This is a genomic window from Gimesia aquarii (genome assembly GCF_007748195.1).
GTDB lineage: Bacteria > Planctomycetota > Planctomycetia > Planctomycetales > Planctomycetaceae > Gimesia > Gimesia aquarii.
Genome location: NZ_CP037920.1, coordinates 3,694,303 through 3,919,699 on the forward strand (window position 1 = coordinate 3,694,303; position 225,397 = coordinate 3,919,699).

The window sequence follows — 225,397 nt, forward strand, 5'->3', positions numbered from 1 at the left end:
GTTCTGCCCCCGTACCGGAAACAACCTGCAGTCCCTGGAAGCCGCTGAAGACCATATTGGTAAAACCACCGTTGGCCGTGATCTGGGAAACACCATCTCCCGCGGCACCGTCATCGTCGATATTCACGGTTGTGGTCAAGGGAGTCGATGAAGCATCGACCCGCAAGCCACCACCGGCGCCGTTGATGCCCACACCTTCCACAGCACCAAAGGAGAGACCCAGATCGATGTCGGTTCCCGCTAGTGTCGAAGAGACGATGTTACCACTGCCCAGACTGTCAATATTGTCTGAGAAGTAAGCCGCATTGTGCGCGGTCGTGAAGTTGACGTTGATGGCATCAGTACCATCACCACCGTCATAGTGAATCGTGATGTCGTCGGCATCGTAGGTGGTCGGATTGAACTGATCTTCCAGCAACGTATCGGCGGCATTGTTCAGATGCGAACCGTTTGAGCCAGGAATCGCAGGTGCGGCCACATCGAACAGAGGCAGACCCCCCGGTGATTCGTTGATGTTGAGTGTTTCGTTGTCGGTCGAACCAATGACGGTGAACGACAGAATGTCGGCGGCCGCTCCAGAGAAGATATTGCCGGTGTTGACGTCGATCAACAGGTTGGTGCCTGCGGCATCCAGTTGCACGTCAATCGTGTCATCGGCCGCATTCTGGAAACCGGCGGCAAACATGTCCAATACCAGGTGGAAGGGAGTCCCACCGCTGTTGACGTTTTCGATGCTGGTGAAATCCACAGTCTGTTCGAGATCCGGAGCAATAAATCCGAAGGAACCCGAGCCAGGGGTCGCCCCCAGTGTGAGGAACGGTGAAGCAGCCAGACCGCTGAAGTCGAGGTTGAGTACATCACCGGGTCCCGGCAATGTGGGATCGCCACCGTTCACCGTAATCGGGGAATCCGCGGTGGGCAGAATGTTGAAGATATCCGCGTCGTCACCACCGTTGATGGTTGTCTGTGTGGCGTCGACATTGCCTAACAGGTCCACGGTGGAACCGACGGGATCCGGGTCACCACCACTGGGATCAACGTTGATTTCAATCGTCGTAGTCGCGATCACTTCGCCACCCAGCGCGAGCAGAAAATCATCGCCGGCATTCAGAACCACATTGGCTCCCGTTGATTCGACGGTCACGCCAGCGTTAATAGTCAGGTCATCCCCGGGACCAGCGGAATCACCGGCGGTCAGAGTGACTGACGCACCTGTCACATCAGCGGCCACCGTCAAGGGACTGGCAGCGGAAACATCCACAGCACCACCAGCATCCACGCCATTTACACCATCGACAGAGCCAATTTCCAAAGCACCCGTGTTGCTGACTACGATATTATTATTAGTAGAATCCGCCGCTAATGTGGCAACAGCCGTATCAATATCGGAAGCACCAGGGGCACCAATACCAAAGGCGGCCAGCAGCAAGAGTTCGGTTCCCGCACCACCACTTACCAAAGGAGCTTCACCGGCAGTGTTGTCGAAGATGGTTCCGGTAACGGCATTAATGATAATCGTACCGCCGGCACTTTGCAGATCAGCGATCCGCAGATCGCCGGTTCCCCTCACATCCAGATCGCCACCGCGTGCATTTACAAGACCACCTTCTGTTTGTGTGAATAAACCACCGCCGGCACTGTCATTATCGGCCGTCAAAGTCACAATGGCTGCGGTGGTCGTATCGACAACGGAAGTCGCGCCCAGATTCAGGTCGTTAGATGCCAGCAGATCAATGGTTCCGCCGTTAGATTGCACCGTGGCATTGACGTCGATGTCAATAGCTGAGGTAACACTAATCGGTGAGGCGGCACCGCTGGATGTAATATTTTCATTGACTGTGACAGTTCCACCGGTCAATAGAGTAATCGCGGCACCACCCGCAATGCCAGAGAGTCCATCAACAGTTCCGATTTCCAGTGCATCGATATCACTGATATCAACACTACCAAGAAATGCCACTGCGGCCAGTGTGCTGACTGCAGTATCGATATTATCTCCATTGCCAATATCAGTGCCCGCCCGCAATGCGACTTCATTTCCAGTAATCAATGCGGCTTCAAAAGCAGTGTTGTCAATAATCGACTCAGCAATGGACTCTACAGTAATCGTACCACCGATACTTTGCAGGTCGGCTATCCGGACATCGTCGGTAGCACTGACATCCAAATCACCACCGCGTGCAGTCACGATACTGAATTGTGCCTGTGTAAATTGACCACCACCTGCAAAGTCATTATCAGCCGTCAGTGTCACAGTGGCGGCGTTTGTTGTATCAACTAACGAAGTCGCGCCCAGATTCAGGTTGTTATCAGCCACGAGATCAATAGTACCCCCGTTGGACTGCACGGTAGCATTGACGTTGATATCAACACCAGAACTCACGCTAATCGGTGAAGCAGCACCGGTTGTCTCGATGTTTTCATTAACATCCAAGCTATCGTCAGTCGTCAGGGTAATTCCTGTTACTGCCTGTAAGCCCTGCAATCCGCTAATCCCTCCAATGGTTAATAGCGCACCGCTATTATTGTCGAGATTAATAGCACCTCCCGCATCGGCTTCGAGATTCGCAACATCGATGTCTACCGCATCCCCGGCGCCCCCTACGTCAACGGTGGCAGTTAAGATCGCTGTGGCTGCGGTTAAGGCGTCGGCAGCACTGGATCCACCATCAGTAATTGAACCACCGGAGGCATTGAGGTCTGCGTTACCAGTTGTGATCACATCTTGATCGAGTACCACGTTGCCGATGTCCACAGTCAGGTCGCTTGAACCGAGGTCTGTGGCATTGGTCTGGAAGGTCACCGTGTCATCAGTGCCTCCGTTCACGGTCAGGTCTGCATCGAAGGTACTGTCCAGCCCTTCGATATTGACGGCATCCACACCACTACCACCGAATGCTTCGGTATTGATCGTTACGGAATCCGTGGCGTTCAAAAAGGCGACAACTTCACCGAAGTTATCGGAGTCAATTTGAGAGACACCATCGCCGACAACTCCATCATCGGAGAGCGTGATTGTCTCTGCGCCACCGAGGAAACTGAAAGTACGATTGGTGGCGACAATCGTATCGAGAACTGGTTCCAGACCGGTATAGGTAATCGTCGCTACGCTTTCACCATCAAAGAACATACTACCTGAGGCATTGTCCACAAAGCGATGTTCGACACTTGTGGCTACTCCACCCAGAATTTCCAGGGTATCGCCGGCGCCATCTTCGCCACCGGTGCCTCCATTGAAGAAGAGACCATTTGTGGGGTTGAGCAAGCCACCGGCAGGATTGGTAATCCTGAGGATGTCATCCCCTTCAAGACCATTGAAAGTGAACGAGGTAATATTTGTCAGGAGAATGGGGCCTGTGACGACTTCACCCAGACCACCCACATCTGTTGTCAGGGTCATCATCGCTTCGGTTTCACTGGTGAAAACAATCTCAAGCAGGTCATCGGCATTGCTACCATTGATGACGATATCACCTGTACCGAAGAGCGATAAATCCTGGAATGCTCCAATATGAGGAGTCGTTGTCGCAGGATCACCGGCAAACTCGGTTGACATAAAGGCTGCAGGAGAACCGAAGCCAATAGCGAAAATTTCTTCCAAAGAGGTCGTTGCAGGGTTAAATGCAAGATCATGATCACGTGCAAAGAGTGGATCAACACCGAGCTTGTTTGATGGGTCCAGCACATGATTGGAGTCGTTATCATTATCAAAGAAGAGGTTATTGGTTATTGTGGCATCCAGAGGTGCGATGACTCCAAAGCCTCCAATGGGAGGAGCAGGGGGCTCTGCTTGAATATGCAGATCAATACTGGTACCACTGTCGCCAGGAGCAATCATCGTTCCGGGAGCATCATCCAGATCCCAATGCGCAACGAGCCGTGGATCACCGGCGAGATTTGCGACACCATTGTTGCGAATATCATCACGATCGGTCTGGTTCAGCACACCATCAAACCAGCCAATATCGTCCATCAGGCCGGCAAAGAATCGACTTCCATCACCGGGATCACGTCCGACACTCATTAAGCCGCTGAGTGTTTCCGTGAAATTGTTGATGTCAAATCCGGCCAGATTTTCATCGAAGGCTGCCAGATAAGTCACTTCAGTACCATCCAGGTAAATCCTCATTTCACCTGTAGTGGCATCCCACGTGTATTGGACGTTGGTCCAAACTCCCTGGACACCTGCCGCACCACCATCCTGAATCGTGAAATCGGCACCGTCCTGAGTTCGTCCAAAGAATTGTCCACCGCCGTTATCACGATACTGGAATTCTAATCCACCATCACCGGGACCTTCAAAGAACTGATTTCGTCGGCTGGTATCAGCCATGTTGACCCAGAAGTTTAAGGTTCCCTGTTCGCCCACATCGAAAGCTGCATCCTGGAAGGTGGCGAAATCATCAAGTCCATCAAACTCAAGTGCACCACCAAACTGACCACCCGTTGGTTGAAAGACAGGACCGAGTGGGCTGATACCATTCGCCGAGAGAAACATCTGGATGCCATTTTCATTGTCCACGGCAATATTGCCAGCGGCTTGATCGAAGTCCCAATGAGCGATGAGACGCGCATCTCCACTCAAAGCGGCAACGCCGTTGTTCCGAATGTTGTCACGATCAGTCATATCCAGTGCGGCATTAAACCAGCCGACGTCATCCATCAAACCATCGAAGTGCCGGTCGCCACTGGCATCGCGTCCCACGGTGATTAATTGACTGACCGTGCTGACGACAGATAACCATTCACCTGTGAGATCTGAATCAAAACCAGAGAGATATCCTACTTCCACACCATCAATATAGATGTGCATTTCAGGATTCACACCGCCATTAAAATCCCACGTATATTGCAAATTCTGCCAGACGTTTTCTGTTCCTCCCGCGCTTCCGTTTTGAATGGCAAAATTACTTCCAGTATTACCAGCGCGTCCAGGGCTTCCAAAGAATTGCCCTCCGCTGTTATCACGAAACTGGAATTCAAAACCAGCGCTATTCAAACCTTCGAAGAATTGATTTCGCTGGCTTTGATCATGCATGTTGACCCAGAAATTGAGAGTGCCTGCTGTGCCTACATCGAACAGTGCACTCTGGAAAATACCGAAGTCATCCACACCATCAAATTCCAGGGCACCACCAAATTGGCCACCTGCCGTATTCCACAAGGGATCGTTGTTGGGTTGTGGTCCGTCGAAGGTAAACCCACTAAAGATATTGTCTGAGATATCGACGGAGTTCGGGGCAAGTGAGATTGAAGGATCAAAGAAGATTCCTCCTGGCTGTCCGAAGTTGCCATCACCGTTTGTAACCGCGGAATCCTGCCAGTCGAATGTGTTATGGATAATATCCAGACCGGCAGCCGTGATACCCGGGTTGGTAATGGTCACAGTGTAGTTCTGGTCTCCCTCTTCCTGGAACGAACCGGGTTCTAAACCATTTCCAAAATAATTGAATGAAATTTCGCCACTATAAGCGCCCGATGAGCCTCCCGATCCCTGAGGACCTATTGAAATGGGGCCCCAGCGGAAATGGTCGGCACGGAATTCATTTCGTGTGATGAGAAAATTCTCGCCCGCACCACCACTCCCGTCTCGAATGGCCGCACGACCGAATTTGCCCTCGAAAATCGAATCGGAAACTTCGAGATTATCTGCTCCTGCAAAGATGACCGCACTACGATAGTTGTCTGAGAACAATAAGTCTGTCAGTGTTGTGTTGTCTGCTGTCGTGACTACAACATAGCCCTGATAATCTGTAGCTGGGGTATGGGTTTCCCAGCCAAGCTGTGCGCCGCTGATCGTAACATCGTTTGCCGTGATAGAAATCGCCTCGTCAAAATTGCTTAAAGGAGCACCTGCTTTGCGAATTTCAACAACATCTTTTCCTTCACCGATAATTGATACGGATTTATTAATATCGAGCGTGCCAGTCGTGGTATAGAGGCCGGCTGCGACATTGATGGTATCACCTGTGGCAGCGGCGGCGGTGAGAGCTGCCTGAATTGTATCAAACGCAGTGGTTCCAATAACCGCTTCTTGATCTCCAGGTGTGATGGGATCAGTATCTGTACCGGCAATAACCGAACCATTACCTAATCCACTGAAATCATCATCCACAAAGAATGTGGTTAATAGCGTTCGGTCTTCCAAGACTTCTGTTGTGGAAAATTGATTGCTGATAGCAGCTTGCCAACGCTTTCTAATGTCACGTCGGTCTCGGGAACGAAAAGTGGGGCGTTTCTTAATACGTGAAGTGAGCGCATTGAGCCAGTTCGTAAGCAGCATCCTGTCATTCCTTTGCTAGTAATTCAAAGAATTCTTGAGGTAGGAAAATTGTCTGATAACGATAAAGGCCCGCAGATAAGGGAATGCATAATGCAGCAAACACCTTATTTTGATATAAATGTGAATGAATATGACGCAACTCTAGACGTAGTCTGCCCAGGTGCGCATTTCACCCAATGTCAGTTTAGTCACTATAATTACCTATGTGACGACTTCAATTCCACAATAAATAATGCATATTCTACTTTTTTTAACAATTTTACCGAATTGTTTATTTTGTACATTGTGCCACTTGATTCCGTATTTATCCTATGGTCTCCAAGATCAAATTGGTTTGGATTAAGCATTAACAACACTTGGCCAAATCTGATTTTGAAAGTCTTCTACTTCCACCACACTATGACTTTACGTTTGTATAAAGAGTGCTTATTAGTGGGCGGATAAATGGAGGGGAATTCTCGAGCGGACTGGCTAAAGTCCTGTTGGTGTTTCTGAGTTTACGAACATGAAAGACGATTATCACCAAACCTAAAGAGCATTCCAACTTAGTCTGGGTTTGTGAGCTAGCTCAAAATTTCATTGAGCAGTGTAGGGAGCGTGATGTTATAACGATGATGATCATGCACGACCGGAATGGGAAACAAACAAAAAAATTCACTGAGACTTTGCAGCAATCCAGAATCAAGACAAACACTCTTCCGATAGTTTCTCCAAATCGTAAGGGAAGATGTGAGCGATTCATTGAGACAATCAAATTGGAATACTGGGCGAAGTTTATTGTTTTTGGTAAGCAGCATCTAGACTATCAGATTTGTAGTTTCACCGCGTACTATAACACTCTTCGCTCGCACACGACGCATAACTATCAGCTACCGATTCGAGAGATTCCAGACGAAGTAGAGAAATTATTAATGGGCGAGGTGCAAGTGATTGCACACATCGGTGGCTTGATAAAGTCGTTTAAACACATAGCGGCTTAAAGTGGCTCGATGCGAGATTTCAATTGTTCAATCAATGGCTTCGTAGTACGTGATGGCTGTTATTTTGTGTCCGAAAAAAGTGAGTCAGACCTTGCAACAGTTATACATACTCGAAATTGTCTACGACGTGTTTTCTGAAAAATATTATGTCTGGATACTCTTTGAACCGAACGCATTCTGACTCAAAAATATTAACCAGAAGACAGTACGGAGTATATTGAAGGAAGAAGACATTTGTATCTACTACTAAGAGCAGTTAGAATTGCTGAAAAACTTTGCTTATCTTCTCAACAGATGCCGAAATTGGGAGCTAGCTTCAAACTTGAAAGTTCTGCATGATCATATTAGACAGTCTCGAGTTTTGTGGCTGCTAATCGTAGTTTCCATTGCGCTTTTTTTGCGAATAAGCTACCTCTTTCAGGTGGCGTATTGGTTTGATGAAAGCTTCACGCTAAAAATGGTGGAATTCCCTTTTTTGGATATGATGCATCGAAATATTACTGATGATGACAATCCGCCATTCTATTATTTGGTTCTGAAGCTTTGGGTTTTTATATTCGGAAACCTCTTAACTGCTCCTCGACTACTGAGCGTACTGTGTAGTATGGGAACTGTTGTAGGAACATACTTCTTTATTAAAGAGGCTTATCAGAAACGAACGAGCGACGAGAAACAGGTCAATACAGAGTTTGCGGCTATCTTGGCGGCGTTATTGGTCGCCCTCAGTCCTATTCATGTTGACTGGGCTCAGCAAGTGCGGATGTATTCAATGTCTCCCACTTTTGCTGTTTGGTCTAGTTATTTCTTGTTTAGAGCACTATTTAGAGAAAAGTCGGGGCCGTGGATTTGGGGATTATTTGTACTCACCTCACTCTTAGGAGCTTATACTCATTATTTCGGTCTGTTTATTGCAATGGCTCAATTTCTATTTGCCTTGAGCTATATAGCAATTCAGCGATATAAAAAATCGAGTGCCACTACTACTCTTTCTTTTCAACCACTGTTAATCTCGGGAGCTGCATTTTATTTTTGTTTCCTTCCCTGGTTGCTTGTATTTCTTGACCATCGGCAAAGAGTGACTGAAAAAATGCCGACTCCACCTTTGACCTGGGATGCTGTTGGTACAAGGCTGTGTCTTGCTTTCGACTTACAGTGGGCATGGCCTGTGACACCTGAAATGGGGATTTTTGTAGGACAGTTCTTTTTTAGCATATTCCTCCTCCTTGCTATCCGCCGTCGTCCCGCGGATTATTTTTTAATTTTGGCATCGTTGTTACCATTTTTGGCAGCGATCATTGTTTCACAGTTTATGAGAACAATTTTTGTCCCTCGTTATTTAATTGCTGCCCAATTATTTGCATTGACGGCTGTTGCTGTTGTGATTAGCGATATTCCGTGGAAAGTATTCCGATGGACTGGTGTTTTTATTGTGGTATTGTCCATGGGCTGGCTGACTAAGGAGCAATATCTCACAAGAGCCTTTGATGCTTCATTGCCGGGAATGCAGGCAGCAGTAGAATATCTTGATAACAAACGAGAAGCTGGGGACTTAGCTCTTGTTTGTAATCCGATGCTATTTACCACAATTGTTTTTTATACAAGTGACCGGAATCAGCTATACACGAAAGGGACTCCACGTAATTACCCGTATTATCAAGGAACCGCGGTTATGCGCGATGATGAGTACTTTGACTTAAAAGAGCTAGGTGGAGCTACTAATAAACGGGTTTGGACATTTGATGCTGATCGATGGTTGGGAGGCACTTGGTCGGTTCATATGCCGTCAGGATGGCGTGAGGTGAGCCGAAGACGTTTTAAGGAATTTAATGCGGAATTCATTATACGTTGCTATGAGCGTGATCTAGTAAAATAGAGGCGATGATGGAGTTTTAATCTTTGCCTCATGGAAAAGCATTTATGGGCTCGGAGTCGTTTCACAGATGACCCGAAAACCAAGATAGCGGTTGGATTTCCAAGGAGGAAGGATCGGGTAATTAATCCTGCAAAGTTCGCCGATGTAAATCCAATCGCTTCCTCTCAATACTTTAAGAAATCCTTCTTGAGGACCTTGAGGATTTTTTTTCGGAGATCGGCTATAATAGGTGCGATCAAACCAGTCTGCACACCATTCCCAAACATTTCCTCTCATATCATAAAGACCAAATTCATTTGGAGCATATGTTCCTACAGCAGAAATGGGTAGGGGGGCTACACCAGCATTTTCACCTGATTGAACATATTTTCGCTTGGCAAAGGTCCAATCATAGGGCGTTGAACGCCCGGCTCGGCAAGCATATTCCCATTCAGCTTCTGTTGGCAATCGATATCGACGTTTGGCAGCACGTTCTTCAGGAAGATTACTGAGCCGTTGACAGAACTGTTCCGCATCGTACCAGGTTACTCTCTCCACAGGAAAATTTCCTGGTTGTAATTCTCCTTGGGCTGTTTGATGAAAGCTAGGATTATTTCCCATAACGGATTCGAAGGCCTGTTGCGTGACTTCATGCTGTCCCATCCAAACGTAGTTCGTAATTTGAACCAGATGGGTTGGACTTTCAGGAGGAGCAGGAGAGCTATTACCAGTATCAGGTATACCCATCTGAAATTCTCCAGGAGGAAGAACAACAAAACTCATATTTAGAGAGTTTTTGAATATGTCACCAGCCTTCAATTCTTTTATTTGACCGATGCTGAATTTAGCAACGGCATCTATAGAAGGTTCTAAGTGATTCAGTCGCTGTTCAAAATTATCAGCTAGAATCTCGAAAGGTGTGTCTCGTGCGTGCATGACATGCCACAGGCCACGATCCACTCGATCATGAACGAATCGAACAGCACCATCTAAGAACAGTATGTTGACACCATCCTTGTGCATACTTCGTGCAGTGGCTTGATCATTCCGATCAATGTAGTGTGTGCAAGGCATCTTTGCCTTAGTCAATGCTTCTTTTCCAATTGTTGCGTGTAATTTTCCACATCCCAGCAGGTCGTCGGCACGATCCCATTGATTGTTAGGGCCTCCTGCATCCCCAGAGATACCATGTGCAGAAGTGATACTGCCACCAATCTGTCCTAATGCCCACACTCCTCGTGGATCTAATGGATGAATCCCAGCTCTCACTTCTTCAATCGCGACAAGCGTTGATTGGCCATTTGTGAAATCATCCATTGAAAACGCCCGATTCACACCAGCGATTCCAGTACCGACATATTGAAAATGACGATTTTCATCGTTGGCAATAATTTTAACCCCTTCACCTGCTGGATGCGAAGATGTACCAATTTGTGGGCGATGGCATTGTGTTCCACCATTTATTGCGTAATTTCCTCGAGCAAATTGAACCTGAGGAGGAATGTCCGGATCTAACTCAAAGCGATAAAGATTATTTTGATGGTTATAGATATCAGTCGGACATGACATTTCGGTGAGTGAAGTAGTACGTAACATCTGATTTTCATCAGAGCCGATGGAGTGGGATGAATCAAATGTGTCCGCTAAATCTTTCCTATCAAGATAAGGTAAGAGCAAAAGAGCCCAGTTTTCATGTGTTATTAAATCGACTCGACGATTTTGATTGAGCATCATCGAATGAAAACGACCTGGATTCCAGACTGCTGCTGGAGGTAGGAATTGAAATGTTTCATGGTATTGTCGAAGGCCTATTCCCAAATTACGTAGATGATCTTTACAGACTGTACTACGTGCACTCTCTGTTGATGAGAGAATTGCTGGAATGGAAAGGGCTGCGGTAATTATGATAAGAAAGATGATAACAAGTAGCTCGATGCGACTGATACCAGACCTAAAACATACCTGTTTAGAGGCAGAAGCCAAAAAACAATTTTTTTCAAAACGCGTAACATGCATGTTTTTCATCCTGCTTTACGTCGCATAAAATAAAAGGCCACTCCGATTAACAGAACTATATTAAGCGTCATAATGACTGGGAATAGCCACTTTGAACCATCATCAGCGGTTGTTCTTCCCACCGCTCGACGATGGCGTTCAGCAATTTTGGCTGCTGCCTGCCGAGATTGTAAGAATTCTTTGTAGTCAAGTGAATTGTCTTTATTTCGATCGTCATTCATAAACTTATCTTCTGCTCTTGCTTGACGAATCTGATAACGTTGATACTCGAGAGAATTCTTTTTTTCAGGTGCTTTATCAGTGAAAACTTCTGTAAATGTAAGCTTTCCGTTTTTATCTTTATCTGCAACCTGAAAAAATATTTCTGGTGATATTTTGGCAGGATCGTAACGAAAATCAAACTCACTCAATTCCAACTGGTTGTTCTGATTTCGGTCAAAACGACTGAACAATTCCCAAGCCAGGCCGATGAGTTGTGGAGAGTCTTCCTGATAGAATTCCTTCCAGGAAAGAGTCCCATTGTTATCTAGGTCTCTTCTGCCATACACGCGTAGTGTGACATAATTGCAGCCAAGTGGAGATAAACGGAACTCACGCAGGGAATATTTCCCATCCTTATTTTCATCAAATGCTGGTAAGGCCTGAGACAAAAGTAATTCCGTCGCACCATTTGATCCAATTTTTAGTATTTCTTCCGGGCTCAGAAAACCATCCAGATCTTTATCGCTATTCAGAAAGAAGCTGAATTCATCGATATTCGTTGTAGGGGATGTGGTCAGTTCTGCGTGTGTCAGAAATCCATCTTGATCGGCGTCCATCCCGGTAAACAAAGACTGCACATACTCTTTAGGGCGTCGAATAGAGGGTAGATACTCCTCTTTTGATAGCCGATGGTCACCGTCTTTGTCTGTTGGATTGATATAAGAACGATATAGCACTAGACCATTTGGTGCTCTCAATGGAAATCCACTTAGATGTTTCATCCCATAAGCCAAAGCTAGTAACTGCTCCGCCTCTTTGTGTGTTACCTGACCATTCTGATCGGTATCCCAAACCTTAAACTCCAAATCGGCTAACGGAGTCAACTGCTTCTTTAAATTGGCCTGGGGCCACTCGCTCTGAGAGAGCTGACCATCTTTATTTCGATCGGCGGTTTTGTGCAAAGCTTTCCATTTTTGCTGAGCTATTTCAGCGAGATCGGCGACAGGATCAGGGATCATACCCCGTTCTGCGGCAGAAAACAGGCCGGGTAATGCTTTGTACTCTTCTTGTGTCAGTTGACCATTCCCATCAAAATCGACGACATTAAAATTCCGTTTTGCTAATTCGGGCTTTGTGGAAGCAACTAAGGGGAGGTATTCTTCCAACGTCAGTTCTCCATCGGAATTTTTGTCAGAAGTAGCAAAAGCTAATTTCGGTGATATTTTTGCTGGATTATATTGAAACTCAAACTCATTTGGATCCAGCTGACCATCCTGATTGCGATCAAATCGGCGAAACAGCTCCCAGGCCAAACCGATGACCTGTGGGGAAGGTTCTTGATAGAATTCTTGCCAGGAGAGTTTTCCGTCATGGTCCAAATCTGTTCTACCATACACGCGCAACGTGACGTAATTGCAACCAACCGGGGCCAAACGGAACTCACGTAAAGAGAATTTGGCATCGCCATCTTCGTCGAAGGCTTTTAAACCCTGAGATAAGCTCTTTCCGATTGTGCTGTTTGAACCGACTTTGAGCAACTCTTCCTCATTCAACAAACCATCTAGGTCTGTATCACTACGCAAAAAGAAATTGAATTCATCAATATTGGATAGAGAAGATGTAGCAAGTTCTGCATAGGTAAGAAATTCATCTTGATCCGCATCCAGTTTGGTAAATTGTGCCTGAACTTTTTCTTTGGGCCAGCGAATGGAAGGTAAATATTCCGATTTTGAGAGCCGATGATCGCCATCTTTGTCTGCCCCTTTAATATAATAACGGTAGAGTACCAATCCATTAGTAGCCCTTAAAGGAAAGCCATTCACTTGCTGCATTCCATAGGCAATAGCAATGAGTTTGTCTGCCTCCTTGCGCGAGACCTGTCCGTTCTGATCTGCATCCCAAACTGTAAATTTGACATCCGCCAGGGGCGTCAATTGCTTCTGTAATTCGGCTTTTGGCCATTCCGCTTCTGAAAGCTGGTCGTCAGAATTCTGATCGGCAGCTTTGTAAAGAGCCTGCCATGTTTGCTGGGCTGCATTAGCTAACTCTTCGACTGGATCGGGAATTGTACCTCGTCTCTCGGCAGGAAGTAGACCTGGCAGTGCTTTATACTCTTCCAATGAGAGTCGATCATTCTTATCAAAGTCTACGACATTAAAATTTCGTTTTGCCAACTGTGGTTTTGTACTAGCGACTAAGGGGAGATACTCTTCCAGGGTTAACTCACCATCTGAGTTTTTATCTCTGAAAGCAAAGGCTTTCTTCGGTGAGAGTTTTGTGGGATCGACACGGAACTCAAACTCGCTCAGATCTAGTTGGCCATTTTGGTCACGATCAAAACGACGAAATAGTTCCCAGGCCAGACCGATGACCTGGGGTGAAGGTTCTTGATAGAATTCCTGCCAGGAGAGTTGCCCGTCGTGATCCTGATCTGTTCTGCCATACACGTGCAAAGTGACGTAATTACAACCGACTGGCGCCAAACGGAACTCACGTAATGAAAATTTGCCATCGCCATCCTCATCGAAAGCTGGCAAAGCTTGAGATACACGCGTGCCAGTTGCGCCATTTGAATTCACTCTGGGCAATTCTGCCGGGCTTACAAGTCCATCCAAGTCTTTGTCACTATTCAGAAAGAACTTCAATTCATCGATATTTGTTGTGTCGGAAATGGTCATTTCCTGGTAACTCAGAAATCCATTCTGGTCGGTATCCATTTTTGTAAACTCTGCTTGAACCTGTTCTTTGGGTCGACGTATGGAAGGCAAATACTCCTCTTTTGAGAACTGATGATCGTCGTCCTTGTCTGTCGGATTGATATAGGATCGGTAAAGTACCAAACCATTGCTGGCTCTTAATGGAAACCCATTGAGATGTTTCATCCCATAAGCCACAGCAATTAACTGTTCCGCTTCTTTTTGAGTGACTTGGCCGTTCTGATTTGCATCCCAGATTGAAAACTTCACATCTGCCAGAGGTGTCAGCTGTTTCTGTAGTTCAACTAGGGGCCATTCCTTTTGCGAGAGTTGTCCGTCAGCATTTTGATCCGCTGTTTTCTGTATAGCTTGCCATGTTTGTTGGGCCGTGGTGGCCAGATCTGCGACAGGATCAGGGACGGTTCCCCGTTCTGTTACCGAAAACAGTCCGGGTAGTGCTTTGTATTCTTCCAATGATAATTGACTATTCCGATCAAAGTCGACGACATTAAAATTCCGTTTTGCCAACTGTGGTTTTATGCTAGCAACTAAAGGCAGATATTCTTCCAGGGTCAACTCACCATCAGAGTTTTTGTCTCTGAATGTAAAGGCTTTTTCGGGTGAAAATTTTGTGGGATCCACGCGGAACTCAAACTCATTCAGTTCCAACTGGCCATTCTGATTGTGATCAAAGTGGCGAAACAACTCCCAGGCCAGACCGATGACTTGGGGAGAAGGCTCTTGATAGAATTCCTCCCAGGAGAGCATACCATCATGGTTTTCATCTTTCCGGTCATATACATGCAAAGTAACATAACTGCAGCCAACTGGTGACAGGCGGAACTCATGTAAAGAGAATTTCCCATCGCCATCGTTGTCGAAGGCTTTCAAACCCTGAGACAAACGTAATTCCGTCACACCATTTAAACCGGCTTTGAGTAATTCCGCTGAACTTAAGAGTCCATCTAAATCTTTGTCAAAACTCAAAAAGAAATTCAATTCATCAATATTCGTTGTGCTTGATGTGCTCAGTTCCTGATAAGTCAAAAACCCATTCTTGTCGGCATCCATTTTAGTGAACAGAGCTTGTACTTGTTGTTTAGGTCTTCGAATAGAAGGTAGGTATTCCTCTATCGAGAGTTGGTTATCTCCATCTTTATCAGTACGATGAATATAAGAGCGGTAGAGCACTAATCCATTGGGAGCTCTCAAAGGAAACCCGTGCAGATGTTTCATTCCGTAAGCAACAGCCACCAGTTGTTCTGCTTCTTCATGAGAAACTTGTCCATCCTGATCAGTGTCCCAGACCGAAAACTTGAGATCTACCAGAGGAGGTAGTTGTTTCTGTAATTCGTCTTGCGGCCATTCTTCTTCTGAGAGTAGACCATCAGTGTTCTGATCGGCAGCTTTGTGTATTGCTTTCCATTTTTTCTGGGCTGTGGTGGCCAGATCTGCGACAGGATCAGGGACGGCCCCCCGTTCTGTTACCGAAAACAGTCCAGGCAGTGTTTTGTATTCTTCCAGTGACAGTTGACCATTTCGGTCAAAGTCGACGACTTTAAAATTCCGTTCCGCCAACTGAGGTTTTGTGCTAGCGACTAAGGGCAGATATTCTTTGAGTGCTAATTGACCATCAGAGTTTTTGTCACTGAAAGTAAAAGCCTTTTCAGGTGAAAGTTTTGTGGGATCCACGCGAAACTCAAATTCACTCAGTTCCAGTTGATTGTTTTGATTGCGATCAAAGCGACGAAATAATTCCCAAGCCAGGCCGATAACTTCAGGAGAGTCTTCTATGTAAAATTCTTTCCAAGAAAGTGCTGCGTCATGATTTAGATCTGTTCTACCATAAATACGCAAAGTAACATAACTGCATCCAATTGGGGCAAGACGGAATTCACGTAAAGAGAGTTGGCCATCATCATTTTCATCAAACGCTGCAAAGCCTTGAGGGAGGCGTGAATCGACGACGTCATTCGAATTGATTTTGAGTAATTCTTCCGCACTTAATAAACCATCCAGGTCTTTGTCAGTATTTAAAAAGTAGCTAAATTCATCGATATTTGTTGTGTTAGATTTAGTCAATTCCTGGTAATTCAAGAAGCCATCTTTATCCGCGTCCATTTTTGTAAATTCTGCTTGAACCTGTTTTTTGGGACGGCGTATGGAAGGTAGGTACTCTTCTTCCGAGAGCCGGTAATCGTTATCTTTATCCGTCGGTTGGATGTAGGAACGATAAAGTACCAAACCATTGGTGGCTCGAAGTGGTGCGCCGTTTGTTTCACGCATTCCATATGCAACGGCAATCAATTGAGCAGCTTCTTTACTGGTGACTTGACCGTTCTGGTCAGCATCCCAATCTGTGAACTTCACATCGGCTAGTGGAGTCAATTGTTTGTGTAATTCTTTTTGCGGCCATTCAGCCTGTGAGAGTTGACCATCTTTATTCTGATCGGCTGCCTTCTGAAGTACATCCCATTTTTGTTGAACTGTAGATGCTAATTCCGCGATGGGATCAGGAATCGCTCCACGCTCTGCCACAGGGAACAGACCAGGTAGTGCTTTGAACTCTTCCATCGACAATTGACCATTCCCATTAAAGTCGACGACATTAAAATTCCGTTTTGCTAACTGTGGCTTCGTGGAAGCGACTAAAGGGAGATACTCTTCTAATGACAGTTCTCCATCGGAATTTTTGTCCCAGAGAGTAAAAGCTTTTTCTGGAGTGAGCTTGGAAGAATCAATTCGAAATTCAAACTCGTTCAGTTCCAATTGACCATTCTGATTGCGATCAAAGCGACGGAACAACTCCCAAGCCAGACCGATGACCTGGGGAGAAGGTTCTTGATAGAATTCCTCCCAGGAAAGTACTGCGTCATGATCTAAGTCGTTTTTGTCATACACATGTAACGTGATATAACTACAACCGACCGGTGCCAGACGGAATTCACGTAAAGAAAATTTCCCATCACCATCTTCGTCGAAGGCTTTCAATCCCTGAGACAAACGTGATTCAGTCACACCATTCAGACCGGCTTTGAGTAATTCTGCTGAACTTAAAAGTCCATCTAAATCTTTGTCAAAACTCAAAAAAAATCTCAGTTCATCAATGTTAGAAAGGGGGGACATGGCTAGCTCCTGATAAGTCAGAAAACCATCTTGGTCTGCATCAAGTATTTTGAACTGAGTTTGTGTCTGTTTTTCTGACCAACTACTGGAAGGCCGGTATTCGTCTTTTGAGAGCCGGTGATCCCCATTTTTATCAGATCGTCTAATAAATGAGCGATAAATCACACGTCCATTCGGAGTTCTCAAGGGGGCTCCTGTGACATGTCGCATTCCATAGGCGACGGCCATCAACTGCGCGGCCTCCTTTTGGGTAACTTGACCATCTTGGTCTGCATCCCAGACTTTAAACTTTACGTTCGCTAGAGGAGTCAGTTGTTTTTGCAATTCAGCCTGGGGCCATTCGGCCGCTGAGAGTTGACCATCATTGTTTTGATCGGCTGTCTTTTGAAGTACATCCCATTTTTGCTGAGCTGCGGTTACTAATTCCGCGATGGGATCCGGGATCGTGCTACGTTTTTCCAGAGGTAACAGGTCGGGTAGTGTCTTGAACTCTTCAAGTGACAATTGACCATTGCCGTCAAAATCAACGACGTTAAAATTTCGCTTCTCTAGTTGTAGTTTTTTTGATTCTACAAGGGCCAAATATTCTTCCAGTGTGAGTGCTCCATCGGCGTTTTTATCTCGGAAAGTAAAGGCTTTTTGGGGTGAGAGTTTTGTGGGTTCGATCTGAAATTCAATCTCACTGGTTTCTAGCTTGCCGCTTTGATTGCGATCAAAGCGACGAAATAATTCCCAAGCCAGGCCGATAACTTCGGGAGAGTCTTCTATGTAAAATTCTTTCCAAGAAAGTGCTGCGTCATGATCTAGATCTGTTCTACCATAAATTCGCAAGGTAACATAACTGCATCCGATTGGTGCCAGACGAAACTCGCGCAAATTCAGCTTTCCATCACGGTCTTTGTCAAACGCTGCAAAGCCTTGAGGCAGACGTGATTTCACTGAATCATTCGAATTGACTTTGAGTAATTCTTCCGCACTTAATAAACCATCCAGGTCTTTGTCAGTATTTAAAAAGTAGCTAAATTCATCGATATTTGTTGTGTTAGATTTAGTCAATTCCTGGTAATTCAAGAAGCCATCTTTATCCGCGTCCATTTTTGTAAATTCTGCTTGAACCTGTTCTTTGGGACGGCGTATGGAAGGTAGGTACTCTTCTTTCGAGAGCCGGTAATCGTTATCTTTGTCCGTCGGTTGGATGTAGGAACGATAGAGGACTAATCCATTGGTGGCTCGAAGTGGTGCGCCGTTTGTTTCACGCATTCCATATGCAACGGCAATCAATTGAGCAGCTTCTTTGCTGGTGACTTGACCGTTCTGGTCAGCATCCCAATCTGTGAACTTCACATCGGCTAGTGGAGTCAATTGTTTTTGTAATTCTTTTTGCGGCCATTCAGCCTGTGAGAGTTGACCATCTTTATTCTGGTCGGCTGACTTCTGAAGTACATCCCATTTTTGTTGAACTGTAGATGCTAATTCCGCGATAGGATCAGGAATCGCTCCACGCTCTGCTACAGGTAACAGACCAGGTAGTGCTTTGAACTCTTCCAGAGACAGTTGACCATTCCCATTAAAGTCGACGACATTAAAATTCCGTTTTGCTAACTGTGGCTTCGTGGAAGCGACTAAAGGGAGATACTCTTTTAATGACAGTTCTCCATCGGAATTTTTGTCATGATAGCGGAAATTATTAACTCCTGATAATTTCTGACTGGAAATTTTGGCCTTCAATTCATCGTATGACAGACTGAGATCTTCATTAGTGTCATATTGAAAGAACAATCGACGTCGTTTCTGATCTTTCGTTTTCCCGACAAGAAATTCGGTGAGAGTGATCTTACCATTGGAATCAATATCGAGTTTCTTTGCCAACTCTCCTGGAGTAGGGTCTGCAGCGAAAACGATTCCATTGACTAAAATTAGCCCCGTAAAGAAAGAGCAAATAATTTCACTATATTTTAACATTGTAATCAGCCTTAATTACCCGAAGTATGTGTTTTGAGAAGCGTTGTGATACTCTAAACAAATCACATTACTTCCTTTTTTTGTTGAATGAAATTTCATAGTGAACCAATAGGTTGTGATCTTAATGTGAAATTCAATTAATAGAATTAATTCGTTCGTATTGTTGTACGATAATTTGTCCATAACGCCAGTCATTAAATCGTTCTTCAGTGATGTCCACCCAGTTTTTGGGCATCTCAACACCCTTTGGATACATTGACTTATTGCTTGCAAAAATTACCCATGCTCGTTGTGATTCCAGATCGGCAACGGAAGTGGGGGTAAGGTGTTTTTGAGTGCTGACGACTGCTGTTCCTGTTCCAAAAACAAAGTCCCACTCTTTCGAAATTACAAACATTGGGTCACAATCTTTCAAGTAAGGACTCACGGCGACAAAGTCACGAGGGCCATTGACGAAGATTAATTCGTCTTTTTCACGCAAGGCTTCAACATAATTCACTGCAGCTTGAAAACTGGGGTAATCAATGCGTGTATCTCGCCATTGGAGCTGTTGAGCAAATTGCCAGCCTGCACTGATCAGTACAGCGGTAATTGCGATTCGAGATAAATAGCGAGATGGAATTCGAAACAGCATTACCGCTATTGCACAGAGAAAAAAAACGTGAGCAAAAAGGAAATACCAGGAAGCAATCAGGCTTTTCGAACCGGATCCTAAAAACAGAGCGAAACCAAAAGAACACAAGACGATTAACCCCAGAAATCGTTCTGATTTTCTACCAAAGAAAAATGCGATAATAGTAAGTATCGAAAATAGGATTGCTATTATCTTCGCACGATACATTTCAGTGCTGGCGGGATTCCACATAAAACCAAACATTTCAGCCACTGATCGGGTCAAATGATCAATCCCTTGGGGACGACCCCACTCTTGCTCAAGACCTCTTTGTCTTTGTAATAGAAATTCATCCATCCAAGGCCACCATAAGATTCCAACGATGGCGACCGAGAGTAAAGGAAGCAACACGATTCGTACTTTAAGAGGTCGCTGATTCTCCTTGCTAAGCAGAGCCAGTAGAATTCTCATTCCTCCATAAAGTCCATGCGCTGCTAAAATGAAGAAACCAAAATAGTGTGTGTAAATCAAGCCTGCTGCAAGGAATCCATAAACGATCCAATCCCGCGTTCGAAATTTGGGGGCAGTTAGTGCCCGTAATAGTGCCCAAGAAGCCCATACCCCCAGAGATGCCCCCAGAGCATACATGCGAATGGTTTGTGACCATTCGATCTGAAAAGGGCTTAAAGCAACAAGAGCAGCCGCTAATAACGCTGGTTTCATAACTCTCGGATCAACTCTGGTGCTTTTGAAGACGTCGGCTTCAATCTCCCTTACAAGGAAAAATGTTCCCAAAATAGTTGAAAGGCCAAACATCACACTTAGTAATCTCACAGTAGCAGGAGAGCTACCTAAACCTAACGTCCAAACTTTTAATATAAAATAGAAGAGAGGTGGATGATTGTCTTGTGAGGCTCGTTGCCATTGCTCTGAGAGAGGGAAAGTCGACATCTTCCAGCAAAAACACTCATCGAACCACAGGCTCAAGTCACCCAAACCATAAACTCGCCCGGCTGCTCCCATCATCACGACTAGCAATAATAAACAGTACCAGATGAATTGCTCTGAATACATATCCGGCTTTGTTAATTCCGTTGAGTTGTCCTTTTCTGTTTTAAGGTTTACTCTGGACACTCAATTTTCTTTCTCTTCAATTGCTGCGGACTTACCATCGAAATCGCTTCCGATCACGACTCGAACTACCCTAAAACTGTTATACTATTTGTTTGCAGTTCCAGAATCGTAAGAACCAAGGTGACTTTTTCGGTCATAAAAGTGTTGCCAGAGATTGTTTAGGCCTCTACAAATACTCCGAATAAGTTTGAATATTCTTATGTGAGTCACTGTACTTGGTTCCTACTCATTTGATCATTGTTTTGGACTGTTATCAAGTACAATGGTTTAATTTTGAATCAATCTTAAATAAATTGAGATGCCAAAAGACTTCTCCAAAGTGAAGAAGCTTGGTACCAGTCATGGCTTTTGCTTTGGGGGTTATTGGGGCCAAATCTCAATCGCAAGAAGCACTGCCATTTCTAAGAAAACTCAGTAGATATAAGAATCGCAAGTTGCCATTTGGTTATTGTTCCAAAGTCGTCCCGTTCAATGATTGGCCTTGTGGACTAGCGAGAGCAGCATACACTTTTCCATCAATGTCTTCTGAGAGGAACTGAACGTGTCCATCACAAAACCCCACATTGACTCCGCCTGCATGAAGTGAGCTTGGGAAGGGGGAAGATCCCTCTGGTTGTGAGATACCAGCATTAATTCTACTTGAACCTGAATTCGAGCGATTATAATCGACATTTCCACTTGAACAGTTCCCATTCAAACAAGGATTTCCGATATAAAAACTGGTAAGATAAGGATTGGGAGATGCCCAATTGGAGCTCGGTTTTGCAGGGTCATATCCTGTGCGAATATTTTCTGAAATGAGCATGGTATTTGAGGCCCCATCGGTAATCCCCGCCATTTTATGATGACGTTTCGCTCTGGTTTCCCCCTTCCATGTCTCATTAAAAAACAAACCCATCTGCTTCAGTAATTCTCGGTCTGATGGTGTACCATCACCAAGAGTTGAGGAATTACAGGTAATCCCATTTCCATTGAGATCCAATTTTCCACTCGATGGACCAACCGGGCAGTCATGAATACCAGCTATTTGAGCAGTAAAGCCCACGCCACTACTCACGACATAAGTTAAATTTCCATTGCCAACGACTTCAGTGATATCATCAGGGCAGGTTAATACAGGAATATGAGTATTTGCCAATGGGTCATTTATGGGATTCGTATAACGTACATCAAAATCCCATTTGTTATAGATAATCGATTGGTCAATATAAGGGAGAATATCCACAACCCAGCTACGATAAGTACCAACGGTGGCAGGAGTACCATCACCATAATAGCCACAGGCAGGGAATCGATCTGCACTATCGGTTATCTGTAGAATAGCGAGGCTGACATTGCGTAAATTGTTCAAACAATGGACTCGTCTTGCAGAATTTCGTGCTGACTGTACCGCGGGTAATGCAATCGAAATTAAAACTCCAATGATGGTAACGGAAACCAGGAGTTCAATAATCGTGTAACCTGAAAGAGGATAATTTCTCCAAGTGATATAAGAAGACGCCGTTGTTTGATTAAACTGACGTTTTTTATACATCATCAGCATGTGCCTCCAACCACCAGGCTACAAAATAAGTGAATACAGCTACAAAAATTATGACATCAACAAAGTACATCCAATAGGCAAATGAAGAGCACTCTCCGATTAACGGAAAGGCTATCTTTGCCTCAGTAGGGGTGGGATTCCGAGTAGGAAAGGTTACCACGGTCTCATCCGACCAGTTTAATAACATGTATGCTGTTAAGTTAGCAGTAACGATAACCGACCCCAGTTTAAAGCCGATGCGTAAATAAGATGAGGAAAATAAAACGAGCAGAGAACCAATAACGATTACTACCGCAAAGGTTAGTACAGAATAGACCAAAAACATCAGTGGTGAGCAGTCACCGATGAGTGGAAAAAAGAGTGTGCCTTGCCCCATCCAATCTACAAATCCATAAATAGCTAGACTGGCACACAGCACGATGGCACTCGCCTGTAAGGTTTTACGAAAGGCTGGTGTGTCCAGAAATGAGAATGTAATCGCAGGCATGATTTGCTTAGGAACAGGCGCTTCTTCGGGCTTTGGTGCGCGGGAGTCAATTCGTTCAACGGCTGCATCAATTGCCGAAGACCATGTGTCTTCAGAATACGCTCCAACATTGGCTTCTTCGTTAGAGTTTGGCTCCTCATTGGTTTCAGCACTATTTTCCGCAGTAGCCCCCACATGATTATCGGATTCAAAATCCACACTTTCATCTAGTTGATCTAAGCTGGATTCAGCCGTTACAGGCCGACTGAGATCAACGTCGATATCACGATTTGGGTCAAGAGGTACAGCGGGAATTTTACTGTTTCTTAGAGAGAGCAATCGTTTTAACCAACCTGGTTTTTCCGCTACTTCAGCAACATCAGTTTCTGTATCATCATCTCCCACTTCATCAGAAGAAGAAAGTAACGCATCTATATCTTCAGCATCCGCATACTCATCGACTTCTTCTATGGCAGATTCTTTCACTGGGGGAAGGGTAGCTGGATCACGCCGGGCCATATGAAAGAGGCCGACTACAGAATCTGCCCGCTGCCATTCATTAGTGTAATGAGGGCGAACCAACACTTCAGCTGTAAGCTTCTCCTCTCGTACCATTTCGACCAGATCGCGAAATGTATACGGTCCAAGTTCTTGATCATCTTGTTTATAGTACCAGTCACTCGCCATATGTGTAAAAGTCCGCAATGATTTGGTGGGTAATTCTTATTAATCAGACAACATTCAAGCTGAAATACTGCACGAATTAGATTAAGAAGGCTTATTTTCATCCACTAGCCTATTGTATATATACTGTGTTGATCTTCGGTAGAAATAATTAAACAAAATTACTAGTTTTTGGCGATTTAAAATCGACGCTTCAGTGCTTCTATTATCTTTTTTAGTTCTGTAACCAAGACTGTCTGGCCATAATGGCTATATAGAACTCATGGTGGAAGATACACAAACTTAGGACGTGATTCTATTGGATGGACTGTCGAAGACGAGTGCACTTCCTTAGGAAATTGAGGGACAAGAAGATAACAGGAAAACTATTCTTGACAACCTGCTCGGGCCATTTATTGAGGCAAAGCTTTTATTAGAGATTGAAATCTGCTTTTTTTCTCTTGCTTCAAATCCAGTCAATAAATCGACCACGGCTATACCAGTTTCCTCATGTGATAATCGAAATCCAAAGCTAAGCATTCAGCGATTACCATGTTGGATTTCTGACTGAACAGCGAATGGTAATTCAAGTTGAGTGCTTCTGTCTGATTTTGACTTGCAGCATGTTTCTCACTTGCTTTGTGATTCAATCCAGTGTATTTGTATGTACACAGTGTTTGTGTAAATATTATTATAATTGTCAAACATAAGGCCTGTTAATTTATAATGGACACTAATCTTGGTCCTCTGTTAAATTCGTATGAATATGATATAGACAAGCTATCACATAAACAGCGTTCTACAATTCCTTCTCCTGATCCTGCTTTGGGGCAGACCACTCTTTCCGCGGCTGATCGGAGTAGTCCCCGTTCTTACATTCCTGTTTGTGAACCAGACATCGATGCCGCAGCTTTGGAGAATCTTCAGGCGTGTATTGAAGAAAACTGGATTTCTTCTGGGGGACGGTTTGTTACTGAGTTCGAATCACAGTTTGCAGAACTGACGGGTGTCAGGCATTGTATCGCTACGTCGTCGGGAACCGCTGCACTCCATCTTCTCCTTGCCGCCTGTGGCGTAAAATCAGGAGATGAAGTCATTATTCCGTCGTTTACGATGGTGGCTGTTGCCAGTTCGGTTGTCCATCTTGGGGCGCGTCCCGTTTTTGTCGACTGCGATGAAGGTTCAGAAAATATATGTCTAGAAGAGATTCTCAAGAAAGTCAATGTGCGGACACGAGCGATTGTTGTGGTCCACACATATGGCAGACCATTGGATGTTTCTGCTCTTTTGCAACAGGTTGACACTGATCGAATTGCGGTAATCGAAGATGCCGCCGAGGCACACGGAGCGACAATTCATGGAAAAACCGTTGGTTCTTTAGCTTATGGTGCCGTGTTTAGTTTCTATGCGAATAAAATTATCACCACCGGAGAAGGAGGGGCGATTACTACGGACAATGATGACCTTGCGATGGTTTGTCGCACGATGCGAGACCATGCTTTCTCACCCGAGCGTCATTTCTGGCATCGATACCGTGGTTATAACTTTCGAATGACAAATCTTCAGGCGGCAGTGGGAGTCTCACAGTTAGCAAAATTTCATCAATTGTGTGACGCCAGAAAAAAAATAGCAGCACGATACACTCAGGCTTTCTCAAACTTTAGTGGTTTAATTTTACCTCAAGAGGATCAAGGGACTGAGCACGCTTACTGGGTGTATTTTCTTCGGACTTCACCCGGATCTATTTCTCGTGATCAATTGCGGCTGGAACTGGCTCGCAATGGAATAGAAACACGAACTGCTTTTGTGCCATTACATCTTCAGCCAGCGTATCGAGAGTTTTATGATGAGAGTGACAACTTTAAGAATGCGGAGCAATTAGCGGCAACGGGGCTCTACTTGCCTTCCTCATCTAAGCTCACTTCAGTTGAGATTGAATATGTTTGTCTGAATGTATGTCATATCCTCAAAGAACTGAGGGGAGCCTCAACATACTCTTGAGACTTCTAGAAAAATGTCATCTGATATCGATTCTTGGGAAACCATTAAGAAAATGGTATTGGACAGTCATGATGAATGCCATGCAGAATAAAGCTCGCGGTACCAGAGTGGAGAAGCCAATTTACAATCCTATGAAAACAACACTCAAATTCTAGGTAGGCTTGAATGCTTAAAAAGTGGCTGACACACGATACGAGGCAGCCACGGTGCGGTCGTGCAGGGCTTTAGGTAGCATTCCTGAAAACGAGCAGGGAGCCTAAAAAGAGAAAGGCTACAACTCGTTATGAGTCATAGCCTTACAAATGCCCCCGCTAGGAATCGAACCTAGAACCTACTGATTAAGAGTCAGTTGCTCTGCCAATTGAGCTACAAGGGCAATATACAAGCTGGCTTTATTTTAATTCTCATAAAATCATTCGACAAGCGAATCAATGATTCTTCTCTGAGTTGATAAAAAGAATTATCGTCATACATAGTAGAAAACATCTACTAACTTATTTGAAATTCAGGAACCGACTGATTATCGCAGTCGATTCCTGAGAGAATCTGAATCCCGTGTTAGGCTTTTGAGACTAGATCTGATCCAAAGCCTGCTTTAAATCGTTTATTAAGTCTTCTTGATCTTCCGTTCCCACCGATAACCGCACAAAATCGGGCGTGACTCCAGAACTTAATTGTTCTTCTGGTGTCAATTGTTGATGCGTTGTACTGGATGGGTGTATGATCAGAGACTTACTATCGCCAACATTAGCCAGATGCGAGAATAATTTTACATGATTGATCAATTTGACTCCATTCGACTGCTGTTGCTCTGGTGTGTCGCCTTGAATTCCAAATCCAAAAACGGCTCCACATCCATTGGGTAAATACTTTTGCGCCATTTTGAATGAAGGATGTGATTCGAGACCACAGTAGTTCACCCAGGAAACTTTGGGATGACTTTCCAGAAACTGAGCGACTGCCATCGCGTTCTGACTGTGACGTTCCATTCTCAGGTGGAGAGTTTCTAAGCCTTGCAAGAATTGGAACGCATTAAACGGACTCATCGCCGGTCCCAAATCGCGGAGTAATTGTACGCGAATTTTGAGAATATATGCGATATTCATCCCTCCGAAGGTCTCATAAAATTTAAGACCGTGATAGCTGGGGTCGGGTTCGGTCAAGCCAGGGAATTTTCCGTTATCCCAAGGAAAGCCGCCTTTTTCAATAATAATACCGCCAATCGAAGTACCGTGACCGCCAATGAATTTTGTGCAAGAAGCAACCACAATATCTGCGCCGTACTCAAAAGCTCGTAATAATGCAGGCGACGCCAAGGTTGTATCAACAATTAACGGGATCCCTGCATCATGAGCGATTTTAGAAATGGCTTCAAAATCGGGAATATCACAACGAGGGTTCCCAATCGCTTCTACATAAATGCATCGAGTATTTTCATCGATTGCTTTTTTGAAGTTTTCAGGATCACTTTGGTCCACAAAATTGGTTTTGATACCGAATTTCGGAAAAGTGTAATGGAACAGATTATATGTTCCACCATACAAACTGGACGAAGAGACAATGTTCTGTCCCGATTCCACAATATTTAGAATCGCAAGTGACTCAGCAGCTTGCCCGGAAGCGACGGCTAAAGCTCCGGAACCACCTTCCAGTAAGGCTAATCGCTTTTCCAGGACATCACATGTCGGATTCATCAGCCGCGTATAAATGTTACCGAATTCCTGAAGGCCAAAAAGTCTGGCCGCGTGATCAGTGTCGTTGAAAGTGTAAGAAGTTGTCTGATAAATGGGAACAGCCCGTGAGTTTGTTGTACCATCTGGTTCCTGGCCACCATGTAGACAGAGAGTTGCTAATTTCAATGCTTCGGCATCCATTGGATTTACTTTCTTGCTATGGGAAATAATTTGGCTTTTCAAGCTCAACTAGATATTTTAGTAAACTCATATGTGATGAAATAGAAACGAGAAATTCACACTATTTCATGCGAGACGAGAGACAATTCCAGTAAGACGAGCAATAGGAAACAGCCCGTAAAGTAATCTGTCATCCTATCGATGTTGAGCTTAAAAAACAATTCGCCCGCTTGTATCTCGATACTGTACTTTGCTTTTACGAAATCTCAATTAAGCCCATCTATTTGAGAAAAAGAGTAGATTTTCTCTTTTTACTTGGATTAGATTTTCGTTGCCAATTCCACTCTCCTACAATGAATGATATCCTGAGTTTTGAAATTGTTGATTGAAACTGAAGTATGATTCCTTAGCAAAGAAGGTACAACTATGCTCTGCTTGCAATCTGTAAAAGCGTTTATCATTCTTTTATTTCCTGTGTACTTTGGTTTTTTTACTGAAACAGCGTTAATGGGAAAAGCTCCCAAAGCAACGACCTCTGAGCAACCTGGATTAGTGATGCAGGAATTTGTCTATAACGAAGCTCCATTTCCCTCTTGCCACGCTTCGACGATTGCAGAGACACCAGAAGGATTAGTCTGTGCATTTTTTGGTGGTACAGCTGAAAAAAATCAAGATGTGGAAATCTGGCTTTCCCGCAACAAAGGGGCAGGGTGGTCGGCACCAGTGAGTGTTGCTGATGGCATCCAAGACGCTAATCATCGCTGGCCCTGCTGGAACCCTGTCTTATTTCAAACGAAACCGGGGACCTTACTGCTTTTTTACAAAGTGGGACCCAATCCAAGTGAATGGTGGGGGATGCTGAAGATTTCTCACGATCACGGAAAGACCTGGAGTAAAGCGACACGTTTACCGGATGGTTTTGTTGGTCCAGTAAAAAATAAACCCTTTCTTCTGTCTGATGGAACTCTTTTGTGTCCCGCAAGTACAGAACATGATGGCTGGCAGCTACAGATGGAATGGACTCCCGATTTAGGAAAGACCTGGCATCGGACTGGCCCGCTTAACGATGGCCATAAAGTTGGTGCGATTCAACCGTCCGTACTTCGTTATGGAGATCGATTACAAATCCTCTGCCGAAGTCGGAGACTAGGTAAAATTGTCGAAGCATGGTCAGATGATAATGGGCGATCCTGGAGTGAAGTCACTGCCACTTCGCTTCCCAATCCCAATAGCGGTACAGACGCGGTCACACTCAAAGATGGTCGTTCACTTTTAGTGTATAATCCAACAACAAAAGGCAGAAGCCCTTTACATGTCGCAATTTCTTCAGATGGAAAAAACTGGAAAACCGGCCTTGTTCTTGAAAACCAAAAAGGTGAGTACTCTTACCCTGCTGTCATTCAAACGGCTGACGGAAAAGTACATATCACATATACCTGGAAGCGAGAGTTGATCAAACATGTTGTCCTGGATCCTGCCAAGCTGAATCTCAAAGAGATAAATTGAGAGGCGACGGAGTTGGCAGAAATTAAACAATTTTCGACAGCTAATAGTAATCGCAGAAATTTTCTCTGGATTCTTTTTCAATGGATCCTGCAAGTTTTTTTTGCGTTTTGGCTGCGATACCAGTCACGGGGGAAAGAGCATTTACCAGCACGGGGAGGAGGCCTGATGGTCAGTAATCATCAGAGCTTTCTCGACCCCTTGCTGATTGGTCTCCCACTTAACCGTCCAGTGAGCTTCATGGCTCGTGACTCTCTATTTAGGGTGCCGATTCTGGGGCCTTTTTTACGTTACGAATTTGTGATTCCTATTAGTCGAAAGGCGGCAAGTTCACAAAGTTTTCGTGCTGCCATTCAGAACATAGAAGACGGGAACTTTGTTGGCATCTTTCCGGAAGGTACTCGTTCAGACAATGGAACAGTCCAACGATTCAAACCTGGTTTTTTAGCTCTATTAAAGCGAACTGATTGTGCAATCTATCCAATTGGAGTTGCAGGGGCGTTTCGCGCGTTACCGCGCGGAGCCTGTTTTCTTCGATTGAAACCTGTGCGAGTTGTATTTGGCAAACCAATTTCTGCAGAGTTGATCAAGCAATACTGCGACAGAGGTGCAGAAAAAGAATTATTGGAGCTCACGAGACAATGTGTTATTGAGTGCCAGCAGCAAGCCGAGGAATGGATAAATCCTGTAAGAACGAATTGATTTCTCTCAAGACAGGGATTGTCAATTGAAGCGAGCTTAATTATGGTTTTCCAGAGTATACAACTTTTGAATGATTGAATTTTGACTCAACCTAATTTTCAGGTGTAATTATGTCGGAACGGATTCTCAGTATTTCTGGATTACGGGGCGTTGTCGGAAATGGATTAACTCCTGAATATTTAACAAAATTTGCATCAGCAGTGGGAACATTAGCAAACCAAGGGACTGTAGTTCTATCGCGTGACGGTAGGGCGAGTGGTGAAATGGTACGTCATGCGGTTATTGCCGGGTTGATAGCGACAGGTTGTCGTGTAATTGATGCTGGCATCGCAACGACTCCCACCTGTGGTGTTCTTGTTACACATCTGAAGGCCGCTGGTGGAATTCAAATTACAGCCAGTCACAATCCCATTCCCTGGAATGGTTTGAAGCCTTTTTCAGCAGCCGGTTCTGTCTATGACCAAGCACAGGGTGAAGCACTACTTGATGTACTCAATAACGAAACCTTCAACTATGTTTCCTGGGACAAGTTGGGAAAACTAGAACTCTATGATGACCCGGCAGCACCTCATATCGATCGTGTTTTAAAATTGATTGATAGTGAGAATGTCGAGCAACAAAACTTCAAAATCGTCTTGGATTGCAATCATGGTTCAGGAGCAGTTGCTACTCCTCAATTATTGGAAGCACTAGGCTGTGAAGTCATTGTTCTCGGTGGCACGGCAGATGGTCAATTTGCACACACTCCAGAACCTCTCAAAGAAAACCTCACCTCTCTTTGTGAAGAAGTTGTCAAACACAAAGCGGACGCTGGTTTTGCCCAAGACCCTGATGCAGACCGTCTTGCAATTGTAGATGAAACAGGTCGCTATATAGGAGAAGAACTTACTCTAGCGTTGGCAGCCGACTATGTTCTAGCAAGAACTCCGGGCCCGATTGTCGTTAATGGCTCAACGAGTCGTGTCACGGCAGATATCGCAGCAAAATATAATTGCCCCTTTTCCCGCTCATATGTAGGAGAAGCCCATGTTTGTGCCAAAATGAAACAGGAATCCGCAATCATTGGCGGCGAGGGAAACGGGGGAGTGATCGATCCTCAAGTAGGCTATGTACGAGACAGCTATGTCAGCATGGCTTATATTCTGGCGGGCCTGGCTGATTCCCAAAAGCCCTTGAGTGAATGGGCTGATGCATTGCCTCAATATAGCATCGTCAAAAACAAAATCACTTGTCCCAGAGAAAAAGTTGACCACGCTTGCAACGCCCTTGAAGACCATTTTGATTCTGCAACAGCAACAAAGGGTGATGGCCTGCGGTTGGATTGGGACGACCGTTGGGTACAAGTCAGAGCCAGTAATACTGAGCCTATTATTCGGGTAATTTCAGAAGCACCACTAATCGATGATGCGGAAATGCTCTGCGCATCTGCGATGGAAATTGTAGCTAAAGCTGTTGCTTGAATAAAAAAAGAGAGTAAACATTCAGCACGATGTTTACTCTCTATTAAATCAAAGCATCGAAACTCAACTTTCCCAACGGGTTTTCATGAATTCCAGTCCTTTGGTTGCTAAATGTTCTTCGGTTGGAAACATTTTGCGCCAGATTCGAGTTGCTGCTGCCAATTCTGGTAATGCCAACCCAAATGCTTCAATCATTAACCAACCATCATAGTTTACTTCCTTCAGAGCAGAAAACGTTTCGTCCCAGTTCACTCCGCCTTCACCAGGAGTAGAACGATCGTTTTCAGAGATATGCACATGCACCATTTGATCGGCACATGCCTTGACTGCGGAAGTGATTGATTTCTCTTCAATATTGGCATGAAACGAATCATACATCATTTTTAAGTGCGGGTGATTGACTTCACGCGTAAACTGTGCACAGTCTTCTGCACAGTTTAAGAAATAACATTCGAAACGGTTCAGATATTCACAGACGAGCATCACGTCATGCTCTTGTGCATAGTCGGCCGCTTTGGCAAGCGTTTCCTTACCATAATTCCATTCATCGGCTGTTCTTCCTGCACCAGAAAATTCACCTAAAGCAGAGTGTATGGGGCCACACATGTGAGTTGCTCCTGAAGCAGCACACATATCAATCATACGTTTCAATCGAGACAATCCCGCTTCGCGGATTTTTGCATCACTGGAGATCGGGTTTTCTTCAGGCGTGCAAACTGTGACGGCAGTACATTCTAAACCTAATTCAGATAGTTTTTTTCCGACCTGCAAAAATTTCTGTTCGTCGGCTTCAAAAACAGGTAATTCAACGCCGTCATATCCCCAGCCTTTAATCTGTTCAAGCAGTCCGAAATGCGACTCATTCACATCCGAAGTCCAAAGCAGCATATTCAAGCCGTACTTCATAGTTGTTTTCTTTCAATCAATTAAGACACATAATGTTCGGGCGGCAATAAATCGTTGAGACGTTTTTCGACGATCCCGCGGCCGGTTTTCAGTATTGGAATCGTTTCTCCAGGTAATGGCTGTAGTTTGACTCGTTTCATAACTTGATTCAAGCGTACCAACATTTTTTGTGGGACGAGATAATCCTTTAAAAAACCTTCTTTATAAAAATGGATGAGCCAGTGTTTTAACTGATCGGTTTTGTTGTTGACCATTTTATTTGTGGCAACCTCTACTTTTAATGAGTCGATTTGATGAAACGCTTCATAATAATGATCAATTAATCCTGGATTTTGCTCCATTAAAACCGCATCCAATAACAGTTCAGTCACGATATGTCCCAGAAATCCGACGCGTGCGTATTGATCGTTAACAAAGAGCTTACGAAACATAAGCGAGAGGTCGGTACTGATTTCCAAAAATCCTTGAGTCGAGTGAAACCAATGGTCGTCATCAAGGTGTTGTTTGATACCGGAGGCGATTTCAGACTGGATCCATGATTCATCTTGTGTGAATGGGAGCACATTTTTTCGCCGCAGTCGGACACGACGATCGACGACTGATAGCAAATCGGGCAGGGCGGTTCCTGTCAGAAAATAGGGGCGATCAACAAATCTCATTCCATGTGCAAAGTAATTCATGGAGACATTTCATTGGTGAAAGTCAGATAAAATAGAATAAAGCGTGAATTCTAGTCGATTGGGAACTAAATTCACAGTTGAGCAGGGCTTGTTGAGATGAGATCCGCTCGAACTCGATCCCGTTTGCTTGTCGCTTGTTTTTACTAACAATAATTTCCGGCGTTGTTTGAGAACTGAGGACGTGACATTGGATACAACCTGAAAGATGCATATAATACCGGGCACACCATAGTCTTCATCAATCTTTGATTCTGCTCTGAAAGTGGGATATGTCTGATCGCCCTTTAAATATCATGTTTCTTCAGCGTGATCAAAGTACGCATATACAAACAGCCTGGGATCAAATCCATCAGTATCTCAAAGCACAACCTTCTGTCTATGTCTCTTCAGTTTCAGTTATCGAAGACTTCGATCCAGATAACTCCGACGCCGATTTGGTGATTGTGCTCGGTGGTGATGGAGCCATCCTCAGAGCCTGTCGCCAGATGAGACTGAACCAACTTCCTATGATCGGAATTAATTTGGGGCGGTTAGGTTTTTTAGCTGACCTGACCCCTGACGGATTCTGTAAGAACTTTCCACTGATTTTAGAACGAAAGTATAAAATTGTTGAGCACTTAATGTTTGAATGCAAACATTTCCTGGCTGACGGAACAACCAATTCGTATTTGGGGCTCAATGAAGTTGTGATTAGTTCAGCAGGCGCGATGTCAATGATTGATGTTGAATTAGCAGTTGACAACGAATTAGTCACGACTTATAGCGGAGATGGGCTCATCATCAGTACTCCTGTTGGATCGACGGCACATAGTTTATCGGCAGGAGGTCCGATCCTGAAACAGGACCTTCAGGCGTTTGTGATCACACCAATTTGCCCGCACACCCCCTCGAATCGTCCTTTAGTTGACAATGCGAGTGCGCTTTATTCTTTGACTGCTGCCAATGTTCCACCAGGCGCGATGCTGGTGATTGACGGGCAAATCAAAGTGCCTTATTCTTCCGGGGACCGTCTGGAAATTTCAAAAGCGACCGTCGCATTTAAACTCGCGCGTATCCCCGGTTTCAACTACTATTCTCGGCTCAATCGCAAGCTGGGCTGGGGGGGACAGCCGAAATATGGTGCTGAATGATGTCTGCCGATAAATTTCTTCTGACTTCCGAAAAAATGACCTCCCCATAATTTCATCGATGTGTTAATCTCAGCAAAGGTTAAGGAATTTAGTAACCCATTTTCATTAAGGGAAGGAGTCCCTGATGCGGTCCTTTGTGTTCTGCGTACTATCATTGAGTTTGATTTGTTCCTCTGTATCTTACAATCTTACTTTTGCAGAGGAAGATACAGCGCAATACCTTTTACGCTATAAATTTACGCCTTCTCAGTTTGTACATTATACGGTCGATTCACAGAACAAAATATCAGTGCAATTGAACCTGAATAAACAAACAACAATCAACACTGCTAAAACCGAAAAACACTATCGTGTGGTATGGGTTGATGAAAAGGGAAATGGCACTCTGGAAACTGTGATTGATCGTGTGCGAATGAGCGCTCAGTTTGATAATCAGGCACCAGCCACTTTTGATTCCCAAGATCCAAAACAGAAGGACCTGAAACAATATGAGAAAATACGAGAAACCATCGGTAAACCCTCTCGTATGGTCTATTCTCCACTCGGAAAGGCGATGCCTAAGAAGAGTGAGTCAAAACCTGATAACCAGGGTTTCTTGATTCCACTTCCCGAAGAGGAAGTAAAAATCGGAGATACCTGGAAAGAAGATTATGAGATCGAAGTTGCTGTTGGCAAAAAACTAAGAAAAAAAATTCCTATCAGACGGACTTTCACTTTAGAATCCGTCGATGACCAAATTGCTGAAATCAAATTCAAAACTAAGATTATCGCACGCCAAAATGACCCCAAAATTGGACTACAATTAATACAAAAAACACCCTCCGGGACCGTTAAATTGGATATCGAGAAGGGGATCATTGTTTTACAAGACATTTCTCTTGATAAAGCACAGGTCGGGATATTTCAAGGGCAAGGAGCAATGCGAGCAATTTCGTCTCGGGTAGAAACATTGGTCGATCCTACTGAAATTGCACAGAAAAATACGAAGTCAGATTCTCAATAAGAGAAATGGGGGGGTATATGCCTGATATTTCTCTTATGTCAGGCATATAGAAAATTTCCATTGTCTATGCGAAACTTCAGTCTGGACTTCGTTTTTTTAAGAGCTGGCAATCACTTATGAGTTGACGCTGACGTCAATTATTTTACACTGAGATAACAACGCGACGAGAAGGTAGGCAAGTGACTGCAAATAGCCATATTCTCTTTGCCCTGACGAATGATTCAAATGAACACCGTGCGGGCGCCTCAAATTTACCAAGAACTTTCTTTGAGAATGCTGTAGCTGGTACAAACTAGTCAGATACCTAAATTGCGTGAAGTTTTAAATTATATGCTATTATAGGTAATCTACTTCTACTGAGACCGGACATGCAACGGGTTGAGCTCTCTTCACAATTAACAAGCTTGTTAAAAGCCGCCAAACGGTTGGCTAGTGATTGTGAGATTGAAGTCGTATTCCTGTTAGCTGATATTCCCTATAATTTTCTGGAAATCAAGAAAGCTTTAGGGAAGTTACGCCTTGTCGTTTCGTCTGATAAGCCTGATGTTCAGCGCGCTGCTCAGGAAGATGGTATTGACTTGGTACCTTTGATTCACGAACCACAAACGCGACAAGTCCAAATCAGTCAGGCGATATTAGAAGCGATTGCAGATGAATTTCTTGCATCAGGCGAACGGATCGTTGCTCTGTATGCAGGATTTGAGAGGGAACAGGCTGATTCTCTGAGTATTGTCAGTCTTGCAGATCATTTAGCAAAACTAACTTCACGCGATTTGCAGCGTTTGGAAACCAAAGTCCCCTTGCAGACGCTACGAACGGTCGTCGATTTAGCAGTTGAAATTGGTAGGGAAGGTCGTGAAGGAAAACCCGTTGGTGCCTTATTTGTAGTAGGAAACCATCGCAAAGTCTTAGGTCTCTCTCACGAGCAAGTTCATGACCCGTTTAAAGGCTACTCACAAAAAGATCGCGTTGTGACGAATCCACGCGTCAAAGAGAGTATGAAAGAGCTTGCTCAAATTGATGGGGCATTCATAATCAGCTCTGATGGGGTCGCGCAATCTGCGGGGCGTATTTTGAATGCTTCAGCCGAGGGGTTGACTCTCTCTAAAGGTTTGGGGGCTCGTCACTGGGCTGCCGCTGCCATCTCCAAATCGACAGGGGCGATTGCGATTGCCGTCTCAGAATCAACGGGAACTGTGCGTATCTTTCAGGATGGTTATGTCGTATTGAGAATCGAACCGATGAGTAGTGCGATGAAGTGGTTTGATTTTGACACTGAACCACCCCAAACAGAATAAATATCTGTATCTGTTCAATCAAATCGTATCCGTATCATCTTTTTTTGAAAGCAGATACGTAAATTTTCTCAAATATTCTCTTCCCATGATTTGTAATATTTGCTATGAATCCCTCGCAAGAAGCAATCCTTGAATTTCTTCGATAGTTTTAGTGTGAGCTAAAAATACCAATAATCACTTCAACTTAGGTTGAAAGATTTTTATCTCGGGTTTGCTATCAGCTTCAATACAATTTGTATTACTTAAGAGCTTGTTCAGCGGGAAGGGAGTCCCATGTCGAATGTAGCGATCAAACTCATCGCCGTTACCGGAGTCGTTGGTCTAGGCTTTTTGATGTTCCTTCAGGCACAGAAAGGGATGCAGACTGGTGCTGATGAGAGCCAGATGAGCCAATTAGAATCACTCGATGGTGTGAATGATAAGGTCTCATATCCCGACGCTCCTGCAACTGTGAGAAAACAAACAGAAAAAAATACGGAGCCACTTAAAATCCCTTTCAGCAAAGTACCTGCTGAGCTTTCTGAATTGGCAGCCCGCACTGCAAAACTTTTACCAACTCAGAAAAAAAAGCCTCGCGAAATACCATTTGAACCGAACACAAAATCTTCCAAAATCAAACTTACGGCAGCATCTGATGAAGTAGTAACCGATGACCAGAAAGTGGCTGAAGTTACTGAGTTTAAGAAGGGTATGACTCTTGAGGCCCCTCCCAAAGGTCTTGACTTCCGTGAATCTTCAGAGATGAAAGTGTCCAAAGCCACCGAGAATCCCTTTTCAGATTCTCTAAAAACACCTCTTGAAAAAGTGGAGTCACTTACTCCAACTCAATCAGAGTTTAAGACAGGACCACAGTTTGGTTTACCAGCATCGGATTCAACTGCAAGCTCGCTTTCTAAAGAAACGAACCCATCTGAAAAGATTCCCGGCAAAGAAAATTCAGTGAATCCGTTTAAACAAGCTGACACAGCATCAGATCAACCTCGTTTGTCAGATCAGAAAATTCAGCCGGTTGAACAAACTCAAGTTGAAGAAAACCCATTTACAGAAGAAGAACTGCCTGTTAAGAAACTGGAAAATAATGAACCACCGTTTGAGGTAAGTAAAAAAAATACGAATGACATTCCTACTATCGATTCCAATCCGTTTATGACAGTTCCTGATCAAAAATCAGAACCGAAGACACTTTCGATTCCACCGAAACAAAAATTAACTCCCGAAGTAGAACCGGAATTCAATCCATTTGCTACAGAATCAAGTGCGAAATCAATAGAGCCCGTTCCTGATAAGCAAGATGAAATTGGGACTGCTCCACAAATCACAACTGAAAATCCTGAAGCAAAAGAGATTACAGATAACTCAATTCAACTCGATAAGGATAGATCGCCATTTAATAGTGATCCTAAGCCAAAACGAGAGCCTGTCTCTGAAAAGAAGTCTTCGGATGTTGTTGTCATAAAAAAACGTAAAGGAAAGTCGAGTCCTGAAACACCTCCCCTATTTACGATCGAAAGTGGGCCCAGGAAAGTCACTGAAGCAACTCCTGATCCTGTCGAACTTGCCCCGAGTCCAGAACCAAAGCCTTTAAGCCTTGTTGAAGAGAATCAACCTGTTCCACATGAACCAGCAAAACTAAAGGTTCAACAGAAAATTCATTCCCCTAAAATGACGATTCAAAAAATGGCACCTCCCGAAGCAGTCTTGGGAGAACCATTTATTTACCATGTACTCGTTAAAAATATTGGAACTACTTCTGCACAGGAAGTGGTCGTCGAAGACCGTATTCCTAAAGGCGCAAAGCTTACCGGTACAATTCCGCGTGCAGAACAAATCAATGATCGCATCATTTGGCGCTTAGGTTCAATGGGACCAGGAGTTGAAAAGAAAATATCCATTCGAGTTATACCTGAAAAAGCAGGCCAAATTGGAAGTGTCGCAACGGTGAACTTTGTGACCGAAGTCGCTGCGGCAACAAAAATCACATCACCAAAACTGATCATCCAATCAGATTCTCCGGAGGCAGTGAAACCTGGTGAAATCACTGTAGTCAATTATACGATCACGAATTCAGGATCGGGTGATGCAAAAAATGTGTATGTACGAAGTCTCATTCCACCACAATTTTCGCATCCTGGGGGCGATGATATTGAATACAGTGTCGGTGTGATTCCTGCCGGTGAAACTAAACAGATTCAACTGAAATTAAAGGCAATCAAACCCGGTTCAGGTAAGAATGTTTCCAGTGTCATTGGTGATGGGAACCTAAAAGCGGAAACAGAAGTTCCCCTTAAAGTTGTCGGTAATGGTGAGAAAATTTTGTTAACTCGAAAAGGCCCCAAAAACAGATATCTTGGACGCTCAGCTCAGTACGAAAACGTTATCACCAACAATTCAGAACAGCCAATACAAAACATCTCTGTTTTTGAATCAATCCCTCCTGGCATGAAGTTTATTTCTGCATCAGCCAACGGACAGTTTGATCCGGTTCGTAAGGTTGTTCAATGGGATATTCTTGAATTACCAGCCAGTGATCAGCAAATGCTATCCATCGAATTGGAACCAACGACCGTGGGAAAAGCACTAAGCACTGTTCAGGTCGTCATTGATAACAGCAGTAAGTTTGCAGTAAATTTACAGTCAGAAACGACTATACTTGGCCAACCTTTACTGAAAGTGGAAACAAGCGAATTAAAAGGACCACTTGAAGTAGGCGAAAAAATGGCAATGCAAGTACAGCTGCTGAATCAAGGAAGTGCCTCAGCTACGAATGTCGAATTCCGGGTCAAAATCCCACAAGAATTGATGTTTCTCTCTGCAAAAGGACCTGCAAAATATAGACAAGCCGGATCCTATGTGATTTTTGAATCGACTCAGGAATTACCAGCAAAACAAGCATTAGACTTTGAACTCTTCCTAGCTGCCCGAAATAAAGGCGATGCGCGAGTGTTGGTTCAAGTCCAGTCCAGGCAAATGGAAAAACCTCTTAATCAGGAAGAAGCCATTCCTGTATTAGATAAACTCCAATAAGTAATACGAAAGCAAACGCTCCCAACTTTAGTTTTCAGGAACGCTTGCTCTATTCATGTTTCCAATTCAACATTCCAATAGGATTCACTGATGAAGCGGAACCAGCTGTCGATTCGTATGCTTTGCATCGCATAAAAGGGTTTCCACTTCGGACGAATTGGTTCTTTTTGCAATTTCATCCTTGCTTGCGATGGCGTTCGGGCAGCCTTTTTTGAATTGCATTCCACACAAGCCAGGACACAATTCTCCCATGAAGTTTCGCCACCTTGAGACCGCGGCAATACGTGATCGATTGTGAGTTCTTCGCTGCCTGGTTGGCAACCACAGTACTGGCACGTAAAACGGTCACGCTTGAAAACATTTCGACGACTGAACGTCACAACATTGCGCGGGACGCGATCATACTTCAGAAGTGTAATCACTTCTGGTACCCGAAATCGTGAATGACTACTTTGAATCGACAATTCATCGTCATTTGGATATAACTTTGCCCAATCTGACCACGAATATGTTTGATAGTCAGCAGGGTCGACGATCAACGCGCTCTCGTTCCAGATTTTGACAACGGCACGAGCAACGGTCGTAACCCCCACAGGTTGCCAGTTTCGATTCAGTATCAGCGTTGGTCGTTCCAATGTTGATGCTACCATGATTTCAGTCCTGATCATTTAAAAAAGGGTGTTCGGGGGGAATTGAACCCACCTCTTTAACATTCACAGTGTTACGTGCAAAACCATTACACTACGAACACCATATCGAATTTCAACAAAAAGCGGAAGCCGTGGGACTCGAACCCACAAGCGATTTTAATCGCCACCTGTTTTCAAGACAGGCTCCTCATCCAGCCGGATGACTTCCTGAAAGAAAAAATTTTCATGATTCAATCAAATCGAACGGATTTCCGTTACTTTGTATTTCTTGGGGAAATTGAACTCGTATCTTTGACTTCAAAGGCTTGTTCCCTGTCCATTAGATCAAAGAGGTAAGAATTTGATAAATGAATCGGGAGGCGCTCGAATCCTCGTCTACGGTTCTTCAGACCGTCGCTATACCGTCTCAGCTACCGATTCTTCCAGATAACAAAAAAGCCTGATGTCACGAGAACACCAGGCTATATATACATTCGAAATTGCAAATACCGGGTGTTACAAGCAGAGCAAGTGACTGCACTGATCTTCCTTGAATAAGGAATGATTCGCCTTTCCTATACCATAATTAAAGAGTCTATTCTGTGTAATCACTTTTGGAACTGCTCCTTTACTAGTTGATTCGAACTTAGAATTCTTTTGTTTCAACTAAGACGGAATCCGTGAATAAAAGTTCGTGCTAAACTGAATTTTCTACCTTACTAACAAAGAAATCAAAACAAAATTTGGTGGGTATTTTGAGAGATGTATTCGAAACTGAAATATCAAATTCAGTTATCTTAGAATTTGTTAAGAGCAGATGACCTTCGTTTCATTTAGCCTTGTTCTATGAAATCTACTTATTCAGTGAAGTGAGGAATTGTATCAACAAGGGTACTATAGTTCACATTTAGGGCGTCAGATATAACTGTAGAAATTCACAAAAAGTTCTGAGATGCGAGTGATTTCTATTGACCTTATTATACAATTTATATCATATATAATATATTATATGTTTGATTTTATTATTCTACTTCTATAGATCGTTTTATGTTTTGTAAGGAGAGTGAAAATGATGTTGTCCAAGCCCCGAAAACAGAACGGTTTTACTCTGATTGAATTACTGGTCGTTATCGCGATTATTGCGATACTGATCGCGCTTCTCTTGCCAGCTGTACAACAGGCAAGAGAGGCAGCGCGTCGATCTACCTGTAAGAATAATCTCAAACAAATCGGATTGGCATTGCACAATTATCATGACACGTTTGGGGTCTTTGTCCACATGATGGGGGGAACCGCCAATGGTCGATGTTTTGGAGGTAGCCCTGTTACTGATGGCTGTGGGACGGGTACGTTTGGAAGTGGAAATGAAAGCCGTGTCAGTGGATTCATTGGTCTGTTACCTTATATTGATCAGGCACCTTTATTTAATCAAATTGCTTCACCACTGGGAAGCTACCCGGCATTTGGCTCTTCACGCGATGATGGAGGTTACGCCCCCTGGAAAGCAAAGCTTTCTTTAATTCTTTGTCCTTCAAATCCAGCACCTGCATCCTATCGAAATTTTGGCTGGACGGTCCCACAAAGCTACGTCTTTTGCATGGGGGACACGATAAATAATTGGGGTGTCAGAAATACAAGGGGAATTTTTGGATTTCAATCCAGTACTCGCTTTCGAGATATTATCGACGGTGCCAGCAATACAATCATGTTAGCAGAAAGAGGTATCTATTCTGGTAATGACAGAGACGTTCGTGGTTTGGCTGCCAATGGTGTGAGCTCGGTTCTCACGGCGCCGAATACCTGTTTTACAACCGCCAGTGGTGGACTCTACAACGCAGGTCAGAGCGTCCAGAAAGACAGACATATGGGGGGGATGTGGCAACATGGTCAACCACATTTTGCCGGATTCTGTACAGTGTTACCTCCCAATAGTCCTTCATGCATGTCGAATACACACGGCGATAGTTGGGCGCTTGCGAGTGCCAGTAGTTATCACGAAGGAGGCGCACATGTTCTCCTGGCTGATGGCGCCGTACGTTTTGTCAGTGAAAATATCGACACAGGAAACTTAGGCGCGGCACCAGCCACTAGTGGCCCAAGTCATTACGGGATTTGGGGAGCCCTGGGGACGAAAAATGGAACTGAGACGGTTGGTGAGTTCTAAAAAAAATCCTCACCACGGCGTTGCACGATTGCACGTGTGTCATTTCCAAATTCAGAATTACAATTTTACGAGGCTTTTAATCATGTTTTGCATTAATTGTCTACATCGAATCAGCATCACACTCTGTTTTTTCGTAGTTGGTTCACTGGCCGGTTGTTCGTCTGAAACTCGTGAAATTCCAGAAACAGTTCCTGTCAAAGGCGCGGTTTTATTTAAAGGTGAACCTGTAAAGGGAGCTTCGGTTGTTTTTTATAATCCAGAAATAAAATCAGCGAATGCAACAATTAATGCCACGACTAATGAGATGGGAGAATTTGAACTGAAATCCTACTTCGGACCTCGAGACGAAAGAAATGGTGTTGTCCCAGGGACTTATAAAGTCACCATTTTGAAAATGGCTCCTCCCGGAAAGATGACGGAAGAAGAGTATCAAGCGAAAGTCACAGAGGCTGACAAAATTGTATCTGCTGGTGGAGTTCTGACGCAGGCACAAACCCCGCCAGAACTAACACAAATGATTCCGCGACAGTATTCTGATGTAACCGTTTCAAAATTGGAAGCTAAAGTGGATCCTGAGCAGGATAACCATTTCCAATTTGATTTGAAATAATCCAACCAATCTCAATGTAATTGTTGAAAGAAGTCACCAACTCAGCTTACTTGTTTTGGAGTCGTTCCTGCATTAATTTTTCAACCAGATTTGCTGTGTTACAGATATGTTTTTCCATTGTTTGTGCAGCGAGATCACAATCGTTTGATTGTAGCGCTTTGATGATTTGTTTGTGGTCCGAGAGCGCGATTTCTTGTGCCTGACTTTCATTGTCAACAACTTCGCGAATTGCTTGAACCAGGGTATTGTATCGGCGTAACTCATCTTGCAAACGTACACTGCCACAATGATCTGCAATCAATGTATGTAGCTTGATATCAAGCAACATCGCTTTTTGTGACCAACTATCGCCCCGAGGCTCTTTGGCGATCGTTGCAAACTCATCTGACATTTCAGACAGTAGTCTTGGTTCAATATTCCCACACGCTGTTCGAATCGCTTCAACTTCCAAAATTCTTCGAAGTTGATAAATTTCACGGATCTGAGCGACTCCAAATTCACGCATTACCGCACCACGGTTGGGAAGGTTTTCAACAATCCCGATCGAAGCCAATTCGACCAGAGCCTCGCGAACGGGGGTAGCACTGACTCCAAATTGCTCGGCTAGATTTTGAATCACCATCCGGTGTCCAACGGGAAATTCGTCTCGAATCACCGCTGCCAGAATTCGTTGCACGACAACCTCACGGATATTCCCTCTGGGAACCATGGAGAACGATCCAGGTAGATTGGTAGTAGACATGACATTTCCTTGAATGGCCGTGTAAATGCTTACAATCTCACACTAAAGCATTGTGTATATTATATATGATGTGAGAGGCAGTTAAAAGAGGGGCTGCAATAAGTTCTGAAAAAGGAATACAACATACCTGAAAAAAGGGAGTCTTATTGATTTGATTCCTCAGGCAATGATATTTTGTACAACTTCTCCAGCCACATCAGTCAGGCGAAAATCTCGCCCTGAATAATGATAAGTCAGCCGTTCATGGTCAATGCCCAGAAGATGCAAAATCGTGGCATGTAGATCGTGAACATGAACTTTGTCCTGCATGGCGCGGAACCCGAATTCATCCGATTCACCATGTACGACTCCACCTTTGATTCCGCCGCCCGCCAGCCACATGCAGAATCCAAACGGGTTATGATCACGGCCATTGATGCCCCCTTGTGCAGTCGGAGTCCTGCCAAACTCGCCTCCCCAGACAATGAGCGTTTCATCCAGCAAACCCCGTTGTTTCAAGTCGGTCATCAGTTGTCCAATTGGTCGATCTATGTCTTTACAAAGTCGCTCATTACTCTTGTCATGATTACTGTGTGTGTCCCACGGTTGTCGATTCCCATAGTAGATTTGGACAAATCGCACGCCACGTTCACTTAAGCGGCGCGCCAAAAGGCAAGATTTCGAAAACTCGCTCTTACCGTAAGCTTCCTGTAATTTTTCAGGCTCTTGCGAAATATCAAATGCATCCGTTGCTGCAAACTGCATCCGGTAAGCTAGTTCCATTGATTTAATTCGTGTCTCAAGGGCACTGTCTCCCACTCTGTTATTGAGGTGTTGTTTATTAATTGCCAGTACCAGATCCAACTGTTTTTTCTGTTCTTCGGGAGTCAATGCCTCATTCTTCAAATAGGGAATCATTTTCTCTGGCGTCAGATCTTTATTATTGATATGTGTCGCCTGATGCTTGCCTGGTAAAAATGCACTCCCCCATAATTTGGGACCAACCACGGGTTTACCAGGGCACAGTGCAAGAAAACCGGGCAAGTTCTGATTCTCAGTTCCCAGACCATACGTTAACCATGAACCGAGACTGGGACGAGTAGGCGTGAGCGTTCCTAAGTTCATCATGCACAGCGCTGGCGCATGATTGGGAAAATCAGTATGCATTGAGCGAATAATCGCCATGTCATCGACATGTTTGGCAATGTTGGGAAGGTGCTCTGAAACGGGAATACCTGATTTTCCCGAGTTAATAAACTTGACGGGTGAAGGGAGCAAGCCCATTGTTTTGGAAGCAGTTCGAATATTTGCCGCCGCGGGACGCTGCCCCTCGTACTTTTTCAAGGCAGGTTTCGGATCAAAGGTATCAACCTGAGAAGGACCGCCACTCATAAACAAAAAGATGACGCGTTTTGCTTTGGGAGCAAAATGGGGAGTTTGCTGCGGTACTTTTTTGGGGGCTGCGTCCAAAGTGGAAAGCATACCAGCCAGACTCATCATACCAAAACCGCCGCCCACTTTCTGTAGAATTTCGCGTCGGGTCAATATTCCATGTCTGCTTGTATTGATCATCTTCTGAGTCTCTTTAGCTTATCAAATATGTAATAACGAGGATGGAAACATTAGTCAACAAACATCATTTCATTACTGCAGAGCAAAGCCTGACAGTATCGTTGCCAAGGTGTGAGCTTCTTGGGATCAACATCCTGCCGGCCTTCGTAAGTCCCGTTATTTTTGTTTTTTGTGATATCAACAGCTTGAGAAAATTTCGGATTGTCAGTCCGTAATGGCCAGCAGGATAGCGGGTCTGACTCCAAAATCGAAGCCAGGTACTCAGCATGAGCAAGCTCGTCTTTTTCCAGCTTGGCTGCTTGAAAATGTTTTTGAATTTCATTGGGATTCAAAACACGATTAAACACCGCAACCGCCCCCAGCTGCCCGTGGAAATTCGAAAAATTATCATTCCGACCAGCGATAATGATTTCAGAAACACCTGATTCATACCCCGGCTTCGCTTTTCCTGAAATTTCCGGTTTCGAATTTCCGTTGAGATAAACCCTAATATTTTGCTGGTCGCGAACCATGACTACATGATTCCAGGTTCCCGGTTGAATCACCGTGTTTCCGAAAAGTGATTGCCTTTTTTGATCACCGTTGTAGAAAAACAGCCGCCCCTCTTTGTTAGGTCGATATTTTCCCGCGATACCTAAATGGTCGCCGGCTGCCTTGGGAGCAGAATCTTTACCACGTGAAAAGAAATAACCGGTGATGATACGCTGGTCATTGGGGATCTGGTTTTTCACCCAAAGTTCAACCGAGTAGCGGTCACCCAGTTTTTTGACATTCGCTTTGATACGTTTGCCTGCAAATGTCGGGATCTGTTCAACAGCGGGTGTGGGTGTGCCAGTAGAATCGGTCTGTTCTATAAACTGCAGGCCAATCTGCATTTCGGAACGTGTCGGCGTACGTGAGAATAAGATTTGATAAATGGCGTCGATTCGTTTTTCTGAAGATTCTCCTTCCAGCCTTTTCGCTAGTTTTTGTGCTTGCTGCCTGACAAACGGCGAATTCAATACAAATAGTTGTTGTAATGGTGTCGTCGTGTTGGCACGTCGGGCCGCATGGATGGCGGGATCAGGAAAATCGTAAGATTGTAAGAATGTGCTCAGTTTGTGACGCGAGACCATCGCATAAACACCGCGCCGATCAAATTTGGAATCGTCAATATCGCCGGAAGGTCCTGATTTTGTCAGATCCAGATTATCGCCGGCCACTAATAACGCATCGCGGTAGACTTCCGCTTCCAGTCGTCTTCGATTGAAGTAAGACAAAAGACGATTATTCGGATCAGTAATCTTCTGTGCTTCCGACAATGAGACATTTGAAGTTTGCCGATACGTGGCTGATAACATGATCCGTCGATGTAACTTTTTGATCGACCAACCCTGATCCATAAACCAGACAGCGAGATCGTCCAATAATTCCGGGTGACTGGGAAGGGCTCCCGTTTTTCCAAAGTTACTCGGCGTATCAACCAGACCTTCACCAAAATGGTGTAGCCACACTCGATTCACCATGACTCGCGCCGTCAAAGGATTGTCGCGGTTCGCAATACTATGCGCCAATTCCAGTCGACCACTCCCTTTTTGAAAAGGCTTTGGTTTCTCTTTTGAAAGCACTTGCACAAATCGTCGTGGCACAAGTTTTCCCAGGTTGTTGGCACTTCCGCGAATGAACACATTTAAGTCGCGCGGCTTATTGGGATAATAGACGATCTTCATCCGGTCTGCTGTGATTTCTTCAACTCGAATTTGCTCTTCAGTGAGCGCATCAGCCAGTGGCAGATCAAAACCGGGAGTTGCTTTTTTGATGTCAGCAATTTTCGCCTTATTCTCTTTGATGGTCTTATTGGATTTGGCGATCTGGGCTGTGTTCTGCTTCAATTCTTCTGCCGGGGGAAAGAATTTGATAATGGCCTGCTTTTTGATGTCTGGTCGAGGTGCGATCAAAGTCGACTCTGGTTTCGGCGACTTTTTAATGATTTCTTTAAGTAAGGCGTTTCGCTTATTCCATGTTCTAATTTTCTCAGTCAGTTCTGTATTTTGTTTTGTGAGCTTATCTGCTTTATCACGGGCAGGTTGTGTTTTCGCAATTTCTGCATCGGGAATGATTGGCCGAGTCGTCTGTCGAACCGACGCAAAAACACCTGCGATACCGTAATAATCTTCAACAGTCAAAGGGTCATACTTATGATCATGACAACGGGCACATGCCATGGTCAGCCCCAACAAACCACGACACAAACTATCGACACGGTCCTCCCAGTCGTCCGCATAGCGATTTTCCAGCGTGAGTCGGGAAAGTGCGACTTCTTTATGGTAGGAAGGCCCCAATCCCATATAACCCAACGCGGGGTAATCTTCGGGTCCTGTTTCTGGGAGGAAGTCGGTCGCCAGTTGACGAATGATGAACTTGTCATAGGGCAAATCATCATTGAATGCTTTGATGACCCAGTCACGATAACGGTACGCGTGAGGATAAGGACCGTTGTGTGGTCCCATATTCGTGTTGTCTTCTGCATACCGCGCGACGTCGAGCCAATGGCGTCCCCAGCGTTCGCCGTAATGCGGAGAGTTTAACAACCGATCAATCAGTTTTTCATAGGCTTGTGGAGAAGAATCATTCACAAACTGCTTAACTTCTTCCGGTGTCGGAGGCAAACCAATTAAATCGAAATAGGCACGACGAATTAAAGTCTGTTTATCAGCCGCGGGAGCAGGCGCAAAACCTTTCGATTCTTGCGCAGCTAAAATAAAGTAGTCGATTTTGTTAAGTGGCCATTTCTGTTGTTTCACGGCTGGAGCTGGCTGGCTTTGGGGAGATTGAAACGACCAGAAATCACGCGCTTTCGCAAAATCAATTTCTGCTTTGACTTGTTTCTTGCTCGTTTTGTTGCGTGGATCGGGAGCGCCCATTGCGATCCATTTTTCAAAATTGGCAATCACTTCATTGGGTAGCTTGCCTTTGGGAGGCATTTGATAACTATCTTCGCCATAACGTAAGGTTTCGAGTAACAGGCTTTCTGCTGGTTTGCCAGGAACAAGAGCTGCCCCCGAGTCACCACCTTTTAATAACCCGTGTTTTGAATCCAGCAACAAACTCCCTTTGAGATTTTTGGTATCCTCTGAATGGCACTCATAACAGTGCTGAATCAAAACAGGACGAATCTTCTTTTCGAAGAAATCGAGCCCTGCTTGATCTGGCTGTGACTCTGCTCCGAAAAACGCGGGAGTCAGTAAACCGAAAAGACCCGTGAATACGATGCCGAATGTCACTTTTTGCAAAGTTTTCATGATCATGTCTACGATGGTTGAGGTCAGGTGGGAAAAAGCCAAGCAGGCTGAGGAACTCTGTTATCTATCTTGTTGTATCACAATCAGATACATCAAGTAGCATTTATATCATATCGGGAAAAATCGGGAATAACAATATATTATTTAAAAAAGCACCTGAATCGAACAAGATTCAAGGCTTTTCGGCAAGAGTGATTCATAATTTGATTCTTCACATAGGGCAATAATGCTTTATGCCTCTATGTTATTGTGAATATGGATATTGAAGCGATATCAATTCCTCGTTAGGGTGAATGAACGCCACTTTCAAGTCTGATAGAACATGTAACGAATTCTTATCAGCGGCACTCTGAAATCAATCAATGCTCCCAGACAGTAAGGACTTTTGATGATATTGAAAGCTCTCACGTATATGAGTCAAATTCTGATGGTCCCAGCCATTATTTGCTGTTGGTTTCAAACTTCGTTTGCATCTGAACCCGGTACCACTCAAGTAAAACCACAGAAACCCGGATTTACAATCCCTTACATTGACCTCAATGACCAAGCCCATCGGCAGGTGATCGTCGATCGTGAAGCAGGTCAATATCTGGGACATCCCACCACTGTTTTACTGGAAGACAACAAAACGATGCTCTGTGTCTATCCTAAAGGGCACGGGAAAGGGGGTATTGTTTACAAACGCTCGAATGACGCTGGCAAAACTTGGAGTGAACGTCTCCCGACTCCCGCGTCCTGGGCGACATCCAGAGAAGTTCCTACTCTGCATCGGGTTATTGATGCCAATGGTAAAAAACGAATCATCATGTTTTCCGGTTTATATCCGACACGCATGGCAGTCACAGAAGATGACGGCAAAACCTGGAGCGAGCTCAAACAGGTTGGCGACTGGGGCGGCATCGTCGTCATGGGTTGTGTCGAACTGCTGAAAACAGGCAAAGGCCATTACATCGCTCTGTTTCACGATGATGGGCGATTTATCTCCAAAAATTCCAAACAGGAATCACCGATCGCTTTCACTCTTTATAAAACGATTTCCAAAGACGGTGGTTTGACCTGGTCTGATCCTGATGCAATTCATAAATCCTCCGACTACCATATTTGTGAGCCTGGCATCATTCGTTCCCCAGACGGAAAACAACTCGCTGTTCTATTGAGAGAAAATAGTCGGCGACATAACTCGCAAATCATTTTCTCAGACGATGAAGGTAAAACCTGGACGAAGCCCCGCGATCTTCCCGGTTCCTTGAACGGAGATCGTCATACCGGAAAATACGATCCCATCTCTGGACGACTACTCATATCGTTTCGCAGTAAAACTCCCAAAGGTCACACCGCGCCCACCGAAGGCGACTGGGTGGCCTGGGTGGGAACTTACGATGATCTCGTCAAAGGAAACGAAGGACAGTACCACGTCCGCTTAAAAGATAATACCAAAGGCGCCGACTGTGCCTACCCCGGCGTGGAAGTCCTCCCCGATGGCACTTTCATCGTCACCACCTACGGCCATTGGGACAAAGGCAAAGCGCCTTATATCCGCAGTGTACGTCTCAAACTTTCCGAGCTGGATGAACTGGCGAAAAGTAAGTAATTCTATTTCTGGACTAAGTCGATGCCAGTTCGCCTTCAGACTCTTCGTCAACAATCAGAGTTTGCGCCGTATCGACACCCAGCGAAGCCACGCCGGCAACGAAAAAGGCAATTGCACAGGTAACAAAAGCCATGCTCCAGTAATGATCGTCTTCGCCAATCACCCAGATCATTAGATAGGGAGCGATTGCTGCTCCCAGATTACCCCACATATTTCCCCAACCAAGCACAGACCCTACATGTTTTCCCCCGATATCTTGATTAAAAGCCCACATGGCAGGAGATCCAAAGTCGGTCGAAAAAGCGACCACAGAAAATAAGGCCACTGCTACCCAGGGAGAGACATCAAGAAAACATAACAAGATATAGGCAGCCATGGCAGTGAATCGTGACACGACAATTGGAAGCACACGACTCCAGCGCAAACTGATTCGATTCCGCAGCCAGTCGGTCGCTTTACCACCGGACAGAGTGCCGAACCAACCAACTGCGAGTGCGACAGTGATCATTGTTCCGCGCTCTTTCAAGGGCACTTGATATGTCTCGTCCAAATAACGTGGTAACCAGGTAACAAGAAATAACCAACCGATATTCGTACAAAATTGAGACAAAGAAAGCATCCAGAGACTTCGGTTCTCCACAATCGCTTTCAGGGGAATTCCACCAATCTCTTTTGTATGGTCTTTGTCTTCTTCATTGCGTCCAAATTCAATTGCTTCCAACTCCTGCTCGGAACAGGATGGATGCATCCGTGGATAATCTCGAATGGTCCACCAGAAGAAACCGGCAATGACGATTCCAAACACCCCATAGACCACCATCACGGGGCGCCAGCCTTTGCCCTGAACTTTCCGAAATTCAGTGTAGTATCGAGCCTCCAGTAAGAGCCGGTTCAATCGAGATCTCTCCTCAACATTCAATTCACCAGGAGTAATAATGAGCAATTGTTCTGCTTGCTGATTCAGTTTCAGATCTGCAAAATCGGAAGAGTGATACAGCGTGTCGTTTTGCAAAATGGAATTCAAATTCACTAGAAAGTCGGCTTCAACGGCCGTTCCCGTTTCAGTCTCTTTTTCTGAAGCCGCTGCTTTGAGATACTCTTTACTTTCTGGAGTGAGGTGGTCGTAAATCGTCGTTTCATATTTCTGTTTTTTGTTTAAATTCTCCATAAACTTGACGGCAAATTGCTGTGGTTGCATTAGATCACCGGTAGTCAATTCAGACGACTGAGAAATCGGCACGAACAACACGATCAGAAATGCGGTGAGAATTGGAGCAAGCGCACCGCCTAAACGTCCCCCAACGGCGACCATACTGCTGGCAATGCCTCGTGCGGAAAGTGGCATCCATTTACTGACGATATTCGCACTCGTAGGATAGGCTCCCGCTTGTCCTACCCCAAACCCCAAGCGAAACAGTAACAGCATTATGAAACCGGTCACAAAGCCGGTGAGTGCGGTAAACAGTGACCACATCAAAATATAAAGAGTCAGCATTGTACGCGCGCCAAAACGGTCGCTTAACCAACCGGAAGGCACTTGACAAAATGCATAAGAGACGAAAAACGATCCCAGAATGATCGCAATCTGTTTGTCGCTCAACCCCAACTCATCTTTGATAAAAACCTCTGCGAACGAAATACAAAATCGATCCAGATACAACAAAATCGCCATCAGCATGCAGGCAAAAATCACACGATAACGAACAAAGGATGTAGTTGGTTCGGTGCTGGACATTCGATTCTAGGCTTTCCATCAGAGTCTGTGAGCATTTGGGGAATGCGAAAGTATAACAATAATTTGATATGAAAACGAGCACTAAATTGTTTGAGACTGGCTTCAAATTAGACAGCTTTACGTGATCTAACACCTTGAATGCAGTGATCACGTTTTGGGTTGAGAAGCAAGCATTATGGTGGGAGGAATCTTTTCATTGAACGGCATTGATCAATTTAAGAAACTCGTTAATCGGCATCTCGAATTTGACGAGATCTTCAGAATTCACACGAAAACGTGAAATGGTTTTGATCTGTTCTCTTTGCTCAGGCGGAAAGAGTTCACAGATTTTTAATTCACAAACTGCTTTTGGAGCCTGTCCTGTCAAAACAGACAATTGTTCTAAAATGCTTTCTTTTTGCCCGGCGCGTTCATAGCCACAAAGTGAAATAAAAGAATAAGCAGGCAGCGATTCCTTCTCACGTCGAAGCAAAGATTTCATGGGATTTGCTATTTTTGAGTCCCAAATTGGGGCAACGAGAATAATATGATCATAATCTGAAACCGTGTGCGCAAGCGGTTCAATTTTTGGGTTCCGCTTAAAGAACATATCTAAAATGATCGTCAACATGGTGCGATGTTTCTTTTCAATGATGGGGCAGGTATCGCATTCCATCTGTTTGGCAAGATACTCAGCGAGTAACTGATTGTTTCCAGAATAGGAAAAATAAATTACGAGTGTTTTCATTATTTATGTGCTCGTTTACCAAATCAAATTATCTATGCGAGATTCATGAATTCGAAAAACGTTTTCGCGAATATTTCAGGTTGCTCTACGGTAACTACATGCCCCGCATTCTCAATCACAGCAATGGTAACCTGGGGTGCGGCTTTTTTCACTTTGTTCACCGCAGCATCAATGGAATAAATCCGATCATCCTTGCCAAGAATCAAGAGCGTTGATTCTGGTAGTTTGGACAGATCTTCTTCAGTTACAACGGGAATTGCATTTAAATTTAAACGTTGTGCTTTTGACCGCACCACTTGGTCTTCTAACGCCCATGCGGGAGGTTGAACAGAATTTGGCGACGTAATGTAGCGGTAAAAACTTTTTGTAATTGAGCTAGTCGGAAACAGAGCAGATAATAGGCCTCTTAAAATAAATCCAGTGTTCATTTTCTCTAATGAGGGGGGAGCGACCAGTACCAATTGATCGATGAATTCAGGTGTTCGAATCGCAAATTGAATTGATAAGGTGGCACCCAATGATGTTCCCAACAGATGGGAACGAGAAAGCGACAGTTCGTGAAAGACTTCACCTAACCAGTTTGGATAATCATCCGTTGTATAGGACAACCGGGTGTCATCACTTTTCCCCATTTCGCCAACAATGTCGACCGCATAAATTTTAAAATGCTGCGTCAAAGCAGCAATATTCGGAAACCACATCGTGGAATTTCCTCCACCGCCATGCAGTAATACCAACGGCGGGTTTTGCTTGTCTCCCGATTCAATGACATGCGTAGTGCCAAAGCTCGTTTCAAGGTCGCGCTCCTGAAATGGAACCTCCCAATGTTCCAGCATCAAAGAATACGAATCCATGACCGCTTTTCTTACTTGAGTCGATTTGTACGCCTTGACATTCATTAATAAGCTCAATCTACGAAGTGCAATATAAATTGCCAGTCGCTTTTTTCTTCCGTTGGTTCTGGTAGTCGTTACATGCGATTGATAAGATCATTTAACATCTTTTTAAGCGAAATGAAAGTATTCGACAATGTCTGTTCTTAAGGATAGATGAAGATGAAAACAAACGCCGCCGTTCTCTACGACATGCAGCAACCCACTCCCTATGCCGAATCAAAACCGCTGGTCGTAGAAGAAGTCACGTTATCCAACCCTGGTCTGGGAGAAGTTCTGGTTGAAATGGCCGGCGCGGGTTTATGCCACTCCGATCTGTCTGTGATTGACGGTTCTCGTCCCCGAGTTATGCCAATGGTGATGGGGCATGAAGCCAGCGGCATTGTCCGCGAAGTCGGGCAGGGCGTGCATGATCTTAAGCCAGATGACCATGTCGTCTTTTCCTTCGTTCCATTATGCGGACACTGCATTCCCTGTGCAACGGGGAGGCCCGCGCTCTGTGAGCCGGGGGCTCAAGCCAACCTTGCGGGGACATTGCTTTCCGGTCAAAGGCATTTTCAAAATCAATCCGAATTAGAACTCAATCATCATCTCGGCGTTTCCGCTTTTTCCGAGTATACGGTCGTTGCACAAGAATCATTGATTAAAATCGATTCCCAGCTTCCTTTGAGTACGGCGGCCTTGTTTGGTTGTGCCGTCATGACCGGTGTCGGAGCCGTCGTTAACACAGCAAGAGTAGAACCGGGATCAAGTGTGGCAGTCTTCGGTCTGGGCGGGGTTGGATTGAGCACCATCATGGGGGCTCGCGCTGCCGGCGCAGAAACGATTTTCGCCATCGATCTACTCCCGGATAAGTTGGATCTGGCCCAAAAAGTTGGTGCCACACATTCAATCAATGCCCGTGAAGAAGACCCGGTCACAAAAATCAAAGACATGCAAAACGGGGTCGACTACTCCTTCGAAAGCGTGGGCAACGAGCAAGTTCTGCAGCAAGCCTATGCTGCCACGAAACGCGGCGGCACAACGATTACAATCGGGCTTCCGCATCCTAACAAGATGTTCTCTGTTCCCGCCGTCAGCCTGGTTGCGGAAGAACGTACGATCAAAGGTTCTTACATGGGTTCCGCTGTCCCCCGACGTGACCTGCCACGTTTTATCGCCATGTATCAGGCGGGCCTGTTACCCGTGGATCTACTTCTGTCACGCACGATCCAACTGGACGAGATCAACGAAGCTTTCGACGATCTCGCCACAGGGGCCGCTGTTCGACAAGTCGTGACGTTTGAGAAATGAACAACTCCGATTCACAAGATTTCAATGAGTAGTATAAGCGGGTTTGACGAGTCCCCAAACTACATCTGCCATATTCTGATGTCCCGCCTCTGAAAGATGAATCGAATCCAACGTCGATTCGCCCCCAGCAAGAATCGACAGAAATATCCTTTTGGGAACGAGAGCAACATCATATTTCTGCGCCAGATTCCGCTGAGTACGACCGTATTCATGGTAGAACGGAGGTAGCGGCAATTCCAGCATGATTAATTGCCGATCCGGTGCTGCTAGCTCAGTCAGCAATGCCTCCAGATTTTTCACAAATTGCTCAGTGGTCGTCGATCCCAGAATATCATTTCCACCAATTTCTAATAAAACGATTGAAGGATCAACAGGTTCTTTCTGAACTCGTTTCAGTGCTGTCGAAACAGTATCCCCTACGTGCGAAATATCTTGCACTTGTAAATCATGCTCGCGTGCCAAAATCCGTGGCCATGTTTCTATTTTATCGTTTCCCAAACCCGAAGTTACGGAGTCCCCGATCACTGTCATTGATCGAGAAGCGACCGGCTTCAGCGTCGGCGTCAGGTGATAAGGCGCTTCCAACCCAATTGCGATTGCCCACACACCGATCACAGCATAAGCCGACCAGCGCCGCCATTTCTTGACAAAACAGGAACTTATCCAGACTAGCGTGATCACTCCCGCGCACCCATAGAACCAGTAAGGCAGGGGCGTTGATGAAACGACAATCGCAATCATGCCAAGCAAAAAGACCAATACCATCACACGCTTTACAACGCGACTCTCACACGTGGATAAACACGCCGCCAGCATCACAAACACGGCCCCTGTAAAAAACGCCTGTCCTGAGACGAGATGAAAGACAATCGGATTCATATGATGTTGAAGAGAATTATATTAATTACGACATAGTAACATGTAAGGAGATCACTCAAATTCCAAAATATTATTGACGATCAGGGAAGAAAAAAGATGAGGTTCACACTTCAGTAACTGCTTGATGTGTATCTGCTTCACGTCGCTTATTTCGATATCTGCCAATCATAATTCCAGCAAATGGTCCAATGACAAATGATGCCGGGATACCATAAACCCGTGCTGCGTCGATAAAAGATCTTTCTGCTACCTTAAGCATATTAAAAGGCTGTTCATTGTTGATTGCTGCTCCAATGAGAGCAACCGCAACGACGATCGCGAGACATCCTACTAAACCATAAATAGCATGCCGCATCCAACGACCGTAAGACGCCGATGCCACGAAAGGTCCCACAACAGAAAAAACAAGCACGAAACTAAGGATGACCGCAGTGTTGTATCTCCCATCCGCATTTTCATAGAGAATAGGATGAGTGTAGTCAGCTCGTTGAATTACATTTTGGGAAGTAAGCACACAAATATAAAAGCCCAACAGCAAGCCAGAAAACGCGCCTACACAAACTCCTTTGAGAATGGTACCAACCGACTGAACCATTATTGAACTGCCTTTCTTAATAGGCATTTGGCTGTTTACTATCCATGATGAAAATAAATGCACAGACCATTGTTAATTAGTTAACCAGTTGATTCTAATACAAATTGAATGTCTTAACCAGAAAAATGTATTCCAGCTCGTCTCAAAAACATACAATAGAACAATAAATATAATACTACAACGTACTCAGTTATAAGGACAAAAGCATGCGAATAAGTATGATCTGTTTAACATGTTTTTCTTTGTCTGTTTTGTTATTCTTCGGAACTGCAACGGCTTTTGGCGAAAATAGTCCCTCGCAGGCAAAAGGTAATTACGTCACATGGCCCTGGCAGGTTGCCGTTAACCAATCAAGTACCCCCGAAATTCAGGCGGCAGCATCTCGTTTGTCAAAGTCCCTCAAAAGTAAATGGGGAAGCATATACAAGGCGAACAAAAACCCCGGATGCTGCCTTTGGATCGAAGTTGGCACATGGACTCCCAATCCGGGGGAACCAGGATACCTCATCGTGATTCAACCAGGAGGAGCACTATTGATGTCAACCAATACCAAACAGCTCAATCTTGCCATTGATAGACTCACCAAAATAAAACGTATTCAAGGCGAGAACACAATGCTTCCTGTGGGAGTCATTACTAGTTATCCGGTTATCAGCGAGAAGTAGTTGTTGAACCACCTTTGAATTGTACTTACCCTATTTTAATGACGAACACGTACTACTAAAGCCAATCCGTTTGAGCTAAATTGTCGTCTCTTTTATTTCAGGAGAGTGCAGACGTGCGAATTCGAAACGATCCCACTGTCAGTGTTATCTTATTAGGCCTGATACTCGCCTGCATTTGCGGCAGCACCTCACTCAGTCAAGAAAAACAAAACCCACCTTCGGTTCAATTCTCTGAGCATCTCATTGCCGATAATTATGCTTACGCTTATGGAATCGCCGCAGCGGATTATGATCAAGATGGCGATCTCGATTTATCGAGCGCCGACTACACGCCTCACAATAAACTTTACTTGTTTGAAAATGACGGCAAGGGAATCTTTAAAAAGCACATCATTCAGAAAGACGATCCGGAAAGACTGGAACGCCACTTAGTCGGCGATGTCGACAATGACGGCGATTTAGATATTGTGATCGTCAAAAATCTGCGCGGACACCTGATCTGGTTCGAAAACAGTGGCTCTCCGAATAACGACCAGTTATGGAAACGACACATCATTACGACCAACTTACCGGGCGCCTATGATGTGGCCTTGGCCGACTTCAATCATGATGGTCATCTGGATGTGGCCGCTTCGAGTTGGAGGCTGGGAAACCAGTTTGCCTGGTTCGAAAATAGTGGAAAACCCAAAAGTGGTGCATGGAAAAAACACCTCATTGAAGAAAATGTTAGCGAAACCCGCACGATGCGCGTTGCCGACTTTGATGGCGATGGTGATCCCGACCTGCTGGGAACGATTCGTGGGATGGATCAAGTGGTCTGGTATGAAAACCAAAAAAGTACTACGGGCATAAAATGGTCAAAACACATGATCGACGATCAATCGCGTTGCCCCACACATGGAAACCCCGTTGATATGGACGGCGATGGAGATCTGGATGTGGTCATGGCACTCGGTTTTTACTTCAGACCAGGCTCGAAAGACAAGACAAGTTCGCAGCGCCGGGAAGATAACGAGATCGTCTGGTATGAGAACGACAATCCAAGCAAAGATGGCTGGAAGAAACATGTCGTGCAAGAAAAGTTTGACGATGCATTCGAAGCCATCGCTGCAGACCTGGATGCGGATGGTGATATTGATATCGTGGCTACAACCTGGCGCAATCCTGGGCGCGTGGCCTGGTTTGAAAATTCAGGTGACCCCCTTCAGAAGTGGAAAAAGCATCTCTTGAAAGACAATTGGCGCAGTGCCAATCAAGTCATCATTGCTGACATGAATGGAGACGGAAAGCCAGATATTATTGCCTGTGCAGAACGGGGCAGTGTGGAAGTTCGCTGGTGGAAAAACGAAGGACGACCCCAAAAACAGCAATAATCAGGCACTTTCAATCTCCATATCAGGCTGCCAAAACTTGGGGAACAGCGGATTTATTCCAATAATTAGGTGACAAAGGCACCGCTATTTGCTAATATTTAAACTATCTTAAATATTAGCCGAGATCCAACCTGCATCCCTCCATTCCGTTAAGAGCTGACCTATGTTTGATACGGTACGTAAACCACGCCTGCTGAGTCTGTTCTGCATTTCGTCCCTCATCATTGCGGGGTTTAGTTTCTCTGCAAAATTGAGTTGGGCAGAACCAAATAAAAAACAACAGACGAAACGTATTAAATTTAACCGCGATATCCGTCCGATTCTTTCCGATAAATGTCTGCATTGCCATGGCCCCGATGCATCAACTCGCGAGGCCGAACTTCGTTTAGATGATCAACGCGATGTACTGAAACCTCGTGATGATTATCACATTATTGACCTCAAGCAGCCTCAGCAGAGTGAATTACTCAAACGTATTCTGTCATCGGACTCAGCGGACAAAATGCCACCGGAAGATTCCGGAAAAGAACTTTCGCAACAGGAAATGGAGCTCATTCAACGTTGGATCGAGCAGGGAGCCCCTTATCAGAAGCACTGGTCATTCATTGCACCAAGTCGCCCTGAACTCCCTACGGTCAAAAACCAAGGCTGGGCTCGAAAGCCAATGGACCATTTTATTCTTGCGCGTTTGGAACAGGAAAAGTTGTCTCCCAATCCCCGCGCATCAAAAACGACGCTTTGTCGGCGTCTCTTTCTGGACCTGACTGGCTTGCCTCCGACATTAAAAGAACTCGATACGTTTCTCAACGACGATTCCCCGAATGCAACGGAAAAACTCGTCGATCGATTACTCAAATCTCCCCATTATGGCGAGCACATGGCCCGTTATTGGTTGGATGCAGCTCGCTATGCAGATACCAGTGGCTACTTCACCGATGAAGAATGGTACATGTGGCACTGGCGCGACTGGGTGATCAATGCCTTCAATCAGAATATGCCGTTTGATCAATTCACAGTGGAACAACTGGCGGGTGACTTGTTACCCAAACCATCGCTCAGCCAAATGATCGCGACCGGCTTCAATCGCAATCACATGACGACTCGCGAAACGGGAGTCATCGATGAAGAATACCGTGTCGAATACGTGGTTGATCGGCTCGATGCGACTTCGACCGTCTGGATGGGACTCACCATGGGTTGTGCCCGCTGCCACGACCATAAGTTTGATCCGATTTCGCAAAGAGAATTCTATCAATTCTTTGCGTTTTTCAATAACAGCCCGGAAAGAGGGAATACAGGCACTGCCGGTAATGCCGTGCCATTGATTCAAGTTCCGGACCCCGAAATACAGAAGCGGATAGAACAGCATAAAAAACAGATTGCGGTACTCGAAAAACAACATCAACAGCGCAAACAGGAATTGAATCAAAAACAGGCAAAGTGGGAACAAACGATTTTAACTAACCTCACTCCACCGTCAGATGATGGCTTGCTCCACCATTTTCCTCTGGATGAATTCAAACAGAATAAAAACAATTCCGATACCAGTGTTAAATCTGTTGGTAAGCCCCAGTCAGTCGCTGGCGTCAAAGGCAAAGCGGTAAAATTTGACGGCGGATCACTTCTCGAAATCGATGCACCACTCACAATTGAGCGCGACACTCCATTTTCGGTGGCCGCCTGGATCAAACCATCTTCGGGTGGACCCATTTGTATTCTTTCCAAAAATGATGATCGAAATCATTTAAGGGGTTTCGACATCATGTTACGTAAAGGTAAATTGGGGGTCCATTTCATCAACAAATGGAATTCCAACGCCATTCAAGTCGTGACAACCAACTCCATCAGCACCGGTCGCTGGCAGCATCTGCTTGTGACATACGATGGTTCTTCGAAAGCCAAGGGCGTCCGCATTTACCTGAATGGTGAAGCACAACAAACGAAAGCTCCCTTTGATCGTCTGACCGGCAGTATCGCGACTAGTGAACCGTTACGCATTGGACGTCGCAGCACAAGTGCCTTCTATAAGGGATTTGTGGATGATGTGCGCATTTATGGTCGAACGTTAACCGCTGCCGAAGCAAATCAACTCGCCACCTACCAGTTTCTGAACAGCACCGTCACAGTACCGGCCAAAAAACGAACTGCAAGGCAGAAAGAGGACTTACATGCGTTTTTCCTCAAGACGGCTGCTTCAGACGAATCGCGGAAAGCGGAACAACAACTCAAAAGCATGCGTCGAAAACTGACCTCACTACAAAAAAACATGCCCACGACAATGGTGATGCAGGAAAACAAAAAGAAACGCGACACCTTCATTTTGGTACGTGGCGTCTATAATGCACACGGTGAAAAAGTAACCGCCAACGTTCCCGCCGCATTGCCTGAATTCAAATCAAGCCTGCCATCGAATCGACTGGGACTGGCAAAATGGCTGACAAGTCCAAAGCATCCGCTTACAGCGCGTGTTTTTGTGAATCGTGTCTGGCAGCAACTTTTTAGTACCGGTTTAGTCAAGACAGTCGAAGACTTTGGCTCGCAGGGAGAATGGCCCAGCCATCCGGAACTACTTGACTGGTTGGCGGTTGACTTTCAGGAAAACGGCTGGGATGTCAAACGTCTCGTCAAACAGATTGTGCTCTCAGCCACCTATCAACAATCGTCACATGTGACCGACGTGCTCTACGAACATGATCCCGAAAACCGACTACTGGCCCGTGGTCCCCGATTTCGATTGGACGCGGAAACCGTCCGCGACAACGCACTCAAAATCAGTGGTTTACTCAGTCCGAAGCAGGGGGGGCCGAGCGTGAAACCGTATCAGCCAGCCGGGCTTTGGGAGGCGGTTTCCTATGATGGAGAATTGAAGTACAAGCAAGACAAAGGTGACGCCTTGTATCGCAGAAGCATGTATACATACTGGAAACGTCAAAGTCCGCCTCCTGCTTTAATGGCCTTTGATGCACCCACGCGTGAAACCTGTACGGTTCGTCGTCCTCGCACGAATACACCGCTGCAGGCACTGGTGCTGCTCAATGATCCAACTTATGTAGAAGCGGCTCGCATCTTGGCAGAAAAGACATTAAAGCAACACGACTCCCAGGCGGCTCGAGTTCAATTTGCATTTCGGTCAGCCACCAGTCGTCCGCCAAGCCAACAGGAACAACAAATATTAACTACCATTCTGAATCAACAACGGCAGGTCTTTAAGAAGAATCAACCTGCCGCCTTAAAATTAATTGGCGTTGGAGAAGCTCCCGTTGACAAAACGGTTTCCCCTACTGAATTGGCTGCCTGGACAATCTTGACCAGCACGATCTTCAATATGGATGAAACGGTTACCAAAAATTAATCCGCGACAAGACAAATGAATCAGGAAGTCGTCATGCACATTGACCATGCAGAACTACAACAGGAACTCACACGACGCCATTTCTTTCGTCGCAATGCGACAGGAATTGGAGCCGCTGCCCTCGGTTCACTCTTGAATCCCGCGTTGTTCGCCAATGAATCAAAGTCGAACCCAGGTGAGTTAGAAGGTCCCCATTTTCCCGCCAAAGCGAAACGTGTCATCTATCTCTTCATGCACGGCGGTCCATCCCAGATGGAAATGTTCGACTATAAACCGCGTTTGAAAGACCTTAATACCTCACCGCTCCCCGATTCCGTTCGAGGCAACCAACGTCTGACCGGCATGACATCGGGACAGAAATCATTTCCGATTGCGGCTCCGAATCAATTCAAATTCAAACAACATGGCGAAAGTGGCACCTGGGTCAGCGATGCCTTACCGCATTTTTCGAAAGTCGTCGATGATGTTTGTGTGATTAAATCGATGCATACCGAAGCCATCAATCATGATCCCGCGGTCACACTGATGCAAACCGGCCATCAACAACCGGGACGCCCCAGCTTTGGCGCCTGGTCGAGTTATGGCTTAGGCAGCGAGAATCAAAACTTGCCCTCTTTTGTCGTGCTCATCTCCCGTGGCAGTGCCTCACGTCCCGCGGACCCTTTGTATGCTCGCTTGTGGGGTACCGGTTTTTTGCCCTCAAATCATCAGGGAGTCAACTTTCGACAAAGCGGCGATCCCGTGCTCTACCTTTCCAATCCTCCCGGAATTGATGCCGCGAGTAGACGCCGCATGCTGGATGGACTGTCGAAACTTAATCAACGCCAGTTCGAAGAATACCGCGACCCCGAAATACGGACTAGAATTGCCCAATACGAGATGGCTTATCGGATGCAGACTTCCGTACCCGACCTGATTGACCTTTCTGAAGAGACAGACCAGACTTTCAAGGCGTATGGAGAAGAATCCCGCAAACCGGGGACTTACGCCGCCAATTGCTTATTAGCCCGCAAAATGGCAGAGCGGGGTGTACGGTTCATTCAACTCTATCATCGTGGCTGGGATCAACATTACAATCTACCCAGTGATATCCGACTCCAGTGTGGCGACATTGATCAGCCCACCAGCGCGTTGATCACAGACTTAAAACAACGTGGCTTGCTCGATGACACTCTAATCGTCTGGGGTGGCGAATTCGGCCGCACAATTTACAGTCAGGGAAAACTGACATCCACCGATTACGGGCGGGATCATCATGGCCGCTGCTTCTCCATGTGGATGGCAGGTGGCGGCATCAAGCCCGGTATCTCTTATGGTGAAACCGATGATTTCTGTTACAACGTCGCCAAAGACCCCGTCCACGTTCACGATCTCAATGCGACGATGTTACACTGCCTGGGATTCAACCACGAACGCCTCATCTACAAACACCAGGGCCGCGACTATCGTTTGACTGATGTGCACGGCACTGTGCTCGACAAGATCCTGGTATGACCAGAACGACATTCAATTCAAAATCAGTTAAAAGATTAGATGTCGTGTGTCACTGATGATTTATCATCAGTGGTGACAAACTTACCGATTATGAACCCTCGCCAATCAATGGAACGCGTGAGAGAGTGATCCGTCTTTGGTTTTGTAATTCACGATGTTCATCTGCGGTTGGTTTCCTGCTTTGCAGTATAATACGAGGGCGCATCTTTTATGAGGGTGTCTTTCAGGCGGAGGGCCATGTGCGGTTTTTACCTGAGATATTTCTTACGCTGCTTTTCCCCGTGCTGTTTATTCTGGATTGTATAAGTGTTGTCTCGTTAATAGGGAGCAGGCTGTGGTTGTAGTCTATTGGATTTTGGTTGACTCAGTATTTTTCTTGATTGCATCACGATCTCGGAAAGCAGATTTGCGCAGTTTTGTCTCGGGTATGGTAAAACGACATGTTTTAGCTCTCTGTTTTTTGTTGAAAATGATCCGAAACGGGGTTCTCCATACTGCACACCCTGAAGTGGTTTTGGTGTCGGTCTCTGAAATTCGTCTCTTTTCAGGGGTTTTTATAGTGCTGAAAATTGCAGGGGGGCAGAAATTCACCCGCAAAATTTCACTGCCTCGCGCGCGCGACGCAGAAATTAAGAGTTTCGAAAACGGGAGCCACCCGTCAATGTGAATATCGACATTTTTTTTCAAGAGTGGAGGGCAGATGAGCCCGATGACCACTTGCTGATCACTGCAGAAATGCGCACGAGTGAATTCGGTTTCCTGACCAACGCTTTACGGATGCGTTACTTCGTAGTCCAGCTCATCAGTTTACATTGTCGCCAATATCATATAAAATGCCCAAATGTAATTAATACTGAGGGGCACTATGCAGATTTTGACACTGACGAACTACATTAAAGAGGATTTGATTTCCCGGCTTTCACGCGAGGAATTGCCACCGGAATCGCTAACGCTGGCTGGGCTCTCCGGTCATTATCAAGTCAGCGTCACACCAATCTACCACGCCGTGAATGAGTTAATCGAAGAAGGTTATCTTTATCGAGAGAAAAATCGGCGTTTGTGTGTCAACAAAGAGAAAATCGGAACCGCACAAACTGCAGCAGGAACACCGCGACCGATTCCTCCTGAAGATCAATTCAAGCGGATTTCTGAAGATCTATTACAGATGAGCCTGAAAGGGGAATCGCTTTATCTCCGCGAAGCGGCATCTGCCCAAAAATATGGAATCAGTCGTACAACCTTACGTAATGTTTTCAATCGGCTGGCGGGAGATGGGGTACTCGAACATGTTCCGCGTCGCGGCTGGAAGTTGCGGCCTTTCAACCAGCATGACCTGGATGCATTTCTTGACGTACGGGTGGTATTAGAATTAAAAGCGCTTGAACTGTCGAAAGAAACCCTTGACAAGCAAGTCTTACAAAAGATCCTGGAAAGGAACTGCGTACCTCAATCTGATGAAGAGCCATTGCAGATTGATAACAGTCTGCACGAATATTTGATTAAACAATCAGACAATTATTACATCATCAACTTCTTTGATCGGCATGGTCGCTATTTCGACCTGCTCTTTCTGTGGGAATCGAATGATCGTGAAGCTGCGATTCAGGAGATCCAGCAGCATCAGCGAATTCTTAACGCACTAATAGAGGAAGATTGGATTACCGCTCGATCTGAACTGGAATTCCACTTGCGCAGTAATCATCCGGTTTTGTCACAATTGAAACCCAAAAACAACTAATCTTCCTCTTTTTGATGCGATGCCGTTATGCTGCTGCTAATGCCACCGCGCGGAGTAAAGTCGGCTCGTAGTTCAATCCAGCGAGGATCGGTCACAGCAATCAAGTCGTCAAGAATACGATTCGTCACATCTTCATAAAAAGCACCAACATTACGATAGCTTTGCAGATAGAGCTTTAATGACTTGAGTTCAAAGCAGACTTGATCCGGAATATAAGAAATGATCAATGTTCCAAAGTCAGGCTGGCCTGTTTTAGGGCACATCGATGTGAATTCGGGACAAACCGTTTCCATCACGTAATCACGATTCGGATAAGGGTTTTCGAATGTTTCCAGAAGATGACGAAAAGATTCTGTTTCGCTCATGATGAATTTTCTGTAGTAATTAATATTTAGATTGTGAGGTGGTAACAGCAAGTTTCACGGCAGACTCATCGTGTTCTATAGCGATCTCCAAGTTCATGCAAGCACTCCAAGTCTGTTTTGGTCAAATTGCATCAAATCTTGATGAAGATTTTCTGAAGATACATCCACAGACAAATTAGCCAAAGGATAAACAAAACGGTTGCGGAAAGGGCAATCGGTGTATAAGGGCAATCAGAACCATACAATGAATTGGTGACTGTCCAGCCGGTGGCAGCATCAAGCGTTGTCAAATGAATCTTGAGTGATTTCTGAATCCAAGGCCGGATCAGTTGGGCCATACAATACATGGCGATAGAATTCATCCCCACAACTACAAACGGAAACGCCCACTTTTTGTAGCCTTTCACATCGATAATCCAATAGAACACCGCCAGAAACCAGAACGCCCAACCGGCACTGAAAATCGCCCACCCGGGAGACCAGATGCGTTTCACAATGGGAGACAGGTGCCATTCCCAGTTGTTAATATTCACCGGCCAGATCGACGTGTCCAGGATCATCGAGATTCCAAAGCAGATTAAGCCTGCTTGCAATAACCATTTGACTTTCATGCTTTCTTTGCGTGACGAAATCAGAAGCTGCCCCGCCATTAAGCCAAATAACATCGTGGCGATGGAAGGAATGAAGTTGAATGTTTGGTAGCCTCCCATGTTGGCCCAGAATTTCTGTTCTCGAAATGGTTTTTCATAGCGGGGAAACTGATTTAGAAACTGTCGGTCCACGGCAGCAGCCGCATTCGTATGCTTATTCCAGGCACTGCCAATCCCTGAAAACTGTGTCCATTCCGAATCGTCTTTCTGTTTCACTTCCTGTAAATACGCTTTTAAGTCTGCCAATTCCTGTTCTTGGGGTACATATTGATAAAAGAAAAACCAGTACCCTCCCAAAATCGTGACGACCCCCATCATTTGGGTCAGGAAAGAACGATTCACATAAAAGAATACAACAAGATAACCCATCCCTATCTGACACAGCACATTGGCAAATGTAAAATTGATCTGGGGGCCTGACTTCGAAGATAAGAAGACTCCCAACACGACAAGCAAGACTGCTCGAAAAATCGCATGCATCCAGATACGAAACGCCGAATTTCCTTTTTGCTTACGCTTTCTGAAAGAGAAGGGCATTGAAACCCCCACCATAAACATAAACGAAGGTTGGATCAGATCCCAGAACGCGGTCCCCGTCCAGGGAACGTGGCTCAATTGGTAAGCCAGAGTCTGCCACATCCATTTCCAGGAGTTCTCCCATTGTGTTCCCTGATACTGATCTAGTATTTCAGGGTGACGGCTCACGACACTAGCCACTGCCAGGCCACTAGAGGCCATCGCCAGCATGACAAAGCCACGATAAGCGTCGAGTGATACAAGACGTTTATTAGGATCTTGCTTCGTCTTTTTCGCGCTGTTCGAATTGACATCCGCTTCTTTTTGTGGCTCCGGTTCTGAAGTTTTCTGCAAAGGAATCGTTTCTGATTTTTGTGATCCGAAATTCGGAGTATTTTGAGACATCTGATTTACCGATGACGAAATAGAAGCTATTGTATCACTTGAAAGGAATATTTTTGATGACTCTCGTTCTGAAAGCCACCTTTATGGTACTGTTTTTGGTTTTCAGCGTAAATCATTATTCTTAATCTCTTTTCTTCTCTTTGATTTTCGGAAAAACTCGATGACCATACTTGTAACAGGTGGAGCAGGTTATATTGGCTCACATTGTGTTCAGCAGCTCATTTCAACGGGACATAAGGTCTGTGTGATCGATAACCTCTCGCGTGGTCATCGAGAGGCAGTTTCGCCTCAAGCTTCTTTTTTTCAACTTGATCTATTGGAAACAGAACGTTTAACCGAAATTATGAAATCTCAGCATATTGAAAAAGTGATTCACTTTGCTGCGCTAGCCTATGTGGGGGAATCGGTTAAAAGTCCGTTGCCATACTATACCAACAATACAGCTGGTACTCTCTCTCTTCTGCGCGCTATGCAGCATTCACAAGTCAGTCAGATTGTATTTAGTTCCTCATGTGCTACATATGGAATTCCTGCAAACATTCCAGTCACCGAAGAGAGTCCACAGAGCCCCATTAATCCCTATGGCTGGTCAAAATTATTTATCGAACAAATTTTGAGTGACTGTGCACACAGTGATCCTAACTTTGGTTTTATTGGCCTGCGCTATTTCAATGTTGCCGGTTGTGCCCATGATGGCTCGCTTGGCGAAGACCATATGCCAGAAACACATTTAATTCCCAATTGTCTGAATACTGCATTGGGACAACAATCACAGGTCACGATTCTCGGCAATGGTTATCCGACCGAAGATGGAACCTGTATCCGCGACTATATTCATGTGGAAGATATCTGTGCAGCACATCTTTTGGCTTTAAATGCATTAGAACCAAATGTAAATCGTTTTTACAATATTGGGCTCGGTCATGGGTATTCGGTACTAGAAGTCGTTAAAACGACAGAGCAGGTGACTGGGTGTAAAATTCCGGTAGAGTACCGTCCTCGTCGCCCTGGAGATCCTCCAATCCTGGCAGCTTCAAATGAAAAAATCAGCAAGGAACTAGGTTGGTCTCCAAAATATACATCTTTGAACGACATTATCCAAACTGCTTGGGATTGGTTTCAAAGCCACCCTCACGGGTATCAGACCCAAACAGACTCTAATTCAGAAAAGGAATTAAGGGACGATGCTTGATTTACTTTTTCCCAGGTAAAAATTGTTTTGCCGTTCAAATCAGCAGGCCACGTATACTTACGTGACCTGCTAATTCTTACTGATCTTAGACAGCGGTTGTTGTCCGTTCATTCCTATGCGTTGTAATTTTGTCGGCTATTTTATCACCGGCAATTGCATCAGTCTTACTGCGGTTGGCTATTCCTTCTCGCTGTTTTTCAAAACGTACCACAACACGTTGCTTTTCAAATGTTAAATGTAGCGTGCTGTCTTTTTCGGGAAACTCTGAGTTTATAACATCAGAAATTACTGGTGTCACAAACCGTTCTATCGTACGTCGTAAAAAACGTGCTCCAAAATAGGGATCGTATCCCTTCGCAGCCAGCCAATCGAGAATGTCACGATCCGCTTGAATCTTCAACTGTTTTCGTTTCAATCCAATCCGATTTTGCAATAGATTCAATTCACACTCTGCAATCGCGCGAATATCGACTGCGTTTAGCGAATGAAAGTACACGATCTCATCAAATCGATTCAAAAACTCGAAACGAAAGTATTCGACAAGACGACGATGAACCGCCTGTTCTACTTCCTGTTTTGAAGAAAATCCTTCAGAAAAACCGATCATACTTTTACGATATAGTTCTGCGCCCGCATTGGTTGTCGCAATGATTACTGTCGAACGACAGGAAACCGATTCACCAGTTCCATTAATGAAACAACCTTCATCGATCAACTGCATAAATCGGTCTAAAACCAGGGGAGAGCACTTCTCGAATTCATCCAATAACAACACAGTAAAAGACTGCCCCTGTAAACGCTGAGTCAGTAGCCCTTGTCTCTTAGACAAGGCATACGCTTCAGGATCTCCAAATAGCGTCACGGCGGCAACTTCTGACTGATAATCTGCCATATTCAAACGGACCATACTCTCGGGCCGTCCCAGCAGATATTGCGACAATCTTTGGGCAATGTGGGTTTTACCAACCCCCGTTGGTCCAGCAAACAGAAACGCCCCCAAAGGACGCCGTACATCACTCAATCCTGCTTTGATAATTCCAATCATCCTTACGACTGCGTCTACAGCTTGATCTTGTCCCAAAACTACCGAAGCGAATTGTTCCCGCACCTGTTTCAAATTTAATGGTAAATCGGGATCAATCAGCGCCAGGGGAACTTTATGTACCTGATGAAAACGGTTAATTACATCTTTTTCATTAACTTTTTTCGCTTTACTGCGAACCACTTTCACCTGACTTAACAGATCCAGTACCTTACGAGGCATATTCAACCGTGAGAGGAAACGGTGTGTCAATAACAACGCTTCTTCCTGGGCCGATTCAGTAAATCGCACTCGTTCTGATTTGAATTGATTTTCAGACCAGAGACTAACAATCGAACGGGCTGTGGCCAAATCAGGCTCATCCACTTTCAAGGCTACAAAGTGGCTCTCCAGATCAGGATAGTTTTCAAACATCGCTTCCACACTGGCACGATTTCCTTCTGCAAGTAAGGGACGTTCTGTTTGATAAGCGTACGCCTGTAAAAGCGGCTGGAGATAATAGTCATCCATCACTTCCGTATCAGAGAAGACAGGAATGATTTTTTCGTCTGTTTCTAAAAGCAATTCCAAGAGTTTTTGAAATTCGCCACGTAATTGGTCGTCTTTTTTCAAGCTCGCCAAAGCCCTTTTAAAAGACAATTTCAAGACACGCGCCTTCTCAAACGAGGCAGGGCCTTTCCCTGCAAGGGACAGTAACACGAGTTTGTGAATTACAGAAGATTTCCCAACCCCTGAACCGCCATACAAGATCGGAAAACGACCGGCATTCAAAACATCAATGACATCACAAACAAGGTTATCCATCAGAAAAACGGGAGACAATTTTCCCGTCTCTGCCTCATTCGTCAGATCGCGTTCCAACCATTTGTTGAGAACTTCTTTCAGATTTTTTGCTTGCTTAGACATTGGGATTTCCTTGGTTTATGATTTTCTTGATGATGTAATTCCTTCTTCAGCTCAGAAAACCAAACCGCTGAAAAACGAACCATCCTACCTTATAGACGAATTCTTATTACTGTTGGTTCACCAGGCTTTGCTTGATTCACTATAAAAAGGCTGATTTGACATTCATTCGCACGCGGATCAAATCAGAAAATGTTTGGTATTTAATAGATTCACAATGATTTAACTGACAGAGGACAATCAACCTGATAAAATAGAAGTGTTATTACTGAATTTACCCTCCTCAGTATCCTGCCTCTGCATACAACAGGAATGACAATGACTCAAAAACGCTGCTACCAAATGTTATTTTTATTGATTTTGTCAGCCTTCATTTTGCAAACTTCCTCGTCTCAAGCAGCGAATCCTGTTCAGGAACGACGAAAAATTATTGGAACGACAGAGGCAGATCAGCAATTGAGTGACTATTTTCGCTATCACACCATGCAACTAGCCAATCAAAGCTTGAAGGATATTAAAAACTTAAAAACCTGGGAAAGAAAACGAGTTACTTATCGTAAACAGCTTTTCGAAATGTTGGGGCTGTCTCCATTGCCTCCCAAGACAGACCTCAAACCAGAGATTACAAATCGCATCACCAGTGATGGTTTCATCGTGGAAAATCTCACATTTCAGTCACGCCCCGGTCTGTATGTCACAGGGAATCTCTATCGACCTCTCAAACAAGACAAGAAATTACCTGCGATTCTCTATGTGTGCGGTCATGGAGGTGTTAAGAAAAATGGCATCAGCTACGGCAATAAAGTGCATTATCAGCATCATGGTGAGTGGTTTGCCAGAAACGGCTATGTCTGTCTGACAATTGATACCTTACAACTGGGAGAAATTGAAGGTTTGCATCACGGAACTTACAGAGAAGGGATGTGGTGGTGGCTCTCTCGTGGCTATACCCCGGCCGGAGTCGAGGCCTGGAACTGCATTCGCGCATTAGATTATCTTCAGTCCCGGCCTGAAGTCGATGGCGAGAAACTGGGAGTCACCGGTCGCTCCGGTGGTGGTGCTTATAGCTGGTGGATTGCCGCTCTGGATGAGCGAATCAAAGCTGCGGTTCCTGTTGCCGGCATCACAAATCTCAAGAACTATGTGATCGATGGGGCCGTCGAAGGACACTGCGACTGTATGTTTATGGTTAATACCTATCAATGGGACTATGCTCAGGTGGCTGCATTGGTCGCGCCGCGCCCTTTATTGATTTCCAATACCGATAAAGATAGTATTTTTCCTCTCGATGGGGTTGTTGACGTTTATCGTAATACAATGCAGATTTACGAATTATATGGTGTACCTGAAAATCTCGGCCTACAAATTACAGAAGGTCCCCACAAAGATACACAGGAATTACGAATTCACGCTTTTCACTGGTTCAATCATTTTCTTAAAGGTGATGATTCACTGATCGAAATGGCGGCAACAAAGTTCCACACTCCGGAAGAACTTCAGGTTTTTAAAACACTCCCCAAAGATCAAAAGAATACGAGCATACAAAATACGTTTGTCAAACAGGCCTCCAACTCGTTTCCTGTACCAGAAGATACACAGCAGTGGGAACAGATAATAGCTAAGTGGAAAGATCAACTACTGCAAAAAACCTTCCGTGCCTGGCCGAAGAAAAATGATTTTACAATCAAAGCCAAAGTAGAAACATCGATTAAAAATGGCCTTTGCCTGAAAACGATTTCTTTTGACAGTCAAAAGCATGTACCATTAAAATTGTATCTCATTCTTCCAGAAACACTCCCAGAAGACGGTATCAAAGAAGTCATACTGAACGTCCTGAGTCAATCTGAATGGGAGGACATCACACAGGTGCTGGCTCCTGATTTTCCAAAATCATTTCAAGAGAATTCAGAGTCCACGACTTCACCAAAAATCTATCAAAAACTACGTCAAAAGGTGATTGACCAAAAAACTGCCGTCGCATTTTTTGCACCACGAGGTGTTGGATTGAGCAGTTGGAATCCTGACAATCGAAAACAAGTTCAGATCAGACGTCGGTTCTATTTATTAGGTCAATCATTGGAAGGAATGCAAATCTGGGATATCCGCCGAGCCATCCAGGAAGTGAAAGCACAGTCAGAAGTATCAAAGTCCGCTCTAATACTGAAAGCCAGTGGAGATGCTGCTGCGTTGTGTCTTTATGCATCACTTTTTGAAAACGGTGTCGATGAACTGGATCTAAAAGGAGTACCATCTTCACATCATATCGGTCCTGCCTTGTTGAATGTGCTAAGGTTTCTAGATCTACCACAGACCGTTGCGATGGCAGCCAGTCGCTGTCCAGTTAAGCTAAATTTTGTGAATACGGTGGATTGGAAGTATCCTGAGAAGGTCGGCCACAAACTAAGCTGGGACAAGAAACAGCTTCAAATCAGCGAAAAATAAACAGAAAACGAAATTGAATTCAAAATCCGATACTACGACTGAGTTTGCTCATTTCTGTTTCTCAGCTATAATCACTGAAGATCACTTACTCAACTATATGAGACGAGTGATAATCATTGATGAATAACTCTCCATTTCTATTTAACAAGGTGACTCGACGTGAATCGTCCTCAACATACTTCTGCTCCGCTTCCTAATCCCACAATGGAGATGACGGAAGGCTGGCATTGTCTCCATTTGTACTACCGTGTTGATCAAAACAAACTAAATCAAATAGATCAAAGCACTCGTGCTGCCGGACGTGAAGCCCTCGCTTCGCTACTGAATCCTGAACGTGAAGACGCCCCGATTCGCCTGCAAACTTCGGTTGTTTCTGGCCATAAAGCAGATTTGCATATTTTGATTATGGATCCCGATCCCATCAAAAATGACAGTATTAAACAGGGAATCCGTGCTTCGGGTCTTGGTCCAGCGTTGATACCAACTTATTCATTTGTTTCTATCACGGAAATTTCAGAGTATGTACCGACTTTGGATCAATATGCAGCCAAACTCCAGCAGGAAGGGGCTGATCCGGAAAGTCCTGCATTTCAGGCGAAACTGAAAGCCTATGAAGGTCGGCTGCCGGCCATGAATCAACAGCGAATCTATCCGGAGTTTCCGGACTTTCCTGTCTACACATTTTATCCAATGAATAAATCACGTGTACCCGGAGCAAACTGGTATATGGAGCAGTTCAGTAACCGTTACAACATGATGGCGGAACATGGTATTAGTGGGATGAAATTCGCAGGACGGGTCGTGCAGGTCATCACAGCGTCTACAGGATTCGATGATTGGGAATGGGGAGTTAGCTTATGGGGTCGCGCACCAGAACCAATTAAGGAAATTGTTTATACAATGCGATTTGACAAAGCTTCCGCTAAATATGCGGAGTTCGGACCGTTTTATTTGAGCTATATCATGCCTCCGGAAGAAGCAATCGCCCATCTCAAACTATGAATGTTCAAGACGGGCGATTTGTACTCAATCAATCTATTAAAAACACTTTTGCTTATCTGCGAAAGCGATAGTTCTTATTTGTTTTGCTGAAGTCTGTCGTTGCCAGCTCTGATTTCATATTAATGTTTGTGAATGAATAAGACTCAATCAGGGTCTGTTCATCCAGTTCCTCTGGAGATGCACTCGCCAGACCATCTGTTGGCCAACCATATCCTCTGACAAAAACTGGCAGACAAGTTTTTTGATCAATATAAACGACAGACTTACGATAAGTTTCTGACTCTTTTGCGTTAGCAAAATGAGCAATAAAGCAATAGCAGTCTTTCCCGTCAAACTTTTGATCGGTCAGCATGACACATTCCGTATTAAGATTTTCATCAAGGTCTTTTTTACGAAAATGAATGATTGTTTCAGCCAGAGCTTTGATTCCGGCCTTCGTAATTGGATGTCGAGATTCTTTTAAAGCCAGAGAACCGTGGGGGTCAAGTTTTAAGGTTGGTACCAATCGGCCTTTTAACCCTCCCATTTTAACAAGCATTTTTTGATCATTTTCGCCATCGACATAAAGTAATTCCTGCCCTTTGTCACCCACGACCCATTTCATATAAACACTAAATGGTTTATGACGACATTTCAGATTAATAACCTGGTTTTCCGACAGTTCACCACCTAGGAATTCCTGCTTCGAAAATGTTGTTGTGTAATCGGGAACAGTCTCCAGATAACGACATCCTTTTTCTAATAATAGTAGGTTCATTAACAGTGCCATGCGGCCCGTCAAAGTCCCATTCTGTTGAGGTTTCGAATTTCCCTTTTTCGAATTGATATTCAGTCCTGATTCAGCCTGATGTGTTGGTTTATAAGCTATGACGGGAATGGGAACTGGCTTGCTTGCAACTACACCAGTGTCATTAGGATCAGCATCTGCAGGAGAAGGATCATAACTAAAATAAAGGATTCCGATCGCCGCCGAAAAGATAGCCGAAGCCAACATATTCGAAAAATGGTGTTTTGATCTATTTTTTAGCATGCGCATCATGCGGTACCGTCCCTTTTCAATAAGAAAATGCAAGGCACCGTCTTGTCTGAACTGGCTCTCCATAACGAGATCCATTCATCCGTGAAAAGACGTAAACCGGGCTTGCCCGTCGTTGTGATATGATGTGGCCAGCACACGGAAATCCCTTTGTGTGTCTGACAAATGTTTGATTTCATAAGGTTTTATGTTCTTTTAAGCCTGAAAAAGTCGAATCAATGTCTAATTCTTCTCAATATTTTCTGATAGAGAGAATAACTTCGTTGCCACCTTTTCTGGCCCACTCAAGACATCAGACTAGTTCAGCCTCATTGCTGAACACGTACTTAGATGAATTCAGGATAGCTATTCCTAAAAATTCGTCATTTACAGTAGGTCTATATGAGAGAATCTTATGTAAGCTTTTAATCAGAACATTTCTCAATTCAGTATGGGTTCAGATTAGATGAAACCCGCAAACTCAACTCAAAACACCAGATTGATCTAATTTCTGTTTTTGTAATTGTGCTCCCAAAGTCAACTCACACATTAGAAATTTCATTCCAGGTTTTATTTTTCTAAAACATTCATTTATAATCACTTAAGGGTTATTCTCACAAATAAGTTTTTAGAACATCCGTATTCTTTAGTTTTGATTCCATTGGAAATCGTTTGCATTAAGAAATGAAGGTGAATTTCATGTCCTTAGATCGGCGTTCGTTTATCAAATACGCATATGCTACCTTGTTTGCAGGTTCTTTGGGCAATCTTACCTTGGCATCTCTCGGAAGAGAGCGAGCGATGAAACTGGATCTCTCCTGTGGTCGTATCGGTGTTAAAGCCAATCAAAGGCAAGCCATCGAATATGCTCAGCAATATGGTTTTGAAGCGGTCGTTCCCGATGCAGGTTACCTTGCTCGACTTTCTGAAAATGAACTGTCGAAACTGAAATCAGAAATGCAGAGTAAAAATCTGGTTTTTAGTGCAGCTGGTATGCCAGTCGACTTTCGTAAGGATGAATCAAAGTTCAAGGAGGGTTTGAAGTCACTTCCCAATTCTGCTGCTGCTCTACAACGTGCGGGTGTTACCCGAATTGGAACATGGCTGATGCCAACACATGCTGAACTTACCTACAATGCGAACTTCAAACAACATACACGCCGCTTAAAACAAATCTCACGGATACTGTCAGATCATGGATTACGCTTCGGACTGGAATATGTAGGCCCCAAAACCTTATGGTCGAGCCAAAAGTTCCCGTTTATTCATTCGATGCTGGAAACAAAAGAATTGATTTCTGCTATCAATATCAAAGGAGTAGGTCTGATCCTGGATAGTTGGCACTGGTACACAGCCCATGAAACCAAAGCAGATTTAATGACTTTAAGCAATGCCGAGATAGTTGCCGTTGACTTGAATGATGCTCCTGCAGGACTAGAAGTTGATGAGCAGATTGATCAAAAACGCGAGTTACCAATGGCAACAGATGTGATTGATCTTTCAACATTCCTAAATACACTCAACAGCATAGGATATGATGGTCCTGTGCGTGCTGAACCATTTAATGCAGCACTCAGAAAGTTGCCCGCCGATCAGGCAGTTTCCGCGACCGCGATTGCGATGAAAAAAGCCTTTGCCTTGATTAATTAGGCAACTATTTTTTAGCGAGAGAGATTTCAATTGTAACTGGAGTTCCGCGCGGGGGAATTTTAGCCTGATTGGCTTCGAATAGAAGATTTCCTTCACCCGATGCCGAACTGGCGATATTGACATCGATGATTGCAGTTGGAAAGTTGGCAACACAGATTAAGTCTCCACTTTCTGCATGGTAATATTTTTCCCCAGTTGCTTCGTCTGTTGAAAAACCGCTACCTGCAAAAATCCAGTCTGCTTTCATCGTCCGAGGTTGGCTTTCATCATAGAACTTGTTAATTGCAGCTCGAAACTGTTTCTGTCTCGATTTAGCAAGGAAGGCATCTCGTTCTTTTTTGGACATCTGCCCAAACCAAATCAGCTCCTTGTATTTCTCATCATATCGTAGCTCACTTTTTTTATCGATGACCACTCCTTCAGGGAGCTGATCAAGTTTGGCTGTGAAATAACGATTCGTTGCAGTACGAACCCAACTCTGGGCAGGCTCACGGTGCAACTTACCTTGTTTATCTTTCCACTGCAGGAAAATACTCAATTTCTGTCCCTTAGGAGGCTGGAACTTCGGACTAAATTTAACAGGAGTCCCAACCTTGGCTCCAATAGCAATTAAACCTGCATGAATGGCCTTTGCGCTTGAATCAATCGAAAGGATTGATTCGTGCTCCTTGGTCTGTTTTTTGCAACACAACATCTCCAATACGCCTTCCTGGAGGCAAACTTTTGTCCTTAATAACAAACGTTTGCCTTCCAGATCCAGAAGTACGGTCTTTTGTTTATTAAGGGCGACTAGACCGTCATCTTGTTTATTTGTTTTCTTTTTGGATTCTGAATTTGCTTTGGGAGTATTCTTTTTGACGGGATCAGCAGCATTAAGATATTGCATGGTCGTTAAACCAGACATCACTACCAGACATGGCAACCATGAAGAACTAAACTGTTTCATTGATCTTTCCAAATAATTCGAGATTAAGAGTGCCTCTTTTACACACTAGTATTCTATGTGGTTTGGTGTATATGTCTGTACCAAATCAGCAAGAATTAGGAGATCTTCTGTGAAGAAATGAGATCTGTCAACCAATCCACATAATCAGTAACAATCTGGTCGCGATTTGGTTCAAATTCCAGAGTGTGTCGTGCATTAGGATATTGAACCATCTTTTTTTGGCGAGTCGGAAATCTCTCAAAATAGGCTTCGGTAGCAGCATTATCGACAATCTGGTCCTGCCCTGAAAGCATAAAGAGTACGGGGCACTTAATGCGTTCTGCTGCTTGATCTACTAATCGATCTAACTCCCAGTTTGCAAGAAGAAACGATACCGTGACTTGATGTAATGCCAGAGGATCATTTTTGATAAACTCCTGGTAGCTCTCTTCACCTGTGAATAAAGCAGGCTCTTTTAATGGAATTTCAATCTGTTTCCGATTGATTCCGATTTGTTTAGCAAGTTTCAGTTGAATAGTTTGAAACGCCGTTGGTTTGACAAATGATTTAATTCCAGGATAAAGTAACGCGAGTCCATCAATTAAATCAGGCCGTAATGCGGCGACGACTACTGCCAATTTCGCTCCCCAACTCATCGCTTGCAGAATGAGTGGCCCCTTATGATTTGAATGTTTTTGTTGCGAACGTCTTTTTGTCAGCAGTTGAATCACATCATTTACTAAACGCTGCCAATGTGAGGCATGTCCTCTCTCACTAGAGTTTAAGCCCGAGCCGCGGCGATCAAAAAAACAAATCTGGTAACCATCATCACATAATTTTCTACAAGAATATTCATACCATCCAGAGTGACTCTGAATACCATGTAAAACAACCAGTGTTCCGTTTGGCGGCTCTGCGGAAGGTGACCAGACACGTCCCTGCAAGCGATAATTATCTGAAGTGACAAATTCTTGTATTAGAGGATCGGTCATAATTTTAAACGAGCATCGTTTCTAAAACACGCGCATAACCACCGAAAGTCCCCTGATCAAACAGTACAAACCGAACCAATTCTAATTCATCGGATGATTCCAATTTCATTGCCACAGTTCGTAATGCAATTTCAGCCGCTAAGTCCAACGGATAACGATAAACGCCAGTACTGATTGATGGAAAAGCTAATGTTTTACACTGATGCTTCTCAGCCAGAGAAAGACATGTTTGGTAAGCTGACTCGAGTAATTGACTCTCTTTTTTGCTACCACCCTGCCAGATTGGCCCGACCGCATGGAAGATATACTGAGATGTCAATTTTCCGCCTGAAGTCACAACGGCACTACCTGTAGGGCAACCATCGGGATAACGTTGCCTTAGCTCTTTCATAATTTCAGGTCCTGCAGCATCATGAATTGCGCCATCAACGCCTCCACCACCGGCCAACTGAGAATTTGCAGCATTGACAATGATATCCAACTGCTGAGTTGTAATATCTCCCAGAACTAACTCAATACGGGCAGAGCCAAACTGTACGATCATAGGTTCACGATCTATGATAGAGAATCTCAAAACGCCAAAAAACAGATCTTGATGTTTTTTGTTTAGTTGAAAATACTACAGACAGTATAAAATATCAGGGGCTCTGTTCAAAGGGCACTCTAAAACACATCCATGCAACGATTGCGAATCATAACACCGTGATAAAAGTCAGCCTTCTCATTCCTACTCTTGATCAATCTGGTGCCGAAAAACAACTTGCTTTGCTAGCGACCACATTGCCGCGTGATGAATTTGAAGTACAGGTGATTGCTCTGACAAGAGGGGGGGCCTATGAGCGTCTACTCAAAGAAAACCAGATTCCCGTGACGATCTTGAATAAGCGTTTCAGATTTGACCCGTTTGCTTATCGGGCCTTAAAAAAAACGTTACAGAGTCAGCAACCAGACATACTCCATACGTGGTTATTTGCTGCGAATTCTTATGGCAGGATGGCTGTCAAACACCTACCGTCTTCACAAAAACGCCCGAAAGTGATCGTTTCTGAACGTTGTATTGATTCCTGGAAAAGTAATTGGCAACACAAAGTAGATCGCAGCTTACTTCCTCAGACTTCGTTACTGGTAGGTAATTCTCAAGGTGTAATCGACTTTTACCGCGAAAAAGGTGTCCCGGAATCAATTTTGCGAGTCGTCCATAACGGCATCCCTAGTGCCAATAGCATAGTTTGTGAAACAACCCGAAGCCAATTGTTTAAGGAGCAAAATTTACCCGAGAATGCTCGTTTGATTGCTTTTGTCGGCCGGCTGGCTCGACAGAAACGGGTCGAAGATCTGCTCTGGGCTGTGGAATTATTAAGACAAATGAATGAAAACGTCATTTTACTTGTCATAGGCGATGGTCCCGAACGAGCAAAATTAGAACAATTAGCTCACAAATATACGGTGACTCCCAATGTACGCTTCTTAGGACATCGTAACGATGTGAGTAAATTGCTTCCTTTATTTGAAATATTTCTGCTAGCCAGTGATTTCGAAGGTCAATCTAACAGTATTATGGAGGCGATGTCATATGGAATTCCAGTCATTGCTAGTGATATTCAACCCAACCGCGAGTTGGTATTACACGGCAAAACCGGTTTTTTAACCTCTGTTGGTGATTGCACCGGATTTGCACAATATGCGGAACGCATACTCGCAAACTCACAGCTGGCTAAAGAAATGGCAAGTGCTTCGCAAAAAAGGATGCAAGAAGAATTCAGTATCGATAAAATGGTACAAGGATACGCTGCTCTTTATCGTGAAGTGCTCAAATAGTCACCGCCTCTGTTTGCTTCTCCTTGTTTCTTCAACTACCAGTTAGAACCAAATTCATGTGTGGAATCACCGGAACCGCGTGGACAACACGGGAAAAAAATATCTTGCCAGATGTGCTAAAGCGGATGACCAATGTGCTCGAGCATCGTGGTCCCGATGATGCGGGCGGCTATCATTCCAATGTTTCCGGTAAATCATTCTTATTTAGTGATGAAAGTGCCTATGTAGACTTCAACCCTGCCTCAGATGTCGGAGCAGCTCTAGGACATCGTCGACTTTCCATTATCGATCTGGGAACGGGACATCAACCGCTGTCTAATGAAGATGGTTCTGTCTGGATCGTCTTCAATGGCGAAATTTACAATTACGTGGAACTTCGAAAAGAACTTGTCCAACAGGGGCATCAATTCCAAACAGAAACTGACACGGAAGTCATCGTCCATTTATATGAAGAGCAGGGGACTGCTTGTGTAGAACGTTTACGAGGCATGTTCGCCTTTGCTATCTGGGAAGAACGTCGTGAACGCCTTTTTTTAGCACGCGATCGCATCGGGCAGAAGCCTCTCTTTTATAGAGAACAAGCCGGTAGCCTCAGCTTTGCTAGCGAACTGAAATCGTTACTGCAAATGCCCGATGCAAGTAGAGCCGTTGATGCCAACGCGATCGACTTATATCTAGCTTATCAATATGTACCACACCCCTGGTCAATTTTGAAAGGTTATCAAAAACTTCCCCCCGCTCATTGTGCCGTTTATGAACAGGGAAAACTAACAGTTGAACGCTATTGGACGCCTCCTTATCAGAATCCAGGGTCGAATCCAAACTTCCAGTTTCGAACATCACATCAATGGTCCAAGGCACTACGAGATACATTAACGGAATCGGTGAAAATTCGTATGCGGAGTGATGTGCCTTTAGGAGCCTTTCTGTCTGGCGGCATCGATTCTACTATCATAGCCGGGTTGATGCAGAAGATGTCTGATCGTCCCGTGCATACATTTTCCATTGGCTTTCCAGTAAAACAATTTGATGAACGGCACTATGCACGAAAAGCAGCCGAACTATTGGGAACTGAGCATCATGAATATATCGTTGAGCCCGAAGCATTAGAAATGCTGCCCCAACTGGCCTGGCATTATGATGAACCTTTCGCCGATAGCAGTGCGATTCCGACAATGTATCTCTCGAAAGTAACACGCCAGGAAGTGACCGTTGCCTTGTCTGGCGACGGAGGTGATGAACTCTTTGCTGGTTATGACCGATATCGTGCCGTCGCGCTCTCACAATGGTTTGATTGTCTGCCAACAATGATTAAAAAAATGATGACGGCATCATTGTGGCAAAGATTACCTGCATCCGTCGAACAAAAATCGTTTCGCCGTCGCGTGAAACGATTTCTTGCAGGTTTAGCAGTCCCTCCCGAACGTCGCTACTTGAAATGGGTTGGTATATTTGATACAGAACGACGTTTTGAAATGTATTCCCCGGCATTTCGCGCACAATTGGGAACATTTGACACAGATCAATTTCTACTCAAAGCATATCAACTTTGCTGCGATCGCGATTTTGTTACTCGGACTACAGCAACTGATGTACTCAGTTATCTACCTTGCGATATTCTAACAAAAGTCGATATTGCCAGCATGGCGCATAGTCTGGAATGTCGCAGTCCGTTTTTGGACCATCATGTTGCTGAGCTTGCAGCCGCTATGCCTTTAGAATTAAAAATGGAAAAAGGACGGGGGAAAAAAATTCTGACAGATACCTTTTCAGATCTCCTGCCGGAATCCATTCAGACTCGAAAAAAAATGGGGTTTGGTGTACCACTCAATGAATGGTTCCGTAACGAATTGAAACCATTATTGTTCGATGTACTCCTGGATCAACGCGCCAAAGATCGACAGATCTTCAATCCACTTAAAGTCGAACAGCTTATTAACGAACATCTCACCCTGCAATGGGATCATAGTGCGCGACTATGGTCACTACTTGTATTAGAAATGTGGTTTCAAACATTTATCGATCCGGTTTCAATTCCCGATCATTTTCCTGAAACTGTCTTGACGTAAGTAAAATTTAGTTATCTGTTTTGATCAGGCATTTCACTAATCAAGAAATCTTGTAGTCGAAATTGACGATTATTTTTACTGAATCAGCTAATCCCTATCTGGCTCTCAATCATTCAGCAGCATAAAATAGAAGCAGTTGTGTTAATCTAAAGTCTTCCCTCCCACATAATACCTGCCAATCACGAGACCACGATGCGTTACTTATTCACTCTCATACTTTTGGTGCTGATTGCTAAACCTGCTATAAGTCAGATTAGAAAAGACGTTCAAAGTACAAACAAAACTACTGTCAAATATGAAGAATGGCCACAATGGCGCGGTCCACGCGGAGACGGCACATGGAATGGCCCTCCCATTAAAACAGTTTGGGCCCAGGAGGGGCTCAAGAAATTATGGGAACGTGATATCGGTGGCGGTTATGGTGGAATATCCGTATCAGGAAGGCGACTTTATGTCATGGATCGCCCTGCTGTTTCAAGAGAAGAACAAAAAAAGGCAGAAGGCATTCATAGCCATCGCATCCAGCGGAAAGATATTGAAAGAGTTCTATGCTTTGATGCTCTTTCCGGTCAAAAAATTTGGTCGTATGAATATCCTAGTGAATACAACAAGTTGGATTATGGCAATGGACCGCGCGTCGCCCCGACGGTGATTGATAGATTTGTTTACACATTAGGAACGATGGGGGATGTGTTTTGCCTTTCAGCAGCAACGGGTGATGTGATCTGGAAATCACATCTTGTTAACGATTTTGGTGGCAAAGTTCCCCAATGGGGTTACTCAGCGGCTCCTTACATCATCGGTAAGCACGTCATTCTGATGCCCGGTGGAGAAGAGCAGGGTACCGCGATTATCGCGCTTGATCGACAAACAGGGCGAGAACGCTGGCGAGCACTGTCGGATCAGGCAGGCTATGCGACTCCCCTTTTAGTGCAACATCAAGGCCACGATCATCTGATCGTCTGGTCTCCCAACCACATTCACAGTGTCTCTCCTCAGACAGGACAACACTTATGGTCAGTTCCTTACAAAGTGACTTACGGCGTAGCCATTGCTAGCCCTATTGAAAAAGAGGGGCTCATTTTTGTCGCCGGTTATTGGGAAGGATCTAAGGCAATTCAACTGGGGCGACTACCGCAGGAGGCTAAGCTAAAATGGGAAGATCGCCGTAAATTACGTGGGCTGATGTCACAACCACTTTATAAGGATGGTTATGCCTATTTGCTTGATAAACAGTTTGGTCTGACCTGTTTTGAGTATCAAACCGGCAAAAAGATCTGGGATGATGGGAAAAAGATGACTCCAGGTAATAGTAGAAATCCTCAGGCGACGCTGGTGTGGCTCAATCAATCATCGCGAGCATTGGTTCTCAATTCAGCGGGAGATCTGATTTTGGCGGAATTAACGCCTGCGGGCTACAAAGAATTGGCTCGTACAAATCTAATCGGGGAAACCTGGGCCCATCCTGCGTATGCCGAGAACCGTATTTATGCACGCAGTAACACAAAATTAGTTGCTTATGAGTTGCCAACTGACGAATCCCAATAAAAGCAATCGGGGTGGCCTATAAAATTTCTCTCTAAGTCTATAATATACCATTCAGGCTTTTCGAGAAATCTAACAAACATTCTAAATACAAGTTGCGTATCTTTAATTGGCCTGATCTGGTAAGTCGTTATAATTTTTTGGTTATATTCTCCTTAATATTTTAAGCAACATGAATTCAGCATCGGATAATCACTCCGGAAATAAGACCGAAGGTACTGAATTATTGGGACCGGAAGTCTGGAATCTACCCAATCTGATCACCATTAGTCGACTTTTATTGGCACTGGTTCTGTTTGTGATGATTTATCTGGAAGGTTGGTGGAAGACATCCGCAATACTATTTATCATTGCCGCTGCAACAGACTTTCTGGATGGCTATTTCGCCCGAAAATACAATCAGGTCACAACTCTTGGTCGTATTCTTGATCCTTTTGTAGATAAAATCATTATCTGTGGCGCATTCATTTTTTTGTTAGAACGTGGCCCTGCTTCTGGTATCAATGCATGGTTTGTATTAATCATCATTGGACGGGAAATGTTTATTACCAGTCTACGTGGTTTTCTTGAACAACATGGACGAGATTTTTCCGCGAGTTGGAGCGGTAAAATCAAAATGGGAGTACAATGTATCGCAGTAATTTTCAGTCTGCTTTCGTTAAGCCCTGAATCTCCATTTAATACTTCCAGCTTTATTCTGCTTCGAGATATTTCTATCTGGTCAGCTGGAATTATCACCATCTATAGTGGCGTTGATTATGTTTTACGGGCAGCGAGAATGCTCCGACAGTCACCTCTCAGATAAATCTTACTCGTACAGCTATTCAAAGATAAACTGAGTTCGAACTTCATGTTTTCAGTAATTCGATGATTCATTGGCAAAATTCGTCGAAATCAAGAGGAATTTCGACTCAACTTAGACGAGTTGAAAGTATAAAATACGACATCCCGATCATATAAATATCTATTTTTTAGATCCAGGCTTATGGTAGACGCAAACAACCCACAACTTCCATCAGATCATGTCATTATTGTCCAACCCAGTGACTACCAGACGGAAGTCAAGAATATTTCTCCTCGTAATCCATCTTCACAGCCGCATATGCCTAAACCGCAAAGTAAGGTACCACTTGTCCTTTTTGTTCTTACTTGTTTGAGTACTTTTATTGTGGGCGGATTAAGCCATAATCCTTTTGTACCTGTGCCTGCCCAATTCGCTGAGTTATATCGCTACATTCAAGAAATCGGTTGGGAAACATTTGCATTTCGTGGATTTTGTTATGCGGGTCCAGTCATGTTGATTCTGCTATCACATGAAATGGGGCATTATTTGCAATCCAGGCGTTATGGTATACCTGCCACACATCCAATTTTTATTCCAATGCCGATGAGCCCTTTTGGCACGATGGGCGCTGTTATCCTGCAGCGTGGAGGTATCGCCAACCGAAAACAAATGTTTGATATCGCCGTTTCAGGCCCCCTTGCTGGGCTCGTCTTCGCAATTCCATTTGCTTACTGGGGAACTCTTAATTCTACGATCAGCACTACAAGTCATTTGGCAGGAAGTTACAGTTACGGAGAACCATTAATCCTAAAATGGATGATCACACTGGTTCATGGACCACTGGCAGAAAATCAGGAAGTTGTGTTAAATCCAATGTTATTTGCTGGTTGGGTTGGCATCTTTATCACTGCATTAAACTTGCTTCCTATAGGCCAGCTTGATGGAGGTCACATTCTCTATATGCTCATTGGCAAAAAAGCGAACTTTGTAGCACGATTATTTTTGATCACCGCAATTATCTACATGACTTATAATCAAGAGTTTGGATATTCTCTACTGATACTTTTACTAGTCTTTTTTGGTATCACTCATCCTCCTACAGCCGACGACTCAGTCCCTTTGGGGACAACGCGTATTATAATCGGTTGGCTCACGCTTGCATTTTTTGTCATCGGCTTTACCGTCACACCGATTATTTTTCATTAAAGCGAATACTCTGGTTCTGAATTAAGCCTAAAACAAAATCATTTGAGCTTACTCAGAATTTGCTCTGCGCGAAAGACAATCTCCAGATCTTTATTTTTGATGGCCTTCTGCAATTGGTTTTGTGCCGCTTTTCCATACTCCTCGAGTTTTTTCTGAGCAGCTTCGCGTTGCTCCCAGTTTGTGTCTCCCAATTGGGCAATTAATTGATCAATTCGTTTTTGTAATGCAGGATCAGCGTCCAACATTATTACAATTGCGACCCGGCGGACAACATCCGGGAACGGAGTAATTTCAAGTGGCATAATCTTGTCGAGGTACCCTTCATCCATACAATAGACTATGGTCGCCTGATCTTTACGAAACGCATGCTGTTTTAAAATATTCAGTACATGTGTTATTTCTGGTTTTCCCAGACCTAATTTTTTTAATTTTTTCTCCCAGACATTCAGAATGTTTTCTTGCGGTAAAGACACATCTTCAGAATAAGGAACTTTGATCGCTGGAACATTTTTCGCTGTCGGAGCTTTTGCTTTCGTTTTGGCTGATGGTTTGGCAGTCGATTTTGCCAATGCAGGAAGTGCACCAATCGCCCGTAATTGGCCACCCAATACAGCCAATTGGTTTGCTTTTTTTTCTTTTGCTTTACTTTTCAGATTTTCATCTGAGAGTGGGTCAACAACTTTTGATTTCACTGTTTTATTTGATTTACTATCTAGATTCTTCTTTTCTTTTTTAACACCGGGGATCTGTTCAATCGAGGCTAACTTCCAAGCCTCTTTTTCCATTGAAGGTTGAAGAATAGTAACATGCTGTAATGGAAATGCTTGACTATTCTGAATTTGAAATGTGTCATCTTTAGTCTGACTCAGAACAATGCGTGGCACATGATTTAATTCAACATCATATAAAATAAAACGTTCCGTCTTATCGAGACCTTTTACAAACAGCCGATCACAATTTTGCAAATGGTGAAGCCAATGTTGTTCTGCCACGTTCATACTGGGCTGAGCATCATTTAACAAATTTTGAGATCGCCAGTAAATTCGTTTTGATTGAATCCGTGCTGTTGGCCAATGTGATAAAAAACGACCAGAAGGAAATTCAATGAGTACATCAATATCTCTCACAGCCGGACCTTCAAATGTGATGAGGCCTAATGGTGCAGGCTTACTACTTTCACTTGAGTCTGCGCTCAATCTGCGAGATAACATATAACCGGGCGTAGTAGAACGAAATAAAGTAGCATCATTTAGTTTTTTACCATGCGCTGAAGCAAGAAACACATTGACATCCCGGACGATCAATTGAGAAATTTTCTGTTTCTTTTTCTCTGGTTCACCAGCTACCAGTTTGTTTATGCTCAAAAAACAGCAAGCAATACAGACAGTCAGTATCAACTGCAAACATTTACTCAGGGGGTTCAAAAAAAGCTGTGATCCAGGTTGTAGTATTTTCATATTTGAATGGAGATGATTCATAAAACAGTCTTCGTTTAATTTTTAACAGCTGTCAATTCTTTTGGAGTTGCTCGGATTAGCTTGGGGTCCCCCCAAACAAAACGGTCTCCCACATTCTGCCCTTTTCCGAAATCAACAGTCAAAGTTAATGTTTCGCAACCGGTGATATCCAGGCTGAGCGGTTCCTGCTTAGTTGTAATAGTAAATTCTTTCTTTTCATAAATCGTTTTACCATCAGCTGTAATCGTCACATCAACATTTCCAAGATGTCCAGAACCATTTTGGAGACCTATTGTAGAATGGAACCGCTCAAAATTCTTTCCCAATGAATAAACTAACTTCGTTTTAGAATGCACACATAATCCTTTTTGAAATACTTTCTTTCCAATCTGGAGAGGAAGGCCAGAGAACGACTTGTTCACTTGAAAAGGATAAGTCTGATTGAAGAAAGGAACCTGTTCAACAGACTGAGGTATCAGCTCTGTCAAAGGAACTGAGCGCGCATTGACCGTCTTAATGCCTGCAATGTTCGCTTTGGAGAGAGAGAGTTGATTCCCCCACGGCATCTTAATGCATACGTCCGATCCTTTATCAAAAGAAACTTCTCCTGGAATTTTCGATCCCCCAGTCACGCTGACCACGCTTCGTAATAAAAGAGAGGATTCTTTTTTAAGTCGATTTTTATGCAGAACCAAACCCACGATCCGATCCAGGTTCACTTCGCGTTCCTGCTCCTGATACTTAAAAAGCAAACTTTGTTCTTTTACGCCTATCACCTCACCTGAAACACGGTGCACATTGCCATCTTTTGTCAATACATACGCTGAATCTTCCACCTTTGACTCACCTTTTCGATCTGCTCTCCAGTTTTTTTTCTTATCAGTCTGGATCTTCCAAAGTTCATGTAGTGCTTCTGGCTTTAATGCAACATCGATTTCTTTATCAGCCACTTGAAATCGGAAAGTGGCTTCGTCTTTGGTCCAGGCTGTGATGTTTCCTGTTAATTCACCCTGTTGAGAAAAAGTAACTCGCCAACCAGAGTGTTTTCTACTTTTAGCTTGATTGTAAAGCTCTCTGGGATAAGCACCGACAAAAAATTTCGCCTTACTGTTTTTGTCCGTTTCAATATAGAATGTATACTCTCCATCTTTTGTAATACGGAGTAATCCTTCGTAAACAAACCCAAAATGGATCGCACTGCGGCGTGTCAGTAATGCCAGACGAGGAATCGTTCCGTATTTTTTAACAGGAATATATTTCAAATCATGAATAGATTTCACTGTTTTAGGCGGCTTCCACTCCATTAATCGATAAGCAATACTAGATTGCGCTTTCTTAATTTCTAATGGAAGACGATAACCCTCTTTATCGACTTGATATTTTTGGGAAGGAATCGCCCGAACTTTGTCATCGACACGATATAACATTCCCTGTGGTACAGCAGCTTTTTTTATATTCGGTCCTGACATCGAAATATTCAGTTTTGCAAACCCCACAGTATGATAGTAGGGAAGTGTGAAACGATGAAATCCTTTCCTCAGTTTTACTTTTCCAGTTCGGGGTCCTTTTGAATAACTAGGTTTTTCTCCATCAATCAATAATTGACTCATATCCTTCGGTAGGGCAGGTTGTATAAAATCATAGGATGTCACGTCAAATATATTTATCTTTTTTGATGAATTACCTACTTGAACCGTCATTGATTTTGAATCAATCGAACGAATCTCGCCTGAGATTTTCTTCCCATCATAGAGAATGATCTGATCTGCAAAAACTGAAGAACAAATAGTAATAGATAGAGTGTATCCCACCATGGGAATCAGGCGACTAATTTGATTCATCGAAATCTTCAAAAACATTGACTTACTCTTGTTTCTCAGAAGAGGTTTTATTTTTTTCTACTGTCTGATTCCGGGCTAAGCGACGAAAATAGTCTGCGAGGATATCTTCATAACCCGGTGGAAATCCTTCCGTACGGGACTGAAGGATTTTTTCGCGTTGTTTGGGAGTGAGATCAGCCCAATTTCTCCCTTTTTTATCAGGCGCTTTCAATTTCCCCTGACCACCAGGACCACCTGCCAATGTCGAAGAATTTGCGGGACGAGTTGGATTCGATCCTGCTGCTCCACCACCTTTACATGATTTTTCCAACATTTCAATTAATGTATCCAGGCGTGTGATAATTCGTGGCTGTGTTGTCTTTACAGGCTGCTTTGTTTGACCTTTATCAAAATCATTGATGACAGACTTCACGTCGGTCTGAATATTTTTGAATGGATCTTTTAACCAGGCATCATCCCGAACGAGAGATAATAAGTCTTTCTTTGGTGGCAGCTGAACCGGCACTGCCTTTCCAGATGTTGTTTTTGGCTTGGCCGCTTCGATTGCACCTTTGGCTGATTTTGAACCATTTTCATCACCAAAAACATTCTGATTAATGAAAATAGAATTCACGCAAAACAAAAGTGAGAGTGCTATGCATACAAAAGTTTTTATTATAATTAAAGTTGATTTATTCATTATTGACCTCCTGACAGACAATGAGGACAGGTCAGACTGTGTAACCGTCCGGTAACTGTGTCGATTTCTTTTTGTCGAATTAAAAGCAGTTCGATTCGTTCTTTTGCTGCTGTTTCTGAGACTTTTTTCTGGTCGATGAGTTTGTCCAGATTTTGGGTCCGCTGATGAACTGAATACTGCATCCAGCGCAACATCTTTACTTCCGCCAATAATTTGTTTTTATTACCTTTGCAACCTTTGCATTGACCACCTTGTTTATTAGATGGTCGAGAGGCTTCGATCATTGCATCAAGTAATGCTTGAAGGTCTTCTTCAATTTGTTGTTGATCGGCAATCATCTCTTTATCGGCTTGGCTTCGAAGTAAGCCTTCATTGACCAATTCCATTTGTTCTCGCACCGCCCCTAACGCAACTGGCAACACCATACTAAAGCGCGTTAATTCACAAAGCTCAATGGATTCCGAACAGAGGTTAATGATCTTTTCTTCCGAATTCGATAACCGTCTAACAGAAACGAGTGCTTGTTTCTGCTTCTGTGCAACTCGATCTTGTAGTTTGGTCGTGACCTGACGGACCTGTTTTTGCTGAGTAATCATGTCTTGTAATTGGTCCATCACCCGTTGCCGTGCAAGTGATTCAACTTCTTTACGAAGCTGTTCTTCAAGTTTTTTCGTTTCCTTTTCCGCATTGCTAAGTTGTTCGATCGCTTTTTTTTGTTCTTTAGAAGCGGGCTTTGGTTTTGACTCTCCTAATTTTTTACAAGCACCACCCATACATTTGCCAGCGCCCGCGAGTGATTGGCAAATGCCTTTGGATGCAGCCCCATACTCACGGAGTAATTGTTCCAGATTTTCAGCAGATTTCTGATTTCGTTGTTCGCTGGTTTTAAGAGCTGCGAGTTTTTTCTTATTATCTTTTTTTGCTTGTTGATCTAGTGTATTTGAAAGCTGTAATTCTTCTTTTTTGAGTAGCTTACTAAGTGTCTCTCGCGATTCAATCAACTTCCTTAACTGCTCCAGTTTCAATTCCAAACCAATATCCGCAGTTAACAGCAGTTTCTTGAGTTCTTCCAGTAATACCAGAATCTCCTTCTGTTCTTTACTGGCTTGGTCTAATTTCAGATCATCCAACAACTTCGATGCCTCGCCCATACGATCCAAAATTAGATGTTCCCGTGCTTTGCGGAGACCCATTAAAAGCCGCGCTGCATCCTCTGGTTGTGAGTCACGAATCAGCTTGGAGAGTCGGAACATACGCTCTTCCAGTTCTCCCATATGTGCTTTCGCTTTTTCCTGCTCAAATTGAATCCGCTGCTGCGGAGGAACTTTCACCTTACTTGTTTTACTCGCAGATTTTGAAGTTGTTTCTGCCTTTTCTGCAGCATTGACGGATGCAATGAGTCCAATCGCCACCGCGGCTAGCATTAATCCTAAACAATTGAATGTTTGTTTCTTCCACATATCCCGCGTCTCCCTAACAGGTGGTTTATTAAAACCGAATGGTAATCAGCCGGAAACCGACTGCCTGTAATCTTGTTTTACTTATCAAAAATGGAATCAACCTGTTTCTTCTTCAGTTCTTCTGTTTTATCTTTGACGAGTTGTTCCAGCTTAATGACGGCGTTCAATTGATTCACAACATCAATAAAACTATCCCACTGCGCCATATTGTTTAATATTTTATCCAATGACTTCAGAATTTCGTCCTGTCGAGCTGTCATTTGCTCCATTGACTCAGGAGACTTACTACGCAATGTTTCAAGCGATTGTCTTTGCTGCTCCATTTCGCGTTGATGTAAATTTTCTAATGGTCGAAGCACGGTTTGCGATATTAACTGATATGTTTCTTCGCCTCCGAGCTGGTTCAGTTTCATTTCATCCACAGATCCATTCAAAGCATGACTAACCTGACCGACTTCGCGACGTGCCAGTTGGTGCATCCGCATCCAATCAGCGGCCTGTTCCAGACTATTAGCCAGTTTCAATTGGTCTCGTAAAGCCTCTACTTGATCTCGTGTCTTTCGAAGGCGCGATCGTAGTTGTTGTTGACGCAACAAAATTTCCCGAAAAAGTTCTTCCGGTTTCACTATCCGAAAGACTAACTGCCTCGAACTTGTTTTTTGTACTCCGGTATAACAATTATCTTCTGCATGGCTTTGAAAGGTGATTACCGCCCCTGGATTCAATTTCATCTCTGCTATCGAAACCTGTTTTTCTTCATCAATTACGGTTTCCACTGCGGGTTCTGCAGGACCATACACAGGGTATTTACTTTTAACTTCTGTTTTCGACTGGTCTGTACTTTTTGTTCCTCCAAACTCCAGTTCTTCTGCCTTTGGTGCTACTTCTTGATCCGTCTTAGTTGTAACTCCCGATAGAGGAATCATCGATGTCATATTGACCAAACGAATTCCAAAATCATCTTGGGCAATCAAGGAAAATGGAATAGTTGCTTTTGCTGTTATACGCTGTCGTACTCCTGAATAGCGAAAACTCAATCGAGGACTACGATCCGGCTGCACTCCTATAGAAACAGGCCTCGGATGCGAATTGATATCGTGTTCCGCAGACTGCAATATCAACTTGAAGTTTACAGGCTTCTTATGGGACCATTTTGTCTTAAAATGCGTGTCATCTGTTTTCACCCATTGTAACGAAACGTCCTCAGAATCAACGTCAATTTGGCGTACTTTCACGTTTGTTGTTAATTCCAGCACCACCTCTGAATGTGGCAGTAACCTGACATTTCCCTCACTGGCAGAGAAATGAGACACAAATGGTTCTGATAAACGAGGATGCGTCGCTATAATCTTCAAATCCGTTATTCGGGGACGGTCAATAGGAATAATTTGAAATGATTCCGTCTCATCATCACCTCCCCAGGCATAGGCTTCGACCGGAAGTTGTAAAGGAGGAAGTTCATATCGAAAATCGCCAGTCTGAAAGCGATTCATCGTGATCGTTTCGCTCTCTCCATCTTTGCCTTGAAGGTGCAGCCACACACTTTCCGTCGTTTCCCCAGCATCATCTGCATGAACTTGCAAAGTTGCTGTTTCACCCCGTGGGATCACCCATTGCCCCTCTTCCAACCCCACAACAGTCAATTGAGTATCGCGCGGCCATGGTTCATTCGAACCAAGCAGCCAGCGTTGTCCCCATAACCTGGCAGTATCTGGAAGGGCAAGAACAAAACAGGCTGGCAGCAAAAATGTAACCAGCAAAGCCAACAGACAATTTCTGGTATGGCGTGGATCAATCGATTCCTGAAAAGGATAGTGACTGAGCTGCCGATAATTATGCTGCACGGCCTGTTCAATCATCGGCAGTGACTGTTCTGCTTCCATCAGGTGATTTGGCAATTGCAGCACACTGGCCACACGTGGCGCAATTGCCTGTTCAGCTGAGACTTTCTTTGATTGGTCAATCAGATTCGCAATTTCAATTGGTGTAAGTGAGACTTTGAGGGGCAAAAACACATAGCGATAAATCAGATAGCCTACAGCACTTAATCCCATAAGAAAATAGAGCACGCGAGTTATCAGGCTCAGCTCTAGCCACCAATCAAAGAACAAAGAGAAACAAGCTAGCGCTAAAATGGCTATTAGTACTCGAGCGGTTGCTTCGAGGACCGTATGACGGCGCAATGAACCAGCGACGACTTCCAGTTTTTGAGAAATCGTATTTTGGAACGATTTGAATTCTTCAGGCCGTTCAATGCTGGACATATAACATTAACTCCAGAGGCTGCTCATTTGAGACCTACCTAAATGAGGCGACACCACTTCCTCATAATCCACTCGGTAACCAGTAAACCAAAAATCAAAATATAAAACAGCGGGGCATCCCAGATCTCCTGCCGTTGTTCAAGCAAGCGCGAGACCTGCTTGATTTTAAAGGCATCAACAATCTCATTTGCTTCAGACAGTTGATAAACACGACCTCCTGTAGAAACTGCCATTGTCTGTAAAAATGCTTCATCCAATGCGGGGTTCTCCAGCTCTTTATTGGGAAATTCCACTTTAATCGGAAGCGTAGCAGTTTTTACTGTTGCTCCAGCGGCTTCGTCTCCTAACCAGACTCGGACAAAATATGTTCCAGGCTGAGGTACCGGAAAGGTTGCAGAAAATTCGCCAGCTTTGTTTCCCGCGGTTAAAGTCAAAGGAATCGGCTGATCATCACCCCGTTCTACATCACCATACAATCTTTGCAGGCCAGGTTCCATTTGTGATTCATCCAGAAAACGGGCAATGATCTTCGCCTGACTGCCAGGCTGATATGTTGACTGAGGCGTGGAAAGTCGAAAAGGATAATTACCACCCAGCTGTTTACTGCGACCAGCCCGATCAATCACGCGTGCCCAGAATCCATCAAAAAACTGTTCGTCCAGATATCGCCAACGGTAGGTACTGTCAAAACCGATAAAAATTGACCAGCCAGGTCCCACGCGTTGAGAAGCAATTAACACTTCCTGACCATATTCATTCCTCATACGGGGATCTGCATGCACGGCTAGCACCGTTGCCCCGGGTTTTGCCTTTGTGACAGGAAAATGCCAAAACATACCTGGCAGATTTTTTAATACTTCTTCGTTTGCTTGACTGTCGCTCGAAAATGTAAATATAGGATCCTGAAATCCCTGATCGGTAACATCTAATTTCCAGGGAGAGCGGGCACTCAATCGTATTTGCACCTGAGAACGGAACAGCCCCGGTTCTCGGATCACAGGCAGTAGATTCAACCAGTTCAAAGAAGGGTCTGATTGCCGGTCAAACATCTGCGCTGTTTGCATTTCTCCCGCGATATAAACAAGACCTCCACCCGCTTTCGTCACAAAATTACTTAATAATTCAGGGAAATTCACTGGCCACTGGGTCGGATCGGGATCGTACAAGACCACACAGTCATAATCGTTGAGCTCTGCCTGAGTGACAGGAAGCCGACGGATGGGTAAATCTCCTGGATGTTCGTACGTTTTGTCAGCAGCCATCAGCCAGGATGACAAATTGATCTGTCGATCTCGGAGAAATGTATTACGTAAAAATTGAACTTCAGGAAAGGTAGAACCGGCAATAAACAGTACATTTAATCGCTGACGAATCACACGTACTTCAGCAGATGCCAGATTATCATCTTGTGAGATTTCCGGTCCTGTATCCATGATCTTGGCACGAAATTCGAGTTTCCCCGTCTTTGTCTCACTAAATTCATAATTTCGAGGCTGTAACGATCCTTCCAAGTTCAACACGATGTCTTCGCGCGAAAATTCCTGCCAGGGGCCGCCATTTCTGCGTTGTTCAATTAATAAAGTCGCTGGCTCTGCCTCCATTCCCCGTGACTCAATGTGAATCGTCAACTGATTTGTATCTTGTACAAAAACGACCGGGCTCACTTCCACCTGGCTAATTGCCACGTTCCGGGGGCCATCGGTGGTTCCGACACCAACAGTCACAAGGGGGACTCCTTCGTCAGACAACATCTGCAATACCTCTTCGGGAGGCTCACCAGCTGTCGACTGTCCATCGCTCACCAATAGGACGCCCGACAAGGGCATTCCCGTATAGGACAACAGCGCCTGTCTGAGTGAGCTGGCTATAGCAGTGGCATTGCCACCCGCGTTCCATTCCTCAGAAACCTTCAATGATTCAGGATTAAACTTATCTGAAAATTCGTGCAAATGAATTGTGCGTGTTCCCTCCGCAGAAAGCGATTTGAGAAATGACTCATTAATCAGTTTCTTAGTGAGTTCTATACGATTCATATTTCGAAGCGTATCTGTATCTGCAGACATTCCCAACTTTCGTGATACTTCTGTCGCTTTTGCTTCGTCTTTCCACGCGTCTTTTAACGACATCGAATGTGAGGTATCCAGCAGGACCAACAAATGAGATGGAATTTTTTCTTCTTTGCTTAGAACCAGAATCGGTTCCAGCAACATTGCAATCACTAAGAAGAGAATAGAAATACGAATTGTATAAAGCAGGGTGCGGCGAAGGAGCGGAACTTGCTGTGCATCGCGTTTATAAAGCCACCAGACACCGATGAGTAGTACTAAAAATGCCAATATCAATAGCAGCATCCAGTCCCCTGAAGGAAGACCGACCCAGTGAGCGGACCAGTGCCCCCCTTCGGTCCAGGACGAAGACTGAATGCCAAACATAAATTCCAGAAATTTATTCAATTTTAAATCTCTCAGTTTAACGCCGTCGACCAATCCAAGTCGCCAGCATACTTTCCGAAATGAGACAACCCAGTAATAGAACTGCCAGATAACGCCATAACTCCGTTCCATCTGTAGAAAGATCCATTTCTTTCCCCTGATAACGAATCAACTTTAATGGCATTCGTCCTAAAAACTGTTGTAATGCCTGCTCATTTAATTTCTTTTGAAGCGAATCTTCTACATTGGCGTTGATGGCAAATTTCTGTGACTGTTCACCAAGTTGTGGCGTCTGCCATGTCGCTTCAGCTACTCCTGAAAATCGAATAGCGGGAGAGCTTAACATCGTTTTTGTTTCATCGATATTTCCAAATGTAATTTCGAGCGAACTGGCCTCTCTGTCTAGCCAATTTAAGTCCCCTGATTGAGGTACTGTGACCGTTTCCAATTCGTAATTGATAGGCTCCCCAGCAATCAGGTTTTCACCACGCTGAATATCCGCGGCAATCTGTTGTGCTGCCACACGCATGGCCAAAACAAAGCTGGCTTCCGCTGGCCAATCGCTCCAGCTTTTGTCAGCTGTGATCGTCCAGAAGATAACACGGCCTTCACCAAAGCGTTTTTCAAGCACAGCTGGAGATTGTTGCGCATCGTTCCAGCGCGCCAGAACCCGCACTTGTTGCTGGTCTGTACCTGGGTCGAGAGAAACATCAGCAAAACGACGCGGACGTACTCTGCTCAGAAGTTCTGGTGTCAAACTTTTTAAGGTTTCAATTGGCGAATCGGCAATCGGTTCGATGACCAGTCCCTGTGTTTGTAAATCTCGTATTTTATCAATTTGAGCTGGCAACAGTCCTCTGCCGCCTTTGAAGAGCCGTTCGTTGTAAAGCTCCAGATCGAGTTGATCACCGGCAAAGATCATCAGCCCTGTACCTAACGAAACCAGTTCTTCCAATTCCTGGACGCGCTCTTTCGACAATTGATCGACGTTCGCTAGTACAATTAAATCCGGTGCAGTTAATAGCTGTGACTTCCAGTTCGAGCTTTCTGCTTGAGTCACCTGCCAATTTGAATTCCCTGCAGAGAGAGCCAATGCCAGAAAATCGGTCTCACCTTCAAACGGATTCAATCCGGGTTCGCCATCGACTAGCACAACATCAACCATTTGACGCACATTGATAATTTTTCGTTGCGTGTTGTCTTCCAGTAACTTATCGGCGGGAATACTAAGAGTCACGACATGTTGTCCTGCCTGATCAAAACGTACGCTGACCGGGACATTGACTGTTTTATCAGCAGGGATTTCCGGTAATGTTACGGGAGTGACATTACCATCCACGGTTAAAAGTGCCTGACCTGATTTGAGTGGTTCTTCACCCGCATTTTGGATCACCGCCGTTAATTTGAATTCTTGATCTACCAGCGCAATACGGCTTTCTGATTCCAGAGAGTGTAATACTCGATTTCCAGCAGGTTCTTCTCCGATATCAATAAATCTTACGGTCACTTGCTCCTGCGACCAGCGATCAAATAAATCTCGCACTTCTACAGTCCAACCAGCGGCCCATAAATCTGAAATGATAATGACTTCTTTGACTGGAAATGTGGATTCCTGTAATTGGCGATCAATGTCTTCAAATGTTGATATCCAGTGACTACCCATCTGGCAACTTGATAACTCATTGATGCGTGAGATTAATTTGTTACTTTCGCTTTCTTCCAAGTGTGCCATTCGAACCAGGGGTTGAGCTGGATTTGACGCCAGGACGACGGAAACGGAATCTTGCGGACCGAGTTGATTTAACACCTGTCTAGTCGCGTTTTTCGCCCGCTCAAAGGCAGATTGATAGCTATTTTGATAGGACATACTGAGTGAATCATCAATCACAATCACGCGACTGGCACGACCTTCCACTGATAAGAATCCAGCCAGATTCGTTCCTGAGCTAATAGGACGAGCGACAGCTAAAAATAGTGCAAGCACAGCTAAGGTCCGCAGAGCCAACAAGAGCCATTGTTCGATTCGCAATCGACGTTTGTTTGTCTTTAGTGTCAGCTTCAGATATTCCATCGGCGCCCAATCCACGCGGATAAACCGTCGCCGGTTTAACAGGTGAATAATGATGGGAGCAGTCGCTAAAACCGTTCCCGCCAATAATAAAGGGGCCAAAAAATGCATGAATTGATTTCAATCTTTCTTTCAGGATACTAAAGTGTTTTCGTTTCCGGGGCAGGGGATTGTTCTGAATTGTCTTCGCTTTGTGGTTCCTTATGTATTGAACTCCCGAGTGATGACATTCTCCCACGATGTGTTTTTGACGGTGCATACTGACGGTTGTGTAAATAGTTACTAAGCACAGCCCCCAGATTCTCATCTGTCAAAACCTGCAAGTAATCAATTCCACAATATTGACAACGTTGTCGTGATTCTTGAATGAATTGCTCCATAGCAGCCTGATATGCCTTATGAAACGCCCAGGGTTCCGCAAAAATTTCTTCTTCGCCTTCAATATCTCGAAAAATCACAGAGTCTTTGAAAGGCATTTCTAATTCATCCCGGTGTAGAATGTGTACGACAATCACTTCATGCCCTGCATATTGAAGCTTGCCTAAAGATTCGTAAAATGGGTCTAAAGGAGTCAAAAGGTCAGAGAGGACAATCACCACACCCCGCCGATGGATCTGGTCGGCGACCTGCGAGACAGCGGGGCCAATATCAGTTTCTCCTGCCAATTGGACTCGCTGTAATACTTCAATAAATTTTGCAAGATGTGAGGGGGTTCCTCCCGTTCGTAAGTCTTCCTGAACCTGATCATTCAAAATCGCCAAGCCAACAGCGTCCCTCTGTTTTAATAAGACTGCTGAGAGTGAAACAGCAAGCGTGGCGGCACAATCGTATTTTGAAAAGGCAGGTGCACCGTAAGACATCGACTTTGAAGAATCGATAATAAAGACTGCACGCAAATTCGATTCTTCTTCAAAGCGTTTGATATAGAATCGATCAGATCTTGCATATGCTTTCCAATCCAGATTTTTCAAATCATCGCCAGGAGTATAGCTTCGATAATCGGCAAATTCAGGGGAAAGACCATGCAGAGGACTCCGATGGAGACCAGCAATCGTACCTTCGACCGGTTGTCGTGTCTTAAAACCAATCCCAGCGATTCGGCCGACGATTTCAGGATTTAAGTATTCTTTCAAACTGTCCATCCTTTCCTGCCTCGCTGTGATGTAACGGTGTTTCCTCAATCAATTTTTCGATTACTGTATCTGCTGTTTGGCCTTCTGATTCCGCGTTATAAGATAACACGATTCTGTGCCGTAAAACGGATTTGGATACCGCCTGTAAATCTTCGACGGAAACTTCAGGCCGTCCGTACAAGGCGGCTCGCGCTTTGGCAGCTAAAATTAAAGACTGACCACCACGAGGGCCTGCCCCCCAAAGAACCCAACGATTAATAAACTCGGGAGCATCTTCACTATCACAACGCGTTGCCCGGATCAGATCCATTGTGTAATCCACTAGAAAATCACTGATAGGCACACGTCGGATCAAATGCTGCAGCTCCAGTACTTCTTCACCTGTTAAAGTTGCTTCTGGCTCTACTAAATCGTCTCCAGTTACTGTTTTGTAGATCAAACGTTCTTCGTCACGCGTAGGATATTCAACAATGATTTTCATCAGAAAACGGTCTAACTGTGCTTCGGGTAGAGGATAGGTACCTTCTTGCTCAATCGGGTTTTGTGTTGCCAATACAAAAAATGGACGAGGAAGTTGATAATGCTTTGTCCCCGCCGAAATATTTTTTTCCTGCATTCCCTGTAGCAAAGCAGCCTGAGTCTTGGGAGGTGTCCGGTTGATTTCATCTGCTAATAAAAGGTTTGTAAAAATCGGACCTTCAATAAATTTGAATTCACGGCTACCAGTTTCCCGGTCTTCATAAATCACATCCGTTCCGGTGATATCAGCTGGCATCAGGTCAGGAGTAAACTGAATACGTCCAAACTCCAGTGAAAGACTTTTAGCCAATGTCGAAACCAGCAATGTTTTTGCCAGTCCTGGTACTCCTTCCAGAATACAATGGCCACCAGCTAAAATACTGACTAATAATTGTTCAACCACATCGTCCTGACCTATGACAACGGTCCGGATCTGCTCGCGAATGCGTTCCTGGGCAACTTTGAGCTTTTCCAAAGCTACCATATCTGGTGCTGTTTTGATTTCTGACAAAATTCACTCCCCGTTCTACCAGTCTTACAGGACCGGTTCCTATCGATAGAAAATCAACGTTGATAAATCGGTAAATATTTGTAGGGTAGTTGCATAACGATTAAGGCCACACTAGTCCCGAAAATTGGACCCACTCCATCTCCATTCCAGCTTCCGTTTGACACTTGCGACTTAACCAGACTGTCCCGCTGACCTGGAAAATAGGCATTCCAGTATTCATCACCTGCCTGATAAAACGCTTGAGCGGCGTAAAGGTTCAAATAAAAATAATGGCCGGACTGAAAACCATTTTTTCGATTCTTGAATTGCCCATAGACATATTCCATACATTCTTCAGCTAAAGGAGATTCATACTCGCCAGCAGAATAGAGGCAGGTGATTGCGGCCGCCGAAATCGGTAATCGCGTATCGTTTCCGGAATGATAGGAATAACGAATCCCGCCTTCAGGTGTCTGGCAAAGTTCCAGATACCTGACGGCATTTTGAATCGTTCCTTTGGGCACAGTGAATCCAGCATTGTGGGCTGCCCGGAGCCCCTGCATTTGTGTCACAGTAACACTTCCTTCATCACCCCCTCCGGGTGTATAGATCCAGCCTCCTAAATGACTTTGACCTGAGGAAGTTAACTGGATTCCATCTTTCACAACTTTGGCAATTCGTGCTCGAACTTTAGCATCCGTCTCCATGCCGAACACACTGGAAAGAAACAAAAGTGAAAATCCATGCCCATACATGGGACGACCATTTTCTGAACCAGCGGCTATTAATCCACTGTCTTGTGCTTGACTCAAAACATATTCTGTTGCTTTTCGTACTTGATCTGCGTAAGGACCACGGCTGGTGGTATTCCCATTTGCTAAAAACGCAATGCCCGCTAACGAGGTCATCGAAACTGGGTAGGTACTGCCATCTTGAGTGGTTTGGAAACTTCCTCCAGCAGTTTGCTGCTTGGCCAAATAGTCCAGTCCTCGTTTAATCGATTTCACAGCAGCAGGTGTAATATGACGAGGTAAAAGTTCTTCGGCTTTTAATAAAGCAGGAACGCAAAGAAAAAGCATACATAGGAAATGGATTGCTGCTTGCTGAATCAGTCGCATTTGACGCCTCGATTCCTGTTTTTCACTATTAGCTTAATGGAAGATCCGACTACTGCCAATTTATTATTCAATCGAAAAAGTCACACGCACTGCTACTGAAATTGGTATTTTTTTTAAAAGCGGGGAGGGTTGCTCGTCGTTTTTCCCGGTGCTTGCAGTCATGGAGCTACGACTATAACCAGGGTAATAAACCACAGATGAACTTTTTGGAACACCACCATCTCCATTAATCGAAACGACTTTTCCTAATTTAACTCCTGTCAGTTTGGCAAGTTTTTCGGCTTGTGTTTTGGCATCTTGAACTGCTTTCTGGTAGGCTTCTTCTTTCAACTTTCCTACATTCGTGACTTTGAAAGTCGCCATCGTATTTCTGGCTTTGGATGGATTATACTGTCCAGGTATAGTCGGCGTTGTATCGTTTCCGATAATCACCCCTGCATCCTTACCTGAATCGATAATCTTGACAATCGTTTCCAACAGTTCTTGCGAGCTTAATTTATCAATTCCCGTTAAACGAATTTTTATCATTTCCGAAACGGAAAGTTGTTGAGACTGTGTATTATTCACAGCCATTCCACGCATCATTGCCTGCATCTGACTTGCATTTAAAGAAGAATAGAGAGACATTCCTTCTTCAACAATTTCGAGCCCTGGAATATTTAAATTTTTGAAAGCAGTCTCTGCTCTACGACGATTGCCATGATATTTTGTTACCGCATCACCTGCTAATTGACCTTGCCCAATGACCATTCCAGTTAGCTCCACAACGGAAGGTTTCGCCTCAATACTGCCCATACCGACAACGGTAATACCGTTTGCTTCGTCTGCAGAGACTGTAAGCACATTTGCTCCCCAGCATACGAACAAAACCAGATTGAGAGTCACAAAGCGTTGAATCAAGTTGGACATGCCGCTCATATTAAATTCCATATGTGAGTTTATATCAAATTGGAGATCAAGGAACTGACTTTTTGATGTCAGAATTATCAGGAGACTGTTTCGTCTCGACAGGGTATGCAGTGACAGACTGGTTAGAAACACAAATCACTAAGTTTTTGCAAAAATCAATGGCACCGCCAAGAGACGTCAAATCACTTCCTCGATAGATACGATTGATGTCTCCATTTGCCTTTGAAATTTCAAAAATTCCGCGACTTGTAAATACTAATACTTCTTTTGGAGCAATGAGTGCGCTTAATCCACCCGCCGCAATCGGCAGTGAAACAGCCCAGTTTAGCTGATGTGTTTTCCGGTCAATGGCTTCTAACTCTTTTGATAAAAGATAGACATTGTTCTGATCAATCCCCACAATCTGAGCAGAGACTTTAACTGGTCGCTTCCAAATTACTTTTTTTGCAATCAAGTCTAATGCAAATACTTCATTTGCTCCTGCTTCTTTGAAATAAACCAGATTCTGATCGCGAATCATCTGGCCATCAGTGTGCAATTCTACTTCTTCTTTGATAGCAGCATAATAATAGTTTTGATTCTGTTGACTTGCCTTATATGGATAGCGGAAGACCCAGTTTACGGTTTTTCGGGGAATCGCAATTTCGAATAAGGCTCCATTGTTTGTCAGCACTAATAAGTTGTCACCCTGTTTTTGTAAATATGGAACTGGCATAAGAGGCACGCCATGCGATGAATTGCCTGCAACGACAGTACCTAGTGGAATCGACCACTCTTTTTTACCCGTTTTTAATGAAAGACTGTTTAAGGTAAGTAACTTATTATTTTGGGTATGAGAAATAATATAAATATGGTCTCCATCAACTAGAGGTTTCGAAATAAAACTTTCATTACCAATGTTCGAAGTCCAAAATTCTTTACCGGTCTTTTTGTGATAGGCCATCAATCGATAACGCGCGCGATAGTGATTCATTTCTTTTTGAGGAATCATCGTAGCTAAAACATAATCGCCACTGACGCTGATATGATATTGCTGCAAACTACTCGATTGATGAAAACTATAATTATTGAAATGGGTTCCCAAAGTTTGAAACTTCGAATTCCGCCAAACCAATTTTCCTGACTGTAAATCGACACCAAAACAAACACCATAAAAATTGAAGTACGCACGTTTTGAGTCCACAGCCATCGGTGGAACAAATGTGATATATGATTTTCCTCTGCCATAATAGTTCGACTGGGAATTCGCGATGGCCTGCACAACACTCTTGTCCAGAAAAGACAACTTCCACTTTGGTTTATTTTTTGTCTGCTGTAGTTTCAGAGGTTGCTTTAACGAAGCAAAACTTGTGTCAGGCTGCTCAACTGAATTCCGAGATTTCACAGGCATTTCAGTAATCAGCGACTGCAAGTAACTGACTGGATCTATCGATTGCCCTCCCATCATAATTTTTTTATCAGGGAACTGTTGTGCGATTAATTGTATGTTAGCATCTGCGAGTTCAAGCTGATGGCTTCGAATCAAAGCTAACGCTAATTTGACATTCAAATCAATTTCAGGCAGATTGCTATCGGGATGGTGATCTAAAATTGACTTCCAATAGTGTGCCGCCAGAGCAAATTCTCCGCGTTCAAATGCATCATTTCCCAACAACTCAGCAACATCATCTCCGACCGATGTCAAAAAGTATTGTGAATAGATGTTTTTCGCCTTGCTAATGACCTTGGGATCGAAAAATCCGCTTTCCGACGATAATTCCTCAAACTGCTTATTGGCCTTGCCATCAAAAAATAGACGAAAGGCTTCACGACCTTCTGCTGGTAATGCTGTGATCGCCAACCAGATACGATGTTCTGCATCGACTAAAAAACCATCTGTGGTTGGTAGTAAAGGTGAAGTTGACTTCGTTTCGGCCAATTCTTTCAATGTGGACAATGCCTTTTCCCACATCTGATGCCGTATATATCGCTCGTAATCATCGAGTAGATTCAGTTTCTTTTCATCCACTGAGATACTAAAACCCGGCATCTTATGGGGAGAAGTGCCAGCATCGCTTACAGTGGTGGCCTCTGCTGCAACTGGTTGTGCAAAAATAATTTGGGCGCAAAGTGGCTTCTCCATCGATAATGAGGCACAAAGTGCCATGCAGGTAAAAAGATGGAAGCAGACCAATTTTAACTGAAAGAATTTAAAGTGCGCACTCATACGTAACATTACCCATCCTTAGATCGAGAATGGCCTGTTTATTAGTTTAGAAATCAAGGTAATCGTGGCGCGATTTATAAGAACAATAACCAGGACGTTTGTGGGGGAGATGAGTTCCCGGTTTCTGTAAATTTCCTATGTATTTATAACAATGTGTCATCTCGTACAATAAATACTCTTGTTATTTTCCACAAACGTATTGTACACCATTTGATAATCAAAATTTCAAGGACTATTTTGATGCTTTTCCAATTTTTAAAAACTTTTGTCAAAATACAAAAAGTGTCTGTTTTGAAATAACCTACAATCCCTGTCTAGAAAAGAAGCCCACCAATTACTAGAAAAGGTGGGCCAGATTCGTTTTGTTATAAAAAAGATCAATCATCCCATCAATTTGGTAACAGCTTGAGCTTTTACTAATTCGCGAGGCTGATTCAGGTGATTATACACAATTGTTTCAGGATTGATGCCAAACGAGTGGTAGATCGTAGCCAACAGTTCGCGTGGGTGGACCGGATCTTTCCGAGGACTGGAGCCTGTTTTATCTGATTCCCCATGCACATAACCTCGTTTCAAACCAGCACCAGCCATAACAGAGGTGTAACAATAAGGCCAGTGATCTCTTCCATCGTCACTATTTGAGTTACCTGACGTACTCACACCACGTTGCGGGCTTCTTCCAAACTCACCAACGGCGACCACCAGAGTTTCATCGAGAGTACCTCGATCATATAAATCTGAAATTAAACTGGCGAGCCCCTGGTCAAACATGGGGGCAGACTGATCTTTCAAGCGCTTGGATAACCCAGTATGCACATCCCAGGAATGATTGTTAGAGTTAGCAACTTTCGGCCATACGACTTCAACAACACGCGTACCTGCTTCAGCAAGACGGCGCGCCAATAGGAGACTTTGTCCAAAAGTGTTCCGCCCGTACTTATCTCGGACCGCGTCTGGCTCCTGGTCGAGAGCAAATGCATCCCGGGCACGCCCGGATATTACCAGATCAAGTGCTCGAGAATAATATTTATCCAACTTATAGTCTTCGACAGCTTTATTGAGCTGTGGCATTCCTTTGTTGATCGATTCTCGTAAACTGGCACGCCGTTGCAGGCGGGAAGTATAAACATCCGGACGTAGTTTTAAGTCATCTACACTGATTTTATCCATTTTATTCATATCCATATCATCTCCCGGTGGATACAAATAATAGGGATCATACGCACGTCCCAAGAATCCAGCGGTGCCTGCTTTACCGACTACATTACTTTCCTGTAAAGGGCGGGGTAGCATTACAAACGGCAACATAGAAACTTGTGGAGGCTGCAAGCGAATGATGTTTGAACCGAAGTTTGGAAAATCTTTGGGACTCGGAGGTTCTAATTGCCCTGAAGGGCTGACCTTATCTGTCGTGTAACCGGTTAACATTTGATAAATGGCAGCAGTATGATTGAAGAGCCCTTTCGGTGTATAGCTCATTGAGCGAATCATGGTGAACTTGTCGTTTTGCTGCGCGAGATTCGGAAGCAATTCAGTAAATTGCACTCCTGGAATTTTCGTCGGAATTGGCTTGAATACACTTCGCACGTTATCAGGAACATTTTCTTTTGGATCCCATAGATCGAGATGGCTTGGCCCACCTTGCAGAAAGATTAAGATAACGCTTTTCGCTTTTGCCCAACCAGGACCACCACCTTCATTATTGTTGGCAGCTGCTTCCTGAAGTTGTAACATGGAACCGAGTCCCATACCCATCATGCCGGAACCACCAACCCTCAATAAGTCACGTCGGGATATCTGGTTTCTGGATTCACATGCTTCCTTGCCGGGTTGACCTGGAATGATTAGCATCTCAGTATCTCCTCACTTCTGTTAGAGGTCGGTTTGAGTATTCTATCCGTTAGATTGTACTTTCGTTTGTAAAATCGTCTTAGCGATTAAACAGAAATGCGGGGCTATTGATCAATGCCCAGGTTAGGTCCTGAGCCGCAATGAGTCGCTTCTGCTTAACCTGTTCCCCACTAAGCCGAACATCGTTGCGTAAACGGGTCAATTTTCGATCTACAGGGCGAACATTCTGCATTTTCATTAGATGATTTCGTAATTCTACCAGCTTTGGATCAGTCGGACGTGGCTTTTTACTGTCAGCAACTGCTTTCAGCTGCGCTTGCAGCTTACGATCCGACTTACTGTAATAATCAAGCAACTTCTTATTCTCGGCTGCATTTCGTTTATCTTGTTTTTTCGCAAGGATTTTCTGAATATCCTTAGGGTGTTTATCTAAAGTAGTAGGACCACCACTATTAGTGACAGAAAGTCGAAACCGGCCAATAGAATGTGTGTTACTGCTAAAGTGCTGTTTTAAGACAAAAGTTAAAATTGTTCCCTGATCGTCGCCTGTCACTTTTGATTGAATATCAAAACTTGCCATATGTGATTTTCCTGTTTGAGGAGCCAGGGCCCAACCATCACTTGAAGGTTTAACTTTTCCGTCAATAGCAGTCGAAATATTATAAACATTCTGGCTAAAATCGGCCTGTGCATTCGAAAGAGTTAATTTTGTTTTTTGCTCAGGCTTTGATTTTAGTGCTGAATAGACTTCGAATTCATTCAATACAATATTTCCATCTGCTGCACGTCCAGGACCTTTATTAGGCAGTGAATCATGCGTCAGTACTTCGAGACGAACTGCAGAGATTCCTTTCAAAGGCGAATGTGCGACGATTTGATAATCGCCTTTTCCGTTCTTGCCTGTTGCCAGTATAGAAAGGTCCTTTTGTAGCTCTAAGGTTGCTTTATTAGTTGCAGACATCGTTTCCGGCTTGAGGGCAACCCACTTCGAACCTTTCAAATTTTGTTTTTCCCAATTTGCAATTTTCGTTTTCAATGCCTTTTGGTATTCAGACAAAACTTTTTGCAATTTTGCAGTGCGTGCTTTTTGTTCTTCATTTAACCAGGCTTCTCGAGGAGCAATTGCTTTCTGGAACGAAGTCACAGCATGTTGAGCCTCTTGAACATTTTTGACACGTAGATTTTCCTGTTTGATTACATCAGGAGACAAGCTTTTTTCGTAGGTGACCAGCCGTTTCGTTAATGCGTCATGCTCACTTTGAATTTGCTGTTGAATTAAATTGACTCCGGCCTGTTTTTCTTCATTTGTTGCTGGACGATTTAAAACTCTGAGGAAAATCGAATCGATCAGCGAATGATCGTCTTTTTCTTCTTGAACGAGTTTACTAAGGGCATTATTGGGATCACTAATAGCATTCCCAACCGTCGGACCACTAATTAATGCCATAACAGGACCCAGTTCGACACTGGATGATCGTTCGCATTCACAAGGACTCTCGCGTTGAGCACGCCCGAATTTTGCAAGGAAATCACTTTTCAATTTAAAACCAACATCGGGAAGTTCTGCAGCGCGCGTTCCGGCTGGAACTCCCGGGATATTTGAGAGAGAGCCGGTCACACGGCAAAGTGAATCATACAATACCTCTGCTGGTAAACGCCGTGCTTTTGCGTGTGAATAGTTGATCGAATCATCTTCATTCCATTTATTCGTCTTAATCGAAAGTTGATATGTCCGTGACTGACATACCACACGCATTAAATGACGGATATCAAAATCATGTTTTAGGAAGTCAGCCGTCAGTTGATCTAAGAGCTCTGGGTTAGACGGCGGGTTTCCAGCGCGAATATCGTCAATCGGTTCAATCAAACCTGTTCCAGTAAGATAACCCCAGATTCGATTCGCATATGCTTTCGCAAAGTATTGGTTATCGCGTGAAGTGATCCAACGTGCTAATTGTTCGCGGCGTGAAAGTTCTATTTTTTCTGTTTTGAATTCTGCAGGGTAGGGGAATTTAGGTAATGTTTTGGCACCGGTACGTTCATGGATCATCTCACCATCTTTTTTATCGTAGATGACTTCGAACAAAGGTTTTCCACTTTCGACGGCTGTACGACCAATCATGCGTCCTTTACTCTCAGGAGCATTTTTCAAACCATATTGAGCAAAGAAGGCTGATGTTTCATAATATTGATCCTGAGTCCAGCGCTCGAATGGATGATCATGACATTTATTGCAATTGAAACGAATTGCGAGGAATAAATGAGTTGTGTTTTCCATCGTGTCAACTGGAGTACGATGAATTTTGAAGTAGGATGCAGCTGGATTCGTTTTGTTTGAACCAGAGGCGGAAAGCACCTGATAAACAAATTGATCATAGGGAACATTGTCTGAGACAGACTTACGGATCCACTCCCGGAATAATTTTGCGCCTTCGACGCCCAAATATTTACGGTTCACCTGTAAAAGATCAGCCCATTTATTGGTCCAATGTTCTACAAACTCTGGGCTCCCAATCAGGCGATCAATCAATGCATTACGTTTGACATTAGACTCGCGTTTGTCGGCCAAAAAAGTTTTGACATCCTCAATCGTTGGTGGCAATCCAGTTAAGTCAATGAAAAGACGTCTTATAAACTCTGCATCAGTACATAAGTCAGATGGAAGTGTTTTCGTTTTCTTGAGTTTGTTATCTACCAGTTGATCAATGTAATTGTGGATGGGAACCTGCTTCCAGACAAAGTCTGTGCGGTCACCCATAACTGTCACTGTTGTGGCAGCATACTTTCCTTGATAACGGGCCAAAAGCGGCGCTTCGCCCCGCCGGAGAACTTCTACAATCCCACCATGATGCATTTTCGCAATTTCAATATTACTACTATCAATAAATGAATCTGAAGTCACATCACGAACTTCACCATTATCATAAGTTGCCAGTACACGGAACTGCTGTAATAAGCCAGCACGTGGAACAACGGGATTTTCAGGAGTAATTTTGATACTTGTTACTCGGGCAGAATCTTTTTTCAAAGGAGTTCCATTCTTGATCCACGATGCAACGATTTCATAATGCGCATCACCGGCTAACGCAACTTGGCCTCCTTTATGTGGGACTTCGGCAATTGCTTTCAATAAAATGAGACTCTTCTCAGGAGACGCCAGATTAACACGGCGTGATTTAAGATCATCAGTAAATGCTCTCAGGTCAAACAGATCATCGGTTCCTCTTAAGGAAAGTTTAAATCCATCTTTTCCTTTATTTGCACCGTGACATAACCCGGAATTACACCCCATTTTAGTAAATGCGGGGGCAACATCCCGCCAGTAATCGGGACGGTAATCTTCAGGAAATTCGGCTACAGTTATTTTCGCTTTCGTTTGAATTCCCTTTTGACTGAAATTGACATCAACAGTGCCTGGTTGAAGTGCACGTACCAAGCCAGTCGGAGAAACATGTATTTTTCCTGGTTGGCTTAAATTTACTTTTACCAAACGCGTCAGATCTGTTTTCCCTCCGGATTTTAAGTATCCTGTAACAATGAACTGAATCGTGTCATATTTTTGTGCGATCCTGGCAGTTGGTGGTTGTACTTCTAGTTTCACTACCGGGTCAGAGTCAGAGAGTGTTTCTTGTGGCAATTTTTTATGATTCAAATCGACTACGACTACTTCAGATTTCTGTGTTCCAATTTTCGATTCTGCTAATTGTTTTTGACTGGCTTCTAAAGGAACAGGTACAAATGATTTTTTCAGTTTCCCTGTTTTCGCTTCAAACAGCCGAACCTGGCCATCTTGTCCTGCGGTGGCAATAATTTCGCCCTGCGGGTGATAAGCAACAGTATATAAACCTGACTCTGGAACCTTGACTTCACTTACAAGCTTGACAGATTTTGTCCGATTCTCTTCGACTTGCTTTTTCTCAGCCGGGGTTCTTGTCACAACACGTTTTGATAGAATTTTAACCAATTCAGGAGAAAACTTTTTTTCAATTTTGAAAGAGAAGACTTTCAGTTCCCCTGTATGATTCAGACTACTGACTGCGACCAATTGTTTGCCATTCGGATGAATATCGACTCCGAATATTCTTCCTTTGAGAGCAGGGAAGCGTCTTACCTGGTTTGCATCGTCACCAATCACACGCACTGACTGACGGAATACATGGTAAAGTTTAGGTATACCATCTGCACCTCCAACCAGAATTGTATCTTGAGTTGGATGGCGAGCAATCGCTGCCAGTCCCCCTGTCAAAGCTTTGGGGGTAATCGAAGTAATGTTATCGATAAATCGCTGTGTTTTTAATTCAGCCAGTTTCGTTGTCCTGTCACGACTGACAGAAATGACATGACTCCCATCAGTTGAAAAAACAGTATCAAGGACCCAATCATAATGGGCATTCTGATAAAGAATCTCTTTCGCTGTCTCGACTTCGATCACACGCACAGTATTATCAGCACAACCAAATGCCAGTAATTTTCCATCTGGAGACCAACTCGCACCGTAAATGGTGTCATAGGTTAATGGGACCGACTTTTTCAGTGTTTGTTTTGCCACATCCCAGATTTGAATTTCGCCCCGCTCAGCAGGGGTTCCTCCCGTTACTGCTAAATATTTTCCATCAGGCGAAAACTGAACTGATTCAATCCGTTGAGATTTCCCAATCAGTCGCCCGACCAGCTTATCACCTTGTGCAGTATGGAGCACAACTTCATGAAAACCAGCAACAGCCAGAAGTTTTCCGTCAGGAGAGTAATCGAGTGAAGTGACTACCGGAGGAGAGGAATACTTAGGCGGATTCTTTTTATTAAATTGGTACTCAACTTTCTTCGGTGAATCATCAATGGCTCCCTGTTGAATCCAAGAGCGAATCAAGGCGATTTGATCTTGCAAAAGAGGTGATTTCCCTTTCGGCATTTCGGCTTCGTTACCATGGGGAGTAATCAATTTTACAAAATAGCTTTCATCAGGCTTACCTGGAATGATGGCAGTGGTCTCACTTTCTCCCCCCTTAAGTAAACGCGAAAACTCTGTAATCACATATTCCCCTTCAGGATTGCGTGGATGATGGCATCCTGCACAATGTGCCTGAAGTATCGGACGAATCTGTTGATAAAAGCTGATTTTGCCTTTTACTTCAGATGGATTTGCAGCGAAGGTACTCGACGCAAAATATGTACATAAAGTAATGGTAGTGATAGCAAAAGAAAGGAACTTGTCGATCGACATGAGCCCCAACCCCCTTATGGCAGACCTAAGTTAAAATAACTCTGGTGATGAAAAGAGATAGTCTCTTTTCACTGCCCCTTATTGATCTGAGAGGACTCTTTCGAGAGTAGATGATCAATCAGGGTGAGAGTGACGGAAGGATTAGTTTCTCTGACTGCTCCCAGTCAGAAACTAGATTCTCGAATGCAATAATATATTACTATTATGAATATATCGTAATTCTTCGTCGATAATAATTTCTCTTTTTTTGATATATTTTTTGAAGATTTCTTTTCCTGTCCAAGGTAATCATCAGGTCCAAGGTAATCATCAGGACAAAATTCACCCCATTTCGGTATCGAAACTCAATTTGCTGCAAGAAACATCTCCCGGGGCCTTTGTAATCATTAATAGAACGAAACAGAAATTGAACATTTCGCAAAATACAAAAGGAAATAAAAAAGAGGTGGCTGTTTCCAGCCACCTCAATCACTCAGGTAGAAATCAACCCAAGCAGGCACGAATCATTTAGTATTCGCTTCTTTAAAAATCATTTTCAGGATCCGCCAACAATTTTGCTGGTGGAACATTGGCAGCGATCTTTCCGAAGGCGACCAACAATTGGTCCCTCATATCTTCAATCGTGGCACCACCCGGTGCATCGATCCAAATTCCATTGCACGCCTTGGCGATTGCCTGCATTAAATTTCGATCAGCTCCTTTACCAACGGTCATCGTATGCACGGTATAACCCATGTTGGCGGCTTCCACTGCTTGCCAGAAAGCATACTGTTTACTTTTGCTTGAAGTGGAATAGTCTGAGTTACCATCACCATCAAAGTCAGTAACTTCATCCCAGCTCCAAGTTCCTGGTAAAGACCAACCCGAAGGGGAACGATTGGCATTCCCGTCAGTCATCACCAATATCGTAGGCCGAGCACCAACTCGTCCATGTGAATATAACAGTTCTCGTGCATCACGAATCCCGTACCCCATTCCAGTATAAGCAGCGTAATGAGAAGCCTGTTTGTGTCTCTGAATCGTATCGATATCTTCGTAACGATTCGTAATGAGCTCATCTCCTAAATCAACAGTATCTGCAACACCGTCATCATTGAGAACAGATTCGACACGGGAAGAACTATCATAGGTTACTAACCCGGTATAGTCTCCGAATTTTAACCCGCCAAGGAATTCGTTAAAGAGTGTCACTCCCTCTTTCATCGCATGGAACGGATAAATGGGAGCACGCCATAAATCTTCAGACTGATTATTCTTCTTACGTCTTTCAATCAGATAACCAACGAGAGTACGATAACCATAGTCCTTTCTGTAACCATAGTTTTTAACAGAACTATCATTTCGCACCCAGTTAATATAGTTTTTCCATGCGCTCTTATTCGCAGATCCTGTGGGTTGTCCTTTTAAATTGCCATTACTATCTTTTCCTTCCTGAGGAAATGGATATTTCAGGTTTCCATTCGCATCGACTTCATCCAAGTCGAGTGCATAAAAAACCGTTTCATCACTGTTGGAACTATTATAAGTACCATTCGCTGAGTTAATCTTTCCATAGCCTGTCGCGGGAAATTTTAGTTTCCCTGTATCCGAGTAGGTAGTCCCTGAGGCAACTAATGAATCCCAGATATCATCCAGATTCTGCTCCACAGCTGCTTTCCCCATACTTGAAGAAGACATAGCGTCAAATTGACTGTCGTAACTCATAGAACCAGAGTAGTCGAGCACAAGTACAATGTCTCGTGCTTCTATGAATGCGATTGCTGAAGTCGTAATTGATGCAGTTTTATCATTCATGAGTCCAGCAAAGAACAGTTGTAATTTTGAGTCTTCTTGACCTTCGGTTGGATTATCGCGACGCGCTGTCACCTTCACGACGTTATAAGGCTTAGCATCTTCTCCCCAATCCATATGGTCATTGCCCTGACTGTCTTTATAGTGTTTTCCAAATTCGACGTCAGTTTCAGGATCAATGTAAACGCCATTTAAACGAGCCACTTTTTCTGCCATGGCCTTAGCGGCGTCTACAGCAATTGTATTGGCGTCCTGAACTGCGCCCCCTACATCTTGACCTTGATCAATATCATTTGCAGCTTCCTGGATCGTGTTTGTAATTTGTTGAGCAGCAGCCAGGGCAGCGGCATCAACGGCATTCCGCATTCTGGTTTTGGTCATTGTGATAACGGCGATATCAATACCAAATGCCAAAAATCCCATCGTAGCGATGAGAAATGGAGCAGCCATCACCATGAACGCACCACGACGGTTTTGTTCGCCTGGCAAGTTCAACTTTTCATCATGTGTATTTTGTACCTGTTTCATCATTCCCCCCATGTTCCCCTGAAGTCAGAGTGAGACTCTTTAAAAATGTTTTCTAGTTGACAATCTTTGTCGTGCCATTATTCAAAATTAAATCCCAGACCGGATCACCATTGAGTGGCTTCGCCATTGATCCTTCCAGATTCATAATATCCGTGAGATCTGAACTTAATGCTCCCTCAGGAATCTCAATTCCAATTCGAAATAATCGATTTCGATTGGATAAGTCACTCAAGTCAAAGGTATCACCTGCACTGGGAGGATTTGGCATTGGATCAAGGGGAACTCCATCTTCATCATCGGCATGCGTGATCGTAATCGTCAGATTTGATTCATCGTTTTCAATCCCTGATGCACGCAAAAAATTACGTACATCAAGAATGATTTTATCATTCAAGTTCATTCCATTAGGTAAATCCAAACCGGCATCCATCGAAGCTAATCGCCCGGCCTGTGCTAATGACGCGTCCATGACCGTTGTTGTATGCACTGCACGGCGCACTGCAACCATTCCAAGGATTAACGCCAGAAAAACGGGCGCAATCACGGCAAATTCCACTGCAGCTACACCTTTGCGGCTTTGAAATTTGATTTCCGATTTTGTTTGATTGTTTCGAATTACTCGCATGAGTTTACTCCTGCTAACAGTGGCTTACCTGAAACGGTAATATTTTCTGCAAACAAAATTGTTGCAGAGATTTATTCGTGACGCCTGACAGTATGCCCAGACAACATAAGACTCTCTTCATGACTTGCTGCTGCTGCGGCCTCTACCGGGTCAACAAAAAATGAGCTTAGTAGTCGAACATCTTTATACGGAACTTCCACACGAACGATAAATAATTGCGCTTTTTCAGCGTTTGCAAGATTCATGTCGGGAAGGGCAGCAAAATCGATTTGTGAAACATCGACACCTTCTGTGTCAAACATACTGGCATTTTTCACCATGATTGTGGCAAGATTTGAATCAAAAACGGTATCAAGTAATGATTTGACTTTCGTTTCCACCTGTGCTGTTGTAACACCCTCAAGACGACCTAATTTCGCGCCTTCCTGTGTTGCTTCCTGAATGATATTGGATACCACGTAGGCATATCCAAATTCGAAAATGGCATAGACAAATGCCAGAAAAACAGGAGCTACGAACGCTAATTCGACTAAAGTCGCCCCAGAGCGTCCTTCACAATTTTTTTGATTCAATGCCTGTCGGCGATGCCGCGTCAACATCTCAGTCCTCTTGAAAATATTAGTATTGATCCAACTTTGGTTTAATTCATATTCTGCAACTAGGCAGCCGGCCGGGAGAGTACATTCAAGAGGGGATGGTTTTATCCACTAAAACAATAGCTTAGAAATGAGCATGAGGAGGGATTTTTCTGTAAAAAAAAACTTATCATCTTATGTAGTAATACTGATACAGGATGCAAAATAAAACGCTTTCTCTGCGGTCAATATGTTGCCAAAAAGCCACATCAAACGGATGAATGCCAAAAAATTGTTAATTTCTTGTATCTAAGGGAGGGTTATCGTTCTACTTCAATTGAAATCCATGCTGCATTAGCGATACACTGTCGACTAACGTGCCAATTGGTTTCTCAAAAATTTAAAGATTAAATATGTTTTGGCAGAAATAAATTATGGGTAAAAAGGCATCTTCGACTATCAAAGCAGGCTCAAATATTCAGGTAAAAGAAGAGGTATATGTACCGGAATTTCCAGAAATTTGTTGCGGTGGCTGGACAGGAATGGTGGTGGAAGTGCGCGGCAAGAAAGTGTCTGAGCGGACCTATATCCTCGAATGGGATGACGAAACGGAAGCGAAAATGCCCGATGCCTATAAATCTCAATGCGAAGATCAAGGGCTGTTCTTTAAGATGGCCTGCCTCCCTGGGAACGCTTTGATTCTGCGTGATTCTTAAATTTGCACATCACTAAAACACATTAACGGATTCTCATCAGTAGATGTTAATTCGTTCGCGATTTGCTCCAGTGTCTTGTTTACACCAGGAACCACATATTGGGGAGCAAGTTCCGCTAAAGGAGCGGCCAAAAATGCTCGCTCAAGTATTTCCGGATCGGGTATGATTCGGTGCCCGATTTCCAACTGCTCTTCATTAAATAAGACCAGATCGATATCAATCGTTCTGGGTCCGTTTTTATTATCAGGATCGCGGACCCGATCCAGCTGCTGTTCGATCCCGGCAATGACATCCAATCGTAACTTAGATGCTTCTAACGGGGTCTCCATCAGAACTGCTGCATTCAAAAAATCAGCCTGATTCTCGTCTCCGACAGGACTACTTTGCCAAACGGATGATCTTTTAAGAATGACACCATAGCCACTTAATAATCTGACTGCTCGGGGAAGATAGAATTCCGGGCGAATATTACTGCCTAATGCCAGAAAGACCTGATTCATGTCAGACTCCGAAAAGATCCTCGCGGGTTCTCTCGATCGTCACACCTACTGAACGAGCAAAACGCAAAGCCCCAGGCTTTTCAATTCTGACCGTTGCCCGTAGTACTCGTTCATCTTTTAAGCATAGTTTGGCAACTTCTGCAGCCATTTTTTCTACAAGTTCAAACTGTGAGTTTTCGACTAAATTGATAATTTCTTTAGTAATCGTCCGATAGTTGACTGCATCACAAATATCATCTGACTTACCAGCCTCATTTAAGTCCACATGCAAAGTTAAATTGATCAGGACGTCTTGTTTTTTGTTTCTTTCTTCATCATTGATGCCAATAATGGCTCGTAACAATAAATCAGAAATGTTGATTTGATCAGGCATCGTGATAATTATGATGAATATAAAAAGAGGATGCAGCAAGCTAATAAACGTTAAAACAGTTAACTCCACTATAATGTTAGTACAACTGGTTGCACAGGACAGGGCGCTTTTCTAAAAATAGAATTGATTTATTTCTTACCAAATCATTGATCTGGGCCGAAAATTGACAGAAAAAACTCACATGAACAATCAGCAGCAAAATCTCTCGCGTCGTAGTTGGTTAAAACAGTCTATCAATCACTCATTAGGTCTGGCAGGGGGACTTTGCAGTGGTATGCTCATACAAACGCAATCGTTCTCACAATCGACATCGAAACCGGTTAAAACTCCGACTATTTTACTGCGGTCTGGCTGGCAAACGGTGAATATTGGAGATATTGGTCATACTCCCGGAATCTTGAAATTACTCGAATTATATGCGCCCAAGTTTCAGGTCATTCTGTGGCCTAATAGTGTCGATCGGGGGGTCGAACCAATGTTAAAAAAACGGTTTCCCCACCTCAAAATCGTAAAAGGCCGCCTTCAACGCGATGGAAAACTGAACTCAGAGTCTCTCCGGCAAGCATTTCAGAATGCAGATTTTTTTCTCCATGGTTCCGGCCCAAGTGTTGTTTCGCAAAGAGAATTAGCATTCTGGAAAAAAATGACGAGGAAACCCTATGGAATCTATGGGGTCACAATCTCTAAAGTTAATAAAGAGTTACACAGCCTCTTGTCAGAAGCTGCCTTTATCTTCACGCGCGAAACACAATCCCTTAAAAATCTAACTGCAGCCAAAGTAACATCCTCACATCAGGACTTTGCTCCCGATGCGACGTTCGCCATTGATTTAACTAATGATCAGAAAACGTTGGCGTTTCAGAAAAAAAATCAACTGCAAAAAGGGAAATATCTCTGTGCCGTCCCGCGACTCAGATTGACTCCTTATCATAAAATTCATAAATCAATTCGCTGGTCAAAAGAAAAAGTCCGAGAAGTGGAGATGGTGAACCAAAAATACCAGGAATCCGACCACGCGAAGCTACGGGCAGCAATTCAGGAATGGGTACGTCTAACAGGCCAAAAAGTAGTCGTTTGTCCTGAAATGACCTATCAAACTTCAATAATTCGTCCACTCGTGATTGATCGGCTTCCTTCAGATGTCAAATCAATGGTTGTTGCCCACGATGATTATTGGCTCCCAGACGAAGCAGGTTCACTTTATCGCGATGCAGCCGCTGTTGTGAGTATGGAATGTCACTCGCCTATTATCGCCTGTGCACATGGAACTCCCGGTTTATATATTAGACAACCAACAGACACCATAAAGGGGCAAATGTGGTACGATATCGGGCTCAAAGATTGGACTTTTGAAATTGACGAAGTGAATCAAAAGCAAATCGCCAAAAAAGTTACCAATGTCTACCGCAACTATGAGCAGTCGCTCGGGCATTTGGAATCAGTGATGCAATCGATTCAAGACCGCCAGAAAAATACGATGCAAGTTGTGGAAAACGCTATCAGCAATAGTTATTCTTCCTGATCGCTGAATAACACGCTCACTCTTCGTTTTAGAGTTGTTCGCCACCTGTGACCGTTAAAACTTCCCCTGTCACAAAGTCTGATTCAAGCAGATAGAGCAGGGCCTGACAAATATCGTCAGGGTTCCCTGCACGTCTGAGTGGGATCTGTTGTGCTCGTTTTTCGAGATAAGAGGCATCCTGATCGGGCGGTGGGAGGATAGCACCAGGAGCTATAGCATTCACCTGAATTTCGGGAGCCAGCTCAAGTGCAAGACATTCCGTTAACGTCACTAACCCAGCCTTGGAAATTCGATATGGTAAGTGACCGACTCCTGCTCTTCGAGCTCTCCAGTCAACCAAATTGATAATGTGCCCTCTTTGACCCGAGTGAATCGCTTTTGCGAACTTCTGACTCAAAAAATAGGGAGCCTTTAAATTAATATTGAGGTGGGAGTCCCAATCATGCTCAGAAGAGTCTAGCAAAGTCTTATTTTCAAAAACGGATGCACTATTAATGAGAATATCGACCTTACCAAACTTGCTAATAACCGCATCGATAATTTCAGTGGCTGCTTTCTTCGAATTAGCCAAATCTGCTGATACCGTATACGCATTTCTTCCGGTGCGTTGAATTTCCTGGCATGTTTGCTCTGCTTCCTGTTTTGAAGATCCATAATGGATACATATATCAGCACCTGATTCAGCCAGAGTTAAAGCCATACTACGTCCAATGCGTACTGCTGCACCGGTGATGACAGCTACTTTTCCTTTCAAATCCAACTTACAACTCCAAAAAATATACTTGGTAAACAAAAAACCCCGGTTAATCAACCGGGGTCATATAAAAGATTTTGGTACATGAAAAGATATTCTAGTTGACAGAAGCCACTTCTTCTTTCACAACCGGTGTTCTCCCGAAAGCACGTTCTATTTTGCCAACTAAAATCTGTTTTGTGAAGTCCGACTTGAGAATGTAATCATTGGCTCCATGGTTGAATGACTGAATAATGGATGTCGTAGAACGATTTGCTGTCATAACCAGTACTTCAACATCACTAGTTAAAGGTGACTGCTTAATATATTTTACCGATTCTGCATGATTTCCATCAGGTGAATCAATATCGAGTAGAATCAGGTCGGGAGTATTCAGAGCCGCGTCCATGAAAGCTTCTTCAACTGAAGCGGCACTTTCGACAGTGTAACGTTCGTGTAGCAGGCCCTCAAAAAGTGCACGATCCATCTCATCAGAATCAATAATCAGGATACGCTTTTTATCGACCTGCTCTTCATCATAATCGACAATTTCACCCAGCTGTCCCACAAAGCCAAAATGAACAATAATGGGACCAATACCAGTATTAAAAATACCACATTGTGAACCAGCTTCCGGTGGATATAAGGTGTTTATGGACTCTGTTTCAATCACTGTTGGGTGACCTAATAGAAAACCCATGTGGTCGACTGCCTTTTTGGCCTGACCTGCGATCATATTCGACAATTCACAGACAAAATCGGTTAAAACGTGTTCATCATCAGCCAAAGATTCGTCTATGAGTAGGGAGACTGCTTTTGAAACTAATTCGGTAGGAACATTGATAACCACAATCCCTTTCCCAGGGCCATTAACTTCAATGGCTGAGCTTTTTTCAAAGCGTGGCGCTTCATGCACAGGGACTATTTTGGCTAATTCGGCAGTCGTGCCCACAAAATATTTAAAAACATCAACTACGGAGTTAATCACCGGATTGGAAAACCGTTTTGTTAATGTTTCGGTCGTATGAGTAGCTGGAATTAAAGACATAGCAGAAACTCGTCTTATTTAAATAGATACTTCTGTTTAACAAATGCGATTTATGTAGAATCAAATTGTTCTTCCACACTCGAATCCAAACACAGGATTCTCGCAACAGTTTCAATATGATATTTGTTTGCCTAAACTATATGTCAAAAATTTGTTTGGGCCATAAACCTTTAATTATGGGGTAAAGGCTTTGCGAATACCTGAAAACCTATATCCAGTAAAACTAATACAATCCTTCGAGCGAGTGATGATATTTTTGTTAACTGAATCGATTAAGCAAAAACGCTAACTGTTTAAGAAATCAATATATACCTCAATTGCTCAACTGATAGCCAAACTCAACCTGAAAAGACAAGAAATGAAATCACGACATCCATTTTTTCCATTTTTTTTCAATACTGCTTTGCTTCTGATTTTGATCTCCCCAGAATATGAAGTATATGCCTCCTCAATAGAGACAGGGAAATCTGAATGGGAAGGTCGACAAGATGTTTGGCATGGTTTCAAACGGTTTCATTTTCAGCTAGACAACCGTAAATGTTATGTCGTAGTCCCAACTCAAACTGCTTTTCGAAAGCCCTGGGTCTGGCGTGCTCGTTTTCCGGATTTTCATTATGAAATGGATGTGGAATTATTGAAACAAGGTTTTCACATTGCCTATATCGATGTTGCCAATCTGTTTGGGTCACCACAGGCAATCGAGTATGGGAACAAATTTTACCAATACTTAACGAAGCAACATGGGTTTCAACAGAAGGTCGCATTGGAAGGTGTAAGCCGTGGAGGTTTGTTTATTTATAATTGGGCCGTGGTGAATCCAGAAAAGGTAAGCTGTATCTATGCTGACACACCTGTTTGTGATTTCAAAAGTTGGCCCGGTGGAAGAGGAAAAAGTGACGGCTCAAAAGCGAGTTGGGAAGCTTGTCTTAAAGCCTACGGTCTGACTGAAGCAGAAGCCTTGTTATATAAAAATAACCCGATAGACCAAATCCAATCTATTGCTAAGGCACGCATCCCAGTTCTACATATTGTTTCAGAGAATGATCAAGTTGTGCCTCCCGATGAAAACACTTATCTAATGTTTAGCCGAATTCCAGAAAGTGATCGAAAGCATAACTTTAAAGTCCTCTCGGTCAAAACAGGAACTAAAAAATCGAAAGGACATCACTTTCAACATCCTTATCCAAATCGCGTTGTTTCGTTTATTGTTAAAAATACGGTGTATGAAGGGGGAAGCATCAATGAGAAAACAACTCGCACCTTAAAGCAGATCAAGGAAATCAATCAAACGATTCCACCGATCAAATATATGCCGAATCCCAGACGCCTGAAATACCTCAAACAAACCCGTCATAAAATTACGAGGGGCGGAAATCTTCGTGTTGTGATGTTGGGAGATAGCATCGTAAACGATACTTCACGCTCCCAGTGGCATCTTCTAATTGAAGAAAAATACCCTGCATGCAAGATTACCAAAATCACATCAGTTCGTGGTTCTACTGGATGCTGGTGGTATCAAGAAAATCAACGTGTTCAACTTTATGTGACGGAGCACAATCCAGACCTTGTTATTATTGGAGGAATTAGCCACCGAAATGATATTGATGCGATCCAGAGTGTTGTTCGACAAATCAGAGAGCAATCAAACGCAGAGATCTTATTAACGACAGGTGCCTTTGGGAGAGTTGACCCTCATAATGATCAACAATGGCAACTAAGTATTGATCAAGAGAAGACTCTGTATCGATATCAACTTCAACAGCTTGCACAAAATCAAAACTGCGGTTTTCTGGATCTCCGCGCACATTGGGGGCAATATATCAGAAACTCTGATAAAAAAGTGAACTGGTTTCAGCGTGATCCCGTCCACGCAAATGACAAAGGGGAACAAATTCTAGGCAACATTCTGGCACGATATCTGGCGCCTTAAAAAATTGTCTCACTTAGGCAAAAAACGTCATTACTCTCTTTTCATCACCACTCAGCTTAGAGACAATAATTAACACAAGGATGTTGAGACATAACGGCAGGACCTAAACAAAGCCTGTGTGCTGATGAGTGCATCAAGTGATTTCCCACCGAGTATTTAGAAAAGGTAGATTTCAAAGAACAAACTTCTATGGAACGCTTCTGCGCACCGTCAGTATTGTCGTTCTTTGCATTTTCTTTCTGATTACTAATACAAGAGTTCTACCTGGACTGACTCTGGGAAAGAATTGCCATTGTGAAAGCCAGTTAAAAACAACATCACAATGTTGTTGTATCAATGCCATAACAACAGAAAAAATAACCAAACCGAAAGCCTGCTGTTCATCAAAAAAACAAAAGCTCCCCCAAAGCTGCTGCTCAAATCAGAACAAGTGTCTTTCTAATTCAAATACTGAAACCAAAAATGCCTCTTCCATTTGTGGCTGTAGTCATTCCACAAAGCAAGGACTCTCAGTTGTCAATCAGTGGGATCTGAATCCTCCCCTGACATTAAACACAGCAAATGAGCTGATCATTCCACTAAACTTTATCAACGATCTACCTATCAAGAGATCGTTCGTTCCAGAGATCCCGCCTCCCCAACTGATCATGCTGTGATGATCTTTTTGCTTGTGTTTGATTTGGGTATCAATCTTCATTAATGCCCTGAGAACCCGCTACCGCTTTACCCACCTTATTAATTGATTCATGTCGAGGATGCTTCGATCCTGGCGAATAATCAAAAGGGGAAACATACCATGAATTTTCCAAAAAAATTAGCATCCCGCTCAAATCGCGGATTTACACTCATTGAACTCTTAGTCGTCATTGCAATCATCGCAATCTTGATTGCACTACTTCTTCCCGCGGTCCAACAGGCCAGGGAAGCTGCCCGCCGTTCGACTTGTAAAAACAGTCTGAAACAGATTGGACTGGCACTACATAATTACCACAACGCTCACAAAACTTATCCACCTGGATATATCGCTCGAGGAGTTACTCTAACAGATCGAAGTGATACAGAGACAGGCTCCGGATTTGCATGGGGAGTAATGCTATTGCCGTTTCTGGACCAGGCTCCCTTGTACAATCAACTTGATTTAAATTTAGATTGTACAGATAGCCCCAATATTGATCTTGCGGATGAAGCACTCCCCATTTTTCGCTGTGCTAGCGACCCTAATCAAGGGGTTTTTTCAGTCTCTGATGGATCAGTTAATTATCAACTTTCATCAGCAAATTATGTCGGTATCTTTGGCTATGGAAATCTGACTATGGCACCCGGAAATCCAACTGAGAAAGGAATTCTGTACCGCAATAGTAATGTCAAAGTTCGTGATCTCACCGACGGGGCGTCGAATACGATTGTTGTCGGAGAGCGTTCATATCAGCATCAATTTGTCGGGGCTAGCTCAACGATTCAGGCAGACTCTACATGGTATGCTGCGATTCCGGGAGTCATGCGACCGGCTGGTATGGCCATGGCCTCTATGATGGAAGGTCAAGCCTCATTAATCCTTGGGCACGTGGGGCAGGGAGGAACAATGATAATGCATCATCCCCCCAACACCACAAACCATATCGCAAATTTCTCCAGTAAGCACGAGGGAGGAGCCCATTTTCTTTTGGGCGACGGAAGAGTTCGTTTTCTCAGCGAAAACATGAACTACGAAACCTTTAAGAATTTGGGGACAATTGCTGATGGGAACGTTCTCGGGGAATTCTAAGCATCTCTATAAAACTGAAGGGCTTCTAAGGCCGAGATATTTTCTAGGCCTTTTTCTCATAATTCAGCTGTCTGGTTTCCACTTTTGGAACAGTTCCTAGTCACTTACGACCATTTCACCATTCATAACCAGCCAATGTCCCGGAAAAGTGCAAAGGAACGGGTACCTACCAGGTTGGTCAGGAGCTTTGAAAAAAATCGTAAAACGATCTTTTGGCAAAACCACGTCAGTATAGCACAATACATCACTCGATTCAGGAATGTAATGACGCGCTACCGCATTAGGATCGGATACCAAATGATTTGAGAGTTCCCCGACACGTTGTAGTGTGCCAGGCTTAACTAATGCCCAGTTATGCGGAACCACATCGGGATTCACAAGTATAAACTCGATTCGTTCACCTGGCTTTACTTTGAAAGAACGTGTTGCAAAAGACAAATTACTACCCGTCTCAATCGTAATTTTTCTGGCTCCTTTTAAAGGTTTTTTATAGGGGTTGGGGACGCGGTGCTTCACCAAAGCTAAATCAGCAAGAATAGGGTGTGGATTGATCAGCTTTCCCTCTAAGGGATCTAATTTTGGCCCCTCAATAAAAGAATGCTGCGAAAGTTTATGCACAGTGGCAAACAACTCATGCGAGTGTTGCTGATTCGTTTGGATCTTCAGGTGTAGTTGATTGACCGGTTGCAGGTCAGGCATCTCGAGAAAGAGAGACTGGTCATCACCCACAACATGTGCAGACTTGATTGCAACAAGATCGTGACCCCGCATACCCATATGCCGAGTCGAAAATTCTGGAGAGCCATATGCCCCGCTGTAACGATAGTTCCAGCATTGTGCCAAATGATTGACAGGCTGTTCTGCGATTTCTGTGTCCAATGGAGCAGAATATTTCAATAAAATACCATTCTTAAACACCTTGAAACCAACAGGTAATTGCACAGAATCCCCCGTGTAACGAACGCGTTGGAAACATCCCGTTTCAGGTGTATAACTGCCCCAACCCTGCATCCCGGTAACATAGAGTTGACCATCGTATTCGCTGAAACGTCCCCGGTGCACACCTGAAAGAAACTCACCTGGCAAAGGAACCACCGCGCCCTGGACTTGACCCTCAACTTCATCGCGTAAGACCAGAAAATGTGATCCCATACCAAATGAGAAGTGCAATAACTGATCTCTCAAAGGCCCCCAACGATCACTGCGTACTGTTTGTTGGCCTCCTGATGAGTTGTCTAGACCACGCGGTAAATAAACAAGCGGAAGTGCCGGTGGTCGATCATTTTGCGGACCTCCATAGCCAAAATAGGGAATCTTTGATTTCGCTTTCCCCAGGTGCTGACCAGGATGAAAGGCACAAATCATTGATGCAGGAGTCCAACTGCCTTCTGAACAAGGTACCGTAATCATTCCATCTGCAGTCAAACCAATGCCATCCGGGTTCCGAAAACCTGTCGCCATGATATCGGCACGTTGCCCATCTGGTGAAATACGAACAATGCCCTGGTTGCCAGACGACGTATAAAAATGGCCATCCGCATCCCGTTCTAACCCGCAAATAAAATCATGCCCTTTGTCTGACGTTTTGAAAGCATTACTAAAACAATGGTAATAATCAGCTTCCCCGTCATGATTCAGGTCTTTCAATAATGTGATTTGATCGCGGCATAAGACAAAAATACCATCATCATCTATGATCATCCCTTGGCAATGGTGCAATCCAGAAGCAAACCGCTTCCAGGTTGCAGCTTTTGATGGATACCTGAAACCAGTAACACGCCAAACATCACCATGCATTGTGCAAACAAAAGCTGTCCCATCGCGACGAAAACCAAGGCCGCCACCAAATATCGGAATGTTCCAGGGATTCTTTACAGGAAGTTCTATCGTATCAATTGTATATGGAGACATGTTGCCATGCTTAATCGCCGTTTTAAACGTTTGAGGCCACTGCTGAGAATTGTTTTTAAGCTGACTGGCCAATGGATGCTCTGTGAATGGAGCAACTTGCCGCACAAATTTGCCATCTTCAATCCAGGGCGAATCCAGGAAATGTGTCTTTCCGATCCGATACGAAAATGCAACACGATTTCCGATACGGTAAAAACCTTCATAGCGAAATGGCTCATCAATTTTTTTACCATTTGGCCCCAGACCGTGACTTGAATTAGGAACAACAGTCCCATCCATAGTTACTCCGTGCAGAAATCCATGACGTACTGAAGAAAAATTTAAGAAGCCGTCTTTCCAGACGAGATCATATGACAGTGTTTCAGGATTGAAACAGCAGGCCATCTCTCCCTGTTCACCGAGTTGCACACACACTCCACGTGGTACAGTAATCCCGGCACCTCTAAATATGCCTGCTTGCACTGAACCAAGTTTGACTTTCGACCAGGCATCACTGGCCCATGTCGTTTCGTTTTGATTTCCCCAATGTCCGAGTGTCCCACCATCGAGTCCTGGATGATCCATTAATAAACTGGGGGCAGGTTTACCTGACTTGGCCTGTCCTATGAAATAATCAGCCTGTTTGGCATAAAAGTCATAGATGCGATTACGGTTGACATGGTGCTCCCAATGCGGCCAATGCTCAGGCTGAAGAGGCTTACGATTGAATGGGAACGATGCTGCTCCATGTAGATGTGCATGGGCATGATGGAGCACCGAATCGATTTGTGTAATCGGGATTCCGTTTGAATGCCCGAGATTGATAAGTAGTCGTAATAAGTCATGTAACTGTTGTTCCGACATCGCTGCAGTCAGGTTCTCAGGCATGAGTGAGCCGGTCTCGCGTTGAAGTTCAACTTCATTGATGGGAATCACAACTTTATGATTGAGTCCCTTGGTGGGATCGCGGAGTACAAGCTCTTTTTCATCCTTATTGATGATATAACCTGTATGTGTTCGACCATCAGCAGTCAGGACAACATGCGCAATATATTCACGTTTCGTATGCCGTTTCGGCCACAATACCGACTCGATAATCTCATGAGATTTACGCTGTTTCCCGATTTCCGTTAGATCTGGACCAACAGTGCCTCCATGTTTGCCGATTTTATGACAACTGAGACAGGCCGACTTTGCCGCCGAAAACACCATCAAACCACGGGCAGCATTCCCATGTGAATTAGTTTGATCAAGTAGTTTTTCAACAAGCTCTGGTGAATAATTGGGAGTTTTGCCCAATGGTCTTGCTGAACGAGCAGTAATAGAGTGCCTGTGGTTGTGAGAATGGACGTGGACGGCCTTTTGATGGTTCTCGACAGGTATTCCACGCTTCCAGTTGAGTAAAGTATAAGCATCTTTGGGTGGTGCAGTAAACTGATCCCAGGGTTGATGACGTGCTGTACGACTGATGCGAACCCATTCGATTGCACCAGTACAACCAAGACCATTTTCAACGAGACTACCAATGGCCAATCCACCAGGAATTACTGTCATTCCATTCGGTTTTACATTTTGAGTGGCAACAACTTTTCCATCTACAAAAAGTTGAATCCGATTTAATTCATAAACCATGGCAACGGTATGTGGTTTCCCATCGCAGATCATGGCTTTTGAGTAAGTATGATCGGGAATCAATCCCGGTGTGTATGCGGTGAACATACCACTCTGAACCATTGAAAAGAGTTCCCAATGGGCGCCTGATTTTTTGGTATCGCTGGCCACAATGATGTTATAGACATCTTGACGAGGCAGCAGAATGCGACACTCAACCGTAATCGGCGGTTTACGGTATTCAATTCGACCTTCAAGTTGAATCGCTGAAACTTTAGAACCATTCTTCCTTGGTGACCAGGTGCGTAACTTCGGTTTCGGTGCAGGGGGAGTACCATCGAGCTGAGGGATGATCCATTCAAGCCCATCCAGGTTATCTTGTAATCTTTGCTCGACGTCATCCTGTGTATGCCCAATAATTCCGATTGGCCCGCTATAACCTGAATCCTTAATGGTTTTCAGTAATGCAACATCATATTCACCTTCTCCCAAGGGCAAAATCTTCTTTCCATGTTTGTCCCCCTCACGTGTCATACCGTTTAAATTCAAACAAAGTAAATGTGGTTTCATCAATGCGAGGATTTTTGCAAAGTCGTCGATTCGGCTGTGCGCGTGGTGTTGGTTATAAACGATACCCACATGTTGTGCATCATGGTGTTTTTTGAGGTATTCACAAACGGCTACAAGGTTTTCCGGTTCGCCTCCCCACCCGCCGTGATTGTAGAGGCCTAGTTTTGATCCCATCTTTGCCGTACGTCTAACAAGCGGTAGCAGTTGTTTTGCTGCCATCTGGATTCTCTGCTTCTGAGTCCCTTTATCTGGCCCGCGAAGCGTCACCCATATTTGAGGATGTAGATCATGTTTTTTAAACAATTTGAAGGCGGCTTCGTGCTCACCCCAAAAAGCGAAGTACTCTAATCCGTGTTTTTTGTATTCCAGAATCTCCTGTTCAAAGGTGGGTATATGCTCCTGACGCCAGTCATAGGCAATCTTCTTCAGACCGAGCTTAGCACACATTGCTGCTCGCTCAGCTGGTCCACGTTTTTTTCCATCAAAGGGTACGATACACCAGGCGACCAGATTCTGTTTTGCATAAATACTGGGAACTGGTTTGTCTGATGTTTCTCCAAACAAGTTCGATATAATCAAAAGCAGGCTGGCAATTGTTATTCCTACACATTGCTGGATTTTCATCATTGGTCTGTCACCTCTTCGTCGATTGTTTCTACTACTTGGATTTTTGTTATTCTTCAGTAAACAGCTGCTCTAAAACAGTCTCTTTTCGGGCTTGAATATGAGAAACCATTGCCTGACGAGCTAATAGAGGTTCCCTTGACTCAATTGCTTCAATTATCACGATGTGTTCTTTAAGAGCCTGCAGTAGTGTTTCTTCAGAACCTGTCATTCGACAAAAACCGCGAACTAATAACCGATAACGCATGATTTCCTTTAACAATCGTCTATTTCCACTTTCAGTAGCAAGTATTGTGTGAAATCGAATATCGTAGTTAACAGCTTTCGATGCCCAGGATAATTCACCATATGTCTGTAGCAGTAACTCAGATTCACTTCGTAATTGATTTAACACTTTTTCATCAATGGACTGAGTTACCTTCTCGACTGCCGCTCCTTCCAGTTGTTCGCGCAGCTCATAAATCTCGCAAATATCCTGACTGGTAAATTGGGCGACTCGTGCTTTATGATTATTGACCTGCTCTACAAGCCCATCATGAATCAGTAACTTGATGGCTTCCTTCACAGGTGTACGGCTCACTTCCAATTGTTGGGCCAATTCGACACTGTTTAACTCAGCGCCAGGTGCTAAACCACCAGATACGATCGCTTCCAAAAGCGACTCATAGACTGCATCAACCAGAGAGGTCCGCTTGATTTGAGCATTCAAGCCTGTCGTATTCATCTGAATTCTCTCAATCTCTTTTTGATTCACTCGATTGACAACCAATTTCTAATCCCATAAAATGGATCCTGGATCCAGAATACACTATAATCAGACAGTTGGTGAACTACAAGAGTATTTTTGATGATCTCAGAAAATCGTTTTGATCGATGGGGAGTGGACCTGAACTATGCAACCAGTCCCTCAAATGGTTCTCCATTGCTTTTGTTACATGGAGTCACGAGACGCTGGCAAACATTTCTTCCTGTCATGACCGACCTTGTAATTGACTGGCAGCTTTTTGCCCCCGACTTTCGTGGTCATGGAAAATCGTCAAACTCCGAGGCAGGGTATCTGGTTACTGATTATGTTCTTGATATGATCACATTCACAAAGCAGTTTAACCACCCATTTGTCATTTATGGACACTCACTGGGGGCGATGGTGGCAGCGGCTCTGGCAGCTACATTACCAGAACAAGTTCGCGCCGTGATTCTTGAAGACCCACCACTACATACAATGGGTAATCGTATTTCAGAATCAAACTTACTCGACCTCTTTAATGGCTTTCTTCAATTTGCAGGTGACCAACGTAACCTCGATCAAATCATTAATGACTTATCGCAACAAAAACTACGAAATCCACAGACTGGCAAAGAAGTAACATTAGGCAATGTTCGAGATGAAGCTTCACTTCGTTTCACAGCAAGTTGCCTTCAAGAACTTGATCCCGAAGTACTGACTCCTATTCTTGCAGGGCAATGGCTTAAAGGATATGAAACCGAATTAATTTTTCGTCGAATTCGGTGCCCGATATTGCTTATTCAAGCTGATACCTCAGCAGGGGGAATGTTGAACGATGACGACGCAACACAAATCGAATCCTGGTCGAAAGCTGTTTCGCGCATCAAACTAACGAAGGTTGATCATTTAATTCATTGGTCAGCCACGCAAAAGCTTATCAATGCAATCATGGAATTTCTCAAATCTGTATCACAGGATTGATTCAAATAATAACTTCATTTGGGAGTAGAGAGAATGAAGATCGCGACGACTCGTATGCTCATCAAAAATGGACAGGTGGTTGATGGAACAGGAACTCCTCCCATTACCGATGGTGCAGTCTTGATTGATGACGGTTCTATTTCATTCGTTGGCAAGACAACGGAATTACCAGAAATGGCAAGTGATACCACCGAAATTGATGCTAATGGTGGAACGATCATGCCAGGTCTGGTTGAAGCTCATTTTCATCCAACCTATTTCAATGTTGCAGCTCTGGAAGATCTCGACATTAAATATCCTGTTGAATATGTCACGCTGCTTGCTTCCACAAATGCGAAGCTAGCCCTCGAATGCGGGTATACGGCCGCGCGCAGTGGTGGGAGCCTGTTTAATATCGATGTCTGGATGAAAAAAGCGATTGAAAATGATCTGATTTCCGGCCCACGTTTGGCTGCAAGTGGTCGCGAAATCTGTGGTGCAGGCGGATTGATGGACTGGAATCCTGAATTCCGTAAAATCGGAATGGAAGGATTAATTTTATTGATCAATGGCGCGGACGAAGCGCGGGCTGCAGTACGTAAGCTGCTCAAAGATGGTGTTGAATGGGTCAAAACTTACCCCACGGGTGATGCTGCGGCAGCCGATGCTAATGACCACCATACCCTATGCATGACTTTTGACGAAATGCATGCAGTTGTTGAAACCGCTCATAATCACAATATGAAAGTAACTGGCCACTGCCGCGCGACAGAGGGCATTAAGAATGCACTATTAGCTGGTTATGACACACTTGAACATGGAACATTTATTGATAATGAAACCCTGGACTTACTATTAGCACGAGACGTACCTGTCGTTCCAGCACTCTATTTTGAACAGGCAAGCATCGACCGAGGTGTTGAATTTGGTATGTCTCAAGCCGTCATCGATGGCCATAAAGAAACACTCGAAGGTGGAGCAGAAAGTGCGCGCCGCATTCTTGCTGCAGGAGGGCGAGTGGGGATGGGAGGCGACTATGGGTTCGCCTGGAACCCACATGGTGACTATGCAAAAGAATTGGAATTCTTCGTAAATTACGTGGGATTCAAGCCGCTGGATGTCATCAAGTGCGCCACGCAAACCGGTGCCGAAATTATGGGACGCGGCGAAGAATTCGGCACACTCACACCAGGCAAACTCGGTGATGTACTAGTTGTTGATGGTGACGTCGTATCTGATATTTCTCTACTTCAAGACCGCAAACGGTTTATTGCTGTCATACAGGGGGGGATCGTCAAGAGTGGCCAGGCTCGCGGAATTTTCGCAACTCAGAATTCTTAGGATATTCAATTAGAGTTCATTAAGACCCTCTATCTGATCTTGGAGAGTCTTTTGATTTTGCTGCCCAATGAATTGCGTTTACAAAAGCAGATCGAGGGCCTGGAGCGCGCTCGCAATGTGGGCTGAATAGTAACACACGTCCTTTTCCATAATTCCCACTGACAATAGCCGGAGAGTCAGTCAATTTACGACTCGTGGTTTTCTCAAGTGGTTCTGACCGGAAATAAGCCAGTATTTTGACATTCTTTTCAGAAGGATCTAATTTACGAACTTTGACAGGACCTCCAGAAAATTTGGCTGGATACGTTCCTTTTATCTGGATTTCTCTATCAGCATCAAAGTCAAGCTTTATTTTTCCTATTCCAGAACAGGATGCGGAATCAATTGGCAATAGACCGAGACGATAATCAGACGAGGAACAAGCTAAAAACATACCTGCACAGATTCCGACATAGCCACCTCCTGCTTTGACAAACTTCTTGATAGAATCACGCCCCCGTCTCCCGAGTCCCTTCGACTGACGATTTGAGAGCCCACCTCCAACCAGCAGAACATCAAACTGAGACAGTTTTCCAGCTTGAATTTCAACAGGACCGATAAGAGACGTTTGGAAACCTGGTACAAACCTTAGTGTATGTTGAATCCAAACCGGGTCATGGCCACTACTACTGACCGCTCCTGGCCCGTGATAAATCGCTAAGCGAATTTTTCCTTGTTCTCGATGGTTAGGCATGATGTCATCATATGAAGAACCTTCTGCTCTCATCTCCAATCTACTTAATAACTCATGTACTGCAGCTCGCTGCTGCCGTGATCGAACCCATAGACGCCTCTTTTGGGGATGTTTCGCTGAGGTAACAACAGAAATCATTTGTGGTAATTCGACATCTTTCATTTCCAGGATATGGTGCTTCCATTTGGGCTCGTCTTTTAATCCAGCGACTTCAGCAGCACGACTCATCTCTGAAACTAGTTTGGGTAAATTGGCAACATTTCCTTGACCATAGATCGTTGAACCATGGGATTCGCTAATGAGAGATTTTGCATCAAATGATTCAGAAAGCTGAATAACCCAATCGGGCTTGACCTCTTCCAAAATCTTATTAACAGATTCAGTCCATTGACTGCGATTTCCCAATCGAGCGATCTGTTTTTTATGAATTAACTCAGAGGAATCACTTTCTCGAAAAACAACAAGTGTTCCTCTTGATATTTCCCAAGTTGCAATTTGAGAAAGAGCGTGTACCCCGGCATTTCCAGCCTCGGATTGATAACCAATCACGGCAATCGTTGGTCCCGATTTCTGTGAAGAACGTTTTAGATACTCAAAAGAATTAGCGAATAAAGTAATCTGCAGAAATAGAAGTGCGAAAACAAATGCTGTAACTCGGAGTAAACTCATAATCCATTCACTTATGTAAGGGAGGAACCAACAAGACCATAATGTAAATTGATGGAGATTATAAGAAAAGAAAGACAGCCACGATAATGAAATCGACTTTGTTGGCAGGTGCTTCGAACTTCAAAGAAAAAACGTCGACCGGATTACATGGTCCGATAAAAGCTAAAATCATAGGCGGTTTTTCAACTCACATTGAGCACTCAATTAAGTTGTTGCATTTTGCGTAAATTTCTTTACTGATTTTTCATTAAAAATAAATAGTAAAACATACAGTTTGAGAGTCAGTCAAAATCATGGGACTTCCGAGGATCATTTTCTAAATAGCGTGTGATACCTCGCCCTAATTGTTTGCCGACTGCCATATAGCCAGCAGTAGTACTATGTGGCGTATTCCAGCAAGTCTCCAACGTAATTCCCACCACATACTCGTGTGTTTCACTTCTGACCCAATTACTGGAAATTGCTTTCCAGCGTTTGTCATATTTTGGCCCTGTCGAGGGAGTGCTTTTACTTAATCGAAAGGGCGTTTTCATTTCCCTGCGGCAGGCTGCAATAAATGCAGCCTGAAGTTGACCCCCTCTTTTTGTAGAAAGCTCTGGCGGTGCTACGTAAAAGAAAGGAAGTTTCGAATTTGCCCCTGGATTATGTAAATCGACAAACAAAACCAGCCGTTTTGCCTGGTCAAATTCTTTGAGATATTGCATGGCTGATTTGACTGAGTTCCACCGCGATGTTTTCGTCCAATCTCGATTATGATCGTGGGGGACCTGTGATTTTCCACCATTACCAGTTGCCACGTTATCTATGTCCATAATCGGTACAAAATAAATGTCAGCTTTTTCTCTCAGACTTACCGCCTGGGGATCATCACTCACAGCCCATTTAATAAAACCACGACCAACCCAACTGCCACCAGATTCCCAGGCATGCTGGCGTGCCTGAACCCAAATCACCATTCTTTGAGCGTCTTTTTCATGTTTCGCTTGTATTACAGAAAGAGCCGGGACTGCACGACCAGCCCTGGTCTTGCACAATTCAAACGCAGTTGCATGCGCATGCTTCTTGCTCAACTCCTTCACTAACTCCTGGGCATCCGTGGGAATAAAGGGAGGCCCCCAAGCAAACCAGACGTTATTTGCGTCGATTTTTACTTTCCACTGGCACGTTTCCTTGTTTCGTATCCCAAGTGGAGTCTGTTGCCACTCTTTTTGATTCGTACTAAATGCTGCTTGATTTGGTAGCGCCCAAATAGCGGAAAATTTTCTGCCATTCGCTTGTTTCAGATCACTCGCATCGACTGTGACTGAGATCTCTTCACCTGGTGTGATACCAGTGACTTGAAAGTACCACCAGCAAGGCCAGCCAAATTGGGGATCACCGGCCGGACGAATAGTTATTGCTCGTTTCCTTTGATCAATTTCGGTGACTTGTGCTGATCCGCCTTCAAAGTCAGATGTGACAACCAGCTTTTCCGCCTTCAGCTGGGCTGGTAGTATCATACCAAATAGCAGGAATCCGCTAAGGAAATAACATATCCTTGACATTGAAACTTTCTAATTGTGAGATGAATTACTTTAAAATGCCCGTAGCAACGTTTCCTTGCCCAGGCTCAACTAATGCGACAGGCTGTGTATTATGAGTATAATGAAGATCTTTATGCTTTAAACCAAATTGATTTAACAAAGTTGCGTGAAAATCGTGTTGTGTCATCACGTCTTCGACCGCCCGGTGACCAAAATCATCAGTCGCACCATATATATGTCCCTCTTTGATTCCACCGCCGGCCATCCAAATGCTGAAACCTTCTGTATTATGATCGCGGCCCGGTTTTTTACCTGCGCCACGATCCTGAATCACAGGCAAGCGCCCCATTTCTCCACCCCACTGCACGACAGTTGAATCTAAGAGCCCACGATTCTTCAAGTCTGTTACTAAAGCAGCACAAGGTTTATCTGAAGCATCACAGCGTCTCTTTAAATATTCAAAAATGTTTTCATGCATATCCCAACCATAATTCCAGATTTGTACGAAACGCACACCACGTTCTACAAATCGACGTGCCAGGATACAGGCGTCGGCAAATTCTTTCGTAACTGGATCGTCGGCACCATAGAGCTCTTGTGTTGATTTCGTTTCTTTTGATAAATCTAAAGCTTCAGATGCTGCTGTTTGCATGCGAGCAGCTAATTCGTAACTGGCAATTCTTGCAGAAAGGTCATGTTCGCCCGGATGACGCTCAAGATGAATCTGATTCAACTCTTTCAGCAAATCCAGTTGATGTCCCTGAGGTTTTCCTTTGAGTTGTGTTATCGGATTTAAGTTGGCAATACGAGGTTCATTTTTACTGACAACAGTCCCCTGATAAATGGATGGTAACTGACGGCTGTCCCAATAAGGTGACCCAACTGGATTTTTGGGAATTGTAATGGCAACGAATGCAGGCAAGTTTTGCGTCTCAGACCCCAATCCATAAGTCAACCAACTTCCCAGAGAGGGCCAACCTTCACGACCACGACCTGTGGTCATAGCACGCATGCCTGCTACATGATTTCGAATATTCGGTAACTGCATTGATCGAATCAGAGTGACATCGTCAACAATTTCCGCAAAGTGCGGTAGCATTTCTACATTGATTTCCATGCCTGATTCTCCGCATTTTTTAAATGTATTCGGAGAAGGCATAATAATGGACGTAGCCTGACCGGCGTTATCATATTTGATTCCATCACCGGGAAACCGCTTACCGGCATATTCATCGAGAATCGGTTTACGATCAAAGAGATCTAAATGACTGGGACCACCTCCACAGAATATGGAAATCATCGATTTTGCTCGAGCAGGGTGGTCCGTTTTTTTAGGCAATAAATCGTATGTTTGTGCTTCTAATTCGGGCTTATCAGGTGCCGCTAAAAGTTGTTCCTCTTTTAACAAACTCGCCAGACCAAGTGTTGAAATTCCAAAAGCACCTTGTGCCAGAAAATGACGACGAGAACTTATAGTTGAATTTGAAGAGACCAGAGACACAACAGACTCCCTCTTTAGAATATCGAATAAAAGTCAGACAACATTCAGAGTTAACGATCGTTGAAATTCATTCAATATATAAAAATTGATTCGTACCAAACAAGACATGACATAGTGCAGCCAAAGATTCCTCCTGTGGGTTTTGCACTTTCTGCGTCTTGTATTCTTTTATCTGTAATTGCATATGTTTTTGTAATGCCTGCATTTCAGCCGGCGACGGTTCACTGCACAATGCCATTTTCCATGCAGTTCGAATTATGGTTTCGTTATCAGTTTTTTGGCTTACACTTGCGATGACGCGCTTTGCGAATGCAACAGATTGAGTACGCATGAATTCACTATTGAGTAACGCTAATGATTGCGTTGCTACTGTTGAAGAAACTCTCCTTTCACAATTCGGCTCCATGCTGGGAGCATCAAAGGCATTCAGCATGGTAACTGGTTGTGTTCTACGCACCTGAATATAAACCGACCGTTTTAATTCGCGACGATCCTTGGATATTTTTCCAGCACCGACTGTAATCAAACCGCTATCAGACAACGAAACGGGAACAGGCACACCAAATTGCTCTCGGTTCAATTCTCCACTGACAGCTAATATTGCATCCCGAATCGCTTCAGCTTCTAATCGTTTCATTGGCATTCTCCACAGCAATCGATTGTCGGCATCGATGGAAGCCGCTTTCTCCGAATGTGTTGTCGAAGTTTGACGATAAGTTTTCGAAGTCATTATCAAACGATGAATACGTTTTAAATGCCATCCATGTTCCATAAAATCAGCAGCCAACCAATCCAACAATTCTGGATGTGTTGGTGTTGCAGAGCGTGTCCCAAAATCACCGGTGGAATCAACAATCGCACGCCCAAAATGGTGCATCCAGAAACGGTTCATTAACACACGGGCTACCAGCGGGTGTTTTCCGTTTGTTAAATAGCGAGCAAACGCCAAACGACGGCCGGTTGTTGGTAATTGTGGGTCATTATCAGGAAATGTATTATTTGATTTCTGTCCGATCACAGTCAGGCCACCAGGATCAATTCGATCTGACTCTGGTGAGGAAATATCTCCACGATAAAAGACAAAGGTCTCGGGAATATGTCGTGAATCTTCTGTTGCAATTCTAATGTATTCTGGCTTAGGAATTTTTGTTCGTAATTTGTCTGCTTTCTCCTTAATCTCCTCATATCGCTTTGTCAAATCATTACCATCTTTATAGCGTGCTATGAATAAGTGCAGATTCCCCAGAGAAAGTAAATCTAACATGGGATACTTCTTTTTGAGAAACTCGGCCTGTTCCGTAGATCGTTCTTTGCGCTCTGTTTCAAAAGCATTTTTGGCAAGCTCTCGATCCTCTTCAGGTATTTCTTTGAAAACGCGTTCTGAAATCAACTGAAGAACTTCGCTCTTAACTTTATTGTGCTGCTCATCAAGGGCTTTCACTTTTGCTGAAAGTTGAGCGACTTTTTCTTTATCTTCTTTCGCTAGTAACGCAGCTCGACGATTCTTGGGAACACGCCATTTGAAAGGATCAAATACAGGAGCAATCACAGCGCGTAAACGGTAAAAGTCCTGTTGGGGAATAGGATCAAATCGATGGTGGTGGCATTCAGCACAACCAACAGTCATTCCCAGTAGCGACGAAGACATAATCTTGACAGTTTCCGTAATCACTTGATTACGTGCGATTGCTGGGTCCATTGGACTCGATCCAGTTCCATCTGGAGCCAGACGCAAAAAACCAGTCGCAGTTAACTTATCATAGGCATCCGGATCTTCATCAATCAGTTTCTGGGCAGAGGCATGTGTCGCTTTGATCAACTCATCACCAGCGAGTTGTTCAATGATAAATTGGTCCCAGGGTTTATCGGCATTCAGCGCACGAATGACATAATCACGATAATGCCAGGCATCGGGGCGAATGAGGTCTTTGTCATTATAACCTTCTGAGTCTGCATAGCCGGCCACATCTAACCAGTGGCGCGCCCAACGCTCGCCATAATGAGGTGATTCAAGTAAACGATCAATCAGTTTCTCGTAAGCGTCAGGTGACTCATCGGCAAGAAAATTGTTAACTTCTTCAGGAGTTGGCGGTAAACCTGTCAAATTATATGAAGCGCGTCTGATGAGAGTTCTTCGATCTGCTGCCTGAGAGAACCACAGTCCTTTCTCTTTCAACTTTCGTCCGATGAAAGCATCTACAGGATTGATTTCTGCCGAGGATTCCTCTTTCAATAAATCAGCGACAACAGGAACAGATGATTTTTTAATCGGACGAAAAGCCCAGTGCGACCGTTCCTCAGGTGAAATCAGAAATTGCCCTGGTTTGATTTCTCCATCTGGTTCCGGACCAGCAGTCTTAGCCCCTTGATCAATCCATTTTGCAATAATCGATACTTCTTCTGGCTTAAGTTGCAATTTTTCATCGGGAGGCATCTCACCGGACTCAACGTATTGAAAGAGTAGACTTTCAGCATGTTTACCTGTTTCTATAACAGTCCCCGACTCGCCTCCCTGCATGATCAATCGCCGTAACCGCAAATCCAGCGCACCGGAAAGCTCTTTTTCCTCACCGTGACAATGAAAACAATATGTTTTGAAAATAGGACGAATGTCATTCTCAAACGTAAGTTTCTGATCAGAATATGCCAAACTCGGCAAGCAAAAGAGAAACGTGCTGCAACCAGTGAGGAATCTTGAAATCGTTTGGACAAACAAAGTTCTGTTCCTTGTTGGGGTGGGAACAAAATGAGGCAGGGTTTCTTCAATCCGAATGAATGAAGAAAACGTATTGATAGGGTACAAAGATAACGTGCAACAGTACGGAAGTCAAATTATTTAACTTTACTTAAACTGCACACTCAATCATTTCTTGAGAATCAGAACCATAACTGTATTCGATACATTCTGGCTCTGCTGAATATGACGCTGCCAAAGTATGTCGTGTTAGTCTGAAACTAAACTTCCCTCAACCGGCTGGATCGGGGCCTGTTCTGGCTCTTGAATCGCGGGAACCTGTGATCGTTTTGCGTACTGTGCCAAGAGAGCAGGTAAGAAGACCAAATCACCGAAGAGCGCAGATGAAATCGTCAAGCCGCTCATAATGGCAAAGATACGTTGATCGCGCATATCACTAAACACTACAGTGGAAAAACCGGCAACTAATACAATTGTGGTCATGATAAGCGCGGTCCCAACTCCCGTAAATGCACGATGGATGGCTTCATGATCGTTTTCGACATTCAGTTGTTCTTCTCGAAAGCGCGTCAAAAAATGAATGGTATCATCGACGGCAATTCCCAGACAAACTGTGAATGCACATACGCTGACGACTTCCAGTGCCTGTCCCGTCAAAACGAGATAAGTACCTGTGACAGCCAAAGGAAACATGTTCGGAATAATCGAAATCAAACCCAGTCTCAAGGATTGAAAAGCAAACGCCAGCACAATGAAAATTATGATCGCAGCGCTTCCCAGGCTGGTCGCTAAGTCAACAACAATCTGATACAGATTTCTCCAACGCCAAACAGCAGAACCGGTCAAGCTAAACTGAAAGTCGGTATGCTCTGCATTGATTGCCGTTAATCCCTCTTCGATTCGAGTAAAGGTGGGACCATACCTGGCAATTCCTAAATCCTGTACATGAAAACTGACATCAGCGCGATGATGTTCGGGAGTATAAAAAGCGCGTTTTAATGGAGGTGGTAATAAATCAAGCATTGACATTCGCTCTTCTGGATCCCCCTCACCAGGAAGGGCTCCCAAAATGTTACGAATTGAAATCGGATGTCCAATTAATGGTTCCTGCTGCAATAAATCATCAATTTTACTGATGGCGATTAATACCTCGGGGGAATTCGATTCTACATTGTCGTTCCATGTCACTTGAATACGTGAATGCTCCAGGCCGCCTAACGCCTTGTCCATATGATTGAGCGCCAATGCTGCCTCTGAACCTTCGGGTAACATATTTGCACGACGTTCATCAGGTCTGAGTGTCGAAGAAATCAAAATCAAAGCAACAGTGATGCCAATACCCAATGAACTGATCAATTTCGTCCGTGTGAGTACCAGGTCGATGATCACACTAATGCGCCCCAAATGACGATCAATGATTCCCTTATTGTGACCAACATGAATTGAGCGTCCGAGCCAAGTACGACAGGCAAGGGGAATTACCGTAATCACAGCGACAAATGTTAAAATTACGCCGATTACACAACTATAACCAAACTCTCGAACAGTTTCATGATGTGCTAACGAAAGGGAACCAAAGCCAATCGCAGTCGTCAGTGAAGTCAGAGCACAAGCAAGACCCACCTCTTGAACTCCTCGACGGGCAGCATCACGTCCACTCAAGCCTGCTGCACGATGCCGTCGGATCTGTACCATCAAGTGCACACCATCCGTAAAACCAACCAGACTCAGCAACACAGGTAAAACAACATCATTAAAGGGATTGTTCTGAAAATCAAAAAACTGAATGACTCCCATTGTCAGAAAGACGCCGAACATCGGCGCCAGTGCCACGATAATGACGGCAGAAATGCCACGAAATAGAATGACCGCCATCAGCAAGATCATTCCATAACCGATTACCTGATATTTAACTTTGTTAGCATTATGTGTGCGAATTGCTGTCAGGTAGGTGGGGATATGGCCTGTTGTCATAAAAGAAAAGTTAACTTCAGGATATTCTTCTGCAACCTGTTGTGCCACTTGCTTCAATCCGGTGGTACAATCTTCATCGTCATCAACATAGAACCAGTCAAATTTCACCATCAATAATAAAGTTTGACCATCTTCAGAGAGTAACTGTCCTCCAACTAATGGATGGGCTATCGCTTTCTCTTTTGCAGCCATCAATCGTTTTTCAGAAGCCCGTTTATTAGGAATGATTGGTTCTCTTAAACCGAAAATATTAAGATTAGGGATATCATCCAACCAGAATACACTTCGTACATAATCAAGCGATTCGATTTTCGCAACGATCGCTCTGAGCGCTTTGATCCCCTCTGTGGTAAAGAACTCATCTGAGTCAACCACGAGAATCGTGTGGGCATCGGTTAGACTGATGGGGTCGACATCAGGAGGTGCTTGACGTATGAGTTTTGGTTTTGAAGGATTGCTTTGTTTCTCTACAACAGGGACTGGTTTAAACCAGTCACGAACCGGTTCCGGAACAGTATACCCCAGCAGTGCAATCCCGCTCAAAATCAGAATCAAAATTGTTACGGTAGCAGGATGGTCAACTAACCAAGTCGAACATCGATTAAATGTACGAAACACTCTGTGTTACTTTCTGCCGGAAAAGAGATTCTAGAAATAAAGTGATGAGTATTCCGAACACAATTTTAAAAAATGACGTTTACGATCGTTATCTGGCTGCACTTTCGATTTCTTTCCTTTGCAACCTTCCATCGTCATTATGATCAAGATTTCGAAATCCAAAACGCTTGGTCGATAAAGGCATCTCATCAACATCGACATGTCCGTCTTTGTTTTTGTCAAATCGCTGGATAAACTCAGCGACAAATTTCTCAACTCGCTGCTTTCGTTCCAGTTCAGAGTTCACCTTTTTCTTTTCTGGCTTTTTCATCTTCTGCTTAGTAAAACGAGGTTCTGCAATTTCAAAAAAGGCAATCGCCATCTCTTCCCATGTTTGATCACCCCAAGTCACATATTCATTTGGATCAGGATTAAAGGGGTTCTCTTCCGAATTATCAAACTTCACGGTAAATTTAAGCTCATCCACCGTGTCAAGTTTCATCGGCTGACTCAACTCGTAAATATGTTGCCAATTGAAATCATAATTGGGCACATCCAACAAAATTTGTGAATCGCCTTTCTGCTTCATGAACAGACGAAACGACTTGCCTCGCAAATGCATATGAGGTGCGATGGCTAATAATTCTGCCTTCGGTGGAATACGACGTACTTTCGCAGAGACGGGAAAATCTTTTGCATGAGGCGGTATTTCGAATTCCTGATCAATACCCACCAGGGTAAAAACTTCGTGGGTGATATCCTTCTCCTCACCAAATAGTAACCCAACTTTCGAAATATCTTCCTCCACTGATCCAGTCGGTGTGTAATGCATCTGGAAAACTAACTTGGAGCCAGCGGGAACTCTTCGAGCGCGTCCCGGGGGTAACATGCTGACGCGTTGCCCAGGCACATAAGCGGTCAACCAGCCGATCCCTCTAAAATCGGATCCGTCAGGTGGACGAATAAAAACGATTGCATGATGAACAACAGATCGATTCCCTGGTAGAACTTGAGCACCAGTAACCCACTTGTCTTCTTTAAATCCTGGATCTACGACAAAATACTGATACTCTACAACACCTTCTTTCGGAACGATAAACGGTCGCTTTCGCATTTGATAAACCGTTTTGGGGACTTGAGGTAAATGCCAACCGTCTTGAAACTTTGGAAGTTGTGGTAGATCTTTAACATCACCAAATGGCATTCCTCCAGCAACCCAATCACGCAGAATGTCCTTATCGGCTTCCGACATGTACCGGGTATTCGCATACTTCCCATACTTTGGACTCGCGTGCCAGGGAGGCATGCGACCGTCTTCAATGGTTTCCAGCATAGTTTCAGCCCAGCCACGCACTTCATCATATTCAGTCAAGCCGAACGGCGCTATCTCGCCTTTGCGATGACACTCAACACAATGTCGATTTAAAACCCCCGCAACTTCTTTACAAAACGTCAGTTTCGTTTTTCCAGTCGTTTTTTTAACACGGCCAATAAAACAACCATTCGGTTCGGTGCTGGCCACCTTAATCATCTCACCCGCAAGAAGTTGATCAAGTGCGTTCTTCAAGTCATGCGATGTCGTTTCCGCACGAGAAATGCCAGGTAAATATTGATTATCAATACGACCGCGATAACGAATTTTCAAGCTCTTATCGAGAACAAACACTTCCGGAGTGCGAACAGCTTTGAACTGATCTGCGACTTCGTTACCGTAATCCTTGGCTACTGGAAATTGAATCTCATAGCGTTTGACATATTTCTGCACATCTTCCAAAGAATCCTGTTGATTACTATTCACACCGATGAACCGAACTCCCTGCGTTTGATAGTCGGCCTGCATCTGGTTTAATTTCGGTCCATATAATCTCGCCAGCGGACATTCGGCTCCCAAAAAACAGACGACAATTGCGGAGTGCTTAGGTTTTTCGGTCAATTCTGCGATACCCCCATTTGAGGTCGGCAGTCGAAATGTCAGTAAACCTGATTTTGTATATTCCGTCCCTTCGTTAGCAAACAGGAAGCTGCTATTGAGAAAAAACAATGAAAACAGACATATCAAACAGATACGTAACATGAAGTGATCCTTCCTCCTGAATCAATTAGATAGGTGCGTTTATTTTATCAACGCGTCGGAAACACACGCAACCCTCATTAAAATGATTGTAGGCCTCCCGCGTTGATTGGACAGTTTCAATTAGATATACTCGACGTAACTCGCATTGGTTGCACATTTTGGCAACAGAATTAAAAATTCTCTTTAAAAGAAATTAACACAATCCATACCTGTGTGATTGTGCCTCAGATCAGTACTAGAGAAAGGCAGCAGAGTGAAAGCTCCTCGAAGCGGCGGCGGTTGGAAAGCGATTAAATATAGCCTGAAACTCGCAAATCGGGTCGGTTGGTGGAAACTTTGGAAGTCGATGCGTTCCAAGAATGCCTGTAAAACCTGTGCAGTAGGGATGGGCGGACAAAAGGGGGGGATGGTGAATGAGGCAGGCCTATTCCCAGAAGTCTGTAAAAAGTCGTTTCAAGCAATGGCTTCGGATATGCAACCCTCAGTATCTTCAGAATTCTTTGCGAAAAATACTCTCAGCCAATTACAGTCACTTTCTTCGCGGAAGCTGGAATACAGTGGTAGACTTACCGAGCCTTTATTACTTTCCAAAGGGGAAGAACATTATCGCCCCATTTCCTGGGATAAAGCGATTGATCTGGTCGTTGATCGTCTGAAAGCTGCTGGAGCTGACCGTAGTTTTTTCTATGCCAGTGGACGTTCTTCCAATGAAGCTGGTTTCCTCTTCCAAATGCTCTCGCGTTTAATGGGCACCAACTATGTTAACAATTGCTCATTTTACTGCCATCAAGCCAGTGGGGTGGGTTTAGGCTCCAGTATTGGCACCGGAGCAGGGACCATTCGACTGGAAGACCTAGACCATACAGATCTCTATATCTTAATTGGAGCCAATCCCTCTTCCAATCATCCGCGTTTAATGAAAGCATTTATGGAAATCCGTCGTCGTGGCGGAAAAGTGATTGTCATTAACCCGGTCAAGGAATTGGGACTCGTCAATTTTAAAGTTCCCAGTGATGTACGAAGTTTGTTATTTGGATCAAGCATCGCTTCGATGTACGTACAGCCTCATATTGGCGGTGACATGGCTTTGCTGACCGGTATTGCAAAAGAAGTACTGGAGCAAGGTGTTCACGACTCAGATTTCATTGCCAAACATACAGAAAATTTTGAAGCATTCCAGGAACAGGTGAAAAACACCAGCTGGGATGAAGTCATAAAACACAGTGGTGTTAATCGGCAAACTATTAAAAAAATCGCAGACCAATACATTTCTGCAAAAAATGTAGTCATCGGTTGGTGTATGGGAATCACTCATCATCTGCATGGCACGAATAATGTTCAATCAATTGTTAATGTTTCGCTATTAAGAGGCATGGTTGGCCGCCGTAAGGCAGGCTTGATGCCGATTCGTGGACATAGTAATGTTCAAGGTCTGGGATCAGTGGGTGTGACCCCCGGCATGAAACAAGCGATGCTCGAGCGTTTTGAAAGTCAATTGAATATCAAAGTTCCCACAACTCCTGGCTATGACACGATGGCCTGTATGGAAGCCTCTCATCGTGGAGAAATTGATTTTGCATTCTGTCTGGGTGGTAATTTGTTTGGCAGTAATCCCGATACAAAATACGCTCTGGAGGCAATGAATCGTATCAAAACAGTGTTGTATCTCTCGACAACATTAAACACCGGTCATGTCTGGGGAACTGGTGAAGAAACATTAATTCTCCCCGTTCTACCGCGCGACGAAGAACCACAGTCAACAACTCAGGAATCGATGTTTAGCTATGTTCGTATGAGCGATGGAGGGAAATCACGTTTTGAAGGCCCCCGAAGTGAAGTCTCAATTTTGGCTGCCATCGGCCAAAAATTATTCGCTGACGACAATCGGATCGACTGGAAAAAACTGGAGAGCCATACAGCGATCCGTGAATTGATTGCAGAACTCATTCCCGGTTATGAAGGCATGAAAGAGACAATTCAGTCGAATAAAGAATTTCACGTCACCGGTCGTGCTTTTGAAGAATACCAATTTCCTACAGAAAATGGTAAAGCCAAATTTCATGCAATTCCATTCCCAAAACTCCCCAAAGAAGAGAATCAAATACGTTTAATGACTGCTCGTTCGGAAGGACAGTTCAACAGCGTTGTCTATGATGATGAAGACATCTATCGCGGCCAGGAACGCCGAGATGTAATTCTGATGAATAAAACAGACATTGAACGGCTTGGCTTCAAACCTGATCAACGAGTGACTGTTAAAAGTGAAGCAGGGGAGATGCAATACATTTTGGTACGAGAGTTTGACATCCGCGCCGGCAACGCACTCATGTATTACCCTGAAGCCAACGTTCTCGTACCACACACGGTCGATCCGCTTTCAAAGACACCGGGCTTCAAATCGGTGTGGATTACTATTACATCAGAAGAACCAGCGGTCGCTTGATTTGTCACAGTAAAACTGACGTAGAATTTATTTTTCATCCTCCAGTACGCGCTGAATAAACGGCCATTTCATCTGAGTATAAGTTTCACGATCTTCCTTATATCGTGCGGCAAGTTCTCTTTTTAAATCCGAATATTCTTTTGCGATTTTTTGATTTGTAAGTAAGAGATCACGAAATTGAATGCGCTCGTTCCAAAGTGGACTTTGAAATGGTATTAAATGTAGGTGATGTGTTCGAAATGCATCCGATGGTTTACAGAACCAGTGCATGACTTCCGCTTTGTAGGGCCAATACTCATACCCATTGTTTACCAGCACATCAATAGCTGGACGTGAATCATTGAGTGACTTAACTCCGAACATAATATCAATCACTGGCTTTGCAAGAAGTCCTGGAATAGCAGTACTCCCCACATGCTCTATGCTGCCGTAAAACCATTGGCCAATTATCTTCATTAAGAAGGCCCTCTCAGTTTCAAACTTGTCAGGCCACTCGGGGTCATATTCTACTAACTCAACTGGTGCTCTTTTCATTTCTATAACTCTGGGGTCTTGATTACGAACGTCAAAAATAATGCCGAGTAGATAAGAATCTTCAGCGTATGGAACTTCCAGCTTAACAAATTTCTTCACTTTTTCATCAGGAAAAACCTCACAACAGTATCTTGAAAAGAACATCACTTCATCTTGACCTGGCCCTATGAATGACATCTGTCACAAGATTCGGACTTCTATCAAAGCGATTTTTTTTAGACTCGCTCTATGTTGTCAAGCAAGACCAACATTCTCATCGTTTTAGAGAGCGACTTTAAGCTCGTAGTTCTTATCGATAGGCAATGATAAACAGACGTCGAAATGGGAACAAAACTTTTCCGTTTTGCTGCGGAGGATAAGCGGGCCGATAACGGTCCAACAGTTCCTGCTCAAACTGAGCACGCTGCTGGTCATTGGCCAGAGCTTCCAAATAGGGACGTAATCCCGTGCCACGAAACCATTCCAGAATGGCTTCGACACTCTCTAACACATGAATATAATCGGTTTCCCAGATTTCGACATGAGAGACCAAAGGTACAAGCAGATTATAGTAGAACTCTCGAGACTCTGTTGCGACAGTCTGACGTGCAATTTTTGTCGCTTGTTTCCATTGAGAAGACGTAGACAGTTCCAGCACAGATTGGTGTAAAGGAGAAGCATAATGAGTAGGAAGCTGCACAGCCAGCGCACCTCCAGGTTTGAGAAAACTGATCAGGCGAGAGAATAGTTTATTGTGATCAGGGACCCATTGAAAAACCGCGTTGGAAAAGATGAGATCATAACAGACCTCCGGCTGCCAGGTAGCAACATCAGCCTGAAACCAGTGAACTTTGGGGACAGAATTTTTTGCTGTCTTTAGCATCGCGTGTGAACTGTCAAACCCGCTAATCTGTGCCTCAGGCCAGCGTTTTGCAATCACAGCCGTACTGTTTCCCGGACCACATCCCACATCAATTATCTCTTTTGGATTTTTAATTTCAACGCGAGAAGCTAAGTCGATAGCAGGCTGGGTACGTTCCTTTTGAAACTTCAAATACTGATCTGAATCCCAGACTGGCACCCCTATGATTCCTTAAGCGATGGATGATAGCCAAAAATTTACTAATGAATTAGTCAACGCTGTAATATTCTTAGGACAGATTAAATCTAAACGGGTTCACTAAGAGTAAAAGAATACTCACAAAGTTTATTTTGGAATATAGAATTAAAGCGATTGATATTCAATTTACTCTGGTATTCCATGTGACTCTGTATGATTTAAGTTCTTGATAATCACAGACGCGTTTTCCTCAGAAGTGACTTCATGAATACGTATTGCATCTCTCAGAACCTGATTGACTCCAGGACGAGGGCGACATTCCACGAGAATCTGAAATGCGAATAACGATGGCCATAGTTTTGCAAACAGGTTCGCCAGCCAACCTAGTATACGACCAGTGCGGCCCGGCATGACTGCTGCGAAGGGAACACCGACTCCATGCACGCGTTCAATTTCGTATCCACATACCTTTAACATCTGCAGCAGGGAACGACGTGTAAAGAGTCGTTTATGAGTGATGTCTAAAATTCCTCGCTCAGCATATCTGAATTGCCCCATCAATAAATTGAGCCGTATTGCAGCAAACGCCACATTGGGAGTGGACAAAACAAGCAATGGCTGAGATAAATTGCTTTCTGCCTCGACAGGATCATTTTCATGCTCGATGTTGGTCTTGTCACTTTCAAATTCTTGAGGCTGATCTGAAAATTCCGGTCCTTGAAGCGCGTCTGCAGGATGATTTCGGTCGTCATTGCGCATCGACAACAAAAAATCCTCCGGGTTGGCAAGATGCTCAATCACATCCAATAATAACACCGCGTCAAAGTCTCTTATTGATACTGGTAACACATCAGTTTCCAGATTTGCCGAATGGAATTCCGTCATTGTTTCAGGAAGTGGTCTTACACAGTCCACACCTGTCACTTCCATTCCAGATCGCTCGCATTGCGATGCTACATGTCCCAAACCACAACCAAGATCCAGAACTTTTTGCGACTTGTGTTTTTTTAACAGATCCAGCGCGAGCGCATGTGATGAGTATTCAGCCTGTGTCTTGTCACGATATCGATCCGTAGACAAATTTCTTAGTTTTAACGAACACAACATCCCCCACTGGTGCATTTTGAATTGTATCGTCGCGGTTACCACATCCCAGGCATATTTCAAACCTGGTACACGACAAACTTCATTGCCATAAAAGGTAGGAATCTCAATCTCTCTTACGCTGGCTCCAACATGGGCTGCCTGGAGTAGGATCTCCGTATCGAAGTGAAATTCGTTTGTATTGATTTCAAACGGAACACTTGCCAGAAATTTTGTTGCGTAGGCACGATATCCGGTGTGATACTCGCTCAATTTCCAACCCGTGAGCCAATTTTGAAAAGTTGTCAGAATTCGATTTCCGACAAGCTTATACAATGGCATCCCCCCTTTGCGCGCACTACTGGTTGAATGCATTCGCGTACCCAAAATCACATCAGGTTGTGACTCTTTCCAGATATTCATGAATTCGGGTAAAAGCTCAGGAGTATACTGTCCATCACCGTGTAATAAAATTACACAGTCATATCCTTCATCAACTGCTACGCGAAAACCGATTTTCTGGTTCCCCCCGTAACCTTGATTGTCACGGTTTTTTAGAATTGTAACGTTGTAGATTTCATGAGCTTCCAACCACTCTTTTAATACATTGGGACCATTATCCGACGAAGCATCATCACTTACCAGAAAGTGAATGTCCGACCGGTTGAATAACTCGTATGGGATCCGTTCGAATAAATCGTGCAAATGTTGTTCGGCTTCATAGGCGACAACATAAATCAGGAACCGGTGTGAGGAATGAGTGATTTGCATCTGTTGAAATTGACCTCAATTGAAAAATTGAATTGTGTTTAAAGGTCAGGGAGTCTCTTTCTTATTTGAATTAACTGTTATTTTTTTGCCGGGATCACGAAACTGCACATGTAAAATCTGATTATCCAAGTGACTTATTTTTTTAATCAGACGTCCTGGCGGGAATCGTTTGAAAATTAATGCAGGGTCATTATCAGGTACTTCAAATCCAAGGTATGTCACCCAGATTGGTTTTGTCGCATTCTCTCCAAAAGCCTTGAAATAATTCGTCCAGTCGGCTCGTATGTCATACATAAAGAAATGAAATTTCGGAATCGAGATGACTCGATAGCCAGCCATCTGATATTCAGTGTAGCCACCTCCAAGTGGTTTTCCATGTGTCACAAAATCACCGACAAGATAGTATTCAAGAACATTACGCGTGCTGCCGTCTGTTAAAATAGTGGCCCCCTCGGGCACAGTCTTCTTTAATAACGCTACTGTTTTACGCGCCATAATGGGAGTTTGTGTGGTCTGTAATTTCCAGACATTCGGATACGCGTAGGAATATATCCATAAAGAAATCACCAATGTAAAAACTGCCACACGTCCAAAACCGGGTCGTCTTACCAGTGGCAAAGTTGCTGCTGCGAGACCAAGAACCACAAATGGAATGAGCCACATCGAATGCCTTGTGTGCCCGACAGGGTAAATACGGAAATGAAACAGTAGCATCGCGACAACCAGCGGCAGCAAAACCATCATACTACGTTCGAGTGCAATCCATTTCGACCCGGTATCTTGAAATCCTTTTCTTAACATGACCAGGGAACCAAAGAGCACTAAGCCAGCGATTAGCATCCACAATGCCCCAGAGAGATATTTGATATACTCAAGAGTCCGCATTAACGCGAGATAAACAGGATGAGTGGTTACGGGGTCATAGGAACTGTCATACAACCAGAAATCCCATAAATCTGTTTTTGCATTGCTATTGATAAATTGTTTTATGTGGCCAAAATACATTGCAACACAAAGACCTAGAAGTACAAATTGCAGGATGATCCAACTTACAACCGCCCTTCGAGGCAGTGTTCCCGAGATCACTCGAAATGTAACTAAGAGTCCGAGCACCAACATTAACCATGCTGTGCTATAATGCGTCAACATGGCAAATGCTAGACAACATCCAGATCCAGCAAGCGCAATAGTTGAGTGAGTACGCAAAAAACGTTCTTGTAAATAAAGTGCCGCGAAGATAAAGGTGAGCAAAAGTGTATAGCCACGCATTAACGCGCCAAGATGAACCATTGGCATTGAAAAAGTCAGAAACGCGAGGCCTACTAAAGCTGGTCGTGGCCCCAATAATTCCTTGAGCCACACAAAACCTAAGACCAAAGTCGAAATACTAAAGAGCAGGGCAGGTAATCGGAGCATTCGCTCAGAATCACCTAGTTTCATCCAGTAATGATAAACTAAGAACGCCAGTGGAGGATGCGTGTGTTCGCGACTGGCACGCCAGGCATCGGATAATGTAGGCTGACGTGCCACCTGGAAGTGCATCGATTCGTCAAAGTCCAGAAAGAATGCATCCAACAGCTTTGCTCGAAATGCGAGCCCTATAAGTATAATACCGGCTACTATCAACCAAACCTTATAAGAACTCTCAACACCTCGGGTAGAGTCAGCTTTTGAACATTTGGAAGTCTGATTTTCATCATCCCTCGCAGTTGATTCAGCCAACTTATCATCCTTCATGATTGTCCATTATCCCGATTTTGATGTAACAGCCTGAGTTGATCTCAAAGAATTAGTGAGAGTGCGTTTGAGTTATCTGTTTATGCTGATTAATACTCTACGTTTTAAAATCTCTTTCAAATTCATACTGTGGTAGCCTAAGGCATTGAGGGAGAACAGCCTCTCTTCGCTGAATTCATGGGGAGATGAAACTGAGCCGCGGTGCGCAAATATCAACAACTCTTACCTGTACCTGCAAGCTCAGATTGAGGTAATTGTCTAGAGTACTATAGCTTCAGACCAAAATCTATTGGAAATTGACCTTAAAGGATAATGTCCTGGTATGCCTGAATTTAAGCAATTGTCGTACCTAATCATCGTAGCGATATTGCTGGCAACTGAAGTTGCCCACCTGTCTGCATGACTGTAAGATTCGTTGTAACATGAGTCTATAATTCTTATCACATCGGAGAAAACTGTTAAATATTCTTTACCAGTGATCATGATTTGGGACAGTTTTATCAACGGCGTGTGCGTTGCTCGTAAGATCTTTTCCGACAAACTAGTTAAGCACTTTTGTGACTAGCTATTCTCATTTGATACTCATTTCTCGCACACAGGAATGAAAGAAATTTTCACATCGAATATCGTGAATCTTCAGAACTGAATACTTAACGATTGTTTGCAAGAATAATCAGTGGAAACTCACTCACTTTTGTACTTGTCGTGTCCAAATTGGACGGCTTCGTTGATTTCATTATCTCTTAAAATGAAATCTAATTCACTCCAACTCAGTTCTTTGATTTGATGCGGAAGCCAGGAGTATTTATCCATGATCCATTTGTGAATAGCATCTTCACCAGCATACAAATCATAGTGTTTATATTCCGCTAGATAGTCGCCAAGTTGTTTGACTGTGAAATCTTTACGGAATTTGATGACATCTTCTGAGAGGGGATAATCGTCATCGAACAGATGTTCGAATAACCCGAACAAAAAGGGATCGGATTCCTCCATACCATCATCGTTGTCTCGATGATCATTGGACATGTTAGCTGCCTTTTTGAATTTCAATGAGATGGATCAAGCTGACAGAGAAAGAGTTGAACAGACAAAATGAGAAAATAAACCCCAGATGTAAATGCCTGTTATGATCATGATGATCACTGGCTCTGTTCTCTGCCATCTTTAGTTTGTTTTATATCAATATATAACGGCTTGATATAAAAGCTCAAAAAGGCCTGCTTATTAAGGAGCATTGGGCACGGGCGGGATCGAACCGCCGACACCAGGATTTTCAGTCCTGTGCTCTACCAACTGAGCTACATGCCCTTTTCGTTTCCTACTGTGATTTCAATAGCGTTAACCCCATATGAAATCATTGTTTAATAGAAGCGAGATGGGAATATAAGCCATTCTCCATTCAGTTTCAAGCAAAACTGGCATTTCCTGAAAAGGATTCGGGAGTTTTCCTGATTCTGAGTCGACTCCCTGGCATTTACAGTTTTAAGAACCAGTGTAAGTCCAGAAGAACCAGCAGATTATAACGATTAAATGAGCTTAGACTTGACCATCGAAGAGTTCGGAAGAGAGGTCAATTTCATCTTTTCCAGGAGTCGGTAAGGCCTGATCGATTTGAAGTTCATTCTGATTCAGATCAATTATATTATCTGGATCCGAAGGATCAGACCGTTTTCCATCAGCAGATTGGATGATTTGCACAATCGGGCTGGTATATAAATTTTGATTCCGTCTGATGACTCGCGCCGCGCTTCCATCAGTTAAAGTGACAAAACTACCAACGGGAAAGAGCGACAGCAAGTTTAATAAAGCTCGCATTGCCGCGGAATCAATCGTTTTATCATTTGTTTGTCTGAGCAGATATTCCATCGCAGCATAAGGCATCAGAGCAGGGCGGTCTTCTCTGGATGTTGTTAAGGAAACATAAGAATGAGCGACATTCAAAATTCGAGCAAACATGTGAATCATCTTATGTGTACGATTACGAGGGTAGCCTTGCCCATTAGGTTGCTCATGAACCTGATAGCAAACGACGGGAACAATACTGGGAATTCCAGCAACATTTTCGAGCATTTCCAGCGAAAATATCGGATGCTTTTGAATTTCCATGAGCTCAAGCGGGTTAAGCTTGCGCCGCCATGTGCCAATTTTGTCCTGTACACGCACCATTCCCCAGTCATGTACGAGTCCACACAATCCAATATTTCGCACATTATTTTCATCTAAATTCAGCTCTGCTCCAATCGCCATTCCTAAGAGTGACATCTGTAAACAATGCTGAGAAAGCGTTTCATCTTGCCCTGCTTCTGCTGCAGTTGAAATCACACTATCTGCATCAGCCGTCAATTGCGTCAGATAATTAGCGGCCATGCCGGCAATATCCGCTCCTTTGGGAGTTTCGCCTTTCAAGGCACCACGCATCATATCATCCAGCGATTCACCATATTCCTGCTGTTGTGCAAACAGCTTATCGCGACTTTCCTGGTCATAACCTTTACAACCATGCACGACCATTGAATCTCGAAGAGCTGGTCCGGTGTTAGCCACAAACATCGATCCAGATTCGATGAGAGTATCCAGCTTCTCGGTTAATACAGTCGAATAAATACCACCATCAGAGTCATCGATGTCTGCAAAAGCACTTAAACTCACTGACGCAGCATCATCACTATGAATTTCGACATTAGACATGTTTCGATCACGCAGTAGTTGTTTGAACCGTGAATTAACGACTGACCCCGCAGCTAATAACAAAACTCCATTGGAATCATGAATCGCATTGTTAATTGTTCTGCCGACAATCAAATCTTCAACACGTACGGAAACTGTCTGCTGATCATCTGCAGATGATTCGGCGGCCTGATCTATTTTTTCATTGATCTCAGTCGTCATTTTTACTACCTGTATCGAAACTGATTCCTAATTTTGCATCAAGGAAAACAGATTATGTCTTGTTTTAAATTGGGACACAGTTCTCTGATCCCATGAGCTAAAACTCATTAAAAACTTAGGTTAAAAACGAACTAAGGTTTTACGATGGAGGGGAATCCGATGAAAATTCCAATTCCAATCTTAACGATTGGTTTGAATAACCGGAACGACTGAGAATCCAAGGAGGCGAAACACTGTCTTTAATTATACTGGAGTCTGTTTTAAGAATGATGTGATGTCAGTCAAGACATCTGCCTCACTGAGAAGATTGGTGGAAACAAGACCACGTAAAGGGAGGGGTGTTCCATCAATTCGATAAATGGAACCTGGAAAGTGAATGCCGTAAACACCTGTTGGAATATACACATTCAAATCTAAGTCATCAACTTTAGCAGGCCCGACTAAGATGGTGGGAACTTCTGTCAAATACTTCTGCGCTTCTTTTGATAAACCCGAAAGGGGTTGCGCTCCCACTAAAACACAAAGATCGATTTCACCCCGTTGAATTAATTGACTGGCTGAAAACTCAATGGGAAAGTAGCGTGGATACCCAGCTGCAAAATTCACGTTAGCTGCATAACCTGTTTGCCATGCCAACACATGCTCTACGCCTTTGGTATCGCTCGCAGGCGGTACACTGATTGTGTGACATCGGCGATCAGCTTGAATCTCGCGTACCAATATTGACAAGGCTTCGATATCACGATGTGATAAATGACCTTGTTTAAATTCTGGCCCAAAAAAGAAAACAATATATTTGCTCTGTTGGATGAGACTGACTAATTCCTTCAAATCAGATATATAAGCCCCTGCTGACTCACCTTCATGGAAATCAATTCCTTTTAACAGTCCTCTCAAGTACCAGATCACCTCAAACGTGTTTTGTGCTTCCACCTGAATCGATTTATCGACATCTTCAGAAGATTCAGGAGTTTTCGTTCCCATTGATACAATCGTTCGTGGAAACTCTTCGTGCCCAGCAAGAAGAGTTTCCCGGTGACAATGATTTGTGAGCAATGCATCTGCGCCCCAATAAATAATCAAATCGGCACGACTGCGAACTTCTCCCAGCGTACAAGAGGCCTCTCCTACCTGTTGTAATGCCCTTACGTTGGAGGACGCCGCGGTATCTATGGTAGCTCCAATTTGATCTGCCAGAGCGACTGCCGCTCGATTTGAATCAGTAGAGGATTGTGACATCCCCCAAATCAGAGGCGCTTTCGAAAGATGAATCAGATCGACTGCCTGTTGGACAGCGTCGGAATGAGAAACCGTACGACCATCAATCAGGGGCAACAATGGGTCCGTCTGTCCAAATTGTTCAAACCAAGATCTTCCTTGCGAACAAGTTGTTTGAACATTGAGGATTTGGGTTCCATCAGTTGTGATTTGAATATTATCACATACGCAACAACATCCTGCACAAGTCACATCTTCAATCACATTCGCCACAAACGGACTCCAAAACCACGCATAAAATGAAAGCAATAAACAGGCAGGACACCTTAGCCAATTTGTTCTTTCAATTCATTTAGCAGTGCAACGGCTTTCCCAATATCGGCTTTTTGTTGTTCTCGATCTTCCGGTATTTCTCGTTCAATAGTCAGAGGACCGGTATATTCAATGTCGTTGAGAGCACGTAAATATGTTCCCATACCAACATCGCCTTCACCGAGAGGGACTTCTGCCCCCCATTCAATTCCACGTTTGCCTTCTGCAGCCCAAGTCGCATCTTTACAATGTACACTGGCTACAAGGTGGCCAACGCGTTTCAAGGCAGCAATGGGGTCGCCTGTTCCATAAAGAATCATATTAGCAGGATCAAAATTAATTTTCAGATTATCACGGCCGACATCACTAATGAAATCAAGCAAATGATCTGCGGTTTCCTGTCCAGTTTCCAGATTCAGAGTCTGGCCATTCACTTTTGCATGGTCGAGTAAATTCTGAGTCACAGAAACCAGCTCTTTATAATCCTCCGAATTCCGATCTTCAGTGACAAATCCAATATGCAAGGCAATTGTGTTGCACCCTAGCAACCTGGCGAAGTCGGAGATTTCTTTCATTTCTTCAACACGAGCGGCACGTGTCGCTTGGGGAACCAGCCCAACTGTTTGTTTCGTTGTGGGAATATCAGCATAGCTTTCTCCATCAAACCCCCCAAAAACACAAGTAATGGTAATGCCTGCAGCATTGCACCGTTCTAGAAATGCTGCTGCTGCTTCTTGAGTCCGTGTTTCTTTATGTGGAGCATGAACTTGGATCGTGGGAATTCCTAGTTCCTGGGCTACATCAAGATGAACCCCCAAACCTGCATCTACCGAAGCGAATACACCAATGGGCCATTTTTCCATAATTCTATCTCCACAAACTGATCTTTTTGTGATTCTTTAGATGATCCAATTCAAAAACTGATAGAACCCTAAAACAATTGGGAACTTGTCTGTTATCATAAAAAGAATTCGCTGGTTTCACAAATGAGACCCTTGTTTTCTTTACAATTTAAAGAAACACACAACTTAATGCTATTTTACAACTTGCCCCGTCTATTGTTTCCAGACAGAGTCGTCATATAATGGATGCTTATCAGGAAGATCAAAACAAACTGACCAAACAAAAGAGGTAATCTGCCATGATTGAAATCAATAAAATTCTCATACCAACCGATTTTAGTGAAACAGCACAAGCTGCTACCCAATATGCTGTCGAACTGGCAAAAAAATTCGATGCAAAATTACATTTACTACATGTCATCGAAGACCCGGTCGTTTATATGCCGATGTTTGAAAGTTATGCGCTACCTCCCAAAGAAGATTTTGAGAACTTCGCTGAAACACGATTAGAGAACTGGATTCTGGACGAAGATAAAGAGGGGCTTACTATTGAAACAGAGTGGGTTCATGGCAATCCGTTCGTAGACATCCTGAAATGCGCTAAACGTGAAGATGCAGATTTAATCGTTGTTGGCACTCACGGACGTTCCTTTACTGCCCATTTATTATTGGGTAGTGTTGCGGAAAAAGTAGTCCGCAAGGCAAAATGCCCCGTATTAACAGTTCGTCCGCAAGGGCATCAATTTATCCATCCAGGTATGGCAGATGATGAGTGAGCAATCTCTTTGTCTTTTCAATTCCTTTTTCCTCTCTGGTGAATGATTCACTCAGATAAATCAGGTATTTCAGATTTGTGATTGGCGACTCATCACATTCAGCAGAAAGCCGAATTCCCTTTTATGGGAAGCTATTCAGTATTATCGCTTTATTGATCATACTGAATCTACCAACCCCACAAGATATGTCAGCCGCTGCACAACGCCTGGCTGCTGTGACAGCTTTGATGGCAATTCTCTGGATGACGCAGGCGCTCCCCATCGCAGTGACGAGCCTGGTTCCTTTAGTGGCATTTCCCATCTTTGGGATTCAAGACCCCAAAACAGTCAGCCAAGCCTATATTAATCAAAACATTTTTCTTTATATGGGCGGTTTTATCATTGCGCTCGGAATTGAAAAATGGGGCGTTCATCGACGCATCGCCCTACATATCATCAATGTGATCGGCTCAAGTCCACGGCGTGTGATACTGGGCTTTTTGTTCGCAACAGCATTCTTATCCATGTGGATTAGCAACACGGCATCCACATTACTCATGCTGCCAATTGGTATGGCTATCATTGGTTCAATCACAGAATTAACAACACTGGAATCTCCAGAAGCATCTTCCAAGGCGATACACCATTTCTCAGTCGCACTACTGCTGGGGATAGCATATTCAGCCAGCATTGGAGGTGTGACAACTCTGATTGGAACTCCTACTAACATTGCCTTTCAGCAGATCTGGCTCGCCCAATTCCCCCAGGGGCCTCAACTGTCCGCTGGGGAGTGGATGGTGATGGTTGTCCCTTTTGGAATCACCTTTTTATTTTTGACCTGGGTAGTTCTCTGCTGGAAAATGCCAAGTTTATCTAAGTCGCAAGATTCTTCTCAGGCAATTATCCGTGAGCACATACATAAACTGGGGCATGCTTCGCGACCTGAAATTCTGATGCTGATCATCTTTGTCATGACCGCGATTTTGTGGGTGACACGTAAGCCTTTAAAATTTGGTGCTTATGAACTCCTTGCCGGATGGGAGCAGTTTCCAATTTACTTTCTCACGAAGTGGGGGATTCCAGTGGAAAATGTTTCTGGCTGGGTTCATGACTCCACGGTTGCCATGGGAATGGCCATCTTAATGTTCGCAATTCCCGCACAAAAGTCAGAACAGGGTCAGACAGAATATCTCATGGATTGGGAAACAGCAGAACGACTTCCCTGGGGTGTATTGTTATTGATCGGTGGTGGCTTTGCTATCGCGGGCGCATTTCAAACGACAGGTTTATCAATTTGGGTTGGTCAAATATTCTCTGAAATTGTGACTGGCTGGCCTCCCTGGGCACTCATCTTTACTGCCTGTTTGATGCTGACATTTCTGACCGAGTTCACGTCAAATATTGCAACGGTCAACACCGTCCTTCCCATTCTGGCTGCCACTGCCATCAGTCTGAATGTGGACCCAAGAATCATCATGATCCCTGCGGCGATTTCAGCCAGTTGTGCGTTTACAATGCCCATTGCAACTCCTCCCAACGCGATCGTCTTTGCTTCCGGGCAGATTAAGATTTCCGATATGCTAAAGTACGGAATCATCTTGAATCTGATTGGAGTCTTCCTGTTAACCGCATTTATGTTATTCTACTTCATCCCACAAATGGATATTCAATTTGGAAAAGTTCCAGATTGGATCTATCAACATCAACCTTAGCTTGATCTTTATTTCCCAATACAGAATTTACTGAAAATTCGATCAAGAATGTCATCGGTATATACTTGCCCGACAATTTGACCAAGGTGCTGTAAAGCATCACGAATTTCGATCGCAACCAGTTCTTCACCCATTCGTAATGTGGCTGCTTCTTCAGCCGCCTGCATTGATTGACTGGCAGACCGCAAACTTTCTCGACAGCGCGAAGCAGTGGAACCAATCAGAAACTTGCTGCCACGGTGGTATTCTGTCAAACGTGTTAAAATCAGATTCTTAAGCGCTTCAATTCCCACACCCTGCGTAGCACTTAACATGACATCACAATCAGGAAATGATGTATTTTTGAGTGGTTCAGAGGAGAGGTCACTCTTGGTCTTTACAATGATGACATTTTGCTCTGCAGATAATTGATCACGTTGTATCTGGTCTTTATCTTTCAGCTCTGAGTCAATATCTGCCGCAGTGCACCAGATTACTAAGTCTGCTTGAGCGATTTGTTCTCGCCGAAAATCCTGAGCACTAAGAGATATTTTATGTTTTCCTGATTCCATCCCGGCCGTATCGATCAGGTGAATTGATTGGCCTTCCCATTCTAAAGAAGTCACCAGATAATCCCGTGTCGTTCCTGCCACATCTGAAACCAACGCAGCTTGAGCATCACCAACTAAGGTATTATATAGCGTACTTTTCCCCGCATTTGGCAGACCTGCCAGGACTACAGTAAGCGTACCCGTTGATTCCATGCGCTGAGAAGAATCGTCATAAAGTTGTTCACAAAACGTTCGAATATCATGTAAGCGGGAAACGAGTGTATCACGATCAATAAATTCGATATCTTCTTCTACAAAATCCAAGCCTGCTTCCAATTCAGAGAGCAATTCGAGCAGATTCATTCGAGCCTGCGCAATACGAGTAGAGACGCCTCCTGCGAGCTGACTGAGGGCTAAATTCAGTTCTTCGTGATCATAGGCATCAATCACGCCCAGGATTGCTTCTGCCTGCACTAAGTCAACTCGCCCGGCGAGAAATGCTCGTAATGTGAATTCTCCGGGCCGGGCCATCCTCGCACCATGCGAACCGAGATTCTCAATCGCAGATTCCAGCAATGGTGGAGCACTGACCGTGTGAAACTCAGCCAATGGCTGCCCCGTGAAACTGCGTGCAGTCGGCCAATAGTATAATGTTCCAGGGATGCACAAGGCCGAATCAGTTAACTGTAATTGCCCAGAATGGCGTTCCGATCGTCGGGATCTTTGCCATGCGCTGGTTGATTCAAAACAATTTGATAAGCAAGGTACTATATCGTCCCCACTAATTCGAATGATTCCAGCTGCACTACTTCCTGGAGCAGAGGCAAGAGCAACGATCGTATCGTCAAATTGAAGATTCATGCCGAGTCTCTTAGGGAATCATCGTTATCGACGTTTTTTGGACTTTTTACCTGCCCCTTTTAGACGAGAACTTTGCTGTTTCTTCTTTTCATTCAAAGCAGCCTGCTCCTGTGCTTGATCAGCAATTTCCTGTAAACGAGCGAACCATCCTTTTTTCTCAGGCTTATCATTATTGGAAGCCTCTTTTTTAGGAGCTTGATTTTTTTTAGATTCTGCTTTGACTTCTATTGTTTTTGAGTCCGTCGCAGCGGCAGGAGAAGGATGTCGTTTTGATTGAAAATCAAGTAGTTTCCGCTCACAAATCCCCCATAAGCTGGAAGCAATAAAGTAAACACAAAGACCAGCGGGAACTCGATAAAACATGAATCCCATCGCGATCATCATGTAATTCATAATTTTGTGTTGTAATTCCTGATCTTTATCGGTCGGTGGTGGCATGAACAACTTTTGCTGCACAACAAATAAACCGACTGTAACGATCGGTAACAGATTAAAGTAATCACCCAGAAACGGAATTGCAAAGGGAAGCTGAAACAACTCATCAGGTGCGGCTAAATTATCAATCCAGAGGAATGGTGTTCCCCGTAGCTGGACCGCATTATTTAACGCAGTATACAAGCCAAAGAAGATTGGCAACTGCAAGAAAATGGGGAGACAACCTGCTAACGGATTGTAATTGTTTTTGCTGAACAATTCCATTTGCGCTCTGCCGAGCTTCTCGCGATCATCGCCATATTTCTTTTTGAGCTCTGCAATCTGGGGCTGGAGCTCTTTCATCTTTTGAGCGCCGACTGCCTGCTTTCGAGAAAGCGGATAAAGACTACCACGGACCATAATTGTCAAACCAATAATGGCAAGCCCGTAAGACAGACCGATGCTGTGCAATGTAGTCAACAACCACAACATCAGTTTGGCAACCGGACCAAAAAAACCGAAGTCCATAATTTCGGTCGCCTTCAAAGGAGGCCCGAGCAATGACTCTCGTTTAGGTCCGACATACATGGCATAGGTATGTGTTTCTTCAGCACCAGCCGCCAGTTCCATATCAACCGAATTGATTTTAACAGAAATGCTGCTTTGTGATACATCTTTCAAAGAACGGCTGATCAAAACAGGTTCAATGCTCTTATAATAGTTTGACCGCATCTCACCATTGATTAGTTCTGGCTTGTAATTATTGCCGTCTGGTGTCAGAAGAGCAGCAAAATATTGAATATCAACCCCGGCAAATTGAAATGCGCGAGTTAACTTCTCAACATTACCAGCATCGACTTCTTCAACAATGTCGGGAGCATACAATGTAACCGTATCGATTTCCAAATCATCTTGAAGAAATCCAATCCGCACATCGCGAAATTTACGCGTATTATCGGCATTTTCAAGTGGAACTCCAACAGGGCCTAAAAGCTGGTAATCCAGTTTCTGTAATGCATCGCCGTGATTAATCACGTTAATTTTAAAATGAACCAGATAGCCAGCCTGATCTGTATCACGAAACTCACGAAAGGTCTTACCTTCAGGTACTGGATATTTCTTGAGACTGTACTGCTTTTGAACTTCAATGGTGCCATCAGGGGCTGTAAGTCCCATACGAACCGACTGGATGATTTTGGGGTCACGCGGATCTTTAACCTGTTCCAGTATTTTCCAGTTTGCGCTCTTCGAATCTGTTTTTAATGGTGCCAATTTCGCATTTAATTGTTTAATGTCCAAGTCCAACGAACGCTTGACATCTTTTTTCCCCGCGATAAATTCATCCAAAACTTTTAATGGCTGATTATTTGCCTTTAACTCCTCATAGAGTGGATCATTTAAATGAGCATCAATCAGCGATGCGCCTTCAGTCGTAACAGACACCTGCAAAAAATAGCCTGACTCGGGATCAAGCGATCCCAGAACTACCTTTTGACGAGGATTGTTGAGAAGGTCTGCTTGTTTTACAGCTTGTTGCTTAGGCTCATTCTTTTCAACTTCCGCAGCCTCTCCTGGTTTTTTCGCAGCCAGAGGGGCCTCTGCATCAGGTTTCTCCTGCGCAGCGTTTTCTGGTGCCTTTTTAACCGCTGGTTTTTGGGGAGGGGCAATGAGGGGAACGACGAAAAGTTGCCAGGCAAACAAAACAGTCGCAGACAGAGTGACGAATAGTAAGAGTCTTTTTTGTTCCATTGTTATCGACCATCACGCAGACGGTCGCCCAAGAAGTTATCTAAATCAGGAATGTCGTAAATTTTTTCTGCGGTAGTATTGAAATCGTACTCGACTCGGCAGAAGGTCAATTTTTCATCATCAAGAATAATGTAGGAAGATCTGTTGTCAGTATCACGAGGTTGCCCAACAGAACCAACATTCACCAGAAATTTTTCTGATCCAAAGTCGTAAACGTAATCTACTTCGTCCGGTGCAAGAAAATTCATACTTTCTGTAAAAATTCCCGGAATGTGCGTGTGGCCTTGAAAACAATATTGATCTACCAGTCCAAAAATACGTTCCATTTTTCTCTGGTTGTAAATGTCTTCCGGAAAGACATATTCATTCAATGGATTTCGTGCTGATCCATGAACGAACAAGAGTTTTTCTTCGCGAATCATACGGGGAAGTTCGCCCAAAAAATCCCATCGATCCTGATTTTTTGATGCATCACCCGTTTCCAACATACGTCGCGTCCAGAAAATGGCACGCTCCGCACCAGCATTGAAACCTTCGGGATCAAATAGAGCAGCTTGATCATGATTTCCCAGGAGGGATTTCTGGCAGCGTTTACGAACCAGATCAATACACTCGCGCGGGTTGGGACCATATCCAATGATGTCTCCCAGGCAATAAATCTCGCTGATTTCACGGCGGTCAATGTCAGCCAGAACCGCTTCCAACGCTTCAAGATTTCCGTGAATATCACTTATTATTGCTCTTAACAACGGATAACTCCCACTATCTGTTACCGGAGCCTCATAACAAACAGGCAAATCTCCCGGTAATAATCATTGAAGACACCTCAATCTGAGAGGCGACCTTCGGTAAATAAAACACCCTGCATTCGAAAGGTAAATTGATACCGCGTACATAGAATCCTGTCTGTTCCTAACAGGATGTTTGAGAGTCGACTGCAAAGCCCTTTGAGCTACTTTGATACGATTATTTATGATCTCAGACTACTATACATTCGCAACCCAAGTCTGGAATATTTCAATTCAGCACCAATAGTAGCAGTACACGGGTACCATCTCAAGGCTCTGTTTGCAGTTGTCATTCGCTATTAAATGGTAATTCTTTCGTATTTCGTAATAAATTCCATTAGGAATTCGATCTCAACTTATAAAACAATGACCCAAAAGGATCTAAATCACAGTAAAGTCATTAGCCACTTCAAATTTATCTGCTCGCAAGCTCCCTCAAGATTGAATTCTCTCTCTTATTTCTTGTCAATTCAGGTGATTTACCGTAGATCGAATCAAATGCACCTTCATTTCACATTATAGGAATTATACACATCTTAACAGAATAGGATACTCCATTACGAAGGCATTAAAACTCGCACAATTGACACTATTGTTCTTCTAACAATGTTGTAGTGTTATGAATGTTGCTTTTTTGCAACGGCCACACCTGGGATTTCAGATTCTGATTCCGTTCTGATTCCCAAAAACAACAGACGTCATAACAGCATGTTGCCAGTTTGAAACTTATGCCCTATGTTTTCAATATCCCTTCATTACTGTTTGCTCCCCAGCTTCACAGTTAGACAAAAAGTTCCTCCAATCAGGTAACTATGTGTCTGGTGTGAAATTTAACTCGATTTGCTCATTTGTTTCGAGGAAATCAAATTTCCAGCGAGCTCTGCTTTTGAAATCAATCATTGATTTTAAATCGAGCAATAAACAGATTTTCAATTTCAAATTTTGAATCCAAGTGAAACATCCTATGTACTTCACAATCAGATTCAGCTGTACGACGATTACAGCATAACTAGCACACTTTGGGTGAGACAAAATCAATGAAGACAAATTCTGGTTCATTACTGGTAGTTGACGACGATCAAAATATTCTGGAAGCGATGGCTGACTATTTAAGAAGTCTCGGCCATCGTACAGAAACATCATTAACATGTCTGGATGCTATTGAGCGTCTGAAGGAATTCCCATTCCAAGTGGTCGTCTGCGATGTCAATTTACCAGACCAGGATGGCTTTCAATTGTTGGAATGGGTGAAAGAGAACTCTCCTGAAACTGCCGTAATTATGTTGACAGGATTCGGAACTATCGAAAGTGCCGTAGAGGCGATTCGGCTTGGTGCTTTCGAATATTTGACCAAACCAGTCATTGATGAAGAACTAAGCCTGACCATTGAACGATGTTTGGAACAGAGGCAGGTTGTAGAGGAAAACAAGTCACTAAAAGCACAACTCGATCAGCGTTTTGGTCTGGCAAATATCGTGGGTCAAGACTACAAAATGCAGAAGATGTTTGATTTGATCGAAAGTGTAGCAGATACTCGGACGACGGTCTTGATTCTGGGTGAAAATGGTACGGGAAAAACGATGACTGCACGTGCGATTCACCAGCTTAGCGATCGCTGCAGTAAACCATTTGTTGAAGTTGCCTGTGGCGCGCTTCCAGACACTTTACTCGAGAGTGAGCTATTCGGTCATAAAGCTGGCGCCTTTACGGGGGCAACTCATGACAAAATTGGCAAGTTTTTACAGGCGGATGGTGGTACATTGTTCCTAGATGAAATTGCCACGTCTTCTCCCAGTCTGCAGGTAAAATTGTTGCGGGTTTTGCAGGATCGTGAATTCGAAGCAGTTGGTGATAATAAAACTCATTCTGTTGATATTCGTCTCATTCTGGCAACCAATCAAAATTTGGAAGAGATGGTAGCCAAAGGAGAATTCAGACAGGATTTATATTATCGCATAAACGTAATTACATTGACTCAGCCTGCCCTTAGAGAACGCATCAGTGACATTCCGCTACTGATCGAACACTATCTCAAAATTTATAACGAACAAGTTGGCAAATCCATCAAAGGTTTTGATGCTTCTGCAGTTCAAGCAATGTTAAAATATTCCTGGCCAGGTAATGTTCGAGAGCTCATTAATGTCATTGAGCGGTCGGTTGTGTTGACAAAAGGTGATTACATTCGAATTCATGATCTTCCCGAACAAATTCGTCAGGAACAATCATTTTTGGCGTCTTCTAGCAATCGAGTGGGGAATGCCTCATTGAAGAGTGCTTTAGCAAACCCTGAACGTCAAATCATTATCGAAGCCCTTGAGGCCAATGGATGGAATCGACAAAACACGGCCAAAGCCTTGGGAATCAATCGCACAACACTTTATAAGAAAATGAAGAAGTACGAAATCGATTTCGAAAAGCAACTAATGCACTAATGCACTAATCATTAACCTTGCTTTGCTCTACTTATCAAGGATGCACGTCGTTCAAACGTGCATCCTTTTTGCATTCTGAAACCTTTCATATGCAGTATTACCATTCATTTGAGTAAAACAGATCAGGTTTGTTTTATCCCTTCATCTTACGAAATAAAATGACCGATACTTTTGAGAGAATAGAACAATCTACTTACGTATTTAGCGAACAAACGCTCCATCATCTCATTTCCAGGAGGGGGGAAACATGAGATTCTCGCTGATTATGATCGTCACGATTTCGTGTACTCTTACCAGTTCGGCAATTTATGCCGAAGAGGCGGTTCAACCACAAACCTTAGCAGATGTATTATCTCAAGGAGTCCTCGAACAAGATGCGGCACCAGCGCCCCCTGTCTTGGATGACGATGATGATTCTACTCTTCCGTCCGACTCAGAAACAAAACTGATTCATTCGCCAAGCAGTAAACCAGCACTGAGCCAACCCGCGCACGGGTACTGTTCTTCCTCTGTCTGCAACGATCAAACTTCTGTTTGTGACTGCCCAATATGCAATTGTAGCTCATGTTGTACAATATGTGATCGAATACCGTTATTGAATAAATTTCCCAGCGATCGCTGTTTTGATGACTTTATTATGCCGGTAAGTAACCCCGTTTGGGCGATTGATCCACGCTCGCTGACCTATGTACGCGGTGTTTTCATCAATCAAATGATTGACGCTCAGACCCCCGTGCTTGGAGCAGGGGACTTGCAAGTCTACGCTCTCCAAATCGGAATTGCCTTGAACGAACGACTCTCCTTTCTGGCGATCAAAGATGGGTATAATACTTTACAAACACGTGGTGTGGGAAATAGAACAGGCTGGTCAGACCTTGGACTCGGTCTGAAGTATGTCTTAATCAGAGATGTAGAGAACCAATTTTTACTCTCTGGTGGACTTATTTATGAAACGACTAATGGAAGTACACGCGTGTTTCAAGGAAATGGTGATGGAGTATGGACGCCATATGTTTCTCTCGGTAAGCAAATTGGCAGTGGTCATGTCATCGCCTCAGCAGGTTATCATATTCCTGGTGACACAGCAGAGGAGTCGCAATCGATTTATTACAGTGTGCATTATGACCACCCCATTACCAATAAACTCTCGGCGATCGCAGAATTGAATGGAATTGTTTATACCAAAAGTGGTCAGGCCCTGCCGCTAAGTATTGAAGGGGGAGACTGGATCAATCTTGGTTCTTCCAGCGTAGCAGGAAATAATGTTGTGACGACCGCTTTTGGAGCCAACTACCGCGTCAATCGCTGCTTGTCTCTTGCAGGCGTCTGGGAATTCCCGCTTTCTAATCGAAAAGATCTTCTTGACAGCCGTACGACGATTACTTTGACCCTGACTTTCTAATCCAAAATCAATCGATTCGGTTTAGTGAGGTTTGGAACTCATTCGTGATCTGACAATTTGTTCTAATTGATCCAAAACCTCTTCAATTGTCAAAGTGGAAGTATTGAATTCTATTGCATCGTCGGCCGGCACTAACGGGGCGACGGTGCGTTGTTCATCGCGTTGGTCGCGTTCATCAATTTGCTGTAAAATATCTGCAATAGGCATGCCTTTCCCTTGCGCCTGGAGTTCTTCGTGTCTACGACGCGCGCGTTCCTGCGGATCGGCAATCAGAAAAAACTTGCAGAATGCTTCAGGAAAAACCACAGTTCCCTGATCACGACCTTCGCTGACGATATCAATGCCTTCTGCTGTTTGACGCTGTAAGCGCACCAGTTCTGTTCTTACTGCCGGGTATTGTGCAACGAGAGAAGCAATCTCAGTCACTTCAGGGGTGCGGATTAATTGCGAAACATTCTGTCCATCAACCAGCACTTTCGCATCAGAGAACGAAATTTTAATTTGCTGACTGACTGCCCCCACTGCCTGCTCATCAGCGGGATTAACGTTTTGATCAAGTACACTCCAGGCAACACAACGATACATTGCCCCTGTATCAAGAAACTCAAAGCCTAAACGCTGCGACAAACCTCGTGCCGCGGTACTTTTCCCAGATCCTGCCGGACCATCTATCGTCACGATCATCAACCAGGATTACTCCTCAAACTGGATTTCAATCTCAGCAATTTCATACTGAGACATTTCAATTAGAACAGCGTCTTCTTCTATCGGAAGTTCCACTATTGTTTTACCATGAAAATCACGTTGTCTGGCGCTGACGGGTGATTTCCAACATCGAAATTTGACAGAACGATGTATCCCTTCTGTCTCAATCAAGCGCACTGCAAAACCAGTCGATACACCAGACGTATGTCGTGAGGAACTTTCTTCAGGATGTGCCAGATCCAGAATTCGTGTCAGTTGTACATTGCTGGCTGAAACATGAAATAACCAACCATTGTCCCCCATACGAGGAGGTCCAACCGGACTTGAAAATTGACCTGGGGGCACCATTACATTCTTGGCTGTTTGCATAGGAAAACTCTGGTTGACAGCAATCGAGAATCTAAATTCGCGTTTGGTTTCTCCTTCAACAACCAACATACTATCCAGCATGCGAGGCCCTGTTTTACGATGAAACGGTAAACCATGATTGAGAATTGTTACCCGTTCTTCACCTTCTGCAATCTCAAAATAATGAGGACTTTCAAACCGTTCTCCCTGAAATGCATGCGCACTCTCTAATAACGATCTTGTCAGAGAAGCCGTACTATCCCCCCATGCAAATCGAGCTGCAAAATAATTGTCCCAGGGATTTCCATCCGGCATTGTCTGTATATCAAGCTCAATCTTCACATCAAGAATAGGCCGCCCGCGCCAAAGCTGGAAAGTTTGTCGAAATGTTGCCAGCGTGCTCTCACTCACCTGATCAAATATTTCACCGGTTGTTACAATTTCTCCCATGCCTGGACCATCGCATGTCAGCTCTACTTTTACTTCTCGTATATCGGAATAAGGAGTTTTATTATCCCAACTCCCTAAGGGGCCTGTTGTAGAAATATTTCGCTGGTAGGGAAATCGAAATGCTAACTGCTGGCTTAAACGATTCGGCTTGCGACCATATTCTTTAATCTGAGCAATGCCACCAGTCTCTTCGTGTATATGAACTTCAAAAAATTCATTTCTCAGCAAGAGTGGCTCCGCGATCGGTACATTCGCTTTGGAGCTTTCTGGTGGAGACTGAGCTGGCTGAAGCCAGACAAAACCCGCACCAGGGATCTCAACAACGGCTTTCTTTTGTCGATCATCAAATTGTGTTGCTTTGACTGAATCACTTAGCTCTGGTGCATTGGGAAAATCAGGTAAATCGACAACGGCACACCTGTTAAACGATAGGGAGTTCAACAATAAAACTCCATGCTGTTGTTGTTCCATGCCTTGAAGAATTACAGCAGCCAACTTTGCTACGCCCGCTTCACAAAAGCCTTGCAGCGACGTGACTGCGTTTTGAACATGTTCATCGCTCGCATCGGGATGTCCATGTTCGATATCTCGCTCTATTGTTAAAAGTGAGGCGTCTTGTATCGTTTGTCCATAGATGGCTTTGGAAATTGTGTGAAACCAGAGCCCGGAAGTAAACTCATCATACCTTTGGAAATGATCAATAAAGCGGCTAAGAGGGTTGGGCATTCGCATCGCCACAAGTTGACTCAGGAAAGGCGATAAGTATTCCCGGGCATCATATGAAGAGTGTCGTCCAGACGATTCCGTGTTTTGAAAGAAATCATTCAACAACACAAAGCTCCCCAACACGGGTGCATAATGATGGATGCGTTTAAAATCCTCAAAGAATGGCGATTTCACATCAGGCCAGTGGGCAAACATCAATGCCCCGACCTGATCTTCTTCCATCGACTCAGCCATCCGCTGTGGAAACCGAAGATAACTGGCGGCACCCTCAGCAGACATGGGAATTCTGGAAAAGGCATCCAATATCGTTCCATCTGATCCTTCCCAGTGAATTTTACTCTGCTCATAATCGGGATAAACGCCGTCATCCAATACGAGATGCAAGGCAGAATGGAATCCAAATCGATGAAGTAACATAGGCAGAAGAGAGGCCAGGCCAAAACGTCGTCTGGCCCACGTCGTAGGTGTTCGTCCTGTCCGTTCCCGAATATTGTTCGTACCCGACTTCAGCTGCCAGATGACAGACTCGACTGGTACAACCGGAATGGCAATCTGCTCCTGTTCTCCTCCAATAACCTCTGTTTCCTGACTCCCACAACTCCTTTTCAGGTGATCTATCAATTCAGGATCGTTTTCAGTGATCGTTTCAAGATCATCCGAGGTGATCAACAAATTTAAAGGCCGCTCATCAATAATGGACTGCTTCAGTGAATCGTCAACTGATTCTTGTGTTACCAGACACATGTCAAGCAAATAACAATCAATGGGGTAAAAACGTTCCCGATTTTCCAGTAGAACTTCAAAGCATCCCTTCAGGTGCGCGCGGGCTGCTTCTCTATCATTAGCTAACGCTGCATCGGCAGCGGCAATGGCCTCCCGCTGAATGGTTGCCTCATCTAAGCTACTAAAATGGTGCATACAGCGGGTTAATAATTCTAATTGAATATAACAGAGCCCCAATGCATAAAAATCAGCAACCAAATCATCCGACAAGATCTCATGAGCCGAATCTTCCTGTTCAGAGTTGAGTGGCTGAAGAGCTGCTTCTGCCATTTCATCTCGCTCAATCTTGCCACTGACAACAGTAGCGCCATTCGACTCAGCCTCTTCAATCCAACCGTAAGGCAGCCAATCCTCAGAAGTCTTGGGAATGAGCAGCAAACGATCTGTCAAAAACTGCGGAGGTTCATCGGAACGATGCCAACTGGGAATGACTCGTGATGAGGCCAAAAGTTCAGGATGCCATGCCACCGCAAAGGCATTGAGCAGGCTCTCTGCGTCTTTTTCATCCAATTCCGTTGGAAAATCTTCAAGACTATGACAAGGGATCAATATCACAATATCATTGTATGTCATTATATTGCAATGCTTTACAAACTTTGTGTCATTCTATAATTTTGCCGGGAAAGCCCTGTTTTCGACGCTGACAAAGATTAGCATAAGCAAACCGCCACTGAGGATCTATAGAACCATCTCCAACAGCATTGATAAATCACAAATGCAAGATGAACTTATACTTAAATAAGCCCTATTTTGAACCCAAACCGATCAGCAACAGGATAAAATTGGTCAAAATCTTTTTTGAGAATCCATCAAAAAAACGACAAAATCGTATTAAATAACAGGATTTGCGGGAACTATACTCAATTAGCTCTCATCCTAAAAAATGAAAGCGTCATTACTAAAAGATTTCTGCCTTAAGTTTCTTACTACATTTTAGTTTCATTTAAAGGTAGTAAAATACTCAGAGTATTTATATTAATTTTCGTGAAGTCGTTTTCAAACGTCCTTTATTTCATTGACTTTAGACGAAATCCTGTGATAGCCTTATGTTAGGGAATTATTTGCTCTCAAAAGTGATTCTCTAACCTTTCTTAATACTAAACTAATTTAGAATGATTCTCATTTCGCTCGTCTGAATAATTTTCTTCAGCAAGTGGAAATTCACTTCGTTATTGATTCTGGCAACCACTGACACAGGTCGAACCAGAAAGTAGGAGTAACCGGACACATGGCAGATAATCAAGCTGTTTGGGGCATTGAGATTGGACAAGCTGGCTTAAAAGCCATACGTCTTCGCTATGCAGAAGCCGCCGACCAAGTGATTGCTGTTGCCTTTGATTATATTCCGCACCCTAAAATTCTCAGCCAGCCAGATGCGGTTCCTGATGAATTGATCAGCCAGGCTTTAGAAACGTTTCTGTCTCGTAACGAAATTAAAGGGGATCAGATCGCAATCAGTGTCCCAGGGCAGGCTTCCTTGGCTCGATTCATTCAATTACCACCGGTTCAATCGAATCGTGTTCCTGAAATTGTGAAATATGAAGCGAAACAACAAATCCCCTTTGCTCTTGAAGATGTCATCTGGGATTATCAGCCTCTGGGTGGAGGTGTCGAAGAGAGCGGTTACATGCTGGATGCCGAAGTCGGTATTTTTGCGATGAAACGTGATCAGGTCTTACAAACATTAGAACCGTTTGTCTCTCGAAAAATCGAAGTCGAATTGATCCAGATTGCCCCTCTTGGTCTGTACAACACACTTTGTTATGACTCATTAGGCATGCGAGTTGGTCAGGAATACGAGGGAGATCCTGAAGAGTCTTCCATTGTGGTCGATATGGGTGCTGACAGTACCACACTGATGGTCACGAACGGCAGCAAGATTTGGATTCGTAATGTTCCCATCGGTGGAAACCACTTTACGCGTGCTCTCACCAAAGAGATGAAACTTACATTTGCCAAAGCCGAGCATCTCAAATGCAATGCTACGCGATCAGAAGATCCACGCGCGGTTTTCCAGGCCTTACGTCCTGTTTTCAATGATTATGTCTCGGAAATTCAAAGGTCCATTGGATATTTTTCCAGCGTCAACCGCGATGCAAAAATTTCCAAAGTCTATGGGACAGGTAATGGATTCAAGCTTGCTGGTTTACAAAAATTCTTACAGCAGAACTTACAATACGAAGTGGAACGACTCGATGATTTTCAGGCATTGGTCGGTGATGCGGTCCTTAACGAACCACTGTTCCAAGATAATATCCTGACATTTACTGTTCCCTATGGGCTTGCGTTGCAGGCCTTACAACAAACATCCATTCGCACTACATTGTTGCCGCCTGAAATTGCGACAGCCCGTAAGATTCGTCGCAAAAAACCCTGGGCCGTTGTTACAGCTGCAGCCTTGTTAGTCGGGCTTTGTATTTCAGCAGTGGGATATAGCAATGTTGCCAACTCAGTTAGTACTGAGCGTTTTGGTAGCGCAGAAGGTAAAGTCAAAAATTTGACGACTCAAGTGAGCGGATATAAGTCCAGCTATGATAGCGCAGAAAGTGAATTTACTTCTCTCATTGAGACGGGAAACAAGCTTGTTTGGAACTTGGAAACAAGGGACGACTGGTTAGAGGTGTTCAAAGCCATAAATGAATGCCTACCCCGAGACATTGGTGACGAACTTGACAATGAAAAAATTGAACAAAGTAAGCGAATCAAATTACCTGGCATTACAGTAAAACACTACGCTGACTTGAATGAGTGGTTTGAGAAACTACCCGCGCGAATCAAGGCGGATATGCTGCAAGAAGACCAGGATAAAGCTCCGGAAGGAGAAGGCTTTGTCTTTACCCTGAATGGTCTACACTATCACCATGATGAATCAAAGCCGCAGACCGATATCGGTGCTTTATATGTCCATGAAACGTTACTAAAAAGCCTCAATTCATGGACAGTGAAAAATCCTAATTCTCCACAGGTCGATGTACGCAAAATGGGTATCACACATGCCGTCATTCTTTCAGATGAACGAAGCCCGTTTGATTTCTACCCCAAAGGTCGTCCACGCGGAATGCAACGAGGTGGCGAAGGAGGGGCCTTTGCTCCCGGTGGATTTGGAGGCTTTGGGGCCCGTGGTGGAGTCGGAGGCGCCCTGCCCGGGGAAGACGCCATAGGTATCGCCGGTGGTGGTTTGGGTGGCGCTGGTCGACCGCGCCTCGGTGGTAACCGTGTTGAAAAAGAAGCCAAACCAATGCGAATTCATCAAACAAAATTTATTTTAGAATTTGTCTGGAAACCGATTCCGGTACTTGAACGTCTGGAAACGCAACCAGAATCCTCTTCAAGTGAAGGGGAAGAAACTGCAGAAGCAGGTTAATCAACGCCTTACTTTCGAATTAAATACTGTAATATACTGATCAAAACTACTGATACCTTATTTGAGTCAATAAATCTCTGCGGAGAATCGAGGACAAACTCATGGACAAACTAAAACCGATTCTTGCTCATAAATTCTGGATTATTCTGTTTATCGCACTGCTACTCCCTGTTATTGGCTGGAGCATGGCGACAGGCAGCCTCGCCAAAGAGATCGAAGAACGAAAAACGGCTATTGATAAAGCCTTTACCGACGCGCAAATCTCTCCGAATCCTCCTAATGAAACATGGTCAACAGCCCTCAAACAAATCAACAAAGAAAAAGAAAATTATATTGGCCAATCGCATAAATATCTGTGGGACAAACAGAAGAGCTTGTTTGTATGGCCAACAAATATTGCTCCCTTGATGAAAGACACACCTTATCGTGGTGAGATATCTCGTGTACCACGAAACCTGTATCGTAGCGCTTACAAATTTGAAATTTTAAGAGTCCATAAGCTGGCAAACCCCTTTGACCTGAGAGAGGGAACCGGAACAGTTGATCTCTCTCCCAATGTGATTCCCCATGTTCCTTTAGACAAATGGAAAACGCTGCCACCAACTCCTAAAGAAATGTGGGACGCCCAGGAAGATGTCTGGCTTGTGACGTCCATTCTGGAAGCAATCGCGAATGTCAATAAAGGTGCGGCCAATATCAGTGAGTCTGCCGTTCGACAGATTTCCGTACTCGAATTGCGGGGTGGAACAGTTGGCGATGACGGCAGCGCCCCTGCTGGTGGCGATGGCATGGATCCCGGCATGAGTATGGAAGGAGATTTTGCTGCAGGCGGCGGCGGGGGACTATTTGGTGGTGGTAACCCTGGCATGGCAGGTGGCAAGGATGGAATGCAGAGTATCAGCGTTGATATGGATTTGACAGAAATCTTTGGAAATGATGTTGATGGCTCTGCTGGAGGAGGAGACGAGTCAGGTGAGATGATGGAATCTGCAGATGCTATGATTCCTGGAGGGCTCGGCGGCGGGTTTGGTGGGAGGGGTGCACAAAACCTCAAACGATACTACCACGAAGAAGAAGAGCTTCCTTACAAAACGCGTGCCTTTTATATGAAAGTGGTTGTTCAATCAACAAAACTACCGCACTTACTCGCAGAGCTGACAAAAATGCCTTGGCCAGTCGAAATTAAACGTGTTCAAATCGCAGATATGTTTGATGATAATCTCAGCCCACTTGGCCAAACCGGTGGTGGCATGGCTGGCCGCAGACCGGGCAGAGGTGGAGCTATGGCAGGCGGAAACGAATTTGATCTCGAAAATGGTTTGGATGGAGGCGTGGGTCGTCCAGGCGCTGGCTTTGAAGCAGATGGACTTCCTGGAGCAGGACGTGATCAAGGGCTCGAAAACAAAAGCTTACTTGATGCTGCTCTCAATGACCCGGAACTGGCTGTTGTTACGATCGCAGGCCTGATGACACTCTACAAACCGTACACACCTCCGGAAGGAGATGTCGTTGCTCAATCAGAGGGAGGGGAAATGAGTACAGATCAGCAACCAGCGACTGGCACAGAGCCACAACCTGCAGATTCTTCAACAATACCCCCTACAGAAAACCCAGCAACTCCTGTAGAGCCGACTGTTCCTGCAGAAAATTCAGAAAAGCAACCTGATGAGTCGAATACTGAAGAAAAACCAAAACAACCAACGGAGTCCACTCAACCGCAACCAGCAGACTCCGATCCTAATAGTCCACAGCCCCCAAAGACTGAAACCAAGTCAGAGGAAGCTGTAAAACAATAAAATCTGTTTACCTCAAAACTAAGTTTGACTAATTACAGTAAAAAAACTTAACCAAACGGAGAAGGTCCCGTGAAAAACTTGATGTCCAATCTCAAAGGAATGAATTACAAAGAATTTGCAGTAAATCACGGTGAAAAAATTGTCCTGTGTTTTGTTGCATTATTCATTGTATTTGCTGTCTTTACGTCAAAGTGGACAACCGAAAAACGCACTCCAGTTGAACTGAATCAAAAGGTAGATACTGCGCAAACACTGGTCAGAAACAGTCAATGGCCTGAAGAGAAACGTAATGAGTTTCTTAAAGAAGACGACTTGTTCGAAAATGTAAAAGATGTGATTGATAACGGAGTTGAAGTCTCCAAGTTTACATTTTCGACGCCAATCTCCTGGCAAATATATCGCAAAAAAGAAAAAGCCAAAGAAGTGGACTGGGTTCCTGTTGAAGACCTGGTAGCCGATTACGGCCGTTTCATCATGATGATAAGGCCTCCTGAAGTCGCCATGGATGGAGAAGGCGACGGATCTGAAACCGAAGGATCGGAAAAAGCCAAGCCTGACGAGCCAGAATACGATGAATTCAAACGACGTAGAACCGGCGCTGGTATGGCGGGTGCCGGCGATTCTGCTATGGCGGGTTTAACCTTTGGGACTATGTCAGCAATGGCAATGACTGAATCCGCGGAAATGATGGCTGCCGGTGGTGGTCTTGATTCTAGTTTCGCTTCTCCAGACAATATGGAGTTATCTCTTGCTGAAGACGGAATGATGGGGATGGGAGGCATGGCAGGCCCCGCGCGTGAAGGCCGTGGTTTGCGATATGTCGCCGTTCGAGGTGTGTTTGATCTCGCGACGCAGCAAGATAAACTAGAGCGTTCCTTGGGCGATGCATTCTCACTCCAAAATATGCAGGCAGGCAGGATCCTTGAGTTCCTGGATTTTGAATTGCAACGTAAAAAGGCAATTCCTGGTAACGATCCCTGGTCTGGGCCTTGGGAAAAAGTGGATATCGAAACTTCCATTGAAGTTTTAAAAGAAAGTGCCGACTTTGACCCGCCCGTTGTCAATACCAGCATCACTGATCGTGTCTTTACGATGCCACTTCCCAGTCGTATTGCTGGTTTCTGGTATAAAGTAGCGACTCATCCTCGGGTCGAAAATTTCACACTGAGTCAAGAGGAAATTGAACAGGAATTGGAAGTCAATCGACTTCTTCTGGAGCGCTACCAAAAGACTCATGCAGGTGAAAAAGTCTTCAAAGAAAAACAAAAAGGGTTCTCACAACTCCAGATTGGTATGCGGCAAATTCGCACTGACATCATGATGGGTGATGAATCTTCAGAAATGGACGCTGCTTTCAGGGGCATGGCCGCAAATATGATGGGTCCCCAAGCAACTAGAGAACCTTTGGATGAAAAAAAGTTTGTCGAAAAATTAAAAGCCAATGTCACAGCAGCTGGACGTTTGCTTTTGTTCCGTTACTTTGACTTTGATCTGAATCCTGGTGAAACTTATAAATATAGAGTGCGACTGGTTGTGAGAAACCCTAACTTCCAGCGCCCCATTGATGAAGTGGAACTACCTTCTGTTGCTGAAGGAGAAACACGTACAACTCCCTGGAGCAATGAAACGGCAGCCGTTACTGCGGAGCAGGACGTCTATTATTTTCTTCAAAATGTCAAACCTCCACGTGGTGTCAATGGAACCACAGCCTACTTTGAAGTCTTCCAATGGTATCCCAAAACGGGAACAACAATTCATTCTGTTCTTAAAACAGCCGTTGGTGAAGAGATTGGCGGCGAACAAATTACTGAACTCTATGATGTAGCAAAAGAAGAATTTGATGATAAAGCTTCTGTTGAATTTGATACCCAAAACTATCTAGTCGATGCGATTCCTTCGCCTACAATTGTTGCAGATGAACATCCCGATTTGAATTTGCCTGCCAAATTACGAGGGCGTCTGCCTGTCGATGCAGAAGCAATCATCGTTGACAACTTTGGAAATCTAAAGCCATCACTGACTCCTGCAACATCTTCGACCTATGGTAAAGCCAAAGCAAAGCTTGACCGGGAACGAAAAAGTCTTGCCTGGGTTAAAGAAGCAATGGAGGCACGAACGGCTGCACCAACAGACGGCTTTGATGCAGCAGGCTTCGAGGGTATCAGTGCCCTTGGTCTTGAAGGGATGGAGGGCGAAATGCTTGGTCCACCAAAAAAAGGAAAGAAAAGCAAACGTAGAAGAAATCCGATTCGCGTGGGGCCCTAATCTACTGATTCAATAAAACAAAAGGGGCAGGGGAAGTTTCATATCCTGCCCCTATTTTTGTGCTCATTACACTCGCCAGAGTTCAAATCTGATACGAAATTGCCAGGCTTCTCATTAAATATTCAGAAGTAATCCACTTCTTACAAGTTAGCAAGATTCTGAAATGAGGATTTCATCAGCCGTCCCAAGAAGAAGCTCCCTCATTTCTGCAGCAATGAAAAAAGACCCCGTCACACAAGTTAAAGTATCAGACGTCGAACATGCTTTTGCTCTTAACCAGGCATCGTCTGGGCTTGTAGTAACAATCACTTCAGAAGTATTCTTTGTTTCACATTGAATCGATTGCATTAATTCGAGTAATTCATCTACGAGAACACGCCGTGGGTTTGATAAATATTGAGTTAAAATGACTGTCTGGAAATGTGGTAACAGGGTGGTCAGCATTTCTTTGATGTCTTTATCTCGCGAAGCGGCAAAAATCAACAAACGATTCTGATGTCCAAAGCTTTCCTCAAGTGTTTTTATCAGTGCATTAATCGAAGCGTCATTGTGAGCGGTGTCAACAATCACAGGAGGACTCTTTTGAACAACTTCAATTCGCGCGGGCCATTTAACAGAAGCCATACCTGCACGCATTCGTTGAAGCTCAATCGGCGTTTCCTGATGTCGAAGATAATCTAATATCGTTACCGCCAGTGCAGCATTGGCCGCCTGATGTGTTCCCAAAAGATTCACTGGCATTTCATCAATCGCAGACCAGGGAGTTTTGACCTGAATTTTTTGAGTTGGAATCTGTTCCTGAGTTTTCTTAAATCCAGGCACAGGTAACTGATCTTCTGTCTCAAAACTTGGTTCCCAAAAATAATCCCGATTCAGCAAGAACAATGGTGCTTGTTTCTCAGCACAAACCTCTTCTAAAACTTCGATGGCTTCTGGTTGGGTGACTCCGCTAAAAACGGGGACTCCTGGCTTGATAATCCCTGCTTTTTCACGTGTAATCTTCGCAATAGTATTTCCTAAAAGAGCCATATGGTCGTAGCTGATATTTGTGATTACACAAACAAGCGGTTCACAGACATTAGTTGAATCCAATCGACCTCCCAGTCCTACTTCCATTACGGCAAAATCGACTCGCTGCTGATTGAAATGCATCCAGGCCAAAGCAGTTGTTAACTCAAAAAACGTAGGGCCTGATGTATCCTGATCGAATTTGACCTGCGTAGTAATTTCATTCACAAAACCTATAAGTTGCTCAGGTTCGATCTGGTGCCCATCAATGAGAATTCGTTCTTCATATTTTGTCACGTGAGGTGAAGTAAATAAACCTGTTTGATACCCTGCAGCAGAAAGCATGTCCGCGATCATCACTGAAGTGGAACCTTTTCCTTTTGTCCCTGCCACATGAATTGTAGGCACCCCGGACTGGGGATTGCTTAAAAACCTCAAAAGCTCTTGCATTCGATCCAATTTAAAATCTTTGGTCGAATACTTGCTGCTCCCCATTCGTTCATAATTGAGACGTCCAAATAGGTAATCCAGACTTTGTTGATACTGTTCTGCCGAGACTCCCATGTCAGGCAGTTCCTTCTATATAATTGTAAATAAATATATTGCGATTGATTAAGTGTCGACCTTCATACGCTAACAGGAACGCCAACAAATATCACACTATTATAACTAAGCACTTTTCTGATGTAGACTGTGAGATATACAATCAAACTGAGAAATTTACAACTGTCTAATTCAGTCAGAGATTTAAGGTAAACAGGAAAATGAGTGATTACATTGCTACAATACAGCAACTTTTAGAATTTAATCGAAATATGACATTAAAATTACTGGAAGAAATATCGCAATTAGACGACCCATCTAGTGCTCTGACATATCAGCCTGGCCCCCAAAGGGCACATATTGCCTGGCAGATGATGCATATCGCCATTACAGAAGAATTATTTGCAACGGACCGTCTAAGAAAAACGACATCCAATTTGTCGGCTTGGTTCCCTCAATTTCAAAAAGGAAGCATTGCTGATCAGACCATTCCCTCCGCGGGTGAAATACGAGAAATCCTTGCCAAATCACGTGAGAATTTGCTTGAAACACTTTTGACAATCCATGAGTCAGATTTGGATCAAATTCCGGAAGGACTTAAAGAGCGGGGCTGGACAAATCGTCTGGCATTGCAAGTCATTTGCTGGCATGAGGCCCATCATCAAGGACAAGCCCATCTATTGCTCAACTCCTGGAAAGCGGAGCACTGACTTCCTGATTCCAGTTAATTCTCTCTTGACATTTTTGGGACATCGTTGAAAATTACGCTTTGACAGCAGTGCTTTAAATCGCATCCTCTGATGTGCAACCTGATCTTGGTAGCTTGCAAAACGTGGTTAAAGGATCAGTCATTATGAGTTCGATCAACCCTAGTGCGTCCAATTTACAAAGTTCTTTTGCCGGCGCACAGAAAAGTGAAGCGAATGTAGATAAGCAGAAAGCAGAAGCTGCTCAACAAAATATGTCTATCGACAAGAAAGCAATGACCGAACATCAAATGCAGGATGTTGGTAACGCCGACAAATCAGGCGACCGTGATGCCGATGGTCGTATGCCATTCGGATTTGATGGCGAAGAAGAGCATCCTGAGTCTAAGGATTCTAAATCTGAAGAACACCATTCTACAAGAGCCCCCGATGCCGAGGGGGAACTTGGTACAAACCTTGATCTTGATGCTTAGTCAGACAGATAGCAAACTCTTAACTTTTATTTTGAATGATTCAAAAAGCCAAAGAGGCTTTTCTTCTTTTTCGCTGTTGAGTCTTCGTCAGTAGTAGAAAGATCACCGCCAATACTAACTGCTAAATCCATAATCGTTCTGGTCAACTTCGCTTTCGGCGACTGTAAGACGAGAGGAACTCCATTATTTCTTGATTCAACCATTGTGGCATAATCATTTGGTATTTGACAGAAGATATCACGACCAATGGTTTCCAACGCTTTACTGATGCTGATTTGGGTGTCTTCCAATCCTAAGCGGTTCATTACAACTTTGATTTTGTCTGAAAGATGTTCGTTCGTATCAAAAAATTGTGATAAACGCACCACATTTCTAAGGCATGGCAAATCCAACTGAGCTGTCAACAAGACCGTATCAGACAATTCCATCGCTGCCATATCAAGACTGTTATATGATTTGCTGACATCGATCACCAGATGGGTAAACGTAGCTCGTAAAAGTGCAATAATGCGTTTTAAGACTTCAGTCGTGATTTGCATCGACTGATCCATTTGTACTGGTCGAGGCAATAAAAACGCACCACAATTATGTTTGGTCAAAGATCGCTTCAATAACGAATAGTCCAGTCTTGCGATATTTTCTGCAACATCCTGAATGGTGTAGTCGGGAATAATATCCAACCAGACATCGGTATCACCCAATGCTAAATCAAGATCGATTACCGCCACACTATTTCTTTCATTGCTTGCCAGACAACAAGCCAGATTGATGGCAAGAGAAGTACAGCCAACGCCTCCACTCACACCCGCTACCGTGATCACTTGACTTGAGCGTGGCGCACTTTGCTCACCCTCGGATTTCCCAGAGGTAAGCTGTATCCGATTCAGGGCAGACAGAAAATCTTCCAAGACCAAAGGGAAACCTAAAAATTCTTTGGCACCATTACGCATTGCCTTTAATATCAGGCTGCCTTCCTGCGAGCTACTCACGACGATGACATTACAAGATGGTAGATCCCGAGTGACTTGAGCAATGAGATTGAGTGCCATCTCAGGATTAGCATCCAGTGATATCAAAGCAATGTCTGGTTGAGTCTGTGATACAACATCTGAAAAGAATTCGTAACGGCTACATTCTGCTTCAAGCCAAACCATATCGACACCAATAAGCATATTCTTTAGCTCATTGCGTGTTGCTTCATTAGGATCGATTATTGATAATCGAACAACTCCACTCATTTCATGATCACTTATTCTTAAGGTTACTTACTCGTAATTGACGTTTACGATTATCGATTCAGATCATACTTTTATTTCATTTCCTATTCACTTCCAGGGCCGATTAATCCAGGACGCTTACTGGGAGGTGGACTACTTAGATTACTAGGAGCCTTTTTCGGATTCGTACTTGTTGTATTTTGTTTGGCTTTCCATTTACCAGCCGAAGGGCCATTGAGAGTCGGCACCTTTGGACTAAAAGGAGTTTTTGTAGTCGCTTTTTTCAATTTTTGCTGTTGCTGTAAATTTTTCATCTCTTCTGGTGAGAGAGTCGACTTCTTAATGACTTCAGATTTAACCGAGGGTGCTGCCGGTACAGGTGGTACCTGTGAAGCAGACGCAGGAGGCAATACATGATCTGAAGAGTACATCATAGATTCTGGACTGATTGGGCCAGGTACTGAATAACGACATTCAGGACAATCGTCCCCATAATTGGGCACTTCAAGCACACCATCCAGGTACAACTCACGATCTGTGGGTGTCGCTGTAAACAACCCAGGGCCTCCCGGAGGTGTTTGCCCTGATTTCAGTGGAGAGACCAATTCAGGTGTTACCATAATGACCAACTCCGTCTCGCCTTCATTATATTTCACTCTGCGGAAGGCTGCTCCTATCACGGGAAGCTCACCCAAAAAGGGAGTTTTCGAAGTTTCAGCTGTTTTCCGACTGGAAATTAACCCGGCAATCACCATCGTTTCCCCGAAATTCATTTCCACTGCCGTATTCGCTCTGCGGACTGTTAAACCAGGTACTGTTGTTCCAGCGACCTGAACCGCATTAGAAAAGTCTCGTTCACTGACTTCCGGCTGTACTTCCAATCGTAAACGACCGTTGCCGAGAACAATAGGAACCGCCTCCATTCGAACACCAAACTCGCGCCACTCAATCGTAACAGTACCCAAACTTTGTGGTACCAGAATTGGAAATTCACCACCAGAAAGTAAGTTAGCGGGACGACCACTGGTCGTTACCAATTCAGGTTCCGCCAGAATCTTAAGTAATGCTTCCTGTTTTAATGCTTCAATAAACGCCTGGAAGATGCTTGAGCTGTCTACCAGTCCAAACCCCAGTGAAGTTCCACTGAGCAGATTCTGTGAAGCAGTCAGTGCAGGGGGGCCACCAAAGGGAACTGTAATTCCTGTAATTGGAACAAGAGAGCCAGGCGTACTGTAAACGTAAGACGACTGATTTAAGAATAACCAGTTTACGCCTAATTGCCGTATCTTTGAGCGTTGAACTTCCATTATTTTAACTTTGAGCAAAACCTGCTGAACGCCAGCCAGTTTCATCTGGTTCAACACACCGTTGGGAAAAAACTGCTCCGCAATTTCGACCATTTCGGTAATGGCTTCTGGTTCAGTAACCCAGCCACGCAAGACTACGGAATCTTGCACTTTGATCGCAGTAACAGAAGAGCTGGGAAACAATTCACGGAGATAGGCTTGTAAATGTCGAGCATCTCCACTGACAAAAGTCTCAACAGAAAACACTTTTTTGTTTTCATCAGTGATAACCAGAGTTGTAACCCCAGGTATGATGGCTTGAACCCGAATCTCATTTGGAGTTAAAGCAGTTACCCCCAGCACAGTCGGATCAAATCCGTCGACACGTTTGATTTTGCCTGGAAACTTAAGAATCTTGGAGAATTTCTCTGTAATCTCCAGCTTCATTTTGGGGGCAGTGACTTGAACAATCGGCTCGCTAGCTCCGGGAGCCGCGGCTTGCTCTTTCTGCGAATATCCTTCTACATTGGTAAAACAACATACCAATAATACAACTAAAGGAAGTCTAATCATTTTTAATTGTTTTTTTAAGGCCAGCATCCATGCCCCTTACTTTTTAAATAGTTGAGCCATCAAAACCAGGTAAAACCAGGTAAAACCAGGCTTCAAATCACTCTCTAAAATAATCCAATTCCCTATTGGGACACTCTTTTCTTGGCCCAGAAATTATTACCCCCTGTATCTGATTAAAGAGCAGGGGATATTCAGACTAATTTATTTTTTCATTTTGTTTCTTAGTAAATACTTCCCACAAGCCTTTCAAAGCTGCCGTTTTATCTTCCAGTTCTTCTTCCAGAAGTTCAACTTCCTGGATTGTTTTTTGTTCTCCTGAAAAGATTTCAACTTGCCACATTTTTTTAGCTTCTTCTAGCTCTGCCTCGACTTCTGCTCCCACAGATGTCATCTCCTGCGGTTGTTGCTCTTCATCCAAAAACTGTTTGGCTGAAGTTGTCTTGCCAGAGTTTTGAGCCAGATCCGCTTCTTTTGAAGAGTCTTCTTCGTTTGTTTCGTTTTCGTCCTTATACTCACCACCTTCAATCGAAAACACTTCGGCTAAGTCATCCTCATTAAATTGGATATCCTCTGTATCCGAGGTGTCAGATTGCGCTCTTAATGCGAGATGAACTTCTCCTTTTCTTTCAGCCATTTTTAAGATCGCACCTTCTTTAGGTGACAGTAGTATCGAAATATTTTTTGACTTTACCTGATTGCTATCGGCCCCTCCGACATCGGTAAGATGGTCCGTCGCGAAGATCTTGACACGCTCCAGAATCACCTTCGTAATTGTGGTTAAGCCTCCCTCTGGTTTACGCGCTGAAAAAGTCACATAAACGTCAACAAAATCACCAGGAAGAATTAAACCACTATGAGTTTTGGTCATATCAACCGATGTTGTAAAAACTCGTTTTCCATCTGGAATTTCTACAGATGCTCCACGTGCTCCCTGCTCACTGAGCTTTGCCTTCATCACGATTTCACCAGGAACCGCTCGGGTTTTGATGGAACGATCCTTATAATCCTCCAGTTTTGTAACAGAACCTTCTGGTATCTGATCGATTGGCCATGACTTAAACTTCACATTCGACTCGTTCAGAGGAGTACCGGGAGCAATCTCAGCAATTGTCACCAGAACATTTGCCGTTTCAATTTCCTGCTTCTGATCATCTCGATTGAGCACCTGCCTTACGCCTAACATCGCAACCAGTCCACAACCAACTGCGACGACCAACATCATCAATGACTTTATTTTCATGTCTGTCACCCACCAAAGAGAAACAAATCAAGTGACTCATAACAAAAACAGACTCGTTACCAATTCGTGTCTAATTCTATGTTCCAAAGTGCCAAACTTGATTTGATCCTGCTTTCACAGGTTGACAGAAAGGAAACTCTGTCATCATTCTCAATATCGGCACTTCGAGAGTACTTGCTTCAATTTATAACGATTTTATCGTTTGAAATAATAATTCTGGTTAAGTAGCCTTGCCCTAAGGCCTTCATCCAAAATACACACTCAACACAAACTACTTATTTTAACTTTTAATCACTGACCTCAATTCCAACTTAAAGCAAGCCGGCATAGAAAAAGTAAGCGATTGAACCAATGCAAATTGGAATTCCGTAGGGAAGGAGAAACATCGTCGGCTTTCGCTCTTTTGCAATTCGTGATAATTCACGTGGATTTTTAACAGAACGCCATTCGTCGAGAATCACCATGGCCTGTGCTAAATGCGTATAAAATTTCTTGCGATAGAGCACCATAGCAATAGCCATGATTGCCCCTACAATTGTTGTTACACAAAATGCATAGAACGTGATTTTGACGCCCAACCAGGCTCCGATACCTGCCATCAACTTCACATCACCAGCCCCCATTCCACCGACGCTGTATAAGGGGAGCAGGGTAGCCAGACCAACAAGCATCCCGAGTAATCCCCAACCAAGACCAGCCAGTCCACCCGTCCAAGTCATATAGATCAAACCAGAAACCACCATTGGATATGTGATCCAGTTTGGAACTCGAAGTTCTTTTCCATCAATGTAAGCTGCATAAATCAAAACGATGGATACAAATTTTACGTGCCAATTCTCTAGAAGTAACTGTTGCCAATCCATCAATATGGCCTTTCTTATTAGTCTTATTGAAATACTTTTTTCGTATTTCGTTGGGGATGTTTATGTCATTCAAATTCACAAATCAGGACTGTTGCCACTTGATGAAAGCGCTCAAATCCCCTGATATTGGTCATTTAACTTTTGTATTCTTATTATTAATTTAGGTCACAGGCAGAGCGGTGAGGTGATTATCTTGAAAAATATTGCTGTTTTTTCACAACCAGATTAAAGCACACCGGTTGCCAGCAATACTGTTGTCTCCTTGTCCCGACCAGTTAGCAACGGCTGCAAGTCAGAAGGGAGGTGAACCAAACAATTACTGGAACGATCAGCAGGATTAACTCCATAACCGCTCCCACCTGGGGATCTATGAAGTAAGGAAACATGCTGCTTTCTCCTTGGGGTAAAGACTTTTTTTCGTTATTCACTAAATCAAACTGTTTGAAAACAAAGATTCGCGTTTTGAGAATCTGATACGCAATAAAACGCTCAGCCGAAAAGTTCGACTGAGCGATTCACTCGTACTCGTGTTGTAATACGATTGACTGCTATTAGGTCAACGCATCACGAACTTGTTCGAACTTCGCGTTAGCGTTTGTTCCGACAGCCTGAATTGCTGTTAAACAAACAATCACAATCAGAGCAAGCATCACAGCGTATTCTACAGCTGTAGGACCATCTTCTGAAACCAGGAAATTCTTGATGCTCTTTGTCAGATTCTTCATTGTTGTTGCTCTCTTTCTTTCCAATTGGAGTCGATTCATGAACCACATTCACCGACACTAAACAACTAAGTTATGAGAAATATGTGATTTCTCACAACTCACCCGAAACAATTGCTTCTCTGAGTCACATCCTCAGGTGAAGCATCCCAATATGCCCCCTCTTTTGAAGAGCAAAATCTCTACACTCAAAAACTGAACTGCAGAAACGGTATTGGACTTTTCATAAATTACAATATATCGAAAAACTAATTCCGAAATGATGCCACTCGATTTGTTCTCACTGATTGGCCCGTTGAGTAACAGATCAAAGTGTCAACACTCAAAAGTAGGTCACAGGAAATAACAGTCAAGCAGTGAACCAAAAGATTTTTTTGAAAAAACAAAGGTCTTTCAAAAGAAACATTAAAGCGGCCGTAAGGTCTATCTAATCAAACAATTAGAACGATGATGACAAAAATCAACGGCATATTTTTTTTGTGGGGCCGAGAAAAACTGAGTCTGATTTCGTTCAGAATTTCGAAATCGAACCAGGCCCAACTAGTGAAAGAGGGGTATTCACGTCATGCTTAATGTAGAATTATTGTTGTTTGACCATTATCTAAGCTGCTCCCATTCCTGAATCTTTTGTTCCATTCTCTGGCGATCCAGTTCATCAGGTGTTGTACTCTTAATTGCCCGTTTGATAATCTCAATCGCCTCTGCATGTTGCCCCTGATTGTGATAGCTATTGGCTAACTGAATCTGGACAACCGGTATTTGAGGTACTTGCTGTGCAGTATATTGCCACAATGAGAGTCCATCCTTCCAGACAGAGAGATATTGTTCAGTCTGCAAGTTGTATCTGGTAAGCAATGGCAATACCAATCCACCAAAAACTGCAGGAACCAGATAACCAGAAATCGGTTTCCCATTTCGCAAAGGTACAATTACCTGTTGTCGTATTTTCTCTAATAAATTCATAATGGCACTAAAAACGAGAGCAAAGAAAGGAATACAGGGCAGGTATAAATAACGATCATTCATCAACGTCGTAATGGGAAATAAATTGAGAACAGGTAACAGTAGTAAGAGAAAAGTAACACCTGCAAATGGAATTAATGGCTGATGTTTCCCCATTCGAACAAACATCAAAGCAGCGACCAGCCAGCAAAACAGGGAGATTATGATTTCCCAACCGATTCCTGATACAGGTGGATCATAAAGCACAGATCTCGTTTCAGGCCATAATAACATTTGCACATATTTTGACATGATCACAGTATCAACACCGAGAAGTTCGACTTTACTCATGCCAAAGTGATCGCGCACTCCACCGAGTTCGCTAGTTTGAGCCAACATGGTGATAATCAGCAATAAAAGGGCACAACAGCCCGGAAAAATCTGTCTTTTAACAGCTTCGCGAAATGGTACTTTCGCCACCAGAAAGTCATAACAGAATACAATCACAGGTACCACAACTGCTAATGCTTTTGAAAGCAACGCACAGATAAAGAAAATAAATCCACAAGTATTCTGCTCCAGAGTTCTGTGCTTTCTAAGCCAATACCAGAGTGAAGCCAGTATAAAAGCCCCCGAAAGTAATCCTTTACGGGACGAAATCCAGACGACAGTCTCCACCTGGACGGGGTGAATCGCAAATGCGGCAGCAGTCGCCCAGCCAATGAAACGATTTCGGGTAAAACGAGTGACCAATAGAAAAACGAGAATCGTATTGATGACATGCAATAAAATATTCGTGAGATGATACCCACCGGCCCAAAGTCCATAGAGACTATGATCAATCAGAAACGAAAAGATGGTTAAAGGGGCATAATTGCGTGTGACAACCTGAGTTGCGATCTTTTGTAAATTATCGGGATGCCAACTCTTTGCGAGGGGATTGTCAATGACATACCAGGGGTCATCCCAGTTTACAAAATCAAAACTGGTTGCCATGCCAAAACAGATCAAAACAACGAATGCCAAAGAGAAAACAGGCACTTTCTGGCTTTTCATTGTCTGAAATAGTTGCCAGGGAGGTTCTTGTTGTACTTGTTTCATCATATTTATAATCCCATTCACGACAGGGATTAATAGAGCATCTCCCTGGTTACCTTTAACATAGGTCTTCCTCAGTTCACTGCCGAAATTTCAGGAAAAATGATGATTAATTGAAACATCAACCAGGGTAGAAAACCTGATAACCGGCACAATCGATTTAACAGGACCAAGTATCCATTGGTACCTCGTTTATAAGCATCGCGGTTCTAATCAGATGAACCATCACCAAAACTATAAGCTAGATTTCAATGATAATGTGCGCCTATTGCCATTAGATCGAGTCTTTGAGTTGCAACAGCGAGGGAGATTATCATGCCAATACACACTTCATTAATGAGTCCAAGTATTAAACAATTAGAACCTGCTGTTGCTCCTGACTGTGCCGAGGTGATGACACAAATCCAAAGTATGGAACCATTGCTTGAAGAAATTGAGCGAAATTGCATTCCACAAGGTAAAACGATCATCGTCATGCCCGCATTTAATGCAGCTTCCACCTTGAGCAAAACATTAACAGATCTTCCTACAGGTATCGTAGACGAAATCATCCTTGTTGATGATGGTAGTACCGACAATACAATTGAACTCGCTTTGAGTCATGGCTTAACAGTCATCAAACATAAAGAAAATCGTGGTTACGGTGGAAACCAGAAAACCTGCTACCAATACGCACTTGAGCATGGCGCCGAGTATGTCGTCATGCTTCATCCCGACTACCAATATGACAGTCGTGTGGTTGGTGTAGCCATTCAGCTTTTGAAATTAGGGATTTGTGATGTAGTGCTTGGCTCACGAATTCGTACACGGCGAGAAGCGCTTGCAGGTGGCATGCCGGCCTGGAAATATCTTGCTAATCGTCTTTTGACTATTACAGAAAATGTGGCACTAGGTCAAAATGTAGGTGATTTTCATAGCGGATTTCGTGCTTACCGGAAAGAGGTCCTGGAAACGATTCCCTTCGAATATAACTCAGACGACTTTGTGTTTGACAGTCAGTTTTTAGCACAAGCAGTTCACTTTAACTTCCGCATTGGTGACATTCCCGTACCAGTCCGCTACTTTCCCGAAGCCTCGAGCATCAACTTCCGACGCTGTGTTAAATATGGGCTGGGAACTCTGGCTGTACTGGCACGATTCTGGGCGCAACGCTTGAGAATTCGTCCCTCAAGAATTTTCTTCAGTAAACAAATTGATTCAGACTCAGAAAACCGCATCCAATTACAATAAGCCTGCTTTTCAGGATCAAAATCGCAAATGGTGGAAACGGTAGCATTAAGTATCTTGGACAGTCGAAGTACTTTCTGAAGGCTTCCGCATAAAGTGGACAAGAATCGCCAAGCCAATAAACGCTGCTAAAGTGCAGAACCCGGCAAGAGGGTAGTCGCTGGACTTGATACTCCAGAAGCATCCGAATGTGGCCAGCAACGTTGAAATTCCCATGGCCAAATTCCAGGCAATTCGCTTCCCGCCTTTGGGCATGTGCTCTCCCAGAATCTGGGGTGAATTCATCATGAAAAAGAAAGTGGCATAGGCAATCGGCAGTAAAACCATTCCAAACATGGATGTGGGAACAGCCAACCAGGCCTTGGCATCGCCTTTCCAGAAAAATGAACCAACGGCTCCTGTAATGGCTGGCAAATAACAGCCCAATCGGTGTACGGTCCCCTTAGGCTCAACTCCCAACATCTCACATAAAACAAAACCGTTGATTAACATCAGAATGATAATCGTTGAAATGGCCATTGCCACAACTCCCATACCAAAAACCAACTGCGATACAGTTTTACCGGCAAGAGGTTTGAGCGCGGCTGCCAATTGAAATGCATCCCGATTAACGAGCATGGCTGCCAACGTTCGCTCTGCGAGTGGAATTTCAGCACGTTTTTGATCTAACACTGTCGGATTCTCTTTGATTTTTTCCCAGTCAGCATCTGATGCTTGTTCTTTTTTCAAACGTTGATCCAATAATTTATGATACTGTTTTAACAAACCGGGATCTGCCTGGACAACCTGGCCTTCGGCATTTTTCTCGCCCAATAATCCGGCAGCCGGCTTGGCATGAAACTGAGAGGCGGCAGCAATCACAACACAACTGGTCGCCAGTACGAACGGAACAAAGAGGCCTGTAGAGAGATCAAATGCGGCTAAACCACGGAAATCTTTATCCCAACCCTTCGCACGCATGGAATAAGGAAGCAGAAAGGTCATATTAATCCCCACCGCGGTCGCCGCAGCAGTAATCATGACTTTCTGTTGTTTTCCGACAATCAAGTTTTTCCAATAATCTGCATACGCCCCGGCTTGAGATAGAACGTCAGAAAATTCCGGAGAAGGATTAGAAAACAGACTGAAATTAGGTATGTAGCCGGCGAGAATTTTTCCCCAGTCGAGATCATTTGTGGAGAAACTCATTTTTGCAACGACACCAAAGAAACAGAGGACCACAATTCCTACTAGAATTTTCAAAATAGCTTCAAACAATTTGATTCCCCATCCACCGGAATCGTAAAACCAGATCACAATCCCCGCGATGATAAAAAGAGCAGCAACAGCCATGATCTTGCCGTTGTCATCGTTGGCAAAAATTTCTGGTGCCAGATTCTGCTGTAACGCGGCAGTCCCTAACGCAAACTGCGGCATACACCAAATCAAATTCGCCATCAGGGTGGCGATTGCCCATCCCCAACCCAAGACAGGATTGATATGTGTATTGATCGATGCAAAAGGTCGCTCTTTCGTCGATAAAGCAACATAGCCGATCGCACTGAGCATGATTACGCCCATGATCATTGCCACAGGCTGCAACCACATCAGGTGATATCCGGAAAGAATACCAAGATACAAGCCCCCCGCCAGTGAACCACCTCCCAAGGTAATCGCACTTTGTAACCAACCTGGCCCAGAGAGGATGGTATACGCTTTGAGCTTGGCACCAACGCCTTTTTGCTTCGCTTCCAGGATTAACTGGCGGTCTTGTTCGATCCGTGAATTTGCTTGGTCGTCTGTCATTGCAAACTCTTGCTATACCAATATTTATTGGCTATGTTAAATTACAAAGAAAATGTCAATTCTGAGAAACCAAGGTAACCATTTCCGGATTGAGAATCAAGCATTGAACAGAATTAGAAATCCACTGATTCTAACGAGTTCATTTAGAAATCAGTAACATGAGCTTCAAATCAACTTTAAAAAAAGCAGTTTCTTACTGTGTAAAATTCGATCTCATCTGGAAAACCCTCAATGCAACTTTTCTGCAACTTGCTCGATTTATCGAATGGGAACATCACACTCAAACAGTACGTTTGAAGGGGATCCCTATCGAAGTAGAAGCAATAGAACGTTTTTGTCCGGACTTCATTGTAAAACACGGCCCTTTTGCGGGGTTAAAATATCCAAGCTCAACAATCACCCGTGGGACTTTCAATGACGTCACGTATGCGGAAATCAATCCTGTTTGCGGTAATCTCTTTCCCAAATTGATTGGTTCTTACGAGTCTGAACTGCATACTACCATTAATACAATCAGTAACTATTCCTATTCGGAAATCATTAATGTTGGTTGCGCTGAAGGATATTACACCGTTGGCTTCGCATTAAAATTCCCGGAAGCCAGAATATACGCTTACGACATCAAACAGCAATCACAAGAGCATTGTTTACAGTTGGCCCAATTGAATCACTGTGAACAAAGAATTGAGATCAGTGATTTTTGCAGCCCGGAAACCTTATTATCCATTCCCATTTCAAGCAGAGGACTCATTATCTGTGACTGTGAAGGATACGAAGCAGAACTCTTTTCTGATCGAGTGATTGCACATTTAAAAAAATGTGACTTGCTGATTGAACTCCACGATTTTATTGATCTAAATATTTCAAATAAAATCAAACAGCAATTTGCTGATACTCATGAGATCACCATTATCAAGAGCTTAGATGACCTCGAAAAAGCGCGAACCTACCCCATCGCAGAATTAAAAGACTACGATCTCAATGATCGGAGAGAACTATTGCGTGAAAATCGTACCTGCATCATGGACTGGGTCTTTCTGACACCACTAAGTGAAGAAAACTCGCATTAGTTATCACACACACTTTCGAACAGCGTTTCTAATTTCTTCATCCCCGAATCATAACCAAACGTTTTCTCAACACGTTCGCGGGCAGCCGGGACCAAGGATTGCCAGGCTTCAGAATGAGATACGGCATCGAAGATAGACTCTACTAACGCATTGACATCACCGGGCTGAACGAGTCTGCCATATTCTCCATTCCCCAGAATCTCCGCAGGTCCACTAGGACAATCAGTTGAAACAACGGGAATCCGACAAACCATCGCTTCTGCTAATACCAAACCAAATCCTTCATACAATGAAGGCAAACAAAACAGTTGTGCTTCACGATAAAATTGAAAGGGATTACTTTGATAACCTTCTAAAATAACATGGTCACTCAAACGTTTTTGTTTGATCTGTTCTTGCAACGCTTCGCGACAGGGACCTTCCCCTAAAATATGAAATCGTAAATCAGTCAGACCCCGATCATAAACCAGCTTCGCAGCCGCGTCGATCAAATAAGAAAACCCTTTCTGTTGATGAAGCCTCCCACAGCTTACGACATGATATTTTTCTGAATCCAGTTGAAGCGTTCCCTGTTGATACAACTGATCAATTCGTTCGATATTAATGGGATTGTAATGAGTTTGGACCAATTCTGGATCCAAATCGTAAAAGGTAATTGCTGCTTGTCTTACTCCTTCTGAAACGGCAACCACAATTTGTGCAGTTTGATAAGCGCGCTTTAAAATCCGTTTCTTGAAGAACTGAAAACGGTGTTCTGTGCTTATAAAATCATTTTCGGGATCACAGACAATTAATGAGATTCTGTTCGTCTTTGTCTGGGCAGTCGCAGGTCCTGCAATCAGTGTCATGTGGAATGTATGATCGAATACAAGATCAATCTGCTGCTCTTGAATGACTGCCACCAGGTCAGCCACTAGCTGTTGATGGATTCTCCCCGGCCAATTCCACTGAGAAGCTGGTTTGCGTAAGTTGAAAGCAAAAACGGGAACATCTTCTGGAAGCTCATCAAGAAGTGAACCTGAGTGATCAACAAGATACAAGAGCGGGGTAAACCGCTCTCGATTGAGTTTTGCCAATTGATCTAACAGCACACGCTCGGCTCCACCTCCTCCTAAGCTTCCAATTGCAAAAAGAATGCGAATCTTCTTTGTCATCGAATGCTTAAACTAACTCCATTGAGAGGAACCGAGCTTCCTAAACTCTGTCAATCAGAATCGAAATTCGCAGCACTAATCCGTCAAACTACCCGAAACCGTAATGATTAGATTCTCAGGATGAATATATTTTGCAAACGCCTGCTGTGCTGCTTCAGCCGTCACAGCGTTAATTTTTTTCTCCAACTCGGAATAATATTTCATATCCCGTTTGGCAAATAAATTCGCAGTTAGAATCGAAGCCAATGAAGAATCGTTGGTGCGCGAGACTTCCTGCTGTTCCAGATAACCTTTCTGTGCATTGGCAAGCTCTTCCTTGGTGATGCCCTTGGAGCTTAAAAGGGTGAGCTCTTCTTTGATCGCCACTTCTACTTTATTCATGTTTGCAGGATTACAACTGGCGTAAATTGAAATCGAGCCTCGCTCATCAATCGAGTCAGCATGAATGAATGCACCGACACCATATGCCAGGCCTTCTTTCTGACGAACACGATCACCCAAACGGGATGAAAGGCCGCTTGACCCCAGTACCGAACCTGCAACGATGAGGTCGGGATAATCGGGAGAGGACGTATTCATCGGAAATGTCAGACCTGCAAAATAAAAGGCATTTGCTTTGTCAGGAATGATAATCTCTGTGAGGTTACCGGGAATCTGATGCGCCATAGCGGGAATGTGCTTGTAGGCCGCCTTGGACTCCCAGTTCTCCAGCATCGAATTGAGTTGTGAAAATGTCTGATCTTCAGCAAAATCACCAACGACGGCAATTTCACCAACGGAAGCCCCAATGAAGTTCTCATAAAGTGATTGCAGGTCACTCTGCGTTAATGCTTTAATTCGCTTAATCTCCTGGTCAATGTCAGGTACATAGCGAGGGTCTTCAACAGAGTAAGGTCGAAGCTGTCGACGGACCGACAGAATCGCCCGCGATTGCGGGTCAGTCTTTTGTTTCTCAAGCATCGCGATTTGCTGAGTTTTGAGAACTTCCAGTTCTGATTCTGGAAGAGTGGGCTCACGTAAAATGTCTTTCAGAATGTCTAAGACTTTACCCAGATTTTCGCTGCGAGTTTTAATGCCTACAGTTATTTGACCGGGAGAACCAGAAATACTTAATTGTGCACGTAATTTATTCAGTGCATCCTCAATTTCCTGACGAGTCATCTTCTTCGTTCCCCGTTTCATTACCACGGGTAGAAATTCACAGGCGAGCCGTTTTCCATTCAGGTTTACCAGGTTGCCATACCGCAACGTCATCTTCAAATTGACTTCTTCTCCACGTGTCTTCTTTGAAAGCAATGCGACCTTAACACCTGACGATAACGTTTTAACGGTTGTCCGTTTATCAATATTTTCAGGGGAAACATCGAAGTCTTCCCCCATCGCTACCGTTTCACGTCCTTTGTAATCACCAATCATTTTCGCAATGTCGTTGACTTGCGGAATGGAAACTTTTTCACTTTTATCAACGGGTACAAAGATCCCCACTGTGCGGTTATTTTCTTTGAGATAGAGGTCCGCTACACGTTTCACATCTGCAGGAGTCACTTTTTCTAATGCATCGCGATAAAGAAATCGAAGACGCCAATCTCCCATTGCGACCCACTCAGAAAGCTCGACTGCCAATCGGGAACTGTTATTTTCTGCCTGTTCGTATTGTTTTAACAACTTCTCTTTGGCACGAGTCACATCCTCAGGAGAGATTCCTTTGTCAATGACAGTCTGAAGAGTGTCAAACATAATCCCCAGAATCACCTGTGGATCATTCCCTTTAACGACTTCGACGATTAAACGTAAAACACCCGGGTCATGCAACGCGAAGATCGACCCTGAAACGCTGGACGCTTTCTTGGTCTTGACCAAAGCCTGATAGAGGACACCTGAGGGATCACTTGTGAGCGCAGATTCCAGTACATCGAGGGCAGCCATATCTTTGTGGGCAGCAGCAGGAATATGATAGACCACGCCGACAACAGGAACTTCTCCCACACGACGAAGAGTGACAACCCGCTCACCTTCCTGAGGAGGTTCTTCAGTATAAGTCGAATCCAATTTTCGCTCAGGGCGCGGAATCGTACCAAAATATTGATTGATTAACTTCAATGCTTCTGTCTGATCAAACTTACCGGCGACAATCAAAACCGCATTATCGGGCTGATAGTATTTCTTATAAAACTTTTTCAAACGATCAATGGGAACACGTTCGATGTCTGCCCGGTTACCAATCGTAGACTTTCCATAATTATGCCATTCAAAAGCGGATCCCATTACTTTTTGCATCAGCATCCGAGATGGGCTGTTTTCACCTCGCTCGAATTCGTTTCGTACCACCGTCATTTCAGAAGCGAGATCTTCTGCTTTCACATAGCTATTCATCATACGGTCTGCTTCCATCTTTAAAGCAAACTCGAGATTATCCTCACTGGCAGGCAATGTTTCGTAATAGTTGGTTCGGTCAAACCAGGTGGTACCATTGAATTGGGCACCACGCGCCTGTAATTCTTTGGGAATATTTTTATGTGTGGGAGTCCCTTTGAATAACATATGCTCCAGCAGGTGAGCCATACCTGTTTCCCCATAACCTTCATGTCGCGAACCGACTAAGATAGTCAGATTCACCGTGACCTTAGGACTGGAAGGGTCAGGAAACAGCAACACTTTCATCCCGTTTTCCAGGGAATATTCGGTAATCCCTTCTACCGTTCGCACTTTTTCAGGAGGAGCAGGGGACTTGGCAGCTGAAAGAAATGAATTTGATGCAAAGCTCATTACTAAAAATACCCCTGCAGTTAAACTCCATTTTTGTCGATTCATCATTCGAAATCTCGCTCCACTTGAGAGGGTAAGCAATATTGTTTGTCCTTAACTCAACTGTGTTCAAAATCCAGTTTGGGAATTATAGGCAAATCCAGGAATACCAACAATCGCCGACTATTAGAAATCACAGAGATCATCTCGATTTACCAGCTTGTTTTAAAAATGTCGTTGCGACACCGATTGCCATACCAGTTCCCAATCCAAATCCATGAGCCATATTTGCAACCGGTCCAACAAAACCAGTCATGCAGAGAAAAAACCATCCGATCAGAATAAAAACCATGTTGGGTGGCACAAAGAAATACGATTGCGGATCAAATTTACTTTTCATCCACATATACCCAAACATTCCATACACAACCCCCGAGAGGCCTCCAAAACTGGGACCGCTCCAATAAAACTGTGCCAGATTAGAAGGAATTGCCGTTAATAACACTAATAATAGTAGCCGACCGCTCCCACGATTGGCTTCAATGGCACCTCCCAATTGATAAGTCATGATGCAGTTGAACACAATGTGCATAATCGAGAAGTGAATGAAGATGGGTGTTACCAACCGCCAGACTTCACCTTCCCGGACGTCAACCAGACGTTTGTCATAGCTGATCATATTACCTGAAACTTGAAAGGAACAAATACTCAATGCCTGCCTGACTTGAGTCTTAGATTCATCGGATTGCATGAAAAGAAACACGACCACACTGATACCAATTAACAACGAAGTCACAGGACAACGGCTCGTAAAGGGACGATTCCAGGTTTCGCGAACGTCGACTTGACGACTTTGGTTCTCGCGCACTTTTTTGATTTTTTCTTCACGAATCGATTCCGCCTGTTGAGAAACTCCCTGATATTTTTCCGCTGATGTGTTCTTTAAGAATTCATCTAATTCTGATTTAGACTGTTCCACATGATCTTCATCGTATACCCAGACAGTCCATTGATCAGAGGTCGACTCAACAGTGACATCGATTCCCTTTGTTAGCAAATAGTCTCTAAACATATTTGCCTGCTGCCCTGATTCGAGCGAGCCAATTTTTCTCATCGTGATTTCAATCCATGCCTAGACAAGAACTGCACTAATCGTCTTGTGACCGGCTTATTCTTGTGCCAAGGCAGATAAATGTTTCCTGACTGATTTTTGTAATGATTCGTGATCTGACCAGGGAGCATAATGCGCCCGCATGATAAATCCATAGGCTTCCCCAACCTGATAATTGGGAATAAACCATTGAAAATCCCAGGCTGGATTTAGTCGTCCCCCTCCTGTCGGAGACTGAGCAAACCAGATATGATCACGATCTCGAAAAATCTGAGTATAAGAATATTTTCCACGAATACCATAGTACCACGGTTGTGAATACACATAGTCAGAAGGGTGATTGACGAGAGTGAGCGGGAAATCCGAAGCGACTTTGGGAAAAAACACCGCATTTTCTGGTGGATGAGTGCTATCGACACCATGCGAAGGCGTTTTGGCAGAAATTAAAGCTGCTGGAACATGTAAATTCTCTTTAGATTTCCCATAAAAGTGAATCCGACGATCTTTTGGAGCCTGCATATAACTGGCCCAAAACAAGCCGATATAACCATTCTTGAATAGATCCGCATGCGGAATACATTCAAACGTATATTCGATCGTACCATCTTCCAAAATCTGATAGCGTCCACAGCTCTCCAGTTTCCAATTAGGAGTTGGTGCTTGATACAGTTCCACCGTATCATCTGAAATGATTCGTAACTGCATCGGAAATTTACGTGGTTCGAATTTCTCTTTCAGCGCAGGAGTCCCGTCATGAATATGTTCAAAATTCAGTCCTGCAATCGTTGGTACAAAAAGATTGTCTTTTTGATCTTTATGTCTTAGCGATGCAAGGCCATTATAGCCTGCTCTGTGCCCGGGAAGTTCTTTTGTATTGACGGCGGCGTTATCGACCACAACTGCAACAATATTTCCTCGTTTTAAAATGGCTGTATGCTGATCGGCCACACGGTATTTGACCTGGGAATTTGTCAGACTTGTCACCCCGGGAGCACGGTAAGGGTGAGCCCCTGACATAACAGCCGCAAACCCCATGAATATAAAAACATTAAAAAAATATTTCATCAAGCGCACGTTAATACTCCCGGTTCTCAACCAATTTTGTTTGAAACAGATTATTCAGGTTGCTTCACTGTTGTTAAAAAGCTTCTGAATTCATGTATGCGGCGTAAATCAAACCCTTCGGGTGATTTTTCTAAGAGATAATCGGCATCCACAATCGCTTCCGTGATACGTCCCGTCTGGTATCGCAAAACGGCACGCAACCAGCGTTCCTGAAGCAGGTCGTCATCGATGGCGATCATCGTTTCAACATAGCGTAGCATGGAAGGAATATCTTCACTATCGCGGGCAAGATTTAACAAATTTCTCAGCATACGTTTAATAATGTCTTTTTTGGTCTGAGCTTTCAGAAACTCAGCTTCAAATTGACCTTGGTTTGCATTCAGAATCATGATTTTGGCAGCTTCATCACTCAGTTGTTTGCCCCCTTCGAACACATCAATTAATTGCGTTTTCTCTTCTTGAGAATCGACACGTACGACAAAATGACCGGGAAGCCCAACCCCTTCAATATTGATCCCCAACCGCCGCCCCATTTCCATATAAAGAATTGCCAGAGTGATGGGAAGTCCTTCACGATCATCGATTGTCTCATTAATATAACTGTTGGATTTGTTATAATAATTGGTACGGCTGCCATGAAATCCAGTTTCGAGGAACAGATAACGGTTCAGTGCATCGAGCTTGATCTGTTGATTCGCATTCTCAGGCAACGAGTTTTGCACCTCTGCCACCATGCCTGCCACCTGATTGAGATATGACTTGAGTTCCACTTCAGAATTATCCAGTCGCGCCACCAATAAAGCAGCCGATAATAAATCAATGTCTGCTTCTTTTTTTCCGACAAATAGTTTTGCGAGTTCATTTCGTACAACGCGTTCATGGATGGACTGCGCTAGCTGCTGTAGACGCTCTGCCTGCCTTTTGAGCAACCGAGCCCTCTCCTGCAGTGCTTGTTGTGCACGTTTTTCGTCTGTCTCTTTCACAACCTTCTCGATGAGTTCATCCAAAGGGGGACGATCGACTCTGAGGTCTTCCGTCAGATCTTGAATTTTTTGTGCCGTCTCTTTAGAAGGGCGATACGGTTCAATCCGAGATGCGACTTGAAATCCTCGAAATGTCGCAATCGTATTCCGGAATTTCGCAAGGCCGACTTTTCCTGTTTGATACTGTCGGTCTTTGATTTCAAATACCTGCTGATCATTGATGAAACATAATGTACGATCTGCCTCTAGCCTGACTTTTAGATGGTTCCATTCTCCTTCACGATAGTAAGGACTCTTTTTTTGTTCGAGAACATTCCAGGAGAAGACATCCGCACCATCAAAACGACTAATTCGTAAATTTTTATTACTCGGATAAAATCCATAATGCTTCGTTTTTTCATCAGAATAAAAAATGAGACCAGCCGCTCCCGATTCATCATCCAGCTTCACTTCGACTGCAATTTCATAAGGCAGTTCTGGTAAGTCTTCCTGTGAAACACATAATGAGCGGCTACCTAACCCAGTGCCAAAACCATCAACCATAATGCGCCCCGCTCGCTGACGCCAACGCGATCCAAACAAAGGCTTCCAATGCTGTTCATCCAATGTCCCAATGGTTAACCAACGATTGATGGGAACAGGGTTTGGTTTCTCTAACAGTACTTTGAGCGCGCTGATATTGACGGCATAACCTAAGTTTCGAGTCACCGCTGATTTCAACGTAACAATGCCCTGAACACGGCCTAAAGAGTCCAGGACGGGACCTCCGCTGTTGCCCGGTTCGATGGGAATCGCCAGTTGGATCATTGGCTTTCCCTCAATTTCCCTCGTCCCTGAATTCACACCTTTCACAACACTGTAACGTAGCCCTTGTGGGTTACCGAGTGCGACGACTGCGGCTCCCTGTTTTAAGGAATCGGGTTCTGCTAAGGGAAGTGGGGGCAGATCTTTGGCCTCTATTTTCAACACAGCCAAATCCATCTGACGATCAGTGGCATAAACCTCTTTCACGTCGTATTGTTTCCCATTTAAAAATTGCACGGAAATTGGCCGCGCTTCACCAATCACGTGCAAATTCGTAGCGATGAGTCCCTCTGCTGCAATCACAAAACCGGTCCCCAGTCCTGCCTGTTTTCCATCTCGTCCAGCAAAAGAGACAGCGGCTACGGATTCTTTTGCATATTCAGCGATTTGCTCGGCAGTCATTTCCTGAGAGGAGGTTGATGTACCGATCGCAGGACGCTTAGCAACAACCGGTTGTTCAGAATTAGTTTCTGCAGCAAAGACGACTTGCGTCAATAACAAAACGTACAAACCAGACAACACAATCCCACCTCGTCTGTGATTGAGTTGCTCAATCGGACTTTGACGTTTGACCATCTGCAGAAATCCCATTAGTAAGAAATAAGATGAACGAGCGATATATCAGTCACTATTGTATTTTCTTGGGCGACAGAATGCAAAAAAGAACACCTGAATTCGTATTCATTGGAAAAATGGTCTATCAAGATCACACTTGACGGCCCTGTTCGTACATGACAAGCTGGAGTTCACGAATTGTAATTAATCTGGAAATAAGTGAGGTAAATCACATGTGGAACTCCCTGAAACCTTTTCTATTGCTATTGGTCATTTCAAGTTTGTTCAGCAACGTAGTCGATGCAGCCACACGACCGAATATCCTTTTCATTTTCACAGATGATCAGGCTCCCTGGGCTTTGGGACGTTCCGGTCATCCTCACGCACACACCCCACACATCGATCAAATTTTTCAAGAGGGTGCCTATCTGATTAATTCCTTTACGACAACACCGGTCTGTAGCCCTTCACGTGCCAGCTTGATTACAAGTCGGTATGGCAGTGAAGTCGGCATCACCGATTGGATCAACCCTCGTGTCGAACCCAAGCATGGGCTCAATCCAAAAACCATGACCTGGATGCAACTGCTGAAAGAATCAGGTTATCGTACCGGGCTCATTGGAAAATGGCATCTGGGTTTGCTTGACAAACAGCATCCGACAAAATTCGGGTATGACTATTTTATGGGATTTCGTGGAGGAGGCAACGTTCCCAAAGATCCGAAACTTGAGGTGAACGGCAAAGAAACCAAACTCAAAGGATTACTTCCCGATATTCTTGTCGATGATGCCATCCGGTTTATCGGACAGGAGCAGGGGACCCCCTTCCTGCTTTCGCTGCATTTTCGCGCCCCGCATGCACGCTGGCTGCCAGTTGCCGCTGAAGACTGGCAACCCTTCGAAAATCTTGATCCACAAATTCCGAATCCAGACTATCCTGACCTCAACGTAAAACGAGTCAAAACAATGACGCGTGAATATCTGGCAAGCGTCGCCAGTGTGGACCGCAACGTTGGTCGCCTTCTTGAAGCATTAAAAACACAAAATTTGCACCACAACACGATTATCATTTTCTCCAGCGATCATGGTTATAACATGGGACATAATGGGATCTGGCATAAAGGAAATGGTCATTGGGTCCTCAACACGAAACCGAAAGCAACCAAAAATATTCCCGCAGGACAACGCCCTAATATGTACGATCATTCAATCAAAGTACCCACCGCAGTCCTATGGCCTGGAGTCACCCAACGTAACCAGCTAGTCAAACAAACGGTTTCCAACCTGGATTGGTTTCCAACGATCTTAGAAATGGCCCACGTTGCCAAACCAGATCAGCTAACACTCCGTGGCAGGAGTATTGTCCCGTTGTTAAAAAATAGAAATGTGAATGACTGGGATAACGGATTCTATGCAGAGTACAGCACCAAGCACCAGTCAAAGACGCACATGCGTATGTTCCGCACACCGGAATGGAAACTGGTCCGTGACTTCTTGAATCCCACCAGAGATGAACTCTACAACCTGACTCAAGACCCGGCAGAAACCACGAATCTGATTGACTCACAAGATTCGAAAACGGTTGAAATGAAAGAGGAGTTACATCAAAAAATTCTCTCACATATGAAAGCAAACAACGACGAAGTTCTCGATCAAATTAGGCAGGGGACATAGCACCCGGAAATTTAAAAAAAAGAAAAACTGCCCTTGCAATAAAAAACAGAGGAGGTATATTTCCCTCAGCAATCAACTACTCGCCCGGCAGGTGCCGGCCGCATGCTCGCCGCTGGAGGAGCGAGCCTTATCGTCTTTTTAGCGACGCAATAGCATTCTCTTGCTGCGGTTAAGCTGTGTCTTCAGCTTGACAGCGATTTTGATTGCCTTTGTCTAGGTTCAGACTTTTTGACTGTTTTGACAACGAAATGGAACCGTCCTGGTGAATGATCTATCCAGGCCGATCCAAGCTCGGCTTGGCAATTCAAAAGAATTTTGAAACACGTTCCTATTCCACCATGACAAGAAGGAGTCTTTCAATGTTGGTTTTATCCCGCAAAACTAATGAGTCCATTCAAATTGGAAATCACATTAATATTACGGTTTTAGAAACGCGAAAAGGTGCTGTCCGAATTGGAATCTCGGCACCACCAGAAGTCCCCATTTCCCGCCCAGAACGTGCGAAACAAACCGTGACTCAGGAAATGACACTACACGATGGAACAAGGGAAAATTCTCAATTCTCACTTTCCTTTTGCGGAACGATTTCCTGAGAAAACTTGGGGATACATTTTGCACGAAGGAGAGTCACTATAGGCTCTCCTTCGTCTGTCTTTTACTAATTTCTATTCGGAATTACATTCCAAACTCTTTTGCATTCTTGAGATTAAATTGAAAATCAAGGTGGTGCAAAATCAGGCTCATGCTGTTCCGAACTGGATTTAATTCGTTCTGCATGGCCTAACCTCTCAGCTTCTGTGAAATAAGCAATTATGCTGTTAGTTGGTCATTAGAAGCTTTTCGCTACTTGCGAGTATAAAAATTTGCAGCCAACTCTCAATGGTGGGAGTCGGTTCAATGACCCAGCTTTGCCAAAACTTGAAGGCTTATTTGTTTGGTCAACCTCAATACTCCCATAGTAAGTATTTCAATCTAGTGCTTGCATGCGATTTGTTTTTTTTCGTTAATGTTGGAAATAATCTGCCATCTTGTATAGATCTTTAGAATATGACAAGGTATTTTCCTCCTAAGCCTGCCACAGGAACATTTTTCACAAACCAATGTATCCATATGGTTTTATGTGACTTGATGTTTCCTCTTAACACAATTGTTTAGACAACTCAATTTACTGGTCGAATGTGGCGAACCTTAACGAAATCATAGGTTCGTGAACACAAGAGAAGGAGTTTTTCTGTGCTCATTTCCAACTGGCTAAGTGCTCTCATTTCCCGTATACAACGACGTCCCCGCTACAATTCTCGTGCTCGCCGCGCGATCCGCAAACGTTGGGAAGCCGTTCAACAAAACCGTCTGACAACCGTCGATGCCCTCGAAGAGCGAACGATGCTGACGACCACGCTCTACCTGGACTTCGGTCAGGGTTTCATAAACGGTGAGTTGAATACGACCGTCTATGAACTGGCTACAATAGATGGAGTGGGAAATGGCTATGGAACAGGAACTTATCTGGGGGGGGAAGGGCCAGATGGAAAGGAACTGCAAAATAGTGATGTATTAACTCTTTCAAGCTTGGAGTATGATTTCGATGGTAATGGAACTTTTGATATCAATAGTGACCTGACCGCGTTAGCGAATTCAGTGAAGGCAATCATTGAATCGACACTGGAACCGTTCGATATTGATGTGCAAATTGCATCTTCCAGTAGCCTCACTGACGCTGCCAATAAGATGCAACTCAATGACTGGCCTGCCCAGTTAGGTCCCAATCCCACAGGAGAAAATGATGCCTATGTTTTCGTGACAGAAATGTGGTCAAGTAGATTTGGTGATGGGTCTCCAGGGAGTGTCGAATCTGTTGGTGAAACTATTGGTGCCAATGGCGCAGCTGCTGCCAGTGATTTGTACGAGAGCGTACTTGTTGATGGCGTAACCGTTTACGGACAAGGAAATCGGCGCGATGAAGCTGTGCTGGTTTTTGCTGATACCATATTTTCCTCAACCAATGGAACCCAGGGAACGACTGAGTTCGGCGAAAATCTCGCGCAACGGCTTGCGTATACAGCAACGCACGAAGCATTTCATACATTCAGCCTGTGGCATACCACAGGTCAACTTGCACATGGAGATGTGATTCTCACGGGAGTTGAAAATAATGACCGTGAAGATCCTTTTATGGTCACTCGCTTTGATCTTGACCGTGTTAATGATGTAAAGGTTACCAACTACAACAACTATGGATTGATTGCAAGCGACACTGATATCGGCCTTCGCGATAGTAATAATAATGGTATTCCTGACATTGCCTATGTGACAGGAACTGGAGCTCATGACCGAATAACGATCACCAAAGGCACTGGATCGAATATCGATGTGCTTATTGAAGCCTATTCAGATACAGCCATGACATCGTCGTTAGCCATGCCCGAGACGTATTCAATTAATTTAGACACAGAGTCTGATGGTACATTGCTTATCGATTTGGGAATTGGCGACGATGAAATCGTTATCGACAGCACCATTGATGCTCTGATCCGAGTACGAGGGGGTGGAGGCGATGACACTCTTAAATTCTCGGGAACTCCAGATCAAATCTTACATACGGTAGGTGCAGATTTTTCCGTTGCGTCTGAACTCACTACCAATGGTACGACCGTGACGTTTCAGTCTGAAGATATTGAATTTATTGATGATCGTAGTCAGCAGCAAAATGGAGCCACTTCATCAGTAACTATCTTGACCGGAAGTGATGATGATGACTTAAAAATCTACACTCGCACGATTGACGGCTCAGAAGTTTACAGGATCCAATCTGATCGAAAAACTGTTGGGTTCAGTCACAGTACGCTTTCAATAGATGCAGGAGCAGGGACTGATTCAATAACCGTTTATGATGATCTTGTGTTGCAAGGCCTTCAGTTAGATGCCGAGTTCATTAACCTGAATACAGGACTGATCGAAACGGTAGAAGATCAGATTTATGATGGTAGCGTTAAGCTTGATAAGGACACGACGCTAAATGGTAAAAATGTCATCTTTAATGGCACGCTTGATCAAAGGAATTTGAGTGATGAGAATAATTACTTTCTGTATGAAACTGACTATCACTGGGATGATATTTCAGGAAGTGGTACAGGATTAAATCTAATTCTGGATACAAATAATAAAGCGGAATCAGGATTACTTAATCTCGGTTTTGACTTTCAATTTTTTGAGAATCTCTATTCCGGAATTTATGTCAATGCACACGGGTTTGTTACTTTCACGGGGAACCAGAATCCTGGTGTTAATCCCACTGGGATTCCTGAAACTGCTATTCCCAATAACTTGATTGCTGGCTGGTGGAGTATCCTATCACCAGGCGATGGGAGTGTACCAAATCCAGGTCAAATCTATTATGAATTGCAGGGAACTCCTGGGGATCGTGTGTTTGTGATTCAGTACGACGAAGTTCAGCATCTGCTATACACACAAAACGGTACAGAATGGGATAACCCTGCTCCAGTGTCCTTTCAGATTAGACTGTATGAGTCTGGGAGTGAAATTGAAGTACATTACAAAGACGCTCCTTTGAACCTGAATACGGCTGAAAATGCCCTCTGGCCTCATTTTACAGGAATCGAAAATGCGTCAGGTACAATCAGTGAAGTCTTGCCATCCTCTGTTACATTGAATGGTATCACTGAACGATCTTTTCGCTACAGTGCTCTGTCACCAACGACTGATATTGTGGATTTAACTATCAATACCACTGAAAGTGGAACGACAACCTTCAACGGAGTTGTCGGCGGTACGAATGCGCTCGGAAATATCACCACCAACAGTGATGGCACGACAGAAATCAATGCCGACATCAATCTCAGCACGGGGCATACTCTAGACCTCAATGACGCCGTTGTTTTCAATAGCGATGTCACACTGACCGCTCCTCAAATTAATGTGCACAGTACGTTGGAAGGCGTTTCACATCTGACGCTGGCCCCGACTTCGAACCTGACGTTGGTCTCAGGATCGACGTTCCGCGTAGCGCTTAACGGAACCACAGCTGTCACTGAATACGATCAATTGATATTAGCAGACACCATCGATCTGACAGGCGTCAATTTAGATGTGGTTCTCGATTCGTATACGCCCGATGATAATACGTCCTACACGATCATCAAAAATGATTCAGCCAATCCGATCCAAGGGACATTTAATGGGCTACCGGAAGGAGCGGACGTCGTCTTCGGTAGCACCACGTTCAGAATCAGCTATTTGGGTGGAGATGGAAACGACGTTGTATTAACGGCTAACAATTCCAATCCTTTTGTGACCTCGATTACCGCATCAGGTACAACAACCACGAATTCGGAGACTGTCCAATTCAGAGTTTATTTTTCCGAAGCAGTATCAGGATTAGATGCATCAGACTTCGCGGTTAACACAACAGGAACCCTAACCGGAGTTTCCATTGACAGTATCAGTCAAATTAATGATTCCTATTATCGGGTTTATGTGAGCACTGGCCAAGATACCGGAAACGAATCTGGCTCCCTGAAGCTTGACCTAATTGATGATGATACCATCATTGATGTTTTTGGAAACTCGCTGGGAGGAACAGGCACGACTAATGGAAACTTCACATCTGGTGAAGTATTCACAATTGACTTCATTCACCCAACCGCCCCTGTGATCACCGGAATGAGCGATGATTCTGGTATTAACGATAGCGATCAGATTACAAATGATGGTTTTCCAACCTTTGTCGGTACGGCAGAAGTTGGGAGTATTGTTACTCTTAAACGTGACAGTCTCGTTATTGCAACTGCCGTCACCGATGCACAAGGAGACTGGTCTGCTGAATCCACCGTCTTCTTCCAACACAAAACCCACACTGTGACAGCGACGGCTACAGATGCGGCAGGGAACAAGAGTAATACCTCGGTAGATTTTATATTGACCGTTGATCATGTTACAGATGCTCCTGTCTTTAACGGACTATCTGCTGGTGATTCCGGAACTAACACTGATGATGAGATCACCAACGAAGAAACCTTTACACTTTCAGGCACCGCTGAAGCCAATGGTGAAGTCATCGTTTACCTCAATGGCAGCAACGAGTCTATTGGAACAGCGACTGTCGATTCCTCTGGCAACTGGAATCTGCAATACGAAGCAATTGATGGGGATGGAGATTACATCTTTACAGCAAACACCAAGGATGTCGCAGGGAATTTGAGCGTCGACTCAGCTGAATTTACTGTCACGCTTGATAATGTCTCTGATGCCCCTGTCATGATTGGGGTTATTGATGACACCGGGATTAATGGTACCAATAATGTTACCAGAGACCAAGAGTTGACTTTATATGGAACGACTGAAGCAAACAGTATTGTTACGGTTTATCGAACAGACTTAGGTTCAGACCAGGAATTGGGTACAACTACAGCCGATGATACAGGCAAATGGACATATGAATACAACACATCGTTAGCAGCTGGAACGACAGCAAACCCAGAGACTTATACATTTAAAGCGACAGCAAGTGATATTGCGGGCAATGCTGCATCAGGATTTAGCAATATACTCTCAGTCGATATCGTGAATGATTCTGAAGAGGGTGCCGAAGTCCGTGTCGATCTGCGTGTTGTTACAAGTAAAACAAATACTGATTCAACAACTGGAGAACTTGGAGTACCGATAGATTTTCCTGAAAACACACAATTCCTGGATGAATGGGGAAGCTATTGGGTCGAAATCTGGTTGAGCACACCTTATGCCTTTGATCCAGGAACTCCTGGTATTCAATCAGCTGATATTGATCTAGTCTATAATACGAATTTTACATCTGCCATTGAAATAGAATATGGCGCTGCATTTACCGCTAGTCAAACGACTCCAACAATTGATGACATTGGCGATGGTACAATCGGAACAGTGACAAATATCAGCGCATCAACTGCCTTAACCGGGATTGGAGTAGCAAAGCATCTCCTATTTGCTCGCGTAAAATTTGAAGCTACTGCTAACGATCAGGTTGCATTAGAAGTTGAACGTACTGTCGATATTCCCAATGGAACGGTGACTCGTAGCCTTGTCATGGCGGATCCAGGTTTTAATGCAAGCATAACTGAAATCGTCAATGATTCAAATACGGTTCTAAATTCTACTAACAGTGGGGCAAAAATAGGGGACTTACCAGAAACCCAAATATTACCCAATATATATGATTATGATGACGATGATAGTGTCAATTTCAGAGACCTCACACTCTTCGCTTCACAATATCAATTTGAACCAACAGATTATACCAATTCAACTGAAAGCGAATTTGAAAAATCTGACAACACTTGGCTTTTTGATACTGATAAGTCTGGGCAAGTTAATTTCAGAGATTTAACACTTTTCGCATCGAACTATCAACGGTCAAAATCTGGTACAGACACTATATATTACCCTACTAGATTCTTTACTGAAGAGCTTTATACTTCAGAGTCAGAGCTTCTATTCAGAGCGTCATCAGTCATGATTACTAATTTAGTTGCTGATGAGGACGCCAACACACTTACAATTGAAGTCACAAATACGGACCAACTGGGAACAGGCTTTAGTGTTGATGTTGAAACAACTGACTTAGTACTCGGAGCAGACGCTCCCATTCAATTAGATGAAGCTGATGTTGCTACTGCTGGAACTGATTTTAGTTCCAATATCAATACATTGAATTTTTCAGGAACTGCTGGGGAAAAGCAATACATTACTGTTCCTTTAATTGATGATAACGTCGTCGAATTCGATGAAAAAATCTATGTTAATCTCAATAATCTACAATACACTGGAGACGGGGTTATTGAGTATGAAAACACCATAGCATTCATTCAAGATAATGACTTCTCAAATATCAGTATCTCCGATGAAACACAGTCTGAGGGGGGAGTCTTCTCCTTTGAAGTGACACTCGATAACCCAGCTTCTGAAAACGTCTCTGTCTGGGCGAGCCTCGAAATGGGAACAACAGATGTTTCCGATTTTGTGGACTCCACCGCTAAAGAAATTGTGTTCTTACCAGGAGAAACCTCGAAAACAGTTACCTTCACACTAATTGATGATACCATTCTTGAAGGGGCGGAATCATTTAACGTCAAACTGACGGATCCCAAATTTGCTGGTGAAACGGATCTTACGCGCGTAGACATTGTAGATGCCATAGGTGCCGGAACGATCAATGACAATGATAGTGCGTCTCTCTCAATAGACGATCTGCAGATCAACGAAAATCAAGGAACAGCCACCTTTACTGTGACACTCGACAATGATGTCGACACTTCATTCACCGTTGATTTCGCGACAGCTGATAACCACAGTGTGGCTGGTACGGACTACCTTGCCAAGAGTGGCACACTCAACTTCGCAGGGATTGCTGGTGAAACCCAGTCCGTCACCATCACAATCAGCGACGATTCCACGGCAGAGTTAGACGAATCATTCTTTGTGAACCTCAGTAACGTTCAGGCTTCGGGCCGTAATGTCACTCTTGCGGATAGTCAGGGGGTGGGTACGATTCTCGGCAATGACACGGGAACTGCAGGCGATGATAATTACTTACTCAGAATGAACGCCGATGGCGTGACACTGGAACTGCTGAATAATCTTACACTTGTTGATTCCAGGTTGTTATCAGATCTTACTTCAATCAACATTGATGGAGGAGACGGTGATGACACACTGACTCTTGACCTCAGCAATGGCCTCCCTTTCCCTGTTGGAACAATCAACTTCAATGGTGGAGCGAATGTAATCTCCGGTGATTCATTAAGTATCATTCAGGGAAGCTATGCCGGCACGTTTGGAAACATCACGCACACATTTACCAGTAACAGTGATGGCAGCATTAATATCGATGGACAGATTATCAATTACACAGGGTTAGAGCCAATTACCGATGATCTGATTGCCGCCAATCGTGTATTCGATTTCGCCGGCGCCGATGAAACCATTACACTCTCTGATGATGCAACCACCAATGATGGTATCTTGCTCATCGATTCGACTCTGGGAGAATCTGTGAGTTTTGCCACCGCCACTAGCTCTCTCACAATCTTAACCGGCAATGGTTCTGGTGCTGATGTGGTCAATGTAGAAGGTTTGGACGGTCTGAACGCATCAGATCTCACTATCACCGGTGATACAGACGATGACGTCAACTTCCAGACGAACAGTACGGTCATGGGAGTGAATGATCTGAATGTTACCGCGCAGACGATTACGGTGGATAGTAGTGTTACATCGACATCCGGCGCAATCTCTCTGACAGCCAGTCGTAATCTCGTGCTCAGTGATGGCAGCAGTTTGTCAACCGTTGATGGTGGAATCACCTTGCTGGCGAATAACGGAGGAACGACAGCGGGCGACTTTATCGGAATCGTTGCCAATAACGCGACCATTCAATCAACGGGGAACGGAAATGTCTCGTTAACTTCGAACAGCGGTAGTGGTGCTGGGATTTATTTACATGGCGGCACTTCTGTCACTTCAACTGCGACAGGAGCTTCAGCAGGCACCATTTCACTGAATGGAACGGGCGGGAGCGCAGCCAGTTATCAGCATGGAATACTCTTAATTGATGCTTCAATCAGCAGCGTCGATGGTGCCATTTCTCTAACTGGCCAGGGGGGCGGTGATGGCACAGCAATTAATAATAATGGCCTTTATTTGCACGACTCCAGTATCAGTTCGACCGGTACCGGCGTCAATGCTGCTTCGATTACTCTGAATGGAACGGCGGGTAACGGAATCAGTATCAACCGTGGTATTCGGACCGCTCAGTTTTCCCTAACGAGCGTCGATGGTGATATCGCAATCACCGGCCAGGGCGCCGGTGATGTAACCGGGAACAGTAATGAAGGGATAGTGTTCGGAGCACCAAACACTATTACTTCAACGGGTACTGCTGCCATTAGTATTCATGGTTCGGCAGGCGCTGGATTGACCTACAATCAAGGTATCTCTGTGAGTTCTCTAAATGACATCAGTAGTGTTAACGCTGATATCACGATGATTTCGGATGGACATCTCTTGTTTAGCACCAATAGCAATATGACAGCCACCTCAGGAAATCTTCAAGTCACCGCTAATTACCTGAGTGCCAGCAATACCGGTAACATGACAATTAATGGTAACGCTATATTTAGTACGGGCAGTGGTGACATCGATCTGGATGCGTCTGGTGATATTTCGTTAACGAGTCTGGTGGCAACAGGAACAGTAACTGTTGATTCCACTTCCGGTTCGATTCTGGACAATGGTGATGTCAGGACTGACATTCATGCCACCACAGCAATTCTGAATGCCTTGAACTCAGTGGGGACCAGCGGTAATCCACTGGAGACAAGTGTTGCTAATCTCTCTGGAACAGGAACCAACGGTGGGTTTCACGTTAATAATTCGATTTATAAACAGATCATCGATGATGGTGATGCCGGTTTTAGTATCTCCGGTTCCGACTGGGTCCATTTTGTTTGGGATCAATACTATCAAAACGACGCTTATTACATTCTGAGTGGTGGAAGTGCTGCCAACGGTTCCAATACAGCCAGTTGGGCCTTTTCAGGTTTGAATGCCGGCAGGTATAGACTGACAACAACCTGGAATCCTGGTGTCGACCGTGCTGATAATGTTCCCTATTCTGTCTCAGGAATTGTCGGGGGAACAGTCAACAGTACCTTTGACATGAACACGCTGACTCCTGATGTGACTGATGACGGAGTAAACTGGGAAAGCTTAGGATATTTTGATGTGGCGCAAGATGGTACGTTAACTGTTTCAATTAGTGACAATCTGGTTAATGGAACGATCTACGCACAGGCGATGCGGCTTGAGCAGGTGCATAGCACTCTGTCCGTTTCTGATGTCAGCGTCAATGAAGATGCCGGAACTGCCACATTCACAGTGACATCAAGTATGGCGACAGGCGCGGCGTTTTCCGTCGACTACGCAACGGCAAATGGCACAGCAATCGCAGGCTCCGATTATAACGCCACCAGCGGCACCTTGAATTTCACAGGCACTGCCGGAGAGACACAAACGATTACGGTGAATCTCAACAACGACAATACTGTTGAACTTGATGAGAACTTTTTTGTGAATTTGTCAAACGTTCAAAGTCCAGGTCTCTTGAATATCGTGCTGGAAGACTCTCAAGCCTCAGGTACTATTACCAACGATGATACCACCATCATGTCGCTTACCAATGTGAGTGTGGCTGAGTGGGAAGGAGACAGTGGAACAACAACATTCCACTATGTAGTCAATATTTCCAATCCACTGGACGTCGATTTTCATTTGTGGGGTCGCGCATTAGACGACACAGCAACGGAAGCTGATGGTGATTTTACTGATCCACATATTGGCTATTGGGGAACCATTGCAGCGGGAGCTACATCTGCTGCATTTCAGTATTCCACCAATGGTGATACAAAAATTGAAGACCATGAATTCTTCAAATTTGCCTTTCCCAGAAATGCCATCTACAGTGATATTGGTACCGCAACTCCACTTGCAGATGGTTATTTAAATAACATCAATTTTGCAGGTGACGATCAGTCAACGCTTTGGGCGACTGGCGTCATTCTAAATGATGATTTTGTCAAAATCATCGACGATGGTGACGCCGGCTTTAGTATCTCGGGGTCTGATTGGGTACACTTTGTCTGGAATCAATATTATCAAAACGATGCCTATTACATTTTGGGCGGAGGAAGTGCTGCTGATGGATCGAACACTGCCAGCTGGGCTTTTTCTGATCTGGCCGCTGGAGTCTATCGTCTTTCCACACATTGGAATCAAGGAACTGGTCGTGCGGATAATGTCCCGTTTTCCGTGTCGGGTATTGTCGGAGGTACTGCCAATGGTACCTTTGACATGAATACATTAAACGCCGATGTGACTGATGATGGCGTGAACTGGGAAGATCTGGGATATTTCGAAGTCGCTCAAAATGGTACGTTGACTGTTTCGATCAGCGATAATCTGGTCAATGGAACAATTTATGCTCAAGCAATGCGTATCGAAAAGGCGAGTGCGCTTTCGATCTCTGATGTTACGATCGATGAAACAGCAGGCACCGCCACATTGAGTGTCACATCCAGTCGAGCCGTGGGGAGTGCATTTTCTGTTGACTTTGCGACCGCCGATGGAACAGCAGTCGCCGGCACTGACTACACAGCCACCAGTGGCACTTTGAACTTCACCGGCACTTTGGAAGGCGAAACAAAGACGATCACGGTTAACTTAACAAATGACTTGATTGTCGAATCAGATGAAACACTGTTGATCAACCTGAGTAACCTAGTTACAGGAGGTCAAGCAGTCACACTGGCCCAAACACAGGCGACAGTCACCATCACAGATAATGACAGCGCTAACCTTTCGATCGCTGATGTTACCGTTAACGAAAGTACTGGAACGGCCACATTTGTCGTAACTCTGGATCAGGCAGTCCAGGGAGGAGTGGCTGTCGACTGGTCGACCGCTGATGGCACTGCCGTTGCCGGAACGGACTATACCGCTGGCTCAGGAACACTGAACTTTACAGGAACTGCTAACGAAACACAGACAATTACTGTCACTTTGAATAATGAGGCAATGGTAGAATTCGACGAAACTCTGCAGGTCAATCTGAGTAATCTGGTTGCCAGCGGCAATGTGACTCTCACAGAGTCCCAAGCAACCGCAACGGTTACAGACGATGATGGCATCACGATAAATGGTACTGCGGGAGTCGATGATTTTCTATTACAATTGAATGCGGATGGTGTCACGTTGGAAGTCTGGAACGATGTGACTTTGGTCTATTCAGATCTGCTGACTAATATTACGGGGATTAATCTTCTCGGAGACGCAGGTGCTGACACCTTCACGATTGATTTGAACAACGGTTTGCCATTTCCAACAACGATCAACTTTGATGGAGGGGCAGACGGAGGTGCTCTGGTTCTCAATCCAGGCAGCTACGCAGGCACGATTACCAACATAACACATACGCTGAACAGTAACTCTGACGGCAGCGTGACCATTGATGGTCAGACCATCAATTATATTTCTACAGAAACACTGAGCGACAATTTGGATGTTACCAGTCGTGTGTTTGATTTTATAGGTGCGGCTGAAACAGTCACGTTATCTGATTCCGGAACCGGCAGCGACGGGCTATCCATCATCGATTCGACATTGGGTGCCGCTGTCACATTCGTATCGACTGCATCTGTTGTGACTGTATCGACCAGCTCAGGCAGTGGGGCGGATACAATCAACGTCCAAGGGTTGGACAGTTTGAATGCAGGTAATTTAGCTGTCACCGGAGATGCCGATGACAACGTGACCTTCCAGACAAGTAACATGGTAATGGACGCCAACGACCTGACGGTCACCGCGCAGACCATTATCATCGATAGCGGCATTTCTTCCACAACGGGTGCAATCTCGCTGACTGCCAGCCGGAACATCTTGCTTAACAGTGGCAGCAGTCTGACGACTGTTGATGGCGGTATTACCTTACTGGCCAACAATGGAGGTTTAACCGCGGGTGACTTCATAGGTATTGAGGCCAACAATTCCTTGATTCAAACGACTGGAACAGGAAATATTTCTTTGACTGGATTGAGTCGAGATGATTCAGGAGCAGGCTTTCAATATGGTGTGTCTCTACACTCAAATACATTAGTGAGCTCCACGTCAACGGGAATGATTACCGTTGATGGTACGGGTGGTAACGGAACGTTATACAACTATGGTATTAATGTTTCCAGTGCCGAGATCAGCAGTGTGAACGGTAACATTTCACTCACAGGTCAAGGGGGAGATGGAACAGGAATCTCGAATCTGGGAATTATGATAGACAGTGGCAGTTTGATCTCGTCTACTGGCACAGGCATCAATGCGGCAACGATCACATTGAATGGTACAGCTGGAGTAAGCTCTAATTGGGGCCATGGTGTCAAAATAGACAACAGCACTACGAAAGTCACCAGTGTTGATGGTAATATATTGATTATCGGCCAAGGGAGCAATAACTTAGGCGTCAGTGAGAATATTGGGGTCGCCCTGAATGAGGGTGAGGTTTCTTCAACAGGAACAGGTGCTGATGCCGCAACCATTACGATTAACGGAACAGGAGGAGCAGGAACGTCAAACAGTTATGGAACGTTTCTCTCTTTTGGAGCACTCGTAACAAGCATTGCTGGTGACATCGCCTTGACGGGTCAAGGAGGAGACGGAACCGGTGCGAGTAATATGGGCGTATTTGTTGACAGTGGTAGCTTGATCTCGTCTACCGGTACCGGAACCAATGCTGCCCGCATTACGTTAGATGGAAGCGGAGGTACGAGCACGAATTGGGGCTATGGAGTTTATATCAATGGGTCCACAACCAAAGTGACCAGTATTGATGGTGATATTTCCATTACAGGACGCGGACGTCGTAATGAGTCTGGAGAAGGATATGTGGGAGTCGTGTTGAATGGCTCTGAGGTAGTATCAACAGGCCTAGGAGTCGATGCGGCGACGATCACGATTGATGGGACAGGTGGTACCGGGACGGTCAACAATCATGGAGTTTTTCTTGCGAATACAGCATCAGTAACAAGTACGGATGGTGCCATATTACTGACCGGCGAAGGGGGAAATGGAACCGTCACAGGAAACTATGGAGTAGTCATCAGCAATAATAGTTTGGTAACTTCTCTGGGCACAGGTATCAATGCCGCGACGATTGCCATTGATGGAACGGGAGGTAGTGGAACGTCAAACAATTATGGAATTAACCTCAATAATTCATCTGTTACAAGTGCAGATGGCAACATTTCGTTGACAGGCCAAGGGGGATCTGGAACTGAAATCTCTAATATTGGCGTCTTCATAGATAATAGTGGGCTCGTTTCGTCTACAGGAACAGGCCCTGATGCCGCAACAATTACCATAAATGGAACAGCGGGAACTGGAACCAATGACAACCATGGTGTGTTGTTAAATAGTATCTCCATTACCAGTGTCGAAGGGGATATTTCACTTACTGGACAAGGAGGCGGCAGTGGCACAGGTACCAATAACACTGGCATTTACATGGTTGGTCCCAATATCAGTTCGACGGGTATCGGAGCTAATGCGGCTTCAATCACTTTGAATGGAACAGGTGGTAATGGTACCGCAAACAGCTTTGGAATGTATCTGAACGGTGTTACTCTTAATAGCATTGACGGTGACATTTCACTGACTGGGCAAGGGGGAGATGGAACAGGCATTAATAACGTCGGTGTCTACATGGATTTCGGAAGTATTTCTTCCACAGGCACGGGAACCGATGCAGCTACAATTACAATTGACGGGACAGGAGGAGCCGGTACTAATTTCAATCGCGGGTTCCTCATTTACCAAGGTGACATTACGAGTGTCGATGGAGATATCTCAATTACAGGAGTAGGCTCCGGTGGAAATACGTCTGACGAAAACTCGAATCATGGTGTCAATTTGCATGAAGCCAATGTGACTTCCACAGGTACCGGAGTCAATGCGGCAAAAATCACAATTGATGGAACAGGTGGAACTGGGCAGAACTCGAATGTGAGTACCTACCTCTATTACTCGGACATCACCAGTGCCGCTGGGGATATTGCCATTTCAGGAAGTGGAGCCACCAGTACAGGATCCCATAATTATGGCGTGATCTTACAAGGTGGGTCTGTTTCATCGACTGCTGTCGGAACGGATGCTGCCACGATCACCATTGATGGAACAGGTGGGACAGGGACCGATTATAACCATGGTGTTTTCATAGCAGCTGGTAGTGTTACAAGCGTTGATGGTGCAGTTGCAATTACCGGTACTGGAGGAGGAAATGGTAGTAACAATTGGGGAATCCATACTTCCAACGGAGCAATAACTTCGACAGGAACGGGAACGAATGCGGCAACAATTACGATTGATGGGACAGGAGGCACCGGTACCGGAGAAAGGAATTACGGAACACACCTTTGGGCCAGTGGTCTTGAATACGACTTGGTAACTAGTGTTGATGGAAACATTGTTATCAACGGTCAAGGAGGAAGTGGAGCCGGCGGAGTCCAATACGGATTGTTAACAAGTAATGGAACAATTTCCTCGACAGGCACTGGTCCGGAAGCAGCTACTATCACTATCAACGTGAATGGTGGAACAGGTGGCTCTTCGAATCATGGTACTTTCCTTTCGATTACAGAGGTCAATAGTCACTCTGGTGACATTTCTATCATTTCAGAAGATGATGCACTTTTGGGTGGTAACGCATCAATCAATTCAACATCAGGTGATGTGATTGTGACGGCCGACAATGCGGTCGGAAATAACGGTGGATTCATCATTATATTCGATGGGTCTTTAATTGATGCCGGTAGCGGAAACATTGATCTGGATGCTGATATCGAAATTTATCTGGGTGGGTTACAAACAACAGGACATGTCACCATTGATTCCACTTCAGGGTCGATTCTAGATCATGGTGACACTCACGTTGACATCATCGCAGGTACGGCAAATATCAATGCCGCGGGTTCAATTGGAACGGGCGCCAACCCACTGGAAACACAAATCGGTTCCTACGTAGCCTCTTCGGGTACAAACAATGGTAATATCAATAACCGCGAACTATTTTCCATCAACGATGTCACTGCCAACGAAGATGGTTCGTTTGTATTTACGGTCAGCTTAAGTCGCGCCACCGATCAAAATGTGACGGTTCTGGCCAGTACTTCAACGGGCTCAGCAGGTGCTGGCGACTTTACAGCCATTAGTAATCAACTGGTGACCATTGCCGCGGGGCAAACATCGGCTACTGTCACCGTGAATGTGACCAATGATAGTACGATTGAAGGTACGGAAACCTTCAACATTGTGCTCTCTGATCCCAAATTTAATGGAGCCACCAATTTGTCCCGAGTCGATATCGCCGATGGGACGGGGGTCGGCACGATCATTGATAATGATTTTGTGAAGATCATCGATAACGGAGATGCAGGATTTAGCCAGACCGGTTCCTGGTTTACCTATGGTGGGAACCCAACCTTTTACCAGAATGATTATTCCTATGTGAACGGCTTTGGAAACGGATCCAACACATCTTCCTGGGCATTTACCAATCTTCCCGCGGGAACTTATCGTCTTTCTGGAAACTGGGTTCCTCATTCAATTCGCGCAACCAATATTCCGGTTACGATTTCGGGAGTCGTGGGTGGAGACGTATCAACAACCATCAACCAGGAAGTGCTTCAGCAGGATGTCTTTGATGATGGCGTCTATTGGCAGGATCTGGGATATTTTGAAGTTGCCAACGATGGTACAATTACCGTTACGATTTCCGATGATCAGACAAACGGTAACGTTCTGGCTGAAGCATATCGGATTGAAAAAGCGAGTGAGTTGTCGGTTTCCAATGTGACCGTCGATGAAGCTGCAGGAACTGCGACGTTTAGTGTTACATCCAGTCGTGCGGTTGGCAACGCCTTTTCCGTGGATTTTGCAACAGCCAATGGCACAGCGGTCGCTGGCACCGACTACACGGCCAACAGTGGCACTTTGAACTTCACCGGCACCGTGGCAGGCGAAACACAGACGATCACAGTAAATTTAACGAATGATGCGGCTGTCGAAGCGGATGAAACTTTGTTGATCAACCTGAGTAATCTGAACACAGGAGGTCAAGCAATCGTTTTGGCACAAACACAGGCGACAGCAACAATCAGCGACAACGATAGTGCCACACTCTCGATCGCAGACGTCACGGTCAACGAAAACGCGGGAACCGCTACGTTCACCGTTACTCTCGATCAAGCGGTTCAGGGAGGCCTGACGATCGACTGGTCGACCGCCGATGGCACAGCGGTCGCAGGGACTGATTATACCGCTGGCTCAGGAACGCTGAACTTTACAGGAAACGCTGGTGAGACACAGACCATTACTGTCACACTGTCTGATGATTCGATTGTCGAACTAGACAAAGACTTCTTTGTCAATTTGTCGAACCTGCAAGCCTCGGGACTGAATGTGACAATCGCAGACTCCCAAGCGTTGGGTACGATTTCCAATGATGACAGCGCCACCCTTTCGATTGCTGACCTTACCGTCAATGAAAATGCGGGGACCGCAACATTTACGGTGACCCTCGATCAAGCGGTTCAGGGAGGCCTCACGATCGACTGGGCAACCGCCGATGGCACAGCGGTCGCGGGGACTGATTATACGGCTGGCTCAGGAACGCTGAATTTCACAGGAAACGCTGGTGAGACACAGACCATCACTGTCACACTGTCTGATGATTCGATTGCCGAACTAGACAAAGACTTCTTTGTCAATTTGTCGAACCTGCAAGCCTCTGGTTTAGATGTAACACTCGCAGATTCACAAGCGTTGGGTACGATTTCCAACGATGACAGTGCCACCCTTTCGATTGCTGATCTTACCGTCAATGAAAATACGGGAACCGCAACATTTACGGTGACCCTCGATCAAGCCGTGCAAGGCGGTGTCGCCGTTAACTGGTCGACCGCCAATGGTACAGCGGTCGCGGGCACTGATTATACGGCTGGCTCCGGAATACTGAACTTTACAGGAAACGCTGGTGAAACGCAGACAATCACCGTCACGCTGATAGATGACAGCAATGTCGAACTCAGTGAGACATTTTTGATTAATTTGACAAATCTTGTAGCAGATGGCGATGTCACACTATCGCAGAACCAAGCAACAGCTATCATCACGAATGATGATAGCATTATTATCGATGAAGATGCTCTCGAACAAACAGTAAATTTAACCGGTATCGTAGCCAGCAGTAGTGGATTGCAAGTTCAGTCAGTCACAGCAACCAGTGACAATACTACTTTGATTCCCAACCCTGCAGTGACCTACACACCAGGCAACACGACAGGAACACTCAACTTTACGCCGCAAGCGAACCAACATGGATCAGCAGTTATTACTGTGACGGTCACTGACGAGCTGAGCATTCAATCAACACACACCTTTACTGTGGTTGTGAACCCGGTGAATGATGCTCCTGTGGTAAATGATCTCAATTTTACAATAGATGAAGACTTGCTTTCCTATTCAAATTCTTTGAGTGGTGATGATGTTGATTCAGACGATAACGCAAGCACTCTTACCTATCTAATCACACCTGCGGGTGCACCAGTTACTAATAATAATGATGGAACTTTTCAGGTATTGAATTTCCACCATAATTTAGCAGTGAATGAAGAACGCTACATTGTGTTTACTTATACTGCAACAGATTCGCATGGGGTCGTTAGTAATGTAGGAACTGTGACGATCACTGTCACAGGAGATAATGACGCTCCAACCCTCAATAATGAGAGTCTTAGCATCTCTGAAGACAGTGTTTCTACTACCACCAGCATTCTCGCTTCAGACAGTGATAGCGATGACGATGCAAACTCTCTTGTGTATACGATTACAAATCAACCAGCCAAAGGCACAGTTATCTCGAACGGAGATGGAACGTTTACATTCAGTCCTGGGACTGACTTTGAAGATTTAGCATCTGGAGAAACAAGTGTTGTTCACTTTAATTTTACTGCCGTAGATTCCCACGGTCTGAGTGGGATTGGTGTAGATCATATTGGTCCATTTCTTCCTGGTTCTGAACCAGATTACGGCACCGTGACGATCACGGTGACCGGTGCGAACGATGCTCCAGTGGCTGTCGATGATACCTTTACAGTCGATGAAGACAGTCTATTGAGTACGGGCAATGTGTTGCACGCCAATCCGACAACTCCCGACAGTGACATTGAAGGAAACACTTTGACGGTCTCAGAAGTCAATGGGGTTGCAGCCAATGTAGGAATGCAGATCACACTGACTTCGGGGGCCCTGCTGACGGTCAACGCCAACGGCACGTTCAGCTATGATCCTAACGGAGAGTTTGAGTCTCTAGCAGCCGGTCAAACCGCCACTGAGACTTTTACCTACACCATTGACGATGGGAACGGAGGCATCGATATTGCCACCGTGACCATCACGATCACCGGCGTCAACGATTTACCGACGTTGGATCCCATTTCGGTTCTTGATCCTATTGATGAAGATGCTGGGCAGCAGACCATCAACCTCACCGGCATTTTTGCAGGCGGCGGTGAAACCCAGACACTGACGGTGACTGCCAGCAGTGACAATACCGCCCTGATCGCGGATCCCGTCGTGGCCTACACCTCAGCAAATCCGACCGGCAGCCTGACGTACACCCCCATTGCCAATCAGAGTGGCTCGGCGTCTATTACAGTGACCGTTGACGACGGCCAGATGGGAATCATCACTCAGACCTTTACTGTTATTGTCAACTCCATTAACGATGCCCCCGTGGCTTCAGACGCCAACATCGCCGCCACAGAAGATGGAGTGGCTGTCACCACCGGCATCCTGGCCTCTGATGTCGATACCGACAACGATCCCAGCACATTGACTTACAACATCGTAATGCCCCCTGCGGAAGGGACCGCCAACGCCAATGGCGATGGCACCTTTACCTTCGATCCCGGCGCCGCCTTCCAGGATCTCGCCGCCGGAGAAACACGCCAGGTCACCTTCACCTATACCACCACCGATGCCCATGCGGCGGTCAGTAACACCGGAACCGTCACCGTCACTGTCACCGGAGTCAACGATGCGCCTGTGGCTTCAGACGCCAACATCGCCGCTACAGAAGATGGACTGGCTGTCACCACCGGCATCCTGGCCTCTGATGTCGATACCGACAACGATCCCAGCACATTGACTTACAACATCGTAATGCCTCCTGCGGAAGGGACCGCCAACTCCAATGGCGATGGCACCTTTACCTTCGATCCCGGCGCCGCCTTCCAGGATCTTGCCGCCGGAGAAACACGCCAGGTCACCTTCACTTATACCGCCACCGATGCCCATGCGGCGGTCAGTAACACCGGAACCGTCACTGTGACCGTTACCGGAGTCAATGACACTCCCACTGTAGGTTCCGTCCTCAGTTCCATGGTGAATGAGGATCAAGCAACATATAGTCTGGATCTGCTGGCCGGTGCCACTGACACGGACACCAGTGATATACTCAGCGTCAGTGATCTGCTCCTGACACTCGGCGATGACGCGGGTATCACCATCAATCCTAATACGTTGGACATTGATCCCACTGTTTACAACCACCTGGCGCCAGGACAATCGGAAATCATCACTTACACCTACAATGTCACAGACGGAAACGGTGGCACGGTGGCACAATCTGTTACGATTACGATCACCGGAGTCAACGATGCGCCTGTGGCTTTAGATGCCAACATCGCCGCCACGGAAGATGGACTGGCCGTCACCACCGGCATCCTGGCCTCTGATGTCGACACCGACAACGATCCCAGCACATTGACTTACAACATCGTAATGCCCCCTGCGGAAGGGACCGCCAACGCCAATGGCGATGGCACCTTTACCTTCGATCCCGGCGCCGCCTTCCAGGATCTCGCCGCCGGAGAAACACGCCAGGTCACCTTCACCTATACCGCCACCGATGCCCATGCGGCGGTCAGTAACACCGGAACCGTCACTGTGACCGTTACCGGAGTCAATGACACTCCCACTGTAGGTTCCGTCCTCAGTTCCACGGTGAATGAGGATCAAGCAACTTATAGTCTGGATCTGCTGGCCGGTGCCACTGACACGGACACCAGTGATACACTCAGCGTCAGTGATCTGCTCCTGACACTCGGCGATGACGCGGGGATTACCATCAATCCTAATACGTTGGACATTGATCCCACTGTTTACAACCACCTGGCGCCAGGACAATCGGAAATCATCACTTACACCTACAATGTCACAGACGGAAACGGTGGCACGGTGGCACAATCTGTTACGATTACGATCACCGGCGTCAACGATGCCCCCGTGGCAAATAATGCCAACATCGCCGCTACAGAAGATGGACTCGCCGTCACCACCGGCATCCTGGCCTCTGATGTCGACACCGACAACGATCCCAGCACATTGACTTACAACATCGTAATGCCCCCTGCGGAAGGGACCGCCAACGCCAATGGCGATGGCACCTTTACCTTCGATCCCGGCGCCGCCTTCCAGGATCTCGCCGCCGGGGAAACACGCCAGGTCACCTTCACTTATACCGCCACCGATGCCCATGCGGCTGTCAGTAACACCGGAACCGTCACTGTGACTGTCACCGGAGTCAATGATGCAACAACCGCCACCGCTGATGCCTTCACAACCAATGACAACGCAACCGTCAGTGGCAACCTCATTACAGCCGATAATGGCAATGGCGCTGACACGGACATCGATACCGCTGACACCTTAAGTATTACTCATATCAATGGGGTGCTGCTGACTCCGGGAGTCATTGTTCTCCCTTCATTGGCAGAACTCACGATTGCCGCCGATGGCACTTTCACTTATGACCCCTCAAACGGGTTTGCCGATATGCAAGTCGGTGATCCCAATCAGGCCGACTCATTCACTTATACCCTCAGTGATGGTCAGGGGGGAACCGACACAGCGACCGTCAGCTTTACAATCGTTGCCACCAACGATGCGCCTGTGGCTTTAGATGCCAACATCGCCGCCACAGAAGATGGACTGGCCGTCACTACCGGCATCCTGGCCTCTGATGTCGACACCGACAACGATGCCAGCACATTGACTTACAACATCGTAATGCCCCCTGCGGAAGGGACCGCCAACTCCAATGGTGATGGCACCTTTACCTTCGATCCCGGCGCCGCCTTCCAGGACCTCGCCGCCGGGGAAACACGCCAGGTCACCTTCACTTACACCGCCACCGATGCCCATGCGGCTGTCAGTAACACCGGAACCGTCACTATCACCGTCACCGGAGTCAATGATGCCCCGGCAGCAAACAATGATGCTTTTGCAACCGATGAAAACACATCTATTACTGCCCAAAATGTTTTCAATGCAAATCCAAATTCGGCTGATACAGACGTAGAGTCTCAGGCTTTTAATGTCACAGCAGTGAATGGAATCGCAGCTAATGTAAGTAGTTTAATTACGCTCGCCTCAGGTGCCTTATTAACTTTGAATCACGATGGCACATTTGTTTATGACCCTAATGGAAGCTTTGATTCTCTTTCTGCAGGAGTGTCTGCGAGCGACTTATTTAGTTATACAATTACTGATAATCAGGGTGGAACTGATACCGCGACAGTTTCAATTATTATCAATGGAATCAACGATGCTCCTATAGTCCTTAATGAGAGTATTGCTGTTGTGAGCGATGGCTCAACTATCAACACCAGTGTATTAGCAGATGATGTTGATAATGACGACGACCCTATTTCTCTTACATACACTATCATATCAGCACCATTAGAAGGTACAGCACTAGTAAACCACGATGGTAGTTTCAACTTTGATCCGGGAACGGATTTCCAGGACCTTCTTACAGGTGAAACACGGCAAGTGACTTTCACTTATACCGCCACTGATGTTCACAACGCCATCAGCAACACCGGAACGGTCACCGTCACCGTTACCGGCGTCAACGATGCCCCCGTGGCTTCAGACGCCAACATCGCCGCCACAGAAGATGGAGTGGCCGTCACTACCGGCATCCTGGCCTCTGATGTCGACACCGACAACGATCCCAGCACATTGACTTACAACATCGTAATGCCCCCTGCGGAAGGGACCGCCAACGCCAATGGCGATGGTACCTTTACTTTCGATCCCGGCGCCGCCTTCCAGGATCTCGCCGCCGGGGAAACACGCCAGGTCACCTTCACCTATACCGCCACCGATGCCCATGCGGCTGTCAGTAATACCGGAACCGTCACTATCACCGTCACCGGAGTCAATGATGCAACAACCGCCACAGCTGATGCCTTCACAACCAATGACAACGCAACCGTCAGTGACAACCTCATTACAGCCGATAATGGCAATGGCACTGACACGGACATCGATACCGCTGACACCTTAAGTATTACTCATATCAATGGGGTGCTGCTGACTCCGGGAGTCATTGTTCTCCCTTCATTGGCAGAACTCACGATTGCCGCCGATGGCACTTTCACTTATGACCCCTCAAACGGGTTTGCCGATATGCAAGTCGGTGATCCCAATCAGGCCGACTCATTCACTTATACCCTCAGTGATGGTCAGGGGGGAACCGACACGGCAACCGTCAGCTTTACAATCGTTGCCACCAACGATGCGCCTGTGGCTTTAGACGCCAACATCGCCGCCACGGAAGATGGACTCGCCGTCACCACCGGCATCCTGGCCTCTGATGTCGACACTGACAACGATGCCAGCACATTGACTTACAACATCGTAATGCCTCCTGCGGAAGGGACTGCCAACGCCAATGGCGATGGCACCTTTACCTTCGATCCCGGCGCCGCCTTCCAGGATCTCGCCGCCGGAGAAACACGCCAGGTCACTTTCACCTATACCGCCACCGATGCGCATGCGGCTGTCAGTAACACCGGAACCGTCACCGTGACTGTCACCGGAGTCAATGATGCAACAACCGCCACAGCTGATGCCTTCACAACCAATGACAACGCGACCGTCAGTGGCAACCTCATTACAGCCGATAATGGCAATGGCGCTGACACGGACATCGATACCGCTGACACTCTGACCATCACACATATCAATGGGGTGCTGCTGACTCCGGGAGTCATTGTTCTCCCTTCATTGGCAGAACTCACGATTGCCGCCGATGGCACTTTCACTTATGACCCCTCAAACGGGTTTGCGGATATGCAAGTCGGTGATCCTAATCAGGCCGACTCATTCACTTATACCCTCAGTGATGGTCAGGGGGGAACCGACACAGCGACCGTCAGCTTTACAATCGTTGCCACCAACGATGCGCCTGTGGCTTTAGATGCCAACATCGCCGCCACAGAAGATGGACTGGCCGTCACTACCGGCATCCTGGCCTCTGATGTCGACACCGACAACGATGCCAGCACATTGACTTACAACATCGTAATGCCCCCTGCGGAAGGGACCGCCAACTCCAATGGTGATGGCACCTTTACCTTCGATCCCGGCGCCGCCTTCCAGGACCTCGCCGCCGGGGAAACACGCCAGGTCACCTTCACTTACACCGCCACCGATGCCCATGCGGCTGTCAGTAACACCGGAACCGTCACTATCACCGTCACCGGAGTCAATGATGCAACAACCGCCACCGCTGATGCCTTCACAACCAATGACAACGCAACCGTCAGTGGCAACCTCATTACAGCCGATAATGGCAATGGCACTGACACGGACATCGATACCGCTGACACCTTAAGTATTACTCATATCAATGGGGTGCTGCTGACTCCGGGAGTCATTGTTCTCCCTTCATTGGCAGAACTCACGATTGCCGCCGATGGCACTTTCAC

At 44.4% G+C, this 225,397-nt stretch carries 129 protein-coding genes and 5 tRNA genes; 49 read left to right on the forward strand and 85 right to left on the reverse strand.

Translation table 11 applies throughout. The features are described from left to right. A partial coding sequence (locus tag V144x_RS14525) for a LamG-like jellyroll fold domain-containing protein (RefSeq protein WP_197998939.1) occupies positions 1-6,283 on the reverse strand: 6,283 nt, incomplete at its 3' end. Between the two features lie 620 nt (positions 6,284-6,903). On the opposite strand from V144x_RS14525, the gene V144x_RS14530 reads away from it, so the two are divergent. Then, positions 6,904-7,263: an integrase core domain-containing protein gene (locus V144x_RS14530; RefSeq protein ID WP_197998428.1), complete on the forward strand. Its 360-nt coding sequence runs from the start codon at positions 6,904-6,906 to the stop codon at positions 7,261-7,263. A 322-nt stretch (positions 7,264-7,585) separates the two neighbouring features. Beyond that, complete coding sequence (locus V144x_RS14535) at positions 7,586-9,136, forward strand: glycosyltransferase family 39 protein (protein WP_232102528.1); 1,551 nt, start codon at positions 7,586-7,588, stop codon at positions 9,134-9,136. A gap of 42 nt (positions 9,137-9,178) precedes the next feature. Here the strand turns inward: V144x_RS14535 and V144x_RS14540 are convergent, their stop codons facing one another. From V144x_RS14540 to V144x_RS14560, 5 genes are all read right to left on the reverse strand, one after another. Then, positions 9,179-11,131 carry an SUMF1/EgtB/PvdO family nonheme iron enzyme gene (locus V144x_RS14540; protein ID WP_197998429.1) on the reverse strand — a complete coding sequence of 651 codons (1,953 nt, stop codon included), beginning with the start codon at positions 11,129-11,131 and terminating at the stop codon, positions 9,179-9,181. Positions 11,132-11,136: 5 nt separating this feature from the next. Beyond that, entirely contained in the window at positions 11,137-19,116 is a 7,980-nt protein-coding gene (locus V144x_RS14545; RefSeq protein ID WP_144985870.1) for a hypothetical protein, read from the reverse strand. Between the two features lie 133 nt (positions 19,117-19,249). Further along, positions 19,250-20,863, reverse strand: a complete 1,614-nt coding sequence (locus V144x_RS14550; protein WP_144985871.1) for a glycosyltransferase family 39 protein — start codon at positions 20,861-20,863, stop codon at positions 19,250-19,252. A gap of 445 nt (positions 20,864-21,308) precedes the next feature. Next, positions 21,309-22,400, reverse strand: a complete 1,092-nt coding sequence (locus V144x_RS14555; protein WP_197998430.1) for a DUF1559 family PulG-like putative transporter — start codon at positions 22,398-22,400, stop codon at positions 21,309-21,311. Next, positions 22,390-23,559, reverse strand: a complete 1,170-nt coding sequence (locus V144x_RS14560) for a DUF4339 domain-containing protein (protein ID WP_144985873.1) — start codon at positions 23,557-23,559, stop codon at positions 22,390-22,392. The genes V144x_RS14555 and V144x_RS14560 overlap by 11 nt, the downstream gene beginning before the upstream one ends. Before the next feature lie 702 nt (positions 23,560-24,261). Here V144x_RS14560 and V144x_RS14565 point away from each other — a divergent pair. After that, complete coding sequence (locus V144x_RS14565) at positions 24,262-25,536, forward strand: DegT/DnrJ/EryC1/StrS family aminotransferase (protein WP_144985874.1); 1,275 nt, start codon at positions 24,262-24,264, stop codon at positions 25,534-25,536. A gap of 303 nt (positions 25,537-25,839) precedes the next feature. Here the strand turns inward: V144x_RS14565 and V144x_RS14570 are convergent. Both V144x_RS14570 and V144x_RS14575 read right to left on the reverse strand, forming a co-directional pair. Further along, positions 25,840-25,912 (reverse strand) — tRNA-Lys (locus V144x_RS14570). Between the two features lie 196 nt (positions 25,913-26,108). Next, the gene (locus V144x_RS14575) at positions 26,109-27,410 is read right to left on the reverse strand and encodes an O-acetylhomoserine aminocarboxypropyltransferase/cysteine synthase family protein (protein ID WP_144985875.1); all 1,302 of its coding nucleotides are present in this window, start codon (positions 27,408-27,410) and stop codon (positions 26,109-26,111) included. Positions 27,411-27,896: 486 nt separating this feature from the next. On the opposite strand from V144x_RS14575, the gene V144x_RS14580 reads away from it, so the two are divergent. From V144x_RS14580 to glmM, 3 genes are all read left to right on the forward strand, one after another. Next, on the forward strand, positions 27,897-28,895 hold the full coding sequence (locus V144x_RS14580; RefSeq protein WP_144990906.1) for a sialidase family protein: 999 nt from the start codon (positions 27,897-27,899) through the stop codon (positions 28,893-28,895). 12 nt (positions 28,896-28,907) lie between these two features. Then, complete coding sequence (locus tag V144x_RS14585) at positions 28,908-29,594, forward strand: lysophospholipid acyltransferase family protein (RefSeq protein WP_144985876.1); 687 nt, start codon at positions 28,908-28,910, stop codon at positions 29,592-29,594. Positions 29,595-29,704: 110 nt separating this feature from the next. Then, a complete protein-coding gene (gene glmM, locus V144x_RS14590; RefSeq protein ID WP_144985877.1) occupies positions 29,705-31,054 on the forward strand; it encodes a phosphoglucosamine mutase in 1,350 nt (449 codons plus the stop codon). 63 nt (positions 31,055-31,117) lie between these two features. Here the strand turns inward: glmM and V144x_RS14595 are convergent, their stop codons facing one another. Together V144x_RS14595 and V144x_RS14600 are read right to left on the reverse strand one after the other, a co-directional pair. Next, a complete protein-coding gene (locus V144x_RS14595; RefSeq protein WP_144985878.1) occupies positions 31,118-31,960 on the reverse strand; it encodes a sugar phosphate isomerase/epimerase family protein in 843 nt (280 codons plus the stop codon). Positions 31,961-31,980: 20 nt separating this feature from the next. Beyond that, on the reverse strand, positions 31,981-32,640 hold the full coding sequence (locus tag V144x_RS14600) for a hypothetical protein (RefSeq protein ID WP_144985879.1): 660 nt from the start codon (positions 32,638-32,640) through the stop codon (positions 31,981-31,983). Positions 32,641-32,909: 269 nt separating this feature from the next. Here V144x_RS14600 and V144x_RS14605 point away from each other — a divergent pair, with 269 nt between their 5' ends. The 4 genes from V144x_RS14605 to V144x_RS14620 all read left to right on the forward strand — a co-directional run bounded on the left by V144x_RS14605 (position 32,910) and on the right by V144x_RS14620 (position 39,095). After that, positions 32,910-33,770: an NAD(+)/NADH kinase gene (locus tag V144x_RS14605; RefSeq protein WP_144985880.1), complete on the forward strand. Its 861-nt coding sequence runs from the start codon at positions 32,910-32,912 to the stop codon at positions 33,768-33,770. A gap of 124 nt (positions 33,771-33,894) precedes the next feature. Further along, a complete protein-coding gene (locus V144x_RS14610) occupies positions 33,895-34,773 on the forward strand; it encodes a DUF6263 family protein (protein ID WP_144985881.1) in 879 nt (292 codons plus the stop codon). Between the two features lie 368 nt (positions 34,774-35,141). Further along, a complete protein-coding gene (locus V144x_RS14615) occupies positions 35,142-36,071 on the forward strand; it encodes a DNA integrity scanning protein DisA nucleotide-binding domain protein (protein ID WP_144985882.1) in 930 nt (309 codons plus the stop codon). Positions 36,072-36,344: 273 nt separating this feature from the next. Continuing rightward, the gene (locus V144x_RS14620) at positions 36,345-39,095 is read left to right on the forward strand and encodes a COG1470 family protein (protein ID WP_144985883.1); all 2,751 of its coding nucleotides are present in this window, start codon (positions 36,345-36,347) and stop codon (positions 39,093-39,095) included. 53 nt (positions 39,096-39,148) lie between these two features. Here the strand turns inward: V144x_RS14620 and V144x_RS14625 are convergent, their stop codons facing one another. From V144x_RS14625 to V144x_RS14635, 4 genes are all read right to left on the reverse strand, one after another. Then, on the reverse strand, positions 39,149-39,745 hold the full coding sequence (locus V144x_RS14625) for an HNH endonuclease (RefSeq protein WP_144985884.1): 597 nt from the start codon (positions 39,743-39,745) through the stop codon (positions 39,149-39,151). 27 nt (positions 39,746-39,772) lie between these two features. After that, positions 39,773-39,846: transfer RNA gene (locus V144x_RS14630), tRNA-His, on the reverse strand. Positions 39,847-39,868: 22 nt separating this feature from the next. Next, a tRNA-Ser gene (locus V144x_RS28395) sits at positions 39,869-39,953 on the reverse strand. Positions 39,954-40,093: 140 nt separating this feature from the next. Beyond that, positions 40,094-40,165: transfer RNA gene (locus V144x_RS14635), tRNA-Phe, on the reverse strand. Between the two features lie 628 nt (positions 40,166-40,793). Between V144x_RS14635 and V144x_RS14640 the strand changes: the two genes are divergently transcribed. Beyond that, entirely contained in the window at positions 40,794-41,888 is a 1,095-nt protein-coding gene (locus V144x_RS14640; RefSeq protein ID WP_144985885.1) for a DUF1559 domain-containing protein, read from the forward strand. Positions 41,889-41,970: 82 nt separating this feature from the next. Then, positions 41,971-42,498 carry a carboxypeptidase-like regulatory domain-containing protein gene (locus tag V144x_RS14645; protein WP_144985886.1) on the forward strand — a complete coding sequence of 176 codons (528 nt, stop codon included), beginning with the start codon at positions 41,971-41,973 and terminating at the stop codon, positions 42,496-42,498. Between the two features lie 46 nt (positions 42,499-42,544). Here the strand turns inward: V144x_RS14645 and V144x_RS14650 are convergent, their stop codons facing one another. The 3 genes from V144x_RS14650 to V144x_RS14660 form a co-directional block, all read right to left on the reverse strand. Continuing rightward, positions 42,545-43,240, reverse strand: coding sequence for a GntR family transcriptional regulator (locus V144x_RS14650; protein WP_144985887.1), 696 nt, complete (start codon positions 43,238-43,240; stop codon positions 42,545-42,547). A 159-nt stretch (positions 43,241-43,399) separates the two neighbouring features. Next, the gene (locus V144x_RS14655; protein WP_144985888.1) at positions 43,400-44,791 is read right to left on the reverse strand and encodes a DUF1501 domain-containing protein; all 1,392 of its coding nucleotides are present in this window, start codon (positions 44,789-44,791) and stop codon (positions 43,400-43,402) included. 50 nt (positions 44,792-44,841) lie between these two features. Further along, a complete protein-coding gene (locus V144x_RS14660) occupies positions 44,842-48,072 on the reverse strand; it encodes a DUF1553 domain-containing protein (RefSeq protein ID WP_144985889.1) in 3,231 nt (1,076 codons plus the stop codon). A 388-nt stretch (positions 48,073-48,460) separates the two neighbouring features. Here V144x_RS14660 and V144x_RS14665 point away from each other — a divergent pair, with 388 nt between their 5' ends. Then, positions 48,461-49,663: a sialidase family protein gene (locus tag V144x_RS14665; protein ID WP_197998431.1), complete on the forward strand. Its 1,203-nt coding sequence runs from the start codon at positions 48,461-48,463 to the stop codon at positions 49,661-49,663. A 13-nt stretch (positions 49,664-49,676) separates the two neighbouring features. Here V144x_RS14665 and V144x_RS14670 read toward each other — a convergent pair whose 3' ends face one another. From V144x_RS14670 to V144x_RS14680, 3 genes are all read right to left on the reverse strand, one after another. Beyond that, a complete protein-coding gene (locus tag V144x_RS14670) occupies positions 49,677-51,398 on the reverse strand; it encodes an MFS transporter (protein ID WP_144985890.1) in 1,722 nt (573 codons plus the stop codon). Positions 51,399-51,591: 193 nt separating this feature from the next. After that, positions 51,592-52,125, reverse strand: a complete 534-nt coding sequence (locus V144x_RS14675; RefSeq protein ID WP_144985891.1) for a flavodoxin family protein — start codon at positions 52,123-52,125, stop codon at positions 51,592-51,594. A gap of 32 nt (positions 52,126-52,157) precedes the next feature. Then, positions 52,158-52,979 carry an alpha/beta fold hydrolase gene (locus V144x_RS14680; protein ID WP_197998432.1) on the reverse strand — a complete coding sequence of 274 codons (822 nt, stop codon included), beginning with the start codon at positions 52,977-52,979 and terminating at the stop codon, positions 52,158-52,160. A gap of 201 nt (positions 52,980-53,180) precedes the next feature. Here V144x_RS14680 and V144x_RS14685 point away from each other — a divergent pair, with 201 nt between their 5' ends. Continuing rightward, on the forward strand, positions 53,181-54,311 hold the full coding sequence (locus V144x_RS14685; RefSeq protein ID WP_144985893.1) for a zinc-dependent alcohol dehydrogenase family protein: 1,131 nt from the start codon (positions 53,181-53,183) through the stop codon (positions 54,309-54,311). A 21-nt stretch (positions 54,312-54,332) separates the two neighbouring features. Here the strand turns inward: V144x_RS14685 and V144x_RS14690 are convergent, their stop codons facing one another. Both V144x_RS14690 and V144x_RS14695 read right to left on the reverse strand, forming a co-directional pair. Next, positions 54,333-55,190, reverse strand: a complete 858-nt coding sequence (locus V144x_RS14690; RefSeq protein ID WP_144985894.1) for an SGNH/GDSL hydrolase family protein — start codon at positions 55,188-55,190, stop codon at positions 54,333-54,335. A 103-nt stretch (positions 55,191-55,293) separates the two neighbouring features. After that, complete coding sequence (locus tag V144x_RS14695) at positions 55,294-55,785, reverse strand: hypothetical protein (RefSeq protein ID WP_144985895.1); 492 nt, start codon at positions 55,783-55,785, stop codon at positions 55,294-55,296. 206 nt (positions 55,786-55,991) lie between these two features. On the opposite strand from V144x_RS14695, the gene V144x_RS14700 reads away from it, so the two are divergent. The 5 genes from V144x_RS14700 (at position 55,992) to V144x_RS14720 (ending at position 64,407) form a co-directional block, all read left to right on the forward strand. Further along, on the forward strand, positions 55,992-56,450 hold the full coding sequence (locus V144x_RS14700; RefSeq protein WP_144985896.1) for a hypothetical protein: 459 nt from the start codon (positions 55,992-55,994) through the stop codon (positions 56,448-56,450). Between the two features lie 113 nt (positions 56,451-56,563). After that, positions 56,564-57,823: an FG-GAP repeat domain-containing protein gene (locus V144x_RS14705; RefSeq protein ID WP_197998433.1), complete on the forward strand. Its 1,260-nt coding sequence runs from the start codon at positions 56,564-56,566 to the stop codon at positions 57,821-57,823. 163 nt (positions 57,824-57,986) lie between these two features. Beyond that, on the forward strand, positions 57,987-61,175 hold the full coding sequence (locus V144x_RS14710) for a DUF1553 domain-containing protein (protein ID WP_144985898.1): 3,189 nt from the start codon (positions 57,987-57,989) through the stop codon (positions 61,173-61,175). A 33-nt stretch (positions 61,176-61,208) separates the two neighbouring features. Then, positions 61,209-62,669: a DUF1501 domain-containing protein gene (locus tag V144x_RS14715; RefSeq protein ID WP_144985899.1), complete on the forward strand. Its 1,461-nt coding sequence runs from the start codon at positions 61,209-61,211 to the stop codon at positions 62,667-62,669. An 865-nt stretch (positions 62,670-63,534) separates the two neighbouring features. Beyond that, on the forward strand, positions 63,535-64,407 hold the full coding sequence (locus V144x_RS14720) for a GntR family transcriptional regulator (RefSeq protein WP_232102530.1): 873 nt from the start codon (positions 63,535-63,537) through the stop codon (positions 64,405-64,407). On the opposite strand, the gene queF is transcribed toward V144x_RS14720, so the two are convergent. Beyond that, positions 64,404-64,772 (reverse strand): preQ(1) synthase, encoded by a 369-nt coding sequence (queF, locus tag V144x_RS14725; protein ID WP_144985900.1) that lies wholly within the window; start codon positions 64,770-64,772, stop codon positions 64,404-64,406. The genes V144x_RS14720 and queF overlap by 4 nt on opposite strands. Before the next feature lie 131 nt (positions 64,773-64,903). Then, the gene (locus tag V144x_RS14730; RefSeq protein ID WP_144985901.1) at positions 64,904-66,343 is read right to left on the reverse strand and encodes an acyltransferase family protein; all 1,440 of its coding nucleotides are present in this window, start codon (positions 66,341-66,343) and stop codon (positions 64,904-64,906) included. Between the two features lie 160 nt (positions 66,344-66,503). On the opposite strand from V144x_RS14730, the gene galE reads away from it, so the two are divergent. Then, a complete protein-coding gene (gene galE / locus V144x_RS14735) occupies positions 66,504-67,535 on the forward strand; it encodes a UDP-glucose 4-epimerase GalE (RefSeq protein ID WP_144985902.1) in 1,032 nt (343 codons plus the stop codon). Positions 67,536-67,620: 85 nt separating this feature from the next. On the opposite strand, the gene V144x_RS14740 is transcribed toward galE, so the two are convergent. Further along, on the reverse strand, positions 67,621-69,483 hold the full coding sequence (locus tag V144x_RS14740) for an AAA family ATPase (protein ID WP_144985903.1): 1,863 nt from the start codon (positions 69,481-69,483) through the stop codon (positions 67,621-67,623). Between the two features lie 315 nt (positions 69,484-69,798). Between V144x_RS14740 and V144x_RS14745 the strand changes: the two genes are divergently transcribed. Next, the gene (locus V144x_RS14745; RefSeq protein ID WP_197998434.1) at positions 69,799-71,922 is read left to right on the forward strand and encodes an alpha/beta hydrolase family protein; all 2,124 of its coding nucleotides are present in this window, start codon (positions 69,799-69,801) and stop codon (positions 71,920-71,922) included. A 159-nt stretch (positions 71,923-72,081) separates the two neighbouring features. Further along, entirely contained in the window at positions 72,082-72,924 is an 843-nt protein-coding gene (gene hemQ, locus V144x_RS14750; RefSeq protein WP_232102531.1) for a hydrogen peroxide-dependent heme synthase, read from the forward strand. A 52-nt stretch (positions 72,925-72,976) separates the two neighbouring features. On the opposite strand, the gene V144x_RS14755 is transcribed toward hemQ, so the two are convergent. After that, positions 72,977-74,026 (reverse strand): DUF1571 domain-containing protein, encoded by a 1,050-nt coding sequence (locus tag V144x_RS14755; protein ID WP_197998435.1) that lies wholly within the window; start codon positions 74,024-74,026, stop codon positions 72,977-72,979. A 612-nt stretch (positions 74,027-74,638) separates the two neighbouring features. Between V144x_RS14755 and V144x_RS14760 the strand changes: the two genes are divergently transcribed. After that, entirely contained in the window at positions 74,639-75,589 is a 951-nt protein-coding gene (locus V144x_RS14760) for a sugar phosphate isomerase/epimerase family protein (RefSeq protein WP_144985905.1), read from the forward strand. Between the two features lie 4 nt (positions 75,590-75,593). Here the strand turns inward: V144x_RS14760 and V144x_RS14765 are convergent, their stop codons facing one another. The 3 genes from V144x_RS14765 to V144x_RS14775 all read right to left on the reverse strand — a co-directional run bounded on the left by V144x_RS14765 (position 75,594) and on the right by V144x_RS14775 (position 78,050). After that, a complete protein-coding gene (locus tag V144x_RS14765) occupies positions 75,594-76,535 on the reverse strand; it encodes a YdjY domain-containing protein (RefSeq protein WP_197998436.1) in 942 nt (313 codons plus the stop codon). Between the two features lie 95 nt (positions 76,536-76,630). Then, the gene (locus V144x_RS14770; RefSeq protein ID WP_144985906.1) at positions 76,631-77,506 is read right to left on the reverse strand and encodes an alpha/beta fold hydrolase; all 876 of its coding nucleotides are present in this window, start codon (positions 77,504-77,506) and stop codon (positions 76,631-76,633) included. Positions 77,507-77,510: 4 nt separating this feature from the next. Next, positions 77,511-78,050 carry an O-acetyl-ADP-ribose deacetylase gene (locus V144x_RS14775; protein ID WP_144985907.1) on the reverse strand — a complete coding sequence of 180 codons (540 nt, stop codon included), beginning with the start codon at positions 78,048-78,050 and terminating at the stop codon, positions 77,511-77,513. 158 nt (positions 78,051-78,208) lie between these two features. On the opposite strand from V144x_RS14775, the gene V144x_RS14780 reads away from it, so the two are divergent. The 5 genes from V144x_RS14780 to V144x_RS14800 all read left to right on the forward strand — a co-directional run bounded on the left by V144x_RS14780 (position 78,209) and on the right by V144x_RS14800 (position 84,928). Then, on the forward strand, positions 78,209-79,324 hold the full coding sequence (locus V144x_RS14780) for a glycosyltransferase (protein ID WP_232102532.1): 1,116 nt from the start codon (positions 78,209-78,211) through the stop codon (positions 79,322-79,324). A gap of 56 nt (positions 79,325-79,380) precedes the next feature. Continuing rightward, positions 79,381-81,393: an asparagine synthase (glutamine-hydrolyzing) gene (asnB, locus tag V144x_RS14785; RefSeq protein WP_144985909.1), complete on the forward strand. Its 2,013-nt coding sequence runs from the start codon at positions 79,381-79,383 to the stop codon at positions 81,391-81,393. 192 nt (positions 81,394-81,585) lie between these two features. Beyond that, positions 81,586-82,941 carry an outer membrane protein assembly factor BamB family protein gene (locus V144x_RS14790; RefSeq protein WP_144985910.1) on the forward strand — a complete coding sequence of 452 codons (1,356 nt, stop codon included), beginning with the start codon at positions 81,586-81,588 and terminating at the stop codon, positions 82,939-82,941. Positions 82,942-83,110: 169 nt separating this feature from the next. Then, positions 83,111-83,743 (forward strand): CDP-diacylglycerol--glycerol-3-phosphate 3-phosphatidyltransferase, encoded by a 633-nt coding sequence (pgsA, locus tag V144x_RS14795; protein ID WP_144985911.1) that lies wholly within the window; start codon positions 83,111-83,113, stop codon positions 83,741-83,743. Positions 83,744-83,923: 180 nt separating this feature from the next. Further along, positions 83,924-84,928: a site-2 protease family protein gene (locus V144x_RS14800; RefSeq protein WP_144985912.1), complete on the forward strand. Its 1,005-nt coding sequence runs from the start codon at positions 83,924-83,926 to the stop codon at positions 84,926-84,928. 38 nt (positions 84,929-84,966) lie between these two features. Here the strand turns inward: V144x_RS14800 and V144x_RS14805 are convergent, their stop codons facing one another. From V144x_RS14805 to V144x_RS14885, 17 genes are all read right to left on the reverse strand, one after another. Next, the gene (locus V144x_RS14805; RefSeq protein WP_144985913.1) at positions 84,967-86,292 is read right to left on the reverse strand and encodes a hypothetical protein; all 1,326 of its coding nucleotides are present in this window, start codon (positions 86,290-86,292) and stop codon (positions 84,967-84,969) included. A 128-nt stretch (positions 86,293-86,420) separates the two neighbouring features. Next, a complete protein-coding gene (locus tag V144x_RS14810; RefSeq protein ID WP_197998437.1) occupies positions 86,421-88,226 on the reverse strand; it encodes an NPCBM/NEW2 domain-containing protein in 1,806 nt (601 codons plus the stop codon). A 22-nt stretch (positions 88,227-88,248) separates the two neighbouring features. Then, a complete protein-coding gene (locus tag V144x_RS14815; protein WP_144985915.1) occupies positions 88,249-88,905 on the reverse strand; it encodes a hypothetical protein in 657 nt (218 codons plus the stop codon). After that, positions 88,905-90,365: a hypothetical protein gene (locus V144x_RS14820; protein ID WP_144985916.1), complete on the reverse strand. Its 1,461-nt coding sequence runs from the start codon at positions 90,363-90,365 to the stop codon at positions 88,905-88,907. The genes V144x_RS14815 and V144x_RS14820 overlap by 1 nt, the downstream gene beginning before the upstream one ends. A 77-nt stretch (positions 90,366-90,442) precedes the next feature. Further along, positions 90,443-92,629 carry a hypothetical protein gene (locus tag V144x_RS14825; RefSeq protein ID WP_144985917.1) on the reverse strand — a complete coding sequence of 729 codons (2,187 nt, stop codon included), beginning with the start codon at positions 92,627-92,629 and terminating at the stop codon, positions 90,443-90,445. Positions 92,630-92,667: 38 nt separating this feature from the next. Continuing rightward, on the reverse strand, positions 92,668-95,193 hold the full coding sequence (locus V144x_RS14830; protein WP_144985918.1) for a vWA domain-containing protein: 2,526 nt from the start codon (positions 95,191-95,193) through the stop codon (positions 92,668-92,670). Next, a complete protein-coding gene (locus tag V144x_RS14835) occupies positions 95,099-97,240 on the reverse strand; it encodes a BatA domain-containing protein (RefSeq protein WP_144985919.1) in 2,142 nt (713 codons plus the stop codon). The genes V144x_RS14830 and V144x_RS14835 overlap by 95 nt, the downstream gene beginning before the upstream one ends. A gap of 29 nt (positions 97,241-97,269) precedes the next feature. Beyond that, complete coding sequence (locus V144x_RS14840; RefSeq protein ID WP_144990918.1) at positions 97,270-98,262, reverse strand: DUF58 domain-containing protein; 993 nt, start codon at positions 98,260-98,262, stop codon at positions 97,270-97,272. Next, positions 98,240-99,265 (reverse strand): AAA family ATPase, encoded by a 1,026-nt coding sequence (locus V144x_RS14845; RefSeq protein ID WP_144990916.1) that lies wholly within the window; start codon positions 99,263-99,265, stop codon positions 98,240-98,242. The genes V144x_RS14840 and V144x_RS14845 overlap by 23 nt, the downstream gene beginning before the upstream one ends. 80 nt (positions 99,266-99,345) lie before the next feature. Next, complete coding sequence (locus V144x_RS14850) at positions 99,346-100,389, reverse strand: prenyltransferase/squalene oxidase repeat-containing protein (protein ID WP_144985920.1); 1,044 nt, start codon at positions 100,387-100,389, stop codon at positions 99,346-99,348. Positions 100,390-100,452: 63 nt separating this feature from the next. Continuing rightward, a complete protein-coding gene (locus V144x_RS14855; RefSeq protein ID WP_197998438.1) occupies positions 100,453-101,307 on the reverse strand; it encodes an SIMPL domain-containing protein in 855 nt (284 codons plus the stop codon). Positions 101,308-101,344: 37 nt separating this feature from the next. Then, positions 101,345-103,513, reverse strand: coding sequence for an outer membrane protein assembly factor BamB family protein (locus tag V144x_RS14860; protein ID WP_144985922.1), 2,169 nt, complete (start codon positions 103,511-103,513; stop codon positions 101,345-101,347). A 372-nt stretch (positions 103,514-103,885) separates the two neighbouring features. Continuing rightward, positions 103,886-105,355, reverse strand: coding sequence for a DUF1501 domain-containing protein (locus V144x_RS14865; protein WP_144985923.1), 1,470 nt, complete (start codon positions 105,353-105,355; stop codon positions 103,886-103,888). Between the two features lie 79 nt (positions 105,356-105,434). After that, positions 105,435-110,576: a DUF1549 domain-containing protein gene (locus V144x_RS14870; protein WP_144985924.1), complete on the reverse strand. Its 5,142-nt coding sequence runs from the start codon at positions 110,574-110,576 to the stop codon at positions 105,435-105,437. A 522-nt stretch (positions 110,577-111,098) separates the two neighbouring features. Further along, complete coding sequence (locus tag V144x_RS14875) at positions 111,099-112,898, reverse strand: vWA domain-containing protein (protein WP_197998439.1); 1,800 nt, start codon at positions 112,896-112,898, stop codon at positions 111,099-111,101. Positions 112,899-112,947: 49 nt separating this feature from the next. Further along, positions 112,948-113,520: a TadE/TadG family type IV pilus assembly protein gene (locus V144x_RS14880; RefSeq protein WP_144985926.1), complete on the reverse strand. Its 573-nt coding sequence runs from the start codon at positions 113,518-113,520 to the stop codon at positions 112,948-112,950. A 71-nt stretch (positions 113,521-113,591) separates the two neighbouring features. Then, the gene (locus V144x_RS14885) at positions 113,592-114,119 is read right to left on the reverse strand and encodes a TadE/TadG family type IV pilus assembly protein (RefSeq protein ID WP_144985927.1); all 528 of its coding nucleotides are present in this window, start codon (positions 114,117-114,119) and stop codon (positions 113,592-113,594) included. Between the two features lie 410 nt (positions 114,120-114,529). Here V144x_RS14885 and V144x_RS14890 point away from each other — a divergent pair, with 410 nt between their 5' ends. Next, positions 114,530-114,811: a hypothetical protein gene (locus V144x_RS14890; protein ID WP_144985928.1), complete on the forward strand. Its 282-nt coding sequence runs from the start codon at positions 114,530-114,532 to the stop codon at positions 114,809-114,811. Here the strand turns inward: V144x_RS14890 and folK are convergent. Continuing rightward, a complete protein-coding gene (gene folK, locus V144x_RS14895; RefSeq protein WP_144985929.1) occupies positions 114,808-115,311 on the reverse strand; it encodes a 2-amino-4-hydroxy-6-hydroxymethyldihydropteridine diphosphokinase in 504 nt (167 codons plus the stop codon). The two genes, V144x_RS14890 and folK, sit on opposite strands and share 4 nt — an antisense overlap. A 1-nt stretch (position 115,312) precedes the next feature. Further along, complete coding sequence (folB, locus tag V144x_RS14900) at positions 115,313-115,684, reverse strand: dihydroneopterin aldolase (protein WP_144985930.1); 372 nt, start codon at positions 115,682-115,684, stop codon at positions 115,313-115,315. A gap of 181 nt (positions 115,685-115,865) precedes the next feature. On the opposite strand from folB, the gene V144x_RS14905 reads away from it, so the two are divergent. Further along, positions 115,866-117,206 (forward strand): polysaccharide pyruvyl transferase family protein, encoded by a 1,341-nt coding sequence (locus tag V144x_RS14905; RefSeq protein WP_144985931.1) that lies wholly within the window; start codon positions 115,866-115,868, stop codon positions 117,204-117,206. A 28-nt stretch (positions 117,207-117,234) separates the two neighbouring features. Here V144x_RS14905 and V144x_RS14910 read toward each other — a convergent pair whose 3' ends face one another. Both V144x_RS14910 and V144x_RS14915 read right to left on the reverse strand, forming a co-directional pair. Further along, entirely contained in the window at positions 117,235-117,966 is a 732-nt protein-coding gene (locus V144x_RS14910; protein ID WP_144985932.1) for an SDR family oxidoreductase, read from the reverse strand. Positions 117,967-118,057: 91 nt separating this feature from the next. Next, positions 118,058-118,987 carry a response regulator gene (locus V144x_RS14915; protein ID WP_144985933.1) on the reverse strand — a complete coding sequence of 310 codons (930 nt, stop codon included), beginning with the start codon at positions 118,985-118,987 and terminating at the stop codon, positions 118,058-118,060. A gap of 358 nt (positions 118,988-119,345) precedes the next feature. Between V144x_RS14915 and V144x_RS14920 the strand changes: the two genes are divergently transcribed. Together V144x_RS14920 and V144x_RS14925 are read left to right on the forward strand one after the other, a co-directional pair. Further along, entirely contained in the window at positions 119,346-120,917 is a 1,572-nt protein-coding gene (locus V144x_RS14920; RefSeq protein ID WP_144985934.1) for an SGNH/GDSL hydrolase family protein, read from the forward strand. A 796-nt stretch (positions 120,918-121,713) separates the two neighbouring features. Continuing rightward, positions 121,714-122,682 (forward strand): DUF1559 domain-containing protein, encoded by a 969-nt coding sequence (locus V144x_RS14925; protein ID WP_144985935.1) that lies wholly within the window; start codon positions 121,714-121,716, stop codon positions 122,680-122,682. A gap of 96 nt (positions 122,683-122,778) precedes the next feature. Here the strand turns inward: V144x_RS14925 and V144x_RS14930 are convergent, their stop codons facing one another. Both V144x_RS14930 and V144x_RS14935 read right to left on the reverse strand, forming a co-directional pair. Beyond that, a complete protein-coding gene (locus V144x_RS14930; protein ID WP_144985936.1) occupies positions 122,779-127,380 on the reverse strand; it encodes a DUF6797 domain-containing protein in 4,602 nt (1,533 codons plus the stop codon). 46 nt (positions 127,381-127,426) lie between these two features. Continuing rightward, complete coding sequence (locus V144x_RS14935; RefSeq protein ID WP_144985937.1) at positions 127,427-128,101, reverse strand: GntR family transcriptional regulator; 675 nt, start codon at positions 128,099-128,101, stop codon at positions 127,427-127,429. A 123-nt stretch (positions 128,102-128,224) separates the two neighbouring features. Here V144x_RS14935 and V144x_RS14940 point away from each other — a divergent pair, with 123 nt between their 5' ends. After that, positions 128,225-129,085 carry an alpha/beta fold hydrolase gene (locus V144x_RS14940; RefSeq protein WP_144985938.1) on the forward strand — a complete coding sequence of 287 codons (861 nt, stop codon included), beginning with the start codon at positions 128,225-128,227 and terminating at the stop codon, positions 129,083-129,085. 33 nt (positions 129,086-129,118) lie between these two features. Next, positions 129,119-130,405, forward strand: a complete 1,287-nt coding sequence (locus V144x_RS14945; protein ID WP_144985939.1) for a metal-dependent hydrolase family protein — start codon at positions 129,119-129,121, stop codon at positions 130,403-130,405. Positions 130,406-130,424: 19 nt separating this feature from the next. Here the strand turns inward: V144x_RS14945 and V144x_RS14950 are convergent, their stop codons facing one another. The 6 genes from V144x_RS14950 to V144x_RS14975 form a co-directional block, all read right to left on the reverse strand. After that, on the reverse strand, positions 130,425-131,807 hold the full coding sequence (locus V144x_RS14950; protein ID WP_144985940.1) for a BPL-N domain-containing protein: 1,383 nt from the start codon (positions 131,805-131,807) through the stop codon (positions 130,425-130,427). A 281-nt stretch (positions 131,808-132,088) separates the two neighbouring features. After that, positions 132,089-133,351, reverse strand: a complete 1,263-nt coding sequence (locus V144x_RS14955) for a M14-type cytosolic carboxypeptidase (protein WP_144985941.1) — start codon at positions 133,349-133,351, stop codon at positions 132,089-132,091. Between the two features lie 25 nt (positions 133,352-133,376). Then, the gene (locus V144x_RS14960; protein ID WP_144985942.1) at positions 133,377-134,831 is read right to left on the reverse strand and encodes a DUF1501 domain-containing protein; all 1,455 of its coding nucleotides are present in this window, start codon (positions 134,829-134,831) and stop codon (positions 133,377-133,379) included. 67 nt (positions 134,832-134,898) lie between these two features. Further along, the gene (locus tag V144x_RS14965; RefSeq protein WP_197998440.1) at positions 134,899-137,547 is read right to left on the reverse strand and encodes a PSD1 and planctomycete cytochrome C domain-containing protein; all 2,649 of its coding nucleotides are present in this window, start codon (positions 137,545-137,547) and stop codon (positions 134,899-134,901) included. Positions 137,548-137,775: 228 nt separating this feature from the next. Then, positions 137,776-140,118 carry an efflux RND transporter permease subunit gene (locus V144x_RS14970; protein WP_144985944.1) on the reverse strand — a complete coding sequence of 781 codons (2,343 nt, stop codon included), beginning with the start codon at positions 140,116-140,118 and terminating at the stop codon, positions 137,776-137,778. Positions 140,119-140,206: 88 nt separating this feature from the next. Further along, a complete protein-coding gene (locus tag V144x_RS14975) occupies positions 140,207-142,171 on the reverse strand; it encodes a redoxin domain-containing protein (RefSeq protein ID WP_144985945.1) in 1,965 nt (654 codons plus the stop codon). A 253-nt stretch (positions 142,172-142,424) separates the two neighbouring features. Between V144x_RS14975 and V144x_RS14980 the strand changes: the two genes are divergently transcribed. After that, complete coding sequence (locus tag V144x_RS14980; RefSeq protein ID WP_144985946.1) at positions 142,425-144,614, forward strand: FdhF/YdeP family oxidoreductase; 2,190 nt, start codon at positions 142,425-142,427, stop codon at positions 144,612-144,614. A gap of 27 nt (positions 144,615-144,641) precedes the next feature. Here V144x_RS14980 and V144x_RS14985 read toward each other — a convergent pair whose 3' ends face one another. The 9 genes from V144x_RS14985 to V144x_RS15025 form a co-directional block, all read right to left on the reverse strand. Then, positions 144,642-145,325 carry a GrpB family protein gene (locus V144x_RS14985; protein ID WP_197998441.1) on the reverse strand — a complete coding sequence of 228 codons (684 nt, stop codon included), beginning with the start codon at positions 145,323-145,325 and terminating at the stop codon, positions 144,642-144,644. Positions 145,326-145,437: 112 nt separating this feature from the next. Beyond that, positions 145,438-146,208, reverse strand: coding sequence for a trans-aconitate 2-methyltransferase (tam, locus tag V144x_RS14990; RefSeq protein WP_144985947.1), 771 nt, complete (start codon positions 146,206-146,208; stop codon positions 145,438-145,440). A 165-nt stretch (positions 146,209-146,373) separates the two neighbouring features. Then, positions 146,374-148,041, reverse strand: a complete 1,668-nt coding sequence (locus V144x_RS14995; protein ID WP_144985948.1) for a glycosyltransferase — start codon at positions 148,039-148,041, stop codon at positions 146,374-146,376. A 45-nt stretch (positions 148,042-148,086) separates the two neighbouring features. Further along, on the reverse strand, positions 148,087-149,778 hold the full coding sequence (locus V144x_RS15000; protein ID WP_144985949.1) for a glycosyltransferase family 39 protein: 1,692 nt from the start codon (positions 149,776-149,778) through the stop codon (positions 148,087-148,089). Positions 149,779-150,462: 684 nt separating this feature from the next. Next, positions 150,463-150,807: a hypothetical protein gene (locus V144x_RS15005; RefSeq protein WP_144985950.1), complete on the reverse strand. Its 345-nt coding sequence runs from the start codon at positions 150,805-150,807 to the stop codon at positions 150,463-150,465. A 209-nt stretch (positions 150,808-151,016) separates the two neighbouring features. After that, positions 151,017-151,089, reverse strand: a tRNA-Phe gene (locus V144x_RS15010). Between the two features lie 228 nt (positions 151,090-151,317). Continuing rightward, positions 151,318-152,670: an HD-GYP domain-containing protein gene (locus V144x_RS15015; protein ID WP_144985951.1), complete on the reverse strand. Its 1,353-nt coding sequence runs from the start codon at positions 152,668-152,670 to the stop codon at positions 151,318-151,320. Between the two features lie 243 nt (positions 152,671-152,913). Then, a complete protein-coding gene (locus V144x_RS15020; protein WP_144985952.1) occupies positions 152,914-154,161 on the reverse strand; it encodes a hypothetical protein in 1,248 nt (415 codons plus the stop codon). A 53-nt stretch (positions 154,162-154,214) separates the two neighbouring features. Further along, on the reverse strand, positions 154,215-155,063 hold the full coding sequence (locus V144x_RS15025; protein WP_144985953.1) for a sugar phosphate isomerase/epimerase family protein: 849 nt from the start codon (positions 155,061-155,063) through the stop codon (positions 154,215-154,217). Positions 155,064-155,341: 278 nt separating this feature from the next. Between V144x_RS15025 and V144x_RS15030 the strand changes: the two genes are divergently transcribed. Both V144x_RS15030 and V144x_RS15035 read left to right on the forward strand, forming a co-directional pair. Then, positions 155,342-155,818: a universal stress protein gene (locus tag V144x_RS15030; RefSeq protein ID WP_144985954.1), complete on the forward strand. Its 477-nt coding sequence runs from the start codon at positions 155,342-155,344 to the stop codon at positions 155,816-155,818. A 77-nt stretch (positions 155,819-155,895) separates the two neighbouring features. After that, positions 155,896-157,509 (forward strand): SLC13 family permease, encoded by a 1,614-nt coding sequence (locus V144x_RS15035; protein ID WP_144985955.1) that lies wholly within the window; start codon positions 155,896-155,898, stop codon positions 157,507-157,509. A gap of 8 nt (positions 157,510-157,517) precedes the next feature. On the opposite strand, the gene mnmE is transcribed toward V144x_RS15035, so the two are convergent. The 3 genes from mnmE to V144x_RS15050 are packed head-to-tail and all read right to left on the reverse strand — an operon-like array spanning position 157,518 to position 161,812. Continuing rightward, entirely contained in the window at positions 157,518-158,900 is a 1,383-nt protein-coding gene (mnmE, locus tag V144x_RS15040) for a tRNA uridine-5-carboxymethylaminomethyl(34) synthesis GTPase MnmE (protein ID WP_144985956.1), read from the reverse strand. Between the two features lie 24 nt (positions 158,901-158,924). Next, complete coding sequence (gene yidC, locus V144x_RS15045; protein WP_144985957.1) at positions 158,925-161,063, reverse strand: membrane protein insertase YidC; 2,139 nt, start codon at positions 161,061-161,063, stop codon at positions 158,925-158,927. Between the two features lie 2 nt (positions 161,064-161,065). Further along, positions 161,066-161,812: a metallophosphoesterase family protein gene (locus V144x_RS15050; RefSeq protein ID WP_144985958.1), complete on the reverse strand. Its 747-nt coding sequence runs from the start codon at positions 161,810-161,812 to the stop codon at positions 161,066-161,068. 1,076 nt (positions 161,813-162,888) lie between these two features. Between V144x_RS15050 and V144x_RS15055 the strand changes: the two genes are divergently transcribed. Both V144x_RS15055 and V144x_RS15060 read left to right on the forward strand, forming a co-directional pair. Then, positions 162,889-164,283, forward strand: a complete 1,395-nt coding sequence (locus V144x_RS15055) for a sigma-54-dependent transcriptional regulator (protein WP_144985959.1) — start codon at positions 162,889-162,891, stop codon at positions 164,281-164,283. Positions 164,284-164,530: 247 nt separating this feature from the next. Further along, entirely contained in the window at positions 164,531-165,685 is a 1,155-nt protein-coding gene (locus V144x_RS15060) for a hypothetical protein (RefSeq protein WP_144985960.1), read from the forward strand. A 21-nt stretch (positions 165,686-165,706) separates the two neighbouring features. Here V144x_RS15060 and cmk read toward each other — a convergent pair whose 3' ends face one another. Further along, entirely contained in the window at positions 165,707-166,369 is a 663-nt protein-coding gene (gene cmk, locus V144x_RS15065) for a (d)CMP kinase (RefSeq protein ID WP_144985961.1), read from the reverse strand. 9 nt (positions 166,370-166,378) lie between these two features. Beyond that, positions 166,379-169,270 (reverse strand): glycoside hydrolase family 38 N-terminal domain-containing protein, encoded by a 2,892-nt coding sequence (locus V144x_RS15070; protein ID WP_144985962.1) that lies wholly within the window; start codon positions 169,268-169,270, stop codon positions 166,379-166,381. Between the two features lie 655 nt (positions 169,271-169,925). Here V144x_RS15070 and pilM point away from each other — a divergent pair. From pilM to V144x_RS15085, 3 genes are all read left to right on the forward strand, one after another. Continuing rightward, positions 169,926-172,061, forward strand: coding sequence for a type IV pilus assembly protein PilM (pilM, locus tag V144x_RS15075; RefSeq protein WP_144985963.1), 2,136 nt, complete (start codon positions 169,926-169,928; stop codon positions 172,059-172,061). A 101-nt stretch (positions 172,062-172,162) separates the two neighbouring features. After that, positions 172,163-173,857 carry a hypothetical protein gene (locus V144x_RS15080; protein ID WP_144985964.1) on the forward strand — a complete coding sequence of 565 codons (1,695 nt, stop codon included), beginning with the start codon at positions 172,163-172,165 and terminating at the stop codon, positions 173,855-173,857. An 81-nt stretch (positions 173,858-173,938) separates the two neighbouring features. Beyond that, complete coding sequence (locus V144x_RS15085; RefSeq protein ID WP_144985965.1) at positions 173,939-176,122, forward strand: hypothetical protein; 2,184 nt, start codon at positions 173,939-173,941, stop codon at positions 176,120-176,122. Positions 176,123-176,269: 147 nt separating this feature from the next. Here the strand turns inward: V144x_RS15085 and V144x_RS15090 are convergent, their stop codons facing one another. Continuing rightward, the gene (locus V144x_RS15090) at positions 176,270-177,694 is read right to left on the reverse strand and encodes a bifunctional folylpolyglutamate synthase/dihydrofolate synthase (protein WP_144985966.1); all 1,425 of its coding nucleotides are present in this window, start codon (positions 177,692-177,694) and stop codon (positions 176,270-176,272) included. A 200-nt stretch (positions 177,695-177,894) separates the two neighbouring features. Here V144x_RS15090 and V144x_RS15095 point away from each other — a divergent pair, with 200 nt between their 5' ends. Next, complete coding sequence (locus V144x_RS15095) at positions 177,895-178,383, forward strand: DinB family protein (protein WP_144985967.1); 489 nt, start codon at positions 177,895-177,897, stop codon at positions 178,381-178,383. A gap of 143 nt (positions 178,384-178,526) precedes the next feature. Next, positions 178,527-178,853 carry a hypothetical protein gene (locus V144x_RS15100; protein ID WP_144985968.1) on the forward strand — a complete coding sequence of 109 codons (327 nt, stop codon included), beginning with the start codon at positions 178,527-178,529 and terminating at the stop codon, positions 178,851-178,853. A gap of 26 nt (positions 178,854-178,879) precedes the next feature. On the opposite strand, the gene V144x_RS15105 is transcribed toward V144x_RS15100, so the two are convergent. From V144x_RS15105 to V144x_RS15130, 6 genes are all read right to left on the reverse strand, one after another. Continuing rightward, positions 178,880-180,091: an AAA family ATPase gene (locus V144x_RS15105; protein WP_144985969.1), complete on the reverse strand. Its 1,212-nt coding sequence runs from the start codon at positions 180,089-180,091 to the stop codon at positions 178,880-178,882. An 83-nt stretch (positions 180,092-180,174) separates the two neighbouring features. Then, positions 180,175-181,956, reverse strand: coding sequence for a type II and III secretion system protein family protein (locus V144x_RS15110; RefSeq protein ID WP_144985970.1), 1,782 nt, complete (start codon positions 181,954-181,956; stop codon positions 180,175-180,177). Between the two features lie 169 nt (positions 181,957-182,125). Beyond that, positions 182,126-183,169, reverse strand: a complete 1,044-nt coding sequence (gene cpaB / locus V144x_RS15115) for a Flp pilus assembly protein CpaB (RefSeq protein WP_144985971.1) — start codon at positions 183,167-183,169, stop codon at positions 182,126-182,128. Between the two features lie 311 nt (positions 183,170-183,480). Beyond that, complete coding sequence (locus V144x_RS15120) at positions 183,481-184,032, reverse strand: A24 family peptidase (RefSeq protein WP_144985972.1); 552 nt, start codon at positions 184,030-184,032, stop codon at positions 183,481-183,483. 551 nt (positions 184,033-184,583) lie between these two features. Then, positions 184,584-184,757, reverse strand: coding sequence for a Flp family type IVb pilin (locus V144x_RS15125; protein WP_144985973.1), 174 nt, complete (start codon positions 184,755-184,757; stop codon positions 184,584-184,586). Between the two features lie 594 nt (positions 184,758-185,351). After that, positions 185,352-186,800 carry a hypothetical protein gene (locus tag V144x_RS15130; RefSeq protein WP_144985974.1) on the reverse strand — a complete coding sequence of 483 codons (1,449 nt, stop codon included), beginning with the start codon at positions 186,798-186,800 and terminating at the stop codon, positions 185,352-185,354. A 309-nt stretch (positions 186,801-187,109) separates the two neighbouring features. On the opposite strand from V144x_RS15130, the gene V144x_RS15135 reads away from it, so the two are divergent. Beyond that, positions 187,110-188,024: a glycosyltransferase family 2 protein gene (locus V144x_RS15135; RefSeq protein WP_232102533.1), complete on the forward strand. Its 915-nt coding sequence runs from the start codon at positions 187,110-187,112 to the stop codon at positions 188,022-188,024. Positions 188,025-188,069: 45 nt separating this feature from the next. Here the strand turns inward: V144x_RS15135 and V144x_RS15140 are convergent, their stop codons facing one another. Continuing rightward, positions 188,070-189,806, reverse strand: coding sequence for a divalent metal cation transporter (locus V144x_RS15140; RefSeq protein WP_144985975.1), 1,737 nt, complete (start codon positions 189,804-189,806; stop codon positions 188,070-188,072). A 158-nt stretch (positions 189,807-189,964) separates the two neighbouring features. Between V144x_RS15140 and V144x_RS15145 the strand changes: the two genes are divergently transcribed. Continuing rightward, the gene (locus V144x_RS15145) at positions 189,965-190,876 is read left to right on the forward strand and encodes a hypothetical protein (RefSeq protein WP_144985976.1); all 912 of its coding nucleotides are present in this window, start codon (positions 189,965-189,967) and stop codon (positions 190,874-190,876) included. On the opposite strand, the gene V144x_RS15150 is transcribed toward V144x_RS15145, so the two are convergent. The 5 genes from V144x_RS15150 to V144x_RS15170 form a co-directional block, all read right to left on the reverse strand. Next, on the reverse strand, positions 190,873-192,030 hold the full coding sequence (locus tag V144x_RS15150; RefSeq protein WP_144985977.1) for a glycosyltransferase: 1,158 nt from the start codon (positions 192,028-192,030) through the stop codon (positions 190,873-190,875). The genes V144x_RS15145 and V144x_RS15150 overlap by 4 nt on opposite strands. 75 nt (positions 192,031-192,105) lie before the next feature. Further along, on the reverse strand, positions 192,106-194,844 hold the full coding sequence (locus V144x_RS15155) for a M16 family metallopeptidase (RefSeq protein ID WP_232102534.1): 2,739 nt from the start codon (positions 194,842-194,844) through the stop codon (positions 192,106-192,108). A 133-nt stretch (positions 194,845-194,977) separates the two neighbouring features. Next, positions 194,978-195,889 (reverse strand): rhomboid family intramembrane serine protease, encoded by a 912-nt coding sequence (locus V144x_RS15160; protein WP_144985978.1) that lies wholly within the window; start codon positions 195,887-195,889, stop codon positions 194,978-194,980. 54 nt (positions 195,890-195,943) lie between these two features. Next, a complete protein-coding gene (locus V144x_RS15165) occupies positions 195,944-196,960 on the reverse strand; it encodes a hypothetical protein (RefSeq protein ID WP_144985979.1) in 1,017 nt (338 codons plus the stop codon). 41 nt (positions 196,961-197,001) lie between these two features. Beyond that, positions 197,002-199,314 carry a transglutaminase family protein gene (locus V144x_RS15170; RefSeq protein ID WP_197998442.1) on the reverse strand — a complete coding sequence of 771 codons (2,313 nt, stop codon included), beginning with the start codon at positions 199,312-199,314 and terminating at the stop codon, positions 197,002-197,004. Between the two features lie 212 nt (positions 199,315-199,526). Here V144x_RS15170 and V144x_RS15175 point away from each other — a divergent pair, with 212 nt between their 5' ends. The 3 genes from V144x_RS15175 to V144x_RS15185 all read left to right on the forward strand — a co-directional run. Then, the gene (locus tag V144x_RS15175; RefSeq protein WP_197998443.1) at positions 199,527-200,966 is read left to right on the forward strand and encodes a sulfatase family protein; all 1,440 of its coding nucleotides are present in this window, start codon (positions 199,527-199,529) and stop codon (positions 200,964-200,966) included. A gap of 359 nt (positions 200,967-201,325) precedes the next feature. Beyond that, entirely contained in the window at positions 201,326-201,559 is a 234-nt protein-coding gene (locus V144x_RS15180; RefSeq protein ID WP_144985982.1) for a carbon storage regulator, read from the forward strand. Positions 201,560-202,199: 640 nt separating this feature from the next. After that, positions 202,200-225,397, forward strand: a 23,198-nt coding sequence (locus V144x_RS15185; protein ID WP_197998444.1) for a tandem-95 repeat protein, incomplete at its 3' end; no start/stop codon positions are given.

Bases quoted from the DNA above. Each gene is read 5' to 3' on its own strand.
- V144x_RS15085 (WP_144985965.1), top strand. From the start codon at position 173,939: ATGTCCAATCTCAAAGGAATGAATTACAAAGAATTTGCAGTAAATCAC.
- V144x_RS14810 (WP_197998437.1), bottom strand. From the start codon at position 88,226: ATGAATCAAATTAGTCGCCTGATTCCCATGGTGGGATACACTCTATCT.
- V144x_RS14645 (WP_144985886.1), top strand. From the start codon at position 41,971: ATGTTTTGCATTAATTGTCTACATCGAATCAGCATCACACTCTGTTTT.
- V144x_RS15175 (WP_197998443.1), top strand. From the start codon at position 199,527: ATGTGGAACTCCCTGAAACCTTTTCTATTGCTATTGGTCATTTCAAGT.
- V144x_RS14885 (WP_144985927.1), bottom strand. From the start codon at position 114,119: ATGTTGACGCGGCATCGCCGACAGGCATTGAATCAAAAAAATTGTGAA.
- V144x_RS14925 (WP_144985935.1), top strand. From the start codon at position 121,714: ATGAATTTTCCAAAAAAATTAGCATCCCGCTCAAATCGCGGATTTACA.
- V144x_RS15135 (WP_232102533.1), top strand. From the start codon at position 187,110: ATGCCAATACACACTTCATTAATGAGTCCAAGTATTAAACAATTAGAA.
- V144x_RS14930 (WP_144985936.1), bottom strand. From the start codon at position 127,380: ATGATGAAAATCCAGCAATGTGTAGGAATAACAATTGCCAGCCTGCTT.
- V144x_RS14675 (WP_144985891.1), bottom strand. From the start codon at position 52,125: ATGAAAACACTCGTAATTTATTTTTCCTATTCTGGAAACAATCAGTTA.
- V144x_RS14935 (WP_144985937.1), bottom strand. From the start codon at position 128,101: ATGAATACGACAGGCTTGAATGCTCAAATCAAGCGGACCTCTCTGGTT.
- V144x_RS14940 (WP_144985938.1), top strand. From the start codon at position 128,225: ATGATCTCAGAAAATCGTTTTGATCGATGGGGAGTGGACCTGAACTAT.
- V144x_RS15055 (WP_144985959.1), top strand. From the start codon at position 162,889: ATGAAGACAAATTCTGGTTCATTACTGGTAGTTGACGACGATCAAAAT.
- V144x_RS14530 (WP_197998428.1), top strand. From the start codon at position 6,904: ATGCACGACCGGAATGGGAAACAAACAAAAAAATTCACTGAGACTTTG.
- V144x_RS14995 (WP_144985948.1), bottom strand. From the start codon at position 148,041: ATGCAAATCACTCATTCCTCACACCGGTTCCTGATTTATGTTGTCGCC.
- V144x_RS14595 (WP_144985878.1), bottom strand. From the start codon at position 31,960: ATGAAGTACGGCTTGAATATGCTGCTTTGGACTTCGGATGTGAATGAG.
- V144x_RS14710 (WP_144985898.1), top strand. From the start codon at position 57,987: ATGTTTGATACGGTACGTAAACCACGCCTGCTGAGTCTGTTCTGCATT.
- V144x_RS15110 (WP_144985970.1), bottom strand. From the start codon at position 181,956: ATGCTGGCCTTAAAAAAACAATTAAAAATGATTAGACTTCCTTTAGTT.
- V144x_RS14720 (WP_232102530.1), top strand. From the start codon at position 63,535: ATGCAGATTTTGACACTGACGAACTACATTAAAGAGGATTTGATTTCC.
- V144x_RS14875 (WP_197998439.1), bottom strand. From the start codon at position 112,898: ATGATGAAACAGGTACAAAATACACATGATGAAAAGTTGAACTTGCCA.
- V144x_RS14775 (WP_144985907.1), bottom strand. From the start codon at position 78,050: ATGATCGTACAGTTTGGCTCTGCCCGTATTGAGTTAGTTCTGGGAGAT.
- V144x_RS15025 (WP_144985953.1), bottom strand. From the start codon at position 155,063: ATGGAAAAATGGCCCATTGGTGTATTCGCTTCGGTAGATGCAGGTTTG.
- glmM (WP_144985877.1), top strand. From the start codon at position 29,705: ATGTCGGAACGGATTCTCAGTATTTCTGGATTACGGGGCGTTGTCGGA.
- V144x_RS14870 (WP_144985924.1), bottom strand. From the start codon at position 110,576: ATGTCGATCGACAAGTTCCTTTCTTTTGCTATCACTACCATTACTTTA.
- V144x_RS14660 (WP_144985889.1), bottom strand. From the start codon at position 48,072: ATGAAAACTTTGCAAAAAGTGACATTCGGCATCGTATTCACGGGTCTT.
- V144x_RS14950 (WP_144985940.1), bottom strand. From the start codon at position 131,807: ATGAGTTTACTCCGAGTTACAGCATTTGTTTTCGCACTTCTATTTCTG.
- V144x_RS14640 (WP_144985885.1), top strand. From the start codon at position 40,794: ATGATGTTGTCCAAGCCCCGAAAACAGAACGGTTTTACTCTGATTGAA.
- V144x_RS15120 (WP_144985972.1), bottom strand. From the start codon at position 184,032: ATGGATTGGCAACAGTTACTTCTAGAGAATTGGCACGTAAAATTTGTA.
- V144x_RS14855 (WP_197998438.1), bottom strand. From the start codon at position 101,307: ATGAGCGGCATGTCCAACTTGATTCAACGCTTTGTGACTCTCAATCTG.
- V144x_RS14545 (WP_144985870.1), bottom strand. From the start codon at position 19,116: ATGTTAAAATATAGTGAAATTATTTGCTCTTTCTTTACGGGGCTAATT.
- V144x_RS14700 (WP_144985896.1), top strand. From the start codon at position 55,992: ATGCGAATAAGTATGATCTGTTTAACATGTTTTTCTTTGTCTGTTTTG.
- V144x_RS14610 (WP_144985881.1), top strand. From the start codon at position 33,895: ATGCGGTCCTTTGTGTTCTGCGTACTATCATTGAGTTTGATTTGTTCC.
- V144x_RS14740 (WP_144985903.1), bottom strand. From the start codon at position 69,483: ATGTCTAAGCAAGCAAAAAATCTGAAAGAAGTTCTCAACAAATGGTTG.
- V144x_RS14760 (WP_144985905.1), top strand. From the start codon at position 74,639: ATGTCCTTAGATCGGCGTTCGTTTATCAAATACGCATATGCTACCTTG.
- V144x_RS14575 (WP_144985875.1), bottom strand. From the start codon at position 27,410: ATGGATGCCGAAGCATTGAAATTAGCAACTCTCTGTCTACATGGTGGC.
- V144x_RS14890 (WP_144985928.1), top strand. From the start codon at position 114,530: ATGGGTAAAAAGGCATCTTCGACTATCAAAGCAGGCTCAAATATTCAG.
- V144x_RS14815 (WP_144985915.1), bottom strand. From the start codon at position 88,905: ATGAATAAATCAACTTTAATTATAATAAAAACTTTTGTATGCATAGCA.
- galE (WP_144985902.1), top strand. From the start codon at position 66,504: ATGACCATACTTGTAACAGGTGGAGCAGGTTATATTGGCTCACATTGT.
- V144x_RS15150 (WP_144985977.1), bottom strand. From the start codon at position 192,030: ATGACAAAGAAGATTCGCATTCTTTTTGCAATTGGAAGCTTAGGAGGA.
- V144x_RS14845 (WP_144990916.1), bottom strand. From the start codon at position 99,265: ATGGTAGCTTTGGAAAAGCTCAAAGTTGCCCAGGAACGCATTCGCGAG.
- queF (WP_144985900.1), bottom strand. From the start codon at position 64,772: ATGAGCGAAACAGAATCTTTTCGTCATCTTCTGGAAACATTCGAAAAC.
- V144x_RS14695 (WP_144985895.1), bottom strand. From the start codon at position 55,785: ATGGTTCAGTCGGTTGGTACCATTCTCAAAGGAGTTTGTGTAGGCGCG.
- V144x_RS15170 (WP_197998442.1), bottom strand. From the start codon at position 199,314: ATGGTCAAACGTCAAAGTCCGATTGAGCAACTCAATCACAGACGAGGT.
- V144x_RS14715 (WP_144985899.1), top strand. From the start codon at position 61,209: ATGCACATTGACCATGCAGAACTACAACAGGAACTCACACGACGCCAT.
- V144x_RS14825 (WP_144985917.1), bottom strand. From the start codon at position 92,629: ATGTCCAGCATTGAACGGCCTGAAGAATTCAAATCGTTCCAAAATACG.
- V144x_RS14820 (WP_144985916.1), bottom strand. From the start codon at position 90,365: ATGTGGAAGAAACAAACATTCAATTGTTTAGGATTAATGCTAGCCGCG.
- V144x_RS14540 (WP_197998429.1), bottom strand. From the start codon at position 11,131: ATGCATGTTACGCGTTTTGAAAAAAATTGTTTTTTGGCTTCTGCCTCT.
- V144x_RS14800 (WP_144985912.1), top strand. From the start codon at position 83,924: ATGGTAGACGCAAACAACCCACAACTTCCATCAGATCATGTCATTATT.
- V144x_RS14880 (WP_144985926.1), bottom strand. From the start codon at position 113,520: ATGCGAGTAATTCGAAACAATCAAACAAAATCGGAAATCAAATTTCAA.
- V144x_RS14865 (WP_144985923.1), bottom strand. From the start codon at position 105,355: ATGCTAATCATTCCAGGTCAACCCGGCAAGGAAGCATGTGAATCCAGA.
- V144x_RS14600 (WP_144985879.1), bottom strand. From the start codon at position 32,640: ATGAATTACTTTGCACATGGAATGAGATTTGTTGATCGCCCCTATTTT.
- V144x_RS15125 (WP_144985973.1), bottom strand. From the start codon at position 184,757: ATGAAGAATCTGACAAAGAGCATCAAGAATTTCCTGGTTTCAGAAGAT.
- folK (WP_144985929.1), bottom strand. From the start codon at position 115,311: ATGAATCAGGTCTTTCTGGCATTAGGCAGTAATATTCGCCCGGAATTC.
- V144x_RS14975 (WP_144985945.1), bottom strand. From the start codon at position 142,171: ATGTTACGTATCTGTTTGATATGTCTGTTTTCATTGTTTTTTCTCAAT.
- V144x_RS15015 (WP_144985951.1), bottom strand. From the start codon at position 152,670: ATGACGACTGAGATCAATGAAAAAATAGATCAGGCCGCCGAATCATCT.
- V144x_RS15080 (WP_144985964.1), top strand. From the start codon at position 172,163: ATGGACAAACTAAAACCGATTCTTGCTCATAAATTCTGGATTATTCTG.
- V144x_RS14565 (WP_144985874.1), top strand. From the start codon at position 24,262: ATGGACACTAATCTTGGTCCTCTGTTAAATTCGTATGAATATGATATA.
- V144x_RS15160 (WP_144985978.1), bottom strand. From the start codon at position 195,889: ATGAGAAAAATTGGCTCGCTCGAATCAGGGCAGCAGGCAAATATGTTT.
- V144x_RS15155 (WP_232102534.1), bottom strand. From the start codon at position 194,844: ATGATGAATCGACAAAAATGGAGTTTAACTGCAGGGGTATTTTTAGTA.
- V144x_RS14615 (WP_144985882.1), top strand. From the start codon at position 35,142: ATGCAACGGGTTGAGCTCTCTTCACAATTAACAAGCTTGTTAAAAGCC.
- folB (WP_144985930.1), bottom strand. From the start codon at position 115,684: ATGCCTGATCAAATCAACATTTCTGATTTATTGTTACGAGCCATTATT.
- V144x_RS15070 (WP_144985962.1), bottom strand. From the start codon at position 169,270: ATGACATACAATGATATTGTGATATTGATCCCTTGTCATAGTCTTGAA.
- V144x_RS14920 (WP_144985934.1), top strand. From the start codon at position 119,346: ATGAAATCACGACATCCATTTTTTCCATTTTTTTTCAATACTGCTTTG.
- asnB (WP_144985909.1), top strand. From the start codon at position 79,381: ATGTGTGGAATCACCGGAACCGCGTGGACAACACGGGAAAAAAATATC.
- V144x_RS14690 (WP_144985894.1), bottom strand. From the start codon at position 55,190: ATGAATCCGATTGTCTTTCATCTCGTCTCAGGACAGGCGTTTTTTACA.
- V144x_RS14650 (WP_144985887.1), bottom strand. From the start codon at position 43,240: ATGTCTACTACCAATCTACCTGGATCGTTCTCCATGGTTCCCAGAGGG.
- V144x_RS14790 (WP_144985910.1), top strand. From the start codon at position 81,586: ATGCGTTACTTATTCACTCTCATACTTTTGGTGCTGATTGCTAAACCT.
- V144x_RS14665 (WP_197998431.1), top strand. From the start codon at position 48,461: ATGATATTGAAAGCTCTCACGTATATGAGTCAAATTCTGATGGTCCCA.
- pgsA (WP_144985911.1), top strand. From the start codon at position 83,111: ATGAATTCAGCATCGGATAATCACTCCGGAAATAAGACCGAAGGTACT.
- V144x_RS15000 (WP_144985949.1), bottom strand. From the start codon at position 149,778: ATGAAGGATGATAAGTTGGCTGAATCAACTGCGAGGGATGATGAAAAT.
- V144x_RS14620 (WP_144985883.1), top strand. From the start codon at position 36,345: ATGTCGAATGTAGCGATCAAACTCATCGCCGTTACCGGAGTCGTTGGT.
- V144x_RS15030 (WP_144985954.1), top strand. From the start codon at position 155,342: ATGATTGAAATCAATAAAATTCTCATACCAACCGATTTTAGTGAAACA.
- cmk (WP_144985961.1), bottom strand. From the start codon at position 166,369: ATGATCGTGACGATAGATGGTCCGGCAGGATCTGGGAAAAGTACCGCG.
- V144x_RS14745 (WP_197998434.1), top strand. From the start codon at position 69,799: ATGACTCAAAAACGCTGCTACCAAATGTTATTTTTATTGATTTTGTCA.
- V144x_RS14915 (WP_144985933.1), bottom strand. From the start codon at position 118,987: ATGTCTTTAATTCCAGCTACTCATACGACCGAAACATTAACAAAACGG.
- V144x_RS15090 (WP_144985966.1), bottom strand. From the start codon at position 177,694: ATGGGAGTCTCGGCAGAACAGTATCAACAAAGTCTGGATTACCTATTT.
- V144x_RS14605 (WP_144985880.1), top strand. From the start codon at position 32,910: ATGTCTGATCGCCCTTTAAATATCATGTTTCTTCAGCGTGATCAAAGT.
- V144x_RS14670 (WP_144985890.1), bottom strand. From the start codon at position 51,398: ATGTCCAGCACCGAACCAACTACATCCTTTGTTCGTTATCGTGTGATT.
- V144x_RS14835 (WP_144985919.1), bottom strand. From the start codon at position 97,240: ATGCATTTTTTGGCCCCTTTATTATTGGCGGGAACGGTTTTAGCGACT.
- V144x_RS15140 (WP_144985975.1), bottom strand. From the start codon at position 189,806: ATGACAGACGACCAAGCAAATTCACGGATCGAACAAGACCGCCAGTTA.
- V144x_RS14560 (WP_144985873.1), bottom strand. From the start codon at position 23,559: ATGGCGAGTGACTGGTACTATAAACAAGATGATCAAGAACTTGGACCG.
- V144x_RS14985 (WP_197998441.1), bottom strand. From the start codon at position 145,325: ATGTCATTCATAGGGCCAGGTCAAGATGAAGTGATGTTCTTTTCAAGA.
- V144x_RS15180 (WP_144985982.1), top strand. From the start codon at position 201,326: ATGTTGGTTTTATCCCGCAAAACTAATGAGTCCATTCAAATTGGAAAT.
- V144x_RS14850 (WP_144985920.1), bottom strand. From the start codon at position 100,389: ATGCGACTGATTCAGCAAGCAGCAATCCATTTCCTATGTATGCTTTTT.
- V144x_RS14580 (WP_144990906.1), top strand. From the start codon at position 27,897: ATGGGAAAAGCTCCCAAAGCAACGACCTCTGAGCAACCTGGATTAGTG.
- V144x_RS15145 (WP_144985976.1), top strand. From the start codon at position 189,965: ATGAGCTTCAAATCAACTTTAAAAAAAGCAGTTTCTTACTGTGTAAAA.
- pilM (WP_144985963.1), top strand. From the start codon at position 169,926: ATGGCAGATAATCAAGCTGTTTGGGGCATTGAGATTGGACAAGCTGGC.
- V144x_RS14755 (WP_197998435.1), bottom strand. From the start codon at position 74,026: ATGGAGAGCCAGTTCAGACAAGACGGTGCCTTGCATTTTCTTATTGAA.
- V144x_RS15005 (WP_144985950.1), bottom strand. From the start codon at position 150,807: ATGTCCAATGATCATCGAGACAACGATGATGGTATGGAGGAATCCGAT.
- V144x_RS14860 (WP_144985922.1), bottom strand. From the start codon at position 103,513: ATGTTACGTATGAGTGCGCACTTTAAATTCTTTCAGTTAAAATTGGTC.
- V144x_RS15130 (WP_144985974.1), bottom strand. From the start codon at position 186,800: ATGATGAAACAAGTACAACAAGAACCTCCCTGGCAACTATTTCAGACA.
- V144x_RS14905 (WP_144985931.1), top strand. From the start codon at position 115,866: ATGAACAATCAGCAGCAAAATCTCTCGCGTCGTAGTTGGTTAAAACAG.
- V144x_RS14655 (WP_144985888.1), bottom strand. From the start codon at position 44,791: ATGATCAATACAAGCAGACATGGAATATTGACCCGACGCGAAATTCTA.
- V144x_RS15105 (WP_144985969.1), bottom strand. From the start codon at position 180,091: ATGAGTGGAGTTGTTCGATTATCAATAATCGATCCTAATGAAGCAACA.
- V144x_RS14730 (WP_144985901.1), bottom strand. From the start codon at position 66,343: ATGTCTCAAAATACTCCGAATTTCGGATCACAAAAATCAGAAACGATT.
- V144x_RS14685 (WP_144985893.1), top strand. From the start codon at position 53,181: ATGAAAACAAACGCCGCCGTTCTCTACGACATGCAGCAACCCACTCCC.
- yidC (WP_144985957.1), bottom strand. From the start codon at position 161,063: ATGGAACAAAAAAGACTCTTACTATTCGTCACTCTGTCTGCGACTGTT.
- cpaB (WP_144985971.1), bottom strand. From the start codon at position 183,169: ATGAAAATAAAGTCATTGATGATGTTGGTCGTCGCAGTTGGTTGTGGA.
- V144x_RS14765 (WP_197998436.1), bottom strand. From the start codon at position 76,535: ATGAAACAGTTTAGTTCTTCATGGTTGCCATGTCTGGTAGTGATGTCT.
- V144x_RS14945 (WP_144985939.1), top strand. From the start codon at position 129,119: ATGAAGATCGCGACGACTCGTATGCTCATCAAAAATGGACAGGTGGTT.
- V144x_RS14555 (WP_197998430.1), bottom strand. From the start codon at position 22,400: ATGATGTATAAAAAACGTCAGTTTAATCAAACAACGGCGTCTTCTTAT.
- V144x_RS15095 (WP_144985967.1), top strand. From the start codon at position 177,895: ATGAGTGATTACATTGCTACAATACAGCAACTTTTAGAATTTAATCGA.
- V144x_RS14680 (WP_197998432.1), bottom strand. From the start codon at position 52,979: ATGGATTCGTATTCTTTGATGCTGGAACATTGGGAGGTTCCATTTCAG.
- V144x_RS14625 (WP_144985884.1), bottom strand. From the start codon at position 39,745: ATGGTAGCATCAACATTGGAACGACCAACGCTGATACTGAATCGAAAC.
- V144x_RS14830 (WP_144985918.1), bottom strand. From the start codon at position 95,193: ATGGAACGGAGTTATGGCGTTATCTGGCAGTTCTATTACTGGGTTGTC.
- V144x_RS15060 (WP_144985960.1), top strand. From the start codon at position 164,531: ATGAGATTCTCGCTGATTATGATCGTCACGATTTCGTGTACTCTTACC.
- V144x_RS14770 (WP_144985906.1), bottom strand. From the start codon at position 77,506: ATGACCGATCCTCTAATACAAGAATTTGTCACTTCAGATAATTATCGC.
- mnmE (WP_144985956.1), bottom strand. From the start codon at position 158,900: ATGAATCTTCAATTTGACGATACGATCGTTGCTCTTGCCTCTGCTCCA.
- V144x_RS15100 (WP_144985968.1), top strand. From the start codon at position 178,527: ATGAGTTCGATCAACCCTAGTGCGTCCAATTTACAAAGTTCTTTTGCC.
- V144x_RS14955 (WP_144985941.1), bottom strand. From the start codon at position 133,351: ATGTCAAGGATATGTTATTTCCTTAGCGGATTCCTGCTATTTGGTATG.